Annotated in this window: 206 protein-coding genes and 3 pseudogenes (1 of these 209 running past the window's edge); 122 read left to right on the plus strand and 87 right to left on the minus strand. The window is 60.9% G+C overall.

Going from position 1 to position 230,686, the window contains the following annotated elements:
* Positions 1-222 precede the first annotated feature (222 nt).
* Positions 223-672, minus strand: a complete 450-nt coding sequence (locus tag AC0L28_RS01405; protein WP_287172708.1) for a dihydrofolate reductase — start codon at positions 670-672, stop codon at positions 223-225.
* Positions 673-986: 314 nt separating this feature from the next.
* Here AC0L28_RS01405 and AC0L28_RS01410 point away from each other — a divergent pair, with 314 nt between their 5' ends.
* Entirely contained in the window at positions 987-1,154 is a 168-nt protein-coding gene (locus tag AC0L28_RS01410) for a DUF1127 domain-containing protein (RefSeq protein ID WP_128172270.1), read from the plus strand.
* 3 nt (positions 1,155-1,157) lie between these two features.
* Entirely contained in the window at positions 1,158-2,864 is a 1,707-nt protein-coding gene (locus AC0L28_RS01415) for a tetratricopeptide repeat protein (protein WP_473475137.1), read from the plus strand.
* Positions 2,865-3,107: 243 nt separating this feature from the next.
* Here AC0L28_RS01415 and AC0L28_RS01420 read toward each other — a convergent pair whose 3' ends face one another.
* Together AC0L28_RS01420 and AC0L28_RS01425 are read right to left on the minus strand one after the other, a co-directional pair.
* Positions 3,108-3,818, minus strand: a complete 711-nt coding sequence (locus AC0L28_RS01420; protein WP_473475139.1) for a response regulator — start codon at positions 3,816-3,818, stop codon at positions 3,108-3,110.
* A 69-nt stretch (positions 3,819-3,887) separates the two neighbouring features.
* Complete coding sequence (locus tag AC0L28_RS01425; RefSeq protein ID WP_473475141.1) at positions 3,888-7,577, minus strand: PAS-domain containing protein; 3,690 nt, start codon at positions 7,575-7,577, stop codon at positions 3,888-3,890.
* Positions 7,578-7,919: 342 nt separating this feature from the next.
* Between AC0L28_RS01425 and AC0L28_RS01430 the strand changes: the two genes are divergently transcribed.
* Complete coding sequence (locus AC0L28_RS01430; protein ID WP_473475143.1) at positions 7,920-9,302, plus strand: FAD-binding oxidoreductase; 1,383 nt, start codon at positions 7,920-7,922, stop codon at positions 9,300-9,302.
* Between the two features lie 712 nt (positions 9,303-10,014).
* Entirely contained in the window at positions 10,015-10,284 is a 270-nt protein-coding gene (locus AC0L28_RS01435; RefSeq protein WP_128167914.1) for a hypothetical protein, read from the plus strand.
* Positions 10,285-10,362: 78 nt separating this feature from the next.
* On the opposite strand, the gene AC0L28_RS01440 is transcribed toward AC0L28_RS01435, so the two are convergent.
* The gene (locus AC0L28_RS01440; protein WP_023799714.1) at positions 10,363-12,072 is read right to left on the minus strand and encodes an ABC transporter ATP-binding protein; all 1,710 of its coding nucleotides are present in this window, start codon (positions 12,070-12,072) and stop codon (positions 10,363-10,365) included.
* Positions 12,073-12,232: 160 nt separating this feature from the next.
* Between AC0L28_RS01440 and AC0L28_RS01445 the strand changes: the two genes are divergently transcribed.
* The 6 genes from AC0L28_RS01445 to AC0L28_RS01470 all read left to right on the plus strand — a co-directional run bounded on the left by AC0L28_RS01445 (position 12,233) and on the right by AC0L28_RS01470 (position 18,427).
* Positions 12,233-12,517 (plus strand): DUF2218 domain-containing protein, encoded by a 285-nt coding sequence (locus tag AC0L28_RS01445; protein ID WP_473475146.1) that lies wholly within the window; start codon positions 12,233-12,235, stop codon positions 12,515-12,517.
* A gap of 28 nt (positions 12,518-12,545) precedes the next feature.
* Positions 12,546-13,448: a siderophore ABC transporter substrate-binding protein gene (locus AC0L28_RS01450; RefSeq protein ID WP_473475148.1), complete on the plus strand. Its 903-nt coding sequence runs from the start codon at positions 12,546-12,548 to the stop codon at positions 13,446-13,448.
* On the plus strand, positions 13,445-14,425 hold the full coding sequence (locus AC0L28_RS01455) for an ABC transporter permease (protein WP_473475150.1): 981 nt from the start codon (positions 13,445-13,447) through the stop codon (positions 14,423-14,425). The genes AC0L28_RS01450 and AC0L28_RS01455 overlap by 4 nt, the downstream gene beginning before the upstream one ends.
* The gene (locus tag AC0L28_RS01460; protein WP_287172686.1) at positions 14,418-15,392 is read left to right on the plus strand and encodes an iron chelate uptake ABC transporter family permease subunit; all 975 of its coding nucleotides are present in this window, start codon (positions 14,418-14,420) and stop codon (positions 15,390-15,392) included. Before AC0L28_RS01455 ends, AC0L28_RS01460 begins: the two co-directional genes overlap by 8 nt.
* Positions 15,389-16,147, plus strand: coding sequence for an iron ABC transporter ATP-binding protein (locus AC0L28_RS01465; RefSeq protein ID WP_287172684.1), 759 nt, complete (start codon positions 15,389-15,391; stop codon positions 16,145-16,147). Before AC0L28_RS01460 ends, AC0L28_RS01465 begins: the two co-directional genes overlap by 4 nt.
* A gap of 186 nt (positions 16,148-16,333) precedes the next feature.
* Complete coding sequence (locus AC0L28_RS01470) at positions 16,334-18,427, plus strand: TonB-dependent receptor domain-containing protein (RefSeq protein WP_473475152.1); 2,094 nt, start codon at positions 16,334-16,336, stop codon at positions 18,425-18,427.
* Between the two features lie 141 nt (positions 18,428-18,568).
* On the opposite strand, the gene AC0L28_RS01475 is transcribed toward AC0L28_RS01470, so the two are convergent.
* The 7 genes from AC0L28_RS01475 to AC0L28_RS01505 form a co-directional block, all read right to left on the minus strand.
* Positions 18,569-19,414, minus strand: coding sequence for a sugar phosphate isomerase/epimerase family protein (locus AC0L28_RS01475; protein ID WP_287172681.1), 846 nt, complete (start codon positions 19,412-19,414; stop codon positions 18,569-18,571).
* Positions 19,411-20,754: a DUF6005 family protein gene (locus AC0L28_RS01480; RefSeq protein WP_287172679.1), complete on the minus strand. Its 1,344-nt coding sequence runs from the start codon at positions 20,752-20,754 to the stop codon at positions 19,411-19,413. Before AC0L28_RS01480 ends, AC0L28_RS01475 begins: the two co-directional genes overlap by 4 nt.
* The gene (locus AC0L28_RS01485; protein WP_287172677.1) at positions 20,754-22,025 is read right to left on the minus strand and encodes an AMP-binding protein; all 1,272 of its coding nucleotides are present in this window, start codon (positions 22,023-22,025) and stop codon (positions 20,754-20,756) included. Before AC0L28_RS01485 ends, AC0L28_RS01480 begins: the two co-directional genes overlap by 1 nt.
* A 12-nt stretch (positions 22,026-22,037) precedes the next feature.
* Positions 22,038-23,747, minus strand: a complete 1,710-nt coding sequence (locus AC0L28_RS01490) for an IucA/IucC family protein (protein WP_287172675.1) — start codon at positions 23,745-23,747, stop codon at positions 22,038-22,040.
* Positions 23,731-25,281 (minus strand): IucA/IucC family protein, encoded by a 1,551-nt coding sequence (locus AC0L28_RS01495; protein ID WP_473475155.1) that lies wholly within the window; start codon positions 25,279-25,281, stop codon positions 23,731-23,733. The genes AC0L28_RS01490 and AC0L28_RS01495 overlap by 17 nt, the downstream gene beginning before the upstream one ends.
* 448 nt (positions 25,282-25,729) lie before the next feature.
* Complete coding sequence (locus AC0L28_RS01500; RefSeq protein ID WP_473475157.1) at positions 25,730-26,857, minus strand: NAD(P)/FAD-dependent oxidoreductase; 1,128 nt, start codon at positions 26,855-26,857, stop codon at positions 25,730-25,732.
* A 62-nt stretch (positions 26,858-26,919) separates the two neighbouring features.
* The gene (locus tag AC0L28_RS01505) at positions 26,920-27,921 is read right to left on the minus strand and encodes an SIS domain-containing protein (protein ID WP_473475158.1); all 1,002 of its coding nucleotides are present in this window, start codon (positions 27,919-27,921) and stop codon (positions 26,920-26,922) included.
* 101 nt (positions 27,922-28,022) lie between these two features.
* On the opposite strand from AC0L28_RS01505, the gene AC0L28_RS01510 reads away from it, so the two are divergent.
* The 13 genes from AC0L28_RS01510 (at position 28,023) to AC0L28_RS01570 (ending at position 44,524) form a co-directional block, all read left to right on the plus strand.
* Entirely contained in the window at positions 28,023-28,889 is an 867-nt protein-coding gene (locus AC0L28_RS01510) for a PfkB family carbohydrate kinase (protein ID WP_287172667.1), read from the plus strand.
* A 161-nt stretch (positions 28,890-29,050) separates the two neighbouring features.
* Positions 29,051-29,887 (plus strand): ABC transporter substrate-binding protein, encoded by an 837-nt coding sequence (locus tag AC0L28_RS01515; protein WP_128172106.1) that lies wholly within the window; start codon positions 29,051-29,053, stop codon positions 29,885-29,887.
* 75 nt (positions 29,888-29,962) lie between these two features.
* Positions 29,963-31,480 carry an amino acid ABC transporter permease/ATP-binding protein gene (locus AC0L28_RS01520; RefSeq protein WP_128172107.1) on the plus strand — a complete coding sequence of 506 codons (1,518 nt, stop codon included), beginning with the start codon at positions 29,963-29,965 and terminating at the stop codon, positions 31,478-31,480.
* Between the two features lie 110 nt (positions 31,481-31,590).
* Positions 31,591-32,685, plus strand: coding sequence for a LacI family DNA-binding transcriptional regulator (locus AC0L28_RS01525; RefSeq protein WP_287374676.1), 1,095 nt, complete (start codon positions 31,591-31,593; stop codon positions 32,683-32,685).
* A 422-nt stretch (positions 32,686-33,107) separates the two neighbouring features.
* The gene (locus tag AC0L28_RS01530) at positions 33,108-34,139 is read left to right on the plus strand and encodes a substrate-binding domain-containing protein (RefSeq protein WP_473475160.1); all 1,032 of its coding nucleotides are present in this window, start codon (positions 33,108-33,110) and stop codon (positions 34,137-34,139) included.
* A gap of 104 nt (positions 34,140-34,243) precedes the next feature.
* Positions 34,244-35,785 (plus strand): sugar ABC transporter ATP-binding protein, encoded by a 1,542-nt coding sequence (locus tag AC0L28_RS01535; RefSeq protein ID WP_473475162.1) that lies wholly within the window; start codon positions 34,244-34,246, stop codon positions 35,783-35,785.
* A 19-nt stretch (positions 35,786-35,804) separates the two neighbouring features.
* Positions 35,805-36,794, plus strand: coding sequence for an ABC transporter permease (locus AC0L28_RS01540; RefSeq protein WP_128245196.1), 990 nt, complete (start codon positions 35,805-35,807; stop codon positions 36,792-36,794).
* 28 nt (positions 36,795-36,822) lie between these two features.
* Positions 36,823-37,803, plus strand: coding sequence for a sugar-binding transcriptional regulator (locus AC0L28_RS01545; protein WP_128167893.1), 981 nt, complete (start codon positions 36,823-36,825; stop codon positions 37,801-37,803).
* Positions 37,800-38,795: an aldo/keto reductase gene (locus AC0L28_RS01550; RefSeq protein ID WP_287172663.1), complete on the plus strand. Its 996-nt coding sequence runs from the start codon at positions 37,800-37,802 to the stop codon at positions 38,793-38,795. The genes AC0L28_RS01545 and AC0L28_RS01550 overlap by 4 nt, the downstream gene beginning before the upstream one ends.
* A gap of 18 nt (positions 38,796-38,813) precedes the next feature.
* A complete protein-coding gene (locus tag AC0L28_RS01555; RefSeq protein ID WP_473475164.1) occupies positions 38,814-40,550 on the plus strand; it encodes a glycerol-3-phosphate dehydrogenase/oxidase in 1,737 nt (578 codons plus the stop codon).
* A complete protein-coding gene (locus AC0L28_RS01560) occupies positions 40,523-41,365 on the plus strand; it encodes a class I fructose-bisphosphate aldolase (protein WP_287172658.1) in 843 nt (280 codons plus the stop codon). Before AC0L28_RS01555 ends, AC0L28_RS01560 begins: the two co-directional genes overlap by 28 nt.
* Positions 41,366-41,390: 25 nt before the next feature.
* Complete coding sequence (locus AC0L28_RS01565; protein WP_473475166.1) at positions 41,391-42,905, plus strand: FGGY-family carbohydrate kinase; 1,515 nt, start codon at positions 41,391-41,393, stop codon at positions 42,903-42,905.
* Positions 42,902-44,524, plus strand: coding sequence for a GMC family oxidoreductase (locus AC0L28_RS01570; RefSeq protein ID WP_473475168.1), 1,623 nt, complete (start codon positions 42,902-42,904; stop codon positions 44,522-44,524). The genes AC0L28_RS01565 and AC0L28_RS01570 overlap by 4 nt, the downstream gene beginning before the upstream one ends.
* A 76-nt stretch (positions 44,525-44,600) precedes the next feature.
* Here AC0L28_RS01570 and AC0L28_RS01575 read toward each other — a convergent pair whose 3' ends face one another.
* Positions 44,601-45,389, minus strand: a complete 789-nt coding sequence (locus tag AC0L28_RS01575) for a class I SAM-dependent methyltransferase (protein ID WP_128172116.1) — start codon at positions 45,387-45,389, stop codon at positions 44,601-44,603.
* Positions 45,390-45,502: 113 nt separating this feature from the next.
* Between AC0L28_RS01575 and AC0L28_RS01580 the strand changes: the two genes are divergently transcribed.
* From AC0L28_RS01580 to AC0L28_RS01595, 4 genes are all read left to right on the plus strand, one after another.
* On the plus strand, positions 45,503-46,633 hold the full coding sequence (locus tag AC0L28_RS01580) for an ABC transporter substrate-binding protein (RefSeq protein WP_473475170.1): 1,131 nt from the start codon (positions 45,503-45,505) through the stop codon (positions 46,631-46,633).
* Complete coding sequence (locus AC0L28_RS01585; protein WP_287172650.1) at positions 46,623-47,690, plus strand: FecCD family ABC transporter permease; 1,068 nt, start codon at positions 46,623-46,625, stop codon at positions 47,688-47,690. Before AC0L28_RS01580 ends, AC0L28_RS01585 begins: the two co-directional genes overlap by 11 nt.
* Positions 47,684-48,469 (plus strand): ABC transporter ATP-binding protein, encoded by a 786-nt coding sequence (locus AC0L28_RS01590; protein WP_473475172.1) that lies wholly within the window; start codon positions 47,684-47,686, stop codon positions 48,467-48,469. Before AC0L28_RS01585 ends, AC0L28_RS01590 begins: the two co-directional genes overlap by 7 nt.
* 510 nt (positions 48,470-48,979) lie before the next feature.
* Complete coding sequence (locus tag AC0L28_RS01595) at positions 48,980-49,234, plus strand: hypothetical protein (protein ID WP_167366272.1); 255 nt, start codon at positions 48,980-48,982, stop codon at positions 49,232-49,234.
* 131 nt (positions 49,235-49,365) lie between these two features.
* On the opposite strand, the gene AC0L28_RS01600 is transcribed toward AC0L28_RS01595, so the two are convergent.
* Positions 49,366-50,310, minus strand: a complete 945-nt coding sequence (locus tag AC0L28_RS01600; protein ID WP_091589922.1) for a lipid kinase — start codon at positions 50,308-50,310, stop codon at positions 49,366-49,368.
* 152 nt (positions 50,311-50,462) lie between these two features.
* Here AC0L28_RS01600 and AC0L28_RS01605 point away from each other — a divergent pair, with 152 nt between their 5' ends.
* From AC0L28_RS01605 to AC0L28_RS01660, 12 genes are all read left to right on the plus strand, one after another.
* Positions 50,463-50,696 carry an AbrB/MazE/SpoVT family DNA-binding domain-containing protein gene (locus tag AC0L28_RS01605; protein WP_287258351.1) on the plus strand — a complete coding sequence of 78 codons (234 nt, stop codon included), beginning with the start codon at positions 50,463-50,465 and terminating at the stop codon, positions 50,694-50,696.
* Positions 50,683-50,877, plus strand: coding sequence for a hypothetical protein (locus AC0L28_RS01610; protein ID WP_473475406.1), 195 nt, complete (start codon positions 50,683-50,685; stop codon positions 50,875-50,877). Before AC0L28_RS01605 ends, AC0L28_RS01610 begins: the two co-directional genes overlap by 14 nt.
* Before the next feature lie 120 nt (positions 50,878-50,997).
* Positions 50,998-52,080 carry a P-loop NTPase family protein gene (locus tag AC0L28_RS01615; protein WP_287258352.1) on the plus strand — a complete coding sequence of 361 codons (1,083 nt, stop codon included), beginning with the start codon at positions 50,998-51,000 and terminating at the stop codon, positions 52,078-52,080.
* Entirely contained in the window at positions 52,059-53,636 is a 1,578-nt protein-coding gene (locus AC0L28_RS01620; protein ID WP_473475174.1) for an ABC transporter transmembrane domain-containing protein, read from the plus strand. The genes AC0L28_RS01615 and AC0L28_RS01620 overlap by 22 nt, the downstream gene beginning before the upstream one ends.
* A 291-nt stretch (positions 53,637-53,927) precedes the next feature.
* Positions 53,928-55,772: a TRAP transporter large permease gene (locus tag AC0L28_RS01625; protein ID WP_031255137.1), complete on the plus strand. Its 1,845-nt coding sequence runs from the start codon at positions 53,928-53,930 to the stop codon at positions 55,770-55,772.
* A gap of 29 nt (positions 55,773-55,801) precedes the next feature.
* Entirely contained in the window at positions 55,802-56,818 is a 1,017-nt protein-coding gene (locus AC0L28_RS01630) for a TRAP transporter substrate-binding protein (protein WP_128167878.1), read from the plus strand.
* Between the two features lie 80 nt (positions 56,819-56,898).
* A complete protein-coding gene (locus tag AC0L28_RS01635; protein ID WP_287258575.1) occupies positions 56,899-57,702 on the plus strand; it encodes an SDR family NAD(P)-dependent oxidoreductase in 804 nt (267 codons plus the stop codon).
* A gap of 8 nt (positions 57,703-57,710) precedes the next feature.
* A complete protein-coding gene (locus tag AC0L28_RS01640; RefSeq protein ID WP_287172635.1) occupies positions 57,711-58,562 on the plus strand; it encodes an IclR family transcriptional regulator in 852 nt (283 codons plus the stop codon).
* A complete protein-coding gene (locus tag AC0L28_RS01645) occupies positions 58,559-58,738 on the plus strand; it encodes a hypothetical protein (RefSeq protein ID WP_128167876.1) in 180 nt (59 codons plus the stop codon). Before AC0L28_RS01640 ends, AC0L28_RS01645 begins: the two co-directional genes overlap by 4 nt.
* Positions 58,735-60,360 (plus strand): acyl-CoA synthetase, encoded by a 1,626-nt coding sequence (locus AC0L28_RS01650; RefSeq protein ID WP_473475176.1) that lies wholly within the window; start codon positions 58,735-58,737, stop codon positions 60,358-60,360. Before AC0L28_RS01645 ends, AC0L28_RS01650 begins: the two co-directional genes overlap by 4 nt.
* A 10-nt stretch (positions 60,361-60,370) precedes the next feature.
* Positions 60,371-61,129, plus strand: a complete 759-nt coding sequence (locus AC0L28_RS01655; protein ID WP_287258359.1) for an SDR family NAD(P)-dependent oxidoreductase — start codon at positions 60,371-60,373, stop codon at positions 61,127-61,129.
* Positions 61,130-61,139: 10 nt separating this feature from the next.
* The gene (locus tag AC0L28_RS01660) at positions 61,140-61,994 is read left to right on the plus strand and encodes a PCC domain-containing protein (RefSeq protein WP_473475178.1); all 855 of its coding nucleotides are present in this window, start codon (positions 61,140-61,142) and stop codon (positions 61,992-61,994) included.
* Between the two features lie 95 nt (positions 61,995-62,089).
* On the opposite strand, the gene AC0L28_RS01665 is transcribed toward AC0L28_RS01660, so the two are convergent.
* The 7 genes from AC0L28_RS01665 to AC0L28_RS01695 all read right to left on the minus strand — a co-directional run bounded on the left by AC0L28_RS01665 (position 62,090) and on the right by AC0L28_RS01695 (position 67,496).
* Entirely contained in the window at positions 62,090-63,073 is a 984-nt protein-coding gene (locus AC0L28_RS01665) for a branched-chain amino acid ABC transporter permease (protein ID WP_473475179.1), read from the minus strand.
* Positions 63,073-63,960, minus strand: coding sequence for a branched-chain amino acid ABC transporter permease (locus tag AC0L28_RS01670; RefSeq protein ID WP_027156409.1), 888 nt, complete (start codon positions 63,958-63,960; stop codon positions 63,073-63,075). The genes AC0L28_RS01665 and AC0L28_RS01670 overlap by 1 nt, the downstream gene beginning before the upstream one ends.
* Before the next feature lie 69 nt (positions 63,961-64,029).
* Entirely contained in the window at positions 64,030-65,217 is a 1,188-nt protein-coding gene (locus tag AC0L28_RS01675; RefSeq protein ID WP_413468402.1) for an ABC transporter substrate-binding protein, read from the minus strand.
* Between the two features lie 54 nt (positions 65,218-65,271).
* Complete coding sequence (locus AC0L28_RS01680) at positions 65,272-66,018, minus strand: ABC transporter ATP-binding protein (RefSeq protein ID WP_128245217.1); 747 nt, start codon at positions 66,016-66,018, stop codon at positions 65,272-65,274.
* Entirely contained in the window at positions 66,011-66,766 is a 756-nt protein-coding gene (locus AC0L28_RS01685) for an ABC transporter ATP-binding protein (protein ID WP_287237058.1), read from the minus strand. Before AC0L28_RS01685 ends, AC0L28_RS01680 begins: the two co-directional genes overlap by 8 nt.
* 324 nt (positions 66,767-67,090) lie before the next feature.
* Positions 67,091-67,291 (minus strand): hypothetical protein, encoded by a 201-nt coding sequence (locus tag AC0L28_RS01690; protein WP_473475181.1) that lies wholly within the window; start codon positions 67,289-67,291, stop codon positions 67,091-67,093.
* A 58-nt stretch (positions 67,292-67,349) separates the two neighbouring features.
* Positions 67,350-67,496 (minus strand): hypothetical protein, encoded by a 147-nt coding sequence (locus AC0L28_RS01695; protein WP_023799660.1) that lies wholly within the window; start codon positions 67,494-67,496, stop codon positions 67,350-67,352.
* Between the two features lie 175 nt (positions 67,497-67,671).
* Here AC0L28_RS01695 and AC0L28_RS01700 point away from each other — a divergent pair, with 175 nt between their 5' ends.
* The 3 genes from AC0L28_RS01700 (at position 67,672) to AC0L28_RS01710 (ending at position 71,369) form a co-directional block, all read left to right on the plus strand.
* Complete coding sequence (locus AC0L28_RS01700; RefSeq protein ID WP_023799659.1) at positions 67,672-68,766, plus strand: glycosyltransferase family 4 protein; 1,095 nt, start codon at positions 67,672-67,674, stop codon at positions 68,764-68,766.
* A 77-nt stretch (positions 68,767-68,843) separates the two neighbouring features.
* On the plus strand, positions 68,844-71,012 hold the full coding sequence (locus tag AC0L28_RS01705; protein WP_473475183.1) for an amylo-alpha-1,6-glucosidase: 2,169 nt from the start codon (positions 68,844-68,846) through the stop codon (positions 71,010-71,012).
* A 147-nt stretch (positions 71,013-71,159) separates the two neighbouring features.
* Positions 71,160-71,369 carry a hypothetical protein gene (locus tag AC0L28_RS01710; protein WP_128167868.1) on the plus strand — a complete coding sequence of 70 codons (210 nt, stop codon included), beginning with the start codon at positions 71,160-71,162 and terminating at the stop codon, positions 71,367-71,369.
* 221 nt (positions 71,370-71,590) lie between these two features.
* On the opposite strand, the gene AC0L28_RS01715 is transcribed toward AC0L28_RS01710, so the two are convergent.
* The 4 genes from AC0L28_RS01715 to AC0L28_RS01730 are packed head-to-tail and all read right to left on the minus strand — an operon-like array spanning position 71,591 to position 73,735.
* Positions 71,591-71,761, minus strand: coding sequence for a hypothetical protein (locus AC0L28_RS01715; protein ID WP_473475185.1), 171 nt, complete (start codon positions 71,759-71,761; stop codon positions 71,591-71,593).
* A 32-nt stretch (positions 71,762-71,793) separates the two neighbouring features.
* Entirely contained in the window at positions 71,794-72,921 is a 1,128-nt protein-coding gene (locus tag AC0L28_RS01720) for a WD40 repeat domain-containing protein (protein ID WP_473475187.1), read from the minus strand.
* A gap of 14 nt (positions 72,922-72,935) precedes the next feature.
* Positions 72,936-73,262 (minus strand): hypothetical protein, encoded by a 327-nt coding sequence (locus AC0L28_RS01725; RefSeq protein ID WP_473475189.1) that lies wholly within the window; start codon positions 73,260-73,262, stop codon positions 72,936-72,938.
* Entirely contained in the window at positions 73,259-73,735 is a 477-nt protein-coding gene (locus tag AC0L28_RS01730) for a hypothetical protein (protein ID WP_473475191.1), read from the minus strand. Before AC0L28_RS01730 ends, AC0L28_RS01725 begins: the two co-directional genes overlap by 4 nt.
* 556 nt (positions 73,736-74,291) lie before the next feature.
* On the opposite strand from AC0L28_RS01730, the gene AC0L28_RS01735 reads away from it, so the two are divergent.
* The 8 genes from AC0L28_RS01735 (at position 74,292) to AC0L28_RS01770 (ending at position 83,272) form a co-directional block, all read left to right on the plus strand.
* Positions 74,292-75,965 carry an aromatic/alkene/methane monooxygenase hydroxylase/oxygenase subunit alpha gene (locus AC0L28_RS01735; protein WP_208602463.1) on the plus strand — a complete coding sequence of 558 codons (1,674 nt, stop codon included), beginning with the start codon at positions 74,292-74,294 and terminating at the stop codon, positions 75,963-75,965.
* A 54-nt stretch (positions 75,966-76,019) separates the two neighbouring features.
* Entirely contained in the window at positions 76,020-77,081 is a 1,062-nt protein-coding gene (locus AC0L28_RS01740) for an NADH:ubiquinone reductase (Na(+)-transporting) subunit F (protein ID WP_128167864.1), read from the plus strand.
* 50 nt (positions 77,082-77,131) lie between these two features.
* Positions 77,132-78,190 (plus strand): aromatic/alkene monooxygenase hydroxylase subunit beta, encoded by a 1,059-nt coding sequence (locus AC0L28_RS01745; protein WP_473475193.1) that lies wholly within the window; start codon positions 77,132-77,134, stop codon positions 78,188-78,190.
* A 17-nt stretch (positions 78,191-78,207) separates the two neighbouring features.
* On the plus strand, positions 78,208-78,579 hold the full coding sequence (locus tag AC0L28_RS01750) for an MmoB/DmpM family protein (protein ID WP_091589951.1): 372 nt from the start codon (positions 78,208-78,210) through the stop codon (positions 78,577-78,579).
* Positions 78,580-78,652: 73 nt separating this feature from the next.
* Positions 78,653-79,675: an amidohydrolase family protein gene (locus AC0L28_RS01755; protein WP_128245224.1), complete on the plus strand. Its 1,023-nt coding sequence runs from the start codon at positions 78,653-78,655 to the stop codon at positions 79,673-79,675.
* A 5-nt stretch (positions 79,676-79,680) separates the two neighbouring features.
* On the plus strand, positions 79,681-80,481 hold the full coding sequence (locus AC0L28_RS01760; protein WP_023799647.1) for an iron-sulfur cluster assembly protein: 801 nt from the start codon (positions 79,681-79,683) through the stop codon (positions 80,479-80,481).
* A gap of 77 nt (positions 80,482-80,558) precedes the next feature.
* Positions 80,559-82,190, plus strand: a complete 1,632-nt coding sequence (groEL, locus tag AC0L28_RS01765; protein WP_473475195.1) for a chaperonin GroEL — start codon at positions 80,559-80,561, stop codon at positions 82,188-82,190.
* 38 nt (positions 82,191-82,228) lie between these two features.
* Positions 82,229-83,272: an NAD(P)-dependent alcohol dehydrogenase gene (locus AC0L28_RS01770; protein ID WP_027156423.1), complete on the plus strand. Its 1,044-nt coding sequence runs from the start codon at positions 82,229-82,231 to the stop codon at positions 83,270-83,272.
* 187 nt (positions 83,273-83,459) lie between these two features.
* Here AC0L28_RS01770 and AC0L28_RS01775 read toward each other — a convergent pair whose 3' ends face one another.
* The 3 genes from AC0L28_RS01775 to AC0L28_RS01785 all read right to left on the minus strand — a co-directional run bounded on the left by AC0L28_RS01775 (position 83,460) and on the right by AC0L28_RS01785 (position 87,058).
* Complete coding sequence (locus tag AC0L28_RS01775; protein ID WP_473475197.1) at positions 83,460-85,535, minus strand: sigma-54-dependent Fis family transcriptional regulator; 2,076 nt, start codon at positions 85,533-85,535, stop codon at positions 83,460-83,462.
* Between the two features lie 130 nt (positions 85,536-85,665).
* On the minus strand, positions 85,666-86,139 hold the full coding sequence (locus AC0L28_RS01780; RefSeq protein ID WP_128167859.1) for a hypothetical protein: 474 nt from the start codon (positions 86,137-86,139) through the stop codon (positions 85,666-85,668).
* A gap of 268 nt (positions 86,140-86,407) precedes the next feature.
* Positions 86,408-87,058, minus strand: a complete 651-nt coding sequence (locus AC0L28_RS01785) for a GntR family transcriptional regulator (protein WP_128167928.1) — start codon at positions 87,056-87,058, stop codon at positions 86,408-86,410.
* 198 nt (positions 87,059-87,256) lie between these two features.
* On the opposite strand from AC0L28_RS01785, the gene AC0L28_RS01790 reads away from it, so the two are divergent.
* The 3 genes from AC0L28_RS01790 to AC0L28_RS01800 all read left to right on the plus strand — a co-directional run bounded on the left by AC0L28_RS01790 (position 87,257) and on the right by AC0L28_RS01800 (position 91,766).
* Positions 87,257-88,651, plus strand: a complete 1,395-nt coding sequence (locus AC0L28_RS01790; protein WP_473475199.1) for a malonyl-CoA decarboxylase — start codon at positions 87,257-87,259, stop codon at positions 88,649-88,651.
* Between the two features lie 22 nt (positions 88,652-88,673).
* Positions 88,674-90,194 carry a malonate--CoA ligase gene (locus AC0L28_RS01795; RefSeq protein ID WP_473475201.1) on the plus strand — a complete coding sequence of 507 codons (1,521 nt, stop codon included), beginning with the start codon at positions 88,674-88,676 and terminating at the stop codon, positions 90,192-90,194.
* A 222-nt stretch (positions 90,195-90,416) separates the two neighbouring features.
* Complete coding sequence (locus AC0L28_RS01800; RefSeq protein WP_128172146.1) at positions 90,417-91,766, plus strand: SLC13 family permease; 1,350 nt, start codon at positions 90,417-90,419, stop codon at positions 91,764-91,766.
* Between the two features lie 176 nt (positions 91,767-91,942).
* Here the strand turns inward: AC0L28_RS01800 and hutC are convergent, their stop codons facing one another.
* The 8 genes from hutC to AC0L28_RS01840 form a co-directional block, all read right to left on the minus strand.
* Complete coding sequence (hutC, locus tag AC0L28_RS01805; protein WP_023799637.1) at positions 91,943-92,677, minus strand: histidine utilization repressor; 735 nt, start codon at positions 92,675-92,677, stop codon at positions 91,943-91,945.
* The gene (locus AC0L28_RS01810; RefSeq protein WP_031255122.1) at positions 92,674-93,696 is read right to left on the minus strand and encodes a zinc-dependent alcohol dehydrogenase; all 1,023 of its coding nucleotides are present in this window, start codon (positions 93,694-93,696) and stop codon (positions 92,674-92,676) included. Before AC0L28_RS01810 ends, hutC begins: the two co-directional genes overlap by 4 nt.
* Positions 93,697-93,702: 6 nt before the next feature.
* On the minus strand, positions 93,703-95,025 hold the full coding sequence (gene hisD / locus AC0L28_RS01815; protein WP_031255121.1) for a histidinol dehydrogenase: 1,323 nt from the start codon (positions 95,023-95,025) through the stop codon (positions 93,703-93,705).
* Positions 95,026-95,060: 35 nt separating this feature from the next.
* Positions 95,061-95,861, minus strand: a complete 801-nt coding sequence (locus AC0L28_RS01820) for an ABC transporter permease (RefSeq protein WP_027156432.1) — start codon at positions 95,859-95,861, stop codon at positions 95,061-95,063.
* Positions 95,858-96,802, minus strand: coding sequence for an ABC transporter permease (locus AC0L28_RS01825; RefSeq protein WP_128245237.1), 945 nt, complete (start codon positions 96,800-96,802; stop codon positions 95,858-95,860). The genes AC0L28_RS01820 and AC0L28_RS01825 overlap by 4 nt, the downstream gene beginning before the upstream one ends.
* A gap of 65 nt (positions 96,803-96,867) precedes the next feature.
* Positions 96,868-97,974 (minus strand): ABC transporter substrate-binding protein, encoded by a 1,107-nt coding sequence (locus AC0L28_RS01830; RefSeq protein WP_287138739.1) that lies wholly within the window; start codon positions 97,972-97,974, stop codon positions 96,868-96,870.
* Positions 97,975-98,009: 35 nt separating this feature from the next.
* The gene (locus AC0L28_RS01835) at positions 98,010-99,155 is read right to left on the minus strand and encodes an ABC transporter ATP-binding protein (RefSeq protein ID WP_023799631.1); all 1,146 of its coding nucleotides are present in this window, start codon (positions 99,153-99,155) and stop codon (positions 98,010-98,012) included.
* Between the two features lie 115 nt (positions 99,156-99,270).
* A complete protein-coding gene (locus AC0L28_RS01840; RefSeq protein WP_473475204.1) occupies positions 99,271-100,044 on the minus strand; it encodes an SDR family NAD(P)-dependent oxidoreductase in 774 nt (257 codons plus the stop codon).
* A 122-nt stretch (positions 100,045-100,166) separates the two neighbouring features.
* On the opposite strand from AC0L28_RS01840, the pseudogene AC0L28_RS01845 reads away from it, so the two are divergent.
* Positions 100,167-100,435: pseudogene (locus AC0L28_RS01845) on the plus strand (plasmid stabilization protein).
* Positions 100,436-100,586: 151 nt separating this feature from the next.
* On the opposite strand, the gene AC0L28_RS01850 reads toward AC0L28_RS01845, so the two are convergent.
* Positions 100,587-100,829, minus strand: a complete 243-nt coding sequence (locus tag AC0L28_RS01850) for a hypothetical protein (RefSeq protein ID WP_473475206.1) — start codon at positions 100,827-100,829, stop codon at positions 100,587-100,589.
* A gap of 583 nt (positions 100,830-101,412) precedes the next feature.
* On the opposite strand from AC0L28_RS01850, the gene AC0L28_RS01855 reads away from it, so the two are divergent.
* Both AC0L28_RS01855 and AC0L28_RS01860 read left to right on the plus strand, forming a co-directional pair.
* Positions 101,413-101,985, plus strand: a complete 573-nt coding sequence (locus AC0L28_RS01855; RefSeq protein WP_473475208.1) for a transglutaminase-like cysteine peptidase — start codon at positions 101,413-101,415, stop codon at positions 101,983-101,985.
* Positions 101,986-102,286: 301 nt separating this feature from the next.
* Positions 102,287-103,024: a TylF/MycF/NovP-related O-methyltransferase gene (locus AC0L28_RS01860; protein ID WP_473475210.1), complete on the plus strand. Its 738-nt coding sequence runs from the start codon at positions 102,287-102,289 to the stop codon at positions 103,022-103,024.
* A gap of 616 nt (positions 103,025-103,640) precedes the next feature.
* On the opposite strand, the gene AC0L28_RS01865 is transcribed toward AC0L28_RS01860, so the two are convergent.
* Together AC0L28_RS01865 and AC0L28_RS01870 are read right to left on the minus strand one after the other, a co-directional pair.
* On the minus strand, positions 103,641-104,168 hold the full coding sequence (locus tag AC0L28_RS01865; RefSeq protein WP_473475393.1) for a class I SAM-dependent methyltransferase: 528 nt from the start codon (positions 104,166-104,168) through the stop codon (positions 103,641-103,643).
* A gap of 173 nt (positions 104,169-104,341) precedes the next feature.
* Entirely contained in the window at positions 104,342-105,349 is a 1,008-nt protein-coding gene (locus AC0L28_RS01870; RefSeq protein ID WP_473475212.1) for a GSCFA domain-containing protein, read from the minus strand.
* A 343-nt stretch (positions 105,350-105,692) separates the two neighbouring features.
* Between AC0L28_RS01870 and AC0L28_RS01875 the strand changes: the two genes are divergently transcribed.
* From AC0L28_RS01875 to AC0L28_RS01910, 8 genes are all read left to right on the plus strand, one after another.
* Positions 105,693-106,340 carry an FkbM family methyltransferase gene (locus tag AC0L28_RS01875; RefSeq protein WP_473475395.1) on the plus strand — a complete coding sequence of 216 codons (648 nt, stop codon included), beginning with the start codon at positions 105,693-105,695 and terminating at the stop codon, positions 106,338-106,340.
* Positions 106,341-106,502: 162 nt separating this feature from the next.
* The gene (locus tag AC0L28_RS01880; RefSeq protein ID WP_473475214.1) at positions 106,503-107,483 is read left to right on the plus strand and encodes a glycosyltransferase family 2 protein; all 981 of its coding nucleotides are present in this window, start codon (positions 106,503-106,505) and stop codon (positions 107,481-107,483) included.
* Positions 107,484-107,791: 308 nt separating this feature from the next.
* Positions 107,792-109,597, plus strand: coding sequence for an ABC transporter ATP-binding protein (locus tag AC0L28_RS01885; protein ID WP_473475216.1), 1,806 nt, complete (start codon positions 107,792-107,794; stop codon positions 109,595-109,597).
* A 6-nt stretch (positions 109,598-109,603) separates the two neighbouring features.
* Positions 109,604-110,782, plus strand: coding sequence for a glycosyltransferase family 9 protein (locus AC0L28_RS01890; RefSeq protein WP_473475218.1), 1,179 nt, complete (start codon positions 109,604-109,606; stop codon positions 110,780-110,782).
* A gap of 8 nt (positions 110,783-110,790) precedes the next feature.
* A complete protein-coding gene (locus AC0L28_RS01895) occupies positions 110,791-111,975 on the plus strand; it encodes a glycosyltransferase family 9 protein (protein ID WP_473475220.1) in 1,185 nt (394 codons plus the stop codon).
* A complete protein-coding gene (locus AC0L28_RS01900) occupies positions 111,965-113,137 on the plus strand; it encodes a glycosyltransferase family 9 protein (RefSeq protein WP_473475222.1) in 1,173 nt (390 codons plus the stop codon). Before AC0L28_RS01895 ends, AC0L28_RS01900 begins: the two co-directional genes overlap by 11 nt.
* A gap of 153 nt (positions 113,138-113,290) precedes the next feature.
* Complete coding sequence (locus AC0L28_RS01905) at positions 113,291-114,364, plus strand: hypothetical protein (protein WP_473475224.1); 1,074 nt, start codon at positions 113,291-113,293, stop codon at positions 114,362-114,364.
* 485 nt (positions 114,365-114,849) lie between these two features.
* Positions 114,850-115,446, plus strand: coding sequence for a sulfotransferase family protein (locus tag AC0L28_RS01910; RefSeq protein ID WP_473475226.1), 597 nt, complete (start codon positions 114,850-114,852; stop codon positions 115,444-115,446).
* A 21-nt stretch (positions 115,447-115,467) separates the two neighbouring features.
* Here the strand turns inward: AC0L28_RS01910 and AC0L28_RS01915 are convergent, their stop codons facing one another.
* Positions 115,468-116,385, minus strand: a complete 918-nt coding sequence (locus AC0L28_RS01915) for a sulfotransferase family protein (RefSeq protein WP_473475228.1) — start codon at positions 116,383-116,385, stop codon at positions 115,468-115,470.
* A gap of 174 nt (positions 116,386-116,559) precedes the next feature.
* On the opposite strand from AC0L28_RS01915, the gene AC0L28_RS01920 reads away from it, so the two are divergent.
* The 8 genes from AC0L28_RS01920 (at position 116,560) to AC0L28_RS01955 (ending at position 127,113) form a co-directional block, all read left to right on the plus strand.
* The gene (locus AC0L28_RS01920; protein WP_473475230.1) at positions 116,560-117,729 is read left to right on the plus strand and encodes a glycosyltransferase family 4 protein; all 1,170 of its coding nucleotides are present in this window, start codon (positions 116,560-116,562) and stop codon (positions 117,727-117,729) included.
* A gap of 106 nt (positions 117,730-117,835) precedes the next feature.
* Positions 117,836-118,651, plus strand: coding sequence for a glycosyltransferase family 2 protein (locus AC0L28_RS01925; protein WP_473475232.1), 816 nt, complete (start codon positions 117,836-117,838; stop codon positions 118,649-118,651).
* Positions 118,652-118,729: 78 nt separating this feature from the next.
* The gene (locus tag AC0L28_RS01930) at positions 118,730-119,458 is read left to right on the plus strand and encodes a hypothetical protein (protein WP_023799611.1); all 729 of its coding nucleotides are present in this window, start codon (positions 118,730-118,732) and stop codon (positions 119,456-119,458) included.
* A 578-nt stretch (positions 119,459-120,036) separates the two neighbouring features.
* Positions 120,037-121,176, plus strand: coding sequence for an acyltransferase family protein (locus tag AC0L28_RS01935; protein ID WP_473475234.1), 1,140 nt, complete (start codon positions 120,037-120,039; stop codon positions 121,174-121,176).
* Positions 121,177-122,082: 906 nt separating this feature from the next.
* On the plus strand, positions 122,083-122,802 hold the full coding sequence (locus AC0L28_RS01940) for a Crp/Fnr family transcriptional regulator (protein WP_023799608.1): 720 nt from the start codon (positions 122,083-122,085) through the stop codon (positions 122,800-122,802).
* A gap of 407 nt (positions 122,803-123,209) precedes the next feature.
* Positions 123,210-123,980 carry a response regulator transcription factor gene (locus tag AC0L28_RS01945; RefSeq protein WP_287374617.1) on the plus strand — a complete coding sequence of 257 codons (771 nt, stop codon included), beginning with the start codon at positions 123,210-123,212 and terminating at the stop codon, positions 123,978-123,980.
* 59 nt (positions 123,981-124,039) lie between these two features.
* Positions 124,040-125,977, plus strand: a complete 1,938-nt coding sequence (locus tag AC0L28_RS01950) for a GNVR domain-containing protein (protein ID WP_287375080.1) — start codon at positions 124,040-124,042, stop codon at positions 125,975-125,977.
* A 437-nt stretch (positions 125,978-126,414) separates the two neighbouring features.
* The gene (locus AC0L28_RS01955; RefSeq protein WP_473475236.1) at positions 126,415-127,113 is read left to right on the plus strand and encodes a sugar transferase; all 699 of its coding nucleotides are present in this window, start codon (positions 126,415-126,417) and stop codon (positions 127,111-127,113) included.
* 83 nt (positions 127,114-127,196) lie between these two features.
* Here the strand turns inward: AC0L28_RS01955 and AC0L28_RS01960 are convergent, their stop codons facing one another.
* Entirely contained in the window at positions 127,197-127,439 is a 243-nt protein-coding gene (locus tag AC0L28_RS01960; RefSeq protein ID WP_287076137.1) for a hypothetical protein, read from the minus strand.
* 151 nt (positions 127,440-127,590) lie between these two features.
* Here AC0L28_RS01960 and AC0L28_RS01965 point away from each other — a divergent pair, with 151 nt between their 5' ends.
* On the plus strand, positions 127,591-129,057 hold the full coding sequence (locus tag AC0L28_RS01965) for a hypothetical protein (RefSeq protein WP_473475238.1): 1,467 nt from the start codon (positions 127,591-127,593) through the stop codon (positions 129,055-129,057).
* A gap of 12 nt (positions 129,058-129,069) precedes the next feature.
* Here AC0L28_RS01965 and AC0L28_RS01970 read toward each other — a convergent pair whose 3' ends face one another.
* The 3 genes from AC0L28_RS01970 to AC0L28_RS01980 all read right to left on the minus strand — a co-directional run bounded on the left by AC0L28_RS01970 (position 129,070) and on the right by AC0L28_RS01980 (position 132,299).
* A complete protein-coding gene (locus tag AC0L28_RS01970; RefSeq protein ID WP_287374611.1) occupies positions 129,070-129,843 on the minus strand; it encodes a TylF/MycF/NovP-related O-methyltransferase in 774 nt (257 codons plus the stop codon).
* A 138-nt stretch (positions 129,844-129,981) separates the two neighbouring features.
* Complete coding sequence (locus AC0L28_RS01975) at positions 129,982-131,418, minus strand: polysaccharide biosynthesis/export family protein (protein ID WP_473475240.1); 1,437 nt, start codon at positions 131,416-131,418, stop codon at positions 129,982-129,984.
* 14 nt (positions 131,419-131,432) lie between these two features.
* Positions 131,433-132,299 carry a glycosyltransferase family 2 protein gene (locus AC0L28_RS01980; RefSeq protein ID WP_287227226.1) on the minus strand — a complete coding sequence of 289 codons (867 nt, stop codon included), beginning with the start codon at positions 132,297-132,299 and terminating at the stop codon, positions 131,433-131,435.
* Between the two features lie 345 nt (positions 132,300-132,644).
* Between AC0L28_RS01980 and AC0L28_RS01985 the strand changes: the two genes are divergently transcribed.
* The 4 genes from AC0L28_RS01985 (at position 132,645) to AC0L28_RS02000 (ending at position 137,117) form a co-directional block, all read left to right on the plus strand.
* Positions 132,645-133,928, plus strand: coding sequence for a glycosyltransferase (locus AC0L28_RS01985; protein ID WP_473475398.1), 1,284 nt, complete (start codon positions 132,645-132,647; stop codon positions 133,926-133,928).
* 233 nt (positions 133,929-134,161) lie between these two features.
* The gene (locus AC0L28_RS01990; protein WP_353833713.1) at positions 134,162-135,145 is read left to right on the plus strand and encodes a class I SAM-dependent methyltransferase; all 984 of its coding nucleotides are present in this window, start codon (positions 134,162-134,164) and stop codon (positions 135,143-135,145) included.
* Between the two features lie 30 nt (positions 135,146-135,175).
* The gene (locus AC0L28_RS01995; RefSeq protein ID WP_287227217.1) at positions 135,176-136,135 is read left to right on the plus strand and encodes a glycosyltransferase family 2 protein; all 960 of its coding nucleotides are present in this window, start codon (positions 135,176-135,178) and stop codon (positions 136,133-136,135) included.
* Between the two features lie 40 nt (positions 136,136-136,175).
* Positions 136,176-137,117, plus strand: a complete 942-nt coding sequence (locus AC0L28_RS02000) for a hypothetical protein (protein WP_287374605.1) — start codon at positions 136,176-136,178, stop codon at positions 137,115-137,117.
* Between the two features lies 1 nt (position 137,118).
* Here the strand turns inward: AC0L28_RS02000 and AC0L28_RS02005 are convergent, their stop codons facing one another.
* Positions 137,119-137,481, minus strand: coding sequence for a Rossmann-fold NAD(P)-binding domain-containing protein (locus tag AC0L28_RS02005; RefSeq protein WP_287374602.1), 363 nt, complete (start codon positions 137,479-137,481; stop codon positions 137,119-137,121).
* 27 nt (positions 137,482-137,508) lie between these two features.
* Complete coding sequence (locus AC0L28_RS02010) at positions 137,509-137,655, minus strand: hypothetical protein (RefSeq protein WP_287374600.1); 147 nt, start codon at positions 137,653-137,655, stop codon at positions 137,509-137,511.
* Between AC0L28_RS02010 and AC0L28_RS02015 the strand changes: the two are divergent.
* Positions 137,632-137,904 (plus strand): annotated as a pseudogene (locus AC0L28_RS02015) (transposase); the annotation flags it as partial. The gene AC0L28_RS02010 and the pseudogene AC0L28_RS02015 sit on opposite strands and share 24 nt — an antisense overlap.
* 26 nt (positions 137,905-137,930) lie before the next feature.
* On the opposite strand, the gene AC0L28_RS02020 reads toward AC0L28_RS02015, so the two are convergent.
* Together AC0L28_RS02020 and AC0L28_RS02025 are read right to left on the minus strand one after the other, a co-directional pair.
* The gene (locus AC0L28_RS02020) at positions 137,931-139,376 is read right to left on the minus strand and encodes a lipopolysaccharide biosynthesis protein (RefSeq protein WP_473475243.1); all 1,446 of its coding nucleotides are present in this window, start codon (positions 139,374-139,376) and stop codon (positions 137,931-137,933) included.
* A gap of 626 nt (positions 139,377-140,002) precedes the next feature.
* Positions 140,003-140,170: a hypothetical protein gene (locus tag AC0L28_RS02025; RefSeq protein WP_473475245.1), complete on the minus strand. Its 168-nt coding sequence runs from the start codon at positions 140,168-140,170 to the stop codon at positions 140,003-140,005.
* Between the two features lie 216 nt (positions 140,171-140,386).
* Here AC0L28_RS02025 and AC0L28_RS02030 point away from each other — a divergent pair, with 216 nt between their 5' ends.
* Both AC0L28_RS02030 and AC0L28_RS02035 read left to right on the plus strand, forming a co-directional pair.
* Positions 140,387-141,211, plus strand: coding sequence for a PIG-L deacetylase family protein (locus AC0L28_RS02030; protein WP_287227205.1), 825 nt, complete (start codon positions 140,387-140,389; stop codon positions 141,209-141,211).
* A gap of 1 nt (position 141,212) precedes the next feature.
* Positions 141,213-143,495, plus strand: a complete 2,283-nt coding sequence (locus AC0L28_RS02035; protein WP_473475246.1) for an FG-GAP repeat domain-containing protein — start codon at positions 141,213-141,215, stop codon at positions 143,493-143,495.
* A 208-nt stretch (positions 143,496-143,703) separates the two neighbouring features.
* On the opposite strand, the gene AC0L28_RS02040 is transcribed toward AC0L28_RS02035, so the two are convergent.
* A complete protein-coding gene (locus tag AC0L28_RS02040) occupies positions 143,704-145,044 on the minus strand; it encodes a nucleotide sugar dehydrogenase (RefSeq protein WP_287374588.1) in 1,341 nt (446 codons plus the stop codon).
* A 321-nt stretch (positions 145,045-145,365) separates the two neighbouring features.
* Here AC0L28_RS02040 and AC0L28_RS02045 point away from each other — a divergent pair, with 321 nt between their 5' ends.
* Both AC0L28_RS02045 and AC0L28_RS02050 read left to right on the plus strand, forming a co-directional pair.
* Positions 145,366-146,328, plus strand: coding sequence for an NAD-dependent epimerase/dehydratase family protein (locus AC0L28_RS02045; RefSeq protein ID WP_287227199.1), 963 nt, complete (start codon positions 145,366-145,368; stop codon positions 146,326-146,328).
* A 23-nt stretch (positions 146,329-146,351) separates the two neighbouring features.
* Positions 146,352-147,641 carry a glycosyltransferase family 4 protein gene (locus tag AC0L28_RS02050; RefSeq protein ID WP_287227196.1) on the plus strand — a complete coding sequence of 430 codons (1,290 nt, stop codon included), beginning with the start codon at positions 146,352-146,354 and terminating at the stop codon, positions 147,639-147,641.
* Between the two features lie 802 nt (positions 147,642-148,443).
* Here AC0L28_RS02050 and AC0L28_RS02055 read toward each other — a convergent pair.
* The 7 genes and pseudogenes from AC0L28_RS02055 to rfbF all read right to left on the minus strand — a co-directional run bounded on the left by AC0L28_RS02055 (position 148,444) and on the right by rfbF (position 155,592).
* Positions 148,444-149,499, minus strand: a complete 1,056-nt coding sequence (locus tag AC0L28_RS02055) for an acyltransferase family protein (protein ID WP_287374586.1) — start codon at positions 149,497-149,499, stop codon at positions 148,444-148,446.
* 167 nt (positions 149,500-149,666) lie between these two features.
* Positions 149,667-149,806 (minus strand): annotated as a pseudogene (locus AC0L28_RS02060) (IS630 family transposase); the annotation flags it as partial.
* A 158-nt stretch (positions 149,807-149,964) separates the two neighbouring features.
* Positions 149,965-151,137: an acyltransferase family protein gene (locus AC0L28_RS02065; protein ID WP_287374584.1), complete on the minus strand. Its 1,173-nt coding sequence runs from the start codon at positions 151,135-151,137 to the stop codon at positions 149,965-149,967.
* Positions 151,138-151,283: 146 nt separating this feature from the next.
* Positions 151,284-152,456, minus strand: a complete 1,173-nt coding sequence (locus AC0L28_RS02070; protein WP_287374581.1) for a class I SAM-dependent methyltransferase — start codon at positions 152,454-152,456, stop codon at positions 151,284-151,286.
* A 44-nt stretch (positions 152,457-152,500) separates the two neighbouring features.
* Positions 152,501-153,748: a class I SAM-dependent methyltransferase gene (locus AC0L28_RS02075; protein ID WP_473475248.1), complete on the minus strand. Its 1,248-nt coding sequence runs from the start codon at positions 153,746-153,748 to the stop codon at positions 152,501-152,503.
* Between the two features lie 25 nt (positions 153,749-153,773).
* On the minus strand, positions 153,774-154,817 hold the full coding sequence (locus AC0L28_RS02080) for an NAD-dependent epimerase/dehydratase family protein (protein ID WP_287227182.1): 1,044 nt from the start codon (positions 154,815-154,817) through the stop codon (positions 153,774-153,776).
* A complete protein-coding gene (gene rfbF / locus AC0L28_RS02085; RefSeq protein ID WP_077381112.1) occupies positions 154,753-155,592 on the minus strand; it encodes a glucose-1-phosphate cytidylyltransferase in 840 nt (279 codons plus the stop codon). Before rfbF ends, AC0L28_RS02080 begins: the two co-directional genes overlap by 65 nt.
* An 89-nt stretch (positions 155,593-155,681) precedes the next feature.
* Here rfbF and AC0L28_RS02090 point away from each other — a divergent pair, with 89 nt between their 5' ends.
* The 4 genes from AC0L28_RS02090 (at position 155,682) to AC0L28_RS02105 (ending at position 160,411) form a co-directional block, all read left to right on the plus strand.
* Positions 155,682-156,506, plus strand: coding sequence for a PIG-L deacetylase family protein (locus AC0L28_RS02090; protein WP_287374576.1), 825 nt, complete (start codon positions 155,682-155,684; stop codon positions 156,504-156,506).
* A 229-nt stretch (positions 156,507-156,735) separates the two neighbouring features.
* On the plus strand, positions 156,736-157,314 hold the full coding sequence (locus AC0L28_RS02095; protein ID WP_287374573.1) for an FG-GAP repeat domain-containing protein: 579 nt from the start codon (positions 156,736-156,738) through the stop codon (positions 157,312-157,314).
* Positions 157,315-157,422: 108 nt separating this feature from the next.
* Complete coding sequence (locus tag AC0L28_RS02100) at positions 157,423-158,169, plus strand: FkbM family methyltransferase (protein ID WP_287227175.1); 747 nt, start codon at positions 157,423-157,425, stop codon at positions 158,167-158,169.
* Between the two features lie 157 nt (positions 158,170-158,326).
* Positions 158,327-160,411, plus strand: coding sequence for an oxidoreductase (locus AC0L28_RS02105; RefSeq protein WP_287227172.1), 2,085 nt, complete (start codon positions 158,327-158,329; stop codon positions 160,409-160,411).
* Positions 160,412-160,559: 148 nt separating this feature from the next.
* Here AC0L28_RS02105 and AC0L28_RS02110 read toward each other — a convergent pair whose 3' ends face one another.
* The 3 genes from AC0L28_RS02110 to AC0L28_RS02120 all read right to left on the minus strand — a co-directional run bounded on the left by AC0L28_RS02110 (position 160,560) and on the right by AC0L28_RS02120 (position 163,284).
* On the minus strand, positions 160,560-160,733 hold the full coding sequence (locus AC0L28_RS02110) for a glycosyltransferase (RefSeq protein ID WP_419697012.1): 174 nt from the start codon (positions 160,731-160,733) through the stop codon (positions 160,560-160,562).
* A gap of 902 nt (positions 160,734-161,635) precedes the next feature.
* Positions 161,636-161,830, minus strand: a complete 195-nt coding sequence (locus AC0L28_RS02115; protein ID WP_287374569.1) for a hypothetical protein — start codon at positions 161,828-161,830, stop codon at positions 161,636-161,638.
* Positions 161,827-163,284 (minus strand): DUF4214 domain-containing protein, encoded by a 1,458-nt coding sequence (locus AC0L28_RS02120; protein WP_473475400.1) that lies wholly within the window; start codon positions 163,282-163,284, stop codon positions 161,827-161,829. Before AC0L28_RS02120 ends, AC0L28_RS02115 begins: the two co-directional genes overlap by 4 nt.
* 409 nt (positions 163,285-163,693) lie before the next feature.
* On the opposite strand from AC0L28_RS02120, the gene AC0L28_RS02125 reads away from it, so the two are divergent.
* Together AC0L28_RS02125 and AC0L28_RS02130 are read left to right on the plus strand one after the other, a co-directional pair.
* On the plus strand, positions 163,694-164,860 hold the full coding sequence (locus AC0L28_RS02125) for a glycosyltransferase family 4 protein (RefSeq protein ID WP_473475402.1): 1,167 nt from the start codon (positions 163,694-163,696) through the stop codon (positions 164,858-164,860).
* Between the two features lie 93 nt (positions 164,861-164,953).
* Positions 164,954-165,409: an NUDIX hydrolase gene (locus AC0L28_RS02130; protein ID WP_023799568.1), complete on the plus strand. Its 456-nt coding sequence runs from the start codon at positions 164,954-164,956 to the stop codon at positions 165,407-165,409.
* 58 nt (positions 165,410-165,467) lie between these two features.
* Here AC0L28_RS02130 and phnF read toward each other — a convergent pair whose 3' ends face one another.
* Both phnF and AC0L28_RS02140 read right to left on the minus strand, forming a co-directional pair.
* The gene (gene phnF, locus AC0L28_RS02135) at positions 165,468-166,253 is read right to left on the minus strand and encodes a phosphonate metabolism transcriptional regulator PhnF (RefSeq protein WP_023799567.1); all 786 of its coding nucleotides are present in this window, start codon (positions 166,251-166,253) and stop codon (positions 165,468-165,470) included.
* Positions 166,250-167,431, minus strand: coding sequence for an alpha-D-ribose 1-methylphosphonate 5-triphosphate diphosphatase (locus AC0L28_RS02140; RefSeq protein WP_287227135.1), 1,182 nt, complete (start codon positions 167,429-167,431; stop codon positions 166,250-166,252). Before AC0L28_RS02140 ends, phnF begins: the two co-directional genes overlap by 4 nt.
* 120 nt (positions 167,432-167,551) lie before the next feature.
* On the opposite strand from AC0L28_RS02140, the gene AC0L28_RS02145 reads away from it, so the two are divergent.
* The 3 genes from AC0L28_RS02145 to phnE all read left to right on the plus strand — a co-directional run bounded on the left by AC0L28_RS02145 (position 167,552) and on the right by phnE (position 170,025).
* Positions 167,552-168,409: a PhnD/SsuA/transferrin family substrate-binding protein gene (locus tag AC0L28_RS02145; RefSeq protein WP_128172168.1), complete on the plus strand. Its 858-nt coding sequence runs from the start codon at positions 167,552-167,554 to the stop codon at positions 168,407-168,409.
* 79 nt (positions 168,410-168,488) lie between these two features.
* Positions 168,489-169,238, plus strand: a complete 750-nt coding sequence (locus AC0L28_RS02150; protein ID WP_023799564.1) for a phosphonate ABC transporter ATP-binding protein — start codon at positions 168,489-168,491, stop codon at positions 169,236-169,238.
* Positions 169,231-170,025, plus strand: coding sequence for a phosphonate ABC transporter, permease protein PhnE (gene phnE / locus AC0L28_RS02155; RefSeq protein WP_287227132.1), 795 nt, complete (start codon positions 169,231-169,233; stop codon positions 170,023-170,025). The genes AC0L28_RS02150 and phnE overlap by 8 nt, the downstream gene beginning before the upstream one ends.
* Before the next feature lie 69 nt (positions 170,026-170,094).
* Here the strand turns inward: phnE and AC0L28_RS02160 are convergent, their stop codons facing one another.
* Positions 170,095-171,306 (minus strand): calcium:cation antiporter, encoded by a 1,212-nt coding sequence (locus AC0L28_RS02160; RefSeq protein ID WP_473475252.1) that lies wholly within the window; start codon positions 171,304-171,306, stop codon positions 170,095-170,097.
* A 295-nt stretch (positions 171,307-171,601) separates the two neighbouring features.
* Here AC0L28_RS02160 and AC0L28_RS02165 point away from each other — a divergent pair, with 295 nt between their 5' ends.
* Positions 171,602-172,258, plus strand: a complete 657-nt coding sequence (locus tag AC0L28_RS02165) for a TerC family protein (RefSeq protein WP_023799561.1) — start codon at positions 171,602-171,604, stop codon at positions 172,256-172,258.
* Between the two features lie 110 nt (positions 172,259-172,368).
* Here the strand turns inward: AC0L28_RS02165 and AC0L28_RS02170 are convergent, their stop codons facing one another.
* The 3 genes from AC0L28_RS02170 to AC0L28_RS02180 all read right to left on the minus strand — a co-directional run bounded on the left by AC0L28_RS02170 (position 172,369) and on the right by AC0L28_RS02180 (position 174,383).
* A complete protein-coding gene (locus AC0L28_RS02170; protein ID WP_473475254.1) occupies positions 172,369-173,499 on the minus strand; it encodes a site-2 protease family protein in 1,131 nt (376 codons plus the stop codon).
* A gap of 199 nt (positions 173,500-173,698) precedes the next feature.
* Complete coding sequence (locus tag AC0L28_RS02175) at positions 173,699-173,821, minus strand: hypothetical protein (RefSeq protein WP_473475256.1); 123 nt, start codon at positions 173,819-173,821, stop codon at positions 173,699-173,701.
* A gap of 124 nt (positions 173,822-173,945) precedes the next feature.
* On the minus strand, positions 173,946-174,383 hold the full coding sequence (locus tag AC0L28_RS02180; protein WP_473475258.1) for a CBS domain-containing protein: 438 nt from the start codon (positions 174,381-174,383) through the stop codon (positions 173,946-173,948).
* A gap of 222 nt (positions 174,384-174,605) precedes the next feature.
* Between AC0L28_RS02180 and AC0L28_RS02185 the strand changes: the two genes are divergently transcribed.
* Positions 174,606-175,016, plus strand: a complete 411-nt coding sequence (locus tag AC0L28_RS02185) for a DUF427 domain-containing protein (protein WP_473475260.1) — start codon at positions 174,606-174,608, stop codon at positions 175,014-175,016.
* A 56-nt stretch (positions 175,017-175,072) separates the two neighbouring features.
* Here the strand turns inward: AC0L28_RS02185 and AC0L28_RS02190 are convergent, their stop codons facing one another.
* Entirely contained in the window at positions 175,073-175,489 is a 417-nt protein-coding gene (locus AC0L28_RS02190) for an HD domain-containing protein (RefSeq protein WP_027153568.1), read from the minus strand.
* Positions 175,490-175,638: 149 nt separating this feature from the next.
* The gene (locus AC0L28_RS02195; RefSeq protein ID WP_027153567.1) at positions 175,639-175,893 is read right to left on the minus strand and encodes a hypothetical protein; all 255 of its coding nucleotides are present in this window, start codon (positions 175,891-175,893) and stop codon (positions 175,639-175,641) included.
* A gap of 251 nt (positions 175,894-176,144) precedes the next feature.
* On the opposite strand from AC0L28_RS02195, the gene AC0L28_RS02200 reads away from it, so the two are divergent.
* Entirely contained in the window at positions 176,145-176,486 is a 342-nt protein-coding gene (locus tag AC0L28_RS02200; protein ID WP_473475262.1) for a hypothetical protein, read from the plus strand.
* Between the two features lie 67 nt (positions 176,487-176,553).
* Here AC0L28_RS02200 and AC0L28_RS02205 read toward each other — a convergent pair whose 3' ends face one another.
* The 4 genes from AC0L28_RS02205 to AC0L28_RS02220 all read right to left on the minus strand — a co-directional run bounded on the left by AC0L28_RS02205 (position 176,554) and on the right by AC0L28_RS02220 (position 178,994).
* On the minus strand, positions 176,554-177,960 hold the full coding sequence (locus tag AC0L28_RS02205; protein ID WP_473475264.1) for a PAS domain S-box protein: 1,407 nt from the start codon (positions 177,958-177,960) through the stop codon (positions 176,554-176,556).
* Positions 177,961-178,129: 169 nt separating this feature from the next.
* Positions 178,130-178,294 (minus strand): DUF3309 family protein, encoded by a 165-nt coding sequence (locus AC0L28_RS02210; RefSeq protein ID WP_023799553.1) that lies wholly within the window; start codon positions 178,292-178,294, stop codon positions 178,130-178,132.
* A 287-nt stretch (positions 178,295-178,581) separates the two neighbouring features.
* Positions 178,582-178,803 carry a hypothetical protein gene (locus AC0L28_RS02215; RefSeq protein WP_023799552.1) on the minus strand — a complete coding sequence of 74 codons (222 nt, stop codon included), beginning with the start codon at positions 178,801-178,803 and terminating at the stop codon, positions 178,582-178,584.
* A gap of 8 nt (positions 178,804-178,811) precedes the next feature.
* The gene (locus AC0L28_RS02220; RefSeq protein WP_128172175.1) at positions 178,812-178,994 is read right to left on the minus strand and encodes a hypothetical protein; all 183 of its coding nucleotides are present in this window, start codon (positions 178,992-178,994) and stop codon (positions 178,812-178,814) included.
* Positions 178,995-179,164: 170 nt separating this feature from the next.
* Between AC0L28_RS02220 and AC0L28_RS02225 the strand changes: the two genes are divergently transcribed.
* From AC0L28_RS02225 to AC0L28_RS02250, 6 genes are all read left to right on the plus strand, one after another.
* A complete protein-coding gene (locus AC0L28_RS02225) occupies positions 179,165-179,596 on the plus strand; it encodes a hypothetical protein (protein WP_023799551.1) in 432 nt (143 codons plus the stop codon).
* Positions 179,597-179,934: 338 nt separating this feature from the next.
* Positions 179,935-180,141: a hypothetical protein gene (locus AC0L28_RS02230; protein WP_023799550.1), complete on the plus strand. Its 207-nt coding sequence runs from the start codon at positions 179,935-179,937 to the stop codon at positions 180,139-180,141.
* Between the two features lie 89 nt (positions 180,142-180,230).
* A complete protein-coding gene (locus tag AC0L28_RS02235; RefSeq protein WP_473475267.1) occupies positions 180,231-181,235 on the plus strand; it encodes a trypsin-like peptidase domain-containing protein in 1,005 nt (334 codons plus the stop codon).
* Positions 181,236-181,318: 83 nt separating this feature from the next.
* A complete protein-coding gene (locus AC0L28_RS02240) occupies positions 181,319-181,600 on the plus strand; it encodes a PDZ domain-containing protein (protein WP_473475269.1) in 282 nt (93 codons plus the stop codon).
* Between the two features lie 191 nt (positions 181,601-181,791).
* Positions 181,792-182,229: a DUF2267 domain-containing protein gene (locus tag AC0L28_RS02245; protein WP_473475271.1), complete on the plus strand. Its 438-nt coding sequence runs from the start codon at positions 181,792-181,794 to the stop codon at positions 182,227-182,229.
* Between the two features lie 50 nt (positions 182,230-182,279).
* Complete coding sequence (locus tag AC0L28_RS02250; protein WP_128180141.1) at positions 182,280-182,744, plus strand: YbhB/YbcL family Raf kinase inhibitor-like protein; 465 nt, start codon at positions 182,280-182,282, stop codon at positions 182,742-182,744.
* 26 nt (positions 182,745-182,770) lie between these two features.
* Here the strand turns inward: AC0L28_RS02250 and AC0L28_RS02255 are convergent, their stop codons facing one another.
* Positions 182,771-184,246, minus strand: coding sequence for an FAD-dependent oxidoreductase (locus AC0L28_RS02255; RefSeq protein WP_473475273.1), 1,476 nt, complete (start codon positions 184,244-184,246; stop codon positions 182,771-182,773).
* Positions 184,247-184,493: 247 nt separating this feature from the next.
* Here AC0L28_RS02255 and AC0L28_RS02260 point away from each other — a divergent pair, with 247 nt between their 5' ends.
* On the plus strand, positions 184,494-185,246 hold the full coding sequence (locus AC0L28_RS02260) for a hypothetical protein (protein ID WP_473475275.1): 753 nt from the start codon (positions 184,494-184,496) through the stop codon (positions 185,244-185,246).
* 144 nt (positions 185,247-185,390) lie between these two features.
* Here AC0L28_RS02260 and AC0L28_RS02265 read toward each other — a convergent pair whose 3' ends face one another.
* A complete protein-coding gene (locus AC0L28_RS02265) occupies positions 185,391-186,449 on the minus strand; it encodes a LacI family DNA-binding transcriptional regulator (RefSeq protein WP_473475277.1) in 1,059 nt (352 codons plus the stop codon).
* A gap of 211 nt (positions 186,450-186,660) precedes the next feature.
* Here AC0L28_RS02265 and AC0L28_RS02270 point away from each other — a divergent pair, with 211 nt between their 5' ends.
* From AC0L28_RS02270 to AC0L28_RS02300, 7 genes are all read left to right on the plus strand, one after another.
* Complete coding sequence (locus AC0L28_RS02270) at positions 186,661-187,650, plus strand: substrate-binding domain-containing protein (protein WP_473475279.1); 990 nt, start codon at positions 186,661-186,663, stop codon at positions 187,648-187,650.
* 89 nt (positions 187,651-187,739) lie between these two features.
* The gene (locus AC0L28_RS02275) at positions 187,740-189,254 is read left to right on the plus strand and encodes a sugar ABC transporter ATP-binding protein (RefSeq protein ID WP_473475281.1); all 1,515 of its coding nucleotides are present in this window, start codon (positions 187,740-187,742) and stop codon (positions 189,252-189,254) included.
* Entirely contained in the window at positions 189,247-190,248 is a 1,002-nt protein-coding gene (locus tag AC0L28_RS02280) for an ABC transporter permease (RefSeq protein ID WP_473475283.1), read from the plus strand. The genes AC0L28_RS02275 and AC0L28_RS02280 overlap by 8 nt, the downstream gene beginning before the upstream one ends.
* The gene (locus tag AC0L28_RS02285) at positions 190,245-191,240 is read left to right on the plus strand and encodes an ABC transporter permease (protein ID WP_473475284.1); all 996 of its coding nucleotides are present in this window, start codon (positions 190,245-190,247) and stop codon (positions 191,238-191,240) included. The genes AC0L28_RS02280 and AC0L28_RS02285 overlap by 4 nt, the downstream gene beginning before the upstream one ends.
* A gap of 5 nt (positions 191,241-191,245) precedes the next feature.
* Positions 191,246-192,094 carry a sugar phosphate isomerase/epimerase family protein gene (locus AC0L28_RS02290; RefSeq protein ID WP_419696439.1) on the plus strand — a complete coding sequence of 283 codons (849 nt, stop codon included), beginning with the start codon at positions 191,246-191,248 and terminating at the stop codon, positions 192,092-192,094.
* 4 nt (positions 192,095-192,098) lie between these two features.
* Complete coding sequence (locus tag AC0L28_RS02295; RefSeq protein ID WP_128245287.1) at positions 192,099-193,559, plus strand: FGGY family carbohydrate kinase; 1,461 nt, start codon at positions 192,099-192,101, stop codon at positions 193,557-193,559.
* Positions 193,556-194,248: a class II aldolase/adducin family protein gene (locus AC0L28_RS02300; protein ID WP_023799535.1), complete on the plus strand. Its 693-nt coding sequence runs from the start codon at positions 193,556-193,558 to the stop codon at positions 194,246-194,248. The genes AC0L28_RS02295 and AC0L28_RS02300 overlap by 4 nt, the downstream gene beginning before the upstream one ends.
* 73 nt (positions 194,249-194,321) lie before the next feature.
* Here AC0L28_RS02300 and AC0L28_RS02305 read toward each other — a convergent pair whose 3' ends face one another.
* Positions 194,322-194,795 carry a phosphatidylglycerophosphatase A family protein gene (locus AC0L28_RS02305; protein ID WP_036262393.1) on the minus strand — a complete coding sequence of 158 codons (474 nt, stop codon included), beginning with the start codon at positions 194,793-194,795 and terminating at the stop codon, positions 194,322-194,324.
* A 413-nt stretch (positions 194,796-195,208) separates the two neighbouring features.
* On the opposite strand from AC0L28_RS02305, the gene AC0L28_RS02310 reads away from it, so the two are divergent.
* Positions 195,209-195,760, plus strand: a complete 552-nt coding sequence (locus AC0L28_RS02310; RefSeq protein ID WP_473475404.1) for a CDP-alcohol phosphatidyltransferase family protein — start codon at positions 195,209-195,211, stop codon at positions 195,758-195,760.
* A 59-nt stretch (positions 195,761-195,819) separates the two neighbouring features.
* Here AC0L28_RS02310 and AC0L28_RS02315 read toward each other — a convergent pair whose 3' ends face one another.
* A complete protein-coding gene (locus AC0L28_RS02315) occupies positions 195,820-196,494 on the minus strand; it encodes a protein-L-isoaspartate(D-aspartate) O-methyltransferase (protein ID WP_473475287.1) in 675 nt (224 codons plus the stop codon).
* Positions 196,495-196,830: 336 nt separating this feature from the next.
* Here AC0L28_RS02315 and AC0L28_RS02320 point away from each other — a divergent pair, with 336 nt between their 5' ends.
* Complete coding sequence (locus AC0L28_RS02320) at positions 196,831-197,124, plus strand: hypothetical protein (protein WP_023799531.1); 294 nt, start codon at positions 196,831-196,833, stop codon at positions 197,122-197,124.
* A 252-nt stretch (positions 197,125-197,376) separates the two neighbouring features.
* Positions 197,377-198,348, plus strand: coding sequence for a Vgb family protein (locus AC0L28_RS02325; RefSeq protein ID WP_473475289.1), 972 nt, complete (start codon positions 197,377-197,379; stop codon positions 198,346-198,348).
* Positions 198,349-198,546: 198 nt separating this feature from the next.
* On the opposite strand, the gene AC0L28_RS02330 is transcribed toward AC0L28_RS02325, so the two are convergent.
* From AC0L28_RS02330 to AC0L28_RS02340, 3 genes are all read right to left on the minus strand, one after another.
* Positions 198,547-200,697 (minus strand): GDSL-type esterase/lipase family protein, encoded by a 2,151-nt coding sequence (locus AC0L28_RS02330; protein ID WP_473475290.1) that lies wholly within the window; start codon positions 200,695-200,697, stop codon positions 198,547-198,549.
* A complete protein-coding gene (locus tag AC0L28_RS02335) occupies positions 200,694-200,978 on the minus strand; it encodes a hypothetical protein (protein ID WP_287071679.1) in 285 nt (94 codons plus the stop codon). Before AC0L28_RS02335 ends, AC0L28_RS02330 begins: the two co-directional genes overlap by 4 nt.
* Positions 200,979-201,510: 532 nt before the next feature.
* Positions 201,511-201,915: a hypothetical protein gene (locus tag AC0L28_RS02340; protein ID WP_473475292.1), complete on the minus strand. Its 405-nt coding sequence runs from the start codon at positions 201,913-201,915 to the stop codon at positions 201,511-201,513.
* Here AC0L28_RS02340 and AC0L28_RS02345 point away from each other — a divergent pair.
* Together AC0L28_RS02345 and AC0L28_RS02350 are read left to right on the plus strand one after the other, a co-directional pair.
* Positions 201,895-203,178, plus strand: a complete 1,284-nt coding sequence (locus tag AC0L28_RS02345) for a hypothetical protein (RefSeq protein WP_473475294.1) — start codon at positions 201,895-201,897, stop codon at positions 203,176-203,178. The two genes, AC0L28_RS02340 and AC0L28_RS02345, sit on opposite strands and share 21 nt — an antisense overlap.
* Positions 203,179-203,613: 435 nt before the next feature.
* Positions 203,614-204,714: an SGNH/GDSL hydrolase family protein gene (locus tag AC0L28_RS02350; RefSeq protein WP_473475296.1), complete on the plus strand. Its 1,101-nt coding sequence runs from the start codon at positions 203,614-203,616 to the stop codon at positions 204,712-204,714.
* A gap of 65 nt (positions 204,715-204,779) precedes the next feature.
* Here the strand turns inward: AC0L28_RS02350 and AC0L28_RS02355 are convergent, their stop codons facing one another.
* Positions 204,780-205,820 carry an EscU/YscU/HrcU family type III secretion system export apparatus switch protein gene (locus tag AC0L28_RS02355; RefSeq protein WP_473475298.1) on the minus strand — a complete coding sequence of 347 codons (1,041 nt, stop codon included), beginning with the start codon at positions 205,818-205,820 and terminating at the stop codon, positions 204,780-204,782.
* Positions 205,821-205,940: 120 nt separating this feature from the next.
* On the opposite strand from AC0L28_RS02355, the gene AC0L28_RS02360 reads away from it, so the two are divergent.
* Positions 205,941-206,708, plus strand: coding sequence for a tetratricopeptide repeat protein (locus AC0L28_RS02360; protein WP_473475300.1), 768 nt, complete (start codon positions 205,941-205,943; stop codon positions 206,706-206,708).
* Between the two features lie 239 nt (positions 206,709-206,947).
* Here AC0L28_RS02360 and AC0L28_RS02365 read toward each other — a convergent pair whose 3' ends face one another.
* The 7 genes from AC0L28_RS02365 to AC0L28_RS02395 form a co-directional block, all read right to left on the minus strand.
* The gene (locus AC0L28_RS02365; protein WP_473475302.1) at positions 206,948-207,397 is read right to left on the minus strand and encodes a hypothetical protein; all 450 of its coding nucleotides are present in this window, start codon (positions 207,395-207,397) and stop codon (positions 206,948-206,950) included.
* 13 nt (positions 207,398-207,410) lie between these two features.
* Entirely contained in the window at positions 207,411-208,760 is a 1,350-nt protein-coding gene (locus tag AC0L28_RS02370) for a type II and III secretion system protein family protein (RefSeq protein ID WP_473475304.1), read from the minus strand.
* Positions 208,761-208,817: 57 nt separating this feature from the next.
* Positions 208,818-210,980 carry a type III secretion system export apparatus subunit SctV gene (sctV, locus tag AC0L28_RS02375; RefSeq protein ID WP_473475306.1) on the minus strand — a complete coding sequence of 721 codons (2,163 nt, stop codon included), beginning with the start codon at positions 210,978-210,980 and terminating at the stop codon, positions 208,818-208,820.
* Positions 210,977-211,288, minus strand: a complete 312-nt coding sequence (locus AC0L28_RS02380) for a tetratricopeptide repeat protein (RefSeq protein ID WP_287171961.1) — start codon at positions 211,286-211,288, stop codon at positions 210,977-210,979. Before AC0L28_RS02380 ends, sctV begins: the two co-directional genes overlap by 4 nt.
* Positions 211,289-211,305: 17 nt before the next feature.
* A complete protein-coding gene (locus tag AC0L28_RS02385; RefSeq protein ID WP_473475308.1) occupies positions 211,306-211,704 on the minus strand; it encodes a hypothetical protein in 399 nt (132 codons plus the stop codon).
* Between the two features lie 38 nt (positions 211,705-211,742).
* Entirely contained in the window at positions 211,743-212,726 is a 984-nt protein-coding gene (locus AC0L28_RS02390) for a SctD/MshK family protein (protein ID WP_473475310.1), read from the minus strand.
* A 119-nt stretch (positions 212,727-212,845) separates the two neighbouring features.
* Complete coding sequence (locus AC0L28_RS02395; RefSeq protein WP_023799517.1) at positions 212,846-213,025, minus strand: hypothetical protein; 180 nt, start codon at positions 213,023-213,025, stop codon at positions 212,846-212,848.
* 214 nt (positions 213,026-213,239) lie between these two features.
* On the opposite strand from AC0L28_RS02395, the gene AC0L28_RS02400 reads away from it, so the two are divergent.
* On the plus strand, positions 213,240-214,100 hold the full coding sequence (locus tag AC0L28_RS02400; protein ID WP_473475312.1) for a MurR/RpiR family transcriptional regulator: 861 nt from the start codon (positions 213,240-213,242) through the stop codon (positions 214,098-214,100).
* Between the two features lie 89 nt (positions 214,101-214,189).
* Complete coding sequence (locus AC0L28_RS02405) at positions 214,190-224,371, plus strand: LysM peptidoglycan-binding domain-containing protein (RefSeq protein WP_473475314.1); 10,182 nt, start codon at positions 214,190-214,192, stop codon at positions 224,369-224,371.
* Here the strand turns inward: AC0L28_RS02405 and AC0L28_RS02410 are convergent.
* Both AC0L28_RS02410 and AC0L28_RS02415 read right to left on the minus strand, forming a co-directional pair.
* Positions 224,344-225,306, minus strand: a complete 963-nt coding sequence (locus AC0L28_RS02410) for a LysR family transcriptional regulator (protein WP_128245325.1) — start codon at positions 225,304-225,306, stop codon at positions 224,344-224,346. The two genes, AC0L28_RS02405 and AC0L28_RS02410, sit on opposite strands and share 28 nt — an antisense overlap.
* A 39-nt stretch (positions 225,307-225,345) precedes the next feature.
* Complete coding sequence (locus AC0L28_RS02415; protein WP_473475316.1) at positions 225,346-226,443, minus strand: L,D-transpeptidase; 1,098 nt, start codon at positions 226,441-226,443, stop codon at positions 225,346-225,348.
* A 16-nt stretch (positions 226,444-226,459) separates the two neighbouring features.
* Between AC0L28_RS02415 and AC0L28_RS02420 the strand changes: the two genes are divergently transcribed.
* The 6 genes in view from AC0L28_RS02420 to AC0L28_RS02445 are tightly spaced (at most 47 nt apart) and all read left to right on the plus strand, a layout consistent with a single transcriptional unit that may run on beyond the window.
* The gene (locus AC0L28_RS02420; protein WP_287066464.1) at positions 226,460-226,936 is read left to right on the plus strand and encodes a type III secretion protein; all 477 of its coding nucleotides are present in this window, start codon (positions 226,460-226,462) and stop codon (positions 226,934-226,936) included.
* A 20-nt stretch (positions 226,937-226,956) separates the two neighbouring features.
* Positions 226,957-227,604: a hypothetical protein gene (locus AC0L28_RS02425; protein ID WP_473475318.1), complete on the plus strand. Its 648-nt coding sequence runs from the start codon at positions 226,957-226,959 to the stop codon at positions 227,602-227,604.
* Positions 227,605-227,619: 15 nt separating this feature from the next.
* On the plus strand, positions 227,620-228,453 hold the full coding sequence (gene sctJ, locus AC0L28_RS02430; protein WP_287179639.1) for a type III secretion system inner membrane ring lipoprotein SctJ: 834 nt from the start codon (positions 227,620-227,622) through the stop codon (positions 228,451-228,453).
* 47 nt (positions 228,454-228,500) lie between these two features.
* Positions 228,501-229,073, plus strand: coding sequence for a SctK family type III secretion system sorting platform protein (locus tag AC0L28_RS02435; protein WP_473475320.1), 573 nt, complete (start codon positions 228,501-228,503; stop codon positions 229,071-229,073).
* Positions 229,074-229,078: 5 nt separating this feature from the next.
* A complete protein-coding gene (gene sctL, locus AC0L28_RS02440; RefSeq protein ID WP_473475322.1) occupies positions 229,079-229,699 on the plus strand; it encodes a type III secretion system stator protein SctL in 621 nt (206 codons plus the stop codon).
* Positions 229,696-230,686, plus strand: the 5' portion of a protein-coding gene (locus AC0L28_RS02445) for a FliI/YscN family ATPase (protein WP_473475324.1). Its footprint extends 368 nt past the window's final position; only the first 991 of its 1,359 coding nucleotides appear in the window; the start codon lies at positions 229,696-229,698; its stop codon lies off the right edge, out of view. Before sctL ends, AC0L28_RS02445 begins: the two co-directional genes overlap by 4 nt.

The following is a 230,686-nucleotide window of genomic DNA, read 5'->3' on the forward strand; positions in this document are numbered from 1 at the left end:
GCAGGCCGAGCCCGAACAGGCGGCCAAGCCTGAGAAGCCGAAGGCTGAGGAGCAGCCCGCCGCCGAGCAGCAGCAGGCCGAGCCGGAACAGGCCGAGCCCAAACCACAGCAGCAAGAAAACAAGGCGTGCGATCCGCAGACTGGGGCGAACTGCTAAATGTGCGGGTACAGACTACGGGCACCGCGATCGTTCCATCGCGGTGCCCGCTGTGAGCCGAGCCTTCATTGGTCGCGGTGATTTCTGGGGTCGTTGTGATTTCTGGCAATCTCGTCACCCGCCGTAAGCCATTTTGCATCGAACCAGCGGTCCGCCGGTCCGTCATAGGGCAGCCGCGTGATATCCCAATGGCTGACGAAGCGCGCGTAGGCGTCCCACACTGGTGGACCGCCGCCGATGAAGACGACGCGGCCGACGAAGCGCTGGAGTGTGGCCTCGGGATCCATGCTGGAGCGAACGACGACAAGGTCCCGATCCGCGCGCGCAAAATCCGGAACGCTCGCGATCGTCTTGGGACCGGCGAGCAAGACGTGTCCTCTGGTCAGGTCGAAAAATCGTGCAACGTCGGCGACGAACTCCGGCGACCGGTTGCCTTCCCAGGGAAGGCCGCCGTTGAGGCCGAGCTGCCCCGCTTGGCCAATGGCACAGACGACTCTAACGACAGTCTTCTTCATGCGTACTCCACCGATAGCCGGTCTGATCGCATTCGCAGCGCTTGCACGTCATGCTGCGCCACGCGCTTTGGCAAGATGACCCAACTTGCTGCCTTACTCCGCTGCGGCTGGCTGGTCCACCGCCTCGTTGAGGAGGTGGTTTTGAGTGTCGTCGGTCGGACTATGGAACTCCTTCTCAAAAGTCCATCCCGGCACTGAAACAAACGAAACACTTCGAGTTCGGCGCGGAAAAACCCCTGAAACAGCGATGGTTTAAATCCAACGGCACCGCTGCACCCCGCGGCGCCAATCAATGGAGTATTGCGATGTCGAGAATGCGAACAGCTTACCGCTCATTTCGGAATTACCGGATTCACCGCATGGCGGAACGGACCCTTGCGGCAATGGACGATGCCCTCCTGAAGGACATCGGGATCAGCCGGTCCGAGATTGGCTTGGTGGTCCGCGGCTTGCAGCGCGGCCAAGAAGACAAGGCGGGCTGAACCATGAAGCTTTCATTTAGGCTCCCGCTACTGGCCTGTGCGAGCGCGGCCGCCCTTCTGGCGGCGCCCGCCGCGAATGCCCATGAAACGGGCGTTCCGCACCGCCAGGCCAAGGCGGCGGTTGCAGAGGATTCGACAAGCGTCCCGCTAGTCGAAAACCTCGGCAGTCATTCCTACCCTGTCACCACCGCCAACCCGCTGGCGCAGGCCTATTTCAATCAGGGCCTGCGCTGGGCGTGGGCATTCAACCACGCCGAAGCGCAACGCGCTTTCAGGGTCGCGCAGAAGCTGGACCCGACCTGCGCCATGTGTTTCTGGGGCGAGGCCTACGTGCTCGGCCCCAACATCAACGCCGGCATGGGCCAGGAGGCGGCAGCGAATGCTGCCGAAGCCGTCGCGCAGGCGCGCAAGCTAGCGCACCTCGCCTCCAGCCGGGAAAAGGATCTTATCGCCGCGCTCTCCAAGCGCTACAGCGCCGATACTTCGGCCGATCAGGGTGCCCTGAACGAGGCCTATGCCGCGGCGATGGCGGAACTGACAGACCGCCACCCGCAGGACGACGAGATCGCCACGCTCTACGCTGACGCGCTTATGAACCTGATGCCGTGGGACTACTGGCTTGACGGCGGGGCAACGCCAAAGCCGGACACGGTCAAGCTTGTGGCCTCGTTGGAGCGGGTGCTGGCGCGCAATCCGGATCATGCCGGTGCGATCCATCTCTATATCCATGCCGTCGAAGCATCCACGACGCCGGAAAGGGCCGAAGCTCATGCCGACCGGCTTGCCGCCCTCATGCCCGGCGCCGGACACATCGTGCACATGCCAGCGCACATCTATCACCAGGTCGGCCGGTGGATCGACAGCCTGGAGATCAACCGCGAGGCGGTGGCAGCGGACGAGGCCTATTTCGAGCGCGTCGGCATAGCGCCGGAGAGCACGCCCGGTGTCTACACGGACGGCTATTATCCGCACAACCTGCATTTCTTGATGACCTCCGCACAGATGGCGGGCGACGTCGAGGCAATCGCCGAGGCGGCCAAAAAGCTCGAATCGCTGGTCTCCAATACCACGGCCAGCAAGGTGGCCGGGCTGCAGCCGATCAAGGCGGCGACCTATTTTGCCCACGCCCAGTATAGCGATCCCGAGGCCATACTCGCGCTGCCGCTGCCGGCAAACGCCTTGCCTTATGTCAAGGCAACCTGGCGATATGCGCGGGGCGTCGCCTTCGCCGCAAAGGGTGCGAGCGAGGCGGCGCGCGCCGAGACCGCCGCAATCCGCAAGCTCGCTGCCGAGACCGATTTTTCCACGGAAACGGCGGGAGGACTTCCGGCGCCGGATTTGCTGGAATTGAGCGCGCTGATCGTGGAGGCCCGCATTGCCCAGCACCAGGGCAACCTGCGGGAAGCGCGCGATAAGCTTGAGGCGGCGGTCGCGATCGAGGACGGCCTTGCCTATATGGAACCGGCCTACTGGTATTATCCGGTCCGACAGACCCTCGGCGCGGTCTACATGGCCATGGGTGAGCACGAGGTGGCCGCGGCAGCCTTCGCGCACGTCCTGGAACAGACGCCAAACAACGCCTGGGCGTTGTGGGGCCTGCGCGAGGTTTTCCGCAGGACCGGCAGGACAGCGGACGCCGAAGAGATGGATGCGCGCTTCAAGGCCGCCTGGGTGGGAGCGCCGGATTTTCTCGGCATCGAACGGCTCTGACCCGCTCTTAAGGTGCCGGCGTCGTTGTCGGCTCAGGAAACGTGTCGCAGCCTCGCAACCCCGGCTGCGACACGCAATCCCAGGTTGAAAATGACATGCTTGGCCGGTAACTGCGCTTCAGTGCCACACGTCATAGTAGAAACGCACCCGAAGATCAGAGGTTGAGAGGGCTACCCCCCCTGGAGCCACAAACCGCATAAGCCGCAGGGGCCGAGGCGCTGGTTCAACCAGCCGGTGGCGCGCTCAAGCGTAGAGGTAACCCATGCCGCGGATCGTCCTGATCACCTCCGGCTTGGAGGGATCGACCTCGATTTTCTTCCGCAGGCGCGAAACGCGAATGTCGATGCTGCGATCGAAGGGATCCCACCCGCGGTCATGGGCGAGTTCGAGCAGTTGATCGCGGTTGAGTACGCGTCCGCGATGTTCGCTGAATACTTTCAGAAGCCGGAACTCCATCGGGGTGATCGCTATTTCGATTCCCTCGGCGTTGTATAATTTGTGTGCGTCCGGGTCGAAGCGGCACTTGCCGAACTGGAGCTGGTGAGGGCCCGGAGTACTCACTTTCCCCGCAGCGCGTTCGCTCGCCGATGTCCTGCGCAGCACGGCCTTGACCCGCGCCAGCAGCTCCCGCAGGTCGACGGGCTTCGCGACATAGTCGTCGGCGCCAATCTCCAATCCGACAACGCGGTCGACGATTTCCGCCGATCCGGTCAGCATGATAATGGCAACGTCTGAGTGCTCTCGTAGATATCGCGCCAGCGAGAGGCCATCCTCACCTGGCATTCGGATATCCAATATGACCACATCGACGTGCTGGCTCTCAATAAGTTCACGCAGGGCAGGCCCCGCGTTGGCGGGCGTCACGGCATAGCCATGGTGCTCCAGATATTCCGCTACCGTGTAGCGGATATCCGGTTCGTCATCGCAGACTACTACATGTGCGTGCGTCGTCAAGATCGACCACCGAGCAACCAGCCTGATGGATAAGCTGCCTCTAAAGTGACGTGCAAATCAACGGGTCTGTCAAGCATTGTTGTTGACCAGATTAGAGACAAACGAACGGAGCTCGTTCGGTTTGATCGGTTTCTCGAGATAGGGCCGTTTCGCGGCGCGCAGGAACATCTGCGCGTCCGGACTGATTGTGTCCCCCGTCAGGAAGGCTAACCTGTCGAGTTCAGCCGGATGGAGCTTGGCAATCTGGTTGAACAATCCCCGCCCGTCCATATCAGGCATTTTCAGATCGCTCAGGATCACCGCGAAAGTGCGGTTCTTGAGGTGCAGCAGCGCTTCTTCGCCGGATCTGGCAATGGTGACGTTGAAACCATCTCGCCTGAGCACCTCAGCAACCAGCTCACCCACTTCCTCTTCGTCGTCCACCACCAGACAGGCAATGCCGGTCGAATTCGGGAGCTCGTCTTCGGCCGTTTCGGTTCCTTCGTCGAGACGGTCCGAAGCAGGCAGCGAAAGTATGAAGGTCGAGCCACCCCCTTCGGGGGATTCGACCTCGATGGTTCCTCCATGGGATTGAACGATCCGATGGCAGAAGGACAGCCCGATCCCGGTCCCTGCCCCAATCTCCTTGGTCGTGAAGAACGGCTCGAAAATGCGGGGAAGTATCTCTTTGGGAATTCCCGGACCCGTGTCGGCAACGCTGACGATTAGGTTGCCGGTTGTGGGATGAAGCCGCGTTGAAACCGTGATTGTCCTTCGTCCTTCCCAGCCATGCAACGCCTGTTCTGCATTGACAAGCAAGTTGATCAGCACCTGGCCAAGCTGATCGGGATCCGCCCAGATCGGGGGAAGACCAGGTTCAAGATGAACTGAAAGCCCGATGTCCGACGATCGAATCGAATAGGTCGCCACTTCGACCGCTTCGGAAATGATGTCATCGATCGCAACGTTTGAGGTTCGCGTGGGCTGCTGTCTGGCCATAGCCAGGAAAGTCTTGACAATCCTGGCGCAGCGTTCGGCTGCCTTGCTTATCTTGTCGGCGCGTTCCACGACCTTGGCGTCGGCAGCGGTCTCCTTCAACAGCGATGACAGGCCAAGCACCACCGAGAGCGGATTGTTGAGCTCATGCGCCACCCCGGCCAGCAATCCACCGAGCGCCGACATTTTTTCGTTCTGGTGCAGCGTCTCGCGCTGCCGCTCCAATTCCTGCTGCATTTCGATACGGTCGGTGAGATCGTAGGCGTGGGAAACGATCACCTTCTCACCATGGTAATCGATCAGTCGAGACGAAATCGAGCACCAGCAGGTTCCACCGTCCTTGCGCTTGAGCTGGGTTTCGAAATCGTCGACCAATCCCGTCGCGAGCAGCCGCTCGACGTATCGCCTCCGCTCTGAAGGATCGACATAATAGTCGACGGCGCTGGTGACGTCGCCGAGCAGATCAACGGTGGCGGGGCTGCGGTAAAGCAGCTTCCCGTCATGCGCGCGGGTCATCTGGATGTTGACGGGGCAGGCTTCGAGGACTTTACGGACCAGTTCGTCCGCTTCCTTGGCGGCCTCCTCGGCCCGCTTGCGCTCTGTAATGTCGACACGGGTGACCACGAACCCGCCTTCGCGGGTCGGACAGTTCGAGACGAAAAACCAACGCCCGTCCGTATGACGGAATTCCTGTTGCCGGAATTCGCGGCGGTCCCTTGCCCTCTCGGCAAGCCAGTCGTCGATCTTGTCGCGTGGAACCGGAAACTGGTTGCGCTCTGCGGTCACGCGGAGGAAATCGAACCAGTTCACCCCGGGAACGAGCACATCCGCGCTTATCGCGTGCATCTGGCGGTACCTGCTGTTGGCCAGCACCAGGCAATCGTTCCTGTCGTAGAGGGCAAACCCTTCGGCCAGAGATTCGATCGCGTCGATCAGCCGCTCGTTGGCCTTGCGCGTTTCTTGCTGGGCGGTGATCATGTCGGTGATATCAGTCGTGTTCGACACTATCACCTGCCTTCCCTGGAAATCGATCAGGCGAGCGGAAATCGAAGCCCAGAAGGCCTTGTTCTCGGTGTCGTACTGCTGGACCCGAAAATCATCGATCCTGCCCTTTTCGATCAGGGTGCGCTCCAATATCGCGCTATAGTCTGGATCGACATACTGGTCGGTTATTCGAGGACGGTCGGCGTAGAGATCTCTGGTAGCAGGATTGCGGTAGAGCGTTTCTCCCTCGAACGTGGTCATGCGTATCGGCGAAGGGCAGGCATCGAGCACCTTTTGCAGCAGTGTCGTGGCGTCGCGCTCGAATGCCTCGGCCTTCTTGCGCTCGCTGATGTCGGCGCGCGTTACGACGAAGCCGCCAAGATCGGTGGGATGTATCGATACCGAGTGCCATCTGCCGTCGGAGAGGGGGACCTCGAAATGGGAATGGAACTCGATCCGGCTTTGGATCCGCTCGTCGAGCCACTCATCCTCGCGCCCAACCGCATTGCGGAACACGCCGCGCTTGGCGGATTCGCGAAGGAGTTCGTCCCATTCCACACCCGGTTCGACGAGATCCCGCACCGGGTGGTTCAGCTCGCGGTAAAGGCTGTTGCACATGACCAGGCGGTGGTCTTCGTCGTACAGTGCGAATCCTTCGGAGAGTGATTCAACGGCGTCCGCGAGCATCTCCCGCGCCGCGGCGACTTCGCCGTCACGCTTCTTCTGCTTGGTCACATCGGCGATGCCGGCGAGAACCACTCGCCGGCCCTGGAACTCGACGATCCTGAGATTGCCCGTGGCCCAGAACTCCTGGCCGTCGGGTCTTTTAAGAAGCACTTCGCAATTTTCGACGACGCCTTTTAGCATGAGCTCGCGATTGATTTCCCGGTGTTTCTCGGGGTCGACAAAGTAATCGCCGAGCCGCACCGTCTCGCGTTGCGCCTTTTTGCTCCATCCAAGCAGCCGTTCGGCAGCATTGCTCTGGTAGATGAGTTCCCCCGAACTTGCATCGTTCATCCATACCGGCAACGGGTGATGCTTGATCAGGAAACCGAACAGATCCTCGCGCTGCTTGCGTTCCGTGATGTCCAATACGCCGATGATGAGCGAGGGGCGCCCGCCATAGACGCCGCGACGGCAGTTGGTCGAACACCAGACGGCCGATCCGCTTGTGTTTCTGAGCTGGATTTCGTGATCCCGGACGATCTCGCTGTTGCTGGCGAGAGAACTGATTTCATCGAATTCGCCAGAATTCACGAAATGATCCGTCAGGAATTGCGGCTCGTTCGGCGTCCATTTTCGGCCAAGCAGGTTCGACGCATCGAGGCTTTCGTAGAGGATCTGCCCGCTTCCCGCGTCCACCACCCAAACCGGCAGCGGGTGACTGTCCGTGATGCAGCGGAATATCTCGGCGTTCTCCTGGTGCGCGATCTGCGCTCGCTTCATCTCGGTAATGTCGACGCTTACCAGGGCCATGCCGCCATCCGGCCGAGGATGTGCGGTGAGCAACTTCCATCGGCCATCCAATGTCTCGGCTTCAACTGGAGCGTCGTCGATTTGCGTCCATCGCGCTGCGGCGCTTTCAACAAATGCGTTGCCCGGCTCGATGGGGCGGCCGTCGAAACTCTTTAGACGTGATAGGGCTTCGGCGACTGCGGCAATGGCGTCCGTCGGCTGCATCTCGCCGCGGTCGAGCCGCCGGCTTCCAAATATCTGCGGATTGCTGTCGACGAGAACATGGTTGGCGTCAAAAAGGGCATAGCCTGTGTGTGTGGATGGCACCGGATTATCAGGCCGCATGGTCGTTCCCTTTGTTCGCGTGATCCCGCGAGGGCGGATAATAGCCCCTCTTTGTTTCAGCACGCGTTCGGGCGACGCGTGATTTGTTTCAACTGTTTCGGCGCGTGGGAGACATCGCCGGCGCTGACGTGTCGCCTGTCATCCCCGTGGGGCGCGCGCTGAAACAAACGAAACACTCCCACCACACCACAGAAAAACGCCTGAAACGAAGGCGGTGTATGACAAGAACAGCCGCAGATGCGGCAATTTCAACCGGCGAAGCGCAAATGTCCAGCGCCCAGGATGAACAATCTAGTCTTGGCGAGTGTCGACGCGTCTTGCTCTGAAACCTGAGGGTTCAATATGGATAAGCCAGTTACTTCCCACGATTTCCCCGACCGGCTCCTCGCGAGCCTTATTGACCAAAACCATCCGGCCTATGAAGAGGCTCGCGGGCTCTACAACGCCATGATCGACAAGCGGCCGCGCTGGATCATCCCCTGCGCCGAGGTCGCTGATGTCGTCGCGGCAGTCAATCATGCCCGGGAGAAGCAGTTGCTTCTTGCCATTCGCGGCGGCGGCCACAGCGGTCCGGGCTTCGGCAGTTGCGACGGCGGAATGGTCATCGACATGTCGCCGATGAATCGGGTCGATATTGATCTCGGGACCAGCACGGTCCGCGTCGAGGCCGGCTGCACCCAAGGCGATGTCGACCGCGCCACCAGCGCTCATGGGCTGGCGGTGCCGGCTGGCCTCGTCTCGTCCACAGGCATCGCCGGACTGACGCTGGGCGGCGGCACTGGCCATCTAACGCGCAAACACGGCCTCACCATCGACAATCTGCTTGCGGCCGAGGTCGTGCTGGCCGATGGCAGCGTCGTGACGGCAAGTGAGAACGAACACCCGGAGCTGTTCTGGGCGCTGCGCGGCGGCGGCGGCAACTTCGGCGTCGTGACGCGCTTCACATTTCAGGCGCATCCGGCGAAGGATGTCTATGCCGGGCCGATCTTCTTCGACATCGAGCATACCGCAGAGATCATGCGCTGGTACCGCGGCTTCCTCCCCGGAGCGCCGCGAGAGCTCGGGATGTTCTTCGGCATCAAGACGGTGCCCTCCTGCGACCCTTTCCCGCGCGAGATCTGGGGAAGGCGCGTCTGCGCGCTGATCAGCTGCTACAACGGCGCGGAGGACGACGGCATCCGGGCGATGCAGCCCGTGCGCGACGCGCTTCCCGGGCCACTGATGGACGGTATGATGCAGATGCCCTTCGTCGATCTGCAGGCGCTGTTTGATCCGCTGCTGCCGAAGGGCTTGCAGTGGTACTGGAAGGGCGATTATGTCGACGATCTGTCCGATGCGGCCATCGCAGCCCATGCCGAGCAAGGCTCGAAGACGCCGAGCGAACTGTCGCTGATGCATCTCTACCCCATCGACGGAGCGGCCCAGGAAGTGGCTCCGGACGCTACCGCCTGGGGAGCGCGGCGAGCGCGTTGGTCCATGGTTATCGCCGGCATCGACCCCGACCCGACGAAGGCGCTGGAGCTGAGGCGCTGGGCAAGCGAGTATTGGGCTGCGGTGCACAAGCACAACCCGCACGGTGGCGCCTATATCAACTTCATGATGGATGATGAAGGCGAGACGCGTGTACGCGCCGCCTACGGCGCCAACTATGAGCGGCTCGTCACGGTCAAGCGCAAATACGATCCGGCGAACCTCTTCCGCGTCAACCACAACATCCGGCCGTAAGCCGAGGCTGAGCCTGTCCGTCCTTGGGTCGAGCGAGGCGGACAGGCCTGTGGCATGCGCAAGCCGGTGTCGCGCCATCGAGGACGACCATCCACAAAATGCGTCCCGCCCCGTCGCGCGTGCCTCTGAAACAAACGAAACACTCCCACCGCGATGCAGAAAAACGCCTGAAACGAAAGCGGTGTATGACAATAAGATCCGAAGACGCTGAAGAATAAACGGACGAAACGAAAATATCTAGAGCCTAAGACCGAACATCTAGTCTTGGCGAGGGTCGACACGTTTTGCTCCGAAACCTGAGGTTCAAAATGCATAGGCCAGTTGCTCCATACGATTTCCCCGACCGGCTCCGCGCGAGCCTTGTTGGCCAAAACCACCCGGGCCATGAAGGGGCTCGCCGGCTCTTGCAACGCCATGATCGACAAGGGGCAGACGTCAACCCCGCTACGCGACGGCTGATCGGGAACAGCCGACATTCGTACGGCCGCGCTGACACTGCCGATTGGTGATGATCTCGGCTGCCATTGGGCAGCCCACCGAACAGCGCACGAACGCCACAAGAGACCGTGCGCTGAACAACCTGCCGCCGCACATCCAGGAGGATACCGGTTGGTCGGTTTGCCCAAAGGGCATGAAAAGACGGCCTCATCGATGCGGTGCGGGGCACGGCGCGTCGAGGCCAAACGCTAACCCTCAAAAATGGAGAATTGAAATGCTCAAGATCGTTCTTGCCACTGCCACCTTGCTGTTTGCCTCCGGCATGGCTTTTGCCGGCAGCGACCACTATGGCTCCGACTACAGCCATGGCTCCTTCTATCCGAAGACCGGTGACCATTCGATAGTGTCCGACAACGGCTACGCGCTCGACCCGAGCGGCACAGCGAGTGTCGACATGACCGACAGCGCACCGACCTCGGCAGGAAAATCGATCTTCGATAAGCCCGCACCGGGTTACGGACAGGGGATGTGGGGGAGCCGATAACAGCGTTCGGCCGCACGGTCGAGATTCGACTTCCAGGCGGCGGGCTCGCCCGCCGCTTGGAATCACCTCCCAGCGGATTTAATCTGAAGCCGCGCCCAGTCGCGAGTAAGCGCCGCCGCGTGCCACCAGTTCATCATGCGGACCTTGTTCGACGATGCCTGTATCGGCGACCACCACGATGCGATCGGCATTGCGGATCGTCGCCAGCCGGTGCGCGATCACCAGTGTCGTTCGGCCCTGCGCAAGCTCTGCCAGCGATTGCTGGATCTCGCGCTCGGTCTGCGTGTCGAGAGCCGACGTTGCCTCGTCCAGGATGAGGATGGTCGGGTTCTTTAGGAACATACGCGCGATTGCCAGGCGCTGCTTCTGACCGCCCGAAAGTTTTACGCCGCGCTCGCCAATGATCGTATCAAGGCCCTCCGGCAGCGAGGCGATGAGTTCGTCGAGGCGCGCGCGGCGCGCGGCCTCGACGATCTCGCTCTCGACCGCGTCCAGCCGGCCATAGGCGATGTTCTCGCGGATTGTGCCGCCGAACAGGAACACGTCCTGCTGCACGATACCGATCTGGCCGCGTAACGAGGCCAGCGTCATATCGCGGATATCCAGACCGTCGATGGTGATGGCGCCGCTGTCGACCTCGTAAAAACGCGGCAGCAGCGAGCACAGGGTCGTCTTGCCGGCGCCGGATGGCCCGACGAAGGCGATGGTCTGTCCTGCTGCGATGTCGAGATCGATGTTCTTCAAGACCGGCCGTTCGCCGCTATAGCCGAAAGTGACATCCCGGTAGCTGATGTCACCTTTGAGCGTCGGTGCGTCAAATGCGCCGGGCCGATCCGCGATGTCCGGCTCAGTGTCGAGGAGGGCCGCATAGCGGCGAAATCCGGCGATGCCTTTCGGATAGGTCTCGATCACCGAATTGATCTTGTCGATCGGCCGGAAGAACACATTGACCAGGAGCAGGAAGCCAACGAAGCCGCCACTGGAGAGTTCGCCGCGCAGCACGAGGTAGCTTCCGGCGATCATCACCACCAGTTGGATCAACCGCATGCTCATGTAGCTCAGCGACGTGCTGGCGGCCATGATGCGATAAGCATCGAGCTTGGTCTTGCGGTAGCTGGCGTTGTCACGCGCGAACAGGTTGCGCTCGTGGTCTTCATTGGCGAAAGCCTGCACCACCCGCATGCCGCCGACATTCTCCTCGATGCGAACGTTGAAATCGCCGACCCGCCCGTAAAGCGCCTGCCAGTTGCGCGTCATGCGCGCGCCATAGCGGCTTGTCACCCAGGCGACCAGCGGCACAATTGCCGCCGTAATCAGCGCAAGCTGCGGATTGACCAGGAACATCAGCGCGAAGGCGCCGATGAACGTCATGATCGCGATGAACAGGTCTTCCGGGCCATGATGGGCAACCTCGCCGATTTCCTCCAGGTCCTTGGTGACCCGGGCGATGAGGTGGCCGGTCTTGTGATTGTCGTAGAAGCGGAACGAGAGCTTCTGCAGGTGATCGAAGCTCTTCCGGCGCATCTCGGTCTCGATGTTGATGCCAAGCATATGGCCCCAGTAGACCACGACCGCCATCAGTCCGGTGTTCACCACGTAGATGGCAAGCAGGCCGGCCGACGCAGCAAGGATCAGCAGCCATTGCTGAGTCGGCAACAGTTCGTCGACAAACAGCTTGACCGCCATCGGAAACCCGAGTTCCAGCAGGCCAGATAGGACCGCGCAGCAGAAATCCAGGATGAACAGACCCCTCCAGGGGCGGTAGTAAGCGAAAAATCTACGCAGCATTGGGACGCTTTTTCTGTTGAAGGTCTGGCCTGCCAGGAGCATGGCCTATGCGAGGGCTGTCGCTACAGGCATTTCTTGCGGCGACTGCTCAGCGCCGCCGACTTGTCCGAACGGATAGCTTACGATAAGTGGAGTGTAAACATCATATTATGAGGTCTCCATGCTGACTGAAACCACGCGCTGCGAAACGCCGAATGCGGGCAAATATCTCCAGCAGCTTTGCAAGCATTTCGCGCACAAGGTCGAGGTCGATTATGGCGATGGGCACGGGCAGTGCCGCTTCTCCTGCGGCACGGCTACCATGAATGCCGGTCTCGAACGGTTGGACATAGTGGTGGAAGCGGCCGACACCACCGCGTTGACCGAGACCAAGCAGGTCATCGAATCGCATCTCGTCCGGTTCGCCTTCCGCGAAAATCTCCAGCCGCTGGCCTGGCGCGATTGAAGCGTCGTCTTCGCTACGGAGCATGCTCATGAGATGGCTCAAGTCGGTCCTGGCCTTGCCGGCATTGGCGCTTTTCCTCGTTCAGGCGTTCGCAACCGAGATCGAGACCGCGAACGGCCCGGTAACGGTCGGCAAGACGCCGCAAACGCTCGCGGTGTTCGACATTGCGGCAGTCGATACGTTGAACAGCCTGAGCGTGAAGATCGCCGGCTTGCCCGATAAGCTCTATGTGCCTGAACTCGCCGAGTTGAAGGACGGCGCGGAAATCGTCGGCACCATCTTCGAGCCCGATCTGGAGGCGCTGAGCGCGCTGGCGCCGGACCTCATCATTGTCGGCGGGCGCTCCTCGCCGCAACTGGCGGCGACCAGCCGGATTGCGCAGAGCATCGATATGACGATGAATGGCGATGATCTGTTCGCGCAGGCGAAGCAGCGCCTGACGGCCTACGGCGCTCTCGTCGGCAAGCCGGCCGAGGCGGCGGCGCTTGCTTCGGAACTCGATGAGGCGCTTTCGTCGACGCGTGCCGCCGTCAAGGGCAAGGGCACGGCGCTGATCCTGATGACCAGCGGCCCGAAGGTGACCGCCTACGGCAAGGAGTCCCGCTTCGGTTGGCTGCATTCGGCGCTCGAGCTCACGCCGGCGGTCGAGGATGTCGAGGCCGCCACCCACGGCGAAGCGATCTCCTTCGAGTTCCTCCGCCACGCCAATCCGGACTGGCTCATCGTGCTCGATCGCGCCGCGGCGATCGGTTCGGGGGAGCAGAACGCCAAAGCGACGCTCGACAATGAACTGGTGGCCGAAACCACAGCCTGGAAGAAAGGGCAGGTGGTCTACATGCCGGCAGCCGATTTCTACATCGCCGCAGGCGGCGTCCAGTCGACGAAGCGCGTGCTTGAGACCATTCGAGACGCTTTCTCGCGGACCCAATGACCGCCGGATCGCTTGGCTCTCAAGGCTTCGCCTATCAGGCAATCGGCGCCGCAACCCTTCTTGCGCTGTTTGTGGCCAGTCTGTTCGTCGGCGTCAGCGAACTCGCCATAGGCAGTCTGGCCTCCGACCCGGAAGCCTTGCGGCTGATCATGATCAGCCGCTTGCCAAGGACGTTGGCGGCACTTCTGGCCGGCAGCGCCCTGGCCATCGCAGGGCTTGTTATGCAGACGCTTGCCCGCAACCGTTTCGTCGAGCCTTCGACGGCTGGAACCGCGCAATCCGCGGCACTCGGCATACTGGTGGTGACGCTGGTTTGGCCCGATGCATCGCTTGGCTGGAAGGCAGCCGGCGCGGCGGTGACCGCTCTCGCCGGGACATCCGTTTTCCTTATGCTCGCGCATAGGTTGCCGCCGACACAACCTTTTCTCGTTCCGCTGTTCGGATTGGTCTATGGCGGCGTCATTGGCGCCGCCGCGATCTTTGCTGCTTGGCACCTGGACCTTCTGCAGTATCTCGAAGTGTGGATGACGGGGGAGTTTTCCGGCATCCTGCGCGGGCGCTATGAACTGTTGTGGGTTGCGGGCGCACTGGTCGTATTGGCCTGGTGGACGGCCGACCGCCTGACGATGCTTTCGCTGGGCAGGGACGTCAGTATAGGGCTCGGCCTGAATTATGCCGCTATGCTTCGGCTCGGCCTTGTCATCGTCTCGGCCATCACCGCGCTGACCGTGGTCGTCGTCGGTACGATCCCGTTCGTCGGCGTTGTCGCGCCCAACATCGTATCGCGCTTCGCCGGCGAAAACCTGCGCCACACCTTGCCGTGGGTCGCCGGCGGTGGCGCGGCGCTGGTGCTTGCCTGCGATATCATGGGCAGGCTCATCCGTTTCCCCTACGAGGTTCCGGTCGGCACGATCCTCGGCGTCGTCGGGGCGGTGCTGTTCCTCGTCCTGCTGCTTGGCCGAAACAGCAATGACTGAAGTTTTGATGCAACGCGGCCTGGTGCGGCACGAGGGCCGCCTCGCGATGATGGCGGCGGTCGCAGTGCTGGTCGGCGTGGCCTTCATGACGATCGGCCTGCGCGGCGATCTCGCCTTCGTGGTCGAACTGCGCGCAGCGCGGCTGGCTGCGATGGTTCTGGTCGGCGTGGCGGTGGCGGTTTCGACGGTCGTGTTCCAGACCGTTTGCGCCAACCGCATCATCACGCCATCGATCATGGGCCTGGATGCGCTTTACGTCTTCTGCCAGACGGCGCTGGTTTTTGCGCTGAGCGGTTTCGGCGTTGCCGGCATCGATCCGCGCCTGCACTTCCTCGGCAATTTCACGGCAATGACCAGCCTCGCACTGGCGCTGTTCCTGCCGATGCTTCGCCAGCGGTTCGACCTGACGCTGATGCTGCTGACTGGCGTCGTGCTGGGCGTGCTGTTCCGATCGCTGACGACGTTGCTGGCGCGGCTGCTGGATCCGAACGATTTCGCCGTACTGCAGGGTACGGTCTTCGCCAGCTTCAATGCGGTGGAACCCGATCTCCTGCTGTTGGCCGGCCTGATCACCGTGGTGGGTGTCGCCATCGCCTGGCGGGCGCGACATGTTCTCGATGTGCTCGTGCTGGGCACCGACACAGCCATCGGGCTCGGCGTGGCGTGGCGCGGCACGGCTGCCGGGCTGCTGGTTGTTGTCGCCGCGCTCGTGTCGGCGTCGACGGCGCTGGTTGGACCGATGGCGTTTCTGGGGCTGCTGGTGGTTTCGCTCACTGGGCGCATCGTCGGCACCGACCGGCACGCCATCCTTCTGCCGGCAGCCGCGCTCACGGCGATAATCGTGCTCGTCGGCGGCCAGACAATCCTCCAGCATGCTCTGGGCGGGGAAGGCAGCCTCGGCATCGTCGTGGAGTTTGTCGGTGGCATCGTGTTCCTCGCCATTCTATTTGCCGGGGGCCGGCGATGATCGAGATTGCAGGCGTCTCCCTGGCTCTTGGCGGCAGCCGCATTCTGGACAATGTCAGCCTGACCGTGCCGAAGGGCGGCGTCACGGCGCTTGTCGGACCGAATGGCGCCGGCAAGTCCAGCCTGTTGTCGTTGATCGCCCGCCTGCGGCCCCTGCAAAGCGGCCGCATCACCGTCGACGGGCTGCCGGTCGACACGACGCCGAGCCGGCAGTTGGCCAGGACCATGGCCATCCTGCGACAGGATCCCGGCGTCGCAAGCCGCCTGCGTGTCGCCGAACTGGTGGGGTTCGGTCGTTTCCCGCACAACCGCGGGCGGCTGACCGCGAAAGACCGCGAAATCATCGCGGCGTCGCTCGAACAGTTCGATCTCAGCGACCTGGCGCTGCGCTTTATCGACACCTTGTCAGGCGGGCAACGGCAGCGCGCCCTCGTCGCCATGACCTTCTGCCAGGGGACGGATTACATCCTTCTCGACGAGCCGCTGAACAGCCTCGACATGTTTCATGCAAGAAACCTGATGCGGACGCTGAGACGAATCGCCGACGAGCACGGCAAGACGGTGCTCATCGTGCTCCACGACATTAATCATGCAGCCTCGTACGCCGACCGCATCGTCGCGATGAAGGACGGCGCCGTTATCGCATCGGGCGAAACCGGCGACATCATCCGGCCGGATATACTGGAGAGCATTTTTGGCTTCTCGATGCGGGTCGAAAACATCGCCGGTCGGTTGACCGTCCTGCATCACGCCTGAGAATCTGCACCACGCTGAGAATGCTTCCGCGACTGCATCTCTCGAAGAGCGCAGCAGTTACAACGGCTTGCATAACTGGATTTTTATTATCAAGTTTGTTGCCGCAGCGCAACCGATGGGTTAAGGCAGTCCCAACAGGCGCGGTTCGCGCCAGCCGGGGCTACCGTATTCGAGGGGATTTAGCCGATGTCATCAGATCTGTTGCGAGCGCTGACCGTCAGCACCGCGATGTCCATTTTCTTGTGTCCCGACGCGCTGGCGCAGTCTGCCCCCGCCCCGGAGGCGGAAGCCGGAACGAGCACCACCGAAGAAAATGAAGACAGCCAAGCTCCCGCTGGGGGCACGCAACTCGACACCATTCTCGTCGTGGATGTGGGGGCGGGCGCCAACGCGACGGCCGGCGCCAACCTGATCACCATCGACCAGCAGGAGATCGATCGCAAGAAACCGCAGGATTTGAGGGAGGTGTTCTCCGGCGAGCCGCAGATCGCCGTCGGCGGCGCGATCCCCAGCACGCAGAAGATCTACGTCAACGGCGTCGATGAGAACAATCTGGCCGTGACTGTCGACGGGTCACGACAGAACAACAAGGTGTTCCACCACAACGGCACCTATCTGCTCGACCCGGCACTTCTAAAGGCCGCGTCGGTGCAGGCAGGCGTCGCGCCGGCCGACGCCGGTCCGGGCGCACTGGCGGGCTCGCTTGGATTCGAGACCAAGGACGCCGTCGATCTGCTCGAACCCGGCCGCAATTTTGGCGGTTTCGTCACCGGCATATGGGACACCAACAGCGAGACGTTCACCACCGGCGTCAGCGGCTTCGGCCGGCAGGACGGGTTCGAGTATCTCGGCTACATCAACTACGGCCGTGGCGGTAACTTCACCGCCGGCAACGGCCAGGAGATGCTGGGGACCGGCACCGATCTGATCAGCGGGTTGGCCAAGATCGCCTACGAGAGCGTCGAGGGCCATCGTTTCGAGCTCAGCCACGAGCAGGTCCGCGACGACGAACTGCGCCCCTATCGCGCCAATGTCTATATCAACCGCGGCGCGGAGCCTGAAGTCCGGAACTACGATCTGCGCCGCCAGAATACGGTTTTTACCTATACGGACACGTCGCCGGAAGGCTGGTGGGACCCCAAGATCGTACTCGCTTACAGCCGCACCCAAATTGGGACGCTGGAAACGGCCCGCTCCGACGCCAATATCGTGTCGCCGACCGACGGCGCGACCAGCAGCTTCAACGGCAAAGTGGAGAACCGCTTCGCGCTCGACATCGGCAGCGTCACTGCCGGTTTCGACTTCTACAACGACAGGGCGGACCTGGATTATCTCAACTCGACCGAGCCGTTCTTCACGGACGAGCGCGCCACCAATATCGGCGCCTATGCCCAGGCGCGGCTGGAGCCCTTCGACCGCGCCAGGATTTCCATCGGCGGGCGCGCCGATCACCAATGGTTCACCGGCATCGACGACTCGGACTGGAACAACGCCGGCATCAGCGGCAACATTTCGGGTGAGTATGACCTTATGCCAGAGTTCCTGACGGCAAAGGCGGGGACCTCGCATGTCTGGGGCGGTGTACCGCTGGCAGAAAACTACCTGCAGAACCCGGCCTGGACCTATGGCGACGGCCCGGAGCCGGTGACGTCTAACAACTATACGGCCGGCCTGGAGGCGCGCTACAACGGCTTCACCTTCGAGGCGAACGTGTTTCGCACCGACATCAACGACGCGCGCCTGCCGGTGTTCGGACGTGGCGCGCCGGTCCCGGAGGTGACATCGATTCGAACGCTCGATCTCGTTTCCAAGGGCTGGGAAATCGGCGGCCGCTATGATTGGGAGGCCGGCTTTGTCAGTGTGAAATATGCCGACATCAATGCCGACGTCGACGGCAAGCCGGCCGATACCGAGATCGGCCGCTATTTGACGACGCCTCTCGGCCAGATCGTGATGATCGGCGCCGGCTACACATTCGACGATTGGGGCGTCAAAGTCGGTGGCGACATCGAAATCGCCTTGAAGACCGACAGGACCCTGGTGCGGCATCCAACCGACCCGGCAAGCGAGAAGAAGGAACTGCCGGGCTATGAGGTGGTGAATGCCTATGTCGAGTGGACGCCGCCTTCGAAGCCGAACTTCACGCTGCGCGCCGACGCGCTCAACATTTTTGACGAGGCCTATACCGACCGCGCGGCCTACGGGCAGGATTTCGACGGGGTGGCGCCGCACTTTGATCCCGGCCGCTCGTTCCGGCTGAGCGCCACCGCGCGCTTCTGATCCCTGGCAAAACGCCGGCCTCGGCAATCGCCCAGCCGGCTGCAAAAACGATGTCTGCGTTGGCGCCTTCGGAACGGATCGTGCGCCAAAGTGCTACAGCGCCCTTTCGGCATCCATTAGGACGCGCGGCGCTGTCGATGCTCAAGCGACGCCGGCGCGAACCGGTGCTTCGCGGTCCGCCCGTAGCAGGCGCATGTTGCGGGCGTCGTTGGCGAGTATGTTGAAGCAGTCGCCGCCGAACCATTCCAGCGAGGCATCCACCTCCTCGCGCTCGAACAATTCGTCGAGGAATTGCAGATAGTCCACCGCGCCGTCGAAAAGCGCGGTCATGCCCGTCCGCTTTCCGGCCGCGGCATAGACGTTTGCCGGCTCGAAGACGGCGAGGTCGGCACGCGAGCGGACATTTTTCAGATGATAGTGCCGGATATGCGGCAACAGGGCGCGATGCGCGGCGACCGGATCGGCGCCGCCTTCCCAGACGTGCAAGGTGTCGAAATTGATGCCCAGCGCCGGATGGTCGACCTCCTCGAGCAGGCGCTGCGTCGACGACAGCGTATCGGCAAGCGTTCCCGGATGTGTCTCCACCAGTAGCTGGCAGCCCTGGTCCTGCGCCATCATGCAGGCGTCCTTGAGCCGCGCCGACAGTCGCCAGCGCGCTTCGGGCGAGGTGTCCCGGCTTGCCGACTTGCCGGCGAACGTGCGCACCTTGCGGGCGCCCCAGCGGCCGGCCAGGCGGCAGAGGTTCGACGTGGCGTGACGCAGCGACGCCAGATCCTCATCGAGAGGCAGATAGTCGCTGAGCATCGGCACCGAAAGGCCGAACGCCGCCATCCAGTCGGCGTTGCGCTCGGTTATATGCTGCATGTTGCGCGCGTGTGCGCCCCAGAGCTCGATGCCTTGGAAATCGTTCGCCGCCGCCCATCGCGCGATGTCCTCCAGCGACAGCAGGTGATGGCGGAAGGTGATCGTGCAGAGCGACAGCCTCATGCGACGGCGTCTTCGACATCGTGGCGCGGCGCGTGCAGGAGGCCGCGCGTGTCGCACCACGCCCGATAGATTTGGGCAAGGCGGCGCTTCAGCGAGCGCTCCATCGCGTCGAGCATGTCGAGTTTTTCGAATACCCGCGACGCCAGGGCTTCGTCGCCTGTCTGGCTGATTTTCATGATGGCGTAGTGAAGCGCTTTGAATTCCTGGATCAGAGATTCGATGTCGTCGCAGATCGTGTCGAACCCGGCGTTGGAAAGCTGCAGCGATCGCCAGAAAAAGGCGAAGCCATGCTCCAGCGCGTATTTGCGGATCGATATGACCGGCAGCTCGCGCAGCGCCATCGACAACTCGGCCAGTTTCAGGCCGTCGCGGCCTTCCAAGTGCGCCCGAACGACTTCGCGCGTTGCGCGCGTCAGCAGATTGTCGTCTTCATGGAAACAGGCAAGGAAATAGTCGCGCAGATCGACGGCGGACGGTTTCCTGATGTCGGCAGCGTCGAAGATGAAGCCGCCGGCAACCGTCGGCCGCATGATCGCATTGATGACTTTCTGCTTCTCGATCCTGCCTTCCCAGCGGAAATCCGGATCGAGGACCATCCACACCGCCGGATCCTCGGTGTGTTCCAACATCAGATAGTGCGGGAACGGGTTCTGGTTGAACTTATTCTCGCGCTCCGGCAGGTGGAAGAGATCGAGCATGACCATCAGGTACTCGCTCTGCTTCTTGCGATCCAGAAGCTCCAGCATCGTCGCCAGGTTCTCTACCTTGGCTGCGTCCGGCCGATACCATTGGCGGACCTTGGCGCCGTACAGGCGCTCGAACCAATCGCGGAAGAAGTCGTGGTTGATTTCAGGCGCGTGATACGCCAGCCGCCAGCTTTTATCGACGGCGAAACCAGCATCCCAGACGCCGAAGAAGAAAGGTCGATGATCAAGCTGCCTTTGCTTCACCGCGTGGCAGACATTGCTGACGAAGCAATGCACCTTGATGTCGACGAAGTCCTCGCCATGCACGCCGATCCGCTCAACCGCCTCTCTTTCGGCGCGAGCGAGAACAAGTTCCTTTGCCGGCTTAACAAGTGTTCCATTCGGTTCCGAGACGTTGACGAACAGCCGCGCCAGATCGTCCACCGTGTCCAGATCCTGACGGCTGATCACCTCCTCGGGAAGCGCGACACCGTGGTCGAGTTCAAGCGCCAGCATGATCTCGAGAATGAGCACGGAATCGAGATACAGATCCTCGTTCAGCCTGGCTTGCGGCGCGAAGCTATCCATGTGCTGGTTGTCGAGCTTGTCGCGCAGGATCGTTCCGATCGCGTCGAGTATTTGATCGTAGGTCATCAGGCTGCCTCCGTCCGTACCGGCGCGAATTCGCCCGTGCCGTAGCGCACAGCCACGTCGCGCCGGCTGATCTTGCCGTTCGCTTGGCGCGGGATCCGCTCCACCTGGACGATCTCGGTTGGCATCTGGTGTGCTGCAAGCCGCTCGGCGCACCATTGCCGAAGCTGCGACCGGTCGACCGCATGTTCGGCGCTGAACAGAAGCGCGACGCGCTCGCCCGCGAACGCATCCTGCTTGCGGAACACGACGGCGTCGCCAATGCCGCCGAATGTCATGACCACGTCCTCGACTTCCTTCGGATAGACGTTGAGGCCCGAGACGTTGATCAGGTCGTCGAGACGCGACAGGAAGACCAGCATGCCGTCGTCGCGGCGGTAGCCGAGGTCGCGCGTCTCGACGACCACGCCTTTGCGCTCGACGGCAATTTCCTTCGGGTCATTGGAAGTGCCGGCGTCTCGCAACGCGAAGCGCGGCAGCACATAGCCGACTTCATTAGCCGCCTGCACATCCGGGTTGATCGCTATGCAGCCGGCTTCCGAGCAGCCGTACTGCTGGAACATGTGCCTGGACTTGGCCCTGATCTGCCCGAACCAGGGGTCGGGCAAGAGGGTGCCGGATGTCATCGTTGCGTGGATCTGCTCGCCGGCCGGCAATAGCCTGGCGAGCGTGTGAAGGATGGCCGGCGACGAGATCAGATAGGGGCGCTCCGTTTCGCGCAGCTTGCGCAGCAGGAATTTGGGGTTCCCGGTGTCCAGTATTGCGGGCGACTGGCCGCGCTTCAGCGCCACCATTACGCCGCAGATCAAGCCGTAGGAATGGGTGGTTGGACCGGCGATCAACGGCGTCATGTCCTGTGGCTCGACAAATGCCGAGGTGTAGCTCTCGATCTCGTCGTCTATGTCGCGCCAGGCGCGCGCGATGCATTTCGGCTCGCCGGTCGTGCCAGAGCTCATCTGCAACAGCTGTCCAGCTTCGCTGGCGCGCTCCTCGCAGATCGGCTCGCCTTCCAGCCGGTTGTAGAAAAGCAAGTTGCACTTCGCCGTCTCCGCCTGCCGGCGCGCCGCGGCATATGGCGTCGAGGGATGCAGCGGCAGCACGCTGGCGCCGGCCGCGCGCGCGGCAAAGAAGAACGCCAGCCAATCCTGCGCCTCGGAGAAACAGACCGCAAAACGGTCGCCTGCGCGCTTGTCGAGTTGCACCGCGGCCGCAATGCGATCCGCCGCGTCGCGGAAATAGGTTCGATCAAAGACCGTGTCGTTGATAGTGATCATTTTTCTGTCTCCTTACGCGACTGCAAGGCTGTTTGGGATTTCGTGAGCGCATTCGGTGCCCGGTGGCGCGAGCTTGCGTCGCAGCAGCGATTCCGTGCGGATGCGTGGCCGGAACAGGCCAAGCGCGGCCTGCCGGTGTGTCAGTCCGAACTGCCGGCAATGGTCCTGCAACTGCCTGCCGACGCCTGACCAGAAGCTGTCTTCGTCGAGGCCGTAAAAATGCCGCAGCAGATGCGAGATCTCGGCGAGGTTGTAGACGAACAGCGCGTCCAGGCAGAGCTCGCCGAGCAAATCGGCGCTCTCCATCCAGTAGTACTGGTTGGGCGCGGCGTCACGATAGGCGGGATTCAAGGCGAGGAAGTCGGGAACAATGGAGGGATCGCGCAGGAAGCCCGGCGCATATTCGACGCTGTCGTGGAAGTCGCGCATCGCCAGCCTCACTGGCAAGCCATCGCGATGGATCAGGATCAAGTTCTGGCCATGCGCTTCCGTGGCGATGCCATGGCCGACGAGCAGGTGAAACACCGGCATTACCACCGTAGCCACAAGCTTGTCGAGCCAGGCGTCCAGCCCGTACTGCTCGACCCAGTCCGCGACGAACGGCCGGCCGTCACTCTCCAAGCCCATCAGCGCGTTGAGCGGCACCGCGGTTTCGCCGGGCTGGAGGCTGCTCGTAACCTCCTCCCGCCAGATCGCGGCGATCTGTCCTGCCAGCGGTCCTTCCCGATCTGCGATCGTGCCGGCATATTCGGCGAGGATCGTGAGCGGATAGCGCGCCTCGAACAGCGTATCGCTGGCGACAATGTCCTTGAGCCAGCGGCTGATCGACGGCGCGCTGCACACCGAATGCGGCTCGATGATGCGCCTGGCCGACGAGTTGACGAGATTCATGGGCAATTTGAGATTGGCGCGTCGCGGGTGATCGCGATTGAACAGCGTCCGCACGGATTGGCTGGCGCTATAGCGATCGCCGGCATGGCCGAGGAAACCGGCGGAGCCCTCCGCCAGCCAGCGCGACAGCTCCGAGCCCTGTAACGCTTTCCATTGCCAGGGATGCAGCGGCATCAGGCCGAACCGCCTTGCATTGTCGCCGAGCCGGGCACGGCGCTCGTCCAGCAGCGCGTAGGTTTCGGTGCCGAGTTCGTGCATCCAGAAAGCCTGCTCGTCCGTGGGAAACGCCGAGTGCAGACGTTCGGGCGCGACCGCCAGCCAGGCCAGTTGGAAGGCGTTGCCTGCTTCCGGGCCGTACGCCGCGTGGTCGGCGTAATCGAAGCCGGTGCGCGCCTTGAAACACGGATGATAGGGATGACCCTCATCGATCGCGCTGTCGAGTTGCGCAAATGGCAGATCGCGGCGCGGTCTGGGCCGGAGATTGAGCTGGTTCCAGGCGCTGAAATCGAGCGTCCGATCCAGTTCGGACGTGAGTTGCGCGCGCCGTTCGGGGCAGGTGTCTATGCACGCAAGCAGATCGCCGAGCGTCGCCGGGCGCCATTGGTCGGCGCAGCCCCGCTCGATCGTCTCGGCGACAACCCTGACCCGGCCGAAGGCGCCGATCGATCCCTCGCAGCGTATCGAGGCGCCGCCGCAGCGCCATTCGAAGCGGGCTTTCCCGCCGTCTCGCGACACGGCGCAATCGACCAGGCCCTCATAGACCAGGGCTTCCGCGAGCTGGCGCATCACACGCAGCTCGGGGATGCCGTGGAGATCAAGAGGCAATGGCATGTGCCTGCTCCGCGGCGACAAATAGCCCGACACGGCTGAGTGGATTGGGAAAATGCGTGTAGAGGGCGCTGCCGCCCTCGGCCAGCTCATCGACATCCTGCAGCCGGATCGCCAGGTTGGCCTTTGCGGTGATGTGCGGCTTGTCCAGCAGGCTGGTCGCGAATTCCCCGCCTGCGTCAGTAAGCTCTTGCGCCAGCTTCTTGAGCCGCGCACGCAGCATGGCGAGCAGTTCGGCCTCGCTTGCCAGGCCGTCATGCCCGGCGCGAGCGACGACCGAGAAGATCTGATTGACGATGAGGTAGTAGGAGAGCCGCTCGCGAATCTCACGGTCGTCGAAGAAAAGACTGCGGATCTGGACAATGTCGGGCATCAGGCCATACCACCGGGCTCTGAAACTGTTCGAGAGGTAGAACCCCTGGCTGTCGCGATAGAGGTATCGGCTGGGCAGCCCCTGCTGCGACAGGTCAAGCAAGCTGTTTTGCTGATGCGCTTCCAGCGCGACGCCGAACCGATCGTAGAGTTTGACCAGCGGATCGAGCGCACAGTCGAGATAGCATTCGAACCAGCGACGGCACGCCTGCCGCACCGAGATATCATGATCCTGCGCGACGCGCCGGACGACGGTTTCGAACAATGAGCTGTGCCCGGGACGTGGTTCGGCCGTCAGTGCCGAAACGGTGATCACCGGGTCGCCGGCGCGGCCCCGGAACGGGTTTTCGCGGAAGATGACTTCGAAACCGCTCTCGGCCTGTCCGGAAAAATCCAGCGTCAGGTATGCGCTGTCGTGGAGAAAGCCGAGGCGCGGCTCGAACATGTCGATCCCGGCGCGTTCGAACAGGCGCGCCACCGCAACGCCTGCCTCCAATTCGTGCCGCCTGTTGACGCGCTTGGAGTTGGTGATGCGGACGGGCAGCGAGAATTTCGGCATCCAGGCGGCATCATCGCTGTAAACCGTGCGCACCGAAGAAGTCGCCGTGAACACCGGCCCTGCCGGGCCGAGATACCGGATCTGCCCTGAATCCATGAGCGCTCGCACCGCCGGGTCGAGCATCAATGCTTGCGCCTGAAGCGGATGCATGGGCAGGAGCATCTCGCCGTTACCTGCGGCGACCTTGCCGGCGTCATTCCCCAGCAGTGAGCTGACGATCGCGGTCACCGCGGTGCCGGCGGAATCCTCGCGGACAAGGTCGGCAGCGGCGGCGAAATAGGCCAGCTGGAAACCGCCGCGCAATTCGGGGGCATAGACCTCCTGCTGCCAGTTCGACATGCCTTGCAGGCTCTTGGGCGTCGGATGCAGCGGATGTCCGAAATACAGGGATTGCTCCGCGGCTATGAAGCCGACCGATGGCGGCGCCCGATCGGCGGCGTCGAGGTAACGCTTCGTCGCCTGACAGCTCTGAAGAATCCGTTCGAGGAGCTCCACATCGGCTTGTCGGTGCGTGGCCGATCCGGCTTCTCTGGCTCCCAGCACAAGCAGATGCACGGCCAGGATCGGTTCTATCTCGTGCCAGTTCGGACCTGCATCCTGACGCATCCAGATCTGTCCAAACAGGTGCATTCCGCAAAGCGATCGGGATTTCATTTCGATGCGCAGCACGGCATGCCGCGACGGCAGGGAAATCTCCACGCAATCGAAGTTCCGTTCTCCGATGCGGTGGAACACCGGAATCCCGGAATTCAGCTCACGCAAATAACTGTTTGCGAAGGCTCGAAAAATTGCCTGTTCTGCTGCAATCTGATTCTTGTCGATCATTCGTTGCGGACGCCATGTCGCACAGACGCCGGGCAGGCGCTCTGCGCTGTTTCAAAGGTTTTGATGGCGCCGCGCGTGAAGGGCCAGCCTTGCTGCGGCCGCGGCTAAAACTAAACTACGATTGTCATGTTATCCTAGTCAGCTGCGCGGATCAACCTCCGAAGGCGGTCATCTGGGCAATGCCACCGCGGCTCATCTGGACAGTTCGATCTCGGTCGCGATTGCCCTATTAGCCGAAACGGTTGGCGCGGAAGGTTGCAAGCATGGGGTGCGGATTGCTGGAGGCGATTTCTTTGGCCAGCAATTCGCCGACGATCAGTCCAAGCGTGGCGCCGCTGTGGCTAAAGACGACGTGAAGATCGGCGACGGTCTCGACGGAGCCAAGCACCGGCTCGCCATCGCCGGGGATAGGCTTCGGGCCAACGGCGTAGGTTGCGAGTTGGAGCCGCGGATTGCCGTCGAGCACGGCGCTAGCTTCGTCGAGCAGTCCCTTTACGGTTTTGTCGTGCACGGTGTAGGTGCCGTCTGAGTTGACCACGACTTCTTCCTCCGACCATGCCGAATCCAAAACAAGTGCGCCATCCGGCGTCGGGCGCACCGCAACACGCGGCGTATTCAGCACGGCACGGAGGTGGGTCTTGATCGGTTTGGTCTTCAAGAGAAGTGAAATCGGCGTGGCGTCGGGGATATGGACTCCGATCTCCGCAAGCATGCAAGGCGTCGCTGGCCCTACGGCAAGGACGACCGCATCCGCCTCGACCGGCGCACCGTCAGCAGTGACGACGCCACGTGCGCGACCACCTGTGGCAACTATCCGCACGCGTCCTGCGTCCTGAACAAGCTTGCCGCCGCGGGAGCGGAATTCATTGAGCAGCAGATCGATCAAAGAGGGCAGGTCAACCCATCCTTCGCCAGGATTGAAGATCGCGCCCTGCGGGGTGATCGCACTGGCATCGATGCCGGGCGTCACTGCGCCAACTTCGGCAGGGTCGAGCAGAAGCGAGTCATAACCAATATCCTGCTCCAACTGCCACATCGACGCGATCTGGTTCGCCTCATCATCCGCATCCCAGGTGAGGCCGCCGTCAAAGCGAAGCCACGATGCGGTTTCCGGCCTTGTGGCGGCCAGGGTCCGATAACGATCGATGCCTGCAAGCCTCAAGCGGTGATAGGCTGTGTCCGCGCGTCGCGCTGAGTTCAGCCAGGAAAGTGAACGGCCGGATGCACCGTTGGACGGCACGCCGTCGTTGACAATGGTCACATCAAAGCCAAGGCGGGCGAGGTGCAGCGCGGTCGAGGTGCCAAAGATGCCTGCGCCGACAACGACGACATGACGCGGCTTTGGGGATGCAGTCATAGAGAAATCCTTTTACGCGGAAGATGGGCTGGGAGTGTGAGATCGCCACACGCGCGACGGGACTAGTAGTCCGACAGCTTCTTCATGTAGCGCCGGCCCTCGAGCATCGGCCGATCGCGCAAACCGGCCAGCTTGTAGGCAAAACGCCACAGAGTGTCGAAGAAGACCAAAGGCACGAGATAGGGTTTGATGTGTTCGGACATACCGCTGAGGTCGAGTTCGGCTCCATCGAGCACCAGGATGTTTTCCCGGCTGCCGTACTCGATAAGGAAATCGCGGGCGCGTTCGGAAAGGCTCCGCGTCTCGTCCAAACCCAGCAAGACAATGAAGCAAGCATCCTTATCCACGACTTCGAATGGGCCATGAAAGAACTCGTTCGCGTGTATTGCCTGCGAGTCGTACCACTGCATTTCCATGAGCACGCAGATGGCGTAGGAATAGGCCGCACCGTAGCTGGCGCCGCTGGCTAGTGTGTAGATTGCCTCTCGAGGTGCGAAGCGAGGGGCAAACGCCTCGAACCGGTCTGCGTAGGCCCGGTGCGCGCGCTCGATGGCCGGTTGAAGATGGCCCAGGGAGATCAGCAGGTCGTCGGTTAGCCCGCCATCCTCCCGAGCATCGATCAAACCGGCGAGCAGCATGTAGAGCACGCCGTAATTGCTGTAGGCTGCATCGATTGCTTTGCCCGTCGTGTACGAAGCCTGGTAGGCAATCGGGTGGTCGACCGCCCGCGCGAGGGGCGACGTCTGGTCGAGCGTCATGCCGATTGTCGTTGCGCCTCGCGTCCTGGCATGATTGGCCGCCCGCACTGTCTCCTTGGTGGTTCCTGTCTGCGAGCAAAGGACAACGAGCGTGTCAGGTCCCAACCGCCGCGGATCTCGGCAGACGAATTCATCCGCGTTGTAGCTGTCACAGGCGAATGTCCCATTGTGGCGGTCGAGGAAGTATTTGCCTGCCATCATGATCGAGAGCGAGCCGCCGCACGCCACGAGAAAGAGGTGCGAAAACTGCCCGCCCGCGGTGGCGTTCAGAGCGCGTTCTACGTCGGCAGGCAGGGCGGAAATCATGAGCATCCTCGTCTCGCTGACAGAGTTGGGGTCGGCGCGCAATTGACAGGTAGCAGTCATTGTGCGAACGTTATCACATCCTATAAGCTGAAAGTCCTGCAATGGTCAAGATTGCCGCGATGGGCGATAACGTGGTCGATTGCTACCTTGATCGCGGCGAGATGTATCCTGGCGGAAACTGCCTCAATGTTGCAGTCCACCTGAGCCGCTTCGGCGGGCAGTCGGCCTATGTTGGAGCGATCGGAAAAGACCGGGCTGGGGACCTGATCTGCACCGCACTGGCGTCGGAGCGCGTTGACATCACCCGATTGCGGCGCCTCGAAGGGCCGACCGCTTACTGCCTCATAGGTCACCACAACGCCGATCGGATTTTCCTGGATTTCGACCTCGGTGTTTCGATGTTCACGCCGACGCATGAAGATCTGGATTTTCTCTCAGGCTTTCAGGCCGTGCATATCGGCCAGTCCAGCGGATTAGACCCGTGGATTGCCTCAGTGTCAGGTAACTCTCTATTATCTTATGATTTTTCTACGCGACGGGAACCGGAGCACCGGCGCAAGATTGGACCTTTTTGCTATCTGGCTTCCGTCTCAGGGGATGGTCTCGACGACAAGGAATTGGCCGCAGTCGTATCCGAGCTGCTTGCATGTGGTTCAAAGTGGGTTTTGGTGACTCGCGGTCGAGCCGGCGCGGTGCTTCACAGAGACTCTGTCTCCTACCACACTCCGGCGCGGCTGGTCGAACCCGTCGACACCTTGGGCGCGGGCGACACCTTCATCGCCCGAATGCTACTCGGCCTGCTTAACGAAGAGGCGCCTCAGGACATTCTCCGCCATGCCGCAGAGGCGGCGGCTGCAACCTGCCAGTACTACGGCGCGATCGGCCATGCGTCAGCAATAGATATCGGGAACATGACGCCCGAGATCCTTAGCGGGGCCCGGCACGCTCCACCCGGGAAAGCTGTCTAGCTGCGAAATTCTCCGAAACAATTGACGCAAGGAACGGATAATGCTAGGGGAAGTGATAACGTTCTCATCCGCTCAACGAAACGCCGCCTAAGAGCATTTTTGATGGATCAGACGTCGAGTGGAACCGCAAGGCCGGGTTCGGCCGATTAAGAGGAGAAGACATGCAAACAAATTCGAGCAGGCGCCACCTGGTGAAATGCGGTCTGGCGCTGACCGTCGCGTTGGTGACAGGATTTGGCACATTGGCCTGGTCCACGAAGGCAAAGGCGAGCGACAACCCCTACAATCTAATCGACCCGATGGCGATCAGCGTCGGAACGATGGGCGATGCGAAGCCCTACGTCTTCACCGACGCCAATGGAAACTTCACCGGCTTCGATGCTGAACTCTTCCGCGACGTGGCGCGCCGGCTCGGGTTCAAGGAGGAGCAGATTGTTTTCACCGGCCAGGAATTCTCGGCGCTGCTGCCATCCGTCGCCAACGGCCGCTTCGACGTCGCTGTCGCCGCGATTGGCACGACTGCGGAGCGCAAGAAGACCGTGGATTTTAGCGACGGATATATCGCCGGCTATCTGTCGATCATTTCGGCCGATCCGGCTCTGACGAGCAATGAGAGCACCGCCGGAAAGCGCATCGGCGTCATCCAGGGGACGCTGCAGGAAATCTATGCCGAGAAGAATCTGAAGGGCGACATCGTCAAGTTCCCCGATAACAACACCGCAGTGGCGGCGCTGAACAACGGGACGATCGATGGCCATTTCACCGACTATGAGTCGGCCAAGCAGTATGTAGAACGCTACAAGAACCTGAAGATAACAATGAACGTGCCGTCTTTCGATGCGCCAGCTGGGTTCGTCGTCAAGAAAGGCAACGACGCCTTCCGCGAGGCACTGAACAAGGCGCTGCGCGAGGCCATGGATGATGGCACTTGGAAGCGGCTGCACGAAAAATGGTTCGCGGGCACCCCGATGCCGGATCAATATCTGCCCAAGAAGTGAGTTCGAGCGACTTTGCTGTGTTTCCGGCCGGGCCCGTGAGCAACGGTGCCCGGCCGAGTTATAGATGGACCTGATATGAGCTGGTTCGATACCTTCTCCCGCAGCTTCCTTGATTTCCAGGCGATGGCAGACGTTCTGCCAAACATGGTGATGGTCGGCCTCAAGAACACCCTGATCCTTGCCGTCGCCTCGACGTTTTTCGGGACGCTGATCGGTATCGTCCTCGCCGTGATGGGGATTTCCGAAAACCGGCCGCTGAAACTCCTCGCACGGGTCTACACCGATATCTTTCGTGGGCTTCCCGCCATTGTGACTATTCTAATCATTGGCCAGGGCTTCGCGCGGTTGGGCCGCGATCTGTTCGGTCCATCGCCTTATCCGCTGGGCATTCTGGCACTCAGCCTCATTGCCGGCGCCTACATCGGAGAAATTTTCCGGGCCGGCATTCAGAGCGTCGAGCGTGGTCAGATCGACGCCACCCGCACTCTCGGAATGACGTATGGCCAAGGCATGCGCCTGGTGGTGATCCCGCAAGGCATCCGCCGCGTCCTGCCGGCACTGGTCAACCAGTTCATCGGCAACGTCAAAGACTCCAGCCTGGTCTATTTCCTTGGCCTGCTCGCCTCCGAACGCGAACTGTTCCGTGTCGGCCAAGACCAGGCCGTGCTGACCGGCAATTTGTCACCACTCTTGCTGGCCGGCGTGTTCTATCTCGTGATCACGGTGCCGCTAACCCACCTCGTCAACTACATCGACGCGCGCATGCGCGTCGGCAAGCGTATCAGCGGCGTGCAGAGCGGCCTCAAGGAAGTCGCCGAGCTGGCTGACGCAGGTTTGCCGGGCGCAGCGAAGTCGCCCGCACGCTTCAAGGGTGGCAGCATCGAGGTCAAGAATATCGACATGGCCTACGGCGCCGTCCAGGTGCTCCATGACGTCAGTCTGAAAGTGGAGCCCGGGACGGTCACCTGCCTGATCGGCCCATCCGGCTCAGGCAAGTCGACCTTGCTGCGTTGCCTCAACCGCCTCGTCGAGTGTCGAGCCGGGGACATCCTGCTCGATGGCGAAAGCATCTACAGCCAGACCCCTGACCAGCTTCGGCGGCGTGTCGGCATGGTTTTCCAGCAATTCAACTTGTTCCCCGACCGCAGTGCGCTCGCCAACATCACCCTGGCGCTGCGCAAGGTAAAAGGCATGTCACGCGAGGAGGCTGAGCGCGCGGCCTTGGCGAGGCTGCATGAAGTCGGACTTTTGGAGCGAAAAGACCATCGGCCGGCAAATCTTTCGGGCGGACAGCAGCAGCGGGTGGCCATCGCGCGAGCCCTGGCCCTCGAACCCGAAATTATGCTGTTCGACGAAGTCACCAGCGCCCTCGATCCGGAATTGGTGAAGGGTGTCCTGAATTTAATGGCCGACCTCGGACGGGGCGGGATGACGATGGTCGTCGTTACGCACGAGATGAACTTCGCTCGCAAGGTTGCAAACCAGGTCGTATTCATGGACGAGGGACGGATTGTCGAGGCAGGGCGACCAGCGGACCTTTTCGACAATCCGCAGAGCCCACGTCTTCGGCGCTTTCTGTCTGAGGTGCTCTGATTGCAATAGTGTGTGCAACGGCGAGTGCTGCTGTTTTCGGGCTTGCGGGGCGGGCCTAACTGCCACTAGCTCGTCGTTACGACGCACGAATGGGCGGCGGGGCTTGCTGAGTGGTTCAAAGATCGTCGAAAAACGCAACCATCATAGAGGTTGCTCGCCGGGCCGGGGTCAGTTCCGCCACGGCGGGGCGTGTGCTTGGCGACTATGGCTACAGCAGCCCCGAGGTTCAGGAGAAGGTGCGCGCCGCCGCAACAGCGCTGGGCTATCGCCCCAATCGCCTGGCAAAAGGTCTGATCACCGGTAAGACGCAGACTATCGGAGTTGTGGTCGGCGACATCGAAAGCCCATTCTACGCGAGCGTCTTGCGTGGAATAGGGGATGTCGCGCGCCGTGGCGGCTTCGGGGTTATCGTTACGAATAGTGACGAAAATGCCGAACTCGAGCGAGAGGCAGTGCAACTGCTGCTGGAAAAACAGGTCGACGGTTTGATCGTCTCGTCGACCTTCGCGGATCAGCCGGATCATCTTCGTGAGGCAGTCGCGGCCCGCTGTCCCGTGGTGCAGTTCGACCGCATCGTGGCGGGCCTGGAAACCGATACCGTGGTGGTCGACAACGTGTCTGCAACGCGCAGCAGCATCGCTGCAATGATTGAGGCCGGACACAGCCGCATCGGCATACTGGCCGAACTAGGTCCGGGCCAGCGCGATGATGTCGGCTCGTTTGTCGCGAACGCTGACCTCTCCAGCGCCGAGGTTCGATACCACCATCCAAGCTGGCAACGGCTGTTGGGTTATCTGGAAGCCCATCGTGCCGCAGGAATCGAGCCGGATCTGCCGTTGATCCGCCGCGTGACGGTCTATTCCAGCGAGGCGGCCCGCAAAGAGGCGCTCGATCTGCTGACGATGCGCAATGCGCCGTCCGCCCTATTCACTGCCGACGGTGTGATGTCGACAGGCGTTCTGGAGGCGACTTCCGCACTGAAGCTTGCGATTCCAGGAGACGTTTCGCTGCTTTGCTTCGACGATCTCGACTGGATGCAGTTCGTGGCACAAGGTATCACAGCCATCGCGCAACCCGCCCATTTGATCGGAGCGGCGGCGGCGGAGCTTCTCTTGAAGAGGCTGGCGGAGGCCACCTTACCTTTCGAGCACCGTGTCCTGGCGGCCCGCTTGGTGGAGCGCAATTCGATTGCCGTGCATGTCTAAGGCTGGACGATCTGAAGTCCCCTGAGAGGGGAAGAAGGCCCGTCCCTGACATTCAATCCCTGCCTGCCTTGACCTACAACGGTCGTAGGTCATTCAGGAAAGCATCGCCAGGTCAGTTGAAACCGCTGACCTGAGCTTGCCTGGCGGTTCATTCACCAACACTGGCAACCCTAACGGCTTCGGCGCCGGTCCTCGTGAACGAGGACAGCCGCTGCGATGGCGGCGCTTGTCGTCTCGGCCGGGCGGGTGCACGAGCAGTTGTGAAATATATTTCTGTATGTGAATTTTATTGACACTCGAGCCAACTGCTGCGAATGATCAACCGCTGGGCCTCGGGAGGAGGTTCGGCCTCATCAACCACAAGCGGCGGCACGCAAGTGTCCGACCGCCCAATTGACCAGGCTTCGGCCGAGGGAGGACTCTTGCGCAAATTTTTGAGCATGCTCGCCATTTCGGCAGCCGCCACCACAGTATTGGGGGCAAGCCACGCCGCTGCCCAGGCCGCTAACCCGTTCAAGTGCGAGCCGGGTGAAAAATACGTCATGAACGTCATGGTTTCCGGCGTCGAATATTGGTTCCCGGTCTACGAGATGTTCAAGCAGGCTGGAAAACAGTTCGGCTGCGAGACCGAATATACCGGGACCCCCGAATACGACGTGAACAAGCAAATAGCGACGTTCGACCAGGCGCTGGCTCAGAAGCCGGCTGGCATCCTGGTCCATCCGATGAACTCCGATCCCTTCATCGAGCCAATCAATCGGGCCATTGAGCAGGGAACGGCAGTAGTCACATTCGCCGCAGACTCGCCCAACTCCAAACGAGTATCCTACATCACCTCCGACAACGTCGCCGAAGGCACCTATGCTGCCGATGCAGTCGCCAAGGCGATGGACGGCAAGGGCGAATACGCGGTCCTCGAAAACCCCGGGCAGGACAATCACGACAAGCGCATTGCCGCGTTCATCGCCCGCATGGAAGCCAAATGGCCGGATATGAAGCTCGTCGGCCGCGCTGCGTCGAACCAGGATGCGACGAAGGCCTATCAGGCCGTGCTCAGCCTTGCTCAGGCGCATCCCGATCTGGGCGCGGTGTTCATGCCGGAAGCCAACTCGGCAATCGGCGCAGCTCAGGCCGCCAAGGAAGGCGGCGGCAAGATCCGGGTCATGCTGGCCGACGTCAACCCCAAGATCCTCGACATGATCAAGGCCGGCGAAATCTTTGGCTCAGTCAACCCGAACCAGGGCATGCAGGGCTATATGGGGTTCATGCTGCTGTGGCTGGCCAAGCATCCTGAACTGATCGATCCGATGAACGACGCCCGGCGGTCGGGCTTCAACGGCATGAGCGTGCCCTTCGTCGACAACGGCTTTTCCATCGTCACCGCGGAAAATGCCGACGATTTCTATTGGGACGCCTACCTCAAGCGGCGCGGCACCAAGGGCATCGAGGAATAAGGCCCGCCGCTTCTGGAACTCCTTCGGAATGCTAGACCGGACGGGGCGCGTTCGCCCCGTCGACCCCGGCCATATCATCAATTTCAACGCTGAAGGGGGACGGAGTGACTGCCGCCGCCATTCTTGAAATCCGCGACATCTCGAAATCGTTCGGCGCCATCAAAGCGCTGACCGGGGTCGATTTCACGCTGCAGCGTGGCGAAATTCATGCGCTGTGCGGCGAGAACGGTGCGGGCAAGTCCACGCTGATGAATATCATCGCCGGCATTGTGCAACCCGACGAAGGCGCCATTCGTCTCGAAGGCAAGAACGTCACCATCTCATCGCCATCCGCCGCGCAGCGGCTTGGCATAGGCCTCGTCCATCAGGAAATCGCACTCTGCCAGGATGCCACGGTGGCCGAGAATATCCTCATGGCGGCCGTCAACAATCGGCGCGTGCCGCTGATGAATTTTCGCCGGCTCTACGCCGATGCGCAGAAGATAATGGACCTGCTGGCACCGATCCCGGTCGAGACGCCAGTCGCCGATCTTTCTATTTCCAACCAGCAACTTGTGGAAATCGCCAAGGCGCTGACGCTCGAATGCCGGGTGCTGATGCTCGACGAGCCGACGGCCGCGCTGACCGAGACCGAGGCGCAGCGCCTTTTCGCAATCGTCCGCGATCTCAAGGCGCGCGGAATTTCAATCATCTACATCAGCCATCGCATGGCGGAGGTCTTCAGCCTGTCCGACCGCGTCACGGTGTTTCGTGACGGCAGATACGTAGCGACCGATTCTATCGCTTCGGTCACTCCCAATGATGTCGTGCGCAAGATGGTCGGGCGCGAAATCACGCAGCTCTATCCGCAAAAGCTCTCGCCTGAACGGCGTACCGACCGCCCTGTGCTGTCGGTCGAAAATCTCTCCTATCGACAGGGTTCCGCTGGCGTCAGTTTCACGCTTCGAGCAGGCGAAATTCTTGGCGTTGGCGGGTTGATTGGCGCCGGTCGCAGCGAGATGGTCCAGACCGTTTGCGGCTTGCGCCCGAAAGTGTCGGGATCGGTCGAACTCAATGGCGAGCCGGTCAGCATCAGGACCTACAGCGATGCGGTGCGCGCAGGCCTCGTCTACCTCTCGGAGGACCGCAAGGCATCGGGCCTGTTCCTCGACCTGTCGGTTGCATCCAATATCTCCGCGCTCGACCTTCGGAAGCTGACCACGCCGCTTGGGCTGCTCGATCGCCGCGCCGAGAAAAAGCAAGCCACCGACCTGGTCGTGCGCCACGGTGTGCGCATGGGCGGCATCGAGACACAGGTGTCGACCCTCAGCGGTGGCAACCAGCAGAAAGTCGCCATCGCCAGGCTTCTGTCGGTCGGCCCCAAAGTGGTCATTCTGGACGAACCCACACGCGGGGTCGATGTCGGCGCCAAAGTGGAAATTCATCGCCTGCTGCGCGATCTCGCCGAGCGGGGCGTCGGCGTCATCGTGATTTCATCTGAGCTTCCGGAATTGATCGGACTGAGCGACCGGGTGCTTGTCATACACGAAGGTGCCATCGTCGGCGAACTGGGGGCTGACGAATTGACCGAAGAGGCAATCATGCTGCTGGCTTCGGGTCTCCGGCAGCAACGATCAAACGCAAGGCAGGTTCAGAATGTCGCTTAGACAGACCGGAGGAACCCTCATGGACGCTGAAATCAAGGCGAGCGCCCCCGGGCTTGGCGGGCGCAACTGGCTGCGTCTTGGGTCGATGCGCGAGGCGGGGCTGATCGCTATCATGCTGGCGCTGTGCATCGCCATGACATTCGCTTCGCCGCATTTCCTGACTTGGGGAAATTTCCGCGCCATGCTGATGAGCTTCTCCATTGAAGGCATCGTCGTGGTCGGCATGACGATACTCCTCATTGTCGGCGGCATCGACCTTTCCGTCGGGTCGGTGGTCTGCTTCTCCATGGTCGTCTCAGGCGCTCTGTTCCTGATGGGTCTGGACCCGTGGACCGCGAGCCTCATCGGCATAGGCGCCAGCGCGCTGATCGGCGCGGTGATGGGCTTCTTCGTGACCGTTATCGGGCTCAATCACTTCATCACATCGCTGGCGGCGATGGTGATCGTGCGCGGTCTCTGTCTTGTCATCACCAAGGGAACCCCGCTGTCGCTGTTCACCCTGCCGCCCGGGTTCAAGGCGATCGGCCAGGGCAGCTTCGGCAATGTGCCTTATGTCATCGTCATCTTTGTTGTGGTCGTGGCCATATTCGATTTTCTGCTTCGGCGTGCCACGGCCTTCCGCAAGGTCTTTTATACCGGCAGCAACGAGAAGGCGGCCCAATTTTCAGGCATCAAGACCAAGCAGGTCAAATTCTGGGTCACGGTTCTCTGCTCCACCCTCGCGGGCTTTGCCGGCGTCATCTATATGTCACGCTTTGGCGCTGCGACCCCGACCTTCGGCGCTGGCATGGAGCTCAACATCATCGCCGCGGCGGTGATTGGCGGAGCATCGCTCAATGGCGGCTCGGGCACCATCTTCGGCGCCATACTGGGCATGGCGCTGCTCTCGGTCGTCACAAGCTCGCTGATCCTGCTCGACGTTTCCGTCTATTGGCAGGACATGATCAAGGGATGCATCCTGCTCGCGGCGGTATCGATCGACCACTTCCTGCACCGCAGGAAGTCCTGAGCAGCAGCACGAGAGTTGAGCATCCATCATGTCACCACCCAATTCGCGGGACGACGTCACGATCGTCCGCCAGATGTATCAGGCGCTTGTGCTTCATTACATGGAAGCCAAGACGCAGGCGGAAATCGCCAAGGAGCTCGGCATCTCGCATGCGACCGTCAACCGCCTCATCAAACGCGGTCATCAACTCGGGCTTGTCGAGATCAAGATCAAGTCGCCGGTCGAGCAACTGATCGACATCGAGGCGCGACTTGTCGCGATCGGTGGACTCCAAAGGGCCGTCGTCGTCCCCTCCGTTTCGGACAATCCGCAGACTGCGCTTCAGCGTGTCGGTGAGGCCGCAGCCAGGCTGGTGCTCGAGACGATCAAGGACGGCGACACGATTTCCATCACCGGGGGCAAGGGGGTGAGTGCCGTCGTCGCCGGCCTCAAGCCGAGCCGCAGCTACGACGTCGAGGTTGTTCCCGCGACCGGCCTGGTCCAGGGCAAGCATTACACCGACGTCAATCATGTCGCGTCTCTGATGGCCGACAAGCTCGGCGGGCGCGCCTATCAGATTCACGCGCCGCTGTTTGCCGACAGCCCGGCCCAACGTGACATGCTGATGGGCGTCCGGGCCGTTTCGGACGTCTTCAACAAGGCGCGCGAAGCAACGCTTGCGGTCGTCGGCATCGGCTCCATCCTGGCCGACGATTCGAGCTACTACGATCTGCACCCGTCCTCGAGCGCCGACCGGCTGGCCATCGAGCGCTCGGGCGCGGCGGGCGAACTGCTCGCCCATCTCATAGACGGCGACGGCAAGCTCGCCGACTACAGCCTCAACCGCTCACTGGTCTCGCTGACGCTCGAGGAATTCGCGACCATTCCGCAGTCGATCGGGGTCGCAAGCGGCGCCAGCAAGGTGGTCCCGATCCTCAGTGCCATGCGCGGCTCTCACCTAGACACTCTCGTCACCGACGAAACCACCGGCTTGAAGATCCTCGAGCTCGCCGAAGGAAATGCAGCATGAATACTCGACAAATCACCCGCTCAATCGGCAAGTCCGGCGTTGTAGCTTCGGCGGTGGGACTCGGCACCTGGGCCATCGGCGGCTGGATGTGGGGTGGCACGGATGAAGCAGAATCGATCGCCGCCATCCAGGCCTCCTTCGATGCCGGCGTTTCGCTGATCGACACCGCGCCGGCTTACGGTCTTGGCCGCAGCGAAGAGATCGTCGGCAAGGCCATCAAGGACCGGCGCGACCGCGCGGTCATCGCCAGCAAATGTGGCCTCAACTGGCATTCGAAAAAGGGCAACCATTTCTTCGATCAGGATGGAACGCCGGTGAACCGATATCTGGGCGCCGACGGCATCGCTTATGAAGTGGAACAGAGCCTGCGGCGGCTCGGCACCGACTATATCGATCTCTACATCACCCACTGGCAGGACCCGACGACACCCATTGCCGAAACAATGGAAGCGCTCGAACGCCTCAAATCCGCTGGCAAGATCCGCGCCATCGGCGCCAGCAATCTCAATCCTGCCGAGCTGCAGCAGTATGTCGCCGCTGGCCAGCTCGACGCGATCCAGGAAAGATATTCGATGCTGGATCGCGAGATCGAGCAGACATTGCTGCCGATCGCGCGCCAGCATCAAGTTGCAGCACTCAGTTACTCGTCGCTTGCACTTGGCCTGCTCTCAGGCGCCATCGATCCGGCGCGTGAGTTCAGCGGCGACGACCAGCGCAAGGACAATCCGCGCTTCTCTCAGGCTAACCGGCGCAAGGTAGCTGCGTTGAAACATGCCCTGGCCCCGGTCGCGGAGGTCCACCAGGCAAGCATGGCGCAGATCGTCATCGCCTGGACGCTGGCGCAACCCGGCATCACCTTCGCGTTGTGTGGAGGGCGAAACGCGACGCAGGCGCTCGACAACGCCAGGGCAGGGGAGATTTTACTGAGCGCCGCGGAACTGGGGGCCATCGATGCGGCGGTGGCCGGGCATCTCGTAGCGATAGACGCGTGATCGAAAGCGCGTCCTGAGATGAATCGCATCCAGACGATCGCCGGCTTGCGCGAGAACCCCGATGTTGACGTCCTCGTCATAGGCGGCGGCATCAACGGCATCAGCGTGTTTCGCGAACTCGCTTTGCAGGGCGTCGATGTGCTGCTCGCCGAAAAGGGCGATTATTGTGGCGGCGCCAGCGCAGCGCTCTCGCGCATGGTTCATGGCGGCTTGCGCTACCTTGAAAACGGCGAGTTCAAGCTGGTCCGCGAATCTCTGCTCGAACGCGATCGGCTATTGAAGAACGCGCCGCATTACGTTGCGCCACTGCCAACCACAGTGCCAATCTTCGACCTGTTCTCAGGCATGGCAAATGGCGCATTCCGCTTCCTTGGGCTGAGCCGTCGTCCGGGTCGGCGCGGCGCATTGGTCATCAAGACCGGCCTGGCGATGTATGACTTCTTCACCGCCGCCCGGCGTATCGTCCCGACGCACAAGTTCAGGAGCCGCGCTGAAACACTCAAGGTCTGGCCTGCAATCAATCCTGCTATCCGCAATTCGGCGACATACTATGACGCCTGGGTCAGCCACCCCGAGCGGCTGGGTACCGAGATGCTGCGCGACACCATGAACGAAAAGCCATCCGCTCGAGCGCTCAACTATGCACGTGTATCGCTTGGTGACGCGAGCCTTGCGCTCAACGACGGACTGTCTGGCGAAACGATCGCTGTGAAGCCGCGGCTCGTCGTCAACGCCACAGGCGGCTGGATCGACCTGACCAATTCGGCTATCGGAGCCGTTGCGCCGAAGCTGATGGGCGGCACCAAAGGTTCCCATCTGATCGTCGATAATCGCGAGCTTCACGACGCGCTCGACGGCCACATGATCTATTACGAGAACGAGGACGGCCGGATCTGCATCCTGTTCCCCTATCTCGGCAATGTGCTGGTCGGCTCGACGGATATCCGTGCCGACGATCCCGACCAGGCGCGCTGCGAGGACGACGAGCGGCAATACATCAGGCAATCCCTGTCCTTCGTGTTTCCCGGGATCGAGATCGCTGATTCCGACATCGTCTTTCAGTTCACCGGGGTGAGGCCGCTACCGATAAGCCAGGTCAGTTTTACCGGGCGCATTCCCCGCGATCATTTCTGCGAGCTCATCGAGGGCGGCGGTATGGTGCCGCCGACGCTGTGCATGATCGGCGGGAAATGGACAACCTTCCGGTCGTTCGGCGAACTGGCAGCGGATATTGTGCTCGAGCGATTGTGCCGACAGCGCATCGTCGGCACCGAAAACATGCCGATCGGCGGCGGCCGGCATTTTCCCATGGCCCCCCAAAAATGGTGCGCAGAAGGCGCGGCGGCGCATGGCCTGTCGCTTGACCGTATGCGCAGCCTCTTCGAGCGCTACGGCACCATGGCGGACGCCGTCGCCGCCTATTTGGCAGCGGGACAGGACGAGCTTTTGCCTGGCAGCGACTACTCGGCCCGGGAAATTCAGTATCTCATCGCCAATGAATATGTCGAACAGCTGGAGGACCTGCTGCTCCGCCGCACGACAATCGCCATCACCGGTGCTCTCTCTTCCGATCTTCTCGACGCGGTTCTCGATATTCTCGCTGTCGAAAAAAGCTGGGACGCTGCGCGCAAAGCATTCGAGCGCGCCGATTTCCTTGCCCTGTTGCAACGCCAGCATGGCGTCGATCTCGACCAGCTATCGCAAAAAGACCAAGGAAGGAGCGCCGAATGCGCATCAACAAGAAAGTCCGCATGAACCGGCTGTTCGGCGGGGCGCGCTGTCTCGACGTCGCGATCGACCATGGCGTATGCAACGAGCCGACGTTCCTGGAAGGGCTGGAGGATATGGCTGGCGTCGTCGCCCAACTGGTCGCCGCGGGACCGGACGCCATTCAGATGAATTATGGCCAGGCCGATCTGCTGCAGTCCCTGCCTGGCAAGGACAAGCCGGCATTGGTCATGCGCATAGACATGGGCAATCCATACAACAAAACCCGCCATCGCTCGATGTGGGCCATCCTGCAGAACGAAGCCGAGCCGCTGATCGGCGCGTTGGAGATGGACGCGGCCTGCGTGGTCGTCAATCTGTTCATGCTGCCCGACGAGCCGGACCTGTTTCGGCAATGCGTCCACAACATTGCCAGGGTTCGCGCCGACTGTGAAAGATATGGCTTGCCGCTGATGATCGAGCCGCTGGCAATGCTGCCCAATTCAGAACGCGGAGGCTACATGGTCGACGGCGACCCCGAAAAGATCGTCACCCTGACCCGGCTCGCCAGCGAGATGGGCGCCGACATCATCAAGGCGGATCCGACCACCGATCCGAACGACTTCCACCGGGTGGTGGCGGCGGCACGCTGTCCTGTCCTTGTGCGCGGTGGGGGCAGGGAGGATTTGCGCGCCGTCTTCGACAAGTCGGCGGCGCTGATGGCACAAGGCGCAGCCGGCATGGTCTATGGCCGCAACATATACCAGCATTCCAACCCTCGCGCCGTCGTGAGAGGATTGATGGCGATCATCCATGAGAATGCCGACGGCGCGGCGGCCTGGGAGCTCTACCAGCAAGACTAATCTTTGCAGCTTGGGAGGAGCTTCAATGCAGCGATACATTCTTGGTCTTGATGCGGGCAATACCGTCATCAAGGCCATCATCTTCGACACCGCAGGTCGCGAGCTGGCACTTGCCACTCGCGACAGCCGTTCCTGCATGCCAAAGCCCGGCCATGTCGAGCGGGACCTCGGCGAATTGTGGCGCAACGCCGTCGAGGTCATCCGCCAGTGCCTTGACCAGTCGGGCATCGACGCTGGCGACATTGCCGTGATCGGCTGCGCCGGCCACGGCAATGGGCTCTACGCGCTGGATCGCGGCGGCGACCCGCTGCTTGGCATCCAGTCGCTCGACACGCGCGGCGTCGGCATCGTCAGCGAATGGGCTGCCGCAGGCGTTGGCGACCGGACCTATGTCCACTGCCTGCAACGGCCCTGGGCGGCGCAGACGCCGACTCTGCTGGCGTGGCTCAAGCGCCATGATCCGACACTTTTTGCCAAAATAGGCACCGTCTTCCTGTGCAAGGATTTTATCGTCAACCGCCTCACCGGCGCGCGCTCGACCGAGACCTCGGATATGTCGGGCTGCGGGCTTTTGGAGATGCCTGGCCGATGCTACGAGCCTCAGTTGCTGGCCGCCTATGGTCTCGACGATTGCATGGAACTGCTGCCGGACGTGCTGGAAGCCTCCGACATCGCCGGCCATGTCACGCGCGATGTCGCCGCTGCCACCGGCCTTCTTGCGGGCACGCCTGTGGTGGCCGGCCTGTTCGACGTTGTCGCCAGCGCCATCGGTTCGGGCGTCACCAGCACCGGCGCCGCCTCGATCATTGCCGGCACCTGGAGCATCAACCAGGTTATCACCCAAGAGCCGATCCGCGATCCGTCGATGTTCATGCTGTCGACGTTCGATCCGGTGCGCTACCTCGCCATCGAATCGAGCGCCACTTCGGCCGCAAATCTCGAGTGGATCGTGCGTGAGTTCTTCGAGCATGCGCCGCCGGCAGGCGCATCGCCATTCGAGATCTGCAGCGAGCTTGTTGCTTCCGTCGATCCCGTGGGAGACATGCCGATCTACCACCCCTTCCTTTACGGCTCGCAGCAGAACGGCAAGGCGCGTGCCGGTTTCTACGGCATCGCCGGCTGGCACACGCGGGCGCATATGCTGCGCGCACTGTTCGAGGGCGTCGTCTTCGAGCACCGGCGCCATGTCGAGACGCTGCGTCGAGCGGGAGCCATTGTCAGCCAGGCGGTTCTTTCGGGCGGCGGCTCGCGCAGCGCCGTCTGGCCGCAGATATTCGCCGATGTGCTTGATGTGCCGGTGACCGTGGCGCGCAGCCGCGAGACAGGTGCGCTGGGAGCTGCAATTGCAGCCGGGACAGGCGTCGGCTTGTTTGTCGATTTCTCTGCGGGCGCCGCCGCGATGACCGCGCCCGACCGCTGCTACCAGCCCAATTGCGCGATCGCACCGGTCTATGAGCGGCGCTATCGTCTCTATGGTGAGATCAACAAGGCCATGGGTCCGCTATGGGACAGGATGGCAAGCGAACGGACGTCCAATTGACACAGACCGCTGCCGATTTTGGACAGTACGACTTCATCATCGTCGGCGCGGGTTCAGCCGGCTGCGTGCTGGCCAACAGACTGTCGGCCAATCCAGGCATGCGCGTGCTGCTTCTGGAAGCCGGCGGCAGCGATCGCTATCACTGGGTCAACATTCCCATCGGCTATCTCTACTGCATGGGCAACCCGCGCACCGATTGGCTGATGAAGACCGAGGCGGAGCCCGGGCTGAACGGTCGTGCGCTCAACTATCCGCGCGGCAAGCTTCTGGGCGGCTGCTCGTCGATCAACGGCATGATCTACATGCGTGGCCAGGCGGCCGACTATGATGGTTGGCGGCAAGCCGGGAATCTCGGTTGGGGCTGGGATGACGTGCTTCCGTATTTCCGCAAGTCCGAGGACCATTTTGGTGGCGCCAACGACCTTCACGGCGCCGGTGGCGAATGGCGCGTCGAGCGCCAGCGCCTGTCGTGGCCAATCCTGGATGCCTTCCGCGATGCTGCCGAGGAACTCGGCATCCCCCGGACCGAGGATTTCAACGGCGGGACCAACGAAGGGTCGGGCTATTTCGAGGTCAACCAGAGGAAAGGCGTGCGCTGGAATACCTCTAAGGCGTTCCTGCGCAGCGCGCTGCGACGCCCGAATTTGCGCGTCGTCACCGGCGCCGAGACCGAGATGCTGGATTTCGACGGAGCTTGCGTTACCGGCGTTGTCTTTCGCATGGGCGGCCAACTGCATCGTGCGCGGGCAGGCGAGACGATCCTTGCCGCCGGCGCGATCAATTCGCCGAAGCTGCTCGAGCTTTCCGGCGTCGGCCGACCTGCCGTGCTTGGCGCAGCAGGACTCCCGGTTCGCCACGCGTTGGAAGGCGTCGGCGAGAACTTGCAGGATCATCTGCAGATCCGCACAGTCTTCAAGGTCGCCAACGCCTCGACGCTAAACCAGCGCTACCACAATCTGTTCAGCCGTGCGGCTATGGGCGTCGAATACGCTATCCGTCGCAGCGGACCGCTGTCGATGGCGCCGAGCCAGCTTGGTATCTTCGCCAGAAGCGACCCACGCCTGGAGACGCCCGATCTCGAATACCATGTCCAGCCGTTGAGCACTGACCGGCTGGGCGAGCCGCTGCATCGCTTCCCCGCGGTCACGGTTTCGGTCTGCAATCTCAGACCGGAAAGCCGCGGCACCGTCCACATGGAGGCGTCCGATCCGCAGGCGGCTCCGAAGATCCGGCCGAACTATTTGTCTACCGAGGGAGACAGGACCGTGGCTGTGGCATCGCTCCGCCACGTCCGCCGCTTGATGAAGGCGCGCGCCATTGCCCGTTTCGCGCCTGAGGAAATGCTACCCGGTGCACATTATGAAAGCGACGAAGATCTCGTCCGCAAGGCCGGCGATATCGGCACGACGATTTTCCACCCGGTCGGCACCTGCAAGATGGGTGCAGGCTCGACGGCAGTGGTCGACGGCCGGCTGCGGGTGCACGGCATTTCTGGCCTGCGCGTCGTCGATGCTTCGGTCATGCCGACGATCGTTTCCGGCAACACCAACTCTCCAGTGGTCATGATCGCGGAGAAGGCATCGGAAATGATCTTGCAGGACGCCAACCAGAAGAAATAATCCTCGGTGGCGCATCTGAGCTGACGCCGACCGGCAGCTATTGCCTGTCGTGCCGTCGCCCCGCAATGCCGAGGTATTACTGCGGCTTTGTCGCGCAGATTGCGAAGCGATGTTGAGTGGCGCGTTCGAGCGCCTTGGGCCAACTCATCTGTCGAGCCTGAGCGCGATGGATCGCGCCCAGTTTCCAGTCGACGACCGGCTGCTCGAACCCGGTTTCGGCCAGCAAGCGAACTATCTCTTCCGCCTGTGCGCCGCCTGAGAAATAAACACGGGCAAGAATGTTCTGGTGACGTCTGGCCATGGCGGCGCCGTCATTGTCCGAGACCTGGGACTTGCCGGCCGTGAGCGTCTCCCAAAGTTCCCGCATACGCGTCGCCCAGTTGCGGCTGACAAAATCGCCGTCGATGACCAGGAGCCTGCCGCCGGGCTTCAGCAGCGAGATCCATTCGGCAAAGGCCGCCTTCGGATCCAGCAGCGTCCAGACCAGGTGACGGGTGACGATGACATCGTAGCTCGCCCTGTCCTCGAGCGTCCGTTCTGCATCCCTCACGATGAAGCGGATATCGGCGCCACGTTTTTGTGCCTTGGCACGCGCCTTGGCAAGCATGGCTTCCGACCAGTCGAGGCCTGTCACCACAAAGCCCAGATCGTGCATCAGATGCGAAATGACGCCAGTCCCGCAGGCGAGATCCAGAGACGCCCGCCCGGTGCCTGGCCCAAGGTGCGTGGTTAAGAGCGCGTGCCAGGCGGCACGCTCCTGCTCGGAAAAAATCTCGTGGCCGACCTGCAGGTCGAATGTCTCGGCGCGGTCGGACCAATAGTCCCGAATCTCGTCGCGCAGCGAATAGTTTGCGTGAGCCGTCATTGCCCGAAACGCACTCCCCAAAGCGGCTACATTGGAATTGCTCTAAAAGAAAATTCTTGATTATACAATTCATGTTTCTTAAGCGGGACCGGCACCTGAATTGCGAGAGCCCAATGATTTTGAAATCGATATTTGCGGCCGCGGTCGCGCTCGCGGCCTTGATGCCGCTTACCCCAGGCGCGCGCGCCGAGACCGTCACCGACATTGCCGGCCGCAAGGTCGAGGTGAAGACGCCGGTCGAGAAGGTCATCCTCGGCGAAGGCCGGCAGATCTACCTGATCGCCGCGCTCGATACCGGCAACCCTTTCAAGCGCATCGTTGGCTGGCGCGAGGATTTCTCCCAGGCCGATCCGGACAATTACGCCGTTTATCTGGAAAAATTCCCGTCGATGGCGGCGATACCGACCTTCGGCGGTTTCAAGGACGGCACCTTCGACATCGAGCAGGCCATCGCACTTGACCCGGACGTGATGATCATGAACATCGAGTCCAAGCAGGCAACCGAGGACGCGCAATACATCGAGAAGCTCGCCGCCGTCGGCATTCCGGTGGTCTATGTCGATTTCCGCGAGCAACCCTTCACCAACACCGAGCCGAGCATGCGCCTGATCGGCAAGCTGCTTGGCCAAGAACAGCGGGCCGAGGCGTTCATCGCCTACCGCGCGGCCCAGATCGCGCGCGTCACCGATGTGATCGCAGAGAAGAACCCCAAGCGCCCGACCGTGTTCATCGATCGCGCCGGGGGCTATTCCGATGATTGCTGCATGAGCTTCGGCAACGACAATTTTGGCAAGTTCGTCGACATGGCCGGCGGGGCCAATATCGCGGCCGACCTGATCCCGGGCACGTTTGGCGCGCTCAATCCCGAACAGATCATCGCCAGCGATCCCGACCAGGTGATTGTGACGGGCGGCAATTGGGAGGCCTATGTGCCGGGCGGCAAATGGGTCGGCGTCGGTCCCGGCGCCGACGAAGCCGCGGCACTGAAGAAACTCAAGGGCCTGACCGAGCGGCCCGCGCTAACCGGCATCAAGGCGGTGGAGAACGGCCAGGTCCACGCCATCTGGCACCAGTTCTACAACAGCCCCTATCAGTTCGTCGCCATACAGCAGATGGCCAAATGGCTGCATCCCGACCTGTTCGCCAATCTCGACGCCGAGGCCACCTTCAAGGAGTTGCACGAGAAGTTCCTGCCGGTCGGGTACAGGCCTGGCCATTGGGTCTCGCTCTCCGATGAGCAGTGAACCGGCCGCACTGTCAGCCAAACAAGGGCGCGGGCTCTACCGCGCCCTTGTCCTGCGCAAGCAGCTGATCCTGGCGGGGCTCGCCCTGGCGCTGCTGCTGAGCTTCTGCATCGATCTCGCGCTCGGGCCCGCAAGCTATAGCCTCGACCAGGTGGTTCTCGCCCTGGTTTCTCCCGGCAGTGTGCCGCTTCAGGTGCGCGTCGTGTTGTGGGACATCCGGCTTCCCATCGCGCTCATGGCAGTGGTCGTCGGCGCAGCACTGTCGGTCGCCGGTGCGCAGATGCAGACCATCCTCAACAATCCGCTCGCCAGCCCGTTCACGCTTGGCATTTCGGCGGCGGCCAGCTTTGGCGCAGCCCTCGCGCTCGCCTTCGGCGTCGCCGTGATCCCGGCCGCGATCGAATATATCGTGCCGCTGAACGCCTTCGTGGTGGCGATGCTGACCGCGCTCGTCATCCACCTTCTGAGCCTCAAGCGCGGCGTGACGGTCGAAACCATCGTGCTTCTCGGCATCGCGCTCGTATTCACCTTCAATGCGCTGCTGTCGCTCGTCCAGTATCTTTCCTCCGAGCAGGCGCTCGCCGCGGTCGTGTTCTGGACGATGGGAAGCCTCACCAAAGCCACCTGGCCCAAGCTCATCATTACCAGTCTCATCCTTCTCGCAACACTTCCGATATTCGTGCGCCGCGCCTGGGCGCTGACGGCGCTGCGGCTAGGCGAAGACAAGGCCGCGAGCTTTGGCGTCAAGGTCGCACGCCTCAGGCTCGAAACCATGATGATGGTGAGCCTCCTTGCTGCCATTCCCGTCGCCTTCGTCGGCACGATCGGCTTCATCGGGCTTGTCGGTCCGCACATCGCCCGCATGCTGATCGGAGAAGATCAGCGCTTCTTCCTGCCCGCCTCCGCGCTTTCGGGGGCGCTCATCCTTTCGGCGAGTTCGGTTGCCAGCAAGTCGCTCGTTCCAGGCACGATCTTCCCGATCGGCATCGTCACCTCGCTTATAGGCATTCCCTTCTTCATCTCACTGATCCTCTCGAATGTGAGGCGCACATGGTAACGATCAGGCTCGATGGTCTCGGAGCCTTCCACGGGGCGCGGCTCGTCCTTTCGGATGTTTCAACTCCCATTTTCCGGGGTGGCGAGGTTGTCGCCGTGATCGGACCCAACGCAGCGGGCAAGTCGACGCTGTTCAAGCGCATCGCAGGACTTCTGAAGGGCCCGGGACGCGTCTGCCTCGAGGGAGCGGTGAAGGGGCCGGACGGCATCTGCTATATGCCGCAGGATACGGCAGCCAACGCGGTGCTGACCGTCTATGAATCGATTCTGCTCGCCCGCAAGCAGGGCTCGGCATGGTCGGTCAGCGACGGCGACCTCGCACTCATAGACGGTATCCTGGCCGCGCTCAGCATCTCGGATCTTGCCTTTCGCAACGTCGGAGAATTGAGCGGGGGGCAAAGGCAGGTGGTAAGCATTGCCCAGACCCTGGCTCGCGAACCTGAAATCCTGCTGATGGACGAGCCGACGTCCGCGCTTGACCTGCACCGGCAGGTCGAGGTGCTGACCTTCATGCGCGGGCTTGCGCGCAAGCACGGAATTGCGGTGTTGATCGCAATTCACGACCTCAATCAGGCCCTGGGCTTCGCCGACAAATGCATCGTCATCGCCGAGGGGCGGATGGTCGCCTGCGGCGCGCCGGAAGAGGTCGTCACGCCGGCGCTTTTGCGTGATGTGTACCGCGTCGAGGCGAGGATCGAGCGCTGCTCGCGGGGCATCGGTCATGTCATGGTGGACGGCGTCGCCGCCGAAACGGCAACGACTGCATCGATAGCAGCCTAAGGCATCTGTGGTCGAAAGCCAAAAGCCTAGAAAATAGATCGAAATTATGGCATAAATCTTTGAATCCAATACGTTTTATATCACCATGGCGGCTGCTTTGGCGACGAATGGAGGCATTCACTCACGACCACCGCACGTCCTTCGACGAGCCACTGTCGTACGAGATACCCTGGGTAGACAGAGGTCATGAAAACGCGCGATAAGGTTAGCCTGCGCTAGATTCAGAGATGGCCGGGGCACCAGATGATGGCACGTCGAATGTGCAACGCAATGCTTGGCTTCGCGGCGCTTGCCATAACCGCGTGCCAATCGGCGCCTGAAACGCCGCGACCCACTGTCGAACCTGCGTTAGGACCTGGACCCATCCCTGCCCAAACCGCCTCGGATCCTGCCGCTGTTCCTTCCGGCTCGGCAATTATTGATCAATCCGTGGCGGTCACTCCGCCTGCCAAGACCGTCCCGACAAAATATGCTGCTTTTTCGGGTCTATGGGCCGGACGATTGGAGGGGATGTATGACGCCAAACTTGCTGTTCAGACGATTTCTTCCAATGGAAAGGTGACGGTCACCTATGCGTGGGGAACTCTGGGCGACAACCATCCGGGAGAGGCCGCCGGCACTGGAAAAATTGTGGGGACTACGTTGAAGCTTGAGCGCCTGCCGAGTGGCGCAGACGTCAGTTTTGTCATGCGGCCCGACAGAACCCTGGCGGGAACCGTCAGGCTTGCCGGCCAGACCTACACGGGCGCGTTCGTCAAGCAATGATCGAAGACATGCCCGGAAGGCTATGTTGCTGTTGCCCGATCAGCCCGCGGCGTTCTTCCATGGGCGCCGACTTCTGATCGAGAGATGACCGCGGGCGATTGGGTTTGTTCGACGCGCGCTTGATCGCCAGTCTAGCCGCTGTTTGCGCTGACCGCGTCACCAAGCACCTTTGTGCGGGGCTGTATGCGCGCAGCGGCAGGCGCGAACACCGAAATCGCCTTCGGGTGGACCTTGAAATGCGCCGGGGTCGAGGTGACGATCTCACCGTCAGTGTTCACCGGCATCGGCCTTTTCGTCTCGATGTCGAACTCGACGCATCTGGCCGTGCGAACCTCGCTCCAGGCGCCGTGCGTGCCCGAGCGGAACGAGCGCAACAAGAGCGCCATCTTCCAGAGATTCGTCATTTCCAGGCTGTACAGGTCGAGATGGCCGTCATCGATCTCCGCCGTCTCCTCGACGACGTTGCCGCCGCCATAGTGGCGGCCGTTGCCGACCGCTATCTGGTAAGTCTCGACTTCGGTCGTTGCGCCCTTTTCGGTAATCCTTGCTTCAAAGTGGCGGGCCTTGGTCAACACTTTCATGGCCGCCAGGGCATAGCCAAACCTGCCGAAACGCTTTTTCAGCGCCGGATCCAGCCCCTGGGCAAGATCGGTGCTGAGGCCGATGCTCGCGACGTTGAAGAAAGCGTGGCCATTGACGGTCCCGATATCGATCAGACGTCGTCCGCCCTCTACTATCACGTCGGCCGCCTTCCCAAGATCCAACGGTATTTCGAGGGTGCGCGCCAGATCGTTCGCCGTCCCCATCGGAATGATGCCCATCGGCAGCCCGCTTTCCATGACCGCGACCGCCGCCGAGGACACCGAGCCATCGCCGCCGCACACGATCACAAGATCGGCCCTATGGCGAAGGCGCACGATGTCGCGTGCTATCTCGGGCAGTGCCTCAAATGTCTCGACGCTGACGCGGAGCCCTCCGGCTTCCAGCCGCTCGACGACCGGTGCGAGAGATTCCTGCCCGCGTCGTGCCTTTGGATTGATGAGTAGAAGCGCGCGTCTGTTCGTGATGTCATTCATGCGGCGTAGATAGGGTGCGTGGCTGCGGATTACGACGTCGACAGGCGCGCCCGGCGAAACAAGCCACAAAATCACGGCTTCGGCAGCCGCTTGTGGAGGTTGAAATTCGGTCCACATAATACTACCGAAAATGGGTACTACCAAGGTGCGACATGACCAACACAGTCACAGCCAAAGGACAGGTGACCATCCCGAAGCCGGTCCGGGACCTGCTCGGGATCGTTCCGGGCAGCAAGGTTGATTTCCGCCGCACCGATGACGGCAATGTGGTGATTGTGCGTAGTGACATGAAGCAGCCCGCGAGCCGCTTTGCGAAATTGCGCGGCCATGCCGGCAAGGGCCTCGACACCGACGCGATCCTGGCGCTGACGCGTGGCGACGCGTGACGCTGGTCGGCTCGATCCTGTAACGGACGATGCGAACTGGGCGGATTGGTCGATCGTCCGGCTTGAGGCGGCAAGCCTCAATGGGCCGTTGCTGATCAACGATGCGGTCTATGCCGATTTTGCCGTCCGCTATGACCGCACGCCTGTTTCTCGTCCGCTGCTTCGCGCGGCGTGTGCGTAGTCCCCGCGGCTTGGGTCTACGCCATCGTGGCGAAAAGAATTGCAACTCCACCGAGAATAATCCTGGATCGACCGCGTTCTCCCCCAGGTAACAGCCCCCTTGGTGACCGGAGAGACCACAATGGAAATTCTTGACTGCGAACGCATCGCGAAGGCCAAGCGGGCTTTCACGACCCGCCGAATTCCCACTGAGCGCATGCGGATGCTGCTTTCGCCTCCCGCCGAACCGAAGGCAGGCGACCTGGTGCTCGCGCGGATCGAGGCGCTCGGTCACCACAAGTCGGTCGAGCTGCCCTCGGGACGCAAGGCGGCACTTGCCGCGACGGACGAAGTCGTCCTGGCCTACGGCAACCGCTACGCCCCTGATCAGTTCGAGGCGATCGTTCCGGCAGATCTCGGACCGTGCCATATGGTGGCGGCAGGCGGAGTGGCTTCGCGGGCGTTGGCATGGCACGACAAGACCATGTCTCCGACTGCGATCGTGCCGCTCGGCCTCGTCACCAACTCATGCGGCCGCGTTCTGAACGTTGCAGACTTTGCGGTCGCGCCGCAGCCGGTGCGGCTCACCCCGCCGACAATCGTTGTCTTCGGAACGTCGATGAATTCGGGCAAGACGACAACAGCTGCAAGCCTCGTGCGTGGTTTGACCAGGGCAGGTTTCGCAGTTGGTGCGGCAAAGGTGACCGGAACCGGAGCCGGCAATGATCTCTGGTCGATGATGGATGCCGGAGCATGCGCCGCTCTTGATTTTACTGATGCCGGCTTTGCCACGACCTATCTTGCCCCAATCGATGCCATCGTCGAGGGCGCGCAGCATTTGCTGCATTCTCTTGCCGCCACCGGGGCGGAGATCGCGGTTCTGGAGGTCGCGGATGGGCTATTCCAGTCCGAGACGGCCGCGCTGGCAAAGTCCCCGAAATTCTGCGAGCTGACCGGCGGCGTGCTGTTTGCCGCAGGCGATGCGATGGGGGCGGTGGCGGGCTGCGAAAGGCTGCGCGAGCTTGGATACGACGTGCTCGGGCTCAGCGGGGTCCTGACCTGCTCGCCGCTGGCGCGCCGGGAAGCAGGCGCTGCCAACGTCCTTGTCTATGGCGTCAAGGAACTCACCGATCCGGCGACCGCGGCAAGCATAGTCTCAGGGATGTTGAACCCGCGCCTGATGGTGATCGCTGGAGGTGCACAATGCCTCTACCAGGAATCCTGATCGGCACGCGACTGGTCGCCCTTGCGGTTCTTGTCGCCATCGGCTTTGCCAAGGCCGCCACGTCGCTCGCTCTTGTCGCCATCGTCGGTGCGGCGGTTTCCGGGGAACCGCAGCCGCTCGGGCAGGGCAGGCTGATCGTGGCCAGCCTTTCGCTCGGCATCGCCCTCTTCGCACTCGGGGTGATGCAGCGCCGACAGGGGGCAGCTTTTGCACTGGACTATGTGCGCGAGGTCCGCAGACTGCTGGTCGAGCAACTCTTCGCGTTGCCGCCTGGCGCCGGCCGGACCGGTCTCGGCCTGGTAATGACCCGCCTCGTCACCGACCTCTCCGCCATCAGATCCTGGCTGGCCGACGGCGTGGCTTCCCTCTTTGTTGCGGGTCCTTCCGTCGTTCTCATCGTGGTTGGCGCCTTCTGGCTTGCCCCAGGGGTTGCGCCGTTCCTGCTTTGCGGCGTTCTTGCCTGGTCGATCGTCTGTCTTGTTGCCCTGCCGTTTCTTCACCGGGCCATCCGCGAAAGCCGGCGGAGGCGGGGACGGCTTGCCGGTCGTCTCGGCGACATCGTTGCCGCCCGGGCGGCGTTTGCCCATTTCGGCAAAAGCGGAACGTCCACACGCAAGATCGACCGGATGTCGGAAGCGCTCAACATGTGGCTCGTTCGCCGGGCAGGGTGGTCGGGGGCTGCGCGCGCGTCCAGCGACTTCGTCATGCCCGTGATCGTCGTCATTCTCGTGGCCTATGCGTTTTCGGGCCGCCCGGCGATGCTGGTTGGCGATCTCAGCACGCTATTGCTCCTCGCCGGACTGACGGTTGGCCAGCTTTCCGACCTCGCTCGCGCCGCCGATTATCGGCTTGCCTATGTCGAGTCCCGCCGCCGGATTGCCTCCATCCTGGCAAGGCCGGTGCTTGCGGATGCTGTGAATCCAGTTCCCCTGCCGCGCTCGACGTCAGGCCGGCGGCTGCGCATCGAATTTCATTGCCGAAACGGCACGCCGTCAAAAGTGCTGGATGCCGCGCCCGGCGCCTCGATCCTGCTTGGCGGTGATACGCCTGAAGCACGCAGCGCGCTTTTTTCCAGCATCGCAGGTTTTGAGGAAAACAGCGGCCTGGCGATTTTCCTCGATGACATTCCTGTCGACAAGATTTCGCGGCGCGACCGGCGGCGGGCAATCACCCTTTTGTCGCCGGCGATCCCGTTGGTGCGGGCTACAATGGTCGACAATATAGCCCTGGGAGCGCCCTCAGCGACCCCGCAGGAAGAGATAATCGCCACGGCCTCGCTGTGCGGCCTGGCAGTCGATGGACCGCCAGACAGCGGCCAGAGACTGGAGCCCCCTCAAATCAGTGCCATGCAGGCCGCCCGGATCCGTGCCGCACGAGCGCTGGTTCGATCAGCGGCCGTGCTCCTTATCGACGACATCGATGTCTGCAAGGACCGGGACTTGCTTGCGGCCGTTCTTGCACACGCGCGTGCCGCGCAAACGACAGTGATCGTCTCGTGCGAAGCAGCCACTGCGGGCATGGAATTCGATGATACCTGGCTTCTCGATTGCGAGTGATCGGGAGATTGCCTCGGCGCTGCCACATGTCTTGTTGCAACCATAAATAGTCGCGACTAGCGACATCGATCCACAATATGGATCGCGTTTTCGCCGCAAGTCGCTGATATACAGCCGAGTGCATGGCAAAAATCGGTTATGCGAAATAATTGGTCCATGATATAGACCTGTGTGCGAAAATCTGGAATGAGCGGGAGGAGATCGCCTCGTTCCCGATTTCGGCGTGAGCAGGCGTTGTTGCCTGGTCCGAGCGGAGGAGCTTGAAGCATGGCAGCCGCCAGCAACAACACGATGATCATCGATACGCCGGCCGAGGTGCTGGATGCGCGGCCAGGGTCACGGCTGATGTGGCCGGTCGAGGCGGTGGCCTCGATCCTGCTCGTCTTCGTCATCGGTCTGCTGCTCGCCGGCGTCATCTCGCGCTACGTGCTATCGCTGCCGATCGTCTGGATCGATGAGGCCGCCTCCATCTCCTTTCTCTGGCTCGCCATGCTCGGCTCGGCGATCGCCATCGACCGCAACGAGCATCTGCGTCTTACCATCTTCCTCAACCTGATCCCCGAGCGCGGCCGCCACTTCGTGGACGCCCTCGCTTTGCTCGTCGTGGCGACGGTGCTGCTCGCGCTGATCGTGCCGGCAAGCCAGTATGTACAGGAAGAGTGGTACGTCACCTCGGCAGCGCTCAACATTCCGATGAGCTTCCGCGCCTCGGCAATTGTCGCCGGGCTGGCATTGATGTCGGTTATCGCCGTGGGCCACGCGATCCGCGCAGCGACGCTCGCCAACCTGGCCGCCGCTGTCGCAGTGATTGCCGCACTGGCCGTGGTCGGCTGGCTGCTTTCGCCATTGTTCCTCACGCTCGGCTACGCCAACATCGTCATCTTTCTCGTCGGCGTGGTGGCGGTCTGCCTTCTGCTCGGTGTGCCGATCGCTTTCTGTTTCGGCGTCGGCACGATCGCCTTCATCGCCTTCAGCACGCACGTGCCGATGATCGTGCTTGTCGGCCGCATCGACGAGGGGATGTCGAGCCTCATCCTGCTGTCGGTGCCGATCTTCGTCCTGCTCGGCTGTGTGCTCGACGCGACAGGCATGGGCAAGGCGATCGTCGAATTCATGGCGTCGCTGCTCGGCCATGTGAAGGCCGGCATGTCTTACGTGCTGCTGGGCTCGATGTTCCTGGTCTCGGGCATTTCCGGTTCGAAGGTTTCCGACATGGCGACTGTCGCTCCGGCACTTTTCCCCGAAATGAAGCGGCGCGGCCACAAGCCCAAGGAGATGATCGCGTTGCTCGCAACCGGCGCTGCGATGGCCGATACGGTGCCGCCATCGATCGTGCTGATTGTGCTCGGCTCGGTCGCCGGCGTTTCGATCGCCGCGCTTTTCACCAGCGGCTTCGTCATCGCCGTGGTTCTGTTGCTCGTCCTTGCGGTGCTCGCGCGCTGGAAGGCTTCGGGCGAAAGCATGGAAGGCGTACATCGCGCTCCGTTCTCGCTCGTCTGGAAGACGCTGCTCGTCTCCGCCCCCGCACTGGTGCTTCCCTTCCTGATCCGCGGCGCCGTCGGCGGCGGCGTCGCCACCGCCACCGAGGTTTCCACAATCGCCGTGCTCTATGCGCTGGTCATCGGCGCCTTGTTTTATGGCGGCATCGGCGCCAAGAAATTCTACGCCATGCTGGTCGAGACGGCGGCGCTGTCCGGCGCCATCCTGCTCATTCTCGGCACCGCCTCGGCAATGGCCTGGGCGCTGACGCAAACCGGCTTCGCCAACCAACTGGCCATCTACATGACCGACCTGCCGGGAGGCTGGTTCTCCTTCATGCTCGTCACCATCGCCGTCTTCATGGTTCTCGGCTGCGTCCTTGAAGGTCTGCCAGCGATCGTTCTGATGGCGCCGATCATGTTTCCGATCGCCGCTCGGCTGGGTATCAACGACGTGCACTATTCGATGGTCGTCGTGACGGCGATGAACATTGGACTCATGGCGCCACCTATCGGCATCGGCTTCTACATCGCCTGCAAGATCGGCGACGTCTCGCCCGACGAGGCTATGAGCGCCATCTGGCCCTACCTCGGTGCGTTGCTTGCCGGCCTGTTGCTGATCGCCGCCGTCCCGGCGCTGTCGGTAGCCTATCTCTAACCACTCGGATTCAACCAGGAGGAAACACGATGACCATCACCCGCCGCAGCTTGATGATAGGCGCAGCCGCATCCATCCCGCTCGTGAGCACCATCCGCTACGCCGGGGCGCAGGCGGCGGAGTTCAACTACAAATACGCCAACAACCTGCCGCTCACCCACCCGATGAACCTGCGCGCGCAGGATGCCGTCGAGAAGATCCGCGAGGAGACCGGCGGCCGCGTCGCCATCCAGATATTCCCCAGCAACCAGCTCGGCGCCGACACCGACATGCTGAGCCAGGTGCGCTCGGGCGGCGTCGAATTCTTTACGCTGTCGCCGCTGATCCTCTCCACGCTCGTCGCCAATGCCTCGATCAGCGGCATCGGCTTTGCCTTCTCGGACTACGACGCCGTGTGGGCGGCGATGGATGGCGACCTCGGCAAATATGTGCGCGGCGAGATCGAGAAATCGAACCTGGTCGTCATGGAAAAGATCTGGGACAACGGCTTTCGCCAGATCACCAGTTCCGTCGGCCCGATCGAGACGCCCGCTAACCTCGAAGGCTTCAAGATTCGCGTCCCGGTCAGCCCGCTCTGGACCTCGATGTTCACCGCCTTCAAGTCGGCGCCGGCCAGCATCAACTTCGCCGAAGTGTATTCGGCGCTGCAGACGAAGATTGTCGACGGGCAGGAAAACCCGTTCGCCATCATCTCGACGGCCAAGCTCTACGAGGTGCAGCAGTTCTGCTCGGTCACCAACCACATGTGGGACGGCTTCTGGTTCCTCGCCAACAAGCGGGCCTGGGAGGCGATGCCGCAGGACATGCGCGAGATCGTCGCCAGGAACCTCAACGAGGCCGGCGTGAAGGAGCGCGAGGACGTCGCCAAGCTCAATGCCACGCTTGAGCAGGAGCTCGCCGCCAAGGGCATGAAGATCAACCATCCGGATGCGGCCCCGTTCCGGCAGACGCTGAAGGACGCCGGCTTCTACTCCGAGTGGAAGGGCAAGTACGGCGACGAAGCCTGGGCCATCCTGGAAAAGGCTGTTGGCGCCAGCCTGACCTGAGCGCAGGGCAGTTCCCGGGCGGGCAGGGCATGTGGCTCAACCGCCCGATAACTGCCGCGATTTTTGTAAGGAATTCCATGGTGGTCGACCGGCTCAGGGGAAAATCCGCAATCGTCTTTGGCGCCGGGTCGTCCGGACCCGGCTGGGGCAACGGCAAGGCAGCCGCGGTCGCCTTCGCGCGCGAAGGCGCGCGCGTCGCCTGCGTCGATCTCGCTGCGGCGGCCGCCGCTGAAACCGCTGAAATCATCCGCGACGAAGGCAACCAGGCGATCGCGTTGTCGGCCGACGTGACCAATCTGGCCTCAGTCGAACTGGCAGCAGCGGCGGCAATGGAGGCGTTCGGCGCCATCGACATCCTGCACAACAACGTGGGCGTGACCCAAATGGGCGGTCCCATTGAACTCGATGAGGACGCGTTCCAGGCCGCCCTCGATCTCAATATCGGATCGGTCTACCGCACCGCCAAGGCGGTGTTGCCGCATATGCTCAAGGGCGGCGGCGGTGCGATCGTCAATATCTCGTCACTCGCCGCGATACGCTACGTCGGTTATCCCTATTTCGCCTATTATGCGGCCAAGGCCGCGGTGAACCAGGCCACTGTGGCGCTGGCCATGCAATATGCCCGGCAAGGTATTCGCGCCAACTGCATCATGCCGGGCCTGATCGACACGCCGATGATCTATCAGCAGATTTCCAGCCAATACGGCTCGGCTGACGAGATGGTGGCCGCCCGCAACGCCATGGTGCCGATGGGCAGGATGGGAACAGCGTGGGACGTCGCTGCGGCGGCCGTGTTTCTTGCCTCCGAGGAGGCGCGCTTCGTCACCGGCGTTTGCCTGCCTGTCGATGGCGGCCAAAGCTGCGCCGTCTGCGAGCTCCGCTGACCATGGACATGGCGCCGCCCCCAGACCGCGATCAGACCGGCTCGCAGAGCGTCGACCGGGCGCTCAGCCTTCTTTCGATGGTCGGCCGGCACGCCGACCGCGGTGTTTCGCTCTCCGATATCGTCGAGGAAAGTGGGCTCAACAAGCCGACAACGCGCCGCCTGCTGCTGGCGCTGATGCGCGCGGGAATGATCGAGCAGGACGAGACGACGCGGCGCTATTATCTCGGCGAGGAGGCCTACGTGCTGGGCAGCCTCGCCTCGCGACGTTTCGGCCTGCTTCAGGTCTCGATGGAAAGTCTGCTGCGCCTTTCGAAGAAGACTGAGGATGCCAGCTTCCTCTCGGTCCGCCGCGACACATACTCAGTCTGCCTCTATCGCGAGGAGGGGACCTATCCGGTCAGGACCCACGCGCTGCAGGCCGGCTTCGAGCATCCACTGGGCGTCGGCGCCGGCTCGCTCGCCATGCTCGCCGCACTCCCCGACGAGGAAGTGGAAGCGGTGCTTGCCGCCAACGACGCGGTGCTCAAATCCGACTACCCAATGCTGCCGGTCGAGCAGATCCGGCGCGATGTAGAGACGACGCGCGCCAACGGCTATTCGCTCAATCCCGGCCGCATCGTCGCCAATTCCTGGGGCGTTGGGGTTGCGCTTCGCAGCGCCGACGCACGGCCAGTCGGCGCGCTGTCGATCGCGGCGATCGACAGCCGGATGCAGCCGGCGAGGCAAATCGAACTCGTCGGATATCTCATGCTGGAGGCAAAGCGCGTCGAGGAACGGCTTGCCCAGATGTTCGCCTCGCGCGCGCATATGCGCGAGCACCCCACTTTAAAGCCGCGCACCAGGAGGTTGTCACAATGACGGAGGCTCACACCGACGGACGGGCGCATTCCGCGTTAGGAAAGTCGGAATTGGAAAACACCGGGCAGTTGATGGCGACGGCAGCGGCGTCCACGCTTGCTCATGCCGGTGTCGAGCCCTGCGACGTCGCCGCCATCTTCGTCTACGTGTCTTCGCTGGAGCGCGCGAAGTCATGACCATGGCTGCAGGCGGCGTGACGCCTTCCTCCACGCGCGTCATGAACCTCTCGCATTTTTTGACCCAGGCGGCACGCCGCAATCCGCACGATATTGGCTTCGTCTGGCGCGAGCGGCAGTGGACATGGCGCGAGATGGAAGCGCGCGTCAACGCGATGGCCGCTGCACTCCGCGACGCGTTCGGCGTGACAAAGGGCGATCGAATCCTCGTCCAGTCGGCCAATTGCAATCAGATGTTCGAATCTATGTTCGCCTGCTTCCGGCTCGGGGCCGTCTGGGTGCCGGCGAACTACCGCCAGTCGCCGGACGAAGTCGCCTACCTCGCCAAGGCGAGCGGCGCGCGTGGCCTGATCTGCGGCGCGGGCTTCCCGGCTCATGCTGCTGCCTGCCGGGAAACAGCCCCCGGGATCGACTTCGTCCTGTCGATCGGCGCGGCCGACTTCGACGATGACTACGACGCCGTCGCCGCCCGTTTTGCGGGCCGGACCGTTGCCAGCGTCGCCGTCGATCGCGACGATCCCTGCTGGTTCTTCTTCACCTCCGGCACGACCGGCCGGCCAAAGGCCGCCGTGCTCACGCATGGCCAGATGGGCTTTGTCATCACCAATCATTTGTGCGACCTGATGCCCGCCACGACGCGCGACGACGCCTCGATCGTGGTGGCGCCGCTGTCGCATGGGGCCGGCATTCATCAACTCGTGCAGGTGGCGCACGGCGCCAAGTCTATCCTGCTGCCAACCGACAAGCTCGACGTGCCGACGGTCTGGGCGCTGGTCGAAGAATGGCGGGTGACCAACGCCTTCACCGTGCCGACCATCCTCAAGATGCTGGTCGAGGACGACAGCGTCGACCGGTTCGACCATTCCTCGTTGCGCTATGTCATCTATGCCGGTGCGCCGATGTACCGCGCCGACCAGAAGCGGGCGCTCGAGAAGCTCGGGCCGGTTCTGGTCCAGTATTTTGGCCTGGGGGAAGTCACGGGCAATATCACTGTGCAGCCTCCTTCCTATCATTCCGTCGAGGATGGCCCGCAAGCGCGCATCGGAACCTGCGGTTTCGAGCGCACAGCCATGCAGGTCGAGATCCAGGACGACGCCGGCAATGCCGTCTCGCCGGGCGAAACCGGCGAAATCTGCGTGATCGGGCCTGCAGTCTTCGCCGGCTATTACGACAACCCGCAAGCCAACGCCGCAGCGTTCCGCAACGGCTGGTTCCGCACCGGCGATCTGGGCCACATGTCCGAGGACGGCTTCGTCTACATCACCGGCCGCTCGTCCGACATGTACATCTCCGGCGGCTCCAACATCTATCCGCGCGAGATCGAGGAGAAGATCCTGCTCCATCCCGACATCAGCGAAGCCGCCGTTCTCGGCATTCCCGATCCCGTCTGGGGCGAGGTCGGCGTCGCGGTTTGCGTCGCCCGCGCCGGCGTTGTGCGCGAAACCATCGCGATTGAGCGCTGGCTGGAAGGCAAGCTCGCCCGCTACAAGATGCCCAAGCGCTTCGTGTGGTGGGAGACGATGCCCAAATCGGCCTATGGCAAGATCGCCAAGAAGTTGATTCGCGAAGAGCTGGAGCGCCGCGGCGAGTTGGGACCGTCCGAGCCGAAGCTCTCGGCATAAGGAGCAGGCGATGAACAGCAGCCACCAAGGCCGCGCCGTGGCGATCACCGGCGGCGCATCGGGCATCGGCCTTGAGACGGCGCGCCTGCTGACCGAGCGCCGCTTCGAGGTCTTCCTCCTCGACCTCGCCGCGCCAGCGCTGGGTTCGGCCTGCACGGATCTCGGCCTCAGCGAGGAACGCGGCATCGTCTGCAACGTCGTCGACGAAGCGGCTGTCGACGAGGCCATCGGCCGGATCACCGCCGCGCACAGCCTCGCCGCGGTCGTGAACTGCGCCGGCATAGCGATGGACCGGCCGTCGGTCGAGACCAGCGTCGAGGATTTCCGCCGGATTGTCGACGTGAACCTCACCGGAACGTTCATTGTCTCGCGGGCTGCGGCGCGCTACTGGCTTGAACGGGAGCTGCCGGGGGCGATTGTCAATATCACCTCTGTTTCTGGTCTTTGCGGCAACAAGGGCCGCAGCGCCTACGGCGCATCGAAGGGCGGTCAGAATCTGCTCACGCTCGTCATGGCCAATGAGCTCGGCGTTGATGGCATCCGCGTCAACGCCGTCGCACCCGGGCCGATCGAAACGCCGTTGACGCAGGCTGTCCACACCGAGGATGTTCGTCGGCAGTGGTTGGAGCGCGTGCCGCAGCGCCGCTACGGCACGCCGCGCGAGATCGCGGGAGCGGTGGCTTTCCTGATTTCAGACGAGGCCAGCTACATCAACGGCCAGATTCTCGCCGTCGATGGCGGCTTCATCCATACCGGCCTTGTCGCCTGAGATGGCTCCGATGCGCAGCATCCGCCATCCCGGTCCGATCGCATCGGAACGTTTCGCAGCGATGCCCTGCGCCGCAGAGCCGCTGACGCTGCGGCTTGAAGCCGGCAGCTCGATCAATGACGCCGTGGCGCAGGCCCTCGCTGTCGCCGGATTCAGCAGCGGATATATCCGCCTGCGCAACGCGCGGGTTGACCCAATGCGCTACGTCGTCCCCGCCGCCTCTCCAGATGGCACGCACGCCGCGTGGTACAGCGATACATTCGCACCGGAAGGCATAACGGTCATCGAGGATGCGGGCCTCGTCGCCGGCCGGCGCGACGAGCGGGCATTTTTTCATTGCCATGGCATCTGGCGCACCCCCGACGGCGTGCGCCGCATGGGCCATCTCCTGCCGCTCGACTCGCGCTTGGCGGAGCCGGTTGAGGTCACCGCCTGGGGTATCGAGGGCGCGCTGTTCGACGTGCGCGACGACGCCGAGACGAATTTTCGCCTTTTCGCGCCGATCAGGGCTCCGCTCCTGGGTGAGCGCCGCGGCCGCCGCGCCGCCATCTGCACGGTAAGGCCCAACGAGGATATCGGCCAGGCGATCGAAGCACTTTGCCGACGGCACGGCTTTGACCACGCCTCGATCCAGGGCATCGGCAGCCTGGTCGGCGCGGATTTCGACGACGGCTCGGCGGTCTCCTCCTATGCGACGGAAGTTCTCGTCACGGACGGCGCCGTGCGCTCCGGTCGTTGCACGCTCCACATCGCGCTGGTCGGCATGGACGGTCTGATAAGCTCAGGTCGCCTTCGCCGCGACGCTAACCCCGTCTGCGTGACGTTCGAACTGCTGGTTGTCGCATCCGATGAGAAATCTGCCTAGTTGAGGATGCTGACCACGCTGTGTGCCGTGTCGCTGCGGCCCCACTTGGTCGACCGTGGATCAGGATCATCCGAAATTTAGGTTTCACAACCCGGTCAGAGCGGTTTTCGCATCCATTTTGCCAGGACCCCAACGACGCCTTCCCGGAACGACAGCACCGCGACAACGAAGATGATGCCTTGGCCGATCGTGACCCAGTCGCCGAATGTGGCGAGGTAGTTCTGCATCGTGACGATGACTGCCGCGCCGACGATCGGTCCGAACACCGTGCCCATGCCGCCCAACAGCGTCATCAGCACGACTTCGCCGGACATCGTCCAGTAGACGTCGGTAAGCGACGCCAACTGGAACACGATGGCCTTGGTTGCGCCGGCGACGCCGGCGAGCGTGGCCGACAGCACGAATACGGCGAGCTTGTAGCGGTTGACCCGATAGCCCAGCGAGATCGCGCGCGGCTCGTTCTCGCGGATCGCCTTCAACACCTGGCCAAACGGCGAATGGATGATCCGATAGATCAGCAATATGCCGGCGAAGAAGATGGCGAGCACGAAGAAATAGAGAACTTCGCTCGAACGCAGGTCGATCAGCCCGAACAGATGGCCGCGCGGCACGGCCTGGATGCCGTCCTCGCCGCCGGTAAACGCCGCCTGCAGCGAGAAGAAATAGATCATCTGCGCAAAAGCCAGCGTCACCATGGCGAAATAGATGCCGTGGCGGCGAATGGCGAGCGAGCCGATGGCGAGACCGAGCACGGCTGCCACCAGCGTGCCCGCGATAATGGCAAGTTCAGGCGTCAGGCCCCACACCTTTGCCGCATGGGCCGAGACGTAGCTCGCCATGCCGAAATAGGCCGCGTGGCCGAAGGACAGGAGACCGCCGAAGCCGAGCAACAGGTTGAAGGCGCAGGCAAACAGCGCGAAGCACAGCACCTTCATGACAAAGATCGGATAGAGCAGAAATGGCGCGGCGATGAGGAAGATGAAGAGCGCGGCGAAGATCGCAAGGTGATGACGGGGCATGCCCGCGGCGCCGACCGACGTTATGGCCGCCATGGCGATCGGGTTGGTGTCGGTTGTCATCACACACTCCGTCCAAACAGACCTGCGGGCTTGACCAGCAGCACGAGCGCCATGATGACAAAGATTACCACGGCCGAGCCTTCCGGATAGAACACGCGGGTCAAACCCTCGATCAGCCCAAGCCCGAAGCCGGTGAGGATCGAGCCGAGGATCGAGCCCATGCCGCCGATGACGACGACGGCGAAGACGACAATGATCAGGTCTGCCCCCATGTTCGGATTGACTGCGTATATCGGCGCGGCGAGCACGCCGGCGAAACCCGCGAGTGCGACGCCGAAACCATAGGTGAGCGTGACCAGCAGCGGCACGTTGATGCCGAACGCGCCGACCATGGTCGGGTTCTCGGTCGCAGCCCTGAGATAGGCGCCAAGCCGGGTCTTTTCGATGATGAACCAGGTCGCGAGGCACACGATGAGGGAAGCCACGATCACCCAGGCGCGCGAATTGGGCAGGTACATGAAGCCAAGATTGTACCCGCCGTTCAGAAGCGGCGGCGGCGGGTACGGCAGGCCGGATACGCCGAAAAACTGGCGGAAGAAGCCGACGATGATCAGCGCCAGGCCGAATGTGAGAAGCAGCCCGTAGAGATGGTCGAGGTGATATAGCCGTCGGATCAGGACGCGCTCAAGCACGATGCCGGTGACGCCGACAATCGGCGGGACGATGAACACAGCCCACCAGTAACCGACGCCAAGATAGTTGAGCAGCATCCATGCGCCGAAGGCGCCCAGCATGTACTGGGCGCCATGCGTGAAATTGATGATGTTCAGGAGACCGAAGATGACCGCCAGCCCGAGGCTCAGAACCGCATAGAAGGAGCCATTGATCAGCCCGAGCAGCAATTGCCCGAACAGGACCTGAGGCGGAATTCCAAGCAGTTCGAACATGGTCGCTCCAGCTGACTTATCGACAAAACGACGCGCCGAGCTGTTCGGCGCATCGTTGGCGAGGCTCGCTTACTTGACGAGCGAACAGCCGCCTTCGGCGAGCGGGCGGAACGCCTTGTCGGCCGGAATGGTGGCTACCGTCTCGAAATAGTCCCATGGAGCCTTCGATTGGTCCGGCTTCTTGACGCGGAACAGATACATGTCGTGCAGCTTGCGCCCGTCGGCGCGGATGGTGCCCTTGCCGAACAGCGGATCCTCGGTCGGCATTTCCTTCATTTTGGCCATCACCTTGGCCGCATCCTTGTCGCCGACGGCCTCGACGGCCTTAAGATAATGCAGGACAGAAGCGTAGACTCCGGCCTCGATCATCGAAGGCTTTTGTCCGGCATTCCGCTCCTGGAAACGGGCAGAGAACTCCCGCGTTTGATCGTTCTTGTCCCAGTAGAACGCGCTGGTGAGCACGAGGCCTTGCGCCACTTCGAGGCCAAGCGCATGCACGTCGTTGATGAACATCAGCAGGGCGGCGAGCGCCTGGCCTCCCTGGGTGATGCCAAATTCCGACGCCTGCTTGACCGCGTTGATCGTGTCGCCGCCGGCATTGGCGAGGCCGACGACTTTGGCGCCCGACCCTTGCGCCTGCAGCAGGAAGGACGAAAAATCCTGGCCGGGGAAAGGATGACGGACGGCGCCGAGAACCTTGCCGCCCGATGCTTCGACGACCGCCGTCGTATCGCGCTCGAGCGCGTGGCCGAAGGCGTAGTCGGCTGTGACGAAGAACCAGCTATCGCCGCCCTGTGCGACCATGGCCGAGCCCGTGCCGTTGGCAAGCGCCCAGGTGTCGTAGGTCCAGTGGACGGTGTTGGGCGAACAGGCTTTGCCGGTGAGGTCGGAGGAGGCCGGACCCGAGGCGAGGAAGATCTTGTTCTTCTCCTTGGTGATCTCGTTGACGGCGAGCGCCACCGAGGAGGTTGGCACATCGGCGATCACATCGACATTTTCGGTGTCGTACCACTGGCGGGCGATGTTCGAGCCGACGTCCGGCTTGTTCTGGTGGTCGGCGGAGACGATCGACACATTGATGCCCTTGTCCGTCGCCTTGAAGTCTTCGACCGCCATCTGGGCCGCGATGACCGAGCCTTCGCCAGCGATGTCTGCATAGATGCCGGAACGGTCATTCAGAACGCCGATCTTGACATCTGTGGCGTAGGCCGCGCCGGCCATCAGCAGGCTCGCCGTCGAAGCCAGGACAAATCCCATTTTTCTCATCGCTACTTCCCTCCGATTGCGGCGCAACGCGCCGTTGATGATTGTCTAGACACCGAGATAGGCGTGCAGCTTGTCGATGTTGGCGTCGAGCTCGCGGTTGGGGATGGTGTCGATCACGCGCCCCTGTTCCACCACATAGTGACGGTCCGCGACCAACGCGGCGAAATGAAAATTCTGTTCGACGAGCACGATCGTGAATCCCTCGTCCTTGAGCCGGGCAATGGTGCGGCCGATCTGCTGCACGATGACCGGCGCAAGCCCTTCGGTCGGCTCGTCGAGCAGCAAGAGCTTGGCGCCCGTCCGCAAGATCCGGCCGATGGCGAGCATCTGCTGTTCGCCGCCCGAGAGCTTGGTGCCTTGGCTCGAAAGCCGTTCCTTCAGGTTCGGGAAGAGCTCGAAAATCTGCTCGACGGTGAGCCCACCGGGGCGCACCTGCGGCGGCAGCATCAAATTCTCCTCGACAGAGAGGCTGGAAAAGATCGCCCGTTCCTCGGGGCAGTAGGCGATGCCCATCTGTGCGATCAACCGCGACGGCAGCTTGATCGTTTCCCGACCTTCATAGGTGACCGAGCCCGAGCGCCTGGATAGAATTCCCATGATCGCCTTCAGCGTCGTCGTCTTGCCGGCGCCATTGCGGCCGAGCAGCGTCACCACTTCACCTTCGCCAACCTCGAAACTGACGCCGTGAAGCACATGGCTCTCGCCGTACCAGCCCTGCAGGCCATCGACGCGAAGCAGGGGTCTCGTCGAGGGGCCAGCAGCCGGCCTGCTTGCAAGTTCAACTTCAGGCATGTCCGGCCCCGATATAGGCTTCGATAACGCGCGGATCCTTGGAAACGGCAGCATAGTCGCCTTCGGCGAGGACTTTGCCGCGAGCGAGCACAGTGATGCGGTTCGACAGCGAGGCGACGACCGACAGATTGTGCTCAACCATCAAAATGGTGCGGTTCTTGGAGATGCGCCGGATCAGCGCCGAGATGCGCTCGATGTCTTCCTGCGCCATGCCGGCCATGGGCTCGTCGAGAAGCAGCATTTCAGGGTTCAGCGCCAGCGTCGTCGCGATTTCAAGCGCGCGCTTGCGGCCGTAGGACAGATCGCTGGCGCGGATGTCTGAAAACGCGGTCAGGCCGACATCGGCGAGAAGCGCCGCACCCTCGCCATCGAACTTGGAGAGCACTTTTTCGGAGCGCCAGAAATCGAAACTGTCGCCGCGCCGGCGCTGCAGCGCGATGCGGACATTCTCGAGTGCCGTCATGTGCGGAAACACCGCCGATATCTGAAAGGAGCGCACAAGGCCCAGCCGCGCGATGTCGGCCGGCTGCATCCTGGTGATGTCGCGGCCTTGGTAGCGGATCGCGCCGCGCGTTGGCTGGAGGAATTTGGTCAGCAGGTTGAAGAGGGTCGTCTTGCCTGCGCCGTTGGGGCCGATCAGCGCGTGGACCGATCCTCGCTCCACCGTCAGGTTGACATTGTTGACAGCGACAAAGCCCCCAAATTCCTTAGTCAATCCCGCTGCTTCGAGGATCGCTCCGGAATTCATGCGCGGCAGCCCTCGCCGGTCATCGGCGTGAAAACGTGGAACCGCGCTGCGAGGCCATCCGCCCCCGGGGTGACTTCCATGGTTTCCTCCCGTGGCACTTCCGCCCGCAACAAACGACCTAATGCACATCGCGTCAAGGCCGCAATTACCGGCGCCGTGGCACGGAGCCTTCGATCATTTTCGAATTGCAATGTCGAAGCGGCGCCAACGACCGGCGAGACGTGCCGGGATCCGAACCCAACCCCAATCCGAACCCATCCGGCCGAGCAGTTCGAAATTCCGCCCCGACTGATTGGGCCGACTGATTAGATGAATGCGAAAAGCTTAGCTGCGCTGGCTTGAGTTGGGGTTTTCCCGGTCTGCCCGGGTGATCTTGCCTTTCGACGCTTTCGATCCGCCGCCCCATTCCTGGGCGTTCCTGGCTTGGGCGCCGCCCTTGGCCGGTTGCTTGGCCTTGTCGCTGCCGCTTGCCCTCTTTCCCGATACAGGCTGGTTGGTTTTCGCACACAAGTTTGTCTTTGCCATGTGTCACTCCTCTCGATGGTCGCAGCCATTATTGTCCGCCTCCGGGGCAGGGCGTCGGTTAGTCCTTGCCACGCCTTGGATCCTTGCCGGCAGCCTGGCTGCTCTTTTGCGGCTTGTCCTTCTTGTCCTGATTGCCAGCGCGGTTGCCGCCGTGCTCGCTGCTCGATCCCTTGACGGCTTTTGTGTCCTGAAGCTTCGTAGCCATTCTGGTTCTCCTTTGGTCCCTAGTTGAACTCGCCTGACGCGGCGATTGTTCCCGCCGGGAACATATCGACCCTTCGAGAGTTGGCCCGGGAGGACCGCACTGCAATGAACGCGAGGAAGGGGATTGCCGTCGGAGCTTTTTGAAGGATGACCTTCGCTTTCGAGAAGTGTTGCAGATGAAAATTGCCCAGATCGCCCCCCTTACCGAAGCCGTGCCGCCGCGGACCTATGGCGGGACCGAGCGGATAGTTTCATATCTGACTGAGGAGCTTGTTCGACAGGGGCATGACGTGACCTTGTTCGCCAGCGGTGATTCACGCACCTCTGCCGAATTGGTCCCGTGTTGCGATATTGCATTGCGCCTGAATCCCAGGGTTCGGCACGACATTCCCCACCACGTGATGATGCTTGAACAGGTGCGCAGGCGGGCCGATGAATTCGACGTGCTGCATTTTCACATCGATATTTTCCACTTCCCGGTAGTCCGAGACTTTGCCGAGCGAACCGTTACGACGCTCCATGGACGGCTCGACCTCCCCGACCTGGCTCAGCTTTATTCGATGTTTGATGACATTCCGCTGGTTTCGATTTCTTACGATCAACGCTGGCCCATGCCGCCTGTCCGTTGGGCCGGAACGGTGTATCACGGTCTGCCTCGCGATCTTCTGCCGTTTCGCCCGAAAGCCTCGGGCTATCTCGCGTTCCTCGGCCGCATCTCTCCGGAAAAGGGGCCGGAAACGGCTATTGAGATCGCTGCGCGTAGCGGAATGCCGCTGAAGATCGCCGCCAAGATCGACAAGGTAGACCAATCCTATTGGAAGGAGACGGTCGAACCCCAGGTGCTTCGAAATTCGAACGTGGAATTCATCGGCGAGATCGACGAACGGCGAAAAGCAGACTTTTTGGGCAATGCGGCAGCGCTTTTGTTCCCTATCGACTGGCCGGAACCCTTCGGACTCGTAACCATCGAGGCGATGGCCTGTGGCACGCCTGTGATAGCGTTCAGGCGCGGTGCCGTTCCGGAGGTCATCGACGATGGTGTGTCCGGGTTGATCGTCGACACAGCAGACGGAGCTGTGGATGCGGTGCGGCGGATAAACGGCCTCGATCGTGCACAGGTGCGACGGACTTTTGAAGAGCGATTCACGGTCGAGCGCATGTGCCGCGACTACGTGGCGATCTATGGCTCGCTCTCGGAGGACATAACGAAAGCACTTGGCTCTCAAAACGAGCGCGCTAAAAATGCCGCAATGATGACTATGTCTACCTGACCGAGCAAGGCGACGGCTCGGCTGCTCGAATCAGCGCCTGAGCCGCCTTGGTCGCTTCTGGACGGGAGGGGTTGACCATGACCACTCAACTCGAAGATCGCAAGATTGATCCAGCCGTGGCGCTGCCGGCAATCGACGAAACGGCGCCGCGCGAGCCGCATCGGCAATTTGCGCTGAAACACGAGGATTGCTTCGTCGTCGCAGACAGCTACGGCGACATACGCGGCACCGGCGACGGGCTTTTCCGTGACGACACGCGTGTTTTGTCGCGCTTCCGCCTGTTCATCGGCGGCCGGATGCCGTCGCTGCTCGGCGCCTCGCTGTCGCAGGACAATATCCTGTTCACCGCCAATCTCACCAACCTGGCCACTATTGGGCCGAATGGCAGCGAAACCTTGCCGGGCGTCGTCCACATTGATCGGACGCGGTTCATCTGGCAGGATCGCATGTTCGAGCGCATTACCTTCACCAACTACTCCGCGCGCGAGGTGGTTCTGCCCGTCCGGCTCGACTTCGACGCCGATTTCCGTGACATGTTCGAGGTGCGCGGCACCACGCGCAGCCGCCGCGGCCGCGCCCATGACGCGCTGGTCGGCGAGGCGAGCGTGACGTTCCGATATGAAGGCCTCGACAATGTGGCGCGTCAGTCGGTCATCGCCTTTTCGATCCGACCCGACGAGGTCCACCCCAACCACGCCGATTTCGTCATTCGCGTGGCAAGGCGCGGCGCCAGAGCATTGTACCTGGAGGTCGGCCACAGCGAAGAGACCCCCTCCAGCGACCGCTTTCGCGCCGCCGCTGCGCGAGCCCGCTTTGCCATGCGCTCAAAGCGCCGGCAGGGCGCCACCGTGTTCAGCTCCGGCCGCGTGTTCAACGACTGGCTGACACGCACGCGCGCCGACATCGCGCTGCTGACGACCGATCTGGAGACCGGGCCATACCCCTACGCCGGCATCCCCTGGTTTTCGACGGCTTTCGGCCGCGATGGCGTGATTTCCGCCTTGCAGATGCTCTGGCTCAATCCGGACCTTGCTCGTGGGGTGCTGGCCTTCCTGGCCCACTATCAGTCGACCGAGACCTCTGTGTTCGACGATGCCGAACCTGGCAAGATCATGCATGAAACCCGCAAGGGCGAAATGGCGGTGCTGCGCGAGTTGCCGTTCGGCCGCTACTATGGCGGCGTCGACACCACGCCACTCTATGTCTATCTGGCTTCATCCTACGCCGAACGCACCGGGGACGAGGCGTTCGTCGACCGTATGTGGGACTCGCTGGGCGCTGCCACTGCCTGGATGGAAGAAGTCGGAGCCCGCAACGGCGAAGGTTTTGTGACCTACAACAGGGCGGCCGACACGGGTCTGTTCAACCAAGGCTGGAAGGACAGTTCCGATGCCGTCTTCCATGCCGACGGCACCATCCCCAGAGGGCCGATCGCATTGGTCGAGGTGCAAGGTTATGCCTTCGCTGCATATCTAGGGATGGCGGCGCTGGCCGCCAGGCGCGGCGACGACGCCAAGGCGGCGCACTGGAGCGTCCTGGCAGAGAGGATCCGTAAGGCGGTCGAGACGCATTTCTGGATGCCGGACCGCGATTTCTATGCTTTGGCGATCGACGGAGAAGGCAAGCAATGCGCGGTCCGCACGTCCAACGCCGGTCACCTGCTTTATGTCGGGCTGCCGTCGGCGGAACGGGCGCAGGCACTTGCCAGCCAGTTGCTCTCTGCTCATCTTCATAGTGGCTGGGGCGTTCGCACACTGGCCGACGATGAGATCCCATTCAACCCGATGTCATATCATAATGGCTCGATCTGGCCACACGACACCGCGCTCTGCGCCTCCGGGCTCGCCCGCTATCACGAACGAGACAGCGTCGTGAAGCTGATGAGCGGTATGTTCGAGGCGGCGGTCCGTTTCAACATGCGGCTGCCGGAGCTGTTCTGCGGCTTTACACGTGCGGCCAGCGATTCACCGGTGGCCTACCCGGTCGCCTGCCTGCCGCAAGCCTGGTCGGCTGGCTCCGCTTTCATGATGCTGCAGGCTTGCCTGGGCATTCGGGTTGACGGCTGGAAACGCGAGATCACTGTGGAACGCCCGCGGCTGCCTATCGGCATCGACAACATCGTTATCCGCCACCTGGCCATTGGCGAGGCGAAAGTCGATCTCATCTTCGAGCGCATTGGCGACCGTGTTGTGTGTTATCTCGACCACCGCTATGAGGGTCTGGTGCCTCTGGTGGTGCGCTCATAACTAAGGCCGGCAAGCGGCCACTGGCGTCAGCTGCTGTCGGCAGAGGGCCAGCAAGCGCACGCCGCCCAGGCTCGTCTTGAACCACCTCCCGGAACACAATATCGCTGCAAACGTTGCCAAGACAATCGATTGTCTTTGAGGGATGCCATGGCGATCCGTCGAAAAGCCGAGGAAGCTGGTATTTTCGATCCGTCCGAGTTGGCTCTGCTGGCTCGGGCGTTCGAGCAGCTCAAGCTTGAAGGTCAATCGACTGGTCAGCGTGAGGCGCTCGCGTCTCGGATTATTGCCAACTACATGGCCGGCGTGACCGACGAGACAGAACTGATTTCGCTATCAAGGCAGCCGTTGGGCCGATAGCGCCGCCCTCTTGGCGGTCCGCCGCTGGGTGAGGGCGCGTAACGGGGGCTCCGCCGCACCCAACCAGCAAGCCGGCTCCCAATGTGCTCCGTGATGGACACTGCCAGTCGCAATCTGAAGGAATGGCATACACAGCCAGCCCAGCGCAAAACCTGTACGGAGACTCCGCCTGAAGCTCCTTCGGAGCTTTGGCTTTTCGAGCGCATTGATTGGTCGTGAGTTTAGTTGGTCTTCAACTGGCCGACGCGGTTTTCGGCAATCCAGCGGGCGGCAAGCACCAATGCGCCCATACTGAAATCCTTGCCGTGTTTGGCCACCATTTCTTCCGACAGCTTGGCGAGCCGTTCGAAGAATTCGTCCTTGCTCTCGTCCTCGGTGGGTTCGGTTTGCATTTTGTGCTCCTTTTGCATGCGGCCTGCCTTTGCTATTTGAACATCTGTGCGGGAAAGGTGACGATCGCGGCGGTGCCGTCGGCTGCGCCCACTGCCAGGTGGCGTCCGTCGCCGGACCAGACAAGCGCGGTCACCGCGCTGCCCAGCGGCCTGACGAGGAGTTCGTCTCGCGCGCCGATCTGGGCGATGGTGATCCGGCCGTTGGCATAGCCGGCCGCAATCAGTTTTTTCTCCGGGTGCGCAGCCACTGTCTCGACCGGAACCAGCCCGGCTCGGCCGGTCTCCAGCGCGCCCGAGGTGTCGCCGTCAAGTGGCGGAGCCGTCATCGACCAGCCGGCGATCCGGAAGGCGCCCGACGCAAACAGCGCATGCTCCGGCCGGCTCCAGCACAGTGTCCTGACCGGCGATGGAAATCCCGCGACGATGCCGTAGCGATCATCGGTCATGCTGACCAGGGCAAAGCCGCCTGTTTCGAGCCCACAGGCCAGCCATGTGCCATCGCCACTCCAGCGGATCGACACCGGGCGCGCCGAAAAAGAAACGTCGCGTATCGGGGTAGCGTCGCCGTCGACCGCCCAGATCGATAGTCCATCATCCCGGCCGCAGGCTAGGCGCCTTCCGCCTGGCGAAAAGGCTAGCGCATCCGTGGACGGTGTCGCATCGTGTCGCAGTCGTACTGCATCGCCTTGGCCGCGTGCCAGGAAGACATCCTGGCCGTTGCTGACGGCTGTGATGGCCGTCCGGGGGTTGTGGTCGACGGCGACGACCGGCCCGTCGATCTTGACCAGCGTCTCCATCACATTGCCGTCCGCGGCCAGATGCACCGCTTCGCCAGCCGCCGTTCCAACGAGGAAGCCGAAGGAAAAATAGCTGGCGAGCGGGACGTCTCCATCCCCCAACGCAGCGGTGGCGATCAATGGTGCCGGTGGCTTCTCCCGCGGGCGGATCGTCGTCTGGCCGAGATCGCCGCTCACCCTGATCCGCGATTCCGGCGGCTCCTGGTCCGCGACCGCGGCTATGGCGACCGTTCCGTCCACGCTGGTGCATGCGACAGCCGAGCCATCGGCGCTGAAGCGCAGGTTGGCGATCGCCGACGGGCGACGCCAGCTTCGCGCCAGCAGGTCGAACAAGGTCAGGTTCTGTATCGCGTGCTGGTTCATGACCATTCCCTTCGTCAGTTACCCACCGTCGCCGCGAGGCTGCGGTCGACGTCCTCGACCTCACCCTCCGCGGCGGCGATGCGTTGCTCGCACCTCGCGCCTTCCTGCATGACCGCCGCGGCTCTCTCCTCCGCCTCATGCAAATCCTGCACCAGTTGCGCGCTGGCGCCGCTCCTGCCGATTTCGAGTTCCAGGCGCAGCACCTCCATCTCGATACCGGCGCGTTTCTGATCGAGCCGCAGCGCCTCGGCAGTCAGCGCGGAGACGTTGGCGACAAGATCGAGCCGGCGGGCGAGCAACATGTCACGCCTGGTAGTTTGCCCCATCGGATCCTCCATCATTTTTCGGTCCCAGCCGTCGGTCCGGGTGGTTTTTCGAAAGCCGACAGCAATTTGGGCAATGTGCCGGCCTGCGACTGGAACTGTTTTTCGGCCGTTTCGATGTGGCTCTTGAACTGATCCCAGATGTCGACGCGGATCATCGATGTCGTATCGCCGGTAAGGCGCTCGATCTCCTCGACGCGGAACTGCCGCGACAGCGAAACGCCGGAAAACACGAAGTCGCGCAACAGGATCGCATGGTTCTCGATGAACAGATGGATCATCGGATGCGTTTCCGTGGTGACGCCGCCGGCGGCAAGCTCGGCCCGGATGAAGTCTTGGAAGTGGCTCTGGAGGCGATGTTGGCTCTCGCCCATAAAGCGCATGACAAAGACCAGGTCACTGGGCATCAGCCTGACAAGATCGCCGGTGACGCCATCAGCCTGGCTGGACATTGGCTCGGGCTGCCTCCGGCTGTCTTTGTCGTTCGCCACGGTTTTTCTCCAGGAGGCCCGTCCGTGAGCCATCGCCCTCAAATAGTAGAGAAAGGAGAAGAATAAAATAGATGATGTGTTTTTTTCAAATTTGCTGCGAATGCTAACTTGATATATCGCAATTGCGAATAGATATTAAATATTACATGCGTACGTTACAACTGTAAAAGAACGTTACAGTTGCCGTCCTCTTCATGTGCCGAAAGGGCGGCGATTTGTTTTTAGCGTCAGGCGCGGGCGCCATTTTCAAATTGGCACGGCGCTTGCTTTATACATTTCCACAAGAAGCCCATCGCGCTTTTGACGCGGTGCCAAAAGAACGAAGGAACGGAGGAAGCAGGTCACGTCCGCTTCGATACGCCCATCGCATATGCGGTTGGCGCCGCGGTCCCTGTCAGACTCTAACACCTTTGCCGCGATCCACTTGAATGGCCGGACCATGAGTCGCGCCTGACTGCGCAACCCTTTGTCGTGCCGTTCGCACTCTCACTTGCGGCGCTGTGCGCCGCTTCATGCCGGGGTCAAGGGACCTGCGGCTCAAACCTGGTGGAGGCTTATGACCATGACGTCTCTGACGCTCAACAAGATTACCTCGCAACGCGGAATCTCCGTCGGCGAGGCAACCAAGAAGATTGCCGATCTCGGCTGGAATCCTTCCTACGTCCAGGAAGCGATGACGTTTCCGACGGACTACAAGATCAACAAGACGCCGCGCGACCCGATGAAGCAGGTCCTGCGGTCCTACTTCCCGATGCAGGAAGAGAAGGACAACCGGGTCTACGGCGCGCTGGATGCGGCGCTGCGCGGCGACATGTTCCGCAATGTGGAACCGCGCTGGGTCGAGTGGATGAAACTCTTTCTGGCGATCATTCCCTTCCCGGAAATTTCGGCTGCCCGCTCGATGGCGATGGTCGCCCGTATCGCCCCTGGCGAGGAACTCAGGACCGGCTTCACGATGCAGATGATCGACGAGTTCCGGCACTCGACGATCCAGATGAACCTGAAGAAATGGTACATGGAGAACTACATCGATCCGGCTGGCTTCGACATCACCGAGGAAGCCTTCGGCAAATGCTACGCCACGACTATCGGCCGGCAGTTCGCGGAAGGTTTCATCACCGGCGACACCATGACTGCCGCCTGCATGTACCTGACCGTGGTGGCCGAAACCGCCTTCACCAACACGCTCTTTGTCGCCATGCCTTCGGAAGCCGCCCGCAACGGCGACTATGCGCTGCCGACCGTCTTCCTGTCGGTGCAGTCCGACGAGAGCCGGCATATCGGTAATGGCCACTCACTGCTGATGGCGGCGCTCAAGGAGCCGGAAAATCACCTCTTGCTCGAGCGCGACCTGCGCTATGCCTTCTGGCAGAACCACGCGATCGTCGATGCGGCCATCGGCACCTTCATCGAATACGGCACCACCAACCGCGACAAGAACAAGGAGTCTTACGCGGAAATGTGGCACCGCTGGATCTATGAGGATTACTACCGCACCTACATGCTGCCGCTCGAGAAATACGGCATCAAGGTCCATCACGACGACGTCCAGGCGGCCTGGGAACGCATCACCAAGAAGAACTATGTCCACAAGGTCGGACAGTTCTTCGCGGTCGGCTGGCCGGTCAACTTCTGGCGCATCGAAGCCCAGACCGACAAGGACTTCGAGTGGTTCGAGCACAAATATCCGGGCTGGTACGCCGAATTCGGCGACTTCTGGAAATGGTACGCCAAGCTCAGCCACAAGGGCGAGAAGGTACTGCTGTTCAACAGCGACGTCGGCTACGTCTATCCGCATCGCTGTTGGTCCTGCCTTGTTCCCTGCCTGATCCGCGAGGATATGGTGGTCGGCGAGATCGACGGCCAGTTGCACACCTTCGCCCACGAACTCGACAAGTGGACTGCCACCGTGGCGTTCGCCGACGAATATCAGGGCCGTCCGACACCCGCGATGGGCCGCTTCAGCGGCAAGCGCGAATGGGAGACGCTCTATGACGGCTGGGATCTGGCCGATGCGATCAAGGACCTGAACTTCGTCCGCTCCGACGGCAAGACGCTCGTTCCGCAGCCGCATATGCGCTTCGACGACAAGGAGATGTGGACGCTGGACGACGTGCGCGGCAACAAGCTCGGGTCGCCGCTCAACGCGCTGCGTGCCATGTCACCCGCGGACCGTGAGAAGCACCTGGCGGAATACCGGGCCGGCTTCACGATCACCCCCTGCAACTGATCAGGCCAAAGGGGGGCGGGTTCGTCCCGCCCCTTCCTTTCACTGGAGGTCCGTATGTCGGAAACCCACACGGTCAGGCTCAGCCCGGTCGGCGTCGAATTTGATGTCGAAAATGGCGAAACGGTACTCAACGCCGCTTTCCGCCAGGGCATCGCCCTGCCGCACGGCTGCAAGGAAGGGCAATGCTCGGCCTGCAAGAGCGTGCTGCTCGAAGGCGAAGTCGACATGCTGAAATACTCGACTTTCGCGCTGAACGACATGGAGAAGGAGAGCGGCCACGTCCTTTTGTGCCGCTGCATCGCCTACTCCGATCTGGAAGTCGAGCTTCTCAACTACGACGAGGAGATTTTGGCGAAAGCGATCGCCGTGAAGACGTTCAACGGCCGGATTGCTCTGATCGAGCACCTGACCCACGACATTCGCGGCATCGAGATCGAACTCGGCTCGCCGATAAAGTTCTGGGCGGGGCAATATGTCGACATCACGGTTACCACGGAAAAAGGGGAGACGATTACGCGCTCGTTCTCCATGGCAAATACGCCGGACCAAACCGAAAAACTCTGCTTCATCATCAAAAAATACCCTGAGGGAAAGTTCTCTGGAGAACTCGATTCCGGAGGAATCAAGGTTGGAGCCGAAGTCACCGTCGTCGGACCCTACGGAACCTGTTTCCGTCGGGAAGAACGGCAAGGACCCCTAGTCCTGGTCGGCGCCGGCTCGGGCATGTCGCCGATCTGGTCGATCCTCAACGACCATCTGAAGAGCGGCGAGAAACGTCCGGTCTATTTCTTCTACGGTGCCAGGACCCGCAACGACCTGTTCTATCTCGACAGGATCGCCGAGCTGGTCGGCCAGCATTCGGATGTCACTTTCATTCCCGTGCTGTCGCACGCGACTGATGACGCCGAATGGGAAGGCGAACGCGGTTTCGTACACCAGAGTGTCGATGCCAAGCTCAAGCAACTTGCGGTCGACGGGCAGGGCGATGTCCATGCCTGTGGCCCGCCACCGATGATTGATGCGCTTCAGCCGGTTCTATTCATGAACGGGTTCGAGACCGAGCGGATCTTCTTCGACAAGTTCACCACATCGACAGGTGCTACGCCGACCCACTGAGGGGACGGCCACGCAACTGCAACCACAACTGCAACAAGGGAGTGAAGACTATGCCAGCTATCTCGAGTTCAGTCGGATCCGGAGCCGCCGGCGCGGCGATCTTTGCCGATTCCGACAGCCGGAAGTACCGGTATTTCGACCCGAAGGGCCAGCGCGCCACGCACTACGAAGACATGACGGTCGACGTGCAGCCTGACCCGGAGCGTTACTTGATCCAGGACTGGATCATCTCCTTTGCCGACGGCAAGGGCGCTTATGTCAAGCAGAACACTGCTGCGCAGAGCTCCAACTGGCATGCCTTTCGCGCCCCCGATCAGGAATGGGAACGCACGCACTACCAGCGCCAGTCGAAAATCGAGACGATGGTGCAGAGCGTCATCAACAACGCCCGCAAGTCGGGGGCGCCCAAGACCCTCGACAAGGCCTGGGTCAAGATTCTGCAGACGCAGCTCGGCGCCTGGAAGCACTCCGAATTCGGGCTCGGCACCTCGCTGATGCAGGCGCAGCGTTACGGCTACACCCAGATGATCAACAACGCGACGCTGACCAACTCGTCCTACAAGCTGCGGCTTGCCCAGGACATCACGCTCTACCTTGCCGAGATCGGCATGGACCTTCCCGGCTGGGACGACGAACTTGGCAAGAAGGCCTGGCTCGAGGACAACAACTGGCAAGGTACCCGCGAGGCGGTCGAAACCATCATGGGCGCGACCGACTATCTCGAACAGTATTTCGCCATCAACATCGTCTTCGAGCCGCTGGTCGGGGAGGCATTCCGCTCAGGCTTCCTGATGCAGATCGCTGCCGCCAACCACGACTTCATAACGCCTGCGGTGATCTCGGCCGCCGAGGCCGACTACGAACGCAACCTCGCCAACACGATCGACCTCATGCACATGCTCGCCAACGACGAGAAGCACGGCGCGGCGAACAAGAAGCTCTTCCAGGGCTGGGTCGAGAAACACGGCGCGCTCGCCGACAAGGCAGCCACCGGCCTGCAGCCGATCTGGTCGATGCCGCATTCCAAGCCGGTCGCCTTTGCGGATGTCCGTGCCAAATCCGAGGAACGGATTGGTCAGATACTCCGCGAACTTGGCCTCAAGCGCTGACACAGGGAGAAACCGTCATGTCAACTGCAGCACGCGACGCATCGCAATCCAACATCTTCAGGGCGATGAAGGACATCACCTTCGAACAGACGATTTCGCATCAGTGCGGCGTCACCATGAACGACTCGGTCGAAGCCAGAGCCATCGCCGAATTCATGGGCCTGAAGCCGAACGTGATCGTAACCTATCAACCGGCGATGATCCGGATCGATGGCACCGGCAAGCTGATCTTCAAAATGGACGAGATCAGCGAATATCTCGGCCGCGAGATGACGGCGGAAACCTTCGAGGTCAACAGCTCCACCCACTACGGGCGGATGGTGCGCATCGACGACAACACCGTGATCCTGTTCGGCAACATGGACGAGATGTTCGAATACATCGAATAGCCGGCAAAAAATCAGGCGTGCCGGCTGATTTCGGCACGCCGAACCGATCAACACGCATCTTGCGGAGGAAAGAATGTTTAGGACACCGGAAGGCAAGGATATTTTCGTGGTCGACGGCCACACCCATTTCTGGGACGGCAGCCCGGAGAACCAGAAGAATATTCACGGCAAGCAGTTCATCGATTGCTTCTACGCCTATCACACGGGGATGAGCCCCAAGGACCAGCTGTGGGAGAAGAGCAAGTTCGAGAAATACAGTGCCGACGATCTCTATCGCGACCTGTTCATCGACGGTCCAGACGATATGGCGATCGTCCAGTCGACCTATCTCAAGGACTTCTACAAGAACGGCTTCAACACGATCGAACGCAACGCCGAGGTGGCCAAGCGTTATCCGGAGCGTTTCATCGTCAACGGCGCCTTCGATCCGCGCGACGGTGAGAAGGCGCTTGAGTACATCCATTTCCTCAAGGAGACCTACGACGTCAAGGGCGTGAAGATGTACACGGCCGAATGGAACGGCGCCTCCAAGGGCTGGAAGCTCACCGATCCCGACGCCTACAAATGCTTCGAACTCTGCGACAAGCTCGGCATCAGGAACATCCACGTCCACAAGGGCCCGACGATCCTGCCGCTCAGCAAGGATGCGTTCGACGTGCATGACGTCGATCATGCGGCGACGGATTTCCAGGGCCTCAACTGGATCATCGAGCATTGCGGCTTGCCGCGTCTTGACGATTTCTGCTGGATCGCGACGCAGGAAACCAACGTCTATGGCGGGCTTGCGGTGGCGCTGCCCTTCATCCATGCCCGCCCGCGCTATTTCGGCGAGGTCATCGCCGAACTGCTGTTCTGGATCGGGCCGGAGAAAATCCTGTTCGGTTCCGACTACGCGATCTGGACGCCACGCTGGCTGGTCGAGAAATTCTGGGCCTACCAGATCCCCGACGACATCGCCGCAGAACGCGGCGTGCAACTGACCGACGAGATCAAGGAGAAGATCCTCGGTCTTAATGCCGCGCGTCTCTACAACATCGACATCGCAGCCAAGAAGAAAGCGCTCGCCAGTTCGCCCTTCAGCATCGCGGCGGAGTAGGGGCCATGGCAACCGCCGCCAGCGTTTCCGGCAACCGCGAGAAGGAGCTCTGGCGGTGCCTTGGTGAGGTCAATGACCCCGAACTCGACGAACCGATTACCGAGATGGGCTTCGTCGAGCGAGCCGTGATGACGGGCGATGGCAGCGTGGAGATAGATTTCCGCCTGCCGACCTACTGGTGCTCGCCCAACTTCGCGTTTCTGATGCTGGACGGCGTCCGCAAGGCGCTCGACCAACTCTCATGGTCGCCGGCCTATCGCGTCAAGCTGCACGACCACATGTTCGCGGAAGAGGTCAATCGCGGCATGGCAGCCGGCAAGACTTTCGGCGATATTTTCGCTGAACTTGCCGAGGATCAGGATCTCGGCGCCTTGCGCGAAACCTTCAGGATGAAGGCATTCAAGCGGCGCCAGGAGGCGGTTTTGCGGGGCCTTCGGCAGCATGGTCTGACCGATCGGGAAATCCTCGGCATGGACCTGCCGGCATACGATGTCGCGCGGCTCGAGGCGGGCGAAGCGGCCAAACAGAAGCCGAGATACCGGGCGGCTCTGATCGAGCGTTTTCCCGGCCGCCGGGCGGATGATCCTGTCTTCGTGACCTGGGAAGGGCAACGCATACAGACTGCCGCACTCGGCGCCCATCTCGCTGAACTGCGCGGTGTGCGCGTCAATATGGAGTTCAACGGCGCGCTTTGCCGTGGGCTCAAGCAGACCAGATACAAGGAACTGTATGTGGTCGACGGCGAACCGACACTGGTCGATTTCATCATGGATCGCGTGCCGGCACGAGCCGCGCCGACCGCCTGAAGTAGAGCCGAAAACAACGGCCTCCCTCGCACGAGGCCCCTAACCAACAACCCGCCCGTAAGGCGGAAGGAGGAATCATGCCCAAAATAATGCTTCACAACTCCGACGCCCGTCGTGCTCTCGCCCGTGGCGTCTTTCGGCTGGCCGCTGCCGTCGAGCCGACGCTCGGCCCCAAAGGCATGAACGCGATGATCGATCGGCCGATCGGCACGCCGATGGTGACCCGTGACGGCGTCAGCATCGCCTCCGAGATCGAATTGCACGACCGTTTCGAAAACATGGGCGCGCAGGTCGTTCGCGAAGTGTCGATGCAAACCAACGAGGTCGCCGGCGACGGTACCACGACTGCCATCGTGCTCGCCAACGCTCTCATCCAGGGCGGTGTGGAGGCGAATGAACGCGGCGTGAAATCCGTCGATCTGTGCAAGGGCATCGACCTTGCCGTGACAGCGGTGGTGGCGGCGCTCAAGGCTTCGGCCAAACCGGCTAAGGGCAACGGCATTCTCGCCTCGGTCGCCAACATTGCGGCGACCAATACCAAGCTTGGCGCACTGGTGGCGGAAGCCCACCAGCGGGTGGGGGCCGAAGGCGTCATCACCACGGACTTCAGCGTCACCACCGAGACCACGCTCGATGTGGTCGAGGGCATGTCCTTCGACCGCGGCTATCTCTCTCATCACATGGTGACTGACCAGGAGAAGATGGAGGCTGTTCTCGAACGGCCGTACATCCTGATGACCGATCTCAAGATCAAGCAGCCCGAGGCGCTGGATGCGGCTCGCCGCATTGCCGCCGAGGATGGTCGGCCGCTGCTGATCGTGTCCGAGGAAATGTCGCCGGAAGTCGTGGTAACGCTACTCGGCAAGCAAGGACCTGGAAAATACCTCGTTGTCCATCCGCCGGAATATGGCCATTGGCGCAAGGCGATGATGGAGGATCTGGCGATCATCACCGGCGGCAAGGTGATCGCGCGCGACCTCGGCGGTCGGCTGGAGGACATCACCGCCGACGATCTCGGAACGGCTGACCGGGTGAAGACCAGTTCGTCCTACACCTCGATCATCCGCGGCGGCGGCGACCACGCGGCAATCGCGTCGCGTCGCGCTCAGGTGCAGCGGCAGTATGAAGCTTCGCCGCCGAATATCGATCAGGACAAGTTGCGCGAACGCCTGGCCAAGCTTTCTGGCGGCACCGCGATTCTCTATGCCGGCGGTGTCACGCCGGTCGAGCAAAAGCGAACCATTCAGCTCATCGAGGATTCGCTGAATGCGGTGCGCGCCGCATCCGAAGAGGGCGTGGTCGCCGGAGGTGGCTCGGCGCTTGCCCAGATCGCGCCGCTGCTCGACAGGGTGGCGGCAGACGTCGACGGCGATGTCGCCGAAGGCGTGCGCCTGGTGCGATCGGTGCTGTCGCGGCCGCTCTGGCGCATAGCCGTCAATGCCGGCGCCGATCCCGAAGCGGTCGTGGCGGAAGTCACGCGCATCAACGGCGGCTACGGCTACAACGCGTCTGCCGGCAGCTACCAGAACATGTTCGAGGCAGGGATCATTGATCCGGTCCGCGTCACCTACACAGCACTCGCCAACGCAGCTTCGGTGGCGACGCTGATCCTGACCACCGAAACGCTGATCGGCCATCTCGCCGAGGACGAGGACCCGACGGCCGGACCGGCTCGCGGTGGCGGCTCTGAAAAGCTCGGCCGCGCCTGAAGCAATCCGAACAATCTCGACGTTGAAAGGATACGACGATGAAAGCTGCCAGACTGTACGAATACGACCCGCATATGAACGTCCAGCTCAGGGTCGAGGAGGTCAAGGCGCCGACCATTACCGCTCCCGACGAGGTCATAGTGCGGGTAGGTGCTGCCGGCCTCTGCCGAACCGACCTCCACATCATCGAGGGTGTGTGGAAGCCGACCATGGATCCAGAGGGGACGCTGCTGCCTTACATCATGGGCCATGAAAATGCAGGCTGGGTCGAGGAGGTCGGCAGCGGCGTCAGGTCGGTCAAGCGCGGTGACGCCGTGATCTGCCACCCCTTCCGCTCGTGCGGCATCTGCCTCAACTGCCGCCACGGCGAGGATATGTACTGCGATAACGGCCAATTTCCGGGCCTCGGCATGAACGGCGGTTTCGCGGAGTATTTCATCACCAGCGAGCGTTCGTTGATCAAGCTGAACGCCAACGTCACGCCGATCGAGGTGGCGCCGCTTGCCGACGCCGGCATCACCGCTTATCGCGCCGCCAAGCGCGCCGCCAAACTGCTGCGACCAGGGAGCTATTGTGTGCTGCTCGGCATAGGCGGGCTCGGCCACATCGCGCTGCAATCGCTGCACGCGATCTCGGGCTGCCGCATCATCGCCGTCGATCGCGAGCCGGCAGCACAGGTGCTGGCCAAGGATCTCGGCGCCGACTTCGTCCTCGATGGCGGGCCGAACGTCATCGAGGAGGTCAGCCAGATCACCGGCGGAGGCGCCCATGTGGTCATCGATTTCGTCGGCGAGCTCGGCGTCGAAAACATCTGCTGGAAGATGGTGCGCAAGGGCGGGCAACTGTTCGTCGTCGGCTATGGCGGCAATATCAATGTGCCGACCGCCCATCTCGTCATCGAGGAGATCAACATCGGCGGCAGCCTGGTCGGCAATTTCACCGAGCTTGTCGAACTGATGGAGCTCAACGCCGACGGCAAGGTGAAGATGCACTACACCGAATACAACCTTGCCAGCATCAACACTGCGCTCGACGATTTCAAGAACCGCCGGTTCACCGGCCGCGGCGTCATCGTGCCCTGAAATATATGGGCCGGATTTCGCGCGGTCGGGTGCGGTGTCCGGTCACATCTAGAGGGAGAGAAAGGGTCCGGGCGGCATCACCAAGATCGGCGCGGCTGTGGCAATTTCGCTGACCATTGGCATGACTTTCCCCAGCCAGTGGCGCGAATGCCGCTCGGCGCTTTTGTGCCGGTGACGGGTTCTGATCCTAGAGGAAACCGCGGCGGATGCCGTATTGGTCGAGTTTGCGATAGAGTGTCGGCCGGGAAATACCGAGCCGCCGCGCGACCCGACTGAGATTGCCGCCCTCGGCCGCCAATGCGTGCTTCATCGCCTGGCGTTCCGCCTCGACGAGTGTGCCTCCAGGCGACTCGGCCGACAGGGTCTTGCCATCATCGGACGTGGCGCTGGGCGCCGCGATTTCACCGGGGAGATCGTGGAGCCCGATATCTCGGCCCCGCGCCAGGACATGCAACCGCCCGATGAGGTTCCTCAGTTCGCGTACATTGCCCGGCCATTGATAGGCGAGCAGGGCATCGAGCGCTTCTTGGGAAAATTCCAGCGGGTCCTCGCCCGCTGCGGTGGCGATCTGCCGGTTGAAATGTTCGACCAGCAGCAGCACATCCTCGCCACGCTCGCGCAGCGGTGGAACAGTGATCGAAACCGCGCCAATTCGATAGTAGAGATCGCGGCGGAATCGGCCTGTGGCAATTTCGTGCTTGAGATCGCGATTGGTCGAGGCGACCAGGCGCACGTCCACCGGGCGGCCCCGGCTGTCGCCAATGCGGTTGACCACGCGCTCTTCCAGGACACGCAGCAGAAACGGCTGGATCTCGAGCGGCAATTCGCCGATCTCGTCGAGACTGAGGACGCCGCCATGGGCGAGCTCGAAAACCCCCGGTTTGCCTTCACGCGAGGCGCCGGTAAAGGCGCCGGCGACATGGCCGAACAACTCGCTGCCGAACAGGTCCCTGGTGATCGCCCCGCAATTCATGGCGATGAACGGATCGTTCGCCGTGCGCCGGCCGCCGGCATGGACAAGCCGCGCAAACAGCTCTTTCCCGACCCCTGTTTCACCCTCGACCAACAGCGATGTTACGCTGCTCGACCGGGCGACGCGGCGGGCGACGTCGATGGCGGCATGCAGCGCTTCGCTTTCGCCGACGATCATGGCGACAGCATCCTGAAGATGCTTGTTCACTTCCCGGTGGACCACCGCCGCACTGGAGACTGCCGGCACGGAGGGGAACACCAGCGCCGCGCCGCGGAGGTCGCCATCGAGCTTGAGCGGGGTGATATGGCAGGATCGCAGATGGGCCGGCAGCGCCCTGGCAAGGTCGGCTTCGGAGCCGGAGGACGGAAGGTTCATCAGCCAGCGGCCACGGCCTGGCTCCATCGGGCCGTCCATCATCTCAGTGGCCTCGCCATCAGGCACATTGTTGCAGAAGATGGCACGACCGCGGTGGTCGACGATTACCAGCCCGTCCTTTCGGCGGTAGCCGGGAGCCGATGAAATGAAAGCTTCGAGCAGGCGCGTGCGCTGTTCCTGCTGCTGTTCGGCCAATGCCTTTTCGATCTGCCGGGCTGTCGCGGCGACGAGCGCGGTGTTGTGCGGCCTGAAGATCGGCGAATAGCCTGACAGGTCGACCACACCGATGATCTTGCCGTCCAGCGGGTCGCGAATCGGCGCGCCGGCGCAGGTCCAGGATTTGATGCCGGCACAGAAATGCTCGGCCGCATGCACGAAAGTCGGCTCGCCGGTCCACAGCGCCGTACCGATGCCGTTCGTCCCGACGGCATCCTCGTTCCATTTGCCGCCGATGGCCAAGTGGATATCCATGCCGTCATGCAGCGTCTTCTTGTCGCCGATGGCGTCGATCAGCACGCCGTCGCTGTCGGCCAGAACCAGCATCGCGCCGGTCCCGTCCAGTAACTGGCCAAGCGATGCGAACGACCGCCGCGCCGCCGAAAGCAGTTCTGCATTGGCCCGGGTAAGATATTCGATTTCGTCGCGATCACTGCTCAGCGGCGCTTCAATGCCTTGAGCGTTGATGCCGCCGGTGGCACTGCGATACCAGGAATCGTGAATGAGGGAGCGGACGTGGCTTGGGTGGACAGCATCGCCGGCGCATTTGGGCTCGTCAGCCAGGAAACTTTCCCAGGCGCGCATGGTGGCATGCTCGTCATAGTCGATGTTGCTCAGAGCCATTTGGCCGGTGGTCAGCGACCTACGCGCCGGAAGGGCATCGATCTTCATCTGATCGGGGGCTATCTCGCGTTTCATTCAGTCATCACAGAACCTTTGTTTCATTCAGTCATCACAAAACCTTTGAGACATGCCATTTCTGTATGCTGTCGCGTTCGTAGACTGCCGCGAGTTGGACGTGAAGAAGCACGCCCAGGCGTTAGCCTGATCAGTTGATGCCGAGTTTCGCGCCGATGTCGAAGGCAAGCTGTTCTTCGGTATAGGTGGCAGCGAGGCGGGATCCGTCCATGTCGGCAAGCGCCTCGGCAACGATTTCGTCGACCGGCGAGAAGAAGCCATTCTGCTTTGTAGCCAGCACGAAGACCTGGTCGCCGCCGCGGTCGCGGATATCGCCGATGTGATGAAGTTGACGGCCAGTGTTCCGATCCTTCGAAATGACGCGGCCGTTCATGGTGACTTGGATGGACGGCTTGGCCTCGGCAACCGGTGCCGCGCCGCCACCGACATGGATGATCAGGCCTTCCGCCTTTGGTTGCTGTCGTGGCTTCCTGGAAGCTGAATAGCCGCCACCGCTGATCTGGTCGGCAAGGCGGACGATGGTCGAGCGGTTCTGCTCGATCAGTCTTTTGACGTGTGCGTCCTCGCGCCGCGGGCCATCCCGCTTGGAGATAATCTCGACCATGAATCCTCCCAGATTCGCTCCGCGTCGCCGTTTCTACGGCTCAATTCTTCTTTTGCGGTGAACCCTACACCGCCTCGGCGAAGTTCGCCATTCATATCAAGATAGCGCCAAAATTTGCTTTGCTGGTAGCAGGCGGCTGCTACACGGGATTTCCGATAACCGGAACGCCCGCTTGCTCAGATGCACGCCCGCTGCCATGCCGGCCTCGGCATGCGGCTTGACTTCATTGAGGCGACGGTGAAAGGCGAGAGGCTCGACTTGCGACGGACTATCTGCTCGCCAGCGTCGCTACAAGATCGCTGAAGCGTTCGCCCTGGATGCTGACATGCTGCCGCAGGAGCGTGCGCGCCTGCTCCGCGTCGCCGGCGAGGATTGCTTCCACGATCGCGCCATGCTCGGCGAACGACGTGGCAACGCGGTTGCGCACGCGCAGTTGGAGACGCCTGTAGGGCTGCAGACGGCGGTGCAGTGCGACGCACTGCTCGGCCAGAAAACCGCTGTGGCTGGCAGTGTAGATAGCTTTGTGAAAGCGTTCGTTATCGTAATAATAGGCGTCGCTGTCGCCGGCCGAAGACGAACGCTCGCAATCTGCATGCGCGGCCAGGATGGTTGTGCGATCGGCATCGGTGAACCGTCGCGCGGCCAGCGAACCGGCCAAGCCTTCAAGTTCCGCCATCACCTCGAACATTTCGAAAATGCGGTGCGGTCCCGGATCGATCACCACGGCACCCCGGCGCGGCCGGATCTCCACCAGCCCGATTGCGTTCAACTGCATCAGCGCCTCGCGCACCGGCGTCCTCGACACGCCGAAGCGTGTTGCCAATTGCACCTCGTCCAGTCGTGCACCGGGGGCGAAGTCGTTCGAGATTATGCCGTTTTCAATCTCGTCACGTAGGCGCTGAACGACATTCTCCGACATTTTCTGGGCCTTCCAATGCAGCATGATAAATCTTGTATGCAAGAACATTGACTTTGCGTACAAGAACGTTTAAGAACAATACCACAAAAGGCAAGTCGCACAAATGGGTGGACGCATCCGAGCACCCGGCACGCGTCGAGGCCGCGCGGCGGGTCTGCTTGCGCCGATTTCGATTTTTTTGCCAGGAGGGACTCCGACATGGCAGGCATCTCGTTCTTTAGCGATATGGTGCAAAGCATTACCGATCGCGGCCGCAGGCTGGTTGCGGCAGGGGCGCGCAGCGAACCGGTCCAAGCCGAGACGAATATCGAAACACTCTGCGACATGCTGTTGTCCAGCCGGGGCGAGGCCTCGGGCATGGCATTGGCCGCCGAGGTCCTTCAGCGCTGGGCCCAACTGGACGCGGCCGGTCAGCAAGACTTCGCGCGTATGCTGCACGAACAGTTCGGCCCAGACATCGCCAAGCTTGACAAAGCCATCGAGCGCTACCGCAGCGACAGGAGCTCGGACGCCGTCATCGAACTGCACCAGGCCGCCGAGCCGCGTCGCCAGGAACTGGTGCGCAGACTGAACCTGGCCCCCAAAGGCACGGCAAGGCTGGTGGAGATGCGCGAACGCCTATTAGCCATGAAGGATGCGACGGAACCGTTTCGCGCTGTCGATGCCGACTTCGCCCACCTGTTCGGCTCATGGTTCAACCGCGGTTTTCTGACCCTGCGTCCGATCGACTGGTCCACGCCAGCTGACATCCTGGAGAAGATCATCAAATACGAGGCGGTGCATGAAATCGCCGGCTGGGAGGAGCTGCGGCGGAGGCTAGCTCCAGCCGACCGCAGATGCTTTGCGTTCTTCCACCCGCGTCTCGCAGACGATCCGCTGATCTTCGTCGAGGTTGCGCTGACCAGGGCGATTCCCTCTGCCATCGCTGATGTGCTCGATGTAAACCGTTCGCCGATCACGGCCCAGGACGCCACCACCGCTGTCTTCTATTCTATCTCCAACTGCCAGGACGGACTGCGTGGCATCTCTTTCGGGAATTTTCTGATCAAGCAGGTGGTGGAGGATTTGCGCCGCGACCTGCCCGGCTTGAAGATCTTCGTGACGCTGTCGCCGGTTCCGGGTTTCGCTGGCTGGCTGGCAAGACTGCGCAAGGCGGCCGATGCCAGCCTCGATGATCGGACCCTCAAGACGCTCGAGCTGCTGGACGATCCGGGCTGGGCGGACAATCCGCAGAAGGCACAGGCCGTTGAAGCGGTGCTTCTCCCGCTCGCCGCACGCTATTTCATTAGGGAACGAGCCACCGGCAGACGGCCGGTCGATCCTGTGGCGCGTTTTCATTTGGGCAACGGCGCTCGCCTTGAACGGCTGAACTTCCTCGCCGATCGCTCCGCCAAGGCGATGCGGCAGTCCCACGGCTTGATGGTCAACTACTTTTACAAGTTGGACGACATCGAGGCGAACCACGAAGCCTTGGCGCAGCATGGCGAAATAGCCGCTTCGCCGGAGGTAAGAAAACTGGCGGCAACCGCTTCGACCGACACCGATATCGCGGCCCCGGTTCATCGACGCCGCACCGAAATGCAGAAAACCTAATAAGCAGATTGGGAGGAGTTCAATGAGCAATCATCTGTTCGACGCCATGCGAGCATCCGCTAAGTCAGGCGAGTCGATTTTCATCGAGACTATTGATGGTCAGCGTTGGACCTATGCAGATGCGCTGCGGCTCTCCGGACAGATCGCCAGCGCAATTGATGTGCTCGGCGTTCGCCCGGGCGACCGCGTCGCGGTCCAGGTGGACAAGAGCCCGCAGGCTCTGATGCTCTATCTCGCATGCGTGCGCTGCGGGGCGATCTATCTGCCGCTGAATACCGCCTATACGCTGGCTGAACTCGACTATTTTATCGGTGACGCCGAACCGCGGCTCGTCATCGTCTCCTCGAAGTCGCGAACTGATGTCGAGACGATCGCGCACGGCTACGGCGCGATTGTCGAAACGCTCGATGCGGACGGCGCCGGGTCGCTCATGGAGTTGGCCCGGGACGAGTCTGACGATTTTCTCGACGCGGCGCGCGCGCCTGACGATCTCGCCGCGATCCTGTACACATCTGGAACCACCGGCCGTTCCAAGGGCGCAATGCTGACGCACGACAACCTTTTGTCCAATGCAATAGCACTGCGCGAATGGTGGCAGGTGACGGCAGCCGACCGGCTGATCCACGCGCTGCCGATTTTTCACACGCATGGGCTCTTCGTGGCGACCAATGTCACACTCATCGCCGGCGCCTCGATGTTTCTGCTGCCAAAGTTCGATCCGGAGGAAATCCTTTCTCTGATGCCGCGGGCGACGCTGATGATGGGCGTGCCGACCTTCTATGTCCGGTTGCTGCAGCATGAGGGCCTGAACCGGGAGACGGTCGCCAACATCAGGCTGTTCATCTCCGGCTCGGCGCCGTTGCTCGCTGAAACGCACGCCGCATTCGAGCAGCGCACCGGTCACGCCATTCTCGAACGCTACGGCATGAGCGAAACCAACATGAACACCTCAAACCCCTATGACGGCGAGCGAAGGGCAGGGACAGTAGGTTTCCCACTCCCGGGCGTGTCGGTGAGGGTCACCGATCCGGCCACCGGCGAGACGCTCGGACCAGGCAAAACCGGCATGATCGAGATCAAGGGCCCGAACGTTTTCCGGGGTTATTGGCGGATGCCTGAAAAGACCGCGGCGGAGTTCACCAAGGACGGCTATTTCATCAGCGGCGACCTCGGCAAGATCGATGAGGCGGGCTATCTCCACATCGTCGGCCGCGACAAGGACCTGGTGATCTCCGGCGGCTACAACATCTACCCGAAGGAAGTCGAGGGTGAGATCGATCAACTCGACGGCGTCGCCGAGAGTGCGGTCGTCGGCATTGCACATCCGGATTTCGGCGAGGGGGTGACGGCCATCGTGGTGCTCAAGCCCGGTGCCACAATGGACGAAAAGGCCGTGCTGAACGCGCTGCGCGACCGCCTCGCGCGCTACAAGCAGCCGAAACGGGTGATCTTCGCCGAGGACCTTCCGCGCAACACCATGGGAAAGGTGCAGAAGAACCTTCTGCGCGACCGGTTCAGCAACCTTTACATGCCCGCCTCCTAGAGCATGATGCCGAAAAGTGTGAAGCGGTTTTCGGACGACATCATGCTCTATCTCTTTGATTTAGAGCCGGATTCAGATTTCAGGTCGACTCCTGAAATCATCCGGCTCTAGGAGGCGCTGACGACCCTGCGTTGGTGCTTGGGAGCGAGACCAACGCAGGCTGATCTACCACCGATGGAAATGAGAACGGGCGCCTGAAGGCGTTTCCCGAGGGAGGAAGCTATGAACATCCAAATTCTGTCGATTGCGCTGCTGATCGGCATGTTCGTGATCGCCACCATGCAGCCGATCAATATGGGCGCGCTCGCCTTCGCATGCGCCTTTCTGGTCGGCTCGCTCGTCATGGCGATGAAGCCGGCGGAAATATTTGCTGGCTTCCCGAGCGACCTCTTCCTGACATTGGTCGGCATTACCTACCTGTTCGCCATCGCCCAGATCAACGGTACTATCGATTGGCTGGTCGAGGGCGCGGTCAAACTGGTGCGCGGACATGTGGCGTGGATTCCCTGGGTCATGTTCCTGGTCGCGGCCGTCATCACCGGCTTCGGTGCGCTTGGACCTGCGGCGGTCGCCATCCTGGCCCCGGTGGCGCTGGGTTTTGCGTTCCAGTACCGCATCAATCCGGTCATGATGGGATTGATGGTTATTCACGGTGCACAGGCGGGCGGCTTTTCGCCGATCAGCGTCTATGGCGGCATTACCAACCAGATCGTCGAAAAGGCGGGGTTGCCGTTCGCGCCGACATCACTGTTTCTCTCCAGCTTCTTCTTCAATCTGGCCATCGCCGTCCTCGTATTCTTCGTCTTCGGCGGCTCGAAGGTGCTGCGTAAGTATTCGGTCGCGTCGGGACCGCTGCCTGACCTCCACCCCGAAGGCGTCACGCAGTCAATCGTCGGCCACGGCGGCACGCCGGCTACTCCGATCAGCCATCACGTCTTTGAGGAGCAGACAAAAAATGTGTCGGCGCTTTCCGGCCTGACTACGGAAAGGCTGACGACATTAGTCGGCCTAACCGCGCTCGCGGTCGGCGCACTTGTCTTCAAGTTCAATGTCGGCCTGGTTGCGATCACCGTCGCGGTCGCGCTCGCGCTCCTCTCGCCAAAGACCCAAAAGGCAGCGATCGACAAGGTCAGCTGGTCGACGGTGCTCCTGATCGCCGGCATCATCACCTATGTCGGCGTCATGGAGAAGATCGGCACGATCGACTACGTCGCCCAAGGCATTTCAAGCCTGGGCATGCCGCTGCTGGTTGCACTCCTCCTCTGCTTCACCGGCGCCATTGTATCGGCATTCGCCTCGTCCACGGCATTGCTGGGAGCCATCATTCCACTGGCCGTGCCCTTCCTCCTGCAGGGACAGATCAGTGCCATAGGTGTGGTTGCGGCGATCGCGATCTCCACCACCATCGTCGACACCAGCCCGTTTTCGACCAACGGTGCGCTGGTCGTCGCCAATGCCCGGGAAGCAGAGCGCGAGGGCGTGCTGAAGACGTTGCTGATCTACAGCGCGCTTATCGCCATCATCGGCCCTGTCATCGCCTGGCTGGTTTTCGTGGTCCCCGGTTTGGTTTGAACGGTCGGCCAATCAGTCTGGCCGCTCCGGTGCAATTTGACCGGCGGCCAGGCTTGACCCGAAATGATCTGATCGGCGTCAACAAGAAAAAAGGCGGCGCAGGCGGAGCTGATTGCCTATCAAGGCAGCCGTTTGGCCGATAGCGCCGCCCGCCCTGCCTGGCGGGCTGTCGCTGCTCATGCGGCGGGTGAGGGCGCGTAGCGGCTGCCCAGCGAATAGCGGCTGCCGACATAGGTGAGCTTGTTGACGGTGGCGACCGCCGCGCCCGACCAGGTCCGCCGATGCAGGAGCAGGCATGGGTCGCCGGGTCGGATCTTCAAATGGCGGGCCGCCATCTCTTCTGCGGCGACGGCCGAGATCACATGCTCCACTTCCGTCAGCGGCGTCGCCCGCTGCAGGTAGTCGTAAGTGGTGGTCGCCACGAAATCTTGCCGATGGTAGTCCGGTGCGAGCGCCGGATTGACAAAGCGTTCCTCGAGTTGGACGGGCACATCGTCTTCGAAATGCACGATGATCGAATGGGCGACCGGTCTGCGGCGCGTGAACTCGAAGGCGACGACGAGGTCCAGCGCCGGGTTGCGAATCTTCTCGAGGACGATGACCTCGGCCCTGTGGCGTGCGCCGCGCGCGGCGATCTCGCCGGCGATGTTCCTGATTTCGATGAGGGCCGATTGCGGTTTCGGCGGCGCCACAAAGGTGCCTACACCCTGGATACGCAGCAGGTGGCCTTCCGAGGTCAGTTCCCTCAGCGCCCGGTGCACCGTCATCCTCGAGACGCCGAGCGTGCTGACCAGCTCGTTTTCGGAAGGCAGCCTGCGGTCCTTCGGCCAGTTGCCACTGCCGATATTGCCAAGCACGTAGTCCTTGACCTTTTCGTAGAGCGGCCCGGCGGTTTCGGTAAGCCTGATCATCGTCCGCTCTCCATCCGGACGATGGTCTTCAACCCGCCGCTCACGCCGGCGATCAGGCGCTGGTAAGCGGCGGGAATTTCGCCGATCGCGATCTCGTCGGACACGAAGCGCGACAGCGCGGGCGCGAGATCGCCCAGCATCGAGACGGCCGGCGCAAGCTCGTCGGCGAAGGCGTGGCAGCCGACAAGCGCGATCTCGCGCTCGACCAGCAAGTTGGGGTCGAGGTCGAGGCGGCCATGCGAAATGCCGACCAGCGCCAGCGTGCCGCCGCCGGCCAAAACATCGAGCAGCCGCGCCATCACCGCCACGCTGCCCGTCGCGTCGATGGCATGGCGCAGATTGGGGGCATGGCGCAGATTGGGATCACAGGGCAGGGCGTCCAGGTCGACGACGGTCGCGCCGCTCACCTTGGCCACAAGCTCCGCACGCGCCGTATTGCGGTCGGCGACGAGGACCTGTCTCTCGCCTGGCCGCGACAGGAGCAGCGCAGCCAATCCGCCGATCGGGCCGCAACCAGCGATAAGCACCGGCGCTGCGGCCGGCGCCGCCAGCCGCCGCACCGCGTGCAGGGCGACCGCCAGCGGCTCCGCCATGGCGGCGATCGCGGGATCGAGCGTGGGGTCGTGGCGCACAAGCAGCCGCGCCGGCAGCTGCGTCTCTTCCGCGAAGCCGCCGTCGCAGATCTCGCCTACAAAGCCCAGTCTGGCACAGACATTATGCCGGCCGGCCAGGCAGGCAGGACACTCGCCGCACCAGAAGCGCGAATCGGCCACGACCCGGTCTCCGAGCGCAAACTGGGACACGCCGGCCCCCACGGCAGTCACTTCGCCAGCGAACTCATGTCCAACGACGCTCGGCGCGCGGCTGATCCACTGACCGGTGCGGAAGTTGTGGAGGTCGGAGCCGCAAATGCCGGCGGCCGTCACCTTGAGCCGCACCCAGCCAGGCGCTGGTTCGCCGGGAGATGGCACGTCCTCAACCCGCAAATCGCCCGCCGCATGGAGTCTGGCCGCCTTCATCATCCGCTACCGCGCCAGATATCGGTCGCGCACGTCGGAGACGGCGTGTTCATGCGAGGAGAAGCCTTCATAGCGGGCAAGTGTGCGGGCATGGCGCGCGAATTCCGGATAGGCCGCTTCCGTCACGTAGCCGATCGAAGAGCGCTTGACGAAATCCGTGACCGAGAGCGGTCCACAAGTACGCGCCCAGCGACTGGTCGGCAGCACGGCGTTGGGGCCCAGCCCGAAATTGCCGATCGAGACCGGCGTGTGCGGTCCCATCAGGATTTCTGCAGCTTCGGTGATGTGGCCAAGGTGCGCGAAGGGGTCGGTGGAGAGGATCTCCAGGTGCTCCGGTGCGTAGTCGTTGATGAAGCGGTAGCTCTCCTCGATCGAGGCCGTCAGCACAATGCCGCCACAGGCGCCGGTCAGGACCGCGGTGGAGAACGCGACCCGTTGCTCGGTCATGCGCGCCCAGTGCTCCGGCAGCGCGGCCAGTGCCTCCTCCGCCACGCGGCGGCTGTGGGTCACCAGATAGGCAGACGAGTCCGGTCCGTGCTCCGCCTCGATGAGGAGGTCGAGCGCGGCCAGCCCGCCATGCACGCTGTCGTCGGCGAGGATGATCGCTTCAGACGGGCCGGCGGGAAGGCCAGGATCGATGACGCCGGCAAGCAGCCGCTTGGCCGCAACCACCCAGGGGCTGCCTGGACCGACAATCTTGAGCGCGGCCGTGATCGTCTCTGTGCCGTAGGCGACCGCGGCGACCGCCTGCGCGCCGCCGCATTTGTAGACCGTTTCGACGCCGGCGAGGCGCGCCGCAACCAGCGTCGCTGCGTCCACCGAACCATCGGGCGCCGGCGGCGTGACGATGGCAAGCTCCGGAACGCCCGCCACCACTGCGGGCACTGCGGTCATCATCGTTACCGAAGGGAACGCCCCTTTGCCGCGCGGGACATAGAGCGCCACCGAGCGGATCGGCGTGAAGCGGTCGCCGGCAAAGGCGCCGGGCCGCATTTCCTTGAGCCACATCGCTTCCGGTTTCTGCTCTTCGTGGAAATGCCGGATGTTGTCGATGCCGAAGCGAATGGCGGCGATCACGTCCTCGTCGACCATGCCGAAGGCGGCGTCGAACTCGGCGGGGCTGACCTTCAGTCGCGTGGCATCGAGATCTGCCTTGTCAAAGTCGCGGGCGAAGCGAACGAGCGCGGCGTCGCCTTCTGTTCGGACCGCCTCGATGATCGGCGCGGCCTTCTCCATAAAGCCAGAGAGATCGGTCTCTGAGCGCCGCATCAATGCCGAACGAGCGGCGGCGTCGAGTTGTCTCAAATCGTGGAATGATACGTTTGGCATAGGATTTCCTTTGCGGCCCGACGAGCCGGCTTTCCTCATTTCGATTTCAGGAAGATGTCGAGCCCGACCAGCCTGTCGAGCAGGAAAACGGCGACAGCCGAGCAGGCGATGAAGACCACGGAGATCGCGGCGAGATCCGGCGTGATGATCGAGCGGATGGAGTTGTAGATGAGCACCGGCAGCGTCACGATGCGGGCATCGACGAGCAGCAGGCTGACCAGGAACTCGTTGAGCGCCAGGATGAACATCAGCAGCGAGCCGGTGATCACCCCTGGCATGACCGCCGGCAAGGTGACGGAGAAGAACACCTGGAGCGGCGGCGCGCCGCAATTGGCGGCGGCCAGTTCAAGATCCGGGTCAAGCCCGGTGGCGCTCGCCGTGACCGCCCAGATCATGAAGGGCAGGTTGATGACGCAGCAGGCGATGCCGACCGGCCAGAGCTGGCCGAGAATGCCGGCGTTGCCGAAGATCAGCATGAGGCCGATGCCCGATCCGATCAGCGGGATGGTGAATGGCAGCAGCAGGTAGATCTGGATCGTCTTCTCAAAACGCACCGCATATTTCGCCAGCGCGATGCCCGCCAGCGTGCCCACTGGAATGGCAACGATCGTACAGACCGTCGCGACCTGGAGCGTGCGCAGGAAAGCATTGCGCAGGTCGGAGGCCTGCGAAATACGCGCGTACCACCGCAGCGACAGTCCATCCGGCGGAAACGTAATGATGTTGCCGCCGGTAAACGAAGCGCCGAGCACAACGATCGTCGGCGCCGAAAGCGTCACCAGGGCGATCGTCACCAGGGTCCACAGGACAATCGATTTGCTGCGCGAGCCGCTCACGCCCGCGACCTCCCCATGGCGAGCGTTCCGGCTCCAAACAGCGCGAACACCAAGCCGACAAGGATTGACCCGAGCGCGACCAGCATAAGCGCCAGCATCGCGCCGAGACCCTGGTCGGAGGTGCGGAAGAACTGGTCGTAGATGGCGTTGGCGATGAAATCCTGCGAGCCGCCGCCAAGGATCGCAGGGACTGCGAAATCGGTGAGCGAAAGCGTCAGCACCACCACGCCGGCGCCGACGAAGCCTGGACGAGCGAGTGGCAGCACGACGTGGATGAACGTGCGAACCCAGTTCGCGCCGAGCGATCCAGCGGCTGCCTCCAGCTCTTCGGGAATCGCGGTGAGCGCCGGCGCCAGCATCAGTACGGCAAACGGCAGCATGTACTGGACGAGGCCGAACAGCACGGCGGGATAGTTATAGATGAGCCGCATCGGGGCCACCCCGACAAGGCCGAGCGCCTCGTTCACCATGCCCTGGTTGCCGAGGATGATCAGCCAGCCATAGGCACGCACCACCTGGCCGATGAAGAACGGCAGGAACAGCGCGATCAGCAGGAATTTGCGCAATCCTGGCGAACGCGTGCGCACCATCAGATAGGCGTAGGGAAAGGCGAAGACCAGCGTCACCGCGGTGACGATCAGGGCGGCAACGAGGCTGCGCTGCGCGACGACCAGGAACAGTGGCTCCGTCAGCGCGCGGCGGAAATTGGCGATGGAATAGTCGTCGGAGAACTGGAAGGTGGTGGTGTCGAGCGTGCGCAGGCTGGCATCCGCGATCTGGATGAGACCAAGCACGAGCAGCCCGACAAGCAGCACCGCCGGAAGCAGCATCAGATAGGGCGTTGCGCGCCTGAACCGCGCCGGCCAGACAGCGGCGGCAACGCCTTCCAGCACATCCATGATGCGCCATGTCAGGGGATAGGCTGTCCTGGCTGCCCGCATGAAAACCCGTATCCGACGTCGTGAAGGAGCCGGTGCCGCACGAGCGCAGCACCGGCCGACCGGCGTCAGCCCTGCATGATCGCCTTGAACTTGGAAAACCACTCGCTCTCGTTCTCGACCTGGATCTTCGACGAGATGCGGATAAGGCGCTGGAAATCCGCTTCAGTGGTCGGATAGGACGGATCGCCCACCAGATCCTTGGGCGGCGTGAGGCCCGGCACCACGCCCGGCAAGCCAAGCCCGTCCAGCCAGATCTGCTGGGCTTCCTTGGTCAAGGCGTGATTGATGTACTGCTTGGCCCAGTAGAGTTCGTTTTCCGGCAGGCCCTTGGGGATCCACAGACCGTCAGTGTCAAATTTTGCACCCTCTTCCGGCACCACCCATTCGATTTTGACGCCGTTCTTGCGCGCCTCCCGGGCGTTGGTCGAGATGGTGCAGGCGGCGTCGATCTCGCCGTTCTGGAACCAGGTGGTGAAGTCGGGATCTTCGCCCAGCAGCGGCTGCTGTGCCTTCATCTTGGTGATGAAATCCCATGCCGGCTGCATGTTGCCGGGAATGTCCTCCAGCTTGCCACCACCGGCGACCTGGGCGGGGAAATGGAAGCCGATGCCGTCATTGTAGAAGGCAAGCCGACCCTTGAACTTCGGGTCAAGCAGATCTTTCCAGGACTTGGGCGGTCCATCCGGGAATGCGGCAGGCCGATAGGCAAGCACATAGACATAACCGTAGGTATTGACGATCGGGAAGCCTTCCAGGCCGGCCGGCTTGGCAAGGTCCGTCACATTGGCGAGGTTCGGCAGGTCGGAGAGGTCTTCCGTCACGCCGCGCAGTGCCGATTTCGTGGCATTGGTGGTGGTGTCCCAGTTGATATGGATCGGCGGGACGCGTTTCTGCGCCACGGCCGCCCAGACCTTGGGCTGAATCTCGTTGTCTTCGGTCAGGTCGTGACGGACAGCAATCCCCGTCATCTTGGTGAAGCTGTCGGACACCCCGGCCTTCAGGCTATCCACCCAGCTGCCGCCCCAGGCGCGCACGATGATCTCCGCCGGCTTTTCCGGTTCCTGCGCATAAGCGCCGCGCAGGCCGAGCGCTGAGGCGCCGCCGAGCGCAGCGGTGGCCTGAAGGAAGGTTCTGCGGGAAAGATGGGATAATGTCGGCTTAAAGCGCTTCATCTGCATTCTCCTCTGGGTTTGACCGGTCTCCGGTTCTATCGAAAAACAAGCATGTCCCTGGCATTCCACCCCAGGAACACGCTTTCGCCTATGTCGAACTGCGTGTGCGCGGCGGGATCATGGTCGAAAACGCGAATGACCTCGTCGCCAATTGCGGCGCAGGCTACCTCATAGACCATGCGCTCGCCTTCGAAGATGGTGTCGGTCACAGTCCCGGCCAGCATGCAATCAAGCTTCGACAGCTGCGCAGCATCGCCGGCGAGACGGATCTGTTCGGCGCGGATCGCTCCCGATGCCTTGTCGCCCTCGGCAGGCGGATTGACCGGATCGCCGACCTTTCCGGCAAGCATCAGATCACCCCGAACGATGGAAACATCGCCCATTTCCGATACGGCCCGTACCGTGCCGGCAATGAAATTGGTGACGCCGATGAAATTGGCGACGAAGGCGTTGCGTGGCTGGCGGTAGGTGTGGATCGGCCGTGCCTTCTGCTGGATCTCGCCCTGATCCATGACGACGATATCGTCGGAAACTACCAGCGCCTCGCGCTGGTCGTGGGTGACATTGATCGTGGTGACGCCGAGCTCACGCTGGATGCGGCGGAATTCGAGCTGCATTTCCTCGCGCAGCTTGCGGTCGAGTGCGGCAAGCGGCTCGTCAAGAAGCAGCAGGTCGGGCTCAAACACCAGCGCGCGCGCAATCGCGACGCGCTGCTGCTGCCCGCCGGATAGTTCGTGAATGCGCCTGCCGCCATAGCCTCCGAGCCGCACCAGAGCGAGATATCGCTCGACGCGGTCGGGAATGGTGCGTGCGTCGCGCCGACGCATCTTCAGCGGGAAGGCGACATTCTCGGCCGCCGTCATATGAGGAAACAAGGCAAGTCTCTGAAAGACCATACCGATCGACCGCTTGTGCGGTGGCACCGCGCTCACCGCTTCACCGTTGATGAAGATCTCGCCGCTGCTCGGGGTCTGGAACCCGGCGATCATCCGCAGGAGGGTTGTCTTGCCGGACCCAGACGGCCCGAGAATGGTGAGAAACCGGCCCTTCGGCAGATCGAAGGACGCGTTCTTGACGGCTTGAACCCCATCGAAGTCCATCCCGACGTTGCGGACCGTGACGGCGATTTCCCTGTCGCCTTCCGCTTCGTGCGAAGCTGCGGCCCGAAAACGCTCCTGCATTGTGGTTCCCCATTTGTCGCCGGTCGCATGCAAGGACGTCCAGCGTGTCAGGTGGTATATACAACCATATACAAGCTCGGTCTACACAGTCCTCGTTGCGCCGCATCTCAGTCGCTCAGATGGATGCGAGAAAGCCGCCGTCGACCGGAATGCAATGCCCGGTGACATAGGCGGATGCCCCGCTCGCCAAAAACACAACAGCTCCGGCCAAGTCCTGCATCGTGCCGAAGCGCCGCTGCGGGATCTTGGCCAGCATCGCAGTCTGCCAATCGGGATCCTGATAAAAGGCGTCCGTCATCGCCGTATGGAAATACCCCGGAGCGATGGCGTTGACGCGGATACCGAGCGATGCCCATTCCGCGGCGAGTGCGCGCGTCATGCCCAGGAGCCCGGACTTGGACGAGCCGTAGGGTACCGCGGTCGGGATGCCGACATAGGAGGTCAGCGAGCAAAGATTGATGATCGCGCCACCGCTGTTGTCGGCAGCCATCCGCCGCGCCGCAGCCTGCGCGCAGAAGAAGGCGCCCTTCAGATTGGTCGATACGATGCGGTCCCATACCGCCTCGTCCACGTCGAGCGAGGGCTGGACTTTTTCGTAGCCGGCGTTGTTGACCAGAATGTCGAGCCCACCAAAGGCATCCGCCACCTCGTCGACCACCACGCGGATGCGATCGGTGTCGAGCACGTCGAGAGACCGGCAAAGCGACCTTCGCCCATGTGCGCTAATTCGGTCCGCCGTTTCACGAAGGGTATTTTCGTCGCGGGCGGTCACCGCCACATCGGCACCGGCCGCCGAGAGCGCCTCCGCCATGGCCTGGCCGATGCCGCGGCTGGCACCCATCACCAGCGCCTTTTTTCCCGTCAGGTCGAACAGGCGAGCGGCGTTCATGGCGGTTTCCTGCATTCCCGAAAAAAACCATGCGGTCGGATTGGAAACGAACACCAGTTGCGGCCGGTTGTCTATACATCTTGCGCTATTGCGGGGTGCCACTAAGACGGCGCGGCGCCGGTTTGCGGCGATCGCTTGAACGACGGCATCCCGGATGGCACCGGCTGGCTCGGCGCGAGAACCGCTCGATCGCCGAGTCGTTGAGCGCGCGCTGGAATCCCATGAGGACCGGCAAGCCGGTCGTGAGCCGGCGTCGACGTTCTACCCGCGTATCGCTAGCGCTTATGGCGTCGAAATCGACCTTGAAGCAGCGATCCGGGGCGCTCGGCAGGTTGATGCGGAGCTTTGTTCTTCCCTGCTGCCAAGGTCATTTCCGAGACGCCTGCCGTGATCCCATGGTTGTTCGCCATGGCGCCACATACGCTCGCCTGAGATGTTGAATTCACCCTAACGGCGCGATTTTCCTGGGCGCCCTTGTCCAACCACGCCCGCTGAATGCGGGGTGATTGGACAATTTTGCATGGGAGGAAAAGTTCAGCGCATCAACGGCTGCCCGCCCATGGCGCACGACCCCTAAGGGCCTTGCCGGGCTGTGGCTGTTCTTCTTTCGGAGCGACCACCGGTTGAGGCAAGGAAGCTGTGTGACTGGTATCCAAGGTCATTCCGCTGTTGTCGACGCCAGTAGGGAAGCCGCGGGTCGGGTCGCGGTCCGGGTTTTGATTGGCAGCGAGCGAGACTCCTGTCGACAGGGCGAGGAGGGCGATAGCGGTTACAAGCTTGTTCATCGTACTGTTCCTTTCAATAATGAGCAGACCCGCCGACAGGGACTCGCGCGGAATTGACTCCTGCTTTGCGAAATCCCGTCGGCTCTCTGTCTCGCGATCATGACGAGGCTTCCTGCTCACGGATGAAACTAGGCTGGGCCTGTCGCAGAGATTTGCCCGAGTGCTATCGAAGTGTATCCGAATGTATGAGAATCCATGCGAGGTCCCGCAGCTCTTGGACTTCGACAAATTTGGCTACAATTTTTTTTTGGCCGCCTGTCGGCGTTTGCGCGGCCAGAATACCTGTCGGGCGCCGTCATCAGGTCCAGGTAAGCGGAGCTGCCGAAGAACGCCGATGACGTAAAAGCGGGACAATTCCCCTGATCGGGTGAACGCATAATTTGCTGATCGGGCGACCGCGCGGCGCCCACCATCAGGTGGTTCGCGACCGTCGCTTTAAATTGTGCGGCGGCTGTGTTGATGCGCTTATGAAAAGATGGTAACGCGGTATTAAAGATTGTTTCGGGTTGTTACCTCTGGGGCGGGGCGAATGGGATTGGTGGTACCGCGGGCATGGCTGTGTGCCGGCCTACTGATAGGCTTGATGATGTCCGCGACGCCGATGGAGAAGGCTTCGGCCGACGTCGTGCCTGGCGCCATGGCCACCGGGCAGCCAACCTCCATCCCTGTCGGCTACATCGAATTCTGCAGACGGCGGGCCGCGGAGTGCGCAATACAATCAGGCAAGAGCGCTCCAGTCCTTCTGTCCGCGGGCATGGAAGGCAAGCTCGCCTCCGTCAACAAGCTGGTGAACAGATCGGTCAGGCCCGCGAGCGATTTGGACGTTCACGGCATGATGGAATTCTGGTCCTATCCTGACGGCGCGCTCGGCGACTGCGAGGATTATGTCCTGCTCAAGCGCCAGTTGCTCAGGCAGCAGGGCATATCGCTGTCGAACCTTCTGATCACCGTCGTCAGGAAGCAGGACGGCGAGGGGCACGCGGTGTTGACCGTCAAGACCGACAAGGGCGACTACGTGCTCGACAACCTCAACGACGATGTGAAGCCTTGGTCGGCAACTGGATATCGATTTATAAAAAGGCAGTCGTCTACGCATACCGGGCGCTGGGTCGCGATAATTGAACACCCCGATGTACTGGTCGGGGCAGTCGACTGAATCTCCCGAATTAGCGGATCGACAACGCTTGGCCGGCGCTCATGCCGGAGAACGGCCAGGGATGCGCGGCTCCGCGTCTGTTTCCGCACCGGCCCAGGAACATGACCCGTGATCTTGAGTCGCACTGCATGGGCGTTCCATTCCAGGAATAGGCTTATTACGAGCACCGGGAAGCGCTTCCTTGCGGCGCTCGATAAGCTAATGTCCCTCAGCCGGAACTCGATTTCATTCCGCGCCTGATGCCGGTAGGGCTTTCTCTTCTGCCCGTGTTATGGACATGTCGAATGCTGGAGGATACAGGATGAAATTGAGAGACGCGGCACTTGCTGTCATTTCGAAAAAACGCAGAGGCGTGGCCTGGTATAAGGTCTCTCAGAAGAAGGCCGACAAATACGGCTTCTATGTTTATTCCAGTCATATGGTCTGGAAAGACCAGCCGTTTTTCCGAAAGGCGCTGCAGCGGGTCAAAAACATCCGTGGGATTCCAGATCCCCGGGCTTTCGTCCTGCAAAGCTGCTTGCGATCGATCGAGCGTATCGACGGCGATGTGGCCGAATGCGGCGTAAGGCAAGGCCGGTCGACGATATTCATGCTGATGAGCGATCTTCGGCCACGGCACTACCACCTTTTTGACTCGTTCGCTGGCCTCTCGGAACCGACCGCAGAGGACCGCAAGCCAAACGGCCGAACGCCATGGAAGTCCGGCGATCTCAGCACCGAGGAGAAGGTAGCCAGAGAGAATATTTCCGACTTCAGCAACACCACTTTTCATGTCGGATGGATACCGGAAACTCTTTCCAACGTATCTGACCGGCGTTTCGCCCTGGTCCATATTGACGTCGATCTTTACGAGCCGACACGTGACGCGCTCGCCTTCTTCTACGATCGGGTGTGCGCGAATGGCATGATCATATGTGACGACTACGGCTCTGCGCTTTGTCCTGGAGCCCGAAAGGCCTTTGATCAATTTTTCGAAAACCGCCCGGAAGGCGTCATCGAACTTCCAACGGGGCAGGCGATTGTCGTAAAGGCAAGCTAGTGCGCGGCATTCCGCGCCAACCAGCCGCAGGTTCGCGCAGTGTTCAGCTGCACAAACAGTCCCACGAAGAACTGGGGAAAACAGAAAAATTGCGCACAAAAGTAGCAGCTATAGGGAAAAACTGGTGCGGTCGAGAATTGTCGCACTTTGAGGCAGGCAAAGGACTTAGCAGAGAAATGGCTCTCACCTCGTCCCTTGATTCCATTGCAGGACCCGGCGGGGCGCCCGCACCCTTGAGCTACTTCAAGCAGCGAAAGATTCTCGCCCTTTGGCGGTTGCCACGCCGGCTGCAGAATCTCTGGCAGGGCGCGGGAGATAGGCATTGGCGACGAGGTGGCTGTGACTGCCACGGTGCGCCGGCGTGTCACCGAGGGCGGCGTAAGCGTCGCGATCCCGAGCTACAATTTCCCGCATTCGAGACAGCACGTCTAAGGTCAAGCGCGGCCAGAAGATCGACCTTACCGGAGACACCCGGATAGACGATGAGGGCGTCAAGGTCACGATCGGACCTCGCGGTCACGGTCGACATAGGAACGGTCAGTCTGTGGCGAAATATATCGGGCGCCAAAGCGCAAGATGTCGCTGCGCGACAAGGCGGGACTGAACGCAACAAGCCCTAGTGGCGATGATAAGCCTGAACCGTGCAACCGCGCGGCGACTGGTGGCGATGAGATAAGCTGAATCCAGCGCCCTCGATTAAAGACTGAAGACGAGTATCTTTTTCTTTTGGAACCCGCGCCACAACGGTCTGTGCGCGGTTGACGATGTCGGCAAAGATGCGATCAGCCTTATCCTGGCCCAATCCCCTGCGGACATGCTGGTAAACAGCGAGGAGCAGAACGACATCATAGCTGTCCTTGAGAACGGATGGGAGCTTTCGGCTCCCCAAGCTCATGGCATCAAATCGGCTTTCGACGCCAGATCCCAGAAAGATCGAGCGAGCCACGCCGATATGCGGTTTCAGGATGTCGATGCCGTGGATGTAAGCCGGCCTATGCTTGGCGATTTCATAAGCGACGATGCCCATATTGCAGCCGACGTCGAGGATCGTCTTGCCGGCGTAGTCTACCCCGCACGAAAACAGCCCGTCGAGGCGATCCTCCCACGTTCCTGCGAATTTCTTGCGGGTGTTCCAAAACAGCATCAATTAGCCTCTCGTGGCTGGATAGGTCGGCGGCGTTATATCGGTCAAGAGCGCGCTGTGCTAGTCTAGTTTCCGTCCACAAACGTCTAGCGCTGAATGGCTGCGGCTACTCTCCATCGACACGAAGAGACGATGTCACGGCGGCAAGGCACGGGGTGTCTGTACGATGACGCCTACGACGGAGCAAAGTACGCGCTGAAGAACTGTTCAACGATGTCGTCGACGACCGATCTCTTTACGTGCCGTAAGTCCTCTTCGTAGCTATGAGTGAGGCCTCCATAGGTGACAAGCTCGAATGAGGGAAGGTAATGGACATTGTCCCGTTCCCGGCAGACTTGACCAAGCACAGCCCGAAGAACGGATTTGCCTTCAGTGTTCGCCGTGACGACATCCGCGTCTTGAAACGTCCGAGCCAATGCAACCGGTGAGACTGTGAGAATTATCGGTGCATCGGGTTTGTGTTGACGGACCATGTCCACGGTAGCCATCACGTTGGCATAATTTTCCTGAAAGCTGCTGACGTGAAGCGTCGTTTCCTGCATTCCGCCTCCGCCACGATAAAGCGGTTTCTGTGCTGCTACCTTGCCACTGGCCCTGTTGATGAAGACCTCAGTCATTCCGAAGGTAAATATGAATGCCGTGGCCGCATCGAAGCCAACCCGCATCTCCCTGTTCATGCTCTCGATCACCTCTTTGAGAACTTCCGGAGATTTGGCGAGGATGAGACGGCGGTAGGGGTCCTGAAAGCAGATCGGACCCCAAGGCGCAGGTTTTTTGATCTGCCACCAGTCGTCATTGGCTTGATCCCACAAGCCGAGCATTTGCTCAATCTGAAGGCGAACAGTGAACGTGTTATAGAAGTTCATATGCTCTCGCCCGGGCAGCTCATCTACAATGGCTTGCGCTGGGTCGAAACTGATATTTCTGTAAGACGGAACGCAGGCGACCTGCTTGCTTGTTAACGCAAGACGAATTTCCTCCGCAAAGCAACTTCCCATCGTGAAGAATATATCTTTTCGAGTGAATACTGCATTTTTACGGATTGTAATGACGCCTGAACTGGAAAAATCGCCATACTTGTTATTCAGTTTGTCCGCAGCCGCCAAATGGATAGGTTGAATGTACCCGAGTCGCTTGCGGAGCCGAAGATACTTTCGTCGAACTCGCTCCAGCAATGTCACATCGCTCCATGATCGTCATAGTTGGCCGCTGACAGCAATGCCCGACGTTTAGCCCGCTTCCCCGCTGGCCGCAATCCGGCCGGCACGCCGCCAAAGCTCGCAATCACTGCCGTCGTGCGGAAGCCCATTATCGTCGCAAACGCTCTCTTCAAAGCCAACCGAAAATAGGCCCTAAGCCCCGATCATTAAAGCGACTGCTCTAAGACACGCCAAGAATCGCGGCGACGCTGTTGCAGAGCAGCACCAAAATTGGCATAGAACGTCTCCCTCTCATCTGGATTTTGCGCATAGAGGATTTTGGTGCCGACGTTCAGTGGAGTCGACAGGATCTTTTTGTGTGACTATGAACGTTAAATTGCTAAAATATCACGCTTACAGCCGTTGGTTCGGGCGTCCCTCATGGAATGCTTCGTATCTGTTCGGACGGGCCTGCCGGCGGCTGAAGCCAGGCGATATTGTCATAGATGCCGGCGCGAATCTGGGTGAGATCACCTCGGCCTTGGCTAAGACGGGCTCGACGGTTCATGCCTTCGAGCCAGACCCCTACACCTTCGAACGGCTGCGCAAGAACGTTGGAGCATTCAAAAATGTCCATCTCTATCAGCAGGCGCTTGCCGACCAATCCGGGACTGCGAAGCTCTACCGGTCACGTAAATTCAGTTCTGACCCAGACTTTTGGTCGCAATCCTCTTCCTTGTATGCAGACAAATCTAACATCTCGAAAGACGACTACACTGAGGTTGAGCAGTTAAGCATAGTTGATTTCGTTAGAGGGCTTGGATCTCCAGTGCGGATACTGAAGATTGATGTAGAGGGCGCGGAAGTGCCAATGCTCGAATCGATATTATCCTGCGGATTGATGAACAAGATCGATATGATCTTTGCTGAAACCCACGAGAAAAAAATCCCACAGCTTGCAGAACGTACGCGCGCGCTCCGCGAAGCAATCAAACGAGATTGGGCCAATAAAATCAACTTGGACTGGCACTAGTCATCTCCACTGGATGTTGACGAGTTGGATCGCGCCTTCATAACCACCTTTGCCATCACCTGTAACAAGTCGAGTGATGAGCGACGTTCGAAAAAAACATGGCGATCCGAACATGGCCGCTGCGACCTTGTGCGGACAGCCCCTTGAAATTTGTGAGCTCAAATGAAGAAAAGAAGCCAGTTTCATATTTTCCGTAGATCGATTGCCGACACAATTCAGTATAGATTTCGCAATGCGCTGAGGAAAGACGATTTAGAAGCGCGTGGAAATCTATCGCCAGTTTCTCAAAAAGAAATCTTGCTTGTGGCAGTCGTCAGGAACGAATACCCTGAGATAATTCCATTCCTTGATCACTATCGATCGATCGGCGTTTCCAGATTTGCCATTGTCGATGACCGTTCTGAGGACGGGACACGGGAATTTCTGTTGAGCCAGCCAGATGTGGACGTATTCATCTCACGAAAGACCTATGGAGAAGCAGGGCGCGGAACTTTCTGGCGACAGGATATAATCCGCAGATACGGGTTCAACCGGTGGTACGTGATCGTGGATGCGGATGAATACCTGGTTTATGATGGCATGGATCGCCACGATCTGCATGACCTCGCCGGTTGGATCCAAAAAAGAGGCATGAAGCACCTGCTGGCGCCGATGATCGACATGTATCCGGCAGGAGACTTAAGGGACTTTCCGTTTGACCCAAAACGCGCTCCTTGGGAGATAGCCGATCATTTCGATGCTTCAGGATACGATTACTCGACGAGCCCGCAAAATATCAAAATCCGAGGTGGCCCGAGAAGCCGGGCGTTTGGTACGCACACCCTAACCAAATATCCGTTCGTATACGGAGATAGATTGACGATCTTAAATTCAATTCACGCTCCGCTACCCTATTGGCGTAACCACGTGGAGAGTTATGGCGCTCTTCTTCATTTTAAGTTTTTCTCTAATTTCACGACGAAGGCTCAGGTCGCGGTCGATGAAGGCCAATATTGGAACGGTGCGTCAAAATACAAGGAATACCTTTCCGCCACTATCGGCAAGCCGGACTTCAATGTGATGAGCGAAATTTCGCAAAGGTATTCGGGTATTCAGGATATAATCGGTGCGGGCCTGACCCAAGCTATTTCTTGGAATGATTAGATCGACAACCCGGTCCTTGGCTGCTCACCAATTCTCGCGGTTGGGAGCCCGATTTTGCCAGAGGCTCTATTCCAAAGCCCAGGCGATCATTCCTCTTGGACCCTTCGGAGAGTTGTGTATGCTCCCATAGTCGCCGATCCCGTCAACGCGGGCTGGCATCCGGATTCGGCATTGACTGCGGGTCCGAACAAAGTCACAGACAAGCAATCCGACATAGATTTATAGCAGATGTGCGAGCGGTGTCGCGAAAGTCGCATGGATCGGCAAAGGCCAACTGACACCGACGACACATCGCAGCAGGAAACCGAATGAGCGCAAAGAGACGAATTTCAGCGGCCTTGGCGTACCCGCTGGTCAAGCGCCTGATCCTCGAGAACCTGCCGCCGCACATAAAGCTGTATCTCGCCGGTTTGCTGTGCACGATTGCCGGTGCGGCGGCGACGTCCGGATTTGCCTGGATCATGCGTGACATGATCAACAGCATCTATATCGACAGGAACGCCGCCGCCGTTTGGGGTATCAGCGCGGCAATCATCGGACTTTCCGCTGTCAAGGGCATCGCGGCATACGGTCAAACCATTACGACCGGAAACGTCCGCAGGGCCATCGTGTCGGACCTCCAACACCGGCAGTTTTCCCGGCTGATGCGCCTCGACATTGGCCATTTCGTCAATCAGCATCCGGCCAAATTCATTTCCAAGATAATGTTCAATGCACGCGCCGGTGCGTCCGTCATCATCACGCTGACGAGCAACACGGCCTCTGACGTTTTGACCCTGGTCGGACTGGCAAGTGTCATGGTCGTGCAGGACCCGACCATGTCGCTTATATCGGCGGCGGCTTTGCCGGTGATCTTCCTCTCGGTGAGCACGATCACGCGAAAGATCAAGTCGCTGGCAAGGGGCGAAACAGAGCTGGCGGCACAGGTTCAGTCGATCGGCACGGAAGCCATAGACGGCATTCGCACCATCAAATCGTTCCAGCTCGAGGACAAGGCGATCGCCAGTTTCGCTAAGGCTGTCCGCAAGATGGAAAGGCGCGGCGTCCAGATCAACCGGACATCGGCGTTGATGAGTCCATTGATGGAGACGGGCGGCGGCTTCATCATCGGGCTTTTCCTCATTTATGCCAGTTGGCAGACTCTCGGAAACGGCAAGACACCAGGCGAATTCATGGCCTTCATAACCGCCTTTCTGCTTGCCTATGAGCCCGCCAAACGGCTGGCCCGGGTCAATGTCGATATCCAGAAGCTAATGGTTGCCGTCGAGCAGATGTATGATTTGATCGACACGCCCGAACAGCGACAACTCGCAACCGCAGGCGAGCGACTGACCGGCGTCGAGGGCGGTATCCGTTTTGAAGATGTGGCCTTCTCCTATGGAGGCAACAGCCCGGCGCTGCACGGTGTTTCCTTCGAGGTCCGACCTCGTGAGAAGCTGGCGATCGTTGGCCGCTCCGGCGCTGGCAAGACCACCATCGTCAATCTGATCTTGCGCCTGATGGAGCCGGACAGGGGCAGGATCTTCATCGACGACAAGGACATTGCCAAGATCAGCCTGGCCGACGTTCGCGACAATATCGCACTGGTGTCACAGGATATCTTCCTGTTCGAAGGTTCTATCCGTGACAATATTCGCGACGGACGCCCGAACGCCACGGATCAAGAAATCGATTCCGCGGCGGAACTCGCCCGGGTCACAAGTTTTGCATCGAACCTTGAAAGCGGGCTCGACACGCTTGTCGGGCCGGGCGGTGCCAACCTGTCGGGCGGGCAGAAGCAACGCGTTGCCATCGCGCGCGCCCTGCTCAAAGACGCTCCGGTGATTGTCTACGATGAAGCAACATCCGCGCTCGACGGCGAAAACGAACGGGCGGTCATGGAGGCTGCCTTCGACGATGCATTTCAGCGCACTGTGATCTGCATTGCGCACAGGCTTTCAACCATCAAGGCGGCCGATCGCATTCTCGTATTCGACGCTGGCATCCTCGCGGACTCCGGGACTCATGAAGAGCTTGCCAGGCGCAGCGAAATCTATCGCTCGATCTTCCATCTGGAGACGTCCGCTCCGCTCGTCGAAAGCGGCAAAAAGCTGCGGCAGAGCGTATTGCGCTGAAGGCCGATGACCAGTTTTTACCACGGTTCCTACATCCGGTATGTGATTGGTGGATTGGGCCTGCGGTTGCGCAGATACACAAAGGCCGTGCGGACGCTGTTTACCGGCTCCAGGCCTCGTTCCGTTCTTGAGCAGCAGGCCAAGGTCGACGCGCTGATCGCGCGCAGGGACTGGACAGGGCTTGAAGCAAGTACCAATGAAATGGCCATCATGGCCGATCGTGCCCGCGACCCTGAGATGATGCAGAAGGCAGGCCAGGCGTTCGAACGGCTGGGCAACTTCGCGCGGGCGGCCGAGCTTCGGCTTTCCGCTCGCCGGCAACGAAAAGGGAAAGGCGCCAATGAGTGGACTGGAGAAGACCTCGGTTCGGATAGGCTGCTGATCGATCTTGTGGAGGATGACCCTCGCAGTCTTGGCCGGGTTATCCGCCATGCGCGACTGGCCGGCGCCGCCGCTGCATGTGCGCAAAGTGCGACGATTCGGGTCGAGCCGCGCCTCGTATCGCTTGTGCAGCGGACGTTCCCCAACGCAACCGTGGTCCCAGCGCAGCAGAATGTCGTTGGTGACAAATTTGCGACCTTCGAAAATCTCGCCTGGATTTTCGGCCGCGATGCCGAAAGACTAGCCGCCGACTTCGTGCCGCTGCGGGCCGATTCTGAACTCGTCGAGATCTTCCGCAAACGCTATCGCTCGATGACGGATCAACCATTGGTCGGCCTCTCCTGGGGCAGCAAATCCCATAGCAAGGACGTGCCTGATTTCCCCGAATGGGCACGGTTCATCGCCCGGACACAGGCGACGTTCGTTTCCCTCCAATACGGACAGATCAAGCCGGCGCTGCGGCGCCTGCGCAACGGCAATGACGCACGGCTTATCTATGACGACAGTGTCGACCAGATGCTTGATATGGACCGTTTCGCCGCGCAGATCGCCGCGCTCGATGCCGTGGTGACGATCAGCAATACGGCGGCCCATCTGTCCGGAGCACTCGGCGTGCCGACCATTTTCCTGATCGACGACAAGTTTCAAACAGCGTGGCCGGTGACTGGCAATCGAACGCCCTGGTATCCGAACGGCATCGTCATGCGCAAGGAAGGTCGTCCGTGGCCGGTGGTACTCGACGACGTCGGCCGGCGGCTCTCGTCGATTCTGACGGCGCGTTCGACGCTGTCTAGCGATAGTTGAGGGTCGCTGTGCCGAGCAGACGGTCCATCCTTGAAAAGGCAAAAGCCGCCGACCTGCGCCCGCAAGGTGTTGACGGCAAGCGGCTGCAGAAGGTTCTCGATCGGGCAAGGAAGTTTTTTAAGCGCCCCTCGCGCCATGCTGACGAAAGCGTCAAACGGCATGCGAGCCTGATGGCGCAGAGTGTCGAACGGCGTGACTGGCAGGCGGCCCGGGAACATGCGCTGGCACTCGGCCTGCTCGGTGAGCAGCTTGGCGATCGCGGGCTTGTCAAAAAAGCCGGGCGTGGACTGAGACGCCTCCGCGGCGGCAATCGTGCCTGGCAGTTGATTGCGTCGAGCAAGCAAGTGCCCGGCCGGCCCGAATGGGATGGCAGTGATCTTGCTGGTCGCAGGCTTGCCGTCGAGCGGCGCGAAGGCGATCTCGCAATCTTCCTCCAGTTCGCGTCGCTGCTTGGCCCGGTGGTCGCGGCCGCCGACCGGTGCACCGTCCTGATCGAGCCGCGACTGGCGCCACTTTATCGCAGAACATATCCCGCGCTCGATGTCAGACCAGAGGCGGAAGCGGCGGCGGCGGTCGACGCCGATGTCTTCGCCTGCTTCGAGACACTGGCGAGGCATTTTTGGCCGGATGAGCCGACAGCGCGTGCGCCCTTCGTTCCGTTGGAGCCGGACCGCCGGCTTGTCGCCGAGTTGCGCGGCGCCTATCTCGATCATGGCCCGGGGCCCCTGATCGGCCTTGCCTGGGGAAGTCTGAACAAAAGCAAGGACCTGCCGGTTCTGGATGACTGGCGGGCGCTGCTCGGCGGTCTGCCGGGCCATTTCGTCAGCATGCAATATGGCGATGTCGGGCCGGCGCTCTCCGAATTCGAGCGGTGGGCGCCGGGACGCATCATCCATGACGCGTCCGTGGACCAATTGTCGGATATGGACCGCTTCGCCGCGCAAATCGCCGCCCTCGACGCGGTGGTGACGATCAGCAATACCGGTGCCAATCTGGCGGGAGCGCTCGGCGTGCCGACCGTCGTCCTGCTCGACGATGGGTTTAGGCTGTCGTGGCCTGCCTTCGGCGAGACCGTCGCCACATATCCAAGCGTTCGACTGGTGCGAAAGGGCGGCCAGGCGTGGGCGTCCGCGATGCGGGAAGCACGTGGACGGGTTGCGCAAATCATCGGTGGAGTTGGTGATGGAAGCTAGTCAACTGCTTCGCCGGGTTCGCCGCTTTGTCGCGCTCGCAGGCTACAATTACAAGGTCTGGTTCCGTCGTCACCGGCGGCAGCTTTTCCTGCGCTGGCGCGATGGCGACATTGCCGATCAGATGGCGGATTATAGGCGAAGCATCGAGGCGCGCGACTGGTCGGCGGCGCTGCCGAAAGCCCTGGCGCTGGGATCGATCGCGAAGTCGAGGCGCGAGGTCCACCTGCTGGACGAGCTCAGCAAGGCGCTGATGCGCATGGGCGCCTACGGCCCGGCGGCCGAACTCAAGATCGCCCGGCGCCACATCGTCGAGGGCCGCGCCGACGGCGAATGGCTGGGCCAGGATATCTCGGGCCAGGTCCTGCTCGTCGATCTGATGGAAACCGAAAAGCAGGGTCTGGCCACCGCGATCCACCATGCGAGTTCCGTCGGCCGCGCGCTCGCCCGGGCCGCTCGTCTGATCGTCCTGGTCGAGCACCGCTTGGTGCCGCTGTTTCAGCGGACATTTCCCGCCGCCGATGTGCGGGCCGTCGGTCAGGGGACCAAGGCAGCCTATGGCGAGGCCCATCTCTTTGCCGGCGTCCAGCATCTGACCGCCGTGTTCGAGACGGATGAGACCACGATCCGGGAGCATTTTGTTCCCCTGAAGCCGGACCCGGCGCGGGTCGCTGACCTTCGCGCCCGCTATCGCAGGAACGGCCGGCCGTTGGTCGGCGTCGCATGGGGCAGCTCCAATCCCGGCAAGGACCTGCCGCCACTCACGGCATGGCGCGGCCTGCTCGGTCGACAGGACCTGCAGTTCGTTTCGCTGCAATATGGCCGGATCGAGCCCGACCTGAAAATCCTGACCGATGGTGATCCCGCGCGCATCCTGCACGACGTCTTGGTGGATCAACTCGTCGACATGGATCTTTTCGCCGCGCAGGTCGCGGCGATGGACGCCGTCGTAACCATCAGCAACACCGGGGCGCATCTGGCCGGCGCACTCGGCATCCCTTCGGTCTTCATCCTTGGTGACGGCTTCAAACGTTCCTGGCCGGTCGAGGGCGACCGCACGCCTTACTATCCTTCCGCCGTGCTGGTCTCGAAGCGGGAACGACCCTGGGCTGCGGTGATGGAAGACGCACAAAACCAGATGGGCTCACTCATCAGCACTGTTTGAATCCACCACCCAAGGCATCGCGAGTGTCCCAGGCAGGTTACAACCAGCGGACAGTCAAGCGCCTTCTTGACGGCGAGACCAGTGTAAACTAACCGGCGGGCGGCCGTTCTAAATTTCACGGGCAAGAGGCGATGCATATCTTTGGGTAGTAGTTTGGGAAACAAGGCGTCTTCTCCTGTCAGCGATGGCTTTGTGCAGCGGCTCCTCGCGGCGTACCGGCTTGTGCATCCAGGAAATCTGTTCAAGCGCGGGCGTATCTACGCTCGCGGCAGGGCAGCGACGAGGACGGTCTACTTCGTCCCACACAACCGCAACAATGTTCGGCTGCTGGCTGACGCGGCAGAAATTCTGGGTGACCGCGGCATCCGCTGCGTGTTCGCGCATCTCGATGGATTGAAACGCGGCGGCGTAGCGCGACCTGAACTCAACGCCCGAGGAATATCGCATATCGGCTTTGCTGACCTCGAGCGGATGATCAGGCCCGGTGACATGCTGGTGACTGGAAGTGACTTTGCGCCGCAATTTTTTAGGCGATTCATCGACGCCATCAACTTCGGCATGGTCCGTGTGGTCGGCCTCATCGGAGGTGCGCGAGAGCTGCGGCCGCATCGATTTGTGAGAGCTGACTACATCCTGTCGATGGGACCAGCGGCGCTGCAGCAAAGGCGACAGCCGACATATGTTGTCGGCTCCCCGGTCATTGAGCGTGCCGCCGCAAGCGCTGGTGCCAGGCACGACGAAGGGCTTTTTGTGCTGGTGAACTTCAAGGGGAATATCGAGGACCCCGCAGATCGCCAGGCGATTGAAGCCGTGGCAGCCGCATGTGCGAAACTCGGCCTTGCCCATGTCGTTAGCGTCCACCCCACGATGTTCGCAAAAGTCGATATGCCGAACAAATCGCCGCTGGATTTCGCACAGCTGCTCCCGGACGCTCTGGCGCTCGTAACGCGCCCAAGCACCACTGTTTACGAAGCAATCGCCTGCGGCATTCCGGTGGTGCTGTTTCCGCCGGTTTCGCCCATGGTCGAGTTCGACAGGCCCATGGGCGCCTTCAAACCAACATTGTCGGAGCATGACCTCGTCGAGGATATCCGCGCTGCGGTCAGGTCAAGACCGACCTATTTTGAGCAAAGCCGGGATTTCCTCAATGCCAATCTGTCGATTGATCCAAAGGTGCCGGCTTCGCAACGGATCGCCGAAGCCTTAATCGATATTTACAATCGCTGATCCGCTCGATCAAAGTGCCGCAATCGGAGTCCATAAGTTGAGTTTGTTGTCCGCCTTTTTGCAAGGAAGCCGCCCCCTCCTTGTCGTCTCGTTTTCCCAAATCCGGGCGGACATGGCTGCGCGTAGTGCTTGACGATCTGGCCGTCGCCGAACAGAAAAGCCTGAGGGACATTGCGCAAATCGACCCGACAAATCTCGCTGCAAACGGCTCCTAGCGCGACACTGCGGTGTCTGATATTTCAGGCGCAAGTCACGTGCGAAAGATTGCGCTTCTGCGCTATGAAGATGTGCGGCGGGATACAAACGATGCTTGCGCGGCTCGATTACTGGAAATGGCTCGATGAAGCCTTTCAGCGGCATGGCATATCTCATGCCGACGACAGGGCAGGTGTGAATTGATCCGATGCAAAGGCTTTGTCTGCGGATGCGGGCATAGCGGCACCACGCTGATAGCGACGATCCTTGCCTCGCATGCCGATGTCTTTTTGCCATTCGAAGAAACCAACGTGTTTTTCAAATGGACTCCACTTGCGCTGTATCGCTACTCGAAGCTGAAACGGGCGGCCATTGGGGCGGGCAAGTCGGTGCTGCTTGAAAAGACACCGCGTCATATCAGACGTGTCGACCGGATACGACGTCTGGTGCCGGGCGCGAAGTTCGTGATGCCGGTACGCGATGGGCGCGATACCGTTGCTTCGCTGACCAAGCGGCTTGGCGATGCGACCGAGAGCCTGGATCGCTGGATTTCGGACAACACAATGGTGCTTGCCGAGCGCGGCAGCACGGACGTCCTGATTTACCGCTACGAAGATCTTGTCAATGACCCGGAAGCGACCATCGGAAAGATCTGCACCTTCCTGGGATTGTCGTTCGACCAGAGTTTGCTCGACTATCATCGGAACCCGCAACGATGGTTCACACTCGATGCGCAACCCCAACATGCCGCGCTCCGCAACCAGCAGGTCAACAAGCCGATCTATGATGGCCGCGGCCGCTGGAAGACCGAACTGGGTCAAATGGAATTGAAGGAGCTTACCGAGGGACGCGGCAAACCGCTGATGCAGGCGTTCGGGTATGTTTGAGGGTTCCGTCGCGCGGATTGTTCACTCTGGAAGCGCGCGCGGATAGCCAAACTGATCGAAGTCGCGCTCATAGGCGCGGTAAATCGTATCGGCCAGTTCTGGCGTGAAATAGTCGGCAAGCCTGCGGCGCGAGGAGGTGTGCAGAGGTGGCATCGCCGCGCGTCGCATTTCCTCGCTTGCACCGACATGATCGAGAACCCGTTCGAAATCTCGTGCGAAAGTCTCGGTTTTGCCGATGAGGTCGAACACAACGCCTGGAAGGTCGACGATGTCGCTTTGCCTCTGCCAATGCTTGTCGATGCGCCATGTCGAGGTCGTGCAGGCAAAGGCGACGAAATCAGCAAACGACAGGCTCTTGTCAGCACCGACAGGCAGCGACGGATCCGCCCTTTCGCGATGGGCCAGATAGACCTCCACCCTGCCATAGCCAGGCACAAGGGGGCGGTCGCGATATTGGTCGGCCCAGCACGACAACAGCCTTGTATAGGGATTGCGAACGAAGGTGAACCGCAAGGCTTCGGGACTTGTGGCCATGCGATGGAACTGCACAATGCCATGGCGAGGCGCCTGCAAGCTCGACGCTTTTCGGTTGTGCACCTTCCAGTTCTGGTCGCTGCGCCACTCCGACACGGTGTCATTGCCGATCATGGCTGCAAGGTTGCTGCGAATGCGGCTGCTCGCCGCCTTCGGCGTGGCGAGATACAGGATCTTGAGTTGCGGGACGACGTCGATCAGGTCGTCCGGCAGATAAGCGGTTTGCATCGCTCTGCGGTAGAAAGCCAGAGCTTCCGGATGCGTCCAGGCTAGAAACGGCTCCTTGACCAGACCGCGGAGATTTCGCAGCCCCGGTCGCAACGAGCGCTCCAGGCGGCGGACCACGCCGACTTTGCGTTTGCCCGAGACGGTCTTGTCGGCGGGCGAGACATGGCTGGTGGTCATCGGCAAAAACCCTCGCCTTGAAAGCAGTCTACCGTCGTGGCATAGCCGCAACCACGCGGAACTATACGCCAGCGCCCCGATCCAGGACCGGCTTGCCACGCTTAATAGACTGCGAGCAAAGTCCCGCCAAGTTGGAAAGCTTGATCGGGGTGCAAAAGGGCGTTGCGAGGTCGCATGGATTTGCCACGGCATGATCAACGGGTTCAAGCTGACCCGAAAAAGCCTATCCTGTTCGTGCGCCAGCGCTACGCGCCCTTTGGCGGAGGCGAGATCATGCTGGAAAACATCATGGCGGCGTTCGCCGCGCGTCAACGGCCGGTGGCCGTGCTGTCAGGCGACTGGCCGCGACACGAAGGCATAGAGTTCATCCAGTGCGCCGGCCGCCGCTTTCCCCGCTCCCTGCGGGCGACGTCCTTTGCTCGAGCCGCCTGCCGCAAGATCGCCGAAATGCCGCCGGCCCTGGTGCAGAGCAACGATCGCCTTCCGTGCTGCGACGTCTTCCGGGCCGGGGAAGGCGTTCATGCCGCTTATCTTGCCGAGCGACGGCGTTTCGAGACGCGGCTTGGCACGGCAGCGATGGCGCTGAGCCCGTTTCACCGCCAGACGCTGCGGCTCGAGCGCGCGACCTATGGCAGCCCACGGCTTAAAGCGGTGATTGCCATTTCGAAAATGGTGGCGGAGGACATTGTCCGTCACTACGACTATCCGGCCGAACGCGTGCACCATATTCCCAACGGGGTCGACCTGGAGCGCTTCAACCCTAAGTTGCGCAGACAGCATCGAGCCGTAGTCCGATCACGGCTTGGCGTCAACGATGACAGGCCGGTCGTTCTCTTCGTAGGCTCGGGTTTTGCGCGAAAAGGACTTCTTGCCTTGATGAGGTCTGTCGCAATGCTCGATGATGAGCCGGAGTTATGGGTCATTGGCCACGATTCGCGCGCCGATACCTTCCAGCGGGCCGGTGACAGGCTTGGTCTTGGTGCAAGGCTCCGCATGCTGGGACCGCAAAAAGATACGCTGCCATGGTACGGCGCCGCCGACATTGCGGTGCTGCCTTCCATCTATGATCCATTCGGCACAGTGGTGATCGAAGCCATGGCCAGCGGCTTGCCCGCCGTGGTCAGCACCGGGTGTGGGGCGCGCGAACTTGTCGAACGCTTCGAGCCGACGCTTGTTTGCGACGCAGCCAGCGTAAACGACCTCGCCGCCGGGCTTGCCCGCGCGCTGCAGCTGTCGTCACGGCCTGAGACTGCGGCCAGGGTCAGGGCGGCGGCCGAACACTACGATTTCAACATCATGATCAGGAAAATGATAGCGCTCTACGAAAGTCTCGACCTGAAATAATTTTCGACATATTTTTTGAATCCGTTAGTATCACCGAAGTGCCAACCGGTCGGGGACAGTTTCATTTGAACAACAGTCGCAGTTTTGATGCCGGAACCGTCTGACCGTGCCGGCGCTCTCAGTCGTCATAATCAGCCGCAATGAGGAAGCGTGCATCGCACGTTGCCTTGGCTCGGTAGATTTTGCCGACGAAATCGTCGTCCTCGACAATAACAGCACCGATCGAACCAGGGACATCGCCAGTGGGCTCGGGGCCAAGGTGCTGATCACCTTGGATTGGCCGGGTTTCGGCGCGCAGAAAAACCGCGCGCTGGCCGCGGCGACAGGCGATTGGGTGCTTTCGCTTGATGCCGACGAATGGGTCGAGCCGCCGCTGGCCGCGGAAATCAGGGCCGCCATCGCCAACCCGAAAGGCTGTGACGGTTTTGAAATACCAAGACGGTCACGCTTTTGTGGGCGCATCGTCCGCCATGGCGGCTGGTCGCCCGATCTGGTGCTCAGGCTGTTCCGTCGCCAGTCCGGCCGTTTCAGCAACGACACCGTGCATGAGAAGGTGGTGGTGAATGGCAAGGTCTCGCGATTGTCCTATCCCATGGAGCATGACTCGATCGCCGACCTGGCGGACGCGCATGACAAGATCGGCAGATACGCGCAAGCGTCCGCCGCGCGGCTGCTTGCCGAGGGGAAAAAAAGCTCGATCGGCAAGGCGGTTTTGCGCTCGGTCTGGGCTTATATGAACAGCTATGTCTTCAGGCTGGGGTTTCTCGACGGTTCGACCGGCGCGATGGTCGCCGCTTATTCGGCCGGCTACACCTATCAGAAATGGGCGCTTGTCGCGTTGGGCGGCAAGGCGGAGTGCGCCGAGGAAAGCCGGGCCGGGGTGAACGGCAAATCCGCGGGTTTCAGAAATCGCCCTGGCTAATTTCCGCGCCATTGTTGCCGAGTTGTTGCCAGACAGTTAGTGTGTGCCCGTTTTGAAATTGGAGCCAAGGTACTGAATATGACTGATGCGTTTAGGGTATTCGTTGGATGGGACAGCCGTGAGCCGATCGCCTACGACGTGGCGCGACACTCCTTGCTCAAAAACGCTTCGGTGCCTGTCTCCGTCATTCCAATCAAACAGGACGAGCTGCGTGCCCGTGAACTGTATTGGCGGGAAAAAGATCCGCTCGCGTCAACAGAGTTCACCTATACGCGGTTTCTCACGCCTTTTCTCGCCGACTATACGGGTTGGGCCTTGTTCTGCGACTGCGACTTCCTGTGGCTCGGTGACGTCGCAGGTTTGCTGGAATACACGAAGTCGAACAAGGCGGTCTATTGCGTCCAGCATGACTATACGCCGAAGGCCACCACCAAGATGGATGGCGTCGTCCAGACATCCTACCCGCGAAAAAACTGGTCGTCGCTGATGCTGTTCAATTGCGCGCATCCTGCGGTTAAATCGCTTACGCCGGAGGTCGTGAACCGCGAAAGTGGCGCTTACCTCCATCGAATGCAGTGGGTTGCCGATGAGGATTTGGGCTCGCTGCCGGTAGAGTGGAACTGGCTTGAAGGTTGGAACGAAAAGCCGGCGCATGGCACACCCAAGGCAGTCCACTATACAAGTGGCGGTCCGTGGTTTGCCGAGTGGCAGAATGTCGACTATGCGGATCTGTGGATAGCCGAACGCGACGAATTCCTGAGTGCCGATCAGGCAGAAGCCGCTCTTTCGCGCTCGGCGACCCGGTAGCCAGTCAAAAAACCCAGTGCTGGCGGGCCCTCTACACCTGCCCGTCCAGCCATTCCCGCAAATCGCGGTCCTGCTTGTTTTCGGCAATGGGCAGCGAGGGCCGCCTCCAGACATACCAGATGGCGGCAAGCACGCCGGCAGCCCACGTGCCGGCGAAAACATTCGCAATGAGGTCGATTGGAACCTCCCAAGCCGGCTAAAACATTAGCACGGCATCATACAAGTGGGCGACACCCAATTAGGAGTAGGGCGGGTGGAGCCGTGAGCGCGTCACCGCCTTCCACCTTCTCAACCAGTTCTTCCTTGCAGATCGCGGCCAGGACGGCGGTGAGCAACAGCCATGCGCTTACAAGGCCGCGCCTGGCATTCTTCGTCAATGGCAGCGATCGAAACGCAACGCTGCTCAACATTATTGAGGCGCCGAGCAATCCGGGCGTAGCAGATCGGTGGATCTGCCCACGAGAAAAGTCATGTCCGAGGGCTAATCAATTCGGCTATATCCGAATGTAGTAGCAGGTGTACTGACCGTTTCGCGATAATGTTCGACCTTGGCCTCTGGCAAGGTTCGGAAACATTTCATGGAACGCAATGTCCACTACCACGTCATGGACTTCTTGCGCATTTTTGCAGCGCTCCTGGTGTTACTGAACCATTTCGCGACATTCGCCTGGAGCAGGGCGTCAGTCGCCGAGGGAAGCGATGTCGCCTTCGGTTTTCTGTCGGCGTTTGCCGGTTTGGGTGCTGTAGGGGTCGAAGTTTTTTTCGTAATTTCCGGGTTCGTCATTGCCATGAGCGCCGCAGGCGAAGGCGGCGCATCGCAAGCGCTGCGTTTTGCGCGCATGCGCGCTACGCGTATTTTGCCCGCCTTGTGGCTGTCCGCGCTCGTCAGCCTGGCCGCACGATCTCTTTATGGCGAGGATTTTTCCGGTCTTCTGATGGATTTTGGCAGATCGGTGACCTTATCTCCCAAGGGCCCTTATATCGACGGGGTCGTATGGTCTCTCGTCGTCGAGGCCGTATTCTACGTCCTCGTGGCCGCGTCAATCTTGTCGAGGTTTCGCTTATCACTCTATGATCTGGCCAAAATAATAGGGTTCTCGAGTTCGGTATACCTTCTCATTCTTTCCGGGCTGCACTTGCTGCCGCCGTCCATTCGGCCGGAAGAAGCGATATCAGTGCTTTCGCGGTTCCCCTTCAAACTGCTTCTGCTGCAGCACGGCGTTTTCTTCGCAACAGGCATGATCCTTTTTCTCGTCAGGAACGGCGGCAATGGCCGTAACGAAATGGGGCATGCCGGGAAGATACGATTGATGTTGTTTTTTGGCTGTATGGGCACCGCCGAGATTTTTGTCTCGATCGAACGCGGCTATGCCTATAAAACCGCCGCCGTGATCGTGTGGTTGACGTGCATGTATGCAATGGCAGCAGGAATAAGGTATAATGAATTTATTAAATACAAGATTTCAGGCTGCCATAATTTGGTGAGATACATTGGGGGAATTAGCTACCCTCTATATTTGAATCATTACTCGGTTGGCATGGTTGTTGTCTGGGGGTTATTTTCATTGGGATTTTCGACGCCCATTGCCTTTGTACTGTCCATGCTATGTGTTTTGGGTTTGAGCATGGCGGTCATGTCGCTGGAAAAGCGGATACAGAACGCCATCAGGCGAGGGTTCCCCAGACCCGAAGCCAAAGGCGATCGAATGGCGGTTTAGCGTCTCCGAGAGGAAGGCAGGAAATCCCACGGCCTTTGGGTGGCGAGCAGTGGGATGCGGGCCGACCACATCAACAGCCAGGGTAGAGCCTGGCGACAATCTCGAATACATCTCTTCCGAGTAGGTGGCGAGCGGTCTCTTCGCAATTGCGAGGTATCAGGGGGTTCTAAGCTAACGCGAATGGCGTAACCCTGTGTCGCAGCTGAACCCGGAGACAGTCTGGCTCGAAAGAGGGGCTGTCAATCGGCCTGCTCCAGCCGCTGGCACTGCAGCGAAGCTGCTCGTCGAGCCGAACTGGCCGGCGTGTGAACGAAGGATCTTACCCGTAGAAATCTCGTCACGGCAATGAGGAAATCTCGTGCCGGGGCCCAGCAGGACCTGCCAGTTTTATCAGGCATCTGACCTCAGCGGTTTAACTGAGTGCCGGTGCTGCTCGATCCGGGGGCAAATCCGAGTTGCTATCTGCGAGTGAAATCAGAAAGTTGCATGGATCGGGTAGCGGTACGATCCGCCCCGATTTTGAACGATCGCCGGGTCGCCCCCGACAACGTCAGCGCGACCGCAAGTCAGCAACAGTGCCTGGCCTTGCTGTCGGGGGGGCGAGCCAGTCACGCCGAAAGCCGTAAGCAATCCGCAAGGGTGGCGTGTACGAAAGTTGCACGATGCAACCAGGCGCTTCCGACCGCCGGAGACCTCGCCATTCGAATGGATGGTGCAGAAAGTCGGTCGAACTTTATGATGAATTCCGGTCCTACTGCGCTCGATCAGGCGTGATCCTTGCTTTTTTGTGAGAGTGCAGTGCAACATCAGCCAATGGTTGTAGCCCGTGCAGGGTACTCAACACGTCAAAGCTGGAGTAGGTTTTTGCGTAGGGAGGTATCTGGGGGAGGATTGGCGGGGTATCGAATGACGTATGCTACAAGCCTTTCATCGAGTGAGAATGAAAACCGTCCGACGTCAGTCGCAGTCAAAAGCGACGATAAGGCGTATATCAAGGCGCTGGGCTTCATGCCGAAGCGATATGCGGCGGAAACCGCTATCGTCAATCAGGGGGAGGACGGCGATCGCGTCTTCATAATCGAGTCTGGCTGGGGTTGCGTTTCTCATGACCTTGCCGGTGGACAGCGACAGATCTTGGACTTTGCCTTGAAGGGCGACATTGTCCTGCCACAGACGTACTCGGGCGCTGCTCTTCAGACATTTGTGGCTCAAACCGACCTTGCGGTGCTGGAAGCCTCGGCCAAGACGCTTGCTCTTGGAGCAGCGAAGTCGCCCCACATAGCCTCGCTTTTTCTTGAAACGCTCGCGCGCCAGCGGGCGCTTGTTGCCCAACACCTCACCAATATAGGCCGACGCAGCGCCTTGGCGCGTACAGCGCACTTGCTGCTCGAGCTGAGAGCGCGACTGGAGCGCGTCGGCGCCGCCAGCCGCACCGGCTTTGCATGCCCTCTCACCCAGTACGACCTCGCGGACGCGCTCGGCCTTACGCCGGTCCATGTCAATCGAATGCTGCGGGAATTGCGGGAACGCGGGCTTCTGGAGTTCCGCCAAGGTCATGTCCGCGTGCTGGATCGGCAGGGCGTAACCAAGTTTGCCGAGTTCGACGACAGGTATATCGATGGTTGACACTTGTTTTGGCGCTCGACGCAAAGGCGGCGCGACGCGCCTTGAAGCCGCACTGCCATCGGCGACGCCGGCTGTCTCTGCCGACGGACCGCCGCGCCTGGCAAACAACGCGAGGCCCAGATTCCAGTCGGTGTGTTCTCTGGCTACCTCCCTCCTAGACCAAATTGCTAGGGCCAAGTGAAGGGGTAAAAAATTTTTTACGTTTTATTAACCTAAATTAGTGAAGGCACATCTTTTCGGCGATAAACATTATGGACGGGGTAGTGCTGTCCAAGGTGGGGCTTGGGAAATCCCGAGGTTATAGTGAAGGCGACGCGAACAGATCATCGTTCGCGGGAAATAGTATTTGCCTGCAGTACATCTCGTACTGGTCTCGAAACGTTGGGTAGAGTTTGGGGAGTAAGTTCATGGTTCCGACAATTCAACTGGATAGCAAATCACCCGGTGCACTTGAATTCGTATCGCGCAAGGCCGGGAATGGAATACATCTTCATAGACATGGCTTGACCGAATCTTGCCTGGCTCTGCTGGACGAGCGAGTGCTTGACCGACAATGTCTTGCGCAATGCCTGACCGCCTATGGCATCGGGAAGGAAATCCTGTCGTTCGGCTCGATCGAAGAGTGGCGGCATCAAGAGAATGCACTGTCGATATCGGCCATTCTGCTGAACGTGGGCAGCCGAAAGGTGACAGATGCAAGGACCGGCAGCGAAATCGCCGATCTCGTGAATGAGGCCCATCCGGTTCCAGTGGTGATTTTGGCCGATACCGACGATCTGGAGCAGATTCTGAAGGCGTTGAATTATGGCGCAAAAGCCTACATCCCTTCATCGATCCGTTTCGAGATCTGTGTTGAAGCCGTAAATCTTGTCCTTGCCGGTGGCACATTTGTCCCTGCAAGCAGCGTTCTTGCCCAGCACAAGGCAATCGACACAACCGTCGAAATGACAAGGCCCATGGCGAGTGTGTTCACGGAGCGGCAAGAAGAGGTCGTCCTGGCTCTCAGGCGTGGGAAGGCGAACAAGATAATCGCTCATGAGCTCAACCTTCGCGAGAGCACGGTCAAGGTCCATATCCGCAACATCATGAAGAAGCTGAAGGCGACGAACAGGACGGAGGTCGTCTACAAGCTCAATGAGATGTTTCCTGGCGCCCACCTGTTGGGCCGATCGAGCTAAACGGTTGTCATCATAACAGTGGCGCGGCTGCATGCTCGAACCGGGGCCCATCGGTGGCGATGCTGCTCGACCGTTGCAGTTCGCCGCTCTTTTTGTTGCAGATATGGATTGAAGCCATGCTAGACCGGCCGTCGGCGGCAATTGCTCACAAGCCATGGCTCGGGGCGGACGCACCGCAGGACTTTATCAGCCTCGCTGACGTTGTCTCGTTTGCTCGGCAGTATCTTTTCTCGATTCTGGCGTTCGTCGTCGCCGGAATCGTTTGCGCCACGTTCTACTTTGCTACCTCGGATCCTATTTATTCGGCGCGCACCCAGATCCTGATCGAACCGAAGATACCCAGAAACCTTCAGCAGCAACCGGCCGAAGTCAACCTGTCGCTCGATACCGCTCAGGTCGAGAGCCAACTTGCAGTTCTGCGCTCCCAGAAGATCGCGATGATGGTGATCGATGACCTTGGACTCATGGACAATCCAACCTTCAGTGGGCTGGGCGGTCCAACCATCGGCGAGAGGTTTCGCAGAGCCTGGATGAGCATCGTTGATGCCGGCGGACTCCATGCCGGCAATGCTGCGCTGACGGATTTCTTCCATCGCGTGCTGCCCTGGCCGGATCGAATGGAGGCGAACAGCCCGCAGCTGGAATCCGAGCGTCGGCGTCAGGCGGTGGAGATATTCAGCGATGGCCTGGATGTCCAGCGTGTCGGTGTCTCCTATGCAATGGACATTACATTCCAGTCTCAGGATCCGGCGTTGGCGGCACGCATCGCAAACGCCACAGCGGAAGCGTTCGTGCGCGAGCAAGTGCAAACGACAACAGCAACGGCTAGCGAAGGCATCGCATGGTTGGAAAGGCGGATGCGGGAGGTCGGTGATCAGATGAACCGGGCGACCCGGGTCGCCCAGGAGTTTCGCGCAAAACACGACTACAGCATCGGTCAGGACGAGGCGCCCGTCGCGGGACAGAACCCGGCGCTCAGCGAAGGACAGCCAACACACCAGATTACGCTGGAGCAGTTGGAGGTTACCGCCGACACTTATCGAAAGATGTATGAGAGCCTGCTCGCGGCGTATACAAACTCGGTCGACCAACAGCCTTATCTGATCGCCGATGCTCGTGTCATCACCTCTGCAACCAGCCCCAAGAAAGCAAGTCGGCCGCGCAAGACGCTGATCCTCGCCTTTGGCGCGCTTGCCGGAATGGTGGCTGGCATCGGGTTCGCCGTGGCGCGACGCGGCCTCGATCGGAACGTGAGGACCCCGCGTCAGATCCGCGAACTGGGCCTGGCTTGTATTGGAGAATTGCCGCCGGTCAGTTTCAGGCGGGGTGGTTTTGGCCGGCTTGACGAGGTGCTCAGGAATCCGGACTCTTCATTCAGCGGCAGCCTCAGGAGCGTCAAGGCGATCATGGGCCTGGCCGGGGCCACCCCTTCAAGGCGTCGCATCGGAATTACATCCGTGTCCCCCGGTGACGGAAAGAGCACCATTGTAAGCAATCTGGCGGCGCTGTGTGGGGCGACGGGCACACCGACCCTCGTGATCAACGCCGACGATAAGTCGGCACTGTCCAACGAACGTCTCTTTTCCTCCGATTTCAACGTGATCGATCGGGATTCCGCGAGCCCCAAAGACATCGGCAAGCAAATCCGATTCATTGAAAAGACATCGTTTTATTACTTGAATAACGATGCGTCGAATTCGGCCAATTTGCTGGTTCCCGATAATATGGAAAAATTGCTGAACGAAGTTGGTAGTTACAGTATCGTCATTGTTGAGCTCCCACCGTTTAGTTCCGGTGCCGAAGGGCTTGCTCTCTGCCCGCTTCTTGATGGCGTGATTGTGGTGGCGCAGTGGGGCGTGACGTCGCTTGATCAATTGGAAGACCTGACGCAGACGCTCAAAAACACCAATTCCTCCGTCCTTGGCGTGTTGATGACACGTGTTCGTACTGTTTCGGCCCGGCGTTACCGGAAGCGCGCAGGTCAGGCGCCGCGCTGACATCGACGTCCTCCTCGCGGCGGGTCGAGCTGATGCATGTCAAGCATGCCCCCGGGCCTGACCCAGAGCTTGAACCGAGGGTGCGCAGCGGTTTTGCGATGACGACACGCATCAAAACAAGACTTAAAGCGCGTCGCATGAATCCGTTTCAAATGCGACGCGCTTTAGAGTCCGCGGCAAGTCTCGACACCTCCCCGTCCGACGCTTGCCCGTCAAAGGGAATCCGCGCCCCTTCAGGGCGTCGCGCGTCGAAAAATCGATTCCGATATCGTGCCAGGCATTGAACGGAGCAGCCATTCGTCCGTACCCGGCCTAGCAACTAAGGGGTAGCCCAAGCTGCCAAACACCCCCGATCTACCACCTTTTCCCTGCTTGCCGGAGATCATCCGTCGTCGCCAAAATGCAAACGAAAAGTTGAAATCGAGCGCAAGCGGAAAATGTCCAACGTGATCGAAAGTAACCTGCGGCAGTGCGAAGAGCTGGCTATTATGGACGACGATGTGCGGACCGAAAGCCGGCATCCGCTCGGCGGTTGGGCCAAGAGGCTGCTGGATCTGATGGTAGCCTCGATAGCGCTCATCCTGGCCGGTCCGATCCTGGTTCTGATCCCGCTTCTGATCAAGGCGACAACAGGCGGTCCGGTGCTGTTCGTTCACCGGCGCATTGGGTTCAATGGAAAGGCCTTCGACTGCTACAAGTTCCGCACCATGGTGCCGAATGCCGAGGAGGTGCTCGAACAGCATCTGCGTTGCAATCCACAAGCCGCCCAGGAGTGGGCGGCCAATCAAAAGCTGAGCTGCGATCCGCGTATCCTGTTTTTCGGAAAGATGCTCCGCAAATCGAGCCTGGATGAACTGCCGCAGTTGTTCAACATCTTGCGGGGCGACATGAGTTGCGTCGGCCCGCGTCCTGTCGTTGCCGACGAATTGCAACGCTATGGCGCCGCATCGCACGAATATTTGAAGACGCGGCCAGGACTGACCGGCCTCTGGCAGATAAACGGGAGAAACACGACCGAGTATTCGCATCGCGTATTGCTGGACACGCAGTACGTTCGGACATGGTCTCTGCGCCGCGATCTTTCGATCCTGATGCTGACGATACCGGCCATGATGAAGTTCGATCAGACCTCCTGACCTTGGCTATGTCAGGGGCGCGGCAGAAACGGCCTCAAGCGATCGTCGCAAGGGGATCGTCGCCCACTCTATTGTCGCCCACTCTATTGTCGCTTTGGGCGATGCCGCAGCACGGCAATTGCAAGGCCGACCAGATAGGCAATTTGGGTGACGACAACAAGATAAAACGTCGAGCGAATGGTGCTTGGAACAGACAGGTGAAGAAAACTGCCTACAGCGATGCTGCCGACGATCACCACCAAGGTCGCCACGATCAGCGCCGGCGCGCGCAACGTAAGCCCTATTGCCAGGGCAAGACCGGCAACGCCGACAATGGCAAGCAACACGGCGACCTCCTCCCAGGGTCGATCGACGCCGCGCAAGACGACCCCTGTCCCAAGCAAAGCAGAGTCGCTCGTTTTTGTGAAGCCCAACATTTTAGCTCAGCGGTTCCGGCGGCGCAGTCAGGGTCTGGTTCATTGATCGTGGCGGTGTGAAATGCAGGTTTCCGTCATTGGAGCACTGATTTGCACGGGAATCCTGGCCCTCGTCGTCTATATGCGCTGGTCAATGATCACTGCGCTGATTGCCTCTCTGGCGTTTGGTGCGACGTCAATCGGGACAATAACCTCGCTTGGCGGTTCATCGCCGCTTATCTTTACCGTCTTTGATATGTTCGTGATACTAGCCTCGCTGGCTCGACGCGGAATCTGGAGGGAAATAGGAGCAGTCTTCGTTCGTATAGGTGCCGCATGGATCGTCTGCGCGCTGATGATCTATGTCTGCATCGGAGCGCTGTTATTTCCGAGGCTCTTTGCAGGGCAGACAAGCGCCTTCGTCGCTTCCCGCACCGGCAGGGGCGTCTACGAAGCGGCCTTGGCGCCGGTATCAGCCAATATCTCTCAGGCGGGATACTTTATTCTGGGAGGGCTGACGTTCCTGGCGGCCTGTCTGCTGCTTCAGCGCAGCGGCACGTTGGCCGACATCAGGCGAGGCTTTTTCCTTTGGTTCAGCTTGCACGTGCTGATGGGCATTCTGGATTTGTTGGGCAAGGTGACCGGCACCGGCGACATCCTCGCCCCGATTCGTACGGCCAACTACGCCATGCTGACGCAGGTTACGGAAGCTGGGTTTTGGCGGATCGCGGGGGCGTTTTCAGAGGCATCGTCGTTCGGTGGGGCATCGCTGGCGGGGCTGGCGTTCACCTACACCTATTGGCGCAAGACCGGATCCAAATTCGCATTGGGGTTAGGAGCGGCCCTGTTTGTTCTCCTGCTGCTGTCGACATCGTCGACCGCCTACGTTGGTCTTGCAATCGTAAGCGTGCCCGTTGTCTTTTCCATCGTGAAGTCGCTCGCTTCAGGTCGGCTGAGGTTGGGGGAGGCACTGCTTATCGCGTTGCTACCGCCCTTGCTCCTCTCCGCGATGGCCGCCAGTCTGTTCTATCCGCATTTCTTCGATCCGGTCTTGCAGCTTGTCGACAACACGGTAATCAACAAAGTCACATCAGCCTCTGGCCAGGAGCGCAGCTACTGGAACTACAAAAGCCTGCAGTCTTTCTACGATACAGGTGGACTGGGGGTCGGGTTGGGAAGCTCGCGGGCCTCGAGTTGGCCGATCGCAGTGCTTTCCCAGTTGGGGCTGTTCGGCACCGCGATGATGACAGTTCTGTTGGCAATGCTGGTGCGGGGGGTGCGGGGTGGCCGCGGTCGCATCGATCCCGAGGTCGACGCGATCGCGTCGAGTGTCCGCGCTTGCGCCTTATCGGCGCTCGTGGCTGGATCCCTGGCAAGCGGCGGCGCCGACCCGGGTATCGTGTTCTTGATTCCTCTCGCCGTCGTTCTTGTCAGCCGGTTCTTGCCTGTTGAAGACGACAGTGTTGCTGAGGCTCCTGTAAGGACGCTCCGGCATTCCCGCGAACAGGTGATTCAATCGCAGGTCGGCACTGTTCCCGGCCGCGCCTAAAGCGATATAGGCTCAGAGCTTTCGGAAGTATCCATGAGCTCCGAAACCCATAGTGCTATCGAATCCACCATACAAAAGCGCAACCTTTTCGGGTTTATCGCTAAGGAACTCGTCGCAAGCCTTCTTTACCCCCGGATAGAGATCGACTGAGTCGAACAATCCAGGATCACTGTAGTCGTCTATCAGACATGCAGCACCCTTCGATAGGCGAGGATACACATACTCCAAGCTGACCTTGACCGAGTCGTATAGGTCACCATCCAGATGCGCAAATGCAATTTTGTCCGGCAACTGTGTGGGAAGCGTATCTTCGAACCATCCCTGGTGAAGAATAGGCTGCCGAAGATTCAAACGCTTGAAGTTTGCCATGAGCGCATCCTTCGTAGTGGCCATGTCGCCCTTGTGAGCGTTGGCGTGGCCGTCTTCGGCACCGGCGTTCGGGAGACCTTCGAAGCTGTCATACAAGTGAAGGTTCCTGCTTGGATCGTAGTGCTGAAGTATGCGTTGGAATACCACGGCTGACTTGCCTTCGTGGCATCCCAATTCACAGAAGTCTCCAGGTACGTTGTAGAAAAGCGCTGCGCCTGCCAAGTGATACATGTCCATTCTCTGTTCAACACTGGTCATCCAGCCTGTGCGAACAGGTGGTGCGAGGACGAGATTTATTCCAAGTTTTCGGAGAACCTTGTTGGCAAAGCGAACCGTCTGAGACTTGGATGGCTTCTGTTGAATCCATTCATCGAACGTGTTGGTCAAGAAGACGTTCGGTAGTTCAGTTGCTTGCATAGCGAAATCTCTTTTCCTATCAAAGAGCACGATGGAGATAGAGCCATATAGTGCGTGTATTGGTCAAGGAAATTACCTAATATACATCAAGAGGTTGCGCGATTCTACCTAATCCTTCTAGAAAAACCCGCCGGGAGTCTAGGGAATGCCTACAGTATCGCCGGCGGTTTCTGCCTTGAGTTCTATTCCCGGCGCCTCGCGCCGCTCGGTCGATGTCAGGTCCAGCGCGCCCGTTTCATCCTCAGCCAATGGTATTTCAACCTTGATCGTGTCTCCGGGCTCGACGGCACTCGTTTCGCTAGCTTGGATTTGCACTGTCGCACCATCCGCCGACGGCCGGAAAATCGTGTAGATCGGCGCAGCCAGCTCCGCATCAGTTCGGCGGGCAAGAAGGCTCGGGGCAGATACCGCGGACTCGTACAATAGCCGCCTTGCCGTCTCTGTCTTGCTTTCGAGAGCATCGAGCTCAGCTTGCGTTTGACGCAGGTCGATCGTTACCTCATTTTTGCGCCCATCCTGGAGCTCGAGAATTGATATGTCAGTTTTGCTGATTTCCTGACGCCCACGCAGCAGACTGGTTTCCGCCGACAACCTCTCGCTCTGCGCCTGGGCAAGGGCCCGCTCTAGAGAAAACTCGCGCGGGGCCGCCGCAAGGCCTTTGACGACAAGCGCTGAAACCGCTGTCAACTCTTTCTGGATTGAGCCGATTTGCTTGTCGAGGAAAACGAGTTGCGCTTCCAGCGAGGCAAGTTCCTTCTGGAGGAACTCGCGCAGACCATGAAGCGCCCTGACCTGAGTGTCCAATCCCTCGCTGCGCGCCTGGAAGATCAGGCGCTCCTGCTTCAAGAGCATGGGAAAGACGTCGTCTTGAATGCGGGAGGTCAATTGGGCCGGAAACTGAATGTCGCTGGCATGCGAGAGTTCCGCCTCGAGTCGTGCCTTGCGAGCGAGGAGACTGGCCTCGTTCAGTCTGAGCAGGCTCACATCCCCTTCGCCCTGGATCACTTCGCGCTCGAACCTGGCGTCCCTGTCCTCTCGAGTCCGCAACCCGCCCGCGATGCTCAATGCCTGCAACACGGTCAGCCCAGGCCGGTATGCGAATTCTCCCGACTGCGTCACCTTGCCGACAACATAGAACGGTCGGAACTGGACGATTTCCACCGCCGTATTCGGTTTTCGGGCAAGGCCGGTACTTTTCATGAGGCTGTCGCCGATCGAGTTTGCGATCTCACCGGTGGTGAGTCCGGCAGCCTTGATTTCGCCGACCAGCGGTAGCGAAACGGAGCCATTGGGACCGACCGTGTACTCGTCGTTGAGAGCATCCCAGCCAAAAATCTTGTCGCGTGACGCACGCCATTCGTAGACCTTGACGCGGAGCTTGTCCTGCGGGCCGAGCACATACTCTTTGGCGTTTGCAGCCGAGGCACCCAACATGCCGGCCAAGGATATCCCCGCATACACCACGACGTGGAGAATGCGCCAACCTTTGCGCCGAGCCGACAGCTGGCCCAGGCGCCGAACTCGATGATTTGAACGAGCGTCGCTGTCGACTGAAAAGGGCAGTTCCTGGAGCATCTCTTACCTCTGCACTAGATCTTCAGAATATACTCGGGCTCCACCCGGCCCCTTGCCACATGTGAAAGGGCCAGGAGATTGCCGCGCAGACGCCCTCGCCGGTCGACGTAAGATTCCGGCCAGAGGCTGCGCGCGAGATTGGCGAGCAGATTTTTGCCCATCAATCTAAGTGCGAAAGTCGATGGGACGGTGCCTTTGCGGACGAGGTAGATCGGATTCGCCACTTGGGAATAGCCGAAACGGATGCCGTTTACGCGACCGCTCTTGATGCCGAGGTGAACCCCGCGGATCGACGGCAAACGGACGACCCGCCCTCTGGCTCTCAACTGGCTGGTGAAATCAACGTCTTCCTGCCAGCCATAGAGCGCAAGCCGTTCGTCGAATCGCAGGCCGTTGATGAATGCGGCCCTGATCGACATGTTGCATCCATAGGCGCTGAGTTGATCCACCCCACGCGATTCAGTCGCAGGGCCGGCTTCGCGAAGCGCCTGGATGCCCTCGTTCCATGTGAGCCCTGCGGTTGTCGCGCCGTCCTTAAGCACGTGTCCCGTCATTACTGCCCAGTCGGGCTGCTGCTTGAACGCCTTCGATACGCCTTCGAGGTAGTCGTCCGCCGGAATGAAATCGTCGTCGAAAAAGGTGATTATGTCGAAACGGTCGCCTGCGACGTCGAGGGCGATGTTGCGCTGCGCCGGCAAGCCGGTCTTTCCGACGACGCGCGATACGGGAAACCGGCAAACCGTGTTGCCGGGAATATGGCTGGCGTCGGGGGCCGACAGTATCACGGCGTCAGGGAGCAGGGTCTGTCGCTCAAGCTGTGCGAGAAGCCGAGCCACTTGTTCCTTGCGACCAAACGTTGCGACGATCACGACCACTTTCATCGACGATCAACTCTCCTCGCGAGCAATGGATTACAGATACGGCGTGCGACCACTGCTTGCGAAGTGAGCGCGCTGTGATCCTAATCCGCCGGCCGCGCCGATACAGCCTGCGCATAAGGTTAGCGTTGAGGCCTGCTTAGGCCCATCGAAGTAGGAGACGTACCTCGTTGGAGTACATCCGGCCTCGGGAGGGTGCGGCGCTTAACCCGATAGGCAACTTGTTTGGACGGGACGGACGGCACACAGTCGCTGAGTATCCGGGCAACAAGAATTCCGGAAAAAAAGGTGCCAACATTCCGTGAGGGGCAAAGCATGCGCCATGTGCGACAGCCGAAAGCAACCACGATGGTGGGCCGTGATGCCAAACATTTGCGATCCATCAGCAAGACGCCATTTGCCGGCATAGACCGCAACGCCCGCATCGCCGTCGTGCATGATTGGTGCCCCAACTTTCGGGGAGGGGAGCAGGTCCTTGCTCGGATCTGCAAGACTTTTCCGAGAGCCGAGGTCTTCACCCTCTTTGATTTTCTCCCGAAGGAAATCAAGGAAGAGTATTTTCCAGGCGTAATTTTCCACGTTTCCGGCATGAATCGACTTCCGTTCGTGGAAAAGTACTACAGGTCACTTTTCTTTCTCTGTCCGTTTATGATCGAACAATTTGATGTCACGGGTTATGACGCGGTAATTTCCTCTTCGGCCGCATTCTCTCGAGGCGTTCTGACTCGCCCAGACCAACTACATTTGTGCTATGTGCACAGTCCGGTGCGGTATGCGTGGGACGAACAATTCTCCTATTTGCAGCAAGCCGGCCTGGGATTTGGACCAAAAGGTCTTGCTTTTCGTTACATGCTTCACAGGCTGCGGACCTGGGACACCCGAACGGCACATGGTCCTGACCTGATGCTGGCAAACTCGAATTATGTCCGCTCTCGAATCGAACGGATTTACGGCCGCGACGCGCGGGTAGTCCATCCGCCGGTCGCCATCGAGGATCTTAAACTCGTGGTCAACAAGGATGACTACTACGTCACGGCCGCGTTCCACGCCCCGTATAAGCGTACGGATCTGATAATCGAGGCGTTCAGCAAAACGCCGTCGCGTCGCCTGGTTGTTGTAGGCGACGAAGTACAATCCAAGCATCTGCGATCGCTTGCCGGCCCCAACATAGTCTTCACCGGTTATCTGCCGCGGCATGAATACATCGAAAAAATCGCCAATGCTCGTGCGATGGTGTTCGCTGGATGCGAGGATTTCGGGATAACGCTTGCCGAGGCCCAAGCGTGTGGTACTCCATTGATCGCCTTCGGCCGCGGCGGCGCGCGCGACATTGTCCGGCCGCTTGGCGAGAGCGCCCATCCGACAGGTGTGCTCTTCGACCGTCAGGCCGTCGATTCCGTAGCTGGGGCCATTGATCTATTCGAGAAAAATGCACTGTCCATTACGCCGCACGCCTGTCGCATGAACGCGACCCGGTTCTCCGAGGAAAGATTCGACCTGGCGATTCTCGACGCCCTTGGCCTGGCCCAGTCTGTCCAACTCGCTCGCGCAACCGAGTACAATGAACTCTTCGGAGCCGAGAGCTCGACGCGCGATATAACCGGTTCACTTGTCGAGCCAATTCTACAATGAACTCATTTGACCTTCACATGGCAAGCAACAAAAAAGCGCTTGGACCGGCCGCGTGCCCGTGCTGCTCGGCGCCAGTCAGCCGGTCAATCTACCGGGTGGAATCCATCCCGGTGCATAGTTGCGTCCTGCTGAACTCGGCCCAAGAAGCGCACGCCTTTCCCCGCCGCGATCTTGACCTCGCATTCTGCGAGGCATGCGGATTCATATTCAACAGGGCCTTTGACGAAGCGATCATAGGTTACTCGACCAATTTCGAGGAATCCCAGCATTTTTCCAGCACCTTCAACAGTTTCGCGAAGGGACTTGCACGCGAGATTGCACAAAAATGTGCGATAGCCGGCAAGCACGTGTTGGAGATCGGCTGCGGCAAGGGTGAATTTCTCCGCGAACTTTGCATATCGGGCGGCGCCACCGGGCTCGGTATTGATCCAGCCTATCGAGCCGACAAAGGCCGCAATGATGAGTACGGCGACGTCAAGATCATCGTCGACTATTTCGGACCAGACTACCAGCATCTGCAGGCGGATACGGTCCTCTGTCGCCACACGCTCGAACACGTAAGCTCGGTGTCGAGTTTCGTGCGGCTGATCCGCAAGATGATCGGCAACAGGACCCAGGATTGGGCGGTCTTCGAGACGCCGGATGCAAAACGTGTGCTCGTAGAGAGCGCGTTCTGGGACATTTACTACGAGCATTGCTCCTATTTCAGTCCTGGCGCGCACGCACGCCTGTTTCGCCAGGAAGGTTTCGACGTTACCGATCTGGAGCTCGTCTACGACAACCAGTACATCGTTCAGTACGCCCGGCCGTCAGCCGGCCGGACGACGCCGAGACTACCGCTCGAGCACGATCTGGAAGTGATGCACCGTTTGGCGGAAACCTTTCCCGCCCGCGTGCGAGCCGCTCAGACTTCCTGGCAGGAGCGCATTCGCGCCGCGCACGCCGCCGGCCGGCGGGTCGTCCTGTGGGGCGGCGGCTCCAAGGCAGTGTCGTTCCTGACGACCTTGCAGCTTGGAGACGAAGTCTGGGCAGCAGTCGACATCAACCCCTACAAGCAAGGCAAGTTTACGCCCGGAACCGGTCACCCGGTCATCGCGCCAAGCGACTTGTTGGACGCTCCCCCTGATCTCGTCATCGTCATGAACCCGATATACCTGAATGAAGTGACGCAATCCTTGATTGCGCTGGACCTTCGACCGGAAGTCGTCGCGGTCTGATTGCGCTCTCTCGTCAAAGAAGAACCCGAAATGGAACATCCTAAGTCGCCGCAAGTGTCCCTTGGTATGCCGGTCTACAACGGCGAGAATTTCGTCTCCGAGGCGATCCGGTCGATCCTCGAGCAGGACTTCGATGATTTCGAGCTCGTCATCACCGACAATGCTTCGACGGATAGAACAGCCGATATATGTCTGGAATTCGCGCGGCAGGACAAGCGCGTCCGCTATGTCCGAAACGCACGCAATTTGGGCGCCGGTGCCAATTTCAATCGAGCTTTCCAGCTGAGCACAGGCGAATATTTCAAATGGTGTGCGCACGATGACCTCTTGAGCGGTGGTTTCTTGACAGACTGCGTGCGTGCGCTTGACGCGAATGCCCGCCACGTCATTGCCTACCCGCGGCTGCTGGGAATCGACGAGACCGGGCAGCTGACGTCCTATGTCGAAAGGGTGCTGCCGGACATGGAAGGATCGTCGCCCGCATCCCGCTTCCGGTTGATTGTTGCTGCGCACGGTTGGGATGCTGCGATGTTCGGCCTTTGGCGTCGGGATTCCTTAGCCAAGACGACATTGCACGAGCCCTACTACGGCTCCGATTGTGCGCTTCTGGCCGAGATGGCTCTTCTCGGGACGTTTGTTCATGCGCCCAACGCGATACTGTACAGCCGTGACCATCCGACGCGCTCGGTGCGGTTGCCAAGCTCCGAGCGATTGGCTTGGCAAAATCCTGGTGGCTCCGCGGCGAATGCCTTTGAATTGTCGAGGCGGCTAAAACACCTCGTCGCAATTGCCTATCGGCACAGGCGCACAGCACCGTTGGGCATGACACTGCTTCATCTGCTTGCGTGGATCTTGGATCCGCTGCTTATCGCGAGATTGTTCCTGGAACTTGTAGGCGCCATATCTCCGCAGCTTCGTACCAAGCTCCGCGGCGCCGGCCTGGGAGCGCTGAAACGCATTCATGCCGTGTCAAACCGATCGCCTGGCTAGAAACGAGTGATCTGGTGCGACGCCCGTCGGGAGGCTTTGTATGAACCTTCGCCAAGTCACGCCCGCGGCCGCAGCAGTGTCAGCCCTCCGAAAATTGCCGGAGGGCTCGGGCAAGAGAAATCTGGTGATCGTCCGGGCGGGGCGTAGCTCTTTGCATGCCGGCTGGACTGAGGGGGCGGGCGACGCCGACTTCGATCTTCTCGTCGCCGCCTACGAGGCTGGCGTCTCCCATGGACAGAACGAGTTCAGCGTATTTCTCCCGGGGCGCAAGATCGCCGGCTATCATGCCTTGTTTCAATGCTACCCTGAAATTGTGACGCGATATGATCTCATTGCACTGATCGACGATGACATCGAGACGACGAAGCTGGACTTGAATCGTCTGTTCGCCATCGGCCGCCGCTATAAACTTGATCTGTTTCAGCCAGCACTGTCTTGGGACAGCTATTTCTCCTACGCAGCGACGCTTGTCAGCGGCAAGCGATACTTGTTGCGATATACCAACACGGTCGAGATGATGTGCCCGGTGTTCAGCGCCAGGTGCCTGCAAACGGCATTGAAATTGTTCGGGCTCGGCTACGAGACGGGAATAGACCTTCTTTGGACCCGCCTGACTGACATGCCTTGGTTGCGGTACGCCATCGTTGACGATGTCGTTGTAAGACACACGCGGCCTGTCGGGACAACAAAGTCGCTTCAAGGTTTCGCCGCCAACGAGCGTTATGACGTGCAGGTTGATGCTGTGCTGAAGAGGTTCGGCGCTGCGTTTCGCGGGTTCGTAACCTATGCAGCGGTGGACCGGCGCGGGCAGCTCATCCGGTCTCGCTTTCTGATCGGCCTCAACTCCCTGTCCCTTTGGCGGGCGCTGTCCAAGACGCCACTTAGATGGCCTCAGTTTATGCGCCGCTCGACCGACTATACGCGACACTGCTGGCTGAGGCCGGTCAACCTGCAACGGATCGACGTCGAAGGAAGTGGTTAAGTCAGGCCGTCAGCTGCAAAGTCTGGGTCGCCGGCTCAGGCAACGATGATATCGGGCGCAAGACCAAGCTTGTGTGCCGCCTGGGCACTTCGTCTCGATAGAGCGGGTTCATAACGATGATTGACCGCACGGGTCGGCCGCGCAGGCTCTCCGGCCCAACCACAGCTGTGCCTGTGCCTGGAGCAAAGCGCCCTTGCTTGCGCGGGTTGACGTCGACCAGAGCGCGTATCCGCGCGCCCTCGGGAACGACGTTGACGAAAGTGATACCGTTTGATCTCGCACCCCAGGCAAGGTAATGGGTAATCGCGCCACCAAGCGACTTTGTCGCGATAGTTTTGGTCGAAGCGGCGGACCAACGTATCAATCCTTCCAGGTCTTGAAAGACCAGCGGTCATCCCGGTTTCGGGAGGCTTGCTTCGATGAAGAGGTATTGGTCACGGTCGCGTCCCCACAGGTGGTGTAGCTCGGCGGTAGCGACGCCGCTCGCGAGCGCGCCCTCGATAGCGCTGTTGCGATAGAGCGGTTTTGCGGTAGTCATCGACAGAACCTGCGCGCGCTCGGGGAGAAGACTCCGGATTCCGATCTCTTGCGCGAGATGATTGGCTTTGCCGCCGAGCGGCTGATGGAGCTGGAGGTTGGGGCCGCCACCGGCGCCGGCTATGGCGAGAAGAACCCGTTGCGCACGGCCCAGCGCAACGGCTATCGCGAGCGCGACTGGGAGACGCGCGCCGGCACCGTCGAACTGCGCATCCCCAAGCTCAGGAAGGGCTCCTATTTCCCCGGGTTCTTCTACAGGTCGCGCCCGACACCAAACTAGCCGCGAAGCCTGAGGAACAAGTCTCGCGCATTGAACAGGTCAGAGCGCACCAGCACGAAGAGAGCCGTACCATAGACAGAGGCTCCAAGGACAATTGCGCTAATAAGGAGCGTCTCCTGGGCGGCGTGCTCAGGCGCGCTGCGTAGCCACGCGCTGATGGCGCCGAACATCAGGAGGGCGGCGAGAGCCAGTCGTGGGAAGATCTCAAGGGGTCTCAGCACGTCGATACGCGCGATGCGCTGAGCGTAGAAGAGGAAGATTGGTAGGAGGACCAGGCTGCAGGCTACGAGCGCCACCATTGTCATCTCAAGGCTGATCTGCGCAGTGACCGACAACAGCATCGTTGCGACAACAGAGTAGGCTATGTTCAACTTCAGGATCAACCTCGAGTGACCCATTGCAAGGATCGTAAACGCGCAGAGGCTGTCAATCGTGCGTTGCAGGCCCAGCAGCATGAGAATCTGGACAGCGACGACCCCGCTGGCCCATTGCGGGCCGAAGATAAAGGGAACCGCGATCGGTGCGATCGCGGCAAATCCTATGAATGCAGGAAATCCCGCTATCCCGGCCATGCGGACGGTCGTGTTGAAGAAACGGTCGATCTTTTCGGGTTGATCTTGAATCCGTGCCACTGTGGGCATAGTGACAGCCATCAGCGGACTGAGGAATACTTGCACCAGAAGGTCGAGCGGACGACGGGCGAGAGCATAGACTCCGACCGCATGGGGGCCGAGGAACGTACCGAGTAGGACCTTTGGAATTTCCTCGTTCAAAAAACTCCAAAAAGTCTGGACGATAAGCGGGCCGCCAAATCCTAATAGGTCACGAACCTTTGCATAGGAGAAGGTCAGACCGGGCCGCCAAGAACTGCCAAGGAGAAGGACAGCGGTTTCCACAGTCGCTTTTGCAAGGTGCATCCAAATCATGCTCCATACGCCGAAACCGGCTATTGCCAAGACGATGCCGAGTGTGCCGCCGACGACGGTGCCGGCAAGTGTACGCAACGCGAACAAGCGGAACTCGAGTTGGCGCTTCAACACAGCCGCAGGTACCGACGAGAGGGCCTGAATTACGACGACCACGCTGCTCCAGCGGATGAGATCTTCGAGAATGGGCTGTCCGAACGCTGCAGCAATCAAACCGGCAGACATCCAGATGAGCCCGCTAATCACCGCGCCGGTCGCGGTGAGAAGCCAGAAAGCCGAGTCAAAGTGTGAGGGCTCAATTTTAGGATGCTGGATGAGTGCCTCCGGTATTCCGATCGTGACCGGAACAGCAAGAATGACGGGTACAACCATGGAGAGGGCGGCGAGGCCGAATGCTTCAGGTCCGAGATGCCTGGCCAATACGACAAAAACGGCAAACATGGCTGCTTGCCGACCCCATGTTTCGACTGCTGCCCAGGCTGCGCCGCTGACAATCTTCGCGCCGATCGATGTCATCGCACGTCTCTTTGCCCGTTGGCACACAGGCCTGCGACTTTCGATCGCGCAGCCAAGGCTTTCCGTCTTCGTCTCACGGCTGCGCCGCTAGCGATCTGGCCTGGTCTACGTGAATAAAAAGGAGAGCCGTCGACCTCTCTCCAGCTATCGTTTGTCGAGCTGGAACCTCGCGAACGCAGAGCCGTCGCGGGACACGGACGGCGTTTCGCGTGCTTGCTCGTCATTCTATTCCACCCCTCACAAGCACCCATGGCTGAGGATACCGTGGTTGGAGAGGAAGGGTGGCTGCATCCAGTTCTTATTGGTCATAGGCAGCTCCTCTGGAGATCCTCTTTGTAGCGCAATCAAATTAGGCGGTGTTACGGCTGATATCCTGATGTCATCGCGGCGGGCGCGTTGCTGGGATTGGAATTCGTTCGAGTGCATCGTGCCAAACCTTACGCCGGAGCGTGGGAACGTAAACGTCCCCAAACGGCGTATGTCTGTTTGGTGCAGCCTGATTACCGATTGACCATCCCGCGTTCCACAAGCCCACCCGCGCGGGCGATCAAGAAGCGGGCTTAGCAGCTGTCTCGGTCCGCTCGGCGGTGACCTTTCCAGGCTATATCCCTGCTCGACCATCTCTTTCAGCGCACGCCAGTCACGTAGCGTGGCGTTTCACATCCCCGGGTTGCGGCGTGGACCGTCAAGCTGCCGTTCAAGGGAATGTAATCGCTGAACCAGCGCTTGATGTACTCGCCCTTGTATCCGAGCGCGATGGCAAAGTCGCGATGGCCGTAGCGGTAGTAGTGCATCATGATGTGCTACAGCATCGGCATCGGACCGATCTCGACCATCGGCTTGGGACGGCTCTCTCCTTGGCCAGCAGTGGCCCAAATCCCCCCGCGAGGATACCCACTTTCATAAAGTCTTCCCCACCAACAAACACGGGTCTCGAACGCCCATGAGTTCTGTTACCATGGGCGTTCGGCGTTCAACAACGCGAGCGAACGGATGATGGAAGCGCACCAATGTGGACCATTAGGCGGACCTTCAGCACCATGCTTGATCGTCAACTGCGACTGCGACTTAGGCCGTTTGAGATAGGCGACTGGTCAGCGTCGGCTGTCATTGTTGCGCCGCATCCGGATGACGAGACGCTGGGTTGCGGTGGCGTTGTGGCCAAAAAGATTGCCTCGGGCGCCCAGATCCGTTTTGTTTTCGTCACCGATGGCGCCGCGTCTCATCGCCACCTTATGCATCCTGAAACCTTGCGGACGACACGCGAGGCCGAAGCCATAGAAGCAGTTCATCGTCTGGGCGCATCATCCGAAAGTGTTACATTCTTACGCCTTCCAGACGGGGCGGCCAATCATCACGTTCATGAGATAACAGATGCGGTCGTGTCGATGCTCAACTCATGGCGGCCGCAGAGCGTTTTCGTGAACCATGCAAAGGATCCGACTTCCGATCATGTCGCCGTCAATGCAGCAGTTCGCGCGGCGCTTCGTGCCTATGGTCGCCCTGTCACGGTATTCGAGTATCCAGTCTGGTATTGGTACCATTGGCCATGGACAAGTCTGTGGGGCGATTTGCCGAATATGTGGCGTGTTACTTTGCGGCAGACGATCAAGACGGCGGCAGGGCTGCGGGCGCCGTCCACGCTCAATAGCCTCGCCTATGTTGGCGATGTTATCGGCGTAAAGCGTGAAGCGCTGGCGGCGCATGCGTCGCAGATGCAGCGCCTGGAGAACCAAGATGAATGGCGGACGCTGTCGGACTTGTCGGGGGGAGATTTCGTCGGGCGGTTGCTGGCCGACTACGAAATGTTCACACGCTACGAAATCAACATTTAGCATGTTCGGCCGCCTGATCGCGGTCCTGATGATCGGGTACACCCTCGCAAGTTGCGACGCCGCTCAGGGACAGGGACCTGCCGAAGAAATTCTAGAGTCGGGTCTTGTTTTTGAACGCAAAGAGATTGCCCCCTATTCAGGAGACGTAAAGCTTGTTGGCGATATAGACGGCGATAGTCGACTAGATTTCGTTCTTGGCGGCTTCCCCGAGGATGCGATGTCTTGGTGGCGGTGGCCCGATCTGGTTCACACCGTAATCGCGAGGCCCCGCGTCGAGTTCACCACCGACGGCGTGCTTGCCGACATCGATGGGGACGGTGATCCCGACATCGTCACGGCCGATGGGCCCGATGCTGTCAATCTCGTCTGGTTCGAGAACCCGCGGCCGAATGGTAACCCGACCCACGGTCCCAGCTGGAAGCGTCGGGAAATCGGTGCAGTCGGCAGCTGGGGCAAAGACATCAAGGCGGCTGATTTCGACGGGGACGGCCTCGTTGATATCGTCGTTCGGGCGCCTGGCGAAGTGATGATTTTCTTCCAAGAAAGCCCCAGCTCCTGGACCCGCGTGGGCTTGTTCTTCTTCAACCTTGGCGAAGAGGGAATGGCAATCGGTGATATTGACGGCGATGCTGATGTCGATCTCGTCCTGCACGGAGTATGGGCGTCGAATCCAGGCGCAGCGGCAGCACGCGATGCAGCACTATGGCGCAGCTACGAGCTTGGTCCGTTCAATCCTGCATTCAAGGCGCTTGTCACCGACCTTGACCAGGACGGCCGCGCCGACATTCTGACTTCAAGTTCCGAGCACACTGACGACGTCGCCTGGTTCCAGCCCCTCGCCGGACCGACGGGCCGCTGGATCCGCCATGTCATTCAGCCTTCTGTCGCGGGCGCCCATACGCTGCAGGCCGCCGACATGGACGGAGACGGGGACAACGATGTCGTTGTCGGGCAGATGCATACGACCGAGGAGCGCAAGCTCGCGATCCATTACAATATCGACGGGCGAGGAACGCGCTGGGCCCGTCAAGTGATCGACGATGTGGGTCTCCACAACGGCGTCGTCGCCGATGTCGACAGGGACGGCGATTTTGACATCTATGGGGCGAACTGGGTGGGCAACCCGCCTGTCAGAGTGTGGATCAATCGGCTGGATCCGCCTGCATCGGTCCGCCTCGACCGCTGGACCTATCATCGCATCACGAACGGGCACGTCCGCTCCTTTGGGATCGCTTTTTCCGCCATGGATGGTGATGATCTCACTGACATCATCTCGGGTCCGTTCTGGTACCGTCAACCGTCCGAAGCCTGGAACACAGAATGGGAACGGACCCCGCTTGCCGAGGGTGTGGACGCGGTCGCAGCCCTGGATCTCGATGGTGACGGGCGCGGGGAGGTCATAGCACAGCGCGGCGGAGGCAGGGCGCTGCACCTGGTGTGGCTCCATGCCGAGGACATTGAAGCGCGCCGCTTTGAAGAGCACGGGATTGGAGAGGTTCCCGCCGCCAGTCATGAGCTCGGCTCTCAGGGCCATGCGCTAGCCCAGGTCGTAAAAGGTGGGAAGCCGGAGCTGGCGGTCTCGAGTGGCGGTGGGGTTTTCTATTTTAAGATTCCTGACGATCCGACAGTCGAGCCATGGCCGCGCACCCGCATCTGCGCCGAAGCGTCTGATGAAGGGATCGCATTCGCCGATATCGATGGCGACGGTCTACTTGACCTTGTCGCCACGACCGGCGATGCAAAGACGGTCGCATGGTGGCGCAATCCAGGTGACGGCTCGCCAGACTGGGAGCTTCGGCATGTTGGAAAAATTCCTGAAATGGTCTATCCCGACCGCGTCGCGGCCGCCGATCTTGATGGCGATGGACGTGCGGACATCGTCGTGACCGAGGAAAATGGCAAAGCCGACAGCGCTAAGGCGTATTGGTGGCACAACCCCGGCGACAGCTCCTCCGACTGGGAGCAACACGAAATCACCTCGCGCGGTTCCCTTAATAGCCTTTCAGTGTCCGATATGACTGGGGACGGCAGGCCGGATCTTATCATGGGCGAGCATCGCGGCGCACTTCGCCTCTCGAGCTGGCATAATCTGGGTGGGGGACGGTTCATCGAGCAGCTGGTCGGCGAAGGGATGGAAAGCCATCTGGGAGCAAGGACGGTCGACCTCGACGGTGACGGAGATCTCGACATCGTGTCGATCGCATGGGACGCATTCGAAGCGATCCATGTCTGGCGGAATGACGCGGTCGGCAAGGATGCTGATGGCGACCAAAAGGCCCGCTGACGGGGAGGGGTGAGCATCGGCCGGCGCCGCATGAACCGTAGCGACCTCGTCCGGCACCACCTGTTTACACGGCTGCGCGGGCGCTCATGCCTCGACGCTCAAGTCCGGGAAAAATGCGATGCGCTGAATGAATTCAACCGCTCGACGTGTTAAACTATTCGACGTTGTCGCTAGCAGGTTGACCAAGCCAGTGCGCAAGTCCGGCCGCTCATGCCTTTACGACGTTGTCGGTGCGTGACTGACTACGCGCACAAGCATTTCTGGTATCGAGCACCAGCTTTGCGTGCTTGGTGATGTTCTGCCAATCAATCGCATCATGATCTGTCGAGATGACAACGGCATCATACGATGCCAAACTGCTAGCGCAGATATCCACAGAGGAGCGACCTGCCAGGGTGGCGTACTCTCTTGTTCCGGGTATCTCCGGTACGTAGGGGTCGTGGTAATCAACGACTGCCCCGCGTCGCTCCATGATGTCGATCAGCTTCAACGATGGGCTTTCTCGTGTGTCACCCACGTTTTTCTTGTAGGACATCCCGATCACCAAGATCCGCGAACCGCTCAGGCCGCGGCTGGCTCGCCGGTCCAAGGCCTCCACAAGGCGGTCAACCACATAATGCGGCATGTTCGTGTTGATTTCACCGGCAAGCTCAATGAAGCGTGTTGTTACTTCGTACTCTCTTGCCTTCCAGGTCAGGTAGAATGGGTCGATCGGGATGCAGTGCCCGCCGAGGCCGGGGCCTGGATAAAACGCCATATATCCGAACGGCTTGGTCTTGGCGGCTTCGATCACCTCCCAGACGTCGATGCCCATCCTGTCAAAAATCACCTTTAGCTCATTGACCAACGCAATGTTCACAGAGCGAAATATGTTCTCGGTCAGCTTCACAGCCTCTGCCGTTGCGGTGGAGGCCACGGGAACGGTTTGCACGATGATCTGGTCGTACAGTTCCTTGGCAACCTGTAGGGACGATGGGTCGTCGGCGCCTATCACCTTTGCAACTGTGGCGGTGGTGTGTACGTCGTTGCCTGGGTCCACCCGTTCGGGCGAATAGGCGAGAAAAAAGTCCTTTCCTAGAGAAAGATTCGTCGCCTCGAGCAGCGGCTGCACGACCTCTCGCGTCGTTCCTGGCCAAGTCGTCGACTCCAGAACGACAAGTTGACCAGGGCGCAGCCGCTCCGCGATCGCACTTGCGCTGTTTTCGACGAACGACAGATTCGGCTCCCGGTTTTTGGTAAGCGGCGTTGGCACCGCTATCAAGATCGCGTCGGGTTCGCTTAGGTCGGCGAAATCGCTGGTGGCCCGAAACCGCTTGCTGTCGACAGCCACTTTGATGGCAGCACCAGGCAAATGATCTATGCCGGTTTCTCCGCGGTTAAGAAGTGCAACCCGAGACGCGTCGATGTCGAAACCGATGACTTTGAACCCCGCGTCCAGCGAGATCATGGCGAGCGGCAAACCAACGTAGCCGAGGCCCATGATCCCAATGGTGTAGTCGCGCGTTCGGATGCGGTTAAGCAGTTCCTGAAGGTCGGGAGCAGTCTGCATGAGATGCTGGCACTTTCGCTTCAATGTCGACAATAAAGGATCGCCTCAATTACCGCGGGGAAGCAGTTCACAGCAATCAGCAAAATGTATGCGCTTAGCCAACCCCACAGCTGAAAATAGCATGGATTGCACCATTGGGAGAACAGCCGAAATGCTTACCCCAAGCCACGTTGTCAAATAAACCTTGCGCTGCCACATTTAACTTTCAAGCGACGTAAAGGATCTGGGAGCCACCTGCGCTCGCGAGATCGAAGATGCCGCGTTTGGCGAAGGGACGCACATTGCGTCAGTCGATTAAACTGTTCGGTTGAGGTGGGGATTATGACGCAATCGATCCTGGTAACTGGTGGAGCGGGCAATATTGGCAGTGCCCTCACTCGCGCGTTGGTCAAGCTACCTCAGACCCAGGTGGTCGTCGCTGACAACCTGTCGACCGGAAGTCGAGACAAGGTACGAATAGACGCGGGCAATCTGACCGTAGTAAAGGCGGATGCAAACGATTTCGACGACATCTCATCGTTGTTCTACCGCTTCCATTTCACCCACGTCTTCCACTTCGCAGCCGTGGTCGGTGTGCAGCGGACTTTGGCAAATCCGTTGCTCGTGCTGCGCGACATCACCGGTATCGAGAACGTGCTGAGGCTATGCAAGAACACCGGCGCCGAGCGTGTCTACTTCGCTTCGTCATCGGAGGTATATGGCGAGCCTTTCGAGATTCCTCAAAACGAGAGCACCACGCCGCTTAATTCACGTCTGCCGTATGCAGTGGTGAAGAATGTTGGAGAGGTCTATCTGCGCACTTTTCAGCGTGAGTTTGGACTGCCATTTACCATTTTTCGCTTCTTCAACACCTACGGACCACGTCAGAGCGAGGATTTCGTTCTGCCGCGATTTGTGCGTGCCGCCCTGCGCGGCGAGCCCCTGACGATTTACGGGGACGGTTCGCAGACACGCACCTTCTGCTATGTCGACGACACGGTTGACGCTTGCATCGCGGTTCATCGGACGCGCGCGCACGAGAACGAAGTGATCAACGTGGGCAGCGACGTGGAAATGAGCATTCGACAGCTGGCCGAGTTTGTCATCGAAGTGCTGGGCTCGTCATCGAAGTTGGAATTCGGACCGCCCCTTGCGGAGGGCGACATGACGCGCCGCTGTCCTGACACGAACAAGATGAAGGCTATATTGAACCGCCCCCTGGTGCCGCTCGAAGAGGGCATTCGCCGCCTCGCCGACCACCTCTCCCGACCGGAAGACCGCCCTGCACTTAGAAGAGTCGCCTGAACGAGCTGACGGTGGGGAGTGACATGAAGCTCGTATACGTCGGTCAGCCGTACGATAGACTTTTTCCGCCTGTTCAAAACTCAATCGGGCTGATCGTCTACAATACGGCGCTGCGGCTCGGCGAAGGCCTGCAGATTACGCTCTATGGCAAGCATTATCGAGACGATACGGTGCCCGCGGACCTGCCGTTCGCGGTGCGGCGGGCTCCGGCGCGGCGTGACCACGCGCTGCAGCGGGTCATCCACCAGTTTCCGCGTCTGGCGCGCTGGTTGTGGCTGGATCGGAAGGCCGATGACCACTCGCAATATCGTAACAAGGTTCGTCGCTACCTCGCCGTCGATCAACCAGATATCGTCCATTTGATGAATTACTGGAAATGGTGCCGGGAACTGAAGGCAGCCAGCTCATCTCATCGGCTCGTGCTTGAGATGCAGTGTGAGTGGCTGTCACAGCGTGACCGCGATCAGGTGGCCCGTCAGCTCAAGGTGGTGGATGCGGTGGTCGCCGTCAGCGACCACATCGCAAGGACCTTTCGTTCTGCATTCCCGGACTATCCTGGCGTCGTTGCCACTGTCGGTAACGGCGTGGACGTTTCTTACTTTCGGCCGAGCGAGCAGCGGGCTTCCGCATCCACCAGAACCCGACGTGTTATCCTGTTCGTTGGGCGGGTGTCGCCAGAGAAGGGGCTTCACACACTGATCGAGGCCTTCAGTGAGGTTGCGGCCAGGTTCGCGGACGTGGAACTTCGGATCGCAGGGCCGCATTCGCCGCTTCCGGTGGACTTCGTGACCAGCCTCTCGTCGGATCCGCGGGTTACCGCGTTGAGCCGTTTCTACGATCGCTGGGGCAATTGCAAATATCGGGAACACTTAGAGGAACTCATCGAGAGCCACGGGTTACGTGATCGAGTTCACTTCGTGGGCAACGTGCCCCACAAGGACCTCGTAGCGACGTACCATGAGGCCGACATTGTGGTGAATCCGTCACTCAGCGAGAGCTTCGGAATATCGGTCGTGGAGGGCATGGCCTGCGGGATACCGGTGGTGGGAACGCGCGTGGGCGGGATGTGTGAATCCATTCTAGCTGGCAGCACCGGGATGCTGGTCGAAGTCGATGCTCCTGGCGAGCTCGCCCAGGCATTGATCACGATGCTGGAGGATACGGTCCGGGCAAGCGAAATGGGAAACGAAGGGCGCAAGCGTGCCGTCGAGCTGTATTCGTGGGAGGCGCGCGCAGAACGGCTCAAGTCCGTCTATCAGAAACTGCGCCCAGGCACGCGGGTCCATGTTTCCACAAAGATCGTGAGCCATTGAGCCTTAGCGGTGGGCGGCGATCGCCAAGTGCCTCGCAGCTTGTAGGCCGATGTGATGCGCATGCGGCGACCCTCAGTGTAGCGCTCAACCCGGTGAGCGTATCGGTCTACGGCCAACCCATGTCGGATTGGAATGGGCCCGTCAGGCCCGCCGTTCTCTTCCCTAACGGCCGTCAGGTGCACCCAGCCCAAAAGGCGGAGTGAAGGAGGCCGAGTGAACCTGGCTGTAACGCTCCGCAATCTGTTCTCCAAATCGCAACGCATTGCTGGTGGCGAGGCGGGTGGCCTCAGGATCGTAACGCGAGGCGGCGACCCAGATTTTGCGCGGGGCGCCTACGAGCCGCCGGTCCAGCAGCTACTTGCATCGAACCTGAACGCAGGTGACGTATTCTACGACATCGATTGCGGCGCGCCCGCGTGGGGGCGGCAGGGCGCGTCTACGCATTTGAACCGGTGCCGCAAAGCGCTGCCGCGATTGAGCAGAGCGCTCGGCCCAACAGGTTCGACACCATCTGTGTGTTCGCCGAAGCGGTCGGTCCTAAGTGCGCACCGCCCACAGGTGATCTATGAGCTCGACGACGCCAGGCGCGAGGGCTTCAGCGCAAGGCCCGGGCGATCGCGTCGTTTATGGCATCGATGGACTATGTGTAACCATTCTGCCCGCTTCCTACGCCAATGGGAACTGGCACGTCGAGCATGTGCTGGCGGTCCGGCGAGCGAAACCGCGTCTATCCGACGGGCGGAGCCGTCGGCTTCGACCGAGGTCGTCTTCAAACATGGGCACCGGCCCAACGACAGCCGAACTATGCAGTGCGGAGGATCGGCAGCCGCATATGAATCGCGCGTTTCTCAACAAGATGCCAGCTGAGAAAGCCCGCGCAGACTGCTATAGGCAAGGTCAAGATCGTTAGCTGCATAGGCGTGATTGCCGGAACATACATGATCAGTAGCTTCTGAATCGGCCATGCGTAGAGATACACGCCGTACGATATATCATTCCTTCGGTTAATCGAATTCAAGACGCTGTTCTCGTTTAGAAACGCCAAATACAGGACCAGATAACCTCCAAATACGCCCACTGCGAGGGGCGCTAGCCGTTCCAAGCACATCCCGCCTATGAGAAGGATACAGCACAAAAGCGCTACCCGATTGCTCCTCCTCACATTCTCCTTGAGCAGCTGAAACAACGCCCCAATGGAAAATATCATCGTAAAACGTACGGCATCGTCCACGTTACCGATGGGCTCAAAGTTTCCAAGGTCGTAGCGGAAGTAGACACCTTGCGAAATGGAACTAACGAGGATTATGGCCAGTGACACTGACATGATCGAAAAGACAAGCGTGGCGCGACCGAGACAGAATACCACAATTGCCACAAGCACATAACAGCGAAACTCGTATGCAATAGTCCATAGTGATCCATTAACATCTGGTGCATGGGACCCGGCAAACGCCGATCCTACCTGCGCCGGGTTCAGCAAGAGCGCCATTTTGGAAAGCTTAGCCGCCCACTGGCTCGGAGATAGTTCATCAAAGTCACCACCTCCAAGCCAAAATACCAGACTAATGCTGATCAAGTATGCCGCAACAAAACCCGGAACTATACGAAGTACACGTCTGGACATAAAGGCGTAGATGCTGCTTCGCATCGCGCTGTCGAGCACGAGGAAGCCACTAATGAAGAAGAAGCCGTAAACAGCTACCTGGCCGGAGGTCAACGTACCGAAGATGTTCTTCAGCACCTCACGATTCGAGTTCCCATCTATAAGTTCCGGCGAGTGGGATATAATAACAAGCGACGCAAAGAATAGCCGGAAGAAGCTTAGAGCGTTGGGCCTTCGTAAGTCGAAATCACTCATTTGATAGCCTTCGAGAAGTGACCTCTTGCGTCGGGCATTGCGATCTCAGCAAGGAGACCCGTTTTTGGGCAGAGCGCGTCAAAGTGAGCTTAGAGGCCGCCGATGGGCATTGTAAGTTCGTCCTTTGAGAGCCGAATTCATCCTTTCGAAGGTACGTGCCTCACGACCTAGTGGATTGATTCCAACGTTTGGAACCCGCGGTTTCGGGCGGCGATGATGTCATCGGGGTTGGCTTCCAGATGAATGGTCGCGGGTTCTCGGCATTGTATTCGCGGATGAAGCGGTGGATGGCGGCCTGAAGATCGCGACACTGCTGGCTGAGGCCGGTCAACCTGCAACGGATCGACGTCGATGGAGTGGTAAAGTCAGGCCGTCAGCCGCAAAGGGTGGGTCGCCGAATGCCACCGCCTGAATCTACCGAGCGTCCGTCCACCCGCTCATCCGGAAAATCGCAAGGTACTGGTTTCACGTCATATTAGATTGTGAGTCAGACTCTAAGGCATCTGGCCTTTGGACTTTCCGGGTAGTCCCCATCACAGTTTCCTCGGTAATGGCGCGCGGCTGCATGGGAGGCGGTGCCACAAACAGCCTGGCGAGGCGTTGGTAGATGCCGAGGTCACCAGCGAAAGGACGCTCAAGCAGATGATAGGTTGCGAAACCCACGCCTACCGCCGCCGCCATGGTGGCGGGCGCGAGCAGGGCGCGAGCCGCGTCGTTCAACTCTAGCCGATTGGCAAGGGCGATGACCGCCGCGATAAAGAAATAGTGTGACAGATATATCGAATAACTTGCGTCACCCGCACGTTGCATCAGTGGAGAGCCGATCCTTGTCCCTGATTGCTCCAGCCCGACTACTCCCGCCACAATCAAGCCGGATGCGATGCCGAACCTCAGGAAGGTATCGGTCGGTGGCGAGACGGGGACGTCGCCGAAACCGATGACTTCCCCTCCAAAAGCGAGCCAAGAGACCCCGGCGGCGAGGCATACCCACCACCTCATGGGATTTCTGGCGGTGCGCGCCGAATCGTGGAAGTAGCTCGCCGCCAGCACTCCCAATACGAAATCCATCAGGATTGGCCGCGTATAGAAAAAAGCCGCGACCCCATAATCGGAAAGACCGCCAATGCTGTTTCCGATACCGGCAAGAGAGACGATAACAGCGGTGATCGCCATGAGCCTGGCGCGTTTGGGCAACAACAACGCGACTGCAAAAATGCTGTAAAAAAACATTTCGTAGTTCAAAGTCCAACCAAGGTAGTAAATTGGGTAAAGGCTATCTGGCGTTTTCTCAAACGGAATAAAAACTAGAGATTTTGCGATTTGAGAAACTTCTATTTGAGTGCTGTTTAAAACATCAGGCATGGTCGCGCTCAAAATCACTATAAGAATTGTGAAAAACGCGTACAGAGGGGCCACCCTAAGGATACGCTTCCTGTAGAATTGAATGGGCCGTATGTTTTTATTTTGTGTCGTGCGGACCATGATGAATCCACTTATGACGAAAAATAGGTCCACACCTCCGTATCCAAAACTCCTGAGCCAATGCGGAAGGACGTCGGTCACGATCAGTTCCTGGGTATGAACCCAGACCACCAAAGTCGCGGCGATCGCCCGCATGACCTGAACATTGAAAACCATACCGGAAGGGTTCCCGACTTCAACGTGGGCTTGGGCTTTCCATTTTCCTCTCGTCGCTGCCTACAAGGCGGGCGCTCCAGTCAACCTAGACCGGATCGACATCGGTGGGATCACAGACGCAAAGCGCAAGCCGCAACGTCGCCGAATTATGCCACAATGATCTCCGCTGAGAGACCGAGCTTGCATGCGGCCTGGGCAACTTCGTCTCGATAGAGCGGATTCATCACGACGATAGACTGGAGGGGCTTGCCGCGCAGGCTCTCGGGACCAACCACCGGTGTCCCGGTGCCAGGAGCAAAGCGCCCCTGCTTGTGCGGGTTGACGTCGACCAGCGCCCCAATCCGCGCCCCTTCAGGAACGATGTTGACGAATGTAATGCCCTTTGATCCCGCACCCCAGACAACGGTCTGCTCCGGGTCCCGTGTTGCAAGGTAGTTGCGCCACCAGGCGACCTTGTCGCGATAGGTCTGGTCGAAGCGGCGGACCAACGCATCAATCTTTCCAGGCCTGGAAGAATCGGCCGTCATCCCGGTTTCGACAGGCTTGGCTTCGATGAAGAGGTACTGGTCACCGAACGACGCGCCCTGGTCCAGCACCTCGAAGCCTGCTGTCTGCATTGCTGCCCGCAGCGAGTGAGGCGTAAAATAGGAAACGTGCTCGTAGATCAGATCCCAGATTCCCATGTCGCGCAATGTATAGAGGGCATTAGGCACCTCGATGTAAAATACGGTGCTCGGCTCAACGCCTGGATGGGAGCGAAGCCCCTGCAGGAAGGCGATCGGGCTGGCTATGTGCTCCAGGACGTGACGGCAGGAGACGAAGTCAGGCTTGACGTCCGGATAGGCATCGCTGAACCAGTCATTGATGAACTCGACGCCGGCGACGTCGTCGCCCCGATTCTCTTCGAAGCTCCTGTCGAAACCAATGCCTCTGGCGCCGCTGGTTGAGCAAAGCCGTTTGAGGAAATCACCCTTGCCGCAACCGATATCGACGACCAATTTTCCGTCAAGTGCGTAGGCAGTGGACAGGCGACCCGCTAGATCCTCGACAAAGCCCACGAAGCGTGGCGAGAAATGCAGGGAGTTCTCGTAATTCTGCGTATAGCCGATCCGACCATCTTCGAACGCCGCGTTGAAGAAATGTTCACAACTGCGGCAAAACGCGAGGACGAATTGGCCAGTCGGCGCAGCAATGGCCGAGTCTGAGTCAGGGTGCAGGGAATTGCACGAAAACGGAATGGCTTCGAATGATACCGAGTGCAGCAGATCGTTGCGCCGACAGACCGGACAATCGCCGCGAAGGCGGATCGAATTCGTCACCGGTTCACGCGTCTCGGCGCAGGCAGCGCTTCGGGCTTGCACGGTCACACGATCCGCGGGTTCGGCACGGGCACGATGAATTTTCCGCCCCGGGTTCGATATTCAGCCTGTTGTTCCATGATTTCATCGAGGAAGTTCCAGGCCAGCACCAGAACATAGTCAGGTTGCACCTCCAACAGAGCTTCCGTGGGACGGATAGGAATTTTCTGACCGGGCATGTGCTTGCCCTGTTTGTGAATGTTGCGATCTACGACGAAGTCGATCACATCGCGTCCGATGCCAACTGTATTGATCAAGGTGGCGCCTTTGGCCGCCGCTCCATAGGCAGCAATTGAGGCGCCGCTGGCTTTCAGCCGGTGCAGCAATGTGGAGAGCTCGACCTTCAGTTTGTCGACCGTCGCGGAAAAATCGAGATAGTAATCGATTGCGTCGATCCCTCGTGCTCTTTCATGAGCGATCTGGTTGGTGACGCTCGCTCCGACATGTTCCCGCATTTCGACATACAGGCGAAGTGAACCGCCATGAATCGACAAGTGTTTTATCTCGTTGAGATAAAGGCCATGGCGTCGAAACAGCTTGTCCAATGCCGTCACAGAAAAATAGCAGAGGTGCTCATGGTAGATCGTGTCGAATTCGCAATGATCGATCATTGGTTCGACATATGGCGCCTCGATCACCGCAACGCCGTCGTCCTTGAGCAATCGCGCAATGCCTGCAACAAAGCCATTGGTGTCGGCCACGTGGGCGAGGACGTTGTTTGCGTGAATGACGTCGGCTCGCATCTCCTGCTGGCGAAGCTTCTCCGCCAGTTCGCGGGAGAAAAAAGCCAGGCGTGTCGGCACGCCTATTTTTTCCGCAGCGGCGGCAGGTCCTTCGGCCGGGTCGATGCCGAGTACTGGTATCCCCGCCTCGACATAGTTCTTCAGGAGATAGCCGTCGTTACTCGCCAACTCGACCACAAAGCTGCTGGCGTCCAATTTACGACGCTCGATCAAGTCACGCGCATTGTCTCGGGAATGCCTCAGCAGCGCTTGCGAGAACGAGGAGTAGTAGGGATAGGCATCGGCAAACAGAATCCTGGGGTTCACCGTTTCCGTGATCTGCACCAAGCTGCAATCACCACAGAAGGCGACACTGAGCGGAAAGACAGGTTCCTCCTCGCCATCGTCGATGCTCGACGGAAGCCGATCGGCAAGCGGCGTCGTGCCGAGCTTCAGGAAAGTGTCGATGTGACTTCCGCCGCAGGAGCGGCAAACCTGCTCGGTTACAGAGGCTGCACCAGCAATCATCATGGCCATGGCTCCCGGCTGTGTTTGTTCAAACCGCTACCGCTAACTGCGGAGTGCGGCGCAGATCGGTATCCAGTTCACCATCTTGGATCAGCTTCTGCACATGGGCGATGCGCTTGAACCGCTCGCCCTCGAAATCCCCAAGTGCAAGGCCTGCCGCTCGAAATGTGTGATAGAGCTGTTCGATACCCCGCCGCGCTGTCCATTGCGGCTTAAACCCGTGCAGGCGGCGACCGATATAGGTGCAGTCGACGCGATAGCACCGTTTGTCGGGCCCGGCGTCGGGCGCGAACTTCACCCGGCTGTCGGGAACGATCGTTTGCACCAACTCCGCGATCTCTCGAATCTGATAGTTTTCCGTGGTCAAGCCGACATTGAATGCCTCGTTGTGGACCAGCTCTCGCTCGGCTTCGAGTACCGCGATGTAAGCCAGCGCGATGTCCTCCACATGGACGATCGGACGCCATGGCGAGCCGTCGCTCTTGAGATAGACCAGGCCGGTCGTGTAGGCCCAGGCGGTCAGGTTATTGACCACGAGATCGAAGCGGATGCGAGGCGACAGGCCGTAGGCAGTGGACGCACGCAGGAATGTCGGACTGAACGATTGATCCGCCATCGGGGCGACCGCTCGCTCCACATTCGCCTTCGAGGCGCCGTAAGGCGTAACCGGGTTGAAGGGAGCATCTTCAGTTAGAAAGCTGTCGCCTGCCGCGCCGTAATTGCTGCAAGAGGAGGCATATAGGAACCGCCGGACACCGGCGGCCTTGGCGAGTTGCGCGAGCCTGACCGAAGCGCCGCAGTTGATTTCCTCGGTAAGCTGGGGTCGGTAGTCCCCCAACGGATCGTTTGACAGTCCGGCGAGATGGATGATCGCGTCGAAACCGGCGACGTCGTCGATTTCGACGTCACGGATGTCTTTCTCGATCGTCGGCACATCGGCCAACGTTCCTACGAAAGTGCATGACCGGAAGATGTCGCTGTCCAGGCCCGTGACGTCATGGCCGCGTTCAAGCAGCATCGGAGTCAGGACGGAACCGATGTAGCCGAGGTGGCCTGTAACCAGAACTTTCATCGATCAATTCCCATGTTTTCCAGGGCGCTTGCCCGCTGTCCCACAATTTCTGAAGGAGATGCTTTTCGCGGATGGTGTCCATGCATTGCCAGAAGGATTCGTGGCGATATGCCATCAGTTGGCCGTCAGTCGCGAGCCGCTGCATTGGCGCGTGTTCGAACATGACATCGTCGCCATCGATATAGTCCTTTATGCCCGGCTCGAGCACGAAGAAGGCGCCATTGATCCAACCCTCTGAGGCCTGTGGCTTTTCCGTGAAGTCGACAACGCGATGGCCGTCGAATTCGATGTGCCCATAGCGTGCTGGCGGACGCACCGCCGTCATCGTTGCAAGCTTGCCATGCGATTTGTGAAAGGCGATCAGTTTATCAAGGTTGACGTCCGAAACCCCATCGCCCCAGGTGAGCATGAATGTCTCGTCGCCCATCCAGTCGATCAGGCGTTTTATGCGGCCGCCCGTCAGCGTATTCAGTCCCGTCTCCACAAGATCGACGGACCAGTCAGGCAGCGAGTTCGAGTGGCGCTTGACGCTTCCCGATGCAGCATTGACAGTCAAGCTGCCATCGAATGCGACATAGTCGCTGAACCAGCGTTTGATGTATTCGCCCTTGTATCCCAACGCGACGGCGAATTCGCGGTGACCATAGGCATAATAATGCATCATGATATGCCAAAGGATCGGCTTTGCTCCGATTTCGACCATTGGTTTCGGCCGGATCTCGGTTTCTTCCGCTAGCCGTGTTCCCAGTCCGCCAGCAAGAATTCCTACCTTCATTGTTTTCTCACCCCAATCGCCTACAGTGTTTTGCTACCATGCGCAGGTCGGGTTGAACCACACCGAAGAAGGGATGATCGGAAGCATCGATGCATGACGTCAGGCATACGATTGGCGCTATGCTCGATAGAGCGATGTGTAACCGGTCTCATCCATTCGACGTAGCAGACTGGCAGGCATCGGCGGTCATCATCGCACCCCATCCCGATGATGAAACGCTGGGATGTGGAGGGGTCGCCAGCAAGAAGCTTAGCTCGGGCGCCGATGTCCGGTTTATTTTCGTTACCGACGGCTCGGCGTCCCATGCAAATCGGGTTGACAGTGAGGCACTGCGGATCGCCCGCGAGGACGAAGCGATCGAGGCGGTTTGCCGGTTGGGCGGGTCGGCCGATCGGGTCAGGTTCCTGCGTGTTCCCGACGGGATGGCAAAGCATCATATCGGCAAGATCGCAGAGGCGATCGCTGAGTTGCTTTTCGTTTGGCAACCGCAGAGCGTGTTCGTCACCCATGCAAAAGAGCCGCCCGCGGACCATGTTGCCACCAATCGTGGCGCGCGAGGCGCGCTTCAGCTGTATGGCCGGCGCGTGACCGTGTTCGAATATCCCGTCTGGTACTGGTATCAGTGGCCGTGGGTCCGCCTGCACGATCGAGTGCCTGGCCTCAGTCGCGTCGCATTGCGGCAGACGGTCCGGACCCTTGCCGGCTTGCGCGGCGTTAAGATGTTCAACTCCCACGCTTTTATCGGCGACGTGATAGATGTAAAACGTCACGCGCTGGCGGCTCACCGGTCCCAGATGGAGCGGCCGGCGGGACTCGACGACTGGCCTATCCTGGCGGATATAGGTGGGGGCGATTGGCTGAATCGGCTGCTGAGCGAGCACGAGATGTTCACGCGATACGAGCTTAATGCGTGAACGTAGGCGGCCTGAAGCGTCTCGGGAGGAAGTCGGCGGGGCGGCCATGACCTCTTCGGGGTTCGACCCAAAGCTGCGGGGCGGCTTCGATCCCTCTGCGACTTGACTTGCGGCCCGTTTTGGATGCGCCGCCGTCCCATCCAAGACAGAGCCTCGGGTCCGTTCTGGTATCGCCGGCCGGCCGATCCCTGGCAAGGTGAATGGGAACAGGATCCGGCTCGGCGAGGGAGTGGATGCGATCGCGGCAACCGATGTTGACGACGACGGACGCGCGGAAGTGATCGCCCAGCGCGGCGGGGGCGAGACACTGAACCTGGCGTGGCTTCAGGCGCAGCAGGCGTCAGCGCGGGGCTTTGAGGAACATGCGATCGGCGAGGTGGCCGACCATGCGAAGGCCCATTGGTGGCGCAATCCCGGCGACATCAGGCAAAACTGGGAGCAGCAGGAGGCCACCTCGCGCAGCTCGCTCAACAGTCTTTCGGCGGCCGATATGAATGACGATGGCCGGCCGGACCTCGTCATGGGCGAGCACCGCGGCGCCCTGCGCCTTTCGCTCTGGCGCAATCTGGGCGGCGGGCGGTTGATCGAGCAGTTGGTCGACGAGGGTGTCGAGAGCCATTTCGGCGCCCGCACCGTCGACCTCGACGGCGACGGCGATCGTGAGATCGTCTCGATCGGGTGGGATGCCCCCCAGGCGATCCATGCTTGCGCAACGTGGCACCGTTCCATCGGACCGAGAGGCCGGGCAGGTAGGCCCAAGATGAGATGTGGCCCCACGATCGGAGTAGCGATCAGCCGGAGGGAGTAGGAGCCGGCCACCGTTGTCGGGCTCGATCCCGGGCGCACAATCTGTCACCTTCGCCGCGAGCGGCCGGGCTAGCCCGCGTCCGAAGCATCGCAGAATGGGGAAGAGCGCGTGACATTGACGGCAAGGTTCCTCGGCGCGTTCGGGCATGCGCGCGTCATTGCCAAGGGAGAGGCCGCCGGTCTCAAGCTCGTGGCGAAGAGCGCCGATCCGAACTTTGTGCGCGGCACGTACGAGCCGCCCATGCAACAGGCGATCGCGGCAAACCTGGCGCCTGGCGACGTCTTTTACGACATCGGCGCGAATATCGGTTTCTTCTGTCTCATCGCAGCGCGCCGAGTCGGGCCGCGCGGCCAAGTCTATGCGTTCGAACCAGTTCCCCGCAACGCCGCCGCTGTCGCAGAAAGTGCGCGGCTCAGTGGGTTCGGCACGATACGGGTGTTCGCCGAAGCTGCGGGCGCGACAACCGGCCGTGGGCAGCTACTGCTCGCCCACCACATCGGCGGCGCCGCGCTTGCCTCGGCGGGAGCACCGCCGGACATGAGCGGCCGCCTGGACGTCAGCATAGTCGCTATCGACGATGCCATCGCCCACCGAGGCCTCAGGCCGCCCTCGCTGGTCAAGATCGACGTGGAAGGCGCCGAAATCGACGTCCTGGGCGGTATGATGGAAACGCTGCGTGGGCACCGTCCGAAGGTGATTTATGAGGTCGACGATGCAACGCGCGAGGGACTCGACCGCAAGGCCCGAAAGATCGCGGAATTCCTGACTGCTGCAGGCTACGCATTGAAACAGTTGCCAGCCTCCTATGGTAATCGAGAATGGCAGGTAGAACACGTCTTCGCGCAACGATCTTAGTGGCGCCATGGCTGGGAATCTCATGCAAGGACAGCAAGCGTGATCAAACGGGACAAGCGAAGCGGTCGCGAATTCTGCCCGGGGCAGCGACGCGTCGATGCCTTGAACAACCTCGTACGATTTTCGCGCCGCCATGACGACGTGAGGAGAGTCTTAGTTGTTGCACCGTCATGACTGGGCAGAAACTGCTGAAGAGGCTGGATCCGGCGTTGGCCGGCCGGAGGTTCTTGTCGCAGACAATTTTCAAGATGAACGCGCCCGCGGTGCGGTAATTGGCACCTTGGCAGTCAAGGGAGGTGTCAGGCGAGGACGCGACATCGAACGTCAGATCGCGATCGATCACGGCGCACTTCGTTTCCAACCGCTCGTCAGGCCAGGCTGGGGCCGGCAAGGGATCTCCTATGGTCCCTTTCAGCGAGAGGCTGGTCTGGTGCTATTGGTCTCGATCACCAACGGCCACAACACATCGCAGGGATCGCCTTTGCCTGAAGACCTCGCCAGGCGAGTCTACCGTTGGCTGCGAGGACCCGGCATTGATCCATGGCCGGGCCGTTTGGTTTCCCTGATACATGCGCCACGAAAGAGGCTCACCCTTCGCCGTTTTTGGTGGTGGACGCTTAGCACCTCCAGAACCTACCGGGGATCGAACATCAACGAGAACCTGGCTGTCGGTTGGTTCCCCAGTGAGGCGCCGATTAATCCCGTGGAAGAGGGCTGCGGCTTTGTCGTGCATGCCGCCGAAGGCGAAAACGGCGAGCTGTGGGCTCGTGTAGGAAAGCAATGCCTGAGTGCGTTTCGGCGCCTAAAGAACGTTCATGTCTATTATGTCGTGGCGTTGCGAGAGCAGGGCGCTGTCTATTATGCGGCCGCCGACCAAAAAGCCCACGGTCTTGCCGCTTTTCCGATGATGCGTCCGATCGCGATCGATCCTTTCAACAAGGACGAAAAGCTGTTTGCGGGTGTTCATCAGTCGGCACTTGGCCAGATCGGGTTTCGGGTCGACACACGCGTCCAAGCGGTTCAAGTCGGGCGGATACCTGAATTTTCGACGCTGTTTGGCACCGCCCACGCTGCCGATGCACTCGTCGAAGGCTGGCCGGGGCAAATCGCTGCAATCGGGGGACGGTGGCATTTTTCGCAGGACGCTGGCGATAACCTATCCGTCGTCGATCCTGGTCGCCCTTCAGGATTGATCCACGGGCTACTGGCAATTGGCGCCGTCTCGGATGTGTGTGGTCTTGTCTGTCGGTTTCGGGACAACGACAATTTCTGGGTGCTGAAACTGTCGACGCTCGGATGGACCTTGGTGCGCAAGCAATCGGGCAAAGAGATTACGATCGCGACCGGTACGGAACACGCTTTGCGCGAATGTACTACCCATTCGGTCCAGATTCTTGACTGGAACGGTCAGGTGAGCTGCTTTCTGGACGGGTTTCGCCTTTTTGGAGCGTCTGTCGAGGCCGATTCAGTTGAGAACGCTACCGGAGTAGGTATATGGAAAAGCTTCGGCAGCGAGCCGCGCTGGCATAATTTCGAGGCTCATCCTTGCGAAGTTCCCATCCCATTGATGGCGCCTCTGGGGGCATCTTGGAACCAACTCGGAGCAACCCTGTCCTATGCCGACGGCTTTACCGGTACTGCCGGCGAACTGGATCGCCGCACGTCGGAGCTGGGCGGCGGGCAATGGGCTAGAACATTGGGCACCGGGGTCATTGAGGTCGACGGGCTGGGCAGCGCCCATGTGCGCGCGAGCGTAGACAGACCGAACCCGGGTCGAACATTCTATTCGCTGCCATGGGACCTACCGGGATTCGCCGACCTCGAGGCCACAATCAGGCCTCCTGGGGAGCGCCGAGGACAAGATCAGCGCAGCCGGGCAGGACTGCTCTTCTGGCAAGACAGCGACAACTACGTTTGTGTCACGACCTGGCTCGACGACGTCTATCAGGGTGCTTCGATTTCGGTGTTCATCAAGCGGCTCGGCTTTGAGGAACTTTATGACGCGGTCTGGACCAATGTGGCGGACAAGGTCGTTTGGGGAAAACCTTTTCGCATGCGCGTTGCATTCGACGGAAATCGGTTTGCAATCTTGATCGACGACGAACTGGTGATGCAGCGAAGCCTCACCGACATATACCCCGATGACGCCGCCCTTCAAATTTTGCGGGTCGGACTCGCCGTCAACTGGGAGTGGGGAGATGACACGGGCTCGGTGTTCACGTCGTTCAAGGCCCGGCGCTGAGCGAAAGAGCGGTTTTCCAAGCCGTGAACGGTGGATGACGAAAGCCTTATCGTACAGGTCCCGGGTCGACTGGGCAATTTTTCCCACGAATAGAGCTCCGCGACCCGCGCGGCTTCCTGGCGTCCCAGGTTCGCCGCCCGCCTGCATATCAAGAAAGGCCGATGATATGGGCTGCAAGCGCTTCCGAGTCATTGTTTTCAACCACAACGCCATCGCCAGTCGCTTCCACGATTTCGGTCATGCCGCTGACGCGAGTGGCTACGAGAGGAGTACCATTCGACAGCGCCTCGACAGGCTCATTCCGAAGGACTCGCTGAGAGATGGATTATCAGAAGCGTTGCTTCGGCATATCGCGCGGCCATTCTTCGTAGGGCAGGGTGCCAACGAAGCTCAGAGTGGGATCATCGCGCAGCGCGGCATAGTAGGGACCGGGGTATGCGCTACCGTTGTGGTAGAAGCGAGCGAGATCGCAGACTTCGCGGTCCGCACTCAGGTCAATCAGGAACTCACGAGAAAGCGTTGCCGATGGGGCCGACGATCTCGCGGCGGGACTTCAGGACAGGCCGCGATAACGGTCTGCCAAGCTTCAATCAGCGTGTGAATGCCTTTTCGGGCGACACACGGCCAACGAATAATACTTTTCCTGGTATTCGCGCTACGGCGACGTCCTGGTTCGCGGGGGCGCTCCATTCGGCAGGACTGCGAAAATTGTGCCCATTTCAGCAAAGCACGTGCGCCGCCGTCACGACATGTTCTGAGCACCGACGGTGAGATCGCTGGCGCGAGGGCTCGGTTCATCGCGTGGCGGTCAAGTTCTGCAAGCCAGTCACAATGCATGTGCAACACGATTGCTGCTTGCGGCGCCCCCTATCGAATGGCGGGCATGCGGAAAATTCTGGGTGTGGACCACGTCGGGCGATAGACGGCGTATTGTCCGAATGGCTTGGGCGAGAAAGTCGAATGCGTAGAGACTTTGTGCCACCAACGGCGACCGCGGCCAGGGGCGTGACCGTGTCAAAAGGCTGGCTCAGGATTACGACTTTCATCGAGCCCGCAGCCTATGGCGCTGGTCCATTTTTACGAGCGTCTCCAAATGCAGTTGGTCCAACGCGGCCGCGATGGCACCGGCGGATATCCAGATTGTGCAGTGATCACAACGCCTCAAGGAGGCAGAAAGCCGAATCAAGGTGCATGGGATCGATTTCCTCCCGCTGGATAATGGCGTCAGGTAGACCCCTCGTTTACCGGAGCAGCCAGAATATTGGGCACCACCATGGCGAGCGCCGCAATCCCGAACGCCTCGGGGCCAAGGTGCCGCGCCAGCACCACAAATACGCCGAACATAGCGATCTGTCGGCCCCAGGTCTCGACAGCGGCCCAAACAGCGCCAGTGACGACCTGTCGGCCGAAAACGTTCATTGAACCCCCTGCTGAGGCTCGTTCTGAAACAGAACCGTGTGTCTGGAGCGAAACTCATACGAATGGATCGATTCCGCCACGATCTGTTCTCCACTTACCTCGCCGCTGTCCAGTTTCGACACGTAAGCAGAAAGCCCCTGGCCGTCTGGCTCCCGTCCCAGCAATGTCCGATAGAGAAGGGTTACAAATTGCGCATTTCCAAGCCCAACTGGCTGATTGTCAGTCCTGAATTCGACCGAAAGCAACAGCTTCGTCAGTATCGGAAAGATAGATGGATCCTTCTTCATCGCGACGACCTCGCGCCACTGCTCGGCCGGAGACGGCATGCGACGCAAGATTAGGCAGTAAGCATATGCAATCTGGTTGGCATGGTTGAAGGCAGACTTGTCGAACGCATCAAGCGAACAGGGGTGAAATGCACCGGCATCGGCAATGGGGGGTACCGACGTCTGGGCCGCAGGCGGCAAGCTCTTCATCGAGACCGTCGGCGAACTCGAGCCTGCATTGCCGTTCGCAATGAGTTTCTTTACGGCATCATATGCCAGCTTTCGCCCGCTCGGCGCCCATAGCCGGTCGTCGCGCTTCTTCAGGCGGACGAGGCCCATGAAGGCCTCGTAGCTTGGCGCCCAGTACGTCTCGTCGAGCAGTTCGTAGATATGGGCAGCTTCCAATCCATATAGAGATTGATATCTGCGCAGGAGTGTCATGGTCTGGACGAGACCGTCCGCCTGCTGACTTTCTCCCGTCTGGCTGCCTCCAGGGTGGTTGAATTCGGTCAGCCAGATTGGACGACCGAGAGTGGCCAGAAACTTGAAAGCTTCCTCGGGGTCGCCCCCGTAATCGTGCCAGACCGATATGTCCCATCTGATGCCATCCTGCAGCATGCGGGTGAACGCTGCGCGGTGACCCCAGCCGGCCGTTCCCATTGCTTTTCTTATAGTCGCATCCACTGCGATGGTTGCATCCGACAGACCGCGCAGCACTGCGCTTACCTTCGCCCAGCGCGGACTGAAATAGTCGGACGTCTCGGTGCCGCCGGCAGGGCCCCAGGAGCAGTTGTATTGTATTCCGCTGTCCTGCATCTCGCAGGGCATCAAGATAGCGTAGTTCTCCATCTCGTTGCCAAGCTCCCAAACGCGGATGTCGTCCTTGAAGCGGGATACGAGTGTCGACGCGAGATGGTAGGCCTGCGCATAGAGGTCATCGACGGATTCATTGTCGAGGTCTAGTTCGGGCGTGATTACCGGTAGGATCTGGACTCCGCGCTCCTTGCCCGCCTTGACCAGTTCGGCAAGTTTGGTGGCGCTGTCGGCGCTGGAAATGTTGACGCGATACGACTTCATGCCGAGGTCGCGGACATAGTCGAGTTGCTGTTCGATCGATATCCCAGGATAGGCGTTGAAGGGATGGCCGTTCACCCCCCATAGCAGATCCGCTGCGCACGAAGCCGTCATGCCCAGCAGGCATGCCAGGGTTGTCCAAAGACGTCTGGTCGCGGCGACGGCCCGTCCAATGGAACCTGGTTGCGATGGATTGGTCGGCCGCGGCATCAGCGCGAACTTGCTTGTCTTGCGCCAGACATTTTCGGCATCACTCCATTCGCTGAACTCTGCCTGACATCCATCCGAGCACGACGATTGAGATCTGCCGCACTGCCCAACGCAGTCTATCAAAACCGCGCCACGCAGAACCTCACACATTTGGCGTAAACGCCCACGATTGGCCTCGCCATTCGGATGAGAGCTGCCGGGAAGCCTCTGAGGCAAACGACCGGGTACGTCACAAAGGCCAGGATGACCCTGCGGTCTTGGTCGTCCAAAGTCGTGGAACCGAGGCATGGCGCTGGTGATCAAAAACCCTGTGATGACACGACACTGGACAATCAACGGCCGTTTTCTCGCGCAGCCGACCACCGGAGTTCAGCGCTACGCACGCGAGATCGTTTCGGCGCTGGACGCCTTGATCGTGGCCCAGGCTGCCTTGACACGGGATTTGACGGTTGAGTTGCTGGTCCCGCCGGGGGCGCTTGAAAAATTGCCCCTGGCAGCGATCCGTGTCCGGACCGTCGGCAGTGTTGGGGGGCATTTATGGGAACAGGCTGCGCTTCCGGCCCATCTTCGCGGAGGGCTGCTTAGCCTCTGCAATACCGGCCCTGTGACGGTTCGTCGGCAGGTGCTGTGCATTCACGACGTCAATACACGGGTAGCCCCGCAGAGCTATTCATTTCCATTTCGGCTTCTCTACCGCACCTTGGTTCCTGCCTTGGGCCGGGCCGCGCATAAGATTACGACGGTGTCGAAATACTCTGCGGGTGAACTGGCGCGCTATGGCGTGTGCCCGGCGGCAAAGATCGAAATTGTAGGCAACGGGCATGAGCATGCGTTGCGATGGGCTCCTTGCCACTCGGAACAAACACTGGCAGTGGCCGGCCCTGGTACGATCGTCGTGCTTGGCAGTTCTATCCCGCACAAAAATGTCGGCTTGATCATCGGCATGCACGAGCGTCTTGCCGCGGCGGGGCTGCAGATTGTTGTTGTCGGCGCTTCAACGTCCCGCGTTTTCGCCAGCAGCGGCGACCAGAAATCGCCGAACGTCATTTGGCTGGGAAGAAGGTCGGACGCAGAACTCGGCGCGCTTCTGCGCGATTGCCTATGCCTCGCGTTCCCCTCCTTGGTCGAGGGTTTCGGGCTGCCGCCCCTCGAAGCTATGGCACTGGGATGTCCGGTGGTCATGTCGGACCGTGCCAGCCTCCCCGAAATCGGCGGCGATGCGGTCTTGTACGCATCACCTTGCGACGAGAATGCGTGGTTCGATTGTTTTATGCGCCTGGTCCACGAAGAAGGCCTCAGAACCAAATTGATCGCACGCGGTCGCGCCAGGGCGGCGCGATTTCAGTGGGCCGCGTCAGCTCAGCGCTATCTGGAGCTGATGGCCAGCGTGGATGGATTTCCAGAAGTGCCGCCACCACCGCCTGGGGTAGTCGAATGCAATCCGAATGAGCGACTTGCGGCGGCGGCTAGTATCAATTGAGGTATCTCGAGTCTAACGGCATCTGCCATTCAGGCGCATCATTCCCCTTCAGCCTGCCTGCGATGACAGGCTGGATTCCGGAGGCATGAGGCGATGGCGAAAAGAAGTGCGGGCATCCTGCCTTACCGCAGATCGACCAACGAACTGCAGGTGCTGCTTGTCCATCCGGGCGGGCCGTTCTGGCAAAGCCGCGATCTCGGCGCATGGTCGATCGCAAAGGGCGAGTATGGTGATGACGAACAGCCGGAAGCCGCGGCGCGTCGCGAATTTGAGGAGGAAACCGGCTGGGAGCTCTCGGGAGCACTGCTTCCGCTAGGGGAACTGCGCCAGCCCGGCGGCAAGCTTGTTACGGCCTTCGGCGCCGAAGGCGATTTCGATGCCGGCACCTTGCGCAGCAACATGTTCGAGATGCGATGGCCGCCGCGCAGCGGCCGCATGCAGACTTTTCCTGAGATCGATCGCGCAGGGTGGTTCGGCCTCGAAATGGCCCGGGAAAAGTTGCTTGTCGGCCAGCGGCCTTTTCTCGACCGGCTTGTGGTGTCTGTCTAAGGGTCGACCCAATTGCCCGACTGACGTCCTCAACTGGTCGTGTTGACATGCGCCATAATCAGAAGACGAATTCGACGGATGTCAGCGGCCAGCAGCCGCGGGTCCATTCGATTGGTACGCCGCTGCGGTCCTCGTTGACAGCATTGATGCGGAATACTGGCGTTCCGGGCGTCAGCCGCAGGATTTCCGCTTCATCGGGGGATGCAAAGCCGCCACTGATGCGCGTCTCGGCCCGCCGGTAGTTGTCGATGCCATGCGCGCGGAAAACATCGGTCACCGACTGACGCACATCGTATCTCTGCTCGAAGTCGGGGAAGAGATGCGCCGGAAAGAACTTGGTATTGACGTAAACTGGCTGCTTGTCCGACGTTCTGATCCGGCACAGCCGGATAATGGTGGTGTCAGGTGCGAGACGCAACCGTTCCACCACGGCCGCTTCGGCCGGTTCCCGGACGATCAGCAGCGTATTGGTGCCGATTTCCTGGCCGTGGGCTTCGAAATTGTCGAGAAAGCGCTGTCCGTCGCGAACAGTGAATGTCGAGGGCAGGTTTCGCACGAAGATACCGACGCCCTTGCGGGCGGTGAGGTGGCCCTCATGCTGTAACTGCTGCAGCGCCCGGCGAAGCGTAATGCGGGTGACCGCGAATTTCTCTGCCAGATGCGTTTCTCCGGGAAGCTGGCTGCCCGGCGCAAGACTGCCGCTCTCGATCAGATCGAAGATGTGATCGTAGATCTGCTGCCAGATCGGCGTATCGTTGCGTGGCCGAAAGACCAGCCCGTCAAAGGCCAGAAGGCGATTGCCATTGCGCTCGTGTGGTATTGAAATTTTCGTGTCCAAGTTCATGAAACCTTATCCACCGGCGACCGCTGTGCAGACCATCGGTCTGTGCGGGACAGCCCGGAGCTATAGACAATTTGTCCATGGACCATGGTGGCCACCACACGCGGATGCTCTGGATCGCCAGCATCGACCAGGATCAGATCCGCCCGGCGGCCGGCAACAAGCGAGCCGCGATCGTCGAGGCCGGCCACCCGGGCCGGGTTTGCCGAAACCAGATTCCAGATCGAGGGGAAGTCGCCGGCGTCTGGCGAAGACAGTCTGAAGGCCGCATGCAGAGGCGAAGGGTAGTGGTAATCGCTGGTCAGCACCGTGCAAAGTCCGGCTCTGACGGCCTCGGTGGCATTTAGCGCTCCATTATGGCTGCCGCCGCGCACGACGTTGGGCGCGCCGAGGATCACGTCCTCGCCCATTTGCCGCGCGGCCTTGGCTGTTTCGAGCGTTAGCGGAAATTCCGAGGCCTTTGCGCCGAGGGCGCGAAAATACATGCGTTCCTCGGGAGACGCTTCGTCATGGGCAAGAAGCACATTGCCATTGGCCCGCGCAGTTGCGGCCAGCTTCCCGATCGCGATCTCAACCTCGGCGCGGCGGGACCAAATCTGGCCGAGCAACGTCATGTATTGCTCGCGGCTCAAGCCAGACCGCTCCGCCATCTGACCGATCTTGCGGGCAATCGTGCCGTTCAGCACCGACCCCGTCGTGTGATCGTTGACGGCGATGATCGGCCGTGGCCAAAGCGAGAGCCATCGTACGACCTGCGCCATCTGATCAAGCGCGAAGGTCTCCCAGCGCAGATGCAGACGCGTATCGCAGCCAAGGCTATCGCGGAGATCGCAGACCGCGCCGATCAGCTGTTTGGCAGCGTCGAGCGACCGAAGTCCAGGCTCCCACGACACCGTGACGCCGTGAAAGGCCGTGGTTACGCCATTGGCGACAAGCTGGCGGTCCGTATCTTTCAGCGCCAGCGCGGTGTCGAAGCGGACACCGGGCCGCGGCATGATCTGGCGCTCGAAGCCGTCGCCGTGAATATCGACGATCCCCGGAAGCACGAGCAGACCATCGGCATCGATTGTGGAGGCATGGGCCGCTCGCAGCTCTGACAGGGCGCCGCCGGTGACGCTCAGGTCCGCGGTTTCAAGTCCCCGTTCGGTTAGGATGCGACCACCCTGGATGTGCCAGTTCACTGTATCCCTCAAAAAAGCAAAGGCTGCCGGTGGCGCCGGCGAAATGTCACGAGCACGTCATCTGCTGCGTATACGGATTAGCGGGTAACAGTTTCCTGTCTATACAGCAAAGGAAAAACGATGATCCGCAGCATCGCAACCGCACTCGCCCTGACGCTTGCCTCCGCCGTTCCAGTGTTTGCGGAGCCAGTGAAATTCGCGGTAACCGACATGGAGGGACTGGAGGCTCTTCAGCAGGAATTCGGTGCTTTCCAGACCGCTCTTGAGGAGGCGACCGGCCTGGATGTCGAGCTGTTTCCGGTCAGTTCGCGGACCACCGCCGTCGAGGCGATGAATTCCGGGCAGGTCGATCTTGTCCTGACCGGTCCTGCAGAATACGTCGTCATGAAGGAATTAAGCCAGCCGAAGATTGTTGTCGCCTGGCAGCGCCCCGACTATTTCGCTCAGATCGCCGTGCTGGCGAATGGACCGATCCGCTCGGTCGAAGACTTGAAGGGCAAGAAGGTCGCATTCGGCTCGGTCGGCTCGACCTCCCAGCACCTCGGCCCCGCGCAGGCGCTGGCCGATTTCAACCTGAAATATGCCACCGATTACGAACCAGTAATCATATCGCGCAACATCGCGGCTGAGGCTCTCATCCGCGGCGACATCGCCGCTATCGGCTTGAATTTCGGCTATCTCAACTCGGTCCGGGAAGCATTCCCCGGCGTTGCCTTCTCGGTCATCGCACGGGGCCGCGATCTGCCGAACGACATTCTTGTCGCCCGCAAGGACATTTCAGATGACGTGTTCGTCAAGATCCGCGATGCCTTTGCGAAGAATGGCAATGAGCTGATGAAAGCGATCCTGACCGGCGAGGACAATCAGAAATTCAAGGGCGGTTTCTTCCTGACTGATGTCAGGGACTCGGACTACGACTATGTCCGCTCGATGTACCGCACGATCGGAATCGAGACCCTCACCGACTTCGTAAACTGAGGCTCGCTCCTTTTCAGCGACAAGGCCGGCGGCTAACCGCCGGTCTGTTTCGCAGTTCGGTCTCGGCCAAGAGGTCACTATGACAGCCATCATTCGGGCGCACGATCTTGCGAAGAGCTATGCGAACGGAAAGGTCATTTTCTCCAGTATCGGCCTCACCATAGCATCGCGCGAACGGGTTGCCCTGATTGGCTCGAACGGTGCTGGAAAATCCACCCTGCTCAAATGCCTCATTGGTCTTCTACCGTCGAGCGGTGGCGAGGTCGTCACCCTCGGCGAGAGCTTCCGCTCGGCGCCGTCCGTCGCCCAGCTGCGGCGCATACGCAGGCAGATCGGATTTGTCTTCCAGCACCACGGACTGGTCAGCCGACAATCGGTTCTTACAAACGTTTTGCAGGGCAAGCTCGGGCTGCCCGGCGGCTGGCGCGGCTGGCACCATTCCATCGCAAAGCAACACTGGCGCGAGGAAGCAATGCAGGCCCTCGCCGAAGTGCGGCTTCTCGGCAAGGCGGGCGCCCGCGCCGACGCGCTTTCTGGAGGGCAGGCGCAGCGGGTGGCGATTGCCCGTGCGTTGATCCGGCGTCCGAAGCTTTTGATAGCAGACGAACCGGCGGCAAGTCTCGACCCGGCGGCTGGACATGATGTGATGCGCGTCTTCTCCGAGCTGACCCAGGAACAGGCGATCACTTTGGTCTACACCACGCACGACATGGAGCATGCTCTCGACTACTCCGACCGCTTGATAGCGCTCAAGGCGGGCAAGGTCTTCTTCGACCGACCGACGGCGCAGGTGACCCGCGCTGATCTGAAAGACGTCTTCGATGCATGACCGCCTTTCGCTGAGCCGGATTCCATCGATCTCGCCAGTCACTTTCAGCTTTGCCGTCGCTTTGGCCGCTCTCGTGATCGTTTCCGCCGGGCAGGTCGCACCTTCGCCGGAACAACTGGCAGGCGGGGTGCCCCGAATGGTCCGTCTCGTCGGCCGCATGATACCCCCAAATGTCGAGCCAGGGTTCCTCCTGAGGGTTTTCTGGCGCATGGTCGAAACGTTTCAGATAGCGCTCGTGGGGACAGCAATAGGTGTCGTCCTCAGCTTGCCGTTTGCCTGGCTCTCGGCCAAGGACATAACCCCGATCGGCCCGTTCCGGCATATCTCCAGGATGCTGGTCTCGTTGTTCAGGACTGTTCCAGATTTGGTCTGGGCACTACTTTTCGTGTCAGCCGTTGGTCTCGGGGCGGTTGCCGGCACCATGACCATCGTCGTCGATACGATCGGCTTTTGCGGACGCTTCTTCGCCGAGGCGATGGAGGATGCCGACGAAAGACCTCAGGAAGCGCTGTTTGCAATCGGCGCCGGACGATTCTCTGTTCTGTGCGGGGCAGTACTGCCTGACGCCATGCCGTCCCTGATAAACACCACGCTCTTCGCGCTTGAAAAGGCAGTGCGCTCGTCCGTTGTTCTCGGCCTCGTTGGAGCCGGTGGCATCGGACAGGAGCTGAAGGTCGCGTTCGATCTTTTCCAATACAGGAATGCCTCGACCATCATTCTCGTGATCTTCGCCATCGTGGTGTTGATGGAGTTCGTGACGGATCGCTTGCGCTCGAAGGTCCAGTAGTTGCAGGCTAGGCATGTGCGCCGCAAATCGACAGGACGCAGCGATGGCCGAAGACGGGGGGTCGATCACCTACGGCACGATGATAAGGAACAGATAGGCGACAAATACGACGAGATGAACGAGCCCCGTCAGCATCGTTGTTCGGCCCGTCCCAAAGCTCACGATGCTGATGGCAAGCGCGAGGAGGAGAAGCACGGTATCCCCCGGACCCAGACCAAGAGTCAGGCTTCGTCCGGTGAGCAGGCTCGCCGCACCGATCGCCGGGATTGTCAGGCCGATTGTGGCGCAGGCCGAGCCGAGGGCGACATTCAGCCCTCGCTGAAGCTCGTTATTGAGCGCTGCCCGAACCGCCGATACCGCCTCCGGCATAAGCACAAGCGCAGCGACGAAGAAGCCCACGATGGCGTCCGCCTGGGTAACTTGAAGAAACTTGAGCCCATTCTCGATGCTGCCGGCCACCTGCTCGGTCAGAAGAACGATCCCTGCCAGTCCGACAAATAAGAGGAGCACATTGGTGGTCACTTTCTCGCCCTCAGATACATGCTTGTCATGTTCCGCGCTGGACGTCAGGTCTTCGATAAAATCGCCCCGATGGCGCACCATCTGGGCAAAGACGAAGGCACCATAGAGGAGGATTGAAAGAACGCTCACGAAAGCGAGCTGCGAGGCGGAGAACGTACCGGGGCTTGTTGCAAGCGTGTAGTTTGGAAGGATCAGCGTAAGAACCGTCAGCGCCATAATGACGGCAAGCGAGGCGTTGGTGCCCTGTCGTTTGATGTCCTGATATCGATGCTTCAGCCCACCCAGGGTGAGGCAGACCCCGACGACGCCAGCGCATACGATCATGACCGTCGAAAACACGGATTCGCGTGCCAGCGTCGGGTTGTTCTCGCCGTGCAGCATCATCGAAACGATGACCGATGCTTCGATGGCCGTCACCGAAAATGTCAACAGCAGAGTGCCATATGGTTCACCGAGCCGCAGTGCGACGGATTCTGCATGATGCAAAACCACAAACACTGTCGCGAAGATGAAGATAGCGACGACGATCAACGCCAGGATTTTGATCGAGAGCGGCGAATGCTCGATCGACGCTGCGCCGAAATGAATGAGTGCGGCCAGGCCCAAGGAGCCGATTGGGAACAGATATTGGCCGATCGGTCGCCGATGAGCAGCCAAGACGGAATTCCCTTCATCGCCATCGACGGTCGCAGATCGGGTGTTGGAGAAATTGACCGAAGCCCACTGTGTCAACCTACTTGCGGCTGCCGGCTCGTTCAATGGTCGCGTGGCCGATCGACCTGGCTTAACCAGCTTGCCGAGCTCGATGCCGCATATCCGGATCACAATTAAGCCTTGAGTTTTTGCGCTTGGGGCAATAGCTAGGTGCTACCAGGCCGGGCCCCTCTGGCAGTCCATCAGGACTGCGATGTCGGACTGGAATTCCAATCCGGGTGGCCTGGCTTCGAGTTTTCTTCAGCTGTAGCGGCATTTCTCTTGTCATACGCGGTGTCCGCGTTGCTCTACGGTTATACTCGCAAGCCGCGTCACCCCTAGCTGAACGCAAGGGTGCCGTATGACAGATTTTTTCAGTCCCGAAGCAATGACCGCTCTCATGCAGGTCATCATGATCGACCTGGTGCTGGCCGGCGACAATGCCATCGTTATCGGCCTTGCCGCGGCCGGACTACCCAAAGAGCAGCGCAGAAACGCAATCGTCGTTGGCATAATCGCAGCGGCCGTTCTGCGCATCGGCTTTGCGGCCGCGACAACCCAGCTCCTGCAGATCGTCGGGCTGCTGTTCGCCGGCGGTCTTTTGCTGTTGTGGGTCTGCTGGAAGATGTGGCGCGAACTCCGGCAAAACCATGCGCAGGAAGCACAGGCGATCGAAGCGCTTTCGGAAAGCGACGTCGACTACGATGGCGTCGTAGCTGGCAAGGCTCCGCGCAAGACCCTGGCCCAGGCAACCTGGCAGATCATCATCGCCGACGTCTCCATGTCACTCGACAATGTTCTGGCGGTAGCCGGTGCTGCGCGCGAACATCCGAACGTGCTGATCTTCGGCCTTGTCCTCTCGGTAGCGCTGATGGGCATCGCTGCAAACCTCATTGCCAATCTGCTTCAGAAGCACCGTTGGATCGCCTATGTCGGCCTGGTGGTCATCCTCTACGTCGCTGGCGACATGATCTATCGCGGTGCGCTTGAACTTCTGCCTCATGTCGGGGGCGCTTGAGACACAGAAAAAGGGCCGGGACGACCTTCGTTCCGGCCGATTTCTGCTTATCGCTCCGCTACGATTTAGAGCGCACTCACCCGATCCGGCAGTGAAAAGAATCCTCGTGCTCAGATCCGTGTGAATCGTGGCTTGGCCCCACGCAAACGACCAAATCGGAAGGCATCTGACACGGCCGAGCGGATCATGAGCATCTCGCCTATGGTTTCGTGTGTCATGAGCCCGACCAGCCGGTCGGAACTGTCGACGACGGCTACAGCAGGCACATCTGCCTGCTGCATCAGCCGCAGGCTTTCCTCGAGACTTTTGCGGTAATGTATTTTCGGGATATCGTGCCGCATTGCGCTCGCGACCGGTGCGGCGGGTCCCCTTTCCTTCAATGTCCGGATCATGTCGTTGCGTGTCACCAATCCTTCAAGATGGCCTGCGGAGTCGACGACAGGGAATTCGTGCTGCGTGGTCGCGAGCAGCATCTCGATTGCCTGGTCGAGCGTCGCCGACCGTTCCAGCCGGGCGAACTCGGTGATCATCACATCCGCGACAAGGACGCTTGTGGCTACCTCCCGGATCTGTGCGTTTTGCGCTTCCGCTGCCGCGGCGAGATAGACGAAGATGCCGATGAAGATCAGCAGCGGATTGTAGAACAGCCCAACAAAACCGAAGACGAAGGCCAATCCTTGCCCGATCGTGGCTGCGATCTGGGTTGCGCGCGACCACGAGAGGCGGGCGGCGAGTGCGGCGCGCAGGATACGGCCACCATCCATCGGGAAGGCTGGGATCATATTGAAGATGACTAGGAAGACGTTGACCCCGGCAAGCCTGGCGAGAAAACTCATACGCGGATCCTCGATCCCGGCCATCTGTTCGACGCCCGCCGACCCGCCGAGCAGGACGAAGATCAGCGCGGCGATCGCGACATTGACCAGCGGCCCCGCGACCGCGATCACGAACTCCTGCCCCGGCTCTTCGGGCATGCGTTCGAGCCTGGCGACGCCGCCGATCGGGAAAAGGGTAATGTCCGGCGTGTTGATGCCGAAATACCGCGCAGCGGCGATGTGGCCGAACTCATGCAGGACCACGCAGGCAAAAACCGCAATGATGAAGGCAACGCCTTGCCAGGCCGCTGGCGTGCCGCCGATCTGATAGTGCGTCAGCCAGATCCAGACGAGCAGAAGCAGGAAGGTAAAGTGAACGCGCACGGTGGTGCCGGCGATCGTCCCGAGGTTCAGCGACCAACCCAAATCCGTCCACTCCGAGAGGCCCGACCTTCGCAAGAGGCCCCACCTTGGCAACAGGCCCCACCTTCGCAACAGGGTTTGGCAGGACGCCTGCAATCGTTCGAGAACATCAGGTGCTCAAGCTCATCGTCTGCGACTAAGGGCTGCCCGGCCGCGAGATGCCCGCCTCGGTGTCGCGCGGTCCCGTCGCAAGAACAGCTTATCACGACACGACATCCGGGTGAACGTCTCGGCGCGTGATCTGACGCGTCCGCGCCTGCACGATGATTTCGCCCCGCCGCGCTTTTTCGGCGCTGAGGGACACGGTGCTTCGGATCGTTGTCATGGATGCTCCTGAACCTTTGCCGAAAAACATCGCAAATGCAGAAGGCTCCGGCGGGGCGCCGGCGTTAACCGACGCACCGCGAAACAAGTGATGTTGACCTAGCACCGACATGTCGCGGCGTCAGTCAGTGAGCAGTCTGCGAATGCTCGCCGCCCGGCTTCGAGATGTCGATTAAAGCTTCTCCCGCTTCTGCCGCTTCGCCATTCGTCGCGAGATCGCCAAGCGAGATGATGCCGACGAGCCTCTTGTCGCGGTTCAGAACCGGGAGCCGACGTACCTGCAGGTCGCCCATGTTTTCAAGCACATGCTCGACGTCTTCGTCATCGAAGCAATATTTGACCTCCGGGCTCATGACATCACGCACCTTAGTGTCAGGTCCCTTGCCCAATCCTACGCCGCGGATCGCGATATCTCGATCGGTGATCATCCCGACCAGCCGGTCGTGGTCGCCCACGGGCATCACTCCGGCGTCAAGCCTGCCCATCATCTCAGCCACTTCGCGGATCGACTGTTCGGGGTTAGCGACCTGTACATTCCTCGTCATGCAGTTGCCGACCTTCATGGCAATCTCCCTTAACTTGCGAAGCCCCGCCGCCGGTTCCGGTGTCAATCTAGGAAACGAACTCTTCGGCGGTAACGTTCCCTTGAATCTGAATGCCCCGCGGGAGGTTTTTCATCTGTCGCCGGCCCCCCCGAATGTCGCGGCTCCAATGAGCCTCACGCGGTTGGAACCCTGACGGGCGATACGACGTTCCAGGAGATCGGCAGCCAACGGAGAAGTCGAATGCAGCCCTTAGCCGTAAATTCCACCAGCCGTCCCGGCGCGCTGACGATTACCCCGTTCAATGGAACCGTGACGGTCAGGTTCTCCGACGCGATCATTGCCTCGACAGAGCGGGCAAAAGTGCTCCATGAAGAGGGGCAAGATCCGGCCTTCTATATCCCGTTCGAGGATATCTATTTCGACCTTCTGGAGAAGACCAACACCACAACCCACTCCCCGCTGAAGGGCACGGCCAGTTACTGGCGGGTCCACGCGGTCGGCGGAGCGGCCGACGACTTCATGTGGGCCTACGAGACGCCCGACACGCCGGCATTGGCCATCGCCCGCCATGGCGCCTTCGATCCCAGCAAGGCGCGGATCGATGCCGATCCTGCCGAGGACAAGCGACATACGCCTCACATCCCCGAATAGAGCCTCGCATGAAGGTCGCACATCGGCCGATCACGCCACGGGCGACAATCCTTTAGTCATTCGGAGAATTCTTCGTCGAGGATCCGCAGTCCGTCTTCATATTTCGATGTCGACGCGCCAATCTGCTGCGCCTGCCATAAATTGTCGGTAAGATCGGCGCGCTTGACCGGCAGCGCCAATGGGTTGGCTGCTGCTCTGCGCACGAAAGCGAGGTCGTCCTCGTCCGGCCTGCGTGTCATCGCATCGACGGCCGATACGATGGATGTTCCGAAACCTGCCGCCTCGAGCCGCTCGCGATCCCAATCGTCGCTTTTCTCAACAACGTCGTGGAGGTAGGCAACGGCCTTCTGGTCGAGCGTTTCGACGGCATCAACGACCCGGCGGCAATGCTCGATGTAGGGCCGTCCGGTCTTGTCCGTCTGCCCCGCATGAGCTTGTTCGGCGATTTTTGCCGCGCGGTAAAGGAAGCTCACTGCCTCGATCCTTGCTGGCCTGTGTGATGCTGCAACCGGCCTTGTTCCGGTCCACAACATGCCTCACCGAACGCGCGACGATTGCCTGAAGTTCCACAGAATGGGCAAGGCTCCGGCACCGAAACATCTCCAGCGCCGCGAGGGCAGCCTTACAGCTTGCTGCCGCCCTGGTCGCGGGACGCTCCATCGACAATGCCGGAATTGGGCAGAATTCCAAAATCCTGCGACTTGGCACCTTGTGCCGCTGTCAAAAATCCGTCCGCGTGGAGACCGCGCCGCAGCAACTCCCTCACGGCCGCAGACCGGCTTGGCATGCGCCTTTCGAAGCGCCAGTTTTCCAAAGCAGCCAATTCCTCCGACGTTAGCATGATCTGCAGTCGTTCGGGTCTTTCCAGCTCGGCCATTTCTGCCCTCCAGCCGCTCAAAGTTAGTATTTGTCTAAGAAGTAGGAAAAGCCTCGCCAGCCGTCAAGACCGGCTCATTGGCCATCGGCGTGAAAGGCTCACAGTTACCGTCAAGCGTCGATCGTGTAGCCTGAGCGGTATGCTAACTTGTTGATTTTGTGTGTTGTTTGATGGATTACGCTTGTCATTCGAGCTGCTATGGCACATGCTGATCTTGAGGGACAAACCGCTCCTGAAAGGAAGGGTTTTCCATGAGAGACGGTTATTCGGGCCATTTGTGTCACGACGTTAACCTGCAAGTTTGGACCGCCGCCCGGTGCAAGGGGATAGTCAATGTCACTGCGGTGGCCGAGGCTGTGCGGCTGCGAAACCTCGCAGAAAACGTTGCGCTTGAAGACGTCGAATGCTTGGTGTTGCAAGCCGCCCAGTTCTACGGGGCGGCCATGGAATTCGACAGCCTGACCGTGTTTGAACCAGGTAACGTCGATCGGCACTCGCTTGGCTGCGATGCCCTGCCTGGAAGAGGCGACGTCGATGTTCTGGAGGACAGGGCTGTTTCGCCTTATTTTCGCCCGCCGGACCAAACGCAATAGGTCTGGCCGAACACAGTCGGTCGCGGGGAAGGGCTCAGCTTCACGTCACGAGCGCGGCGAAATTCCTTCAATCGGCCGCGATTTCGGCCAGTGATGTCTGGACGAAATGCAGCGGCGCCTCGAGCGTCCAGGTGATGCCTCGGGCGTGGAACTCCAGCCGCCCGCTGCCGCTGAGAGCCTGCGGCGCCACTCGCTCGAGCACGACCAGTCCGAAACCGCGCCCTCTGACAGCGTCCAGGATTGGCCCGTCCAACTCACGCCAGACCAGTCGAAAGGTCTCAGCGCCGTCGCCCGCAGGGACCACGTGCCAATCGATCTCGACGCGTCCGCCGTTGCACGACAGCGCTCCATGTTTTGCCGAATTGGTGGCGAGCTCGTGAAAGGCTATGCCGAGATACTGGACGGCGTTCGGCTGCAGTACCACCATTGGCCCGGCCATCGACACGCGGGACTGCGCTGCGAAGGCCTTGAGCTGTGCCTGGATGAGCTCGCCGACCGTCGCGCCGCGCCATTCGGCATTGACCAGGAGATCATGGGATTCCGAAAGCGACATGATGCGCTCTCGAACTTGCCCGAGGAAAGCCTCAGGTGTGCTCGTCAGCTTGCTTGTCTCGCGGATCATCGAGATGATGACCGAATACTGGTTCTTCACCCGATGGTTGACCTCGCGCATGAGCAGTTGGATGCGCCGTTCGTTCTCCTTGTGGGAACTGATGTCGCGCGCGATCTTGGAGGCGCCGACGACCCGCCCGATCCCGTCGCGGATCGGTGAGACGGTGAGCGAGACCGAAACGAGCGTGCCGTCCTTGCGCAGGCGCATCGTCTCATAGGAGGGGACGCGTTCGCCGGCGCGGATGCGGCTGATGATCGAGACTTCCTCGTCGAGACGGTCAGGCGGAATGAGCATCGTCACCGGCCGGCCGATCGCCTCGGCAGGCGTGTAGCCGAACAGGCGTTCTGCAGCATCGTTCCAGCTGGTGATGATGCCATTCATGTCCTTCGAGACGATGGCGTCCATCGACGACTCGACAATGGCGGCAAGACGCATGCGGGCTTCATCGCCCAGCGTCTGCGTGCGCAGGTCGAGCAGCGTGTTGATGGCACCGACTACATTGCCCGCTTCGTCGCGAAGCAGGCGTGGGTGAGCCCTGAATGGGACCAGTGCGCCATCCGGCCGCTCCGCAATCGCCTGGTCCCAGGAGACATCCCGCCCTTCGCGCAGCGCCACGGCCATCGGACACTCGCCATGCGCCATATCCCGACCGTCCAGATGACGAAGCTTCCACGAGCCGCACCATAGGTCCCGACCGATAACAGGACGATGGCCCCAGAGCTCAGCTGCGGCTTCGTTGAAGAAGGTGATGTGTCCCTGCCTGTCGACGGTGTAGATGGCGACCGGCAGTGCCTGCATCAGATCGGCAGTGGGAATGCCCGGAACTCCGAGGCCGACATCGGCTTGTTCAACGAAGTTCACTTATGGCGCCATTCTCGTGGATTTCTGAGCGGCTATAATGCCCTTGAGCGATTTCGGTTCCGTCCGGACAATCACGTGCGGCCCCCTTTGCCCGCAGCCGCGGCGATATTCCTGGGCAAGGCATTAGGCCGACACGGGATCATCGCCAAATTGTCCGCCTAATCGTGTACTAAATGCGCCCGAGAAGGACCAGGATAATAACGATCAGCAGCACGAGACCGAGGCCGCCGCCACCATAATAGCCGGTGCCGTAGAACGGTCCACCACCCAAACCGCTGAACCCGCCAAGCAAGATAAGGATCAAAATGATGATGAGTATGGTGCCGAGGCTCATGGTGGTTCTCCCATTCTTGCGCTGTCGCGCCAAACAAAGGCCACGTCCATGCGCCTGTTGATGACGGTATGAACGCCCGGAAGCGGATTCCTGTTCCACCGCAAGTAGCATCGCTGTCGCTCGTCTGGCGGGAAAAGCCGGTAGGCTGACGAGAAAGCCCGCCGGCCGGGAGCCCGCGGGCGACAGGCTTTCTCAGCCTCGGATCGCCTGGAGGAACGGCGATCACAGCAAAAATGCCTGACGCAGTCGGAAGTTGCGGCGGTAGGCCAAAGAACGCCACAGCCACTCTACCGTCCTTTGTTTGCCGGCCGGGTGCCGCCGCCCTTCTTTTCGGGGTCATGAGTATGGTGGCTGTCGCGTTCGCCTCCGCCGCCGGAGATCTTGCTGCGGCTGCGCAGATCGGAATCGGCTGGCGGCTTTTCTATCACCAGCGGCTCCTTGGCATTTTCGTGCGATGCGCCAGGACCGCCATGGCGGATGCTGGCGCGGGTCTTCTTCGACGTGGACATGAAATCACCTAGCGGTCCTGCTGATAGCCTTGATGGGTCGTATTGACCTTCGTGTTGCCCTGCTGGCCCTGTTTGTCAGGATTTGGGGCGGAATGGCTGTGCTGCGTCTGGTCGACAGGAACCGACTTCTTGTCGCCCGGACCCTTTGGGCTCTGGTTCTCTGTCGGAACGGGTGGTGGTTTTGTGCTCATGACCGTCTCCTTTCACTAGCCAAAACAAGCAGGCCCCCGGGAAGGTTCCTGATCCGAACCGGGCGAGGGGCAAACTCCTGACATTGCCAATTCCGGCCTTGTCGGCGCGTCGCAGCGCAATAATCTTCTGTTAGGGCGTGGGCACTTCCACCTGTTGAAAGGAGCCGACCATGAAACACCAAACACTCGACCAACTGCAGACAGTTGCGAAAGTTGAGCCCTCGGCGACATACCCGACCATGACTCGGGCGCAGCGGATCGAGCGTTGGGCAGAGCTTCTCGAACAAAATCCACGGCGTTGCCTCGGAGCCCTTTCAGGCACCGAATATCTCAGTCCTGAAGCTCGTGACGTAGCGCGTGGCGCGGGGTCGCCGATCACCGTTGCCTATGAGGATCCGGTGCTGCGCGCCATGGGTCTGAAAGATGATACCTACGGTGAGGCAAAGCGCTTCTTCGAGCTAAGTGACTGGCAGTTGCACAACATCGTCTGTCACTGCCACGTGGGTGCTACGATGCAAGCGCGATGGGCTGCCGCCAGAGTCCGCCGGACGATTACCGGGAACAGACTTCTGGCCTGGCTGAGGGCAAGGTTTGTGCATTGAGGCCAGCCCAGAACGGTGACGACAAGTCTTGATCGTTCTCGGTAGCGGCTGGCCGGCAAAAGGCTGGTGGCATCGCCGGCGCCGCAGTGTTGATTGAGCCGACGCCTTGCATTCAGGGCGGCCGGACGAAGGCTCATGGCCGGGTCCCTTGTCGGAGGGGCAGGAAGCTCGATTCATGTGAACACGGCCCGCGCCCCTGATCCATGCCACCACAGATGCATCGTTGGCGGAATCTCGTCCCTGTGACATGCCCGCAATCGCGTCGGGGAACCTTTCTGGAGGCACATGGTTGGAATGTGCGGCTGAAAGAATCCGGGCCTGTGCCAAGGAGGTTCGCCATGAAGCTTCGCGAGTTGATGGACCAAGTGAAGGATCTGCCCCCGGATACCCTCGTCTGTGCCGCCGAGATTGACGAGGCCTTTGCGGCCAACATTGCCGGCATAGAAACAGTAGAAGGTGCCCGGATCGAAAGCCGGAAACCGGACGGCACCGAAGCTGTCGAACTCGCCAACGGGAACGACAGGGTTGTCGTAATCCGCTGGTGAACCGCTGGCTCATGCCGGAGCGGTCGCATGCTTGATCACTGAACGCTGGAGGAGTCGCAGGCCATGTTACCGGTATTGAACAAAAGACTTTGCGCCGGCCTGATCGCCGGAACTGGGCCGGCGGCGTTGCTCCGCTCGCAGCTCAGGAAATCCCAAACGACTTCACGGCGATCGTGCGCGAGAAAATTCCAGCCGTGGTCGCAATAACGACCAAACAGATCATCCAGGACCAGGCGACGCTGGGCGACTTTCTTAGTCCTTTCGGCAGTCCCGGCCTCGGACCGGCGCAACCGCAGGTGCGAGAGGCCCTTGGTTCCGGCTTTGTGATCAGCCCCGAGGGGTACATCGTCACCAACAACCATGTCGTTGCCGATGCAAGCGAAATTCATGTCGTATTCTCCGACAAGGAGACGTTGCCTGCGCAGCTCGTCGGCCGCGATCCGGCAACCGACCTCGCGGTGCTGAAGATCGACCCGCGGTCCAACGTGACAACGACCGCCTGGGGTGACTCCGATGCAGTACAACCCGGCGCATGGACGATCGCTATCGGCAGTCCGTTCGGGCTCGGTGGGACCGTTACCGTCGGCGTGCTTTCGGCCCGTTCGCGCGACATCAATGCCGGTCCTTACGACGATTTTCTCCAGACCGACGCCTCAATCAATCGCGGCAATTCCGGCGGCCCCCTGTTCAATGCGCGCGGCGAAGTGATCGGGGTCAATACGGCCATCGTATCTCCCACAGGTGGCAGCATAGGGATTGGCTTTGCGGTACCATCCCGCACCGCCCGGAACGTCGTCGACCAGTTGATCCGCACTGGCCGGATCGAGCGCGGTTTCATCGGGGTGCGTCTCCAGGAGATCACCCCGTCGATTGCTGAGGCGCTTGGAATACCCGGCAGCAAGGGAGCGCTGGTAGGCTCGGTCGAACCCGGCAGTCCGGCAGAGCAGGCAGGCATACAGGCGGGAGACGTGATTACACGCTTTAACGGCAAGGACATCCAGAGCGTCCATGATCTGACGCTCGCGGCTGCGAGCCAAAAGCCGGGAACAAAAACGACGCTGACACGGAACCGCGGAGGCAGCAACAGGAAATAGCTCTGACCATCGGACAACGCAACGATGAGGAGCAACAGACCAGCGCCGTTCCGAAGTCGGAAACGGCCGACACGCGTCTTGGATTGTCGCTCAGCCCAATCCCGGATGAGGCACGCCAGCAGCTCGGACTCCAGCCGGATACTACAGGCGTGTTCGTCCAGGAAGTGGCTCCAAACAGCCTCGCCGCCGAAAACGGCGTTCAGCCTGGCGATGTGATCGTCTCGGCCAACAACCGGGATGTGACACAGCCGTCGGACATCCAAGAGGAGTGGGCGAAATCCCGCCAGCTGAACAAGCCGATGTTGTTCCGCATCAGCAGGCAAGGGCAATCTCTTTTCGTTGCCGTGGCCACGGCCAAATCTTGACGGGCCAAATCTTGACGGGCCAAATCTTGACGGGCCAACTCTTGACGGGAACGCGTTAAGTTTGGCGAACGTAAACTTGGCCGAATAGATCACCCGCCTTCGCGAGAGGCGGCCTTTAGGGACGGGAACAACAGCCGACCAAGGCCGTTTCGTCCAATGAGTTTCATTCAACCTGTTGAAAGGAGGCTTCGATGAGCGCCACCGGACTCGACGTATTTGACAAGACGCTGCAGACAACAAACATCTGGCTCGACGAGATCATGACCGAGATTGGACCGGATCGGCAGGTCGCATGGCATGTGCTTGGAGCGGTGCTCCACGCCTTGCGAGACCGCATGCAGCCGGATCTTGCCGCCCACCTGGGCTCGCAGCTGCCGATCCTCGTGCGCGGCGCCTACTACGACCAATATCAGCCCTCCAAGACTCCCGAGAAGTTGCGGTCGCTCGACGAGTTCCTGGCCAAAATCAAGGCGGAGCTGGAATTCACCCGACCGGTCGATTCCAAGGATGCATTCAGGGTCGTATCCCAGGTTCTCGCTCACCATGTGGGAGAGGGGCAGATGATCAAGGTTTGGGAATCCTTGCCAGCAGAAATCAGGCGCGTCGCGGAAGCTCAGCAAGCGGCGTGAAATAGCGCCAGATATAGCTGGCTGTAGCGCTTGTTCTTGGGGAGATGGAAATGCCACTCACCCTTATCAGTCCTGCGTTCCCGGCGGGCGGGAAAATCCCTGAAAGGTATTCCCGCGACGGTCAGAACGTCTCACCACCGCTAAAATGGTCCGGTGTTCCGGACGGTACCAAGAGCCTTGTTCTTGTCGTGCAGGATCCCGACGCGCCGAGCGGGGTTTTCGGGCACTGGGCGGTGTTCAATATCCCGCCTGATGCCGGCGAACTTGCCGAGGCGCAAGACGGCAAGCCAGGCCCGTCGGCACTCAGGCAAGGCACCAACGATTTCGGCAATGCCTATTACGATGGCCCGCAGCCGCCGGTGGGACATGGCGTCCATCATTATCATTTCCGGCTGGCCGCGCTCGACGTGCCGAGCCTCAGTGTGCCGGGACAGGCGGGCGTGCAACTCGTCTGGAAGGAAGCCCAGAAGCATGCGCTGGAGCAGACCGAGTTGGTCGGAACCTACGCACGGTAACGCCGGCCCGTGCCTGTCGCCTCCGTTTATAGTGCGGCCGGAGCAAGCGGGTTTCTAGCCGGGCCGTGGATGACCGAACCGTCGGCGGCGAAAATCGAGCCATGGCAGGGACAATCCCAGGTGTTGTCCGCGTTGTTCCAGGTCACGGTGCAGCCCTTGTGGGTGCATGTCGCCGAAACCGGGTGGAGCACCCCTTCAGCGTCTCGCCACGCCGCGATCTTTTCGTCGCCCCTGACGATCACACCGCCCATGCCGGGCACGATGTCGTCGAGGCTTGAGACAATCGATTGGCTGCGGCCATTCTTGTGAAAGTCCTCGGGATAAGGCCGCGCCGGATCATAGAGCTTTTGCAATGGGCTCGGCCGCGCGCAGATCAGATCCGCGATCATCATGCCTGCGGCCGTTCCATTGGTGATGCCCCAGGCGTTGAATCCCGTGGCGATATGAAACCCGGAGGCCTTGGCCGGATCGGGTTCGCCGGCATATGGAACCCTGTCGGCCGTATCATAGTCCTCATTGCACCAGCGCCACGCAACGTCCCCAACGGGAAGGCTCATTCTTGCCCATTGTTCCAGCTCGACGAACCGTTTCGCCACATCGCCGTCCTGGCCCGTGTCGAACTTGGGGCCGAGTGCGACAAGCAGCGGGCCTTCGGCGTCGCGGCCGGAGCGGATGGAATGCGTCGGATCGTCGATGCCGATGAACATGCCGTCGACAGCAAGAGGGTAATCGATCCGAAACGCCATGGCAGTGTGGCAGCGCGGCTGGGTCCGGTTCGCCATGCCGACGGGGCTCTTCACCGTCATGTTGGTGGCGACGACCACATGCTCGGCGTGAACGGTGCCGCTGTCGGTAACGACGCGCCAGCGGCTTGCCTCGCCGATCGAGATCGCGCGGCTGTTTTCGAAAATCCGTCCGCCACGGGCCGTCACTGCTTGAGCCAGGCCAACCAGATACATCGCCGGATTGAACTGCGCCTGGTCGGAAAAACGCAGAGCGGCGGCCGTTTCGAAAGGCAGCGGCGCGCGCTCCAAAACATCGGCGTCCAGCCCAACCTGGCGCGCGGCCTCCGCCTCGGCCACGATCTCCGCGCGCCGGCTTGCATCGCAGGTGTAGGTATAGGCGTCCTTGGCCTCGAGATCGCAGGCGATGGCGTGGTCGCGAACCCATTCCCGGATCTGGATGGCGCCGGCGGAATTCGCATCGGCATAGGTCTGCGCCAGGTCCCGCCCGAACGTGTCGATGAGATGGCGATAGATCAGCGCGTGCTGCGTCGTGATCTTGGCCGTCGAGCGGCCGGTCACCTGGCCGCCTGTCCGCAGGCCTTCGATGACGATCACCGACCGACCGGCCTCGCAAAGGCGAAGCGCCGTCGTGAGCCCGACAATCCCGGCGCCCACGACAACGGCATCGGCATGGATCGAGCCCTCGAGCGGGGGATAGTTCGTAGCGGTGGCTGCCGCCACCCAACAGCTTCCCGGTTTTCCCGAAAGAATGGCCATTTCACCGGCGTCCCATGCGTTCGATGCATCTCCATCGACAACCCGCGCCGGCGCGAAAAAGTTCCGAGATCTACGGTCTTCAATCGTGGTTTCTTTGGAACTTCAGCAGATGATCGGGGCAGTCGAACGCAGCAACGGACGTGAATTGGTATAGGCAGATGCCATTACTGTTAGGCCGGCGGCCGAAGACTGCGCCGTTACGGCCTGTGGCGAAGGTCACCTGCGCGCGCCCGGCAAAGCCTGAAGAATGGTTCGAGCCACCCGCATCCAGTATTTTGGCGATAAAACAATTCGTACCTTGTTTTTCCCCATTGCAATTGCCAACCATGGAAATGGATTGATTCGGAGCTTGTCTATGCGTGGACTGCAAGTGGCCCTGGCTGCGGTGATCTTGGGCATTTCAGTCAGTTCTGGACTCGCCGATGACAATTCTCCCTTTATCTATTTTGCGACCCAGGACCCTTTCGCAGACGGTTTGCCGACCAAGAATGATGTTTATGTCTTTGGTGGCGTCTTTGCGCACGGGGCCTTCGGCGACGCGATCAATGTTTTGGGTGCCGACTACACGGACAACTATATAATCGGAGCTGCATACGGTCGCGATTTCGTCGATATCGGCGCTGGCTTCGTTCTTGGTGGCGTCGCCGGCGCGGCCATACGATTTGGCGAGGACGATGATACGACTGGCGAACTTTGGGCCGGAGCGCGACTGCGCCACCACGGCCTGGTCATTGGTGATTTGGCGATTGCGCCCGCACTGACTGCTGGATTCAGTGCCGTTACCGGCCCTACCGAGATCGAGCGCGAACGCGAAGTCGTCCACGATGGCGATGCATCATTCCTCGGCTTCGTTGGTGCGGAGCTTTCGTTCAGAGTGAGGCAGGCTCCCAACGTCGAACTCGTCTACCAACTCCACCATAGATCCGGCGCCGATGGTACGTTTGGAGATATGACAGAGGGTTCCAATGCGAACGCCCTTGGAATCCGTTATCGCTTCTAACGCTCGGTGCTGTAGACCTTTTTACAGGCGCCTACGCACCCACCCAGTTGGCTCGTGCTGAGGACGGCGACACTCCCGTGAGAGTCGGCACGATGAACCACTGAAAATCTCAAGGCGGTGTCGCCCTATAGCGCCGGGTCACCCTCAGGCTACATCCTTCAGCGTGTCCAGCGGCCCTTTCAATGCAGACCTGGGCTGGATCAACTCTGGCGCGATCAGGAAGGTCTGCGGTGCCGTCGGCGGTTCATCGATCAGCTCGAATGCCTTCGTGATCATCGCCTCAACATTCTGCCGCACCATGATTACGGGGAAGGGCAGGAAGGAGCCGAAGGGGTCATAGTCGTAGCAACCGACGACGAGTTCGCTGAACATTTCCGCCGGCCGGCCGGCCATGAAACGCAGCAGACCTTCCATATTGATCGACGAATTGATGAACAGCGCGCGCGGCAGCTTGCCACGGCATTGGTAAAACGCCTCGAAGGCACGCAAAGTTATATCAGGCGAATACCCGGAGGACTGCACACCATCGTCAGGGTCGGCGCCCAGCAGCGCCTTCTTGGTCGCATGGAAAGCGGCGATGCGTTCGCGGCTGGCGTGGTCGTTGCGGCCGCCAAACAGAAACAGCTCGTCCGGCCGCAGAGGATCGTCGTTGGCGAAGTGGCGGATGATTGCTTCCGTCAGCATCCGCGCGCCCTGATAATTGTCGCTGATCACCGAATGCGCCTTCGCTCCCGGCAGGTCGATGTTGATATGCCTCAGCCCCGCCAGTTCGCAGACCTCGTGCACGCCATCGGGATCGGTGGCGCCGACGATGAAGAGCTGGTCGATTGAATAGGAGATCAGCGTCTCCGCGGTCCGCCGTTCCTCTTCGGGGTCGCGGCTGGCGCTAACCACGACCGGGCATTGGCCGCGGCTGCGCACATGCCCCTCAAACGTCTGCGCCATGGAGGAGAAGTAGCGATTGTCGTGGACGGGCAGCATCAGGCCGACCAGGCCCGATCGCGAGCGTCGCAAGCCTCGCGCTTGCAGATTGGTGGTGTATTGGTGGAGTTCGGCGAGACCGAGAATTGTGTGCGCCGTACTTTCCTTGATGCGGCGCTTGCGCCAAGTGCCGTTCAGGACGGCACTCACGGTCGACGGCGAACTGCCCGACAGCACGGACAGGTCATAGATCGTCGCCTTCTTCTTGACCCGCTGATCCATCTGGCGCCTCCGGCGCGTCTATTTAGAGCAATATCCCGCTTGACGAGAGCTTCTCGATGCACAATAGTTTCTGCACCATCGATTGTGCAAGCGAAAACCGGTGGATGATCGATGGGGAAGTGCCCCGTCTCTTTCGGGGAGGTTTCTAACGGCCGCCGTCGTTCGACGGCTCGAGTGTGTTCCCACTAGGAACGTTATGGGAGGAGTACAGATGAAAAAGCTCTTGATCGCGGCGCTTGCCGCGACCCTTATGATTGGCGGATCATTCGCTGCGATGGCACAGCAGGCCGGCAAGGTCGGCGTCGTCGTCAAGATCGGCGGCATTCCGTGGTTCAACGCAATGGAGGCGGGTATCAAGGAGCGCGGCGAGAAGCTCGGGATCGACGCATTCATGGTCGGCCCGACCAGCGCTGATCCAGCACTGCAAGTTCGCGCCATCGAGGATCTGATCGCGCAGGGCGTCAAGGTCATCGGCGTCGTGCCGAATGATGCGAAAGTGCTTGAACCAGTCCTGCAGAAGGCCAAGGACGCCGGCATCATCGTCATCACACATGAATCGCCTGGCCAGAAGGGCGCCGACTGGGATTTCGAACTCGCGTCCGCCACCGGCTTCGGCGAGGCTCACGCCAAGCTCCTGGCGGAGAAGATGGGCGGCAAGGGTGAGTATGCAGTGTTCGTCGGCTCGTTGACGGTGCCGCTGCACAATGCCTGGGCCGATGCGGCAATCGAGTATCTGAAGAAGAATAATCCCGACATGAAACTCGTCGGCGAACGTTATGGCGTCGCCGAGGATGTAGACAAGAGCCGCAGCACTGCGCTTGACCTGATCTCCGCAAATCCCGGCTTGAAGGGCTTCCTCGCCTTCGGCAGCCAAGGCCCGATCGGCGCTGGCCGCGCAATCGAAGAGCGCCGGAAGGTGGGCGAAATTTTCGTGCTCGGACCATTCTCGCCGGGCCAGGGCCGGAAGCTCATCAAAAACGACGCAATCTCCGGCGGCTTCATGTGGAATCCGAAGCAGGCGGGCGAGGTTTTCGTCACGCTGGCCGACCATCTCATGAAGGGCAAAGAGATCAAGGATGGCGATACGATCGAAGGGCTAGGGACAGTTAAGCCCGACTTCGAAAACCGTAACATCATCGTTGATCAACTGGTCCCCATCAACAAGGACACTGTCGACGATCTCGCGGCGATGGGCCTGTAAAGCCTCCCAAGGCTAATGGCAGTCGGGCCCGGCCTCGATCCGGCCCGGCTGCAGGATTGCAAACGCGATTGGATCCAGGTTTCGACTCGATGGCTGATCAGGCACTCGATGCCGCCGCACCACGGCCGCTGCTGTCGCTCCGCAACGTCAATATGACGTTCGGCGGCGTGAAGGCGCTGAAGAATGTCAGTTTTGAGGTGCTGCCGGGCGAGGTGCATTGTCTTGCCGGCGAGAACGGCTCCGGCAAGAGCACGCTGATCAAGGTCATTACAGGCGTGTACAAGCCCGAGGCGGGTGCCGAAATCGATTATGATGGCCAGAGCTACTCCCATATGTCGCCGGTTACGGCGCAGGCCAGCGGAATTCAGGTCATCTGGCAGGATCTCGCCCTGTTTCCCGAGATGACTGTCGCCGAGAATATCGCGTTCCAGACCGTCATCGGCCGCTGGCCGCGGCTGGTGAACTATGCCGAGATGCGTCGTGTCGCGATCAACGCCTTGCAACGTCTTGGTGTTACCTTCGATGTCGATCAAGCACTCCACCACTTTCCCATCGCACAGCGGCAGATCGTAGCAATCGCCCGCGCCCTCGTCGGTGAGGCCAAGCTCGTCTTCATGGACGAGCCGACGGCGTCGCTCACCCAATCCGAAACCGACTATCTGCTGGACGTTGTGCGCAATCTGTCGGCGTCGGGCGTCGCCGTTGTGTTCGTCAGTCATCGCCTGGCGGAGGTTCTTGAAATCTCCACCCGCGTCACCGTGCTGCGCGACGGCGCCCTGGTTGGCGTCTATCCAACCAAAGGCCTGACCCAGTCGCGCATCACCGAGTTGATGACGGGCAAGACCTTCGACTATTCCGTCCTGCATCGGGATTTGAGCAGGAGCCCGGTCATGCTTGAGGTCAAGGGACTGTCGCGGCCCGGCGAATTCGACGACGTGTCCTTGACAGTCCGGCGCGGCGAGACGCTCGGCATCACCGGGTTGCTCGGGGCAGGGCGCACCGAATTGGCGCTGACATTGTTTGGCATGCGCAAGCCGAAATCGGGCTCTGTCGTCCTGGATGGCAAACCCGTCCGCTTCGGTTCCAACCGTGACGCGATCGCCGCCGGCGTCGCCTATCTTTCGGAAGACCGGCTGTCGCTCGGTCTCATTCAGCCCCAGGCAATCGCCGACAACATGGTCATCGCCTCGCTGGACAAGATCCTTTCAGGCGGTTTCATTTCGAGCGATCGCAAGCGATCTCTGGTCAATCGCTGGATAAGGGATCTCGGGGTCAGGATCGGAAAGCAGGACGACGCGATCTCGACCCTGTCAGGGGGAAATCAGCAACGTGTCGCCATTGCAAAATGGCTCGCGACCGACCCGAAGCTGCTTATCCTCGACGCACCGACGGTCGGCGTCGATGTCGGCGCCCGCGCCGGCATTTTCGACATCGTTTCCAAGCTGGCGGACAGCGGCCTGGCCATTATCCTGATCTCGGACGAGGTGCCTGAAGTCTATTTCAACGCGGACCGTGTGCTGCACATGGCTCAGGGGCGCATTGTCGGCGAATTTACGCCGGGCGCTACGACCCTCCAGGCGATCGAGGGGGCGGTCTATGCGTAGGTTTGCCCGCTCCCACGCAACGGAACTGGCTTTGCTCGCCGTTATCGCAGGCATCTGCGTCTTCCTTTCGTTCGCGACAGACCGTTTCTTCACCCTCGGCAACGCGTTTGACCTTCTGAACACCAGCTCGGTCAACATCATCTTCGCCGTCGGCCTGCTGGTCGTGCTGATCGCCGGCGGCATTGACATTTCCTTCGCGGTTGCTGCCTCCGTTGTGCAATATCTGACCGCGACCGTCCTCGGCTGGATCGGCGGCGGGAATTGGATTGTCGGCTTCATCATCGCTGGCGCATTGGGCGTCGCGTTGGGCTGCATCAACGCCTTCCTGATCCACGGGTTCAGGATCATCTCGATCGTCGCCACGATTTCGACTTTCAACATTTTCTTCGGCTTGCTGATGTTTTACACAGGCGGCGTGTCGATCTACAACCTGCCGGACTGGCTCACCACCCGCGTCGTGCTGTTCGAGCGAGAGATGGCTGACGGGACCTGGGCGGAGATCACCCTGCCTGTGCTCATTATGGCCATATGCGTGTTCGCTACCTGGGCGTTGATCACGCGCACCACCACTGGCCGCCAACTCTACGCATTTGGCGACAACCCGGAGGGCGCGCGCCGCTTCGGCATCAATATCGGTGCCATGCAATTTATCGCCTTCGGCTGGCTTGGCCTGATGGCGGGTATCGCCGGTCTCGTCCAGGCGCACTACGCGCAGGAGGTTGTGCCGAATGCCCTTTATGGGCGCGAACTCGACGTCCTGGCAGCGGTGGTCCTTGGCGGTGCGCGGCTCGGCGGCGGCAAGGGCAGCGTGCTCGGCTGCATTCTGGGCGTTCTGTTGGTCTCGATTACCCAGAACGGACTTAATTTGATGGGCGTGTCGCCTTTCGCGTTCAAGATGATCGTCGGCGCCATCATTCTTGCCGCAATCACGCTTTCGAATACCAGCATCGAACGCCTGCTGCCGTTCCTGAAAAGCCGACGGGTGCCTTCATGACGGTTTTGATTGAACGCGTCCGCAACGCGCTCGGCCCCGAACTTGCAGGTCCGTTTGCCGCGTTCGTAGCTGTCATGATCGTGTTCGGTTTTGCCGCGCCGAACTTTCTTTCCCGCGCTACCTTTGGATCCGTTGCCTTCCAGCTGCCGGAACTCGGCCTCCTCACACTCGCCATGCTGCTGCCGATCCTGACCGGCGGCCTGAACCTGGCCATCACCTTCACGGCCAACATGGCCGGCTTGACGCTGGCTTGGGTACTGCAAAGCCAGGGAGGCGTCGAAGCGGGCGTCGGCGCCTTTGTGCTTGGCTCGGTCCTTGCCATCGCGGTCGGCGCACTGAGCGGGCTGATCATGGGGCTCGTCATCGCCTACACCAAGGCTCACCCGATCCTGGTCTCGCTGTCGATGATGATCTTCCTGCGCGGTCTCGGCGAATTCCTGACGCGCGGCGGCGACGTGTCCGGCATTCCCGGCTTCCTGGCGCCGATCGGCTACGGTTCGATTTTTGGCATCCCGGTGCCGTTGCTCATCTTCATCGCTTGCGTGCTGATGTGGCACGTCTTGCTGACGCGCATGAAGCTAGGCTTCAACACCTACATGATAGGCTCCAATATCGAGGCCACACGCTATTCCGGTATCAATACGCGCAAGGTGCAGGTTCTCGTCTACACATTGTCCGGCGCGATGTGCGCGGTCGCCGGCATCATCATGCTGGCGCGCTTCAATTCGGTGCGTGTCGGCCACGGCGAGTCTTACCTGCTGATCACCGTGCTTGCCTGCTTCCTTGGCGGGGTCAATCCGTTCGGCGGCTTCGGTCGGGTGATCCCGGTCTTCGTTGCGCTCGTCGTGCTCCAGCTTCTGTCCTCGGGACTCAATCTGATGGGCGCAAGCCAGCATCTTGCGACGGCAGTCTGGGGCATCCTGATGATCACGGTGATGATCCTGCGCTGGCTTGCCGGGCGCTTCAAATTCCTGAACACAAACAGAGGGTGAGTCAGATGCATGGTTTTGGGGTCCACACCTCGATGTGGACGATGAACTGGGACCGGGCCGGCGCGGAGAAGGCGATCACGGCTTCCGTCAAATACGGGATGGACTTTATCGAGATCGCGCTTCTGAACGCGCCGGCGGTCGATGCCGCGCACACACGCGCCTTGCTCGAAAAGCACAATCTTCCTGCCGTTTGCTCGCTTGGCCTGCCGGAGCGCGCCTGGGCCTCGGTGCGGCCGGATGCCGCCATCGAACATCTCGAAGTGGCGATCGACAAGACTGCTGAAATGGGCGCGCTGGCGCTTTCCGGCGTGATTTTTGGCGGTATCGGCGAACGCACCGGCCTGCCACCGACCGAAAAGGAATACGACAATATCGCCCACGTGCTGACCGTCGCCGCCAAGCACGCCAAGAAGCGCGGCATCGAGCTCGGAATCGAGGCGGTGAACCGCTACGAGAACCATTTGATCAACACCGGCGCGCAGGCCGTCTGGATGGTCGAGAAAGTCGGGGCCGACAACATTTTTGTTCATCTCGACACCTACCACATGAACATCGAGGAGAAAGGGGCAGCCAACGGCATTCTGGCTGCCCGGGACCACCTGAAGTACATCCACTTGTCTGAGAGTGATCGCGGCACACCAGGCACCGGCAACTGCCCCTGGGACGAGATTTACGCGACGCTGGCGGCGATCGGCTTCAAGGGCGGACTGGCCATGGAAAGCTTCATCAACATGCCGCCGGAAGTCTCCTACGGCCTCTCGGTCTGGCGGCCGGTTGCGAAGGACGAGGCCGAAGTGATGGGCAATGGCTTGCCGTTCCTGCGCAACAAGGCTCGCCAATACGGTCTGATCTGAGACGATGGGTGACGGGCAGAAGGCGGACGGCGCAAGGATCGCCGTCTTCGATGTCGGCAAGACCAACATAAAGCTCTCCGCAATGACGCTTGACGGCGTGCTCGTGGAGAGCCTCTCTGTCCACAACGAAGTGCGGCCCGGTCCACCTTGGCGGCAGCACGATCTCAACGGCATTACCGACACTCTGTTCGGCTCGCTCGCCACTTTGTGCCGACACCATCCGCTGGAAAAGGTGGTCGGCACCGGACATGGCTCCGCAGGGGTCTTGGTGAACGCAGATCCCGACGAGACTTGTGCCCTGCCGATGATTGACTACGAGCAGGATCTGCCGCCTGCAATTCGCGAGGGCTACGTGCCGCTTTCGGGCGATTTTTTCGATCGCGGCAGCGCGATCATGCTAAAGGCCGCTCACCAGGCGCGTCAGCTGTACTGGATGCAGCAGGTTGATCCGGAGCGCGTCGCTCAGGCTCGTTGGTATCTGGGCTTGCCTCAATATTGGGCCTGGCGGCTGTCAGGCGTGCCATCGGCCGAAACGACGATCCTCTCGGCACAATCCCATCTGTGGAACAATGTGCGCAAGCAGTGGTCGCCCATTGTGGCGGGGCAGGGATGGCAGCGCCTCATGCCACCATTCCATCCGGCCTGGGAGAGGCTGGGGCCAATACGGCACGATCTGGCGCGCCGGCACGGCATACCGGAAGAGCTGTCTGTCCTGACAGGCGGCCACGACAGCAGCCTGAACCTCTACCGCTACCAGGCGGCAGGCATGCGCGACGCCTGCGTGATTTCTACCGGAACCTGGATTGTCGGAATGTGCGCGGCGACACCTCTCGACCAACTCGATGAAAATCGCGGAATGGTGCTGAACAGCGACGTGACAGGACGCCCGGTCGGCGGCGTTTTGACCATGGGCGGACGTGAGTTCAGTCATGTAGCAGGGCAGGGGCAAGAAGGAACTGCGGCCGACGCTGCGCTGGTCAGCTTGCTGATTGAGCGCGGCACTTTCGCATTGCCGTCGTTCGGCGACGATGACGGCCTGTTTCCAGGCAGCGCTGGGCTCGGCCGGTTTGAAGGGCCGCCTGCAGAACCCCCTGCAGAGCGCAAGGCGCTCGCGGTGCTCTACGCCGCGCTGCTGACGGTAGAATGTATCGATGCGCTGAACGAAACCGGGCTGGTTGCATTGGATGGCACCTTCCTGCGAGACCCGCTCTACGCCACGCTGGTTGCGGCGCTGCGGCCAAACGCCGAAACGGTCTACAACCTCGACTCCTATGGCACCGCCTCGGGTGCGGCGCTACTTGGCGAACACGAAACGCGTGACACGCCGGCTCCGATCGCGCTCAGCCTGCCGACTGCCTTTGCCGGCGATCGTGAGACGCTCGCAGCCTATGCACAGCGGTGGCGCGACCTGGCGAAGCGAAACAACCTGCAACGGGCCAAGACCAGCAAAAGGAACGATCGATGACTGATGACAGCGCTCTGCGCCGCGAGATGGTGGATGCTTGCCGCCGGATGAACTCAAGCGGCATCAACCAGGGCAATGCCGGCAATTTGTCGGTGCGCTCTAGCGACGGTTTCCTGATCACGCCCTCGTCGCTGCCCTACGAAACGATGACGCCCGAAGACATCGTCGAGATGGGTTTTGACGGCACCTATGTCGGCCGACGGCCCTCCTCGGAGTGGCGCTTCCACCGTGACATTTTGAGGGAGCGGCAGGAGATCGACGTCGTGCTGCATTGCCACTCGCTCTACGCCACGACGCTGGCCTGCCATCACAAGACGATCCCGAGCTTCCACTATATGACGGGAGTGGCGGGCGGCACCACCATCCGCTGCGCGGAATACGCAACCTTTGGCACGCAGGCCTTGTCCGACAATGCCTTGGTTGCACTCAAGGATCGCCTCGCCTGCCTGCTCGGCCAGCACGGCCAGATTTCGCTCGGCAAGACCATGGAGGCCGCCTTGTGGCTGGCGAACGAGGTCGAAACCCTGTCGCGCATGTATGTCCAGGCGCTTAGCCTTGGCGAGCCGCCGGTCCTTTCCGACGAGGAGATGGCGCGGGTGATCGAGCAGATGAAGAAGATGAGCTATGGCCAGGCGCCGGATCCGGAGGGAACGAACGATTTGGCGCGGCCGCGCGACGCTGCGGTCTAGCGCTGCTCCGGCAGATTTTAGTGAAGAGGTCTGTTTTCGCGCTGGGTGGCAGGTGAAGACTGAGATGTCCTCCTTACGGCAAACGGTGAATCAAATCGTTCAGCAAAAGCAGCGAGGCGCCGGCGAACACGGCCGCAGCCGCGTCGTCCAGCATGATGCCGAGTCCACCCCTTACCTTGTCATGCACGACGCCGATGGGCCAAGGCTTGACGACGTCGAAAAACCGGAAAGCAAGGAAACCTGCTGCCCACCAGACCGGGTCGAGCGGCAGCATGGAAAGCGTTGCGGCGGTGCCGAAGGTCTCGTCAATGACGACGATCTGCGGATCCTCCGTCCTGGTATGGGCGACGACATGCGACGACGCCCATACTCCCACGGCGAATAAGCCTATATAGGCGAGCACGATCAGCCAAGGCGATGCAGGTATCAGGACCGCGGCAACAGCCACTCCGACGCCCGCGCCGGCGGTGCCTGGCCATACCGGAGATAATCCCGCGCCGGCAGAGGTCGCGAGCAGGTAAGCAAGCCTGGGCAGAAATTTACGCATGGCGTTTCGCACGGCCGACAGGGTGAATTGCGAATATGCGTTGTATCAGTCTTCCGGTTACTTCCGCTAACGCAGGTCGCGCAAAAGCATGCCCTCGGGCCCGACCCAGGGCCCAACCCGATAGTGCGCAGCGGTTTTGCGACAACGACGTGCGTAAAAACAAGAACTAAAGCGCCTCGCATGAATCCATTCAGCCGCGACGCTTTAGACCGCCACTCGATTTGCGACAGCGGACACAGACGGACATTGCGCTGACCACCTCGATCGGCGCCGACGGGCTGGAACGAACCCTCAATTTGCCGGTTAAACGTCGACATCGTCAGAGGAGCCAAGTCATCATGATCGCCGGTCTCATGAAACGCCGTATCGACCCGCTATGGGAGCACGCCGCCTCTCCGCTGATCGGGATCGGCATGACCCCGAATCAGGTTACGTCAGGCGGGCTGGTGCTCGTCGCCCTGTCGTGCGCCGCCTATCTGTACCACCAGTCAAGCCTTGCCTTTGGCCTTTGCCTGGCGTTTGCCTTCACCTTCGACGCGCTCGACGGGGCGGTTGCTCGCCGCAGACATATGAGCACCAAGGCGGGTGGCTATTTCGACGCCATGGCCGACCGTTATCAGGAATTCGCCGTGTTTGCGGCAATAGGCTGGGTCGCCGATATGTGGGCAATCGCCATGATCGCGTTCGCCGGCGGACTCCTCACCAGCTACGCCAAGGCGCGGACGGCGATCGAAATCCCCATAGAAAACCAGGCATGGCCGGATTTCTTCGAACGGATGGAACGCCTGGTGTTCATTTGCGTGCTGTTGGTCGCCGACGGATTGGCGACCGCCATGGGCGCCGCTTCGCCCTGGATTCTGACGGGCGGGTTCGCGCTGTACGCACTCGTGGCCAACGCAACAGCGCTGCAACGGATCAATCGCGCATTTGCGATGCTCAAACGAGCCGACGCGAAGCAGCCGTGAGACGGCGAAATCCCATAAGGATGAGGCGCTCCCTGCGTGCCTGTTGTCCGCACCCCTCGTTAGACCGTTTCGAGCCGGCTGAACCGAACCGGGATAATTTTGCGGGTCTTCAGTTGTCCTGCCGAATCCTTGTCGATGACCGTCAGCAACTGCCCTTGTTCAGGGCCTACAGGCATAACCAGGCGGCCCCCCGGCTTGAGCTGCTCGAGCAAAGCCGGCGGCGCTCGCCCCGCCGCGACGCTGACCAGGATCTTGTCGAATGGGGCGTGCTCTGGCCAGCCGCGAGACCCGTCCCCGACACGAATGCTGACATTGGACAGGCCGAGGTCCTGCAGCAGAGCCTCGGCATGGCTTGCGAATTCCTCGATGATTTCGACGCTCCAAACGTGCCCGGCGAGTTCCGCGAGGATTGCGGTCTGGTAGCCCAGGCCGGTGCCGATCTCGAGCACCGCCTCGTGCGGTTGGAGCGCAATGAGATCGGTCATGAGCGCGACGATGAACGGCTGCGAGACGGTTTTGTCGAAGCCGATCGGCAATGGCATGTCCTGGTAGGCATAAGGCGCGACCGAGCTTGGCACGAAGAGATGGCGCGGCACCCGCTGCATCGCTGCCATCACCCGTTCATCGAGCGCCGCCTTGCCGAGTTCCTCGCTTGTAAGGTCGGTATGGATTGCAATCATCTCGACCATGTGCCTGCGCAGCACTGCGAGGTGCTCTTCGTTCATTGGCTTCATGACCGTCGGGCTTTCTTCAACCAGGCTTGCTGCCAGATACGCTTATATCCTGTTCGTCACAGCAACGCCCGTCATCGTTTCCAGTTGCGGGTGGCCCACGGCGACCGGAGGTAATTTTGGCGTTGCGTCTGGTCGATATCGGCGGCGGCCCTGGAGATCCGATGCCATGCCGCTATATCTGTATGTCCTAAAGCGCGTCGTGTTTGACCGGCCTCATGCGACGCGCTTTAGTTTGTTGTTTATGCATGTCGTTATCGCAAAACCGCTGCACACTTTTGCGCGACATGCATCAGATCGCGGGTGATCGCCGCCCATGTACATCACGTCGGTGGAAAAATGGATACGCAAGCGTTCAGAGATTCGATTGCGAAATCACAGCCGCCCGCCGGCTTGAGTCCTGCCCTGCAGGCGCTGTGGTGGGATGCAAAGGGCGATTGGGAAAAGGCGCACGAGCGTGCGCAACTGCGCGACGATATGGCCGGTATGCGCGTGCATGCCTACCTGCATCGCAAGGAAGGCGATCAATCCAATGCGGAGTATTGGTATCGTCGCTGCGACGCCGCGCCGTCGACGTTGACGCTTGATGAGGAATGGCAAGAGTTGGCGCGGGAACTTTTGGAGCAAAGCTGACGGCTTCCGCACGAAAAGTCTGGCTCTGGCCGCGATCCGTCGTCGTAACGCAGGTTTTCCCACGATGCTGCTGCCTATCGACGATTCTGGGCTTGCAGGCCTAGGCGAGGGCAGGGGCTGCACTAGCTCCTGACTTTATCGGCAAGCGACACGGCGAGCTCGCCATCTGCGGCTCGGCCGCCGCAGTGGCGCGAAAAGAATACGTGGATCGCTCGCTGTGCAAGTTGAAACGCGCGATGTGAGGAGTTCGCCATGTTTCGTACGATTGCGTCGGCGCTGTTCGCCGCGCTGCTCTGCTCGGTGGCCGCGCGTGCCGCCTCGGAGGAGGTCCGCTACTATCCCGTTCCAGAGGGCGCCGGCCCGTACGATGTCGCTCCGGCGCCGGATGGCTCCGTATGGTACACCGCCCAGGGACAGGGCGCGCTTGGGCGGCTCGATCCTGATACAGGCGCCGTCAGGCACATCACCCTTGGCGACGGCTCGGCGCCGCACGGCGTGATCGTCGGTCCCGACGGCGCCGCCTGGGTGACCGACGGCGGCCTCAACGCCATCGTGCGCGTTGAAGCCGAAACGGAAGCGGTGAAGGCGTTTCCGCTCCCGGAGGAGCACGGCTACGCGAACCTCAACACCGGCTCCTTCGACAAGCACGGCAGGCTCTGGTTCACCGGGCAGGAGGGCATTTACGGCAGGCTCGATCCGGCGAGCGGCAAGGTCGACGTCTGGAACGCCCCGCGCGGTCGCGGCGCCTACGGGATCACGACCACGCCGTCCGGTGAGGTCTACTACGCCTCGCTCGCCGGCAACCATATCGCCAGGATCGATGTCTCGACCGGCGAGGCTTCCCCGATCGACCCGCCGACCGCGGATCAGGGCGCCCGCCGCGTCTGGTCGGATTCCAAAGGCCGCATCTGGGTCAGCGAATGGAACGCCGGCCAGGTTAGCGTCTTCGATTCGGCCGCAAATGATTGGCGCAGCTGGAAGCTGCCCGGAGACGAGCCCCAGGCCTATGCCGTTTATGTCGATGAACGCGACACGGTCTGGCTCACCGATTTCAGCGCGAACGCCATCGTCCGCTTCGACCCGGAAACGCAGACCTTCGCGAGCTTCCCGTCCGACCGCGACAACGCCAACGTGCGCCAGCTCAACGGGCGCTCCGGCGAGGTATGGGGTGCGGAGTCCGGTACCGACCGCCTTGTCTTGATCGAGACCGAAACGGGCGAATAAAGCAAAAGAGGTCTAATGCATGTCGCGCAAAAGTGTGCAGCGGTTTTGCGATAACGACATGCATAAAAACAACAACCTAAAGCGCGTCGCATGAGGCCCGGCCAAACGCGACGCGCTTTAGCCAACGACGAAGGGCAATTTGCGCGAAGAAACCGCATGTCAGCGACTGTCTTTGACATAGCGTAGGGAGATGCCGCTCTACACGAAGAGAAAATCGCTGTTCGAGATGCTTGCGACGAGGACACCGTTCAGTGAAAGCGTGTCACTGTCGGAGAAGACGACCAGCGTGTCGCTCCCGACCTGCCGGAGTTCGCTATATCTTTGGTATCCTGAAATCTCCAGGAGATCATCGCCGGAAAGGTCGAAGTCGGTGATGGTGTCGTGGCCATGGCCGGCGGCGAAGACGAAGCTGTCGTTTCCCGTTCCGCCGGTGAGGATATCGGTGCCAAGACCACCGACGAGCCGGTCCGACCCGCCGCGTCCATCCAGCCGATCGGCGCCGCCGAGGCCTTCGAGCGTGTTGGCTGCGCCGTTGCCCACCATGGTGTTGGCGAGTTCGTTGCCTTTTCCCGCCAGATTGGCAGCCGACCTCAGGAAGAGGTTTTCGACGTTGTCGGCCAGGGTCCAGTTTACATAGGCGTGCGTCTCGTCGAAGCCGCCATTGTTCTCTTCGATGGTTTTGTCACCGGCATTGTCGACATGGAAGACGTCATCACCCGCGCCGCCGACAAGCGTGTCGGCGCCCGCTTTTCCGTTCAAGATATCGCTGCCGCCCATTCCATGAATGACGTCCGCACCGGAACCGCCGGTGAGCGTATTGTTGCCGTCGTCGCCTACGATTGACCCCGGCGGCGGCTCGTCGAGTGGATCGATCCAGACGAAATCCGAACTGCTCAAGGAGGCGCTGGTCACGCCTTTGAGGAGAACAGTGTCACTGTCGGAGAAGACGACCAGCGTGTCGCTCCCGACCTGCCGGAGTTCGCTATATCTTTGGTAGCCTGAAATCTCCAGGAGATCATCGCCGGAAAGGTCGAAGTCGGTGACGGTGTCGTGGCCATGGCCGGCGGCGAAGACGAAGCTGTCGTTTCCCGTTCCACCGATGAGGATGTCGGCGCCAAGGCCACCGACGAGCCGGTCCGACCCGCCCCGGCCATCCAGCCGATCGTCGCCGCCGAGGCCTTCGAGCGTGTTCGCTGCGCCGTTGCCGACCATGGTGTTGGCGAGCCCGTTGCCTTTTGCCGCCAGATTGGCAGCCGACCTCAGGAAGAGGGTTTCGACGTTGTCGGCCAGGGTCCAGTTTGTATAAGCATGCGTCTCGTCGACGCCGCCATTGGTCGCCTCGATGGTTTTGTCGCCGGTATTGTCGACATAGTAGACGTCATTACCCGTGCCGCCGACAAGCGTGTCGGCGCCAACCCCGCCGATGAGTTGGTCGGAGCCGCCGCGGCCCTCCAGCAAATCATCGCCAGCCAGCCCATCCAGCACATTGGCTCCCTCGTTTCCGCCGAGTTGGTCGGCAAAGGAAGAGCCTGTAAGATTTTCGATGCTGGTGAAGGTGTCGCGGTCGCTTCCGATACCGGTCCCGTCCAGGCCGAGATGTTGTTCCAGGGCGGCCATCCAATGTGAGGCGATTTTTGCATAGCCCCCGGCAGTCGGATGCAGCCCGCTGTCAAGCGGCGGCGCGGTGATGTCATCCGGTGTCAGATCACGCATGTCGACAAAGGCGATCTTGTGCCCTTGGGCGGCCAGTTCAGAGATCAGACCGGGCATTGCATCATTATACGCATCGACACGGTCTGCACGCGCTTGCGACTGTTGGCCGACGCGAACGGGAGGCAAGGATCCGACGAAGACGGTCAAGGCGGGATCGCTGGAGGTCAGGCTGAGCAAAAGGGTGCGCAAATCCTGCAGCATCGTTGGCACGCTGTCGGTCGAGCTGTCATTTGTTCCGGCGATCAGCAGCACGGCGTCGGGTTTCGTAGCTGCCACAACATCGTTGTCGATGCCGTTCAGTTGATTGAGCGTCCAGTTGCGGTGACCCTCGTGATCCCGATCGCTCATGCTGGCGGGTCCGTTGGACGAGGAACCGACGAAGTCGATCTTCACATTGAGTGCCGCCAACTGTTCCAGCATGAACTTCCGATAGCCGCCGCTTTCGGTATCGGAAGAGCTCGCGATCACGCCATAGGTAATGGAATCGCCCAGCGGCAGTATCGAAAGCAACTTGTAAGTATGGCCGGAAGCCAAATCGGCGATGACTCCACGGGACGAAGCGCCGTAAGTGACTGCGTCCGAACCGGCACCGCCGATGAAAGCGTCCGGACGGCTGCTGTCATAGAACACCGTCATAGTATTTTCTCCCCCTGGCAAAGCTGCTCACCGGCATGACCGCCCAGGCCGATCGTGTGATTCCACGATCTGCCGGCGTCCTCGTCCCGGATATTGCTGTTTGCGCGGCGTTCGAGTTGCCGATCATCCGTATTGTGGCGTCCCCATTCGGGGACGAGAACACGAGCTTTCCTCCGTCCGACGAACTGGTGCAGGAAAAAGCCTGAATCGAAGCCAATGCCGATCACGACGATACCGTGGTGCTCGTCGGCGACCTGTTTGACCCGGGTGTCGAGTACCATTGTCCATGGCCTCTCAGCCACTGACCTGCACCTGACGCCGATGCGATCGGTTTTCTGCAGGTCAGCGAGACAAATTCAATGTTGCATCGCACTCTTAGGCACTGCAACATAATATTTGCCACTACTTTGGGTAGATTGGCAACATTTTTTTGAGCCTGCAATACCTTGGCTCGACACCGGGCACGGTGACGCGGGCGGCGATCGCTGTTGCTGTTGTTGTACCAAATTGCGACAGGTCGGCAATTTAACGCGGGCATTTATCGGTAATTGGCACAAATTGCGCGCGCGCATTGAGCCAGGGGCGGCTTGAACTTTCGTCGTTGCCTGTGCGTTTAGGTTGTAGTACGCATTCTGTTGCAGTGCAGCAATATCCGGCGGCAACGTGCGGCTGCGTGAGGGCTCATCCCGTCCCCCGGAAGGTGAGCACCGAGCACCGAAGAGGTGAGGCGAAAATTCCGGAAGACGGGAGAAGCATGGGATGAGCATCGGAGCGGGCAGCGCCCGGCGTTGGCCGTCAGTCGGCATCGAGCGTTCACCCGTTGAGCGTTATGTCCTTGCAGCTCTTCTTTTTTTCCCGGTCCTGTGCGGGGTCGTTCCGATCCTGTTGTACGAGAAGGCGGCATCCCGCGTGGCGTGGCACGATCCTGCCCTCGCCACGGTCAGCGCCATCGGGTTGGCTCTGCTTTGCTGCCTTTTTGCATTCGTGCGCTATCCCGCCGAGGCGCGGGCTGCGCGCATCATCGTGGTCGGCCTGGCGATAACGCTGGGCCTTTTCAGCTTCGGGCTTGGAGACGAACTCGGCATTGCCGACGCAGCTCGCGCCGACGCGTTGGGCAATGTACTCGTCTATTCTCGCCTGATCGCGCTTTTGGCCGCGCTTTTTTCGATCCAGCGGCCATCCTTCGCCATTTTTCCGATGGTCTATTTCGCCTTCCACAAGAACGTCACGCGGGCAGTTTCCGGTGCTGCGGAACTGGGCCGCAACGACTATGCGCCGTTGATTGAGGTCGGTCTCTTCCTGGCCTGTGGCCTGTTGGCCCTTGGCCTGCTGCAGAGTTTGAGCCGGCTGAAGCTCTTCACCAGGAACCTGCCCAGCCTTGGCGAACTCGGAACCAGGGAGTTCGCGGCCCAGGCTGCCGGCATATTGCTGCTTGCCGGAATCGGCGCCCATTTTGGCAACTACTTCATGTCCGGGATGGCCAAGGTCACGCTTGACGGAGGGCCGTTGAGCTGGATCCTGGAGAACCCGACCAGTTCCATTATGCTGGCCGGGTACGGGTTGGGCGCGGCCCCGCTGGGCTTTTCCGAATCGCTGCTCGCTCATGCTTATGAAGCGGTCAGGGCGGTCCAGATTCCGATGAATGTCGTTATCCTTGCTGCGCAGCTTCTATGCTTTCTCGCTTTTTTGCGCCGGCGGTGGCTCATCGGACTGACCGCGTTCTTCGATATCATGCATATCGGGATCTTCCTTCTGAGCGGCGCCCTTTTTCTGCACTGGATCATTTTGAACAGTCTGATCGTCGCGGCTCTGACGAGAATGAAGGAAAGTTCGTTTTCCACGACTGCCATCGTAACCGGGATTGTTGTCACCATATTCGGCGACGCGGTCTTTTATAACGCGCGGCTCGGCTGGTACGATTCAAGGCAAATCCGGCAAGCACATTTCGAGGCGCTGACGAAAGAAGGTGACTGGGTGCGGGTCGCACCGAGCTTTTTCCGCGACGCTTCCTATCTGCTCTATGCCCGTCACTTCGGCTATCAGGAATATCGTCGTGAATCCGGCCACGTTCCGACCTCAGTTTGGGGCCAGATCGGGATCAGGAAGGTGCGGCCGAAGTCGTCGGACGTTGCCTCGTCCAACTATGAGGTCATGAAGCTTACCCAGGATTGCGCCTATCCAGTCGAACTGCCAATCACGCCGCCTGACTACGATGCGGCCCGCCCGGCGTCGTTTATTCTTGGACAGCACAATCGCGCCGCGAACTTGGCGAACTCGTCTGTCGCGGTCGGTTACAACTTCTATCCACACCATCATTATTCCATGCCGTTCCTGCACCGCGCTTTTGAGGCGCTGGAGCCTCGCGACATCGTCGCGTATCGATACCTGGTCGATACCGTCTGCCTCGATGTCGCGGATGGCAAGGTCGTGCGGCGGGTCATGACCCAGACATTGGGGCCCAGGATCGATGTCCGCCAGTGAATCCGGCGAGGGCGCTGCGGACGTTTCAGCACGCGAGTTTTGACTATAGGGCAGCACCAGTTTCCACGCTCGCAATCCTTGCCCCTGACGCTGGTCCAAGATTGCCACGGAAGTTGAATTTCATTCCCCAGGCAGCCCGTCATAATAAGGCCGGCGGCGGCATTACCAGCATGTCTCGAGGAGGAGATAAAAATGCGGCTCAACTGGCCTTTGGTTTTCACGGATAAGGTTTCATCGGTGGTTTCTGCCGCAGCAGGGAGGAAGCGGCGTCGACGTCAGACTATCCTGATCTGTGCAGCTGTGGCGGCCGGTTCTGCGATCGCAGGTTTTTCGGCACAAGGCGCCGAAACGGGAGCCTGGATCACCACTTGGGCTGCCACACCTGCTCCGCGCTGGTCGGATGATCTTCCTGCGCCTTTCGGAGTGCCGGAGGTATTGGAGAACCAGACCGTCCGCCAGGTCGCCCGCATCAGCGTTGGCGGCAAGGGCGTGCGGGTCGTGCTGTCGAATGCTTTTGGCGAAAAGCCGCTGACCATCGGTGCCGGCAGTGTCGGAATAGCAGGCAAGGACGGCAACGTCGATCAGGCGACCTTGAAGCCTCTGACCTGGGGCGGCAAGAGTTCTGTGGTCGTTCCGCCGGGAGCTCCGATCCTCAGCGACCCCATCGCTTTCTCGGCAGAAGCGCTTTCCGAAATCTCGGTCAGCATTTTCCTGCCGAAGAAGACGGCGCTGTCGTCGGTGCATTGGGATGGCGTGCAAACCGCCTACATCTCCGGCCCGGGCAATTTCACAAACGAGACTGCGTTCAAGGCTGACAGCACACTCAAATCGCGCCTGTTTCTGAGCGACATATGGGTTGACGCCGTGCCGGAATCCGAGGCGATCGTGTTTTTCGGGGATTCCATCACGGATGGCAATTGCTCGACCCCTGACGCCAACAATCGCTGGCCAGACCATATCGCCAACCGATTGCAGGAGGCCAACCGCAAGGTCGCGGTGGTCAACGAAGCTTTTTCGGGCAATCGCGTGTTGACCGACGGTATGGGTGTCAATGCCTTGGGACGTTTCGATTCCGATATACTGAGCCATCCCAAAGTCTCGACCGTCGTCCTGATGATGGGCATCAACGATATCGGCTGGCCCGGCGAAAATGCAATCACGCCGGACGACAAGGAACCGACGGCGCAAGACATCATCACCGGATACAAACAGCTTATCGACCGCGCGCACGCCCATGGCATACGCATAGTAGGCGCGACGTTGACCCCCTTCGCCGAAACCTTCAAAGGACTTCCCACCGAGGGTTACTACACGCCCGAGAAGGAAAAGATACGCGTCGCGGTGAACGAATGGATCCGCACCGGCGGCGGCTTCGATGGCGTGGTCGACTTCGACAAGGTGATGGAAGACCCGGCCAAGCCGGGGTATCTGCGCGACGACTACGACTGCGGCGATAACCTCCATCCCAACGACGCGGGATACAAGGCAATGGCAGACGCGGTCGATCTCGACGTCCTGTTGGGTTCAGCCAAGTAGTCGGCTGTCGCTGCTGACCTTGCCGCGCTGCTCAGGCATTGCGGCAAGGTCGGTTCGCGCATGGCTCAAGTGAGCCCGAGCCGGACAAGATGGCGTACGACCGGTGAGAACATCTCCTGACCGATGTAAGCTCCGGTGTTCGTATTTTCGAAGAGTGGGCCGGCGACGGCCGCATCCTCGATCACCGGAATACCTGTCTGGCGTGCTTGAGCCGTCATCTCGTCAGCCGCTCGGCCCTGGCCCTTGCCGACGACCGTCGGCACCGGCGTTTCACCCCTGACGTAACGCAATGCCACTGCGTGGTCACCGGACACGAAAACGATGACCGCGTTTTTCACGCCCAGCTTCGCCGGTTGCATCACGGCCTCACGCCGCTGTCGCTGCTGTTCATGTCGAATCAACGGATCGCCTTCGAGGTCCTTGTGTTCGCGCTTGTATTCGGTTGTCGTCATGCGCATGTCGCGCAGGAACAGCCAGCGCTGAATAGGAACATCGATCACGCCGATGACGACAAAGGCCAGGGCGGCGGCAATTCCAAGTGGTGTCAGCACCGCTTTGATAATTGGCTGCAGGCATGACGGAGCGCATCCCGGAGCATCGAAGAGCGGCTGCAGCCATGCGATCAAAAGGAATGCGAACAGGCCGGCCAGCAACACCACCTTGGCCAGGCCTTTGGTGAACTCGACGACGTTGCGCAGCGACAGGATCTTCTGAAGACCCTTCGCCGGGTTTATGTGATCGAATTGCGGCTTGAGCGGCTCAAACGAGAAGACCGGCCCGAACGTTCCCAGCATGCCGAAGACCACGGCGAGAACGACAACGATTCCGACGAGCGGTAATGTGGCAAGCATCAGCAATGACAAAGAATGGCGGATGGCCCGCAGACTGACTTCAACGAACGAATCGCCGGGGGTGGTCACGGTCTGCACGAGTTCCGAAAGGTGCCCGAAGAGCATCGGCCAGGCGAAATAAAGATAGCCAAGCGCTGCGAAAAGCGTGAAGCCGGAGGCCAGGTCGCGGCTCTGCGAAACCTGGCCTTTGCGGCGAGCGTCGCGAAGCTTCTTGTCGGACGCCGGTAGTTTCTTTTCCTCAGCTTCTTCGGCCATGTTGCAATCTTATCGCACTGTTGTGGTTCCAGTCGGCCAAGGCCGTGTGTAAGGTGCGGCGGGCTTGAATACGGAGAGGTGAATATGCGGCTGCACGTCGTGTTCTTGCCCGTTGTCGCCATGCTGGCGGCGGCCGGTTGTCAGACGACCAAAACCGGCACCGAGCAGGCAAAGGCACAGGGCCCGTCGTCGCAATCGGAGCGTCTGATCAAGCTTGCGGACGATATCCATGCGCAGGGAGACAGTGGCACCGCTATCGCGCTCTACCAGCGCGCGGCAGCGATGCCGGATGCCAAGTCGAGCGCCTTCGTCAAGGCGGGCGAGGCCTATATGCGAGCCGGCTACCCCGCCGAGGCGGCTAAAGCCTATCAGGCCGCGCTGGCAAAAGCGCCCAATGACGGAGGGGCAATGCTCGGGCTTGGCTCGGCGATGATGGAGACGGGCGATATCGATGCCGGCATGCGTGCGCTCGCGCAGGCCGCGCCGCTGGTCAATACCAGCAGCGCCTATATCAGGCTGGGCGTGGCGCAGACATTCGCCGGTCAGACGGGGCAGGCGCAGACCACTTTTGCTCAGGCGTTGAAACTTGCGCCGGGGGATCTCGACGTCGAGAGCAACATGGCGTTGGCCGCGGCGCTCGAAGGCAATTCCGCCACGGCACTGCCGCTGGTCCAGAAGATCTCCGCCGCACCCAATGCGCAGTTGCATCACAAGCGCAACGTCGTGGTGGTCTACGGACTTCTTGGCCAGGCCGATCAGGTCAGGGCCTCGCCACCGATCGGCCTGGCGACCAAGGAGGTGAATACCTTGCTTGCGCGTGCCAGAACCATCCGGTCGAAGGGCAGCACACAGGCAAGGGCGAAAGCGCTCGGCTCTATCCTCGGCTAGCGCAATTCCAGGAAAAGTGTGAAACGGTTTTCCCGGGAAAAGCGCATAGCGCTTTCCCTGGGGAATTGCGCAAAAACAAGGAGATAGAGCGGTTCGGCGTTTCCGTGAAACGACGAACCGCTCTAGAGCATCGGTCCGGAAAGGGTCGAGGCCGACGCGCAAACAACCGGACAAATTATGCATGTCGCGCAAAAGCGTGCCCTCGGGCCTGCCCGGAGGGTGGGCAAGGCCGCATCGGCTCACTCGACTGGGAGCGTTGTTTGCGGCGTCGCCGGCCCGCTGTTGGCTCCACCGATCGGCGCCTCTTCGCCATTGAGGTAACGCCGGGCGGCATTTGCCGTCGGCGCGGCCGCCGCCGCCCCCATGCGCCGGCCCTCGACGAGGTCCCGCTGGCTTTCGGCCATGCGTTGAAGATTGTAGGCGTTGGCGCAGCCGGGCGGCAGGTGGGAGCCGACGCCGGTGACGATCGTCAGATTGGTCGCAGCGGCAGAACGGTCGTCATCGACCGGTTGGTTCAGACATGCATTGGGAGCAAGGATGGAGCCGCCGACGCCCTTCTGCGAGCCGCCGGTGTCGGTCGAAACATAGCTGTAGCCGGGAGAATATTCCTGCGGCTGCTGCCGGCCGTTCGCGCAGCCGACCAGAAGCAGCACCGGAAGAACAGAGCACAATGCGATGCGAAATGTCATGTCCGGTTCCCCGCTACTTGATGATCAGGCCCATCGCCGATGCGTCATTGGCGCGCTTCCTGTGGCGCTTGGCCGCCGGACGATCGAGCGGCGTGGCGAGGCTGTCGCGCACCGGCTCGACCAGATAGGGCGTGATCAGGATCACCAGTTCCGTCTCTTCGCGCTGGAAGCGCTGTGACTGAAAAAGCGGGCCAAGCACTGGCACATCGCCGAGAACCGGAAACTTTTCCAGATTACGCGAGGTCCGCTGCTGGAAAAGACCGGCGATCGCAAAGGTCTGGCCGCTCGCCACCTCGACCGTGGTGTCAGCCCTGCGCACGACGAAACTCGGCATGGCAAAGCCATTGGCGCTGACTGAGCCTGCTTCCGACAAGGAACTGACTTCCGGCTGAACATGGAGCGCAATGCGATCGCGGCCGATCAGCGTAGGGGTGAACCCGAGGGAAACGCCGAACGACTTGTATTGAACGGTAACGACGTCCGTTCCTTGCGGAATCGGAACCGGGATTTCGCCGCCGGCAAGAAAGCTCGCGGTCTGACCGGTCATCGCTGTCAGGTTCGGTTCGGCCAGTATCTTGACGACGCCGTTGCGTTGCAGCGCTTCGATGAGAATGTCGAAGTTGATGCCCTGCGCCTGGTCCATGCTCAAACCAAGATTGCCGGTGCCGGAGGGCACGCCATTGTCCTGGAACATGTTGAATTCAAAACCGCCGCTCCTGTACCCGACAGACCAGTCGACGCCGTAGGACTGCAACTCAGTGCGCGAGACTTCGGCGAAACGGACCCGGATGTTGACCTGCTGCGACCCCTGCACGGTCATGTTGTTCAGCGGCGGCTGTTCCGGCGGCGAGAACGTGCGGGCGATATTGTCGACATCCGTTGCCTCCTCGACGCCTCCTGCCTCGCCGGTCGCGACAATGCGGGTCCCGAAAATCGAGAGATTTGTCGCCGAGTTCGGCTGCATCGCGTCTTTCGCTTCGTTGGCAGGCGTGACATCGGGGGTGACGCGGAACTGGGCCGTTGCCTCGACCCGCTCATCGGCCGTGATTGCAATGAGGTTGGTCAGGCCGGGCTTCAGGCCGAAGACATAGACCATCCCCGGCGACACGACCTGAAGGTCGGCGATCGTGGTGTCGGCGATCAGGACCGATTCAACGGGTTCATTGAAGCGCAGCAGGCGTCCTTGCCCGACCGGCAGGTCGACCGTTGGCCGGCTCGGCAATGGTGACACATCCTGTGCCATCGCGTCGGCATGTGTGAACAAAAACGCCAGCAAGACACCAATCGTCGCGATAGCGAGCCAGCGCATCCGCCCGGCGAAAGTGGCGGATCGAACGCCTGCTGCGGTATCGTGGATTGTCATGCCGTTCCCCTCTTGAGCATGTAGTTCCCCCAATTGTCCCAATCCGCCCGGCTGGCATCATGAGGCTGCCTCTTGTCCGGCTTTCGCCTCAGCCGATGGCAGCGACCGAGAGACGTTGCGTGCCACGCCCGAGCGGCCGGCTATCGTGGCCAATGGCTGGACGTTGAATTCCTGTGCGATTTCCCCGAAGGACAGGACCGGAAGCTCGATGGCATTGTGCGTGAGCAGGCTTCGCATATGACGGCGTACATCCATCGCCGCGAGGACGACCGGTGAGACATCGGTGGCGTTCTGCGACAAGGCTCGTTCGATTTCGGCGATCAATGCCTGTGCATCGTCATCCGAAAGGTTCAGGAACGTGCCGGTCGATGTGCTTTGCACCGCGTTTCGCAGGATATCCTCGGCCGAGCGCTGCAGAACATAGGCTGCGATGATGTTGTTACGGCCAGCGAAGCGGAAGCTGATCTGGCGTTTCAAGGACGTGCGGATATATTCCGTAAGCAGAACGACGTCCTGTTCGCGTTGACCCCATTCGATCAGCGCTTCGAGGATCAGGCGCAGGTTGCGGATCGGCACGTTTTCGCCGACAAGTCGCCGAAGCACCTCGGCGATTTTCTGCAGCGGCACGATCTCCTGCGCCTGTCTGACCAGATCCGCATAGTCCGGCTCCATGTCCGACAGCAGCCTGCGGGTCTCCTGGATCCCGACGAAATGGCCGGCGTAGAGCCGAAGTGCATTTCCGGTCCATCTGGCCGCTGCTTGCGCCGGCGTGGAGAAGACGAAGCCGGCTTCCTTCAACGCCGAAAGGTGGCGATCATCGACCCACATGAATTTGCGCTGGCCGGCAATCGGAGAACCCTTTTCGTAAGTCACATCGAGCAGATCGAGATGCGTTGGGTCCGCTTCGACAAGAACGCGGCCGGCGGGGATTTCAGCATCCAGGATGGGTGCGCCCTCCAGATCGATGCGCATGCTTCTCGCTGAAAGCTTCTCGTCGAGCTGCAGGCCGATAGCCGGAACGTCGACACCGAGATCGCCGAAAAGCTCGCGGCGCACGCCATCAGCGAGCGTGGCGAATTCGGGTTCCGGGACCGAGCGTCCGAGTTCGGTTCCGAAGCGTACGACGATGCGGGATGAAGAAGCCAGTGTTCCAACGGCCGTTGATGAAAGCGACGCGGGTTTTCCAGCTTGTTCGGCCATGGCGGTCTGGCCGATATCCCTAAATTCGGCTTCCCGCGCGGTGCGGCGGTTGATGGAGTAGGCGCCGGCGCCGAAGCAGGCACCAAGGATCAGGAACACAAGGGGCGGAAAGCCCGGCACCACGGCAAGGCCGACCATGATCACCGCGGCGAGTGCGAGCGCACGGGGGTCGCGTAGTAGCTGGCTGGTAATTTGCTTGCCAAGGTCGCTCGTGCCGTCCGAACCGCCGACGCGCGTCACCATCGTGCCGGCGGCCACAGCGACGAGCAGTGCCGGTATCTGCGCGATCAACCCGTCACCCACCGTGAGCAGTGAATAGGTCACGGCGGCGTCGCCCAGCGACATATCGTGCTGCAGCGTTCCGATCGCGAAACCGCCGATCAGGTTGACCAGAATGATGACAATGCCGGCGATGACGTCGCCCTTGACGAATTTCATGGCGCCATCCATCGCGCCAAACAACTGGCTTTCACGCTCAAGCTGCTGGCGAAGCCGGCGTGCCTCCGCCTGATCGATGTCTCCGTTGCGCAACTCCGCATCGATGCTCATCTGCTTGCCGGGCAGCGCATCGAGCGTAAAGCGCGCGGCAACTTCGGCAACGCGTTCCGCACCCCGCGCAACCACGATGAACTGCGCAACGGTGATGATCAGGAAGATCACCAGGCCCACGGCAATACTGCCGCCGACGACGAAACTACCGAAGGCCGAAACGATCTCGCCTGCGTCGGCCTGGAGGAGGATCAGTCGCGTGGTCGTGATCGTGATCGCCAGCCGGAACAAGGTGGCGATGAGGATGACCGATGGCAGCGACGAGAACTGGAGCGGATGAGAAACATAAAACGAAGCCAGCAGGATAAGCACGCTGACGGCGATATTGGCGGTGATGAGAATGTCGACGAGGAAGGTCGGCAATGGAATGAGCATCATCACCACTGCAACGAGCATCAGGATGGCAATGACCAGATCGCTACGGCGTGACAGCTTGGCAAGGAACTGCAGAAGGCGTTCCGATACCGTCATTCGGCGGCTCGATGCGACAGGAAGCTCCGCAAGGCATTGTGCGCCTCGGCCTTGCGGCCGGCCACAATCAACGCGCGGCTCTTCAGCAACGCCAGCGTCGGGTGGTCCATTCCCTCGAGCGTCTCCAGCCTGGCAATGGTGGCAAGCGCCTTGTCCGCTTCGCCATCGAGTATGAGCAGATGCGCCAGCGTGCGCAGAACGCCGGCATTTCCCGGCGACAGCTGCGCCGCGATAAGCAAATATGCCGCGCCCCGCTTTGCCTGCCCGTGACACCCGTAGAGATAGCCCAGGACATGCAGCAGATGCACTGTGTCATGCGGATCAGTCAGGTTTCGATTCCTTCCTGTATCCGGCCAAGCAGATCGCGATGACGCTCGATTTCATCCTCCATCAGCGTTCTGGCAAGTCTCTTGAGTGGCTCGCCTCCCTCAAGGCCGGCAACCAGATGCGTTACAAAATGCTGGAGAATGGGTACCGAGCGACGCAGGATTGCAGGCTCGGGAATACCAGGCATGACGAAGTTGATGAGCGCCTCGTCGAGCGATTCGCTGTTCGTGCCCCGAGAGGACTGGAATTCCGCGGTTCCTGGCTTTTCCGTACCAGCGGCCGATGTCGTCCCCTGGGCCCGGCTTGCGGCCTTGTCGACGCCGTTCATCCGCCGACGGTTGATTGCCTGACCACGCACGCCTTCCGCCTGCCGCACCTCGCGGCCGGTTGTATCCATCCTTGCCGTATCGAATCGCGGCCCTTCAAGCCGGCGGTTCACGGATATTTCAGCGCGACCGTGGCGCCGCCCTTCGTCAGGAGAAGTTCCGTCTCGCCAATGCGCTTGACGGTCCAGCCGTCATTGGTGAATGCGCCTTCATGATAGCGTGCGCCGTCGGTGGCGATGACATAGGGCCGCTCGCCATACCAGATCGCCTGCAGCCTCAGGCGCGGAGCTTGCTCGGCGTTGCCGATCATGACATTGGAGGCGAGGGTGAGGTGCGCGCCGAACGTCTGGTCGAACCAGGATTGCGTTTCGGTCCAGGCAGCATTCTTGTCATTGGCGATCATGCCCGAGACCACGAGCCGTCCAGGTGATTGCTGAACGGTCAATGTGCTGATGCCGGATTGCTCGAGGCGCAGCTTGAACTGGCGTTCCGCGTCGGCGGCACTGGGTGTCGGCGATGAATCGTCCAGAACACTCTGCCCGGCCTCGCCAGCGAGGGCCAACGTGATCGGTTTATCGACCTGAGCGGACAGCTTTTTGCCAATGTCCGGCTCGGCGAAGGAGAACCCATTGGCGGCGACGGAAACAGCGAAGACAGCAAAGAGAACGCTGCCTGCAACCAGCAGGGGGCGATTGGAAACAGACCAGCGATTCGGCGGGCGTTCCGGGTTGACCAGCCGGATATGGGCATCGCCGAGGCTTATCGACAGCGGCAGCTTGCAGCGGCGGCCCTGGCCTTCACGGATGACCTCGCCGGTGGCGAGCGTGACATCGCCGCCGACGGCTTCGATTTCAATCTGGCTGCCCTTGCGCCGCAACCTTGCGTGGACCGGCGCGATGCCGGCGTCCATAAGGACTATTTCGGACTCCGTGCTGGAGCCGACCGTATACAGAGGCTCGACCAGACTAAGTTGGGCGCCCGTGTGAAATCCCTGCGTTACGCTGAGCGCAACGGAATGTCGCGATGCCGGGGTGCGGCCGATAGCCCAATCTTTGCCGTTAGCCCAATCTTTGCCGTTAGAATGAGCGGTCATGCCACTTCATCTCCCGCTGATGACAATTCAGACGCAGCCTGGCAACGGCATCGAAACGTTCGTGCCGTGGACGTGCGCCGCCGGGTGCTTGCGGCGGCGCATGGTTCGAGAATCCCGCCTTAGGCCTTTTCGGCCGACTGGCCGAGCGTCCTCGCGGTGCTCATCAGCATGTCATGTTGGGACTTCGCGATCTCTTTTGTGATCTCGAGGCTAAACATGCGCTCCTGATGCTTGATCATCTTGTCCAGGTTCTGTTCCGGCGACCCGGCAGCGCCGGACGTAATGGGAGGGGTAGCCATCATTGTCTCCTTGAGGGACCATTCAAGTTACAAACTCCGGAATCACGTCGACGCGATCCGGCAGGTTGCGAAAGCAGCTTAAGGCAGCGTGATCGAAAATGAAAGTCCACTTGGAATATATGAACCAGTTCGGTTCCAACTGTTGCATTGCCACCATTGGAGGAGTAACCTGCCATCGGGGTAAATGGGGTATGGCAGAATGGAACAAGGTCCTTTGGCGGAGCTGTTGGTCGAACGGTTCGAGAATATGCCGCCGCAGCTGCGGGTCGCCGCGCGTTTCGTGCTGGACCATCCTAAGGATGTCGCACTGATGTCGATGCGCGAGCAGGCCCATCAGGCCGGCGTTTCGCACAGCACGATGATGCGGTTGGCGCGATGGCTTGGCCTTGAAGGCTATGAGGATATGCGCAGCCTTTATGCGCGCGCGCTGCGTGAGACAGGCGCCGGTGAGCCGGCGCGACGGGGTGCCGACCAGGGTGGCGTTCCCGGATATTCGACTGCAGGGGTTGTCGCCGACACGCTCGCGGCGCAGGTTTCAAGTCTGGGTGAGTACGGCAATGCCTCGCAATTCATCGCCGCCGCAGACCTCCTTGCACGATCACGCAATCTGTTTGGTCTCGGCGCGCGCTCCGGTTATCCGGTCGCCAGCCACTTCGTTCACATCATGTCGTTTCTGGCTGGCGGCGAACGCAAGGTGACGCTTGTCGGCGAGATGGGCGGACATGGTCTGGATGCCTTGCAGGGCGCGGGACGCGGCGACGTGCTCCTTGCTGTGGGCATGTCGCCTTATGAACGAACGACGATCGACGTGGCGCGCCAGTCGGCCAGGCAGGGTGTCGGCGTGGTGGCAATCACCGACAGCAGCGTGGCGCCGCTGGCCCGGATCGCGCGGGAGACCATCATCGTTACGGCAAATTCGCAGTCGTTCTTTCGCAGCATGGCGCCGGCGTTCGCCGCCGTCGAGATTCTGGCGGCACTGACGGCTGTGCAGTCTGAAGTGAATGCTGCCGAACGAGTAAGACAGTCGGAAGAGCAACTCGCTGCTTTCGGCATTTATTGGAAGCCGCCCCGGTAAGCTTCTGGGGCTTCCACTGTCGGGCGCGGGGGCGTTGACGGCAGGCAGACTGCCTGAACCAGGACTGGACCGGCTCCGGAGGTTGTTTGATGATCCGCCCGATTAACACCGTCAAGCCGCCGCCGCCGCCCAGGGTCGATCCAAAGGCCAATGCCGAGCAGATTACGCGGCTGCAGGCGGAAGCCACGAAATTGCAAAATGAAATCCGGCTCGCCAACAAGATGGGCGAGGCCGACGCGGCCGCGGGCGCCCGCCAGCGGCTGACGCAGGTCAATGCGGATCTGACGACGGCGCAGCCGACTGCCCCGTCGCCACAGTCGACCGCCCCGGCGCAGCCAGGACCGGAGCTGCCTGCCGCGGTCACCACGGCAAACGGCAATGGCGGCGCCACCGCCGCGCCGGCGCTTTTCACGCAGGATCTCGGCGGCGCGCCAAACCTCGTTGTTTCGCCGGAAGTCAAGGCGCCGGAAGTCAAAGCGCTGGAAGTCAAGGCGCCGAAAGTCGAGGCGCCGAACGCCAAGGCGAACGACATCCTCAAGGCGATCGAGGGCGGCAAAAGCATCGACAACATCGCCGCCGAGCAGCACATGGCTCCCGAGGATGTGGTGGCGGCTCTGAATGCCGGCGGCATGACGGCGGTAGCGACCGAGCACGCCAACGGCGACACCCGCACGGTGGTGATCACCGTTGGAGACCGCACGATCACCGAAAACCAGGATTATCATCACGGCGGCTACTACACCGAAGAGGCCGGCCCCGACTTGCAGGCGACTTCATCGCCGATCCGTGACGATCTCGGCCGCAAGGAAACCACCAGTGTCGACGCGCAGACCGGCGCGATCACGACGACGCTCGTGGACGATCTCGGCGACGGCGCGGTCACCGAACGCACGTCGAACCCGCAGACCGGCATCACCACCACCACTCACACGGCTGCCGACGGCACCGTCACGGTGGAGAAGGCCCTGCCGAACGGCGCAAAGGTTGAGATGGTAGCGCCCAACAACAGCGTCGCCTTGCCGGTAACCACGGTCACGGGGCCGGATGGCGACGAAGTAATCCTGGCGCAGACCCAGACCGCCGACGGCTCGGGCGCGGCGTCGATCCAGGAGCAGCTTGCCGAGGGCATGAGCATCGAGGAGATCGCCGAGGCGAGCGATCTCACGCCCGAGCAGGTGATCGCCGAGCTGAACGCCGCCGGCCTCGAGGTGACGCAGGGCGGCGACCCGGGCGAAACCCTGCAGATCGTCGTCACGGATCCGGAGACGGGCAAGACGGTCACCTACAACAACGACTACCAACACGGTTCGACTTCGGTGACGACCATCGAGGGGAATACCGAGACGACCGATACGGTCGACGGCAATGGCAGGACCAGCCACACCGAGCGCAACACCGAGACCGGCGAGCAGACCACCACCATCGTCGACCCTAAGAACAACACCGAAACGACGATCGTCGTCGACAAGGACGGCCGGCGCACCGAGACCATTGTCGAGACGCTGGGGGATGGCGAGCCGATCGATTACGAGGTCCAACCCGGTGACAATCTGAGCGACATCGCCGAGGCGCATGGTGTGACGCTGGAGGATCTCGCCGAGAGCAATCCGGAGCTGTTCAGCTCTCCGCGCGATCCCGACCTTATTCATCCCGGGGAAACCGTGGTGATCGACGGCGCCACCAGGACCACCGTCGAGGTGACGTTCAACGGCTACACGGTGACCGAGAATCCGGACGGCACCGTCACGGTCGCCAATCAAGAGCATGGCTACGAGATAGAGGTTGAAGCCGGCAGCCTGGAGGCGGATCTGGCCGAGCTCTTGACGGATGTCAATCCAAACAGCAGCGGCCCACAGGAGGCCCGCGAGGCCGAGACCGTCCTCAACACCCTTGACGGCATCTTCGCCAGCGAGGCCATCCAGCAGGAAGGAGCAGGCCTGGATCTCGAGGCCGTCGAAGGACTGGGAGAGGTGTCGGCCGCAGCCCGCGAGGTGGTCGAGGAACACGGCCCAGGGATCCCGGCCGAACCGGTGATGGATCAGGACGGCGAGGTGCTCGACCTTTATGGCGAGCGTCCCGAAGAGGCTGGTGCCGACTGGGTGCCTATGGACTGGCAGGGCGCGGTGCGCTGGGTCCATCCGGATGTGGCGCAAGCCCTGATGGCGGATTCGGAGACGCTGGCGACGATCAGCGAACTTTCCGCAGTCATCGATGCATCCAATGCGCAGAGCGACGTTTATGCGCTCGACTCGGACCGTGCCGGCGCTCAGGATGCAGCCGAGGATACGTTGAACGGGGTCCTGAACCCGCACGGCTACGCTATCGATTTCGAGAAACCCAAAGCCACGATCGAGGAAGCCCGGGAGGCGCTGACCGCGGCCCAGACCGTGCTCGACGATGCCACCGAAGTGAGGAGCACCTTCGAGGAAGCGAGTTCGGCGCTCGACGCGGCCATAGAAGCAAATCGCGAACTCGATCCTCTGGTGGCCGCTCCGGATCCCAACGCGCCCGAGACCACGGCGGAGGATTCAAACATCCACACCGACGTCTACCAGCAGGAGGCATATGCCGGCTCCCGCGCCGAACACGCCGAGGTCGAGGCCTTGTTCGGCGAGTACAACCGCCTGATCGCGGAAGGTGACCTGGGTTCGATCGATCTTGCAATCACCCGTAACGAACAGGCCGGTGTCGACACCCAATCGCCCGATCATCAGAATCTGCTGGGCCTGCGCGACTTGGCGCAGAATCGCGTCGAGCTGGGGCAGACCTACGCGGACTATTTGCGCGCCGAGAGCGACCTGCGCGGCTTTGAAGCCGAGTCGGCTCGAATGATGCGCGAGATGTTCGACGAATGGCTGGAGGACAATTCCAGCGGCGGCGACGACATGTATGCGCGAGCCTATGTGACCGCCGACGGTCAGGCGATGATCGATGTGTATTACGATCGTGGACACTATGTGGAGGAGTACGACATCGACCGCCCGATGTCGCACCACTCTCGGCACGGCCAGTCGATCAGGCTGAGCGTGTTTGATCAAGATCTTAATCCAGAAGTGTCGCGCAATCCGCCGGGGTCGTGGGTCGATGAGTCGCTGAACGAAGCCTGGAACGAACATGTCGCGACCGGCGTCCCTGAAGGTAAATCGCTGAACACCGCCTGGAACGAGCATCCGGAAGGCATTCCCGAAGAGTACGAGATCCACACGCATGGCGAGACGTTCATTGCGGCGCGCGAAAACGCCGCTGCAGATCTGAACGAGCTCATGGCATCGAATGCGGAAACCGCACTCGGGACGTTGAACGAAGGCCTCTCCGCAGTCCGGAGCCAGTTCGAGAGCGATCTCGCCGAGTATGGGCCAGGCACGACCGAATTGTCTGACGGCGCCTTTCCGGACGGCGTCGAACCCGTGAGCGTCGAATGGCAGGGCCAGACCATTATGGTCTCGCCGGAAGTCAAGGAACAGCTGGAAGCCGGCAATCTGGATGCGGTCATCGAGAGCGGGACGCCGATCCAGGTGCAGATAGACGTGACGCCGGATGACGATGAGTACAATCCCGAGAGCCGCTGGGTCACGCCGGAACTGGCGTTGAGCACGCTCGACCTGGCCGCGGTCAACACCGAAATCGGAAATTTGGAGGTGTTCCGCGACCAGATGAACGGAATCGCGGCAGGTCAGCGCGATACCGCCGAGAATACGTACAACTATTACATGCCGAAGACCGTGCTGGACGAGCGCCTGGAAAACGACAAGCAAGACGTGCTGGATGCCGATTTCCAGTCCCAGTTCCAGAGCTATTACCAAAACGGCTTCGATGGCTCCTTCCACACCCGGGAAGGTGATGCGCTCGAACAGACCATTCAGGACTCGCTCGGCCTTGACGCCGAAAACGAGGATCACGCCGATATCCTCGAATCCGTCGCGGAGGGGATTCGCGAGTTTGGTGGTGACGCGCCCGAGGTCTCCGCGATTCCGATATTTTATGTCGACGAGAACGGCACCAGCCAAACGATGCTGTTCGGCGTTCGCAATGACGAGGGCGAGATCGGTTATGTAGATATAACGGGCAAGCGCTACGCGGATATAGAGGACTTCCGCCACAACAACGAGCAGTTCAGCGACGACGGGCGGATTGTCTACGCCAAGAACCTGGACATGACGCCGGGCGAGGACGGCCGGATCGAGATCGACGCCCAGCAGGCCCGCGTACTCTCGGCTTGGGAATCCACTATCGATCCGATCGTGGGTATCGGGACCGGCGTCGCGACCATCCTGTCCTTCACGCCGGCCGCGCCGATCGCGGCGCCGATCGCCCTGGCGGGCGCCGCCTATCTCGGCACGCGCGCGGTCATCAACCAGCATGAACACATCAGCCGCGGCGGCGAGTGGACCGACACGCAGTCGATCATGAACGTCGTGAGCATAGCAACGACCGTCTTGCCGCTAGGCTCGAGCGCCATGCGCCTGGGCGGGCTTGTCCGGGCAGGCGTTCCGCGCGGAACCGCCTTCATGGCGAGCATTGGAGGGACCAGGACGACCAACGACTATGCCAACCACATCGCCCGATACATGCAGTCGGGAGCCACCTCCAACCGCATTGCCTACGGTATCGACGCAACGACAGTGGCCGCCGCTGTGCCGCTGGTCGGCGTTTCCGGTTACGACATGGTCGTCAATGGCGGCGACATGAACGGGCTTCAGCTCGCCAGTGCCATGATCAATTTCGGCGCAGGCGCATTCGGCACCGGCATGGGCATCAGGGGGCTATCGGTCCGGCCGGGATCCGGACAGACAGGCACCGGCACCCACGGCCAGAACCCACAGCAGGGTGCCGACGGCCCCGTGCCGGATGGCGTAGTCCCGCCGCCGGGCAACACGACGGGGCGGCTCGCGATCGCCGCCGGAGACAGTGGCCGGCCGATGGTGATCCACGAGCAGGGTCCCGACGGGGTTTACCGGCCCACGGACAAGATAGCTTTCCACGATGCCCATCACCCGGTGATCGAAGGAACGGTGACGAACGTCCACGATGAAGGGCCGAGCGCCCCGGGCGAGCGCGGCGATCCCGAGAATGCCACCGACCGAGGCGCCCAGGAAGCGCGTGAGCAGAACGCCACCCGGCCGGCGGATGGCGATCCCGAGAATGCCACCGATCGAGGCGCCCAGGAAGCGCGTGAGCAGAACGCCACCCGGCCGGCGGATGGCGATCCCATCATCGTGCCGAACGAGCCGACGGCAACGGATGGTCCGATGCGCCTCGTCTGGGATCCGCAGACGCGCAGCTTCACCGGCATGCCGGAGCCGGATACCAGCGGCTATGCCTACAGCAGCGGCAAGGACCCCAAGACACCATCCGCCTATCTCGACGGGCTGACCAGCGAACAGCTGCTGGCCAGGTACGAGGCAGAAAAGAGCTACTATTCGAGCCGCGAGTTGGCCGAGCGCTACGGCCCGGATGGCGTGCAGATACCACGCACACCGCTGCGCGACATACTGCCCGACTTCCGCATCGGCGTCACGATCCGGACGCGCTTGAATACCGGCGAGTACTTCGACATCGGCTCGCCGACGGTGGCGGCCGCAGGCGTCGGTATTGGAACCAAGACCGATCTCGGCATGATCGGGTGGTCGGTCGTCGACAGCATCAGCCAGCGCAGCATGACGCCGTTCAAGGATGCGCTCTACACTCACGGCGTCGTCTCCTACCGGGCGCGGGAATACAGGAACATCACCGGCCTTCAGGCCGGCGTCTGGCCGGTGTCCAACCAGACGGCTTTGCCGGTTCGCGGCAGCGATCTTTCGGCAGCGGCAAGCAAAGCGATATTCAGCGATGCGACCGGCTACAACGTCAGGCCGCTGGATGCCGCCATCGTCGGGATGACGCCGGATGGCGAAGGCACTGTGATCGAAATGACCTATACGCCTTCGCTCGAGGCTAAGGACGCCACGCTCGTTGTTGGCCAGCACGATTTCTTTGGCGTGCCGGCGGAAAACAGCACTGGCCACGTCGAGCTGGAGGGGGCGCTTCCGTTCGACCGTGTCATGACCGAATTCAAGGCCGGGCTGCGGCTGCCGATCGTGGCCAACCATGTCGAGGCAGTCGAGCAGATGCCACGCCTCGGCTTCGAGAAGCGCCCGGAACTGCCTGTCAAGGACACGCTCCAGCCGGGCGACATCGTGTCGAGGCAGACCTACGACCAGATCCAGTCCGCTCTCGGCTCGACAAACCTGAAGATCCAGTTCGCGGTCAAGGATCCGGCCAAGGCGTCAGAGCTCATCGCGGCGATCGGACAAGGCGATGGCATCGCCTCAATCCGTGACCTCGTCAAGTCTGGTCAGATCGACCCGTCGAACACAGTTTCCTTCGTCGATGAGCCGACGCTAAGCGGGTTGCGGCTTTCGGCCGTGCCGGGCAAGGCGCCGACGGCGGACATCGTTCTGCTGACCGGTGAGAAGGCGCGCGTTGCAAACCCCGAGGCAATGCTGATCGACGTCATCTTCAATGATCAAAACAGGCTTCCCGGCGTGCTCGGCCTCAACCCCGACCGGATGGCAACGTCGGCGGCCTACAAGGTGAAATCGACGGTGCAGTCGTGGCTTCCAGCGCGTTTCACTCCCGACGGGACGCCGCAGTCCCGTTACATGCCGAGCGCCGGCAACATCTATCGGAACCTGTACGGCGCTGACGGCACGCCGGCGACACGCTACACGCTTTCACTGTCGACGCCGCCTCTGCCAGCCGGGGCGGTGGCTTTCAGCGCCGAGGTGAGAATCCAGTACAAGTCCAACGCAGCCAAGGTCGCTCCTTCAATCGCCAGGAATGAAACAGCCACGCTGGCCTTCGATCGAGCCGATGGCCGGAATGAAACGCTGACGGTCCCGGCCTGGCTTGCTCGCGCCGTGGAAACTTCGCGCGACGGCGCCGCGACCGGCATTCCGAAGGGGGCAAAGGCCTCCCTGGATCAGTTCCTCTCCGAACTGGGAACGACGGCAAGACCCGACCAGCGCGCGGCGATCGAGCAATTCCGGACGAAATTCGGCCCGTCGATCGTCGATGGCGGCTTCATGCGCCAGAACGTTGCCGACGGGGTGCTGACGTTCCTCTCCTCGCAGGTCGGCAGTCGCCGCAGCGGACCGATGCAGCTAAGGGACGAGACTGGGCAGTCGGTGACGGCAACCCGCTACGGGCCGCTGCCGCCGAGTGCGGAGAATGTCTATGTGCCGCCGGCCGATGCGCCGAGCGCGCGCGGCGACGAACCGGAGTTGATGCATAAATCGCATATCCTGTTCCGGGATCCCGAAACCGGAGAGCCCTATGTCCTGCCATGGACGCGCGGCGCTTCCGATGACCATGTGCCGGGGAGCCTTCCCGAGGAAGGCAATCTGCCCGTCGACGGCGCCGGCGACCCCGCAAGACCCTTGCGCGGCAATGTCGGCCCCTATGTTTTCCGCGCCGATACACGCGCGCCGAGCGAGATCAGGGACGCCGGCGGCTTCTCGCCGCCGCCGCCGACCGGAATCTGGGTGGACAATCCGCAAGGCATCGTCCTGAGCAACTATGTGCTGGGCAATACCCATGGCCGTTTCGTTGGCACCAGCCAGTCGATCTCGGGCGCCAAGGCTTTCGTTTCGGAAGAGTCACGGGCCGCGCGGCAGCAGGGCCATACCTATCTCTACACGCTCAATCCGAGTAGACCGCGCCTCCACGTCCCGACCGAGTTCGAGGCGATGGGCCGGCCGGTCAGCGACAGCATGGCCCGCGTCGACGAGACTGCAATCGACGGCAGCATACCATGGAACGAGGTCCATGGCTGGCGGATGATGGATCCGGACGGCAATTTCGTCGGTGAGTTCACGCGCAATGAGGATGCCGTCGCGCCTGGCGGATCGACACAAAAACGCCCGCAGGTGATCTTGCGGCCGGCCGACGAGTTCTGGGATGCGCCAGAACAGGCCGAAGCGCCGCCGCCGCCAGTGGCCGCGGTGGTCGGCCACGAAGCCCCGGCCGTGGCCGGCGAAACGCCGCCGACAGAGAATAGTGCTGCCGAAACGCCGACAGCCGCGACATGGCCGCCGGCGCCTGACCGGGGCAGGGCGGTTTTTAACCCCGTCAGCGGAAACATCATCAGCCTTGAGCTTCCGGCGAGTTTCGCCGCGGAGCCGGGATTTGCCGAACCTGTGCGGGCACCGACCGGGCCGGAGGTCAGAGCGCTTGCAGCCGATAAGATTGCCGGGCTGACCGGTCCGCAATTGCACGCCATCAAGCCGGAGAACATCGCCAAGCTGGCGCTTGAGCAGGTGGCTGCGCTGAGCCCCGAGCAGATCCGGCAGTTGACGTTCGATCAGCTTGCCGCGCTTCCACCGAAGCAGTTGCGGGCGCTGGGTGGCGAACAGCTCCAGGCGATCAGGCCAAGCAAATTGCAGGCTGTTGCCTCTGGCCGGATCACCGGCTTGCGGCCGGATCAGGTCGCGGCCTTCTCGCAAGAGCAACTCGCCGGATTGACCATCGAGCAGGTGCGCAAGCTGACGCCCGACCAGATCGCCAAGCTCAGTGACGAGCAGCGCAACGCCCTTACGCCGGAACAGGTCACCGCCATGCGGCCTGCCCAATTCAGCCATCTCAATGCCACCCAGTTTGCGGCGCTGGACCCAGCTCTCGTCGCGGCACGCAATCCTGCGACAATGGCAAAGCTGTCTCCACGCCACGTCTCGGCACTGACGCGGGAGCAGCTTGACGCTCTGACCATTCATCAGATCGAGGCGCTGACGAAACAGCAGATAGCGGCGCTGACGCCGAAGCAGCTTGGCGAGTTGAGCCCCGGCCAGTTGCGCAAGTTCACGCCCAGGCAATTTACTTGGATGTCGACGGAGCAAACTAACGCGCTTTCGGTGCTGCAGATGACCACTTATCGGGCGACCCACAAGAAGATCATGACGCCGGATCAAACTGCGGCCGTCGATCAGGCGCTGACCCTCGCCCGCATCAAGGAGAACGCGCAGTTGGTCGCGACCTTTGGTCCAATGGCCGGCTCCTCCTACACGGTATGGCAGATACTGCCACCGCATTGGGCCGCGACGGCTGCGGGCGTTGCGTTCGGCGTGCGCGGCGTCGTCTTCAGCGCGCAATCGGTCTTTCCGAACGCCACGGCAAATCACAAGCCGCTGGGACGCGCCCTCAATGCCGCGAGCGGGGCGTCGTTCATCTTCTCGTCTCCAGGCTCGGCCGCCGGGCTGCTGCGCGGCGACAATGTCTGGTTGAACGGCTCCTTCTCGCTGGGCAATGTGATCTACGGCACGAAATCCGCGCTGCAGTCGATCGCCGGACGGCCGGTGTTGCGGAACGTGGCCGAGCATCTGGCCGGTCCTGGTTATGTCTTCGGCTCCCTTCTCTACACGGCACAGAACCTGCACTCGCCGCTGGCCGCTTCGGCGGGCGCCTTGTTCACCGTCGGCAGCGCCGAGTTCTGGGTGTCGGCCGCGCGCACCGATCTGCTCAACCGCCGGGCCGTGCCGAGGACGCCAGAGCAGATCGACGCCCGGGCAAAGTCCGACGCGCGCTGGGGGATCGCCGATCGCATCGCGCTTGGCGTGACCTTCGGCGTCGGCATGCTGCTGTTTGCCTGGGATACGCTGGACGACCAGCCATGGAACACCGGCAAGACGCCGCCGACCAAGCCGACCGCGCCGGGCGACGCACCTTCCGGCGTCGATGGCGCGCTACCGGACGAACAGACCGCGCCGGGTAACGATCCTTCCGGTGTCGAGGGCGCGCCGCCGGACGAACAGACCGAGCAGCCTGATCCCGGGACGCAAACCCCGCCGCAGGATTTCCCGCAACTCGCCGTGCTGGCCGATGACGGCCTGAACTTGCGGACCCAGCCTGACGGGGATTCGACCGTGGTGACGGTTCTGCAACCCGGGAGCTTCGTCGAGCAGACCGCCGCGCCTTCGGCAGACGAGTCAGGGGAGGCCTGGATACCGGTCGAAGGTTTCGGGCCGGACGGCGAAATGCATAGTGGCTGGGTTTCCGGCGATCATGTCGAGGCGCACGCCGACGGCAGCAGCAACCCTGCGGGCCGCACCAATCCAACGCTGGAGCAAGACGGCTACCAGTGGGTCGAGGTCAAGAACGGCGACAGCATTCGCCTGATCGCCAGGACCCATTCCGCGGATGTGGCCGAGACGGTGGTGCTCAACATGGACCATATAATGAGCCCGGATGTGATCTTCTCAGGCGACCGCATCTACCTGCCGGCCACCTTGGTCGGCTGAGAAACCGCGGGCCTGAGCTTGTCGGTTCTCGCAGCATAGGCATGCGCAACGCAGCCGGCCAGCTTTGCCGCCCGCTCCGCTATCGGATTGGAGGGTTCGGAAGAGTAGGAGGCGGTGAACTGTAGGTCAGACGGGTGCCATTCGCATTCGACGATGCGCAGTTTTCCGCTTGCGAGATAGTCCTGGACGACGCCCTCGGGCAGCGAGGCTATGCCGATTCCGTTGAGTGTCATCGTGATGGAAGCGGCCAGCGAGTTGGCCGGAAAGATGCGCGGCGTCTCCTCGAATTCGCCGGTGAGCTTGCGGTAGAGTTCGCTGTAGGGTCGCGTGGTGCGCGCGTAGCTGATGATGGGAAACTGCATCAGGTCGTTCAGCGTCACCTTGCGCCGGTGAGGCAATTCCAGCTGCGGCGAGCAGACCCAGACAAGCGGAAAGGACGGCATCTCGATATTCTCGATGCTGTACTCCAGGACAGGGCCCATCAGCACCGCAAGATCGAGCCGGTGTGACATGAGTTCGTTGCGAAGGGTCGTCGTCGCATCGACGACGATATCGGTATCGACAAGCGGAAAGTTTGCCTTCAGTGCCGTGAGGAAATCCGGCAGCCAGGTGTGCACGATCGTTTCGGCGACCCCAAGCCTCAGCACCCTCGTCGTCTCTGAAGTCTCTGAAAGAGAGCTGGCCATCAGTTGCAGCCGCTCTGCGACACGCAGAACCCGTTGGGCAGGCGGCAGCAGCCGTTGTCCCTCGGCGGTGAGCCTGACCGTGCTGCTCTGTCGCTCGAACAGCTTGGCGCCAAGCGCTTCCTCCAGCCCAGCAATTCGGGTGGACACCGCCGGCTGCGTGGTGTTCAGGCGTTCAGCCGCCCTGCGAAAGCTTCCGAACGTCGCCACCAGGAGAAAGGTTTCGAGCTGCTTGATATTGAAAGGTATCACGACTGGGAATCACTCATTTGCGGCTTTCGGGAACGGCCATCAATGCCGCACAATGATCTGGCTGCCGATCTTCACGCGGTCATAAAGATCGATGACGTCGTCATTGGTCATGCGAATGCAACCGGAGGAGTTGGCCTGTCCGACGGTCCATGGCTGGTTGGTGCCGTGGACGCGATAAAGCGTGTTGCCGATATACAATGCGCGCGCGCCCAATGGATTGTTCGGTCCTCCCTCGACATGGGCAGGCAGGAAGCGGCCATTTGACGCTTCCCTGGATCGCATTTCGGCCGGCGGCCGCCAGTCCGGCCAGGTCTTCTTGCTCGAAATCGTGTCGCGGCCGGCCCACTCCAAGCCCTCCTTTCCAACGCCCACCGCGTATCGCAGCGCCCTTCCGTTGCCCAAAATGTAGTAAAGCCGCCGCTCCGTGGTGCTGATAACGATCGATCCCTTCGGTTGAGCCTCACTGAAATGCACGATCTTCCTGGGGGTTGCTGACCAGTCGTTCCGGGTTTCTCCATCGGAAGTCTGGTCGGGTGCGGAAGGGGAGACCAGCACATTTCTTGCCGGATCGTAAGTCCAGCTTCGTGGGTCATAACCGCTATTCGATTGGGCCTGCGCCGGCGCCATCGCGGCAATCGATAGGGCAGCGATCAGAAATGCACGCAACCTCTGGTTAAGGCACGGGGCGACCCGGACTTTGCGTCCCGCAACCTTGACGGGAACAGGCAGGTTCGCAAGCAGGATCATGATTGCCGCCAAGACCGATCTCTTCTGCATCCAGGCGTCCAGCTGACGATCACCTGATTCCAGCGCGCACCATATCGCTTTGCAGGCGGTTCGCAACATTTGGCACCAAATGTTCGTACGCAATCCAATTGGACTTCCAATTCTGCAATGTGCACGATAGAGTGAATCGGCGGGTAAATCATGAAACCAGCGACGCGGGCCATCGCTCGTGCGTCCCTTTGCGATAGGACCAATGTTGACGGGACGCGACACCTGCCATGCGGATCGGTTCTCGGGAGCCAGGGCTGCTTTTGTCGCCTGCGGTCTTGCGATGATCCTGGCGTTCGGCCTTGCCTCGTCGCAGGCCAACGCCGCCGAACCGCGCTGGCCTGCCGGCCCGTACAAATACATCACCGTCGATCAGTCGGTGGCCGACGCGCTGGTCGAGCTAGGCCGCAACATGCGGGTGCCCATGCGAGTCAGCAAACTCGTAAAGGGGCGTTTAAGCGCCGGCATGCCGGTTGGAACGGCGCGCGAGTTCCTGCAGGAGATCTGCGATCGATACGGCTTGGTCTGGCATTTCGATGGCATCGTCATGAACGTCGCGACCGAAGCTGAGGTCCGGACGGAAATGATCGCGCTTGATGCCAACACGGCTGCCGGTGCGGAAGATCGGCTTTCGCGGCTGGGGGTCATCGACCCGAAGTTTCCGATCAAGGTGTCCAGGCAAGACGATGTTGTCTCGGTATCGGGGCCGCCGTCCTATGTTGAACTTGTCAGGAAAACACTGGGAGTTCCTGCGGCGCCGAGCGCGAAGCAGGATGTTGGCAAAGTTGTTCCGGTCCGCGTTTTCCGCGGCAGGCAGGCGGAGGCGCAGAATGTTCCCTCCGGCAAACCGAACTAAGCAAGCAGGAGGGCAGGTTCATGCAAATCGCGCCGATTGGAGCCCTGGAAGCCACGCTGGCGAACTTGACCACCAGCATGGCTTCGCAGCAGCAGATCACCGCCGGCACGACAGCGCAGCCGGGTAACCGGATGGTGGGTGCCAATCAGGAAAAACATGATGCCGCGAAGGTCAGTATGCCTGAACGCGGTGATGTCGCCGCGCGGGCAGGCCAGCAGGTGGCGCAGTCGTCTTCGGGAGCCAATCCGGCGATGGCCGGACAATCGTCCAAACTGGAAAAGACCGAGCCGATCGCCGAACACAAGCTGTTCGACTATCTGGCCGAGGTGGAGAAGGCTGGGGGCGGGGCGCTCACGGATCCGTCTGCATTGTTCGGTTCTGCGGTTCAGTCGCTGGAAGGGACCATGCAGCAGGTCGAGAAGGCCCTTGGTCAGGCAAACGCCCCTGTGAGTGCTGAAACGGCCACCATGCAGGATGGCGCCGGCAAGACCGCCCCGTCAGGCAAGGCCCCGTCAGGCAAGGAAGACGAAAACGCCACCGCAAAAAATGCCGAGCAATTGCTCGAACGATCCATTTCGGTGATGTGGGCAGCCGCCAATCTCGAGGTGGTCACGAGCAGCGTAACGGCCGTTACGTCGTCCACCAGCACGCTGATCAAGCAACAGTAAGCCTACGGAGTGTTCGTGCACACGATAACCTTGCCGCGGCGGTCGACACTATTTGATCGATGCGGCGTCCGGTGCCGCGTCGCGCTCGTCGTGGTGAGCATGCTTGTGCTCCAGGCGTGCTCGGTTGAGCTGTATTCCGACCTCAACCAGCGGCAGGCCAACGAGATCGTGGCCACGCTGATGCGTCATGGCATCCCGGCCCAACGCGAGGCGGGCAAGGACGGCAAAATGACGGTTTCCGTACAGAAGGACCGTTTCGCCGAAGCCATGGCGATTCTCGACGAAAGCGGGTTACCCAAACAGGAATTCCAGACGCTCGGCGACGTGTTCAAGCGAGACGGGCTTGTATCCTCGCCGGTCGAGGAGCGTGCGACGATGATTTATGGCCTAAGCCAGGAACTGTCGCAGACGATTTCGGACATCGACGGCGTGCTTTCCGCGCGCGTTCATCTCGTCCTGCCCGAAAACGATCCGCTGAGACAGCGGCTGGTGCCATCGTCCGCCTCCGTTTTCATCCGGCATCGCGCATCCGTTCCGATGAATGAGCTGATCCCTCAGGTCAAGATGCTGGTGGCCAAAGGCATCGCCGGGCTGACTTATGACAATGTATCCGTCACGCTCATTCCGGTGACCGCGGCAGTTCCCGAGCACGCAACCGGCGAGCCAGGTTTCACGACGTTCCTCGGCCTCTGGCTGCATCCCGACAGCGTCGCCGCCGCGATGTGGCTGTTTTACGGCATGATGGCGGCTATAGCGGCGCTGGCTGCCCGCCTGGCTTACGTCCAGTGGTATCGACGACCCGGTGTTTATGCGCTCGACGCTTCGGCCATGCCGGTGAAGAAGACATGATCCAGACCGGCTCGAAGCAAACTGCCAGCCCGGAATGGCAGACATTCATGTCCAATCCCGCAGGCTATGCGGATGCGGCCCGGCTGGCGCAATGCTTTGACGGCACGATCGGCGAGGCTGCCTGCGAGCGTATGTTGCGGTCGCAGCGCCTGCATCAGCGATTGTCAGTGCTTCTGCTTGAGCGTTACCGCCTCAGCGGCGCCGTCTCCAACGAGCCAGCCGATGAGACAGACCTGGCGATTGCCTTGTCGTCGGGTGAGGAGTTGGAGGAACTAGCGCTTCGCGCCGGCGCGATCTACTGGGCCGGCAGTCTGGCCGCCGTCATCGATGGACGCCAGGTCGCTGCGTTGCAGGCAGCACTCGGCGCGGAAATCTGCGCTTTCGCAGTCGCCAACCGCGATCTGGCCGGTCCAATGCAGCCGTTGGAGCCGCTGGAAGACATTCATCGTCGTGTCCATGCCGACGGGCTGCGTTGCCTTGGCGGCTGGTGTCAGGCGATGCCGGGCGAAACAAGCATGCGGGTCCGCCTCAAGCTGATGCCGCATGCGCTTGTGGACCAGCCGACAGCCGAACCATTTGCCGAAGCTGGTCCGGCGATTGTTCGACGGGCGATGGGTTAGGCGAGATGGTCGAACCGGGCAAAGCGACCACTGCCGTGCCGAGGCGCCCCGTCGCCCGCATCCTGCGCGCCGCCGAGGCACGCGCCTGGCTGGATGGGCACGCTTTTCTCGACGAAGCCAGGCGTGACGCGCAGCAGTTGCGTGACGCCGCTCGGCGAGCCTATGCGGCTGAATATGCGCAGGGTTATGAAGATGGCAAGGCGCGAGGCGACGCGGATGCCGCGCGTCTGGTGAGCGAGACCGCGGTCAAGGTAGATCGCTATCTCGGTGGGCTGGAAGCCGAAATCATCACTCTGGCTCTCGATGTGGTCAGGCGCGTGCTGGGAGAATTCGACGCGAGCATGCTGGTCGCCAAGGCGGCCGCGCAGGCAGTCACTGAAATTCGCCGCGCCAAATATCTAAAAGTCCGACTTCATCCTGCTTCCGTTACCAGGGTTCGCGACGAACTGAACGCGGTCCTGCGCGAGAGTGAGTTGGGCATGACGATCGAGATCGACGCCGACGATGCGCTAGCGACGGACGCCTGCATCCTTTCGACCGACATTGCCGTCATCGACGCCAGCATCGAGGCACAGCTCAACGCCATTGCCGCTGCGATTTCATCAAAGGCCGAGGCGGCGGCATGACAAGTCCCGCCACCAAGCTCGAGAGCCGCCTCGCATCGATCGTTCCGAACCTGCGTTCCGGCCTGCGTGAAGATGCCAGCCGACCCAGGAAAGGGCGTGTACGGCGGGTCACCGGCACGGTCATTCACGCGACGGTGGAGGAGGTTCGGATCGGCGAGATCTGCGAACTCCTCGATCCCAGGACCGGCACGGCGACCAAGGCGGAAGTCGTCGGGCTCATAGACGAGATGGCGATCCTTGTTCCGCTTGGCGATCTCACCGGCCTTTCAAGCCTCACCGAGGTCATTGCGACCGGAAAGACCCAGACGGTGCCTGTCGGGCCTGGCCTGCTTGGTCGGGTGATCAGCGCGTTCGGCGAGCCATTGGATGGCAAGCCGCTTGCGCCGGATGGCATTACCGGCAGCTATCCGGTCAACGCCTATCCGCCGTCGCCGCTGGAGCGCAGTTTGATTTCCGAGCCTATCCAGCTAGGAATCCGCGCCCTCGATGGGCTTCTCACCTGCGCGCGTGGGCAGCGCGTCGGCATCTTCGGCGAGCCTGGCGTCGGCAAGTCGATCCTGCTTTCGGATATCGTCAGCGGCACCGACGCAGATGTTGCCGTGGTTGCGCTTGTCGGCGAACGCGGACGTGAAGTGCGCGAATTCATCGAGCATCAGCTTGGCCCGGAAGGGCTGGCGCGCGCAATCATCGTCGTCGCGACGTCCGACCGGCCGGCGATCGAGCGCGTCAAGGCCGCTTATGTGGCAACCAGCATCGCCGAATATTTTCGCGACCAGGGCAAGCATGTGCTGCTGGCAATGGACAACATCACGCGGTTTGCCCGTGCGCAGCGCGAGATTGGCCTCGCTTCAGGCGAGCCGCCGACGCGTCGCGGTTTCCCGTCTTCGCTTTTTGCAGTCCTGCCCCGATTGCTCGAGCGCTCAGGGCCTGGCCGCGTCGGCTCCATTACCAGCCTCTACAGCGTTCTTCTGGAGGGCGATGGCACGC

Source organism: Mesorhizobium sp. WSM4847 (genome assembly GCF_055811335.1).

Excerpts from the sequence above, each read along its gene's own strand:
- AC0L28_RS01545 (WP_128167893.1), top strand. The coding sequence starts at position 36,823 with ATGTCACCACCCAATTCGCGGGACGACGTCACGATCGTCCGCCAGATG.
- AC0L28_RS02225 (WP_023799551.1), top strand. The coding sequence starts at position 179,165 with ATGAAACACCAAACACTCGACCAACTGCAGACAGTTGCGAAAGTTGAG.
- AC0L28_RS01700 (WP_023799659.1), top strand. The coding sequence starts at position 67,672 with ATGAAAATTGCCCAGATCGCCCCCCTTACCGAAGCCGTGCCGCCGCGG.
- AC0L28_RS01810 (WP_031255122.1), bottom strand. The coding sequence starts at position 93,696 with ATGAAGGCGGCCAGACTCCATGCGGCGGGCGATTTGCGGGTTGAGGAC.
- AC0L28_RS02020 (WP_473475243.1), bottom strand. The coding sequence starts at position 139,376 with ATGACATCGATCGGCGCGAAGATTGTCAGCGGCGCAGCCTGGGCAGCA.
- AC0L28_RS01515 (WP_128172106.1), top strand. The coding sequence starts at position 29,051 with ATGCAAACAAATTCGAGCAGGCGCCACCTGGTGAAATGCGGTCTGGCG.
- AC0L28_RS02260 (WP_473475275.1), top strand. The coding sequence starts at position 184,494 with ATGGTTCGAGCCACCCGCATCCAGTATTTTGGCGATAAAACAATTCGT.
- AC0L28_RS01550 (WP_287172663.1), top strand. The coding sequence starts at position 37,800 with ATGAATACTCGACAAATCACCCGCTCAATCGGCAAGTCCGGCGTTGTA.
- AC0L28_RS01740 (WP_128167864.1), top strand. The coding sequence starts at position 76,020 with ATGTCGGAAACCCACACGGTCAGGCTCAGCCCGGTCGGCGTCGAATTT.
- AC0L28_RS02245 (WP_473475271.1), top strand. The coding sequence starts at position 181,792 with ATGAGCGCCACCGGACTCGACGTATTTGACAAGACGCTGCAGACAACA.
- AC0L28_RS01470 (WP_473475152.1), top strand. The coding sequence starts at position 16,334 with ATGTCATCAGATCTGTTGCGAGCGCTGACCGTCAGCACCGCGATGTCC.
- AC0L28_RS02370 (WP_473475304.1), bottom strand. The coding sequence starts at position 208,760 with ATGACAATCCACGATACCGCAGCAGGCGTTCGATCCGCCACTTTCGCC.
- AC0L28_RS01920 (WP_473475230.1), top strand. The coding sequence starts at position 116,560 with ATGGATTTGCCACGGCATGATCAACGGGTTCAAGCTGACCCGAAAAAG.
- AC0L28_RS02000 (WP_287374605.1), top strand. The coding sequence starts at position 136,176 with ATGAACCTTCGCCAAGTCACGCCCGCGGCCGCAGCAGTGTCAGCCCTC.
- AC0L28_RS02250 (WP_128180141.1), top strand. The coding sequence starts at position 182,280 with ATGCCACTCACCCTTATCAGTCCTGCGTTCCCGGCGGGCGGGAAAATC.
- AC0L28_RS01785 (WP_128167928.1), bottom strand. The coding sequence starts at position 87,058 with ATGTCGGAGAATGTCGTTCAGCGCCTACGTGACGAGATTGAAAACGGC.
- phnF (WP_023799567.1), bottom strand. The coding sequence starts at position 166,253 with ATGAACTTGGACACGAAAATTTCAATACCACACGAGCGCAATGGCAAT.
- AC0L28_RS02230 (WP_023799550.1), top strand. The coding sequence starts at position 179,935 with ATGAAGCTTCGCGAGTTGATGGACCAAGTGAAGGATCTGCCCCCGGAT.
- AC0L28_RS01695 (WP_023799660.1), bottom strand. The coding sequence starts at position 67,496 with ATGGCTACGAAGCTTCAGGACACAAAAGCCGTCAAGGGATCGAGCAGC.
- AC0L28_RS01945 (WP_287374617.1), top strand. The coding sequence starts at position 123,210 with ATGGTTCCGACAATTCAACTGGATAGCAAATCACCCGGTGCACTTGAA.
- AC0L28_RS01705 (WP_473475183.1), top strand. The coding sequence starts at position 68,844 with ATGACCACTCAACTCGAAGATCGCAAGATTGATCCAGCCGTGGCGCTG.
- AC0L28_RS01490 (WP_287172675.1), bottom strand. The coding sequence starts at position 23,747 with ATGCCATTGCCTCTTGATCTCCACGGCATCCCCGAGCTGCGTGTGATG.
- AC0L28_RS02265 (WP_473475277.1), bottom strand. The coding sequence starts at position 186,449 with ATGGATCAGCGGGTCAAGAAGAAGGCGACGATCTATGACCTGTCCGTG.
- AC0L28_RS01510 (WP_287172667.1), top strand. The coding sequence starts at position 28,023 with ATGGTCAAGATTGCCGCGATGGGCGATAACGTGGTCGATTGCTACCTT.
- AC0L28_RS02300 (WP_023799535.1), top strand. The coding sequence starts at position 193,556 with ATGACTGATGACAGCGCTCTGCGCCGCGAGATGGTGGATGCTTGCCGC.
- AC0L28_RS01670 (WP_027156409.1), bottom strand. The coding sequence starts at position 63,960 with ATGTTCGAACTGCTTGGAATTCCGCCTCAGGTCCTGTTCGGGCAATTG.
- AC0L28_RS01590 (WP_473475172.1), top strand. The coding sequence starts at position 47,684 with ATGGTAACGATCAGGCTCGATGGTCTCGGAGCCTTCCACGGGGCGCGG.
- AC0L28_RS01790 (WP_473475199.1), top strand. The coding sequence starts at position 87,257 with ATGGCAGGCATCTCGTTCTTTAGCGATATGGTGCAAAGCATTACCGAT.
- AC0L28_RS01410 (WP_128172270.1), top strand. The coding sequence starts at position 987 with ATGCGAACAGCTTACCGCTCATTTCGGAATTACCGGATTCACCGCATG.
- AC0L28_RS02365 (WP_473475302.1), bottom strand. The coding sequence starts at position 207,397 with ATGACATTTCGCATCGCATTGTGCTCTGTTCTTCCGGTGCTGCTTCTG.
- AC0L28_RS01640 (WP_287172635.1), top strand. The coding sequence starts at position 57,711 with ATGGCGCCGCCCCCAGACCGCGATCAGACCGGCTCGCAGAGCGTCGAC.
- AC0L28_RS01650 (WP_473475176.1), top strand. The coding sequence starts at position 58,735 with ATGACCATGGCTGCAGGCGGCGTGACGCCTTCCTCCACGCGCGTCATG.
- phnE (WP_287227132.1), top strand. The coding sequence starts at position 169,231 with ATGCATGACCGCCTTTCGCTGAGCCGGATTCCATCGATCTCGCCAGTC.
- sctL (WP_473475322.1), top strand. The coding sequence starts at position 229,079 with ATGGTCGAACCGGGCAAAGCGACCACTGCCGTGCCGAGGCGCCCCGTC.
- AC0L28_RS01665 (WP_473475179.1), bottom strand. The coding sequence starts at position 63,073 with ATGACAACCGACACCAACCCGATCGCCATGGCGGCCATAACGTCGGTC.
- AC0L28_RS01710 (WP_128167868.1), top strand. The coding sequence starts at position 71,160 with ATGGCGATCCGTCGAAAAGCCGAGGAAGCTGGTATTTTCGATCCGTCC.
- AC0L28_RS01500 (WP_473475157.1), bottom strand. The coding sequence starts at position 26,857 with ATGACTGCATCCCCAAAGCCGCGTCATGTCGTCGTTGTCGGCGCAGGC.
- AC0L28_RS01860 (WP_473475210.1), top strand. The coding sequence starts at position 102,287 with ATGAAATTGAGAGACGCGGCACTTGCTGTCATTTCGAAAAAACGCAGA.
- AC0L28_RS02200 (WP_473475262.1), top strand. The coding sequence starts at position 176,145 with ATGAGAGACGGTTATTCGGGCCATTTGTGTCACGACGTTAACCTGCAA.
- AC0L28_RS02025 (WP_473475245.1), bottom strand. The coding sequence starts at position 140,170 with ATGCACTACTACCGCTACGGCCATCGCGACTTTGCCATCGCGCTCGGA.
- AC0L28_RS01985 (WP_473475398.1), top strand. The coding sequence starts at position 132,645 with ATGGTGGGCCGTGATGCCAAACATTTGCGATCCATCAGCAAGACGCCA.
- AC0L28_RS02390 (WP_473475310.1), bottom strand. The coding sequence starts at position 212,726 with ATGACCGCTCATTCTAACGGCAAAGATTGGGCTAACGGCAAAGATTGG.
- AC0L28_RS01900 (WP_473475222.1), top strand. The coding sequence starts at position 111,965 with ATGGAAGCTAGTCAACTGCTTCGCCGGGTTCGCCGCTTTGTCGCGCTC.
- AC0L28_RS01475 (WP_287172681.1), bottom strand. The coding sequence starts at position 19,414 with ATGAGGCTGTCGCTCTGCACGATCACCTTCCGCCATCACCTGCTGTCG.
- AC0L28_RS01405 (WP_287172708.1), bottom strand. The coding sequence starts at position 672 with ATGAAGAAGACTGTCGTTAGAGTCGTCTGTGCCATTGGCCAAGCGGGG.
- AC0L28_RS02210 (WP_023799553.1), bottom strand. The coding sequence starts at position 178,294 with ATGAGCCTCGGCACCATACTCATCATCATTTTGATCCTTATCTTGCTT.
- AC0L28_RS01940 (WP_023799608.1), top strand. The coding sequence starts at position 122,083 with ATGACGTATGCTACAAGCCTTTCATCGAGTGAGAATGAAAACCGTCCG.
- AC0L28_RS01540 (WP_128245196.1), top strand. The coding sequence starts at position 35,805 with ATGGACGCTGAAATCAAGGCGAGCGCCCCCGGGCTTGGCGGGCGCAAC.
- AC0L28_RS02270 (WP_473475279.1), top strand. The coding sequence starts at position 186,661 with ATGAAAAAGCTCTTGATCGCGGCGCTTGCCGCGACCCTTATGATTGGC.
- AC0L28_RS02185 (WP_473475260.1), top strand. The coding sequence starts at position 174,606 with ATGCAGCCCTTAGCCGTAAATTCCACCAGCCGTCCCGGCGCGCTGACG.
- AC0L28_RS01465 (WP_287172684.1), top strand. The coding sequence starts at position 15,389 with ATGATCGAGATTGCAGGCGTCTCCCTGGCTCTTGGCGGCAGCCGCATT.
- AC0L28_RS01675 (WP_413468402.1), bottom strand. The coding sequence starts at position 65,217 with ATGGGATTTGTCCTGGCTTCGACGGCGAGCCTGCTGATGGCCGGCGCG.
- AC0L28_RS01495 (WP_473475155.1), bottom strand. The coding sequence starts at position 25,281 with ATGCGTCAGGATGCAGGTCCGAACTGGCACGAGATAGAACCGATCCTG.
- AC0L28_RS01585 (WP_287172650.1), top strand. The coding sequence starts at position 46,623 with ATGAGCAGTGAACCGGCCGCACTGTCAGCCAAACAAGGGCGCGGGCTC.
- sctV (WP_473475306.1), bottom strand. The coding sequence starts at position 210,980 with ATGACGGTATCGGAACGCCTTCTGCAGTTCCTTGCCAAGCTGTCACGC.
- AC0L28_RS01880 (WP_473475214.1), top strand. The coding sequence starts at position 106,503 with ATGAAGAAAAGAAGCCAGTTTCATATTTTCCGTAGATCGATTGCCGAC.
- AC0L28_RS01625 (WP_031255137.1), top strand. The coding sequence starts at position 53,928 with ATGATCATCGATACGCCGGCCGAGGTGCTGGATGCGCGGCCAGGGTCA.
- AC0L28_RS02385 (WP_473475308.1), bottom strand. The coding sequence starts at position 211,704 with ATGGATACAACCGGCCGCGAGGTGCGGCAGGCGGAAGGCGTGCGTGGT.
- AC0L28_RS01505 (WP_473475158.1), bottom strand. The coding sequence starts at position 27,921 with ATGATTTCCGCCCTGCCTGCCGACGTAGAACGCGCTCTGAACGCCACC.
- AC0L28_RS01660 (WP_473475178.1), top strand. The coding sequence starts at position 61,140 with ATGCGCAGCATCCGCCATCCCGGTCCGATCGCATCGGAACGTTTCGCA.
- AC0L28_RS01970 (WP_287374611.1), bottom strand. The coding sequence starts at position 129,843 with ATGCAAGCAACTGAACTACCGAACGTCTTCTTGACCAACACGTTCGAT.
- AC0L28_RS01600 (WP_091589922.1), bottom strand. The coding sequence starts at position 50,310 with ATGAATGACATCACGAACAGACGCGCGCTTCTACTCATCAATCCAAAG.
- AC0L28_RS01875 (WP_473475395.1), top strand. The coding sequence starts at position 105,693 with ATGAACGTTAAATTGCTAAAATATCACGCTTACAGCCGTTGGTTCGGG.
- hutC (WP_023799637.1), bottom strand. The coding sequence starts at position 92,677 with ATGATCAGGCTTACCGAAACCGCCGGGCCGCTCTACGAAAAGGTCAAG.
- AC0L28_RS02310 (WP_473475404.1), top strand. The coding sequence starts at position 195,209 with ATGACCCCGAATCAGGTTACGTCAGGCGGGCTGGTGCTCGTCGCCCTG.
- AC0L28_RS02010 (WP_287374600.1), bottom strand. The coding sequence starts at position 137,655 with ATGACTACCGCAAAACCGCTCTATCGCAACAGCGCTATCGAGGGCGCG.
- AC0L28_RS01750 (WP_091589951.1), top strand. The coding sequence starts at position 78,208 with ATGTCAACTGCAGCACGCGACGCATCGCAATCCAACATCTTCAGGGCG.
- AC0L28_RS02115 (WP_287374569.1), bottom strand. The coding sequence starts at position 161,830 with ATGAACGTTTTCGGCCGACAGGTCGTCACTGGCGCTGTTTGGGCCGCT.
- AC0L28_RS01770 (WP_027156423.1), top strand. The coding sequence starts at position 82,229 with ATGAAAGCTGCCAGACTGTACGAATACGACCCGCATATGAACGTCCAG.
- AC0L28_RS02065 (WP_287374584.1), bottom strand. The coding sequence starts at position 151,137 with ATGGTTTTCAATGTTCAGGTCATGCGGGCGATCGCCGCGACTTTGGTG.
- AC0L28_RS02120 (WP_473475400.1), bottom strand. The coding sequence starts at position 163,284 with ATGACGGCTTCGTGCGCAGCGGATCTGCTATGGGGGGTGAACGGCCAT.
- AC0L28_RS02285 (WP_473475284.1), top strand. The coding sequence starts at position 190,245 with ATGACGGTTTTGATTGAACGCGTCCGCAACGCGCTCGGCCCCGAACTT.
- AC0L28_RS01955 (WP_473475236.1), top strand. The coding sequence starts at position 126,415 with ATGTCCAACGTGATCGAAAGTAACCTGCGGCAGTGCGAAGAGCTGGCT.
- AC0L28_RS01725 (WP_473475189.1), bottom strand. The coding sequence starts at position 73,262 with ATGATGGAGGATCCGATGGGGCAAACTACCAGGCGTGACATGTTGCTC.
- AC0L28_RS01735 (WP_208602463.1), top strand. The coding sequence starts at position 74,292 with ATGACCATGACGTCTCTGACGCTCAACAAGATTACCTCGCAACGCGGA.
- AC0L28_RS02130 (WP_023799568.1), top strand. The coding sequence starts at position 164,954 with ATGGCGAAAAGAAGTGCGGGCATCCTGCCTTACCGCAGATCGACCAAC.
- AC0L28_RS01935 (WP_473475234.1), top strand. The coding sequence starts at position 120,037 with ATGGAACGCAATGTCCACTACCACGTCATGGACTTCTTGCGCATTTTT.
- AC0L28_RS02335 (WP_287071679.1), bottom strand. The coding sequence starts at position 200,978 with ATGGTACTCGACACCCGGGTCAAACAGGTCGCCGACGAGCACCACGGT.
- AC0L28_RS02055 (WP_287374586.1), bottom strand. The coding sequence starts at position 149,499 with ATGAGTGATTTCGACTTACGAAGGCCCAACGCTCTAAGCTTCTTCCGG.
- AC0L28_RS01980 (WP_287227226.1), bottom strand. The coding sequence starts at position 132,299 with ATGAAAGTGGTCGTGATCGTCGCAACGTTTGGTCGCAAGGAACAAGTG.
- AC0L28_RS01830 (WP_287138739.1), bottom strand. The coding sequence starts at position 97,974 with ATGAAGCGCTTTAAGCCGACATTATCCCATCTTTCCCGCAGAACCTTC.
- AC0L28_RS02330 (WP_473475290.1), bottom strand. The coding sequence starts at position 200,697 with ATGACGGTGTTCTATGACAGCAGCCGTCCGGACGCTTTCATCGGCGGT.
- AC0L28_RS01425 (WP_473475141.1), bottom strand. The coding sequence starts at position 7,577 with ATGCGGCCTGATAATCCGGTGCCATCCACACACACAGGCTATGCCCTT.
- AC0L28_RS02040 (WP_287374588.1), bottom strand. The coding sequence starts at position 145,044 with ATGCAGACTGCTCCCGACCTTCAGGAACTGCTTAACCGCATCCGAACG.
- AC0L28_RS02165 (WP_023799561.1), top strand. The coding sequence starts at position 171,602 with ATGACAGATTTTTTCAGTCCCGAAGCAATGACCGCTCTCATGCAGGTC.
- AC0L28_RS01455 (WP_473475150.1), top strand. The coding sequence starts at position 13,445 with ATGACCGCCGGATCGCTTGGCTCTCAAGGCTTCGCCTATCAGGCAATC.
- AC0L28_RS01605 (WP_287258351.1), top strand. The coding sequence starts at position 50,463 with ATGACCAACACAGTCACAGCCAAAGGACAGGTGACCATCCCGAAGCCG.
- AC0L28_RS02075 (WP_473475248.1), bottom strand. The coding sequence starts at position 153,748 with ATGATGATTGCTGGTGCAGCCTCTGTAACCGAGCAGGTTTGCCGCTCC.
- AC0L28_RS01645 (WP_128167876.1), top strand. The coding sequence starts at position 58,559 with ATGACGGAGGCTCACACCGACGGACGGGCGCATTCCGCGTTAGGAAAG.
- AC0L28_RS02405 (WP_473475314.1), top strand. The coding sequence starts at position 214,190 with ATGATCCGCCCGATTAACACCGTCAAGCCGCCGCCGCCGCCCAGGGTC.
- AC0L28_RS01450 (WP_473475148.1), top strand. The coding sequence starts at position 12,546 with ATGAGATGGCTCAAGTCGGTCCTGGCCTTGCCGGCATTGGCGCTTTTC.
- hisD (WP_031255121.1), bottom strand. The coding sequence starts at position 95,025 with ATGCCAAACGTATCATTCCACGATTTGAGACAACTCGACGCCGCCGCT.
- AC0L28_RS02180 (WP_473475258.1), bottom strand. The coding sequence starts at position 174,383 with ATGAAGGTCGGCAACTGCATGACGAGGAATGTACAGGTCGCTAACCCC.
- AC0L28_RS01485 (WP_287172677.1), bottom strand. The coding sequence starts at position 22,025 with ATGATCACTATCAACGACACGGTCTTTGATCGAACCTATTTCCGCGAC.
- AC0L28_RS02035 (WP_473475246.1), top strand. The coding sequence starts at position 141,213 with ATGTTCGGCCGCCTGATCGCGGTCCTGATGATCGGGTACACCCTCGCA.
- AC0L28_RS01855 (WP_473475208.1), top strand. The coding sequence starts at position 101,413 with ATGATGTCCGCGACGCCGATGGAGAAGGCTTCGGCCGACGTCGTGCCT.
- AC0L28_RS01745 (WP_473475193.1), top strand. The coding sequence starts at position 77,132 with ATGCCAGCTATCTCGAGTTCAGTCGGATCCGGAGCCGCCGGCGCGGCG.
- AC0L28_RS01620 (WP_473475174.1), top strand. The coding sequence starts at position 52,059 with ATGCCTCTACCAGGAATCCTGATCGGCACGCGACTGGTCGCCCTTGCG.
- AC0L28_RS01460 (WP_287172686.1), top strand. The coding sequence starts at position 14,418 with ATGACTGAAGTTTTGATGCAACGCGGCCTGGTGCGGCACGAGGGCCGC.
- AC0L28_RS02355 (WP_473475298.1), bottom strand. The coding sequence starts at position 205,820 with ATGGCCGAAGAAGCTGAGGAAAAGAAACTACCGGCGTCCGACAAGAAG.
- AC0L28_RS01890 (WP_473475218.1), top strand. The coding sequence starts at position 109,604 with ATGACCAGTTTTTACCACGGTTCCTACATCCGGTATGTGATTGGTGGA.
- AC0L28_RS02425 (WP_473475318.1), top strand. The coding sequence starts at position 226,957 with ATGCAAATCGCGCCGATTGGAGCCCTGGAAGCCACGCTGGCGAACTTG.
- AC0L28_RS01445 (WP_473475146.1), top strand. The coding sequence starts at position 12,233 with ATGCTGACTGAAACCACGCGCTGCGAAACGCCGAATGCGGGCAAATAT.
- AC0L28_RS02195 (WP_027153567.1), bottom strand. The coding sequence starts at position 175,893 with ATGGCCGAGCTGGAAAGACCCGAACGACTGCAGATCATGCTAACGTCG.
- AC0L28_RS01715 (WP_473475185.1), bottom strand. The coding sequence starts at position 71,761 with ATGCAAACCGAACCCACCGAGGACGAGAGCAAGGACGAATTCTTCGAA.
- AC0L28_RS01615 (WP_287258352.1), top strand. The coding sequence starts at position 50,998 with ATGGAAATTCTTGACTGCGAACGCATCGCGAAGGCCAAGCGGGCTTTC.
- AC0L28_RS01950 (WP_287375080.1), top strand. The coding sequence starts at position 124,040 with ATGCTGCTCGACCGTTGCAGTTCGCCGCTCTTTTTGTTGCAGATATGG.
- AC0L28_RS02090 (WP_287374576.1), top strand. The coding sequence starts at position 155,682 with ATGCATGACGTCAGGCATACGATTGGCGCTATGCTCGATAGAGCGATG.
- AC0L28_RS01565 (WP_473475166.1), top strand. The coding sequence starts at position 41,391 with ATGCAGCGATACATTCTTGGTCTTGATGCGGGCAATACCGTCATCAAG.
- AC0L28_RS01720 (WP_473475187.1), bottom strand. The coding sequence starts at position 72,921 with ATGAACCAGCACGCGATACAGAACCTGACCTTGTTCGACCTGCTGGCG.
- AC0L28_RS01655 (WP_287258359.1), top strand. The coding sequence starts at position 60,371 with ATGAACAGCAGCCACCAAGGCCGCGCCGTGGCGATCACCGGCGGCGCA.
- AC0L28_RS01630 (WP_128167878.1), top strand. The coding sequence starts at position 55,802 with ATGACCATCACCCGCCGCAGCTTGATGATAGGCGCAGCCGCATCCATC.
- AC0L28_RS02145 (WP_128172168.1), top strand. The coding sequence starts at position 167,552 with ATGATCCGCAGCATCGCAACCGCACTCGCCCTGACGCTTGCCTCCGCC.
- AC0L28_RS01480 (WP_287172679.1), bottom strand. The coding sequence starts at position 20,754 with ATGACCTACGATCAAATACTCGACGCGATCGGAACGATCCTGCGCGAC.
- AC0L28_RS02280 (WP_473475283.1), top strand. The coding sequence starts at position 189,247 with ATGCGTAGGTTTGCCCGCTCCCACGCAACGGAACTGGCTTTGCTCGCC.
- AC0L28_RS01415 (WP_473475137.1), top strand. The coding sequence starts at position 1,158 with ATGAAGCTTTCATTTAGGCTCCCGCTACTGGCCTGTGCGAGCGCGGCC.
- AC0L28_RS01580 (WP_473475170.1), top strand. The coding sequence starts at position 45,503 with ATGATTTTGAAATCGATATTTGCGGCCGCGGTCGCGCTCGCGGCCTTG.
- AC0L28_RS02215 (WP_023799552.1), bottom strand. The coding sequence starts at position 178,803 with ATGTCCACGTCGAAGAAGACCCGCGCCAGCATCCGCCATGGCGGTCCT.
- AC0L28_RS02125 (WP_473475402.1), top strand. The coding sequence starts at position 163,694 with ATGACACGACACTGGACAATCAACGGCCGTTTTCTCGCGCAGCCGACC.
- AC0L28_RS01685 (WP_287237058.1), bottom strand. The coding sequence starts at position 66,766 with ATGAATTCCGGAGCGATCCTCGAAGCAGCGGGATTGACTAAGGAATTT.
- AC0L28_RS01560 (WP_287172658.1), top strand. The coding sequence starts at position 40,523 with ATGCGCATCAACAAGAAAGTCCGCATGAACCGGCTGTTCGGCGGGGCG.
- AC0L28_RS01995 (WP_287227217.1), top strand. The coding sequence starts at position 135,176 with ATGGAACATCCTAAGTCGCCGCAAGTGTCCCTTGGTATGCCGGTCTAC.
- AC0L28_RS01690 (WP_473475181.1), bottom strand. The coding sequence starts at position 67,291 with ATGGCAAAGACAAACTTGTGTGCGAAAACCAACCAGCCTGTATCGGGA.
- AC0L28_RS01520 (WP_128172107.1), top strand. The coding sequence starts at position 29,963 with ATGAGCTGGTTCGATACCTTCTCCCGCAGCTTCCTTGATTTCCAGGCG.
- AC0L28_RS01825 (WP_128245237.1), bottom strand. The coding sequence starts at position 96,802 with ATGCGGGCAGCCAGGACAGCCTATCCCCTGACATGGCGCATCATGGAT.
- AC0L28_RS01915 (WP_473475228.1), bottom strand. The coding sequence starts at position 116,385 with ATGACCACCAGCCATGTCTCGCCCGCCGACAAGACCGTCTCGGGCAAA.
- AC0L28_RS01575 (WP_128172116.1), bottom strand. The coding sequence starts at position 45,389 with ATGACGGCTCACGCAAACTATTCGCTGCGCGACGAGATTCGGGACTAT.
- AC0L28_RS01850 (WP_473475206.1), bottom strand. The coding sequence starts at position 100,829 with ATGAACAAGCTTGTAACCGCTATCGCCCTCCTCGCCCTGTCGACAGGA.
- AC0L28_RS01760 (WP_023799647.1), top strand. The coding sequence starts at position 79,681 with ATGGCAACCGCCGCCAGCGTTTCCGGCAACCGCGAGAAGGAGCTCTGG.
- AC0L28_RS02290 (WP_419696439.1), top strand. The coding sequence starts at position 191,246 with ATGCATGGTTTTGGGGTCCACACCTCGATGTGGACGATGAACTGGGAC.
- AC0L28_RS02275 (WP_473475281.1), top strand. The coding sequence starts at position 187,740 with ATGGCTGATCAGGCACTCGATGCCGCCGCACCACGGCCGCTGCTGTCG.
- AC0L28_RS02415 (WP_473475316.1), bottom strand. The coding sequence starts at position 226,443 with ATGTATTTGTACGGGCCGGCAGGCCAGCGCGGTTCGGCGGCGTTGGCC.
- AC0L28_RS01975 (WP_473475240.1), bottom strand. The coding sequence starts at position 131,418 with ATGCTCCAGGAACTGCCCTTTTCAGTCGACAGCGACGCTCGTTCAAAT.
- AC0L28_RS01885 (WP_473475216.1), top strand. The coding sequence starts at position 107,792 with ATGAGCGCAAAGAGACGAATTTCAGCGGCCTTGGCGTACCCGCTGGTC.
- AC0L28_RS01930 (WP_023799611.1), top strand. The coding sequence starts at position 118,730 with ATGACTGATGCGTTTAGGGTATTCGTTGGATGGGACAGCCGTGAGCCG.
- AC0L28_RS01755 (WP_128245224.1), top strand. The coding sequence starts at position 78,653 with ATGTTTAGGACACCGGAAGGCAAGGATATTTTCGTGGTCGACGGCCAC.
- AC0L28_RS02175 (WP_473475256.1), bottom strand. The coding sequence starts at position 173,821 with ATGACAACGATCCGAAGCACCGTGTCCCTCAGCGCCGAAAAAGCGCGG.
- AC0L28_RS02080 (WP_287227182.1), bottom strand. The coding sequence starts at position 154,817 with ATGAAAGTTCTGGTTACAGGCCACCTCGGCTACATCGGTTCCGTCCTG.
- rfbF (WP_077381112.1), bottom strand. The coding sequence starts at position 155,592 with ATGAAGGTAGGAATTCTTGCTGGCGGACTGGGAACACGGCTAGCGGAA.
- AC0L28_RS02305 (WP_036262393.1), bottom strand. The coding sequence starts at position 194,795 with ATGCGTAAATTTCTGCCCAGGCTTGCTTACCTGCTCGCGACCTCTGCC.
- AC0L28_RS02325 (WP_473475289.1), top strand. The coding sequence starts at position 197,377 with ATGTTTCGTACGATTGCGTCGGCGCTGTTCGCCGCGCTGCTCTGCTCG.
- AC0L28_RS02030 (WP_287227205.1), top strand. The coding sequence starts at position 140,387 with ATGTGGACCATTAGGCGGACCTTCAGCACCATGCTTGATCGTCAACTG.
- AC0L28_RS02345 (WP_473475294.1), top strand. The coding sequence starts at position 201,895 with ATGGTCTATTTCGCCTTCCACAAGAACGTCACGCGGGCAGTTTCCGGT.
- AC0L28_RS01865 (WP_473475393.1), bottom strand. The coding sequence starts at position 104,168 with ATGCTGTTTTGGAACACCCGCAAGAAATTCGCAGGAACGTGGGAGGAT.
- AC0L28_RS01680 (WP_128245217.1), bottom strand. The coding sequence starts at position 66,018 with ATGCCTGAAGTTGAACTTGCAAGCAGGCCGGCTGCTGGCCCCTCGACG.
- AC0L28_RS02255 (WP_473475273.1), bottom strand. The coding sequence starts at position 184,246 with ATGGCCATTCTTTCGGGAAAACCGGGAAGCTGTTGGGTGGCGGCAGCC.
- AC0L28_RS01800 (WP_128172146.1), top strand. The coding sequence starts at position 90,417 with ATGAACATCCAAATTCTGTCGATTGCGCTGCTGATCGGCATGTTCGTG.
- AC0L28_RS02295 (WP_128245287.1), top strand. The coding sequence starts at position 192,099 with ATGGGTGACGGGCAGAAGGCGGACGGCGCAAGGATCGCCGTCTTCGAT.
- groEL (WP_473475195.1), top strand. The coding sequence starts at position 80,559 with ATGCCCAAAATAATGCTTCACAACTCCGACGCCCGTCGTGCTCTCGCC.
- AC0L28_RS01780 (WP_128167859.1), bottom strand. The coding sequence starts at position 86,139 with ATGGTCGAGATTATCTCCAAGCGGGATGGCCCGCGGCGCGAGGACGCA.
- AC0L28_RS02315 (WP_473475287.1), bottom strand. The coding sequence starts at position 196,494 with ATGAAGCCAATGAACGAAGAGCACCTCGCAGTGCTGCGCAGGCACATG.
- AC0L28_RS01965 (WP_473475238.1), top strand. The coding sequence starts at position 127,591 with ATGCAGGTTTCCGTCATTGGAGCACTGATTTGCACGGGAATCCTGGCC.
- AC0L28_RS01435 (WP_128167914.1), top strand. The coding sequence starts at position 10,015 with ATGCTCAAGATCGTTCTTGCCACTGCCACCTTGCTGTTTGCCTCCGGC.
- AC0L28_RS01835 (WP_023799631.1), bottom strand. The coding sequence starts at position 99,155 with ATGCAGGAGCGTTTTCGGGCCGCAGCTTCGCACGAAGCGGAAGGCGAC.
- AC0L28_RS01430 (WP_473475143.1), top strand. The coding sequence starts at position 7,920 with ATGGATAAGCCAGTTACTTCCCACGATTTCCCCGACCGGCTCCTCGCG.
- AC0L28_RS02220 (WP_128172175.1), bottom strand. The coding sequence starts at position 178,994 with ATGAGCACAAAACCACCACCCGTTCCGACAGAGAACCAGAGCCCAAAG.
- AC0L28_RS02045 (WP_287227199.1), top strand. The coding sequence starts at position 145,366 with ATGACGCAATCGATCCTGGTAACTGGTGGAGCGGGCAATATTGGCAGT.
- AC0L28_RS02360 (WP_473475300.1), top strand. The coding sequence starts at position 205,941 with ATGCTGGCGGCGGCCGGTTGTCAGACGACCAAAACCGGCACCGAGCAG.
- AC0L28_RS01840 (WP_473475204.1), bottom strand. The coding sequence starts at position 100,044 with ATGAACGCCGCTCGCCTGTTCGACCTGACGGGAAAAAAGGCGCTGGTG.
- AC0L28_RS01555 (WP_473475164.1), top strand. The coding sequence starts at position 38,814 with ATGAATCGCATCCAGACGATCGCCGGCTTGCGCGAGAACCCCGATGTT.
- AC0L28_RS01775 (WP_473475197.1), bottom strand. The coding sequence starts at position 85,535 with ATGAAACGCGAGATAGCCCCCGATCAGATGAAGATCGATGCCCTTCCG.
- AC0L28_RS01595 (WP_167366272.1), top strand. The coding sequence starts at position 48,980 with ATGTATGACGCCAAACTTGCTGTTCAGACGATTTCTTCCAATGGAAAG.
- AC0L28_RS02395 (WP_023799517.1), bottom strand. The coding sequence starts at position 213,025 with ATGGCTACCCCTCCCATTACGTCCGGCGCTGCCGGGTCGCCGGAACAG.
- AC0L28_RS02150 (WP_023799564.1), top strand. The coding sequence starts at position 168,489 with ATGACAGCCATCATTCGGGCGCACGATCTTGCGAAGAGCTATGCGAAC.
- AC0L28_RS01440 (WP_023799714.1), bottom strand. The coding sequence starts at position 12,072 with ATGCTGCGTAGATTTTTCGCTTACTACCGCCCCTGGAGGGGTCTGTTC.
- AC0L28_RS02320 (WP_023799531.1), top strand. The coding sequence starts at position 196,831 with ATGGATACGCAAGCGTTCAGAGATTCGATTGCGAAATCACAGCCGCCC.
- AC0L28_RS02050 (WP_287227196.1), top strand. The coding sequence starts at position 146,352 with ATGAAGCTCGTATACGTCGGTCAGCCGTACGATAGACTTTTTCCGCCT.
- AC0L28_RS02435 (WP_473475320.1), top strand. The coding sequence starts at position 228,501 with ATGTCCAATCCCGCAGGCTATGCGGATGCGGCCCGGCTGGCGCAATGC.
- AC0L28_RS01795 (WP_473475201.1), top strand. The coding sequence starts at position 88,674 with ATGAGCAATCATCTGTTCGACGCCATGCGAGCATCCGCTAAGTCAGGC.